This is a genomic window from Paenilisteria newyorkensis (genome assembly GCF_000766145.1).
Classification (GTDB): Bacteria; Bacillota; Bacilli; order Lactobacillales; family Listeriaceae; genus Listeria_A; species Listeria_A newyorkensis.
Genome location: NZ_JNFB01000040.1, coordinates 1 through 184,642 on the forward strand (window position 1 = coordinate 1; position 184,642 = coordinate 184,642).

The following is a 184,642-nucleotide window of genomic DNA, read 5'->3' on the forward strand; positions in this document are numbered from 1 at the left end:
TGAGTCCGGTAGAATACCGTCTTCAGGCCAGCCAAGAAGTCTAATTAAATTTGGTCCAACTTTTGGGGTTCAGTACAAAAATGGATTTACTGCTTTTTTTCTCATTTAGAAATTAAAATTGTCCGGATCAGGACCTGTACGCTCATTCTGATTCAAACTATCAATCAACTTCATCTCTGAATCTTTCAACTCGAAATCAAAAATATTCGCGTTTTCGATAATGCGGTTTTGGTGGACCGATTTTGGAATTGTCACGATACCGTGTTGCAAATCCCAACGTAAAATGACTTGCGCCACCGACTTCTCATAAATTTTGGCGATGGAATTAATCACGCTATTATCGAGAACTTTACCACTACCAAGCGGGCTCCATGCTTCTACGACGATATTTTTATCCGCGCAATATTTGCGTAATGGTTCTTGAGACAGCAACGGATGCAACTCAATTTGATTCACCATCGGCGCGATTTTCGCTTCTTTTAATAATTCATCCAAATGATGCTCATGGAAATTACAAACACCGATCGCGCGTACTTTTTTATCTGCGTATAATTTTTCAAAGGCACGCCATGTATCGACAAACTTACCTTCCACCGGCCAATGAATTAAGTATAAATCAACGTAATCTAAGCCTAGCTTCTCTAAACTCGTGTCAAAAGCAGCTAATGTCGATTCGTAACCTTGATCCGCATTCCATAACTTCGTCGTTACAAAAAGGCTATCGCGCGCCACCCCAGATTCCTTAATTGCGCGTCCCACACCTTCTTCATTTTTGTAAGCAGCAGCCGTATCAATGCTCTTGTATCCCGTTTCGATCGCCCACTTCACGGAATTCACTGCCTCTTCCCCATCATTCACACGCCAAACGCCAAAACCAAACTGTGGCATCTCCACGCCATTTGCAAGTGTTACCGTATCATTAATGTTCATTTTACCAGCCTCCCGATTTCTATTTACCTCTCTACTATACACCTAATGCCCCCCAGAGATGCAAGCCTTAAGCCTCCTCCATTCTGAGCACAAAAAAACCACCGCGGAAAAAGGGGGGAAACCGCGATGGTTAAAAAGGAGTTCTATCGGATGAACAACTACTAAAAAGGGGGAAAAAGTAATTACTATCCTCTTTACATTCTCTATAATACAGGTCCAACATGATAACCCATCAAGAATTAGATGAGAAATTCATGAAAATTACATTTTGGTACTTATACATCTTTTTTCGCAAAAATACGTAACGAGCAGCATAACGATACCGCGTAGGCTACAATAGAAATAACCAGAAGAACGCCTGCAAGTACCCCCATCGACATATCCGCCAAATACCGTACTAACCAATGCCCAAAATCAGACTGATATAAAGCCACCAGTACCGCACCAAAAAGAACAACCAAAGCTGTGTACATATAGCTCAATCGCTGAAACCCGAGCCAATAGTAACAAGGAAAAACAATAGAAAAAAAGAAACATAGCCCAGCCACAACAAATCCTATCGAAACAAAATGCGCACGTATCCCACTTCCACTTTCGATAAATAGGCCGATAATTAGTGTGCTTATAAAAATAAACACCATAGCAAAAATCATGAAAATCAAGCTCGATATATATTTTGCAATAACTATCTTGCCCCGAGAAACTGGCAAAATTGCTATTAGCTCACCACCACTTTTATCGTCATAGCTGAGTGCTGCAAAAATCGGAGCCATCGAAATCATAGTCGCGCCCAAAGCATAAAGAGCCCATGTTACAAATCCCTGATTCATCCATAAAGCTAACAGAGCTACAACAAAAATCAGATAATAAGCCGTCACTTTCGTCTGAGCACAAAAATCTTTCCTTATCAATGCATACACTATAATCCCCCCTTATAAATCCGTGAATTCCAGAACTCGAATAGATAATCGCATCGATACTACATATAACATCAGCATCAATCCGAGCAGCAGGGCCAGTATCACACCATATCCCCATCCTTCAAACCAAGTTATCGCCTGTTGAACAATAGGGAGGCTGGCTAGCATTGTCAATAAAGCATAAAAAATAATCAATCCACCTAACACATATCGCATGGAATCATAACCAAGCCAGAAATAAATCGGAAAAAGAATCATTGTTACGCCTAAAATTATCATCCAAGCCGTCACAGCACTCAAGAAAAAATCCGTCATCGGAATCAACGTCCACATCATAACACTTGTTACCACATACAAAAATACGGTTGTAGCCATCATGATAAGCAACGTTCCAACATAACGCGCCATGACAACATCTTTTCTACTCACTGGCAGAGACGTCACAAATAGTAACGTGTGATTATCCTCATCTCTGCTAATCGATTTTGCTATGATACTTCCACCTGCAATCAATGCTCCTAGCGACAAGAAAACAAACGCTGGCATCCCAATACTTACACCAAAAATAGTAACAATACCGCAAGCCATATAATCGAGCCGCGCTGAATCATCGCGTCTTTCCAAATCAATTGCCACATCTACATTACCCCTTGTCGCCTCTTCTTCGTTGCTTGCACGGTGTAATACATAATATCATCCAAGGTCGGCTTCTCAAAAATAACTTCCTCACCAAAATAAAACCGAGCTTCCTCCGCTTGCCTAGATAACCCCTGAAAGCCTAATGAACCGATCTCCACATCAACAAATAAACTTTTAGCATCGTCATCCAATAGGTCTTGGTCACCCTTCACAATCACATATTGTTCCAATAAGGCGTCTTTCTCCTCACTGAAAAAAACACGCCCCTCATGAATATACGTAATAAAATCAGCTATCCGCTCTAAATCAGCGGTTACATGCGTAGAAAAAATCACAGATACTTCTTCCTTCATCACCACTGTTTGTAAAACGCTAATCAGCTCGCGTCGCACGATTGGATCCAGTCCAGCAGTAGGCTCGTCCATAATAATCAATTTCGCATGATGACTAAGAGCAATCGCAATACTGTATTTCATCTTCATCCCTTTAGAAAGCGTCTTTATCTTCTTATTGCTTGGAAGTTCAAACATTTTCATGTAATTCTGATATTCTGCCTCATCCCAATTCCGATAAAAAGGAGCAATAATCCGCTTCATTTGCTCACAGTTCAAATGTTCATAGAAATGGTTCTCATCAAAAACAAAACCCACATCCTGCTTAATCTCTTCCATCGCATCTTTCGTATTCTTCCCGAATATAAAAACATCCCCACTGTTCTTCTGTACTAAATCCATCATTATTTTTAATAACGTGCTTTTACCCGCGCCATTCACACCAATCAATCCCATGATATAGCCTTTCGGTAAGCGAAAAGAGATATTTCGCAACGTAAAATCCTTATACACTTTCGAAACACGCTTCACCTCTAAAATGCTCTCCATAGTCTAGTCCTCCTCTGCCAACAAATCCATCATGTCACGAACTTCTTTATAGGTTAATCCTAAATCATCCGCTAACTGCAGCAGTTGACTTATCTTTTTCTCCAAGTCCCTTATCTTATGTTCCCGAATTAATGCCATGTTTTGATTCGAAACATATGTACCTTTCCCAGCGACAGTCTGAATAAAGCCATCACGTTCCAGCTCCTCATACGCGCGCTTCGTTGTAATGACACTAACTTGTAATTCCTTCGCCAGTGCCCGAATAGAAGGCAACTGATAGTCTCCAACAAGCTCCCCATTGATAATCTGGTTGCGAATCTGTGAAGCAATTTGCTCATAAATCGGCAATGTGGACGTATTCGTAATGATTATTTTCATACGCACCTCCGCACATAACTGTTCATATAATATATATACAGTATACACGGATATGCTATAGATTACAAGCCTAAAAAAGCGCAAAAAAAAAACCAAGCTGGCAGGGGAACCAACTTGGGAAAAAGGAGTTTAGATATCCTATTACTAAAAAGGGGGTAAAAGTAATAGTTATCTTGTTTACATTTACTATATTACATCAGCTACCTAACATTGCGAGGAAAATCACATGAGATTTCCATTAAACTTTGCCAATTTACTCATGTGAACTACCGATATGAAAATTTTTCTTCGTTAGCAATAAAATCGATAGGCCGAGCAACACGACAATAAAGAGAAGCGAAATCAACAAATTGCCTACAAAATACTCCTTCACGTCCCCAGTCACAATTATATGAACCGCATTCGCGCTCAAATAAGCAGGATTAAAGATTTGCCCCCACCCTGAAGCTCCACTCACCAACTCCAGAATAATCGCGCCACCAGCCCCTATCATCGCGACAACCGCTGTGCTCCGAAACACGATTCCGAGGATAAGCACCGCTGAGACTATAAATAACAACCATACAAAATAAATGCCAAATCCAGCAAAAATACTTGCCATCTGAATTCCACCGTACAATAAGTAAACATAATAATACGCTGCAAAATATCCTAAACCTAGCGAAATTAACACTAGTAAGGCTTGAGAAAACCATTTTGCTAAAATATACTGCCACGCTTCTACAGGCCGCGTTAAAATAAACGCCAACATTCCATTATTTTTTTCAGAAATAATCGCACCCATCAATGCCACAATCAAAATAATAATGCCAAGTTGGTCAAACTGCGAAGAAAGCGTCCCAGCCATGACTTGTTGCGCATTTACCACACCCATTAAGTCCGCGATTGCAGCCCCTTGCTCACTACCATCGCCACCCACTGCCCCCATAATTTCAGGTAAATAATACATCATAAGCGGTTGCATCATCCCAAGAATCGCAAACACGACCGGCAACCAAATCCATTTCAAACTGCGCCACTGCTCCATCTGCTCTTTCAAGAAAAGCGTCATCACATTACTCATTTGCCCACCATCCTTAAAAAGACATCTTCAAGCGTCTCCTCAGCCTGACTCACACTCGTCCAAGCCATTCCAGTCGCCATTAGCACGCGCAAAATAGCTTCACGCGCAGCATCCGCATCCTCCTGATAATACAAATATAAGGCGCCTTGCTTCCGTTCCACACGACTAATCGCCGCCTCTGCCTCAATCAAACGCTCGAATTCAGAAACGCCCACTTCACCCTTCAACACAAAAACAGGCGCGGCATTGGCTTGAACTAAGCTCACAATCCGATCATCCGCCACAATTTCGCCCTCGCTAATAATACAAACACGTTCACAAACCTCTTCCACGTCCGCCAATATATGCGTAGAAAACAACAGCGTCGTCTCCCCTTTCAAAGACTGAATCAGCTGTATAATCTCACGACGCCCAATCGGATCAAGCGCTGAAACAGGTTCATCCATAATCAACAACGCCGGTCGGTGCAAAATCGCCTGCGCAATCCCCAAACGCTGTCTCATTCCCCCTGAAAAAGTAGCAATTTTCTGCTTAGGAGTCGCATCCAAACCAACTTGCGCCAACACCTCAGGAATCCGTTCCGCCAAAGCCGCCTTATCCATACCAGAAAGTTTTCCCATAAACTGCAAAGCATCCGTTGCCGTCATCCATCCATAAAAATTAGGATACTGCGGTAAAAAACCAATTTGCTGCTTCATTTTTGCATGCTCGCCACCACAAATCTGAATTGTCCCACTATCCGGATTTATCATATCCACAATCATTTTCAAAATCGTCGTTTTCCCAGCACCATTGGGACCGAGCAAAGCCACACACTCCCCGGCTACCAGCTGAAAACCGACATTTTTCACAGCCTGATACGCATCAAACCGCTTCGATAAATTCGTAACCTCCAATATTTTCTCCATCATCGATAATCCTTCCTACCAAAAATAAAGTAAATAATCGATCCAATTGTACTAACAAAACAAATAAGAAGTAACCACAAAATCGGGTTTTGCCGATTGTTCCAATTCCGGATTAAATCTATCAACGCTGTCACTAATAAAATAACGTATAAAATAAAAAATGGTGCTAACAATGCTAACGTGTTTGACATCATACTCATCCTTTCTAAATCTAACTGTTATACAAATAATATAACAGATGCATATAAAAGTCAACAACAAAAAAACCGAGCATACACTAATGTATATCACTCGGCTTCAAAAAATTCACTCTTTCAACGATGCAGCAATAAAATCATGGAATAGACTTTGCGGACGCGTTGGGCGTGAAATAAATTCTGGATGATATTGACATGCCACAAACCACGGATGATCCGTAATCTCCACGACCTCAACAAGACGACCATCTGGGCTCGTTGCTGATACTGTCATTCCCGCATTTTCTAACTGCTCACGGTACTCATTGTTAAACTCATAACGGTGACGGTGACGCTCTTCAACCAATGTCGCGCCATACGCTTCCGCTGTTCTTGTACCTTCTTTAATGCGTGCTGGATAAAGGCCTAAACGCAATGTTCCGCCCATATCTTCCACATGTTTTTGCTCTGGCAATAAATCAATAATCGCATGCGGCGTTTTCGGGTCGATTTCCGCAGAATTCGCACCTTCCAAGCCCATCACATTACGCGCATATTCAATTGTCGCCAACTGCATTCCTAAACAAATACCGAAATACGGCACTTTATTTTCACGCGCATATTTAATTGCAGTGATTTTGCCTTCGATACCACGATCTCCGAAACCACCAGGAACTAGGATACCGTCTGCATGACCAATTTTTTCTTGGACATTCTCAGGTGTAATTTCCTCTGAATCAACCCAGTCAATTTGTAGCTCAGCATCATTCGCATAACCCGCATGACGCAATGCTTCTGCGACAGAAAGATACGCATCTGGTAACGCAACGTACTTACCAACCAACGCGATTCGAACTTTTTTCGTCAAATTCTTCACCTTATGAACAAGCTCTTCCCACTCAGACATGTCAGCAACCGGCGCCTCCAACTGCAAGTGATCCAATACAATCTGGTCCATTTTTTGCGCTTGTAAAGAAAGTGGCACATTATACAACGTGTCCTCATCACGCGCCTCGATAACTTCCGACGCTCTCACATCACAAAATAGCGCGATTTTCTCTTTCATCTCTTGAGAAACCGGTTGCTCCGTACGAACAACAATAATATTCGGCTGAATACCATAGCTACGAAGCTCCTTCACACTATGTTGCGTCGGCTTCGTTTTCATTTCACCAGCAGCCTTGATGTAAGGAATTAACGTCGTGTGAATGTAAAGCACGTTTTCCGCACCAACATCACTCTTAATTTGGCGAATCGCTTCAATAAACGGTAAAGACTCAATATCCCCAACCGTTCCGCCGATTTCCGTGATAATAATATCCGAATTCGTCATACGAGCCGCACGGAAAACACGATCCTTCAGTTCATTCGTAATATGCGGAATAACTTGCACTGTCCCACCAAGATAATCACCGCGACGCTCTTTCTTAATAACCTCGGAATATACTTTCCCCGTCGTTACATTGCTGTACTTGTTCAAATTAATATCGATAAAACGCTCATAATGACCTAAATCCAAGTCAGTTTCCGCACCATCATCCGTGACAAAAACCTCTCCATGTTGATACGGGCTCATCGTCCCAGGATCGACGTTAATATAAGGATCAAATTTTTGAATCGTTACACTAAGTCCTCGGTTTTTAAGTAGTCTACCAAGTGAAGCAGCCGTAATCCCTTTACCAATTGATGAAACGACGCCACCTGTCACAAAAATATACTTTGTCATTGTTCTAAAATCTACTCCTTTCGCCTTATCGAAATTTATTTCGGGGTGGAGAACCTTTACTTGCAAAATTTCATTGCTAAAAAAGAAAATCGCCAATTGCTTTCATGCCCTTGGCTTACACTCTTTGCGTCATCCATTTTCATCACACAAAAAGAAAACGCCCACTTACTCATCTTGCAAAGTAAGGGAGCGCAATATTTATATCCGTCCTTATAAAAAGGAGCCCAAATAAAATATTACATAGATAGCGCAAATAAGTCAACCCTTTATTTCATGAAAACGCCCTCAAGCATTGCAACTAGAGGCTAAAAATATTTTCAAATCGATTCTCATTTCTACAAACGAAAAACCCGCCTCTTAATTTCAGAAGCAGGTATCCATTTTTTACTTTTCGAATTCATCTTCAAATTCACTATCGTCTTCCACAATAGTTGTCAGATCTCCTTCGATACCATCTGGTAAATGACCTTCTTCTGGATCATCGTCGTCACTAACAAGACCATCTGTAAGAACAACTTCTTCTTCCCCTAGTTCTTCTACCACATCGTCCTCTTCGTAATCGATATCATCGTCAAGAATGTCCTCATCGATTTCTTCGTCATCATCGTCGTCATCATCTGATTTACGTTTCTTCTTAGGTTTTGTCTGCGTTTGAACTTCTTCATCAATCGCATCAATTGGGTACCACGCACGTAGCCCCCAAGTATTATTACCAAGAGAAATAAAATTACCCTCAATATTCATATCCGTGTAAAATTGAACAAGTCTCTCTCTTACTTCGCCTTCGCTTAAATCAAGAAACTTAGTAATCTCATCCACAATCGCTTGGAATGGCATTACTTCTCTTCTTTTTTCAAGAACATAGTGCGCCACTTCAATCAAAGATAACTCTTTACGTTCTTCTTTTGTCAATTGGCTCAAATCCAAAGCTGGCACGCCCCTTCTATAATAAAAAATAATTTCCTAAACTGCATTTTTCTGACTCTATCTATTCTACATGTAAATGACGCTGAACACAATAAAATTATAACATACTCTGCAATAATACCCATATCAATTCCATATTCATAGCTTCGTCAGTACACAATAACCAATATAGAACAACAATATCGCGAGCAATAGTATCGGGATAGAGCCTAATTGCATGCTATATAAAATTGCCGTTGCAATGACAAGGAGCAGAAAAATGATACACATGAAAATGATATAGCGCATAATTCGCAAAACCCCGATCTAAAATTTTTCTAGTGCTCACTTTGTTCAACTAAATTCCTAATTACATTTTTTCTGGTGCAGAAACGCCAAGAAGTGTAAGTCCATTACGCAATGTGATTTGTGCCGCTTTAATCAAAGCAAGCCGCGCTTCTGAAACCTCTTTATTCTCCATATCCAAAACCTTATTAGAATTATAAAAGCGATGGAAAGCCGTCGCTAAATCATTCAAATAACGCACAATCCGATGTGGAATTCTTTTCTCAGCAGCCTCTGCGACAACATCTGGAAATTCACCCAATACTTTCAACAAGTTATAATCTACCTCAGAATTCAGCAAAGCAATGTTCGCGTCCTTACTCAAAGTAAAGCCTTGCTCCACGCCTGAACGTAAAATACTTGAAATCCGAGCATGCGCATATTGTACGTAATATACTGGGTTTTCAGTAGACGTCGATTTCGCAAGCCCCATATCAAAGTTCATATGTGTATCTGAACTACGCATCGCAAAGAAATAACGTGTCGCATCCAATCCAACTTCCTCAATCAAATCGCGCATAGTCACTGATTTACCAGTACGCTTACTCATCTTCACTTGTTTGCCGTCCTCATAAAGATGAACCAGTTGGATAATCTCAACCTCAAGATGGTCTGGGCTGTATCCCAAACTCTCAATGGCAGCACGCATCCTTGGAATATAGCCATGATGATCCGCTCCCCAAACATCAATCAGTACGTCAAATCCACGCTCTAATTTATCTAAATGATAGGCGATATCTGGTAAGAAATACGTGTAACTACCATCCGATTTAATAAGTACGCGATCTTTATCGTCACCAAATTCCGTTGTCCGAAGCCAAGTAGCGCCCTCTTCTTCAAAGATATAGCCATTATCACGAAGTTTCGCTAGTGCAGGCATAATTTTATCATTCTCATATAGCGTCGTTTCCGAGAACCAGCTATCAAAATGAACACGAAACTCCGCCAAATCTTCGCGTAATTTCGCCGTTTCAAAAGTCAACGCTTCTTTGCGGAATAACTCCCGTCTCACGTCTACATCTTCCTTGACATACTTATCCCCATACTTTTCAGCTAATTGCTTACCCAAGTTAATAATATCCGCGCCACGGTAACCTTCTTCTGGGAATTCTGCATCAATGTTCAGCGCTTCTAAATAACGAGCTTCTGTCGACAAAATCAAATTATTAATCTGATTTCCTGCATCATTGATATAGTATTCACGAGATACACTGTACCCTGCCATCGTCAAAATATTCGCCAATGAATCACCAATTGCCGCGCCACGTGCATGTCCTAAGTGCAAATCACCCGTTGGATTCGCTGAAACAAACTCAATCTGAAACTTCTTGCCTTTTCCTGTATCACTTGTACCATAAGTATCGTCAGCATCCATAATGACAGGTATTAAAGCCGTCAAATAGGCATTATCTAAGTAAAAATTAATAAATCCTGGTCCAGCAATCTCAATTTTATTGATAAGTGCATGGTTTTTCCCGATTGCCGCTACAACCGTCTCTGCAATCGCTCGCGGTGCTTTCTTAGCCACACGTGCCAGCTGCATAGCGATATTGGTAGAATAATCCCCATGTTGCTTATCCTTTGGAACCTCCAGCAAAATAGATGGTACCTCGGCTTGCTCAATCCCCAATCCTTGTACCACCGCTTCTTTAATAATTGCAATCAAATCTTGTTGACTTTTTTGACTAACATTCATTCTTTATCCTCCTCTAAAATCATCGAGACATCAAAAATTCCAATGTTCACACCTCTGTCTAACAACTCGTACTGAAAGTCAATCTTCCCAGAAAACAGCCCCTCTTGTACGTAAACTTCTTCTATATTCAAAAGCTCTGACTCCATCATCAGTTTGCCAACACCATAGTCTACGCTAACCGTACTACGCTTACGCTCTCTGAAAAAATGCATGCGCATATTCACAGCACCGCTACGCATCAACAAAACTTCTTGATCCGTTATTTTCAAAACCGTTCTAATAGTCCCAGCTTCTTGCTCTTCTTCATAATGAAGGTAACGACTTCCCGTGGTATGATCCAAATAAAACACACCTGACAGCGTTAACTCCGTACGTTCCTCTTCCATTTCCTGCTTAGAAATCGTTTTTAAACGCAACTGTACCGGCGTCTTTTCCTTATTACTCACGCTTTAAAGTCCCCCCATATAATTTCGAATGCACTACATTATAGTTAAAAACAGGCTAAAATGCAACCTCAAATTTGAAAAACAAAGTAGTAGAAACTCGCCATTTCCCCAGCAATCCACGGCATAAGCGTGTTAAAAATCGGTGATATCGTATACCGCGAAAGCGGCGTAATAACTAGTATCAAGAAAAATAATAACGCATAGTTCTCATAAGCCTGCACTTTTAACCGCCATTTCAAAGGTAAAAATTCCGATAAAATTTGATAACCATCCAATGGTGGCAATGGCAATAAATTAAAAATAAATAAAATCAAATTCAGCGACACAAACAAATTGAAGAAATGCAAGATAATCTGCGAATACGCCACATCCATTTGTAGAAATAAAAAATACAGCCCCAATCCAATAAAAGCAAGCAATAAATTACTAACTGGACCAGCCAAACTCACAACTACACTACCAACACGTCGGTGCTTCATTTTATACGTATTAACAGGCGTTGGTTTCGCCCAACCGAATCCGGCTATAATAACAAAAATAAAACCAATCGGATCAATATGTTTCAACGGATTAAACGTTATGCGACCCTCATTCTTCGCAGTATCATCGCCAAATAACAGAGCAACCCAAGCATGCGCCAACTCATGTATTGTAAAAGCAATCAAAAGCGTCACGATGACGTAAGGCAAATCCTGCAACGAATAGGCTAAAAAATTCTCCATGAATAATCTCCTTCTGTATTGTAGTACTTCAATTATGTTATAATACACTCATTAAATCAATACTTAGGAGTGAATTTCATGCCGTTCGTAACAATAAAATTTCTAGAAGGTCGAACAGATGATCAAAAGAAAGCCGTCGTAGCAGACGTAACAGAAGCTGTTTCGAAAAATCTAGGTGCACCAAAAGAAAACATCCACGTCATCCTAGAAGAAATGAAAAAAACAGATTATGGCGTAGCTGGCGTTCGAAAATCGGACATCTAAGCCACTAAACGATTCTCCACTAAAAGCGTTGTATCGCAGTCTGCTTCTATTAGCACACTAGGTACAGCGCTTTTTCTTAGCCTCACCGCTTATATTCTTTCAAAGAATGCGCATGTATCAAACTCACGATTTCCTCCGAAATGGTAGCATTGATACGTCCACTTTCTATAAAATCAAGCGGATAATAAAGTTTGATATCCACACGCCGTTTGCCAGCTATAGCTTCCACTATAGAAGATTCCGTCGATAGCTCATGTAATTCTCCATTTGGCATTAATAATTGGATAGGCGACCTCCCAGCGACGTCTCCTGGCTCATATAAGTCATACGGTAAATCCGATGTCGAATCAATCACCAAATAATATTCTGGATCAATATCTGCCTGTTCCAGCAACCCTTTTAACTTCAAATAAAGTTCCGCATCCACTCTCGAATCATAATTAATATATTGCAACAATCTTCTGTTCAAAAAACGACTACATAAATCACTTAAAATAGAGTCCTCTTCGTACTGCCATATCGAAAAGAAGTACATCAATACCGTATCATCTAGCGTAATATACTCCTCTAAAGAAACGTCACGATTCAAAAATGGCAACAACTGAACTGGCGTCTGTGTAAAATGATAGTCTCTTTCATGTAAATTCTGCGCACGCTCTAATATCTTCCACAAAAGAACCTCCGCACTCCTGCTCACCGGGTGGAAATACACCTGCTGATACATCTGATAGCGGCTCACAATATAATCCTCCACCGCATGCATTCCCGAAGCCTTAATAATAACTCCATTTCCATCCGGGCTAGGACGCATCACACGCATAATTCGCTCCATATCAAAATTCCCATAACTAACTCCAGTATAATAAGCATCTCGCAACAAATAATCCATCCGATCCGCATCAATTTGACTAGAAATCAACTTAACCAGCGTCTGGTTCTGATATGTTTTATTGATAACGGCTGCTACTTTCTCTGGAAAATGTATCCCAGCTCGCTCTAAAACCGTTCGCACCTCGGTATTCCCTGTTATAATTGCCATCGTATAATGTTCATGATCCGTGCTAAAAACCTTCTCAAAAGCATGTGAAAACGGTCCATGTCCTAAATCATGTAACAACGCCGCACACAAAGCTACCAAACGCTCTTCGTTATCCCACTGAATCTCATTGGCAAACGTACCTTCTACAATGTGCCGCGTCACCTCATACACACCTAATGAATGATTGAACCGACTGTGCTCAGCCCCATGAAAAGTAAGCGAGGTTGTTCCCAATTGATGGATTCTACGTAATCGCTGAAATTCTTTTGTTGCTATCAAATCCCAAATAATTTGGTCAGAAACATGCACATATCGGTGTACAGGATCTTTAAATACTTTTACTTCTGGTAATTTTGTCTCTAAATATGTCACATGTCATCTTTCCTCTCTAAACTAATTCATAGATCTGCTAAAACCTTCTCGTTCCTCAGTATAAGCCGTTCGTAATAAGCCGTATACCAATCTAACTCTTCTCCCATTAGGCGGCTGGACTCTAAACGCCCCGCGAAATGGTACAATGCGTTGAGCAATTTCACCATCACATCATTCACTTCAAGCGGCTCTCCAAATAGCTCCGACAACGTGGTCATAACCGCTGGATCAACATCTGGATACGTATATTTCTCTTGCTTATCCTTCCCACTAATACGGTAAAATTCGCGAATCAGCTCGGCCCGTTTCTGTTGATCGCCATTAACAGCTAAATATATTTGTACCGCAACACCCTTCGCCATCCGACGCTGAGATATGCCTGCAAATTTCTTACCATTAATGCTTAAATCATAACTTCCCGGACAATAAGATCCGACTATTTCACGCGCTTCCATCTTGTAAGCAAAAGTCGGAAACATGTGTTTAATAAGTGCGAACATTGTCTCATAACCACGATCTATCGCAATCCCTCGTTCCACATCTGGAAAAACTAACGACAGATTGAGCACACCAGAATCCAGTACCACTGCCAAACCACCAGAATTCCGCACAACCGCTCGATATCCTTGCTCTCTAAAATAAGCAATACCCGCCTTTAAATCAGGCAGCTTCGTATCTTGAATCCCCATCGAAATTGTATCATGATGCACCCAAGCTCTCGTTGTAGGTGGCGATATCTCACTTCCAACCGAGCGACAAAGCGTATCGTCCGTCGCAAATGATTGCAAGGCGTCAAACGCAATTTGCACCGTTGTCTGATCGATAAATCGCCAATTTTCCTGCTTTAATAAATCCAGTCCTTCTTTCATCTCAGTGACTCCATTTCCAATAATCTTTGTTGTTATTATAGCACACTCCACGGCGATTTGGAGGGCATTTAGCAATTTCGCAGTTTAAATGAATATACGTATTTTTAACCCCTGATTCGATTATTTTACACGCCTCTTTTTACTTGTTAGAATTATTTTTGCTATCCATGCGACAGCCGCTAATTTTCCCAACCGATTCCAATTCTTTTTATTCACGATAATCGCCTCCTCAATACCAGTTTAAGTGGTTTTATCGGAATGTACAAACATGCACGCTTATCGTTTTAACCTTAGACAATAAAAAAAGCCTGAACGCGGGGCTCAGGCGAAATTTAAAACCTAGGGAGTTTTAAATGAGTATATGGTTTAAAGCGGTTTTACCATTCATAACGGTCGTGTTTGCTTGAGTTACGACGGTTACAGTTACGTGGGTTGCCCCAAATGCGGTATAGCAGATACACAACAAGCGCTAAACCTAGAAGTGGGAATAGGAAATGCATCGTGATACCGATGACTTTGAATAGAATATTAAGTCCAATGATAGCTAGAATAACGGTGAATAAGTATTTGAAAAAATTGTTCATTTTAATGACCTCCAAATTTTATTATATCAACTTTTAACGTTAGCATGATTAAAATCTATGTGAAATCGCTGAAATGCCACGATTAGTTTTTAACGTCTATAATTTGAGCTGTTGATGGCTCGGCTGGAATGGTGGTATGTAGTTTTATCGTTTTTGCTGGTACGATAATTGGCTGTGTCTGTGTTCCAACTAGCAACATAATGAGTAATGCTGACATTAGACCGAAAATCCCTTTTTTCACGTCGTTCACGCCCTTTTGTTTGGTTGATAGGTTTATTATAGCTGGATTTATTTTTTTTAACGATAGGCTCTGGGCTGAAAATTCGTACGCCCTAAGTCGGATGTTTGAATGGGCCACCTACAAAACCACCTTCACCTTGGAACCCACCTACAATTAATGCTATGATACATACCATATAAAACAATTGGAGGGAAACAAGATGCTAGAACAAAACCAACCGCGAATCTGGACAATTATTTGGGTTTTCGGTGTTTATTTATTCCTATCACTTATATTTCAGATTGCGAGCATCGTTTGGGATGTATTTGCTGGGAATGAGGCTCTGGATATCGCCGTCACGTGGCATAGTGAACTACTTAGCCTGGCCGCGATGCTAATCACGCTTTTGCTAGCGAGATGGCAGCGTATTCGATTTTTCAGTCGTGTGCGGATTAGTTGGAAAGGATTTCTGTTTGCGGCTGTTGTGATGCTTGTCGCGATTGGGATTAGCTCTGTCATCGATTATCTCGGTCAGAATTTTTCTTCCTATACGAATACGCAAAACGAGATGCTATTAGAAGATGCTTACCTGAACGCTTCTTGGCTGCTTAGTTTCTTGTCTATCGTTATTATCGCGCCATTTGTGGAGGAAATTATTTTTCGGGGATTCCTGATGCAGCAACTTTTCAGAAGTCGGTTATGGCTTGGCTGGATTGTTAGTAGTTTGCTTTTCTGCGCGGCGCATGTTCCGACGGATTGGGTTAGTTTTCTGCTTTATTTGATTCCAGGCATTGCGCTGGGCGGGATTTTGTACAAAACGAAGCGGCTTGAACTGACCATTTTTGCCCATTTCCTGAATAACTTTATAGCTTTTATTTGGACATGAAAACAGCAGCGATTCCTCGATGCGAATCGCTGCTGTTTCTATTTATATAACCAGTGTAATAACGCGGTCGCCTGGTTTTACTTCTTCTTCATCGACAACCATGACGTCTAAATATTGATTCGTGTTTGTGACGATAATAGGTGTCGTGATATCATAGCCTTCGCTTCTGATACCTTCAATATCGAATTCTGTCAATAATTGACCTGCTGTAATTTTATCGCCTTGTTTTGCGTGGACGGTGAAGTACTTTCCTTCTAGTTGAACCGTGTCCATTCCGATATGCATTAGGATTTCAGCGCCTGAATCGGTTGTGATTCCTACTGCGTGACCGGTTGGGAAGACCATTGTTACTGTTCCATTTGCTGGTGAGTATAGTTTGCCTTCTGTTGGTACAATTCCCAAGCCTTTGCCGAGTGCGCCGGATGAGAATGCTTCGTCTTTAACGTTGACAAGTGGGATAAGTTCACCTGCAAGTGGCGATACTAAAACTTCTTGTTCGATTAGTGTTTCGCTTTGTGTCACAACTGGTGTTACGGATGCTGCTGTTTCTACTGGATCTTTGAAACCGAATACGAGTGTCAAAATGAGTCCTAGTACAAAGCTGACAACCATCGCTAGCATAACCATCCAGAATTGGGTGCCGATTGGGCTACCTGGTTCGATGAAGTTCGGGATACCGAAGACGCCAAGTCCGCCGAGGATATATCCTTGTGAGCCTGCAAATCCGATGATTCCACCACCGACTGCTCCGGCGATACAACTCATGATAAATGGTTTTTTAAGTGGTAATGTAACCCCGTATATTGCTGGCTCTGTTACGCCAAAAATACCGGAGATGAATGCTGGAAAACCAAGTGTTTTGATTTTTTGATTCTTTGTTTTTAGGATAACTGCTAGAACGGCACCGATTTGTGCAAAAGATGCGCCGAACGTCATCGCTAGAATTGGATCTGCGTGTAGTGTAGCAATGTTGTTGAGCGCCACCGGGATAAGGCCCCAGTGAAGTCCGAAGATGACGAATACTTGCCAGAATCCACCGAGGAATAGACCTGCGATAACTGGACTTAGGTTGTAAACCCATAGTGTTCCTTGACCGAGTAAGTCGCCTGCCCATACTGCGATTGGACCGATAACGATGAATGTTAGTGGAACAACGATTAGTAATGTAAAGAATGGCACTAAGAAAGTTTTGACTACATCTGGAATGATTTTTTTGAGTCCTTTTTCCACTTTTGAAGCGAAGAATGTTGCTAAAATAATGGGAATAACCGATGAGGCATAGCTCATTAGAATGACTGGTATTCCTAGGAATGTAACGTGAATTGGTGATTCAAAAAGCGTGCCTGCAAATAGTGTGTATAAGGGTTTTCCGGCTGTTAATCCTGATATTGCTGGATAGACGAGCGCACCCCCGATGGCCATCCCGACAAATATGTTGCCGCCGAATTTCTTGATGGCTGTGTAACCTAGGAAAATTGGGAAGAAGTAGAATAGTGCGTCCCCAATCGCGTATAGGATTTGGTAGGTTCCAGATGTTGCTGTCACCCAGCCGAATGCTAGGAACATCGATGCGAAACCTTTAATCATACCAGTTGCTGCTAGAACGCCTAAAACTGGTGTAAATACGCCTGAAATCATGTCGATAAATTTATTGAAAAGATTGCCGCCACTATCGCTTGCTGCTCCTTCTGCGCCTTCAGCAGAAATGCCGCCAACTGCTAGTACTGCTGCGTACACGTCTGGTACGTGGTTTCCGATGACGACTTGGTATTGACCACCGCTCCGAAGTACGGAGATAACGCCGTCCATTTTTTCTAATTCTTCCGTTTTCGCAATACTCTCATCTTTCAGTTTAAAACGCAATCGCGTGATACAATGGAATACACTATTGATGTTGTCTGTTCCGCCGACTTTTTCGAGAATGTCTTTAGCGAGTTGTTCATATTTCATAATATAAACCTTCCTTCTTACCTTATTTTTGCACAAAGAAAAACCCAAACCGCTTCATGGGAGAATACATGTGTATCCCACGAATCAGCTTAGGTAATGCCCGTAGATTGGTAACAATCCTTTGCGATGACTATAATATATCACAGGTTGAAAACGATTACAAGTGGTTTTTTAAAATTTTTTTATTTTTATTTCGGCTTTAAAATTTGTGCTTTTATTTGACTTGATAGAGAATTGTGGAATTATTTGTATAGTTTCCTTTTGATTCTGATATTTGAACTTTAATTTGATTACCGCGAACGAGTTTGATTGGAATGCTGAAATTTCTAGTGACCCCTTTGATTAGTTTTTGTTCGGGAGCTATTGGTTTGCCTGCTAGATTTGTGATTCGGATGTATTTCGTTTTTGTTTCGTCGGCGTTCCAAATGATGGTTCCTCGTATCGCTTTATTGGAATAAGTAATCGATTTTAGCGTGGTTCCGATGTAATTTCTAGCGGTTTGATGGATTTTGCCGTTGTTTTTGTTGTTATTTAGAAACAGGAGTTGTAGGGCGTCTTTTTTGCTAGTGGAGGAACCGTCGACCATGCTTCCTAGATTTGTGCTGCGAATGTTGTTGTTAAAAACGCTTAGTAGTGCGGTTGGGTAGTAGGCAGTGCGCTTGTTTTCTGTTACTGGGACTTCGCGGACATTGATGAGTGAGCGGTAGTAATTGTTGATTTTACCGACGATTCGGAAGTTGTTGGATTGAATGGTGATGCCGTTTAGAAGCGCTGTATCACTTATTCCTGCAAAAATTCGGATGGGATAATCGATGTTTCTTGATGTGAAGTTGTTCCCTGTGAGAACGATGCCTTTTGGTCTGGTTAAGGTATTGCTTTTACGCATATTGGTTGTGAAAAAAGCGAATGTATCCGGACTGTCGATGTTGATGGTGTTGCCTTGATATAGGGCATATTGAGTACCGCTTGCTCTCAGGGCTGTGTACCTCGTATAGTTTGGAACCGCTTTGAGGCGCCATTTTTTTGCGATTAGTGGGTTATTGGGATTGACTTTGTTTGCTCCGGCGGATAAGTTGATTCGGTTGTTTTTAACGGTGATGTACTGATTGGCTGGGCCGTAGCTGTCGATTGCGGCGTCTTGCATGCTGTCTAAGGTTTCACCGCTTTTTTTGACTGCATCGTAGTGGTAACTGCCGTAGCGCTGCATCCAATCGATGACTTGATTGTTGTAAATTGTGATGCCGCTGTTTCCGTAGTACATCACAATGCCAGTTCTGCCAAGGTTTTTTAGGCGGTTATTGGTGAGTGTGATGTTGTCTGAGTAGGTGAGTGAAATGCCGCTTTGTAAGCCTGAATTTAAGAGTTGGCTATTTTGAATCGTGACGTTTTTTGCTTTGGCGATGTTGATGATACTCGTACCGACATTGTTCGCATTGAAGATCATGTTGGAAATTTTGATATTTGTTTTTAGCGCTTTCTTGGTGGTGGCTTTGTAACCCGCCGCAGTCTCTGCTTTTGTCGTCATCCCGATATTCAGCAGGTTGTCTTGATAAAAATTAGTGGGATTGGTTAAGTAGTTGAATTTCGATATCGTCGGATTATATTGTAGGGTAAAATTTTGTAGGATTATATTCGTAGCAGATTCTTGGCTTGTTGGTGTCGAATCTGTAGTCATTGGGGCGTTGTTCATGGTTAGCGTTGTCGCTGTGGGGGTGGAGTTTGGGCCGGTTAAAACGATATTTGATTTTAAAATAATTTTCCCGTTTATATAAAATAAGCCGGCTGGTAATGTTACTTGTTTTGCTTTTGTTGTTGAGGCTTGGTTAATTGCAGCTTGCAATACCTTACCGTTTTGCGTTGCGATTTCTGGCGTCGTGCCTTTTGTTAATGGTATAATTTCGGCCTTAGCTATTTGGGGAATAAGGATGACAAGTGTCAAGCTAATAATAAATCCTGTGATATACGTGATGGTTTTCTTCATTTGAACCACCGCTTTCTTTAAATGTGTCGAAATTGTGTCTTTTACCTTAATATACCGCAAAAAAATACATTCCAAACACACAAAATCGTGTTTGGAATGTATTTTTCTTTACTTATTATCTTTTGACATCCATTTGTAATTCTCGGAACCGATTGGGTACGCGATGTAATCTTGTAGTGCTGCTTTTTGGAGATACGCGCGTCCGCCTTGGTATAGTGGCACTAATGTCGCGTTATCCTTGAGCAAAATTTGTTCGGCTTTTAGGAGTGCTTCCCAGCGTTTTTCGGGGTCATTGGATAGTGATCCTTTTGCGCCTAGTACTAATTTGTCGTACTCTGCGTTAGAAAAACCGGTGTGATTTCCTGGGCTGTCTGTTAGGAAGAGGTTCAGATATGTGAGTGGATCTGAGTAGTCTCCGCCCCATCCGCCGAGTAACATTTCGTAGTCTTGACTAACATCGGCTACAAAGCTTGCTTTTTGTGTGACTGTTTTGATGTTGACGGTCAAGCCTGGTAGATTTTTTTGGAGCTGGTCTTGCATGAACTCTGTTTGTTGTTTTTGCAAGGATGAGTCGCCGGCTGTTAAGGCAATGGTTAGGCCTGATTTGCCGATTTCTTTTAACCCTGATTCCCAGTATTTCTTGGCTTCTGTTGGATTATAACTTAGGAGATCGCCGTTTTGTTCGCGGAAATCTTCTTTTGTTTTTGGATCAAACATGATTTTAGCTGGTACGTTTCCGTTTAGTACGGCTGAACCATTGGCAAGTAAGCGGTCTACCATCGATTGTTTATCGATTGCCATGGCTAAGGCGCGGCGGATATTGACGTTTGCTAAATCGGTTTTCTGGCCATCTTTGCCTTGATTCATCTTGAGGTAGACGGAGCGTCCTGTGAAGGTCTTGTTGAAATCGGGATCGTCTTTGTATTTGGAAACGAATTCGCCGTCAAGTTCGATGCGATCTAGTTTATCTGTTGTGTATAGATTTAACGCCTGATTCGTGTCTTTTACAACCTGAACGTGGATTTTATTCGCTTTCACGTTCTTTTTGTCCCAGTATTTGTTGTTTTTAACGTAATCCCACGTTTTTTCCGTGCCGTCCCAGTTTTCTAGTTTGAATGGGCCGTTGGAAATCAAGTTTTCGCTAGATAGAGCGTAGCGGTCGCCTTGGCTCTCGATGTACGCTTGGTTTTGTGGGAAGAACGTGCCGGTTGTGAGCAAGTCTTTGAAAATCGGTACTGGATTTTCGAGCTCGACTTGTAGCGTTTTGTCGTCTAGTGCTTTGACGCCGAGCTGATCTGGATCCATATCACCTTTTAAAATTTGCGTCGCGTTCTTCACGATTTCTTCCATCTGCGGACCATATGCAGCGGCTGATTTCGGATCAACGACTTTTTTCCATGCGTATTCGAAATCGGCGGCGGTTACTGGTGTTCCGTTCGACCACTCGGCATCTTCGCGAATTTTGAAAATCAGCGTTTTACCGCCGTCCTTTTCTTCTGGTTCTGCGGCAGCCATGGCGAGTGCCGGTTTGCCATCTTTATCTAAACGGTATAATCCTTCATATACTTGATTGATTGCTTTAAAACTGACGCTATTGTCCGCGGTCGTTGGATTCACGCCCGGTATTTCGCCTGTTTCCATGATGTTAATCGTACTGCTTTCTTTTTTCTCCGTGTCTTTTACTGCATCTTTTGACTGACAAGCGGCAAGTAATACAAGTCCTAAAAGCATTAGGACGCCTAACATTTTTTTGCGCAAAATCATGTCCCCCTTTGTGTTTTGGCCGAAAAAAAAGCCCAGAGAAATTGGGACATCAGCGACTTAGTAGAAACTGTATTTTAAAACGCCTAACCCAATTCTTCGGGTAAGACCCTACATACGGCTCCAAACAAATTGAGCGAAAGCGTTTGTATTCAGGAGATTCGGTGGAACCCGGAAGCGGAGCGTACTTGTGTACGTGATGACTGAAAACAGGGAGGGGGTAGTTTTCCCGACCATGTAAGAAGTTAAGCGTAGCAAGTATTGCGTAGCCGAACCGGAAGTCCGCCGAATCTCCTGAATGCGAGCGCTTGTCGCCAATTTACTAAGGCTATGATCCAACTCTCTTTGGCTTTATTAAACCATAAACTGTATTCATTGTAAACTGGAACTGTACTATTTTTTATTTAAGTAGACGCCTGATCCGACGATGATAATAGTCATCGATAGTAGCGCTGCAAGCATGATAATAGAGGGATCGTTGAACATGAAGATGCCGAGAAGTAGAAATGTAAATCCGACTACTGACAACGTTATAACAGTTATTTTTCTCAAACTATTTCGTGATCTTGCGTCTATCTTTTTAAAGCCGATGAGTGTGAGCCATAAGAATATTTTTTTGGAATTTGAAAGGTACATTGCGGTCAGGACTAGGAGCGCTCCAACAAGTAATAGGCTGTAGCGGCCTGTTGGGATTTCGTAGCCTAGACTGAACAGGATAATCGTCACCTGAATGATTGCGAGTAGGATTAGTAATGCGTAGAACATGTACTCAAACTCCAAACGATTATCTGGTTTTACTTTCTCTTTCCCGTAGTATTCTGTGCCGGTAAACATCACCATAAGGAAAGGAATTAAAATTAAGCCAAGCCATTTTTGGACGAACATATCGGGTGAAAAATCCGTTCCAAAATGTACCGCTACCTCGCTTGGGAGTAAGGGATACGTTGCTAAGGTTAAAACTAGTGTCGCAAAAATAACCATGCTTGGAAACATTCCAATTCTTTTCATTCGTCTCGCCTCTTTCCTACATTTAAATTTGGCGATACGCGGCTAATTCAGCTCGGTCCTTGGCTATCCTGACGTTTTTTAGCGTTCCTAGATGCGCTGCTGTGTCGTGATAACCGCGCTCTGTCAAAGCACGCGTCGCAGGCAAATATACAACAACCGCGAAACCTGCTCGTGAAAGCTGTTCCACCGTCGTTTTTACACAAAAATCAAAGGCTAATCCTCCAACAATAACAAGGTCTACTTCTCGCTCTCGCAGGAATTCAATCACACCGGTCGACAGGTTTTCGCGAATATCGTGATAACACGCGCCGTATGGATGCAAATCTGGCTCCATTCCTTTCCAAACAAAAAGATCGTATTCGGATGGGTGCGGCATGTCGTCTAATAGTTCAAAGCCTGGCGTACCTGGCACGCAATGTTTCACCCAAGTGAGGTCAGCGTCTGGAAACTCGAGTGGCGCCAACATTTCTTCGGGCTCCGTGACGGTCCAAACGGCTTGTTCGGGATGCGCGTCTTTACTGCCAATGCGAATGCTGCCCATCGTCGCCATAAATTGTAGTTCCGGCACGATGAGATGGCCTTCTGGAACGGGAAGTTCTTCTGGGCAAAGTGGCGTGAAACCTTTTTGTACGTCGACATCAAAAGTTGCTATTTTCATGATTCATTACTCCTTTTTGCGATACGTCATCTGTGTAAACTGGCCAAATTTTACAACTTCTTCGAGATGTAGAAGCTCTCGTGCGCCTTTTTCAAAGAGTGGTGTGCCGTCTCCGAGAATAATCGGGGCAACTGTGATGATGAAGCGGTCGATTTGATTTTCTTCGAGGAACTTTTTCACTAACTGGGCGCCACCGACAAGCCAGATGCTCTTGCCTTCTGTGGTTTCGAGCCAATTTTTAACGGAACCATTTACAAACGCGGCGTATTCGTCTTTTGTACCCGCTTTTTCATTGGAAAAAACATAAACGTGCTTCTTGCTGTATGGAAATGTGTCGGTGAGCGTGAATAATTGTTTGTAGGTTGTGTGGCCCATCACGACGGTATCGATTTCATCTAGAAATGTTGTGTAGCCGTTATCGCCTTTTCCTTCAATCTCTTCTAACCAGCCGACACTCCCGGATTCGTCTGCTATATATCCGTCTAAACTCATGGCTATGAATAGGTCAATTCGTTTTTCTGTCATCCTGATCAAATCCCTTCACTACTAGTTTTCCGATTGATTTTCCTGATTCTAAAATGCGGTGTGCTTCTTTTATGGTCGTCGCGTTGATCGGTGTTAAGGTTTGGTTTAAGGTTGATTTTAAAAAGCCGGCTTCGAATAGCTGCGTGGCCTTTGTTAGAATGTCGTGTTGGCGTACTTTATCTGGCGTATTGTATTTGGAGCGGGTAAACATGAATTCGTAGCTCACCGTCACGCTTTTATCTTTGATGAGGCTCATAGATACTGGGTTTTGGAGCTCTACGATGGAGCAAATATGACCTTGTGGCAAAATAATTTCTTGCATCGCATCCCAGTAGGCGTCCGTGTTATGTAGGCATAAAATATAGTCTACACCGTCAAAACCGAGTGCTTTTAACTGTGGCAAAAGTGGCTCGCGATGATTGATGATATGCGTCGCGCCTTGCTGTTTGGACCAAGTAACGGTCTCGTCTCGCGATGCCGTCGTGATGACTTCCAAACCAGCCCATGCGGCGAGTTGCGTTGCGATGGAACCGACACCACCTGAGCCGTTGATGATAAGGAGCGGTTTCCCAGCATCGGCGTCAGGGTCAATACGGATTCGGTCGAATAGGGCTTCCCACGCGGTGATTAGCGTAAGTGGCATGGCAGCGGCTTCTTCGAGGGATAAATTGGCTGGTTTCGCGCCGACTAGATGTTCATCGACAAGTTGGAATTCGGCGTAACTTCCTGGTCGCGTCACATCGCCTGCGTAGTAAACGGTATCGCCAACTTGGAATAATTCGACGGCGTCACCGATTTCTGTCACAATTCCGACCGCGTCCCAACCGAGAATTCGCGGTGTTTCTTCCAAGGTGCTTTTCGGCGCGCGTAGTTTTGTGTCGACGGGATTGACTGATATCGCTTGAATTTGGACGAGTAGATCGGGTCCGCTAGCTTTTGGTGTTTCGGTTGTGAGATCTAAGAAACTTTCTTCGGCTTCGATTGGTAAATATTCGTATAGTCCTACTATTTTCATTTTTCAACACCTCGCTTTTTATTATTCCCCGTCTCCTTGGAAATAATGCATGGATTGGGAATTTTTTTGTGGCATTGAAAAAACACGAACGAGGAGGCTCGTGTTAGACTATAAAAAATGCTTTACATGATGTTTCTCCAAACCTCAGCGTGGTACTTAGGTTTGGAGGATTTTATGAACGCTTGTGATGACCGTCTCAAAAGCAATACCTTTCGCGTATGGAAAACTGGATTGATAGGTTCGCCATTGTTTATTCATGGTTGGATCTTGTTGTACATTCTCTAAAATCGAGTCGTAATTCTGCACGGCTTTCGATGTATTTCGATTCGTTGTTGTCGCGAGCAAACTTTCTCTAAATTGGGTGACGTCAAGCGTGCTTATGCTGGATAGCAAATAAATATCGTAGTAGTCACGTGGTCTTGTATTCGTGATTCCGCGCGCCAGAACTGTCTCTACTTTTTCAGCCAAAATGGTTTCTATGGCATAGCCCCAAAATTGAATTTCGCGATTTTCGAAATGTAGTTTATGCGTGTGCAGGACTTCTTCGGGCACGATGACGTCGCCTGTCACAATATCTAGCTTGAGCGGCATCCTCATTTTTCCGATAATACCAACAAAGGAAACTCGAAAACCTGGATAAATATCCTGTTCTCTAATTTCCTTAAAAGTCAGTATTTCAAAAATAACGCCGTCATCGATTTCGATTCCAGCAATGTCCTGAATGATTGTTTGCAAGTTCTCAATTTCTAGCTGGAGATTCTTTATCGTCGTATCAATATCCATCGTTGCTCTTTGTTCGATGCCTGAAATGGAACCGATTAAGAATCCGCCTTTAATGATGAACTTCTCTTTGTATGGTGACAGCGATAGCCTTTCTAAAAATCGTTCAAACAGGTAGTTTCTGTAAAGTAGATCGGGGGCTAATCCGCTTGTTTTTGACTTTGCCATAACTAATGTACGCAGTTTATCTTGATTGATCATAAAAGTACCTCCATGTAGTTTCTTAGAATTTTGTCTACTTTTAGTAATTTGGCATAGATCATTAATGTGTTTAGGTCCTTGTGTTGTCTTGCGAAATAGCTTTTTAAGGCTGTGGATAGGATTTGAATATCTGTATTATTACGATTGGCGAGGATGTCGCAGATGGTCTTTTCTTTATCGTATACATAAATTGGGTTGCCGTATGGGCTTTTCATTTCGATTATTCCTGCGTTATATCTTTCTTCCACCGCTCTTTTTACAGTCATTTGTTCTTTTTCTTTGAGATAGTAGGCATTGTAGTTATTCGGTACGGTGACTGTATAGTTTGATGGGGTGACGTCTGATAAGTCGTGTAGATAGAGCGCTGTTTCGTGTGAAAAAATGATGTGTGTGTATTTTTTTTGGAGCTCTAGGTAGCGATCGTCTAACTCGTCATGCTTAATATAAATACCTCGGCTGATTTTTCTTAGCTTTTGGAATTTCTGTAGGCCTCTTATTTGGGCGGTCGTTATGTCTAGTTCTTTTAATTCTTTAAATGTGATGATGTCTGCATGATGGAGTAGCTCTTTTTCAATTTTTTTATAGCTAGCGTTGATGATTTTCTGGCTGGGATAGTAGGTTTCATCGTATTTTCGAATAGCCATTTGGGTTCACCTCTATTCCTTTATGACTTTATTATAGCATGAAAAGGACATAAAAAGATATGATTCTTTTATGTCCTTTTTGATTATATAGTGAACATGAAAGAGAAATTATTTTTTCATGTTATCTATTGCTTCTTCTAGATTTTTGTTTTGAAACAAATAGGAACCTGCTACGAGGATGTCGACGCCTGCTTTTTTGGCTAGTTTTGCGGTTTCTTGGTTGATGCCGCCGTCTACTTCGATGAGATAGGAATAGTTGTTTTTTGTGCGCCAAGTTGCTAGTTTTTCAATGTTGGTTAGTGTTTCTGGGAGGAAGCTTTGGCCGCCGAAGCCTGGATTGACGGTCATCTGGAGGATTAGGTCGGCTTCGGATAGGACGGCGGTTAGGCTTTCTGCGGGTGTGCCTGGATTTAGAACTACGCCTGCTTTTGCGCCGGTTTGCTTGATGGCTTTTAGGGTCGCGTGGATGTGCGGGCAGGCTTCGATGTGGACGGAAATGATGGCGACTCCGGCGTTTGCGAAGGCTTGGATGTAGCGTTCTGGTTCGGCGAGCATGAGATGGACGTCGAGTGGGACGCTGGTGCTTTTTGCGATTTGGGCGACCATGTCGATGCCGAATGTGAGGTTGGGCACAAAATGTCCATCCATCACATCGATGTGCAAGTAATCGACGTCTGCGGATTCCATTCGGTTGATTTCCTCGCCAAGTTTTAAGTAATCGGCGGCGAGGAGGGATGGCGCGATGTGAGTCATGCTTTGACACCTTCTTTTGCGAGATGCTCTGCCGTTTTTTGTGCGATGGCTGTGGCTGTGAGGCCGTACGCTTCGAAAAGTTGCGCTGCTGGGGCGGAGTCGCCGAAATGGTCGATGCCAATATTGAGCCCAGCTGTTCCGGTGAATTCTTTCCAGCCAAATGTGGCGCCGGCTTCGATGGAAACGCGGGCTTTGACGGCGCTTGGTAGGACGCTTTCTTGATAGGCTTCGGTTGTTTTGGCAAAGCGATCCCAACTCGGGAGGCTGACAACGGAGGCGTCGATATGATTTTCATCGTGCAGGACGCGTTGGGTCTCTAAGGCTAGCGATATTTCGGAACCGGTCGCGATGAGGATGGCTTCTGGGATGGTGGCGCATGATGGTGAGATGGTGTAACCGCCGTGCTTGACGCCTTCATCGATGGTGGGTTGCGGGTTCGGAAGGATTGGTAGGTCTTGGCGGGACAGAATGAGCGCGACGGGTCCTTCCGTGTTTTCGGCTGCGAGCGCCCATGCTGTGCGGGTTTCTTTGGCATCGGCTGGACGGATAATCGAGAGGCCTGGCATGGCTCGTAATGACGCCAAATGTTCGATTGGTTCGTGTGTTGGGCCGTCTTCGCCGACTGCGATGCTATCGTGTGTGAAAACGTACGTGACGGGGAGCTTCATGAGTGCGGCCATTCGGATGGCTGGTCGGATATAATCGGAAAATACGAAAAATGTGGATCCGAAAATGCGGAGGCCTCCGTGCAATGCCATTCCGTTCATCATGGCTCCCATCGCGAATTCGCGGACGCCGAACCAGATGTTGCGCCCTGTTGGATTTTTTGCTGTGTAGGCTGGGCTTTCGTCGATGAATGTTTTGTTGGAACAGCCTAAATCTGCGGAACCGCCGAATAGTTCAGGTAGTTTCGCCGCTAGCGCGTTGATCATATTTCCAGATGCGCTTCGGGTTGCGATTTTTTTACTGCTTGCATCCTCAAAATTCGGGAAATTGGCTTGCCAATCGGTCGGTAGTTTGCCCGTGATGACGCGTTGGAATTCGGCGGCTAATTCTGGGTGTGCTTTGGCGTAATTGGTGACGAGATTATTCCACTGTGTTTCTTTTTCCGCGCCGCTTTTTGGGTAATTTTCGAGATAGTCTTGCACTTCGGCTGGAACGGTGAAGGGTTCATGATTCCAGTCATAGGCTTTTTTGGCGGCGGTGGCTTCGACGGTGCCTAGTGGTGCGCCGTGACTCGCGGAACTTCCTGCTTTTGTTGGAGCGCCGTAACCGATGACCGTCTTCACTTCGATGAGTGTTGGCTTCTGGCTCTTTTTGGCTTTTGTGATGGAAGCTTGAATCGCAGCCAAATCGTTGCCATCTTCTACGCGCAAAACTTCCCAGCCGTACGCTTCGAATCGATTTTGAACGTTTTCGCTGAAGGAGGCGCTTAAATCGCCGTCAAGTGAGATATCATTGGAATCGTAGAGCACGATGAGTTTTTTTAGTTGGAGATGGCCTGCAAGTGAGGCGGCTTCGGATGCCACGCCTTCCATCAAGTCGCCGTCTCCGCAGATAGCATACGTGAAGTGGTCGACGATTTGGTAGTCATCTTTATTGTACTGAGCGGCAAGATGCGATTCGGCAAGCGCCATTCCAGCTGCCATCGCGATACCTTGTCCTAGCGGCCCACTTGTTGCGTCCACGCCTGCAGTAAGGCCAAGTTCTGGGTGTCCGGGCGTTCTGCTTTCGTATTGACGAAATCGTTTTAAGTCGCTTATTTCTAAGTCATAGCCAAATAGATGAGTCAAGCTGTAAAGTAAGGCTGATCCATGTCCAGCGGCTAATACGAAGCGGTCGCGGTTGAACCAGTTTGGGTTGATTGGATTGAAATTCAGGTTTTTCGCCCAGAGCATGTATGCCATTGGAGCCGCCCCCATCGGCATGCCTGGATGGCCTGAGTTCGCTTTTTCAATCATGTCTATCGATAAGGCTCGCACCGTGTCGATGGTTTGTTGGTCTAATGTTTTTTTCAATGTATTCACTCCCAATTGTGATTTATCGCACATAAATAATTATCTTTTTACTTCTGACCAAATTTGAACGCAACGCTCGGCATAGGTTTTGTTATCCTTTTTATGGAATAAGGCAGACGTTCCGAGTACAAAAATATCAGGTAGGCAGTCGCTCATTTCGCCTATTGTTGTGGCGTTGATATTGCCGTCCACTTCGATGAGCGGCGCATAGGCGTTGTCTGCCAGAATTGCTTGCAATGCTCGTAGTTTTTCTAACACGCTTTGTTGAAATGCTTGTCCTGCAAAACCTGGATTTACGGTCATCATCAGTACCATTTCTACGTCATTTAAATATGGCAAAATGACTTCGAGTGGTGTTTCTGGATTCAGCGCAATGGCTGGTTTTATGTGGTAGCTACGGATTTTCTGAATGACTGCTGGGACGTCTTCACAAACTTCGACATGGAACGAGATGTATTCGGGCTTTATTTTGGCAAACATTTCAATATATTTCAATGGATCTATGGTAGCAAGGTGGATATCAAGGGCTATGTTCGTCGCCTCTTTTACCGCCAGCAGCCATTCTGGGCCAATCGCCAAATTATTCACATACTTGCCATCCATGACATCACAATGTAAAAGGTCTATTCCAGCAGCGTCCAATCGCTCTAGTTCGTCCGCGATATGTAGCTGATCCGCGCACATAATAGAGGCTGCAATGCGTGTTGCCATTTAGATCCGACCTCCTTTTGCGTGAAGTTGGAAGGTTTGAATGCTATCTGTGGCTAACTTGTTCGCCATCATGACTTCCACCAAATCTGCTGATATCGTCACATCTGTCGCCCCAGCTATAAGCGTTTCTGTGATTTGCGCTGTATTTTTAAAACTGGCGCCGAGAATTTTCGTTGGAACGCCTAGCTGTTTAAAAAGTGTCGCTGTGTCTGAGATGATTCTTGTTGCGTGGAGTCCCTGATTCGCCATTCTGTTGACGTAAGGCGCTACCCAATCACAACCTGCAAGCGCTGCGAGATAACTTTGCTCCACTGAAAAAATGGCTGTGGCCAAAATTTCAACGTCTGGCCGTTCTTGTTTTAACTGTGCCATCACACAAAAACCGTTTTGATCAGCTGGAATTTTGATAGCGATTCTAGCATCTTTTGAAAGAATGGTTTGGGCATCTTCGTATAGTTCGGCTTGCGTTTCGCCAGTTGCTTGAATGAAAAGGCGTTGATTTTCGTCAAGGAGCGATAATATTTCCCGGGAAATAATTGCGCGCGTCTTCCCTTTTTCTTTGGCAAGTAGCGTCGGATTGGTTGTGACACCGCTGAGCCATTGGAATGGTAGGATTGCTTCGATTTCAGTTATATTCGCTGTATCTAAAAACATGACCTTCACCTCACGATTCGTTTTTTAATTCGATTGCTGTGATCATTTGTAATCGGCGTGCATGACGTTCTCCACCAAATGTGGCGTCTAGCCAAGTGTCTACGATTCGTAGTGCCAAGCCTTCGCCAACAACGCGTTCACCAAGGCATAGAATATTGCTATCGTTATGCTCTCGTGTCGCTTGTGCGCTGAAGCAATCAGAGACTACTGCGGCACGAATTCCTGCGACTTTATTTGCTGCGATAGACATGCCAATCCCAGTTCCACAACACAAAATGCCCAAATCGGCTTCTCCGCTATTCACTTGATTGGCGACTTCTTCTGCATATGATGGAAAATCAACGCTGGCATCACTGTAGGTGCCTATATCTGATACTTGAGCGCCTCGCGTATTTAGATGAGTAACAATGGCATCTTTCAACCTCCTGCCTCCGTGATCGCATCCAATGGTTATTTTCATTTTTTTCACCCTCATTCTAGATTTTCAACCCCTGATTCGCGTATAATGAATGACAACAGAAACAGATGTGATACGCCAATATGACATCTGTTTCCGTTGCTTTTAGAGGATAACTGTATGCTTGAATGAGCCCGCCAGCTTTTTCTTGTGTATTGGTTGTCCTTTTTTGTCGTTGTTTTAGCATGGTCGTTATCCTCCAATCGTTAAGATTTCACTAATACTTTGATTTCATTTCCGGCCATGACCGCTTCAAAACCGTCGCGCCATTCTTCTAAATCATAGACTTTCGTGATCATTCGCTCGGTATCGATTTTCCCATTGGCTAGTAGGTCTAAGGCGATGTGCCATGAGCTAGGCTTCTGCGATCTGCTGCCGATATAGGTGATTTCGCGCTGAATAATAGATTCTTCATCGATGGGATTGCATTTCTCCGCAAAAAGTCCAACTTGGCCGAATGTGCCTTTTTTGGCGGTTAGTGGCAAGCCTTGATTTACTGCGGGAACAGCGCCTGAGCAGTCGAACACTTTATCTGCGCCATAGCCTTCTGTCATCTCGAAAACGATGTCTGCCAAATTCTCCTGCATCGTGTCTACTGTGCGATCGATGCAAAGTTCTGTCGCCAATTTCAACCGTTCGCTATCCTTCGTAATTCCTGCCATGATAACTGTCGCGCCTTGTGCTTTCACAACTTGTGCGAGTAGCAATCCGATTGGTCCTGGGCCGAAAATCAATACCGTATCGGTTGGCTCAATCGTCGTTTTTTCAAGTGCGGCGTGGACGCAACATGCGAGTGGCTCTGTGAGTGCCGCGGCTTGATAGGAAATCGAATCCGCTAATAGATGACAGCTTTCCTCGCGTGACAACACATACTCCGCAAAACTACCATCCGCCTGCGTTCCAATGCCACGTCGATGCGAACAAAGATTATACTCTTTTTCCAAGCAAAATTTGCACGTTCCGCACGTTTCGAATGTCGTCTCACTTGTTACCCGATCGCCCACTTTGAGCCACGTTACATCTGGCCCAATCGCGACCACTTCACCTGAAAACTCATGTCCCAGCGTCACTGGCGTCGTTGGATTGCCGTACTCGCCTTTAAATGTATGAATATCAGACCCGCAAATCCCAGTATAGGCCACTTTGATTTTCACACGATCTCCGTAAACCTCTGGCTCAGCGACATCTTTTAATATCATCTTGTCAAATCCTGATTCTGTTTTTACAACTGCTTTCACTTTTTTTCACTCCTCCTGTGGTAAAATCATGACTTTGTTATAATCCTCTTTTCGACTGAGTATCATCGCGAATGCGTCACCCGTTTCGCTTACTTTATAGCGGTGCGAAATCAATGGTTTCAACTGGATTCGCCCTTGATTCACGAAAGCAATCGATGTCGTCCATTCTTCTCCTGGAAACGGTGCCGAATAAGAATTCCAAAAACCTTTTAACGTTAACTCTCGCCTGAAAATATTCTCAAATGCTTCTTCGGGTAGCAAAACATCTGCGTACGCAATACCGAGATAGCCAATCTTGCCTTTTTTCTTCGTCACGTGTAGGCATTGTTCCTGCGTAATCTTAGAACCAGCGCACTCCAATGCGATATCGGCGCCACTTCCGTCAGTGTATTCGCGCACTTTTTCAGCTAAATTTTCTTGGAGCGGATTAATCGTGTAACGGCACCCAAACTTGCGAGCTTCCGCCAATTTCCCGTCACTAATATCCACCGCGATAACATCCTTCACGCCTGCTAGCTGTAAGCACTGCACCACAAGGATTCCGATCGTCCCAATTCCAAAAACAACAACCGTATCGCCGAGTTCTGGCTTAATGCCTAGCACGCCATGCATCGCTACAGCGAGCGGTTCTAACATCGCCGCTACCTCAAAATCCATATCGCCAATCCCAATCACATTTGTTGCTTTCAACACCACATTTTCTGCAAAAGCACCGTGGAAATGAGAGCCGACCATCCGATAATTTTCGCATAGGGAGAATTCGCCTTGTTGACAATACTCGCATGTCCCACAAGGAACGAGCGGAATCCCAGCAACGCGCTCTCCGACAGCAACCTCGGTCACGTCCGCACCTTTTTCCACGACCACGCCTGCGAATTCGTGTCCCATTACCGCCGGAAGTGGATATTTCCACCGCGTCTGCATTTTATGAATATCCGAGCCACAAATCCCAGCCGCCATCACTTTCACGCGTACCTCATCCTTGCCACAAACCGCTTCTTCCAACTCTTCCGCCCTGATCTCATTATTTTCATATAAAACCGCTGCTCGCATTTTTCCAACTTCCTTTCAAAAAACACCTTTATTTGCCGAATATAGCTTGATAACCTTCAGAGAATTTCAAAATGAGCCAGTTTAAGAAGTTGCCGCCTAAATCAAGGCTCGAGACTTTCGTTGCCCCGTCTGGCATTTTGAAATCTGCGCCGTTCATCATCGCCGTGTGTGTATCTGCAAAGTTTGTTGCCATGAGTAGTGAGAAAGCGATAACAATCGTCCCCGTGATGAGTGACTGCACAATGTTCCCTTTTCTGGAAGCTACGATAAATGCAATATAAAACGGGATTGTCGCCAAATCACCAAATGGCAAAACCCGATTTCCCGGCAAAATAACCGCCAATAGAAGTGTAATCGGAACGAGCATCAAAGCTGTAGACATAACCGCCGGATGTCCAACAGAAAGCGCCGCATCTAGCCCAATATATAATTCCCGACCTTTGAATTTTGACTTCATAAACTCACGTGCGGCTTCTGAAATCGGAATTAAACCTTCCATCAAAATCTTCACCATACGTGGCATGAGGAGCATAACCGCTGCCATGGAAATCCCGACTTGCAACACTTCACCAAGATCATAACCTGCGAGTAAACCGATTCCAATACCTAGAATCAAGCCCATCATCATCGGTTCCCCGAAAATACCAAAGCGTTTTTGAATCGACTCTGGATCGGCGTGAAGATTGCGCAATCCTGGAATTTTTCCGACAACCCAGCCAATCGGAATACCAATCGCTCCGAATGCAGCCGTAGAACCAGTCGGCATCGAAATCCCTTTTAGACCGTAGAATCGTTCAACCATCGGCGCCGTTTTATCCGCAATAATCAGAACAGCCATCTCATACAAAATCGCGCAGAGAATCGCGAACCACCAGTTACCGCCAGTGACAACATAGCCCGTCGCCCCAGCCGCGATAAAGTGCCAATAGTTCCAAATATCAATATCCAACGTTTTTGTGATTCTAAAGAAAATAAGTAATAGATTGACAATAAGACAAATCGGAATCAGAATCGCCGCTACCGGTGATGCCCAAGAAGCCGCAGCCGCTGATGGCCAACCCGCATCAATAATCGTCAAATTCAGGCCAAAACGCTCCACCATTTGTTGCGCCGCGGGACCGAGATTCGTCACAAGTAAATTAATCACGAGGTTAATCCCCACAAAACCTATCCCAATTGTAATCCCCGACCGAAACGCCTTTTTAAAACCAGTCCCAAAAATCATTCCGATAATCAAAATTGCAATCGGCAAAATAACCGTCGGGCCGAGATTCAAGACATACTGTACACCATCTAAGAGCTTATCCATACCCTTTTCCTCCTTTTTAGATGGGAGCTTTTTTGTCAAGCTCCCTATAGACTGTAGAAAACCACCATACATGATTTCGCGCCAAATCTCAGCGTGTTGACAAATGCTTAGTTTCTAGGCAAAAGGGAGTACCAGCGCGGAGCGTACTGGGGTACGTGAGCACTGGAACGGAGCTTTCAACGGCGAAAATGAGTGTTTGTCGACACGCTGATGGGAGTTTTTTTGTCAAGCTCCCGACTCTCTATTTACTTCAAACTCGCCAAAATCTCCTCATCCAATTCTTCCATCCCAATCCCTGAAATGTACGCCGTCGCGATAATCGCTGGAATGCTATACGTCGTCGGCAGAATCGTCGTTGATACAATGAGATCCGCCCCTTCTTGCTTCGACGCTGCTTCCGCGATTTTAATCTGCTCCACACTCGCGTCAATGCCGTTATCCTTCAACAAATTCTCCACACGATTCATAACGACCGTCGATGTTGCGATTCCTGCTCCACATGCTACCAATACTTTTTTACTCATAATTTTTCCTCACCCTTCAAATGTAATACGACTTGCGACAACGTTTCGATGATATCATCCGCCGTTTTTGCCGCGAGCAGTGCTTTTACGTGTTCTTCATTTTGGATTGCACCCATTAATTGTTGCAAAACGGCAAGTTGGCTGTGCGGCTCATTTAGCCCCAACACAAAAATCAAATTCGCCGTCGTTTCTTGATTCGCGTCCGCCATCTGCTTGAACGGAATTCCCGCCTCACTTGTTAAAACCGCGATAAACTGCTCCGTCACACATTCCGGGTCCGTATGCGGCAATGCCACGCCAAAATTTTCTAACTGTAATCCCGTTGGAAAAATGGCCTCCCGTTCCGTCAACTTCTGCAAAAACTGGTCGGTAATCAAGTCCTGCGAAGCCGCACGCGTGGATACTTCTGCAAAAAGTGCCGTCTGATCTTGGCAAGGCGTCTGCACCCAGATCATCTCTTTCTTTATAAACTGTACTAAATCCATTCCCATTCCTCCTTATTTCACTTTCTCCTCAAGTTCTACGATGAATTTTCGAATTGTCTGATGGATGATTTGCGATTCCTCTAGTTGCGCGATTTTTTTCAATGTTTTTTTATGTCCAGCAAGTTCCATCAATTGCAGTAAAGCTTGGAAGTGAGCGTTTTTATCGATGGCTGCGATGACCACAACGAAATGCAATGTTCCGCCGCCTTCAAGCGCTAGCCCGTTCTCGATATAAAGCATGCTCATTCCGAGTTCTTTCACGCCTTTTTCAGTCTCTGCATGAGGAATAGCAATGGTCTGCCGCAATACAATATGTGCGGCAGGTGTGACATGTTGTTGCATCATTTCTTGCACGTACGCCTCCGTGATGGCGCCTTTTTCCAGTAACGGCACCGAAGCCAGTTGAATCGCCGCTCGCCAATCCGTCACGGCTTGCACCCGTTGAATCATCTCCGGTTGTAACAAGTCGGCCAACTGTTTCCGCTCGCCAGTCACATATTCCGCCGTCTTCATCGGTTGCGTTAAACAATCCGCCAGCGCCTTCGCCAGCCGTCCCTTATCCTGCACCGTTGCATGTTTCTCGACCGCCCGCATCAGCTGCTCCACGCTCACGCTGCTCTCGCCCACCATGTAAACCGACCGCATCACGCGCCGTCTGAGCTCCAATCGTTCCTGCTCATCCATTAATTGATTTATTAGAAAAATTTTCTTCTCCGTCCGCAGCGGCACTGCCGAAAAAATCAAATCATACCGCACATTCGTCTGCTCAAATTCGCGAATCGACATCGCCTGGTAAAAAAAGATTTCTGGGAACAAACTTCGCAACGTCTTCTCCATCAAACGCGAAATCGACAACCCGTTCGGACAAACAACCACGCCTTTCAGCCGCGTTTGCAATCGCTCCGTCGTATCAATCAAATGCCCACCAATAAATAACGTGATAAAAATACTCTCATTCTCAGGAATACGCGTTCCAATAAATTTTTCGAGCGGTTTGAGGGACTGCTTCACAATATAATGTACCGCCTGAAATTCCTGATCGATCTTGTCCAAAAGACTATAATCCGTCGTTAAATGGTATTTTATCCGATAATACGCCGGTTTGATGTGCGCAAATAGCTTTTCGAGCAGAGAATCCTTGTCCACAAACTGAATGCATGCCTTCTTCTCAAATTCGCCTAAAACCTGTGCCACGGCCATTTTCAAGCGCGGCGACGTCTCATTCGTTAAATCATTCTTCGGTAACACGTTCGAGGTCAGCAGTTGCAGCGAAATATACAGCCGCTCCGTCTCCGAAATATACGGCTCGTCCTCGATTAACAGCTGCACCGCGCCATATTCCTGCGTATCCGACAGCTCGTTAAAATCAATTAAAAATTCCGTCGTGATTCGCTGCCCTTTTCGGATTCGCCTGAAAATACTTTCCAGAATATACGGTAAAATCTGCATCTTGTTATCAATAAACGTCAAATTCAGCTGGCCTTCCACTTCCACCAAATGCTCCCGAATTGTCTCCACCCGCGCCGCATCCATCTGCATAAAATGCTGTAAAAACGACTCGCCATGATAACTAGAAATAATGTGTCCTGCCGCATAAATCAACGCTGACCGCTGATTCCACTCATCCCCGCGAACCTGATAGCCCTTCATCCGCGAATAATGCACCTCAAGCCCAAACGTATCGAAAATCTGCTGCACACCCTTCAAATCACGCAAAACCGTATTTTTGCTGACATCTAATTCACTAATAAAATGATTCAGCGACAGTTCCTCCTGATTCGTCGTGAGCATCAAGATAATTAAGCTCGCCCGCTCTTTTTCAGACAGGATATACCGATCTTCCTCCTCCCCACTCGCCTTTTTTTCCACCAATTGAAACAGGTCAGGTTCCACAACAAAACGTCCATTCGCCGACCGATGAATTTTTGGATAGGCCTGCTCTTCCAGCCACTGATTCACCTTCTGAAAACTATAATCCACCTGCCTACGCGTCAACCCGAACTTCTCTTGCAGCTTGGCATTCGATATATTAGGATGCCGCAGAATCTCTTTCAACAGCACGTTGCTTCTTTCATCCAAATACATGATATCCCTCCTGTTCTCTTTTATTATAGAACGCTTTTCGCTAAAATTGTACACGCTTTCATCCCAACATCTTGTCCAGCAATTGTACAGCATGGGGCTTTACTTGTGATTTTCTTAACAGGAATGCCTCTTTTCAAACACGCAAAAAAAGCCCACTAGGCGATGCCCGGCAAGCAAAACAAAAACCACATCTACCTCAACTATACGGCGCAGACATGGCGATTTCAATAAGAATTATTTGACATGGTAGGCAATTCTAAAAACGGCGTACAAGATACGGAAGTAAACCATCGTCGCTGAACAATTCGATGTCTATCAAAATGTATAAATCATCGTTTCGAGTGCCTTTAAATCTTGTTTTGTCGGGGGCATATTCCAAATAAGTATCGGAACCTCATTGGAAATAGCCGCTGGATAGTCGCTCACTATTACGTCGTAGTCGATGACATGCTCCTTCGAATTAAGCTCATTACTAAAGATCACCAATTTTTCTGGGAAGCGTTTTCGAATCTCGTATTTCATGAATTGTTCCCAGACTGGTCCTTTTTTAGATAAAACCTTGATTTTTATGGAATTAGCAACGTTTTTAGAAAGCATCGCTACATGAACAAATTCATACACATAGGCGAGGATGACACCCTTATTCTTCCTAACAAAGATCAGATCCTTATCGTGTGATGCCTCATCGATAATATGTTGGAGTCTTTTTTGTATCGCTTGATCAGGAGCAGTTAGTCTTGAAAAATAATCAATATCCGTAATTTGCGCTGCTTTTTCTAAAAAGGTAAACTTAGAAAAATAAGCGAGCAATTCGGCTTTAAGCATCTCTAAATCTTTATAATCCGCTCCGGCTACTTTAGCTATTTCTTCAGCCAGTAAATAACGCGAAGGCCTGAATTGTTTATTGTAGTCTAATATCCGTTGCACCTTGCTATCATCAAAAAAGGTAAATGATGTCAACCGAAGACTCAGTATAATCAAATGACGCTCTGTATCCGGTAAGCTAATACCTCCAATACTAGTCTCAAGCTCCGTGAAATCAATGTTTGAAAAAGAATAGAGATGTGCAAATTCAGTCACTGCCTTACGCTCCTGCGCCGTTAGTTTTACATAGTAACCATCCCGTATTCTAACCAAACAAACACTTATCGCGATAGCATAATCAATCTTAGCAATGGGTGATAAATAAATTCCCATGTAAGGCGCTAACTTTTCAATGAAAGAATAGATGTGCTCCAAGTCCACTTCCGGAATCTCCCAGCCAGAAAAAGGATATGATTTTTCAAATAGATGGAAGTAGAAAAAACGGATATTTAACTCATTTCCCACTATGTTTAACGGACTTCTATCTAAAAACAAACTATTGGCAGCAAGTACATCGTCAAATTCTTCTAATCTAGAATAAGCACTTGATTTACTAATGCCCGCGAATTCCACTACTTGCTCCACAAAATCAGGCTTTATTCTGAACGCTAATTTCGAGATATTATATATGTCACTATTATAGATCATATAGGAACCCAGCAAAGCGTTATTCAACAGGACCTCAGGCGCTTTCTTTAAATAGAGTAGATTCTTCTGATAAACTTCTATCTTAAACTGAAATGTAGCGTAGAATTCATTTATTTCTGAGATATCCTTATTAAGCGTCTTCATCGTAATTTCCATTTTATCCAAAATAAACTGTTTCTCTACATATTCAGACTTAGAGTAAAATAACAAATTAATAATGCTTAGTTTTCGAAAATTGGAACGACTTAGTAACTTCCTCACATCCTCAGCCCCTTTCTTTTTCCTTGTTATCTAGTTTTATCAAATACATTTCCAAATTTATACCCTTTCATTTCTTCATAAACTCAAATAAAGTCACTACGCATTATGTAATCTATATTAGTTTACTAGATTAATAAAGTCAAAAAGGAGCACCGCATAAAATGGAGCTTACCCTTGATGTCAATTTTGACAACCTTGAGTAAGCTCCGTTTTATGATTATTTATTATACACTACTTATTTGTTCTTATTCCGTTTCCTTTGCCTTCGTAATCGCCGTTTCGTAATCAGGGTGGTCTGTTACCTCACCAACATATTCGGCATGAACGACTCTATTATCGCTATTCAACACAAAGACTGCGCGTGTTAGTAAACGCAATTCTTCAATCACAACACCATACGCCTCACCAAACGAAAGATCCCGATGATCGGAAAGTGTCGTCACATTAGGAAGGCCTTCTGTATCACACCACTTCTTTTGTGCGAAAGGTAAATCTACAGATATCGTAAGTATTACCGTATTTTCTAAACTAGATGCTTCTTCATTGAATTTGCGCGTTTGTTGCGAACATACGCCTGTATCAATCGACGGAATCACACTGATTATCTTCACTTTGCCATCGTAATCGCTTAATGTGACTGGCTCCAGACCTTGATTTAAAACCGTGAAATCTGGTGCTTTATCACCAACTTTTACTTCTTTCCCAATCAACGTCATCGGTGTTCCCATAAATGTAATCTTTGTCATTTGAACTTCCTCCCTTGATTGCATCTAATTCTCTTACTTTACTAATATCAGAGTTAGGTCACTAAGAACGGAATGATTTTTTCCGTAGAGGTACTAACATGATATCATGCGCTTGTTACATCAGTGTTACATTTATTTAGTATTAAAATCAGCTTTTCTATGTTGTCTAACAACTACTGCTCCTAGGATGAGGAGGATTATTGCTCCTAATAGAATCCAGATATATTCTAATGCATCACCGGTACTCGGTAGGGTGTTCGTAGGTGTTGGTGCGTTGTCGTTATTTTTTGCTCTGCTGACTTTCATTTCTGCTGTTTTTTCTGGTTGACTTGGTATCTTGCTCGCTTTTTGGGGTGATGTTTCTTTGTTGATTTGTGTTTCTTTTATTGGCGAGACTGGCGTTACTTTCGATGGTGTTTCTGGATTTCCTGGTGTTACTGTCACTGGTGTTTCCGGGTTTGGCGGGGTCACTGTTGGAATTTCTGACCGGATGTTGTCGCCCTTATTACCGAACGCTAGATCAGCTTGGTTTGGAATCCCACCGTCTTGGATGAATGGCGCTAGTTGTTCATCTGTCACGCTTTCTTTGATGGTTGTTGCCGCTATCATTGTATACGTGTGACCTGCCAAATAGGCAAAGCTATCGTCTTTTTTGCTCATCGTGAAGGTAATCAAGTTGTTTTCTTCTGTGATGGTGCCATTTTCTGTTACATCGTTGCCATTTTCATCAGTGATTTGGATGCTTTGAATCGCTAGTACGTTGTTTATTTGGTCTGTGATGATGGCTTGGTTCCAGCTTGCTGTTTGGTTACCGAATGCTGTGTGGATATTCCACTTAAAAGCATCATTACGGTTCGCTAAATCTACATGCTGTACACCTTCAATGTCTTTGTGGATTTCTGGATTCACTGGTGGTGGTGTTACCGTTGGAATTTCTGACTGAATCATATCGCCTTCGTTCGCAAAAGCTAGGTCTGCTTGGTTTGGAATACCTCCGTCTTTAATGAATGGGGCTAATTGCTCGTCTGTTACGTCTTGTTTGATCGTTGTTGTCACAGTCATTGTATAGATGTGGCCTGCCAGGTACGCAAAGCTGTCGTCTTTTTTGTTCATTGTGAAGGTAATCAGGTTGTTTTCTTCTGTGATGGTGCCGTTTTCCGTTACGTCGTTGCCATTTTCATCGGTGATTTGGATCTTTTCAATGCTTAGTAAGTTGTTGATTTGATCTGTGATGATCGCTTGGTTCCAGCTTGCTGTTTGGTTACCGAATGCTGTGTGGACATTCCAGTCGAATGCATCGTTACGGTTCGCTAGCTCTAGGTGGTCTTTGCCTTCGATGTCTTTGCTGATTTCTGGGTTCACTGGTGGTGGTGTTACCGTTGGGATTTCCGATTGGATCATATCGCCTTCGTTACCGAACGCTAGGTCTGCTTGGTTTGGAATCCCGCCGTCTTGGATGAATGGGGCTAGTTGCTCATCTGTTACGCCTTCTTTGATGGTTGTTGTCACAGTCATCGTGTAGGTGTGGCCTGCCAAGTACGCAAAGCTGTCGTCTTTTTTGTTCATTGTGAAGGTAATCAGGTTGTTTTCTTCTGTTAGCGTACCATTTTCTGTCACGTCGTTGCCGTCTTCATCTGTGATTTGAATCTTTTCAATCGCTAGTAAGTTGTTGATTTGGTCTGTGATAATCGCTTGGTTCCAGCTTGCTGTTTGGTTACCAAATGCTGTGTGGACATTCCAGTCGAATGCATCGTTACGGTTCGCTAGCTCTAGGTGGTCTTTGCCTTCGATGTCTTTACTGATTTCTGGATTCACTGGTGGTGGTGTTACTTTTGGAATGTCTGATACGATTTTACCGTTATTGTTGAAGGCTAATTCTGCTTGGTTTGGAATCCCGCCTTCTTGGATGAATGGTGCTAATTGCTCGTCTGTTACGCCCTCTTTGATTTTTGTTTGGATGTTCATCGTGTACGTTTGGCCCGATAGGAACGCGTAGCTGTTGTTTTTCTTGTTGATGGTGAATGTGATTAGGTTGTTTTCTTCTGTGAGTGTGCCGTTTCCTGTCACATCGTTGCCTTGTGCGTCTGTGATTTGAATGTTTTCAATCTCTAAAAGGTCGTTGATCTGATCGGTTAATACGGCTTTTGTCCATGTCGCTGTGTTGTTGCCAAACTTCGTGTCTACATTCCAGACGAATGAATCGTCGCGGTTTGTTAGTTCTAGTGATTGGCTAGCTGTCGTTGGTGCGCCTTCTAGTTGAGCCATGATGTTCCAGTCAAATGCTTGGTGTGCTGCGACATTTTTGTGGATTTCTGGTACGTCGATTTTTGTGTTTTTATGCGTCAGTGTGATCATTTGGCCTGCATTAGCTTCTGTGATTTCGAAGGCGATGGGTGTTTTATCCAGGATATAACCGCTTGGGGCTGTCATTTCAACCAGACTGTATTTTCCAAGGGCAAGATCATTGATTGTCAGCGTACCGTTGGCTTCTGTCGTTACCGTCTTAATGGGTGTCCCAGCGGCGTTAAGCAAGTGATACGTAGCACCGGCTAATGTCTTGTTGGTAGCTGTTGCATCGACTTTGCGTAGTTGTACGCTACCTGTTGGATCTGGCTGTTCCACTATTAATGGTTTGTTATCTACCGTGACTACTTGGACGCTGGTATGATTTGTTGCTGTGATTTCAAATGTATGTGGGGTCGCATCTAGCTCAAAACCTGCTGGTGCTTTTGTTTCAACCAAGGTGTAGTTTCCTAGTGGCAGATTCCCTACTTCCACGTGTCCTGTAGCATCTGTTGTGATGGTGCGCGCCGCCTCGCCATTATTGCTTGTTAATCGGAATTCGGCTCCTTCTAAACGATTCGCATGATTTGATGCATCGCGTTTTATAAGTTCTAGACTACCTGTTGGATCTGGTGTCGGTGGCTGATCTGGTGTTGGTGTGTTATCTATTGTTATGGTCTGAATAGTCGTATGATTATCTGCGGTGATTTCAAATGTGCGCGGCGTGGCATCTAGCTCGAAGCCTGTTGGTGCTTTTGTTTCAACCAAAGTGTAGGTTCCTAGTGGTAGATTTCCTACTTCTACACGCCCGGCAGCATCGGTTGTAATCGTACGCGCTGCTTCACCATTATTGCTTGTTAATCGGAATTCGGCTCCTTCTAAACGATTCGCATGATTTGATGCATCACGTTTGATAAGCTCTAAACTACCTGTTGGATCTGGTGTTTCGCCAGTTCCGGATCCATCACCACCAAAGTATTTTACTTCTGATTCCTTATTTTCACTTACATCTGTCCCTGTCAATTTCGCTTCGTTTCTATAGACTTGCCCTGTGGTAGGATTCGTCATTTTTGTTTGGTATGTCACAGATACCGTTTGATTAATTGAACCTAACTCTAATTGGAACCCTTCAGCACTATGACTTTTTAACATGTTGGCCGTTTCTGTATCTGATAATTTATTAGCAGGTCTCGGATTTCCTTGACCATCCGTATCTCCCTTATAAACCACTAAAGAGTCACGTACAAAAGTATGACCAGCAGCAATTGTGTCTGTATACACAGCGTTTGGAATCGTTAACTTATCGTAATTGATGAGTACATTCCAGTTGATTAGCGTTGGATCGTTCGCATCTACCTGGCCCCATTTGCCCAATACGTTGGCTGGTACTTCTGTTGTTGGCGGTCCTACTGTTCCGTTATCTGGAACAGTAATTCCTAGTCGTACTTCACCATTTTTTGTTGGGAAGTTAATGGTGGTCGTTTCGCCAGGTATATTTGTAAATCTATCTAATTGGACCCAGACTCGCATATCGCCATGTACGTTCGTTCTTGATTCGGCGTAGTCAGTGAACGTTACTGTGATTTCGTTCGTTGTTGGATTTACTTGCGCTCTCCCTACAATATTCCTTTGTGCATCTTTTAGATCGAAGTCAAGACCAGCTTCTAGTTTTAACTCGGCAGGCATCTTCACAATCATCGTGTCGCCTGCTTTTACCGTACCATCTGGAATAGCCCAGGTATAGTTAACTTGAAATTTCTCGCTAAAATTAACTGTCGTTTTATCTAAACTCACACTCGTGATGAGGTTTGAACCGTGATTCGTGCTGGCAGAACTAAAGTTGAAGGGAATCACTGTGAGTGTGATAACTGTTATCATTAACATGGTTAATAACTTTTTCATTTTTTTCATAAAATTGACTTCACTCCTATACATTTCGTTTTGGTTCCGTGGCTTTTAATTAACGGCTCTATCTACTAGATTTGAGTCACCCTATTTATTCTTTCGGAACGCAGATATCTTGCTATTGATAAAAAGCATATAGGGAAAATAATTCTGTAGCACATGATATCTCTCCTTTCTAGCTTCTATATATCATTTATTTTTATGTAAATCTCTGCTCGCATGCTAATATCTTATCGCATCCAATATTCGCTCACAACTCTACTTTGTCGATTTGTATGACAAAAAAAACATTGTAAACTGAATATTATTATTTTTGAAACATATTTAAAAATCACATTATATTTGTATATTCCCTTACATTTATCTATACTTGACACGTAGGTAAGATGCTCCTTCTTGAATCTTTATGGTAGCTATTCCTTGATATGAAATTTGTTACTCTAAGGAGTTTTATTTATGAATCAATTTTGCCTAAATATTATAGCGGATAAGAAAATTCGTCGGCAACTTCATCTGGTGGAGCGAATTTATGCCTCTCAATATCCTATTTCTCTGGAAGAAATCGCGAATGAGTTCGATATTTCAGTTCGTACGCTGGAACGTGACATTTCAGAAATCAGTACCGTTGATAAGGACTTCATTATTCAACATAGAGCAGTCGGATATGAGATTGAGAGCCATAGCCTTATTGATGATTTGTTAAGCGAAATTTCAGAACAGTCTCCTCTTTTTATAATCATTCAAAATATTTTTGAAGAAATATTCTTAGACGTAAACGAATGGGCGGATGAGTTGTTTATATCTTCGTCTGCTCTTACTCGCTATCTGAATGGTTTCAAAAAAATATTGAAAGATTTCGATCTCACGCTGTCGTATTATCCCGTTAAAATAGAAGGTTCTGAGGTAAATATTCGTTATTTCTTTTTCTATTTTTTCTATAGTACAAATGACATTTCAGAAAAATATCGACCTGGTCAGGAATTATTTGATATTTTTGAGAAAAACTATAACTACTTTATTGAAAATACGCATATTGAAGGCTATATTCAGCATCGTAGCTTGCTTTATTGGATAATGGTTATGAATAAACGACTAGAACAAGGCCACCATGTCGTGATTAGTGAAGAAATAAAAGAGAAGCAGATGCAATCATTGACCTATGAGTATATTGCTAAACTGGCGCATGAAATTATTACAACTGTACGCTTATCGAATATAACGGAAGATGAAATTGCTTTTATGGATATGTTGCTTTTGGATAATTACATTTATAAAGAAGGCGTCGCAGGGCCAATCGAGGAACGGCTTTATCCTTTCCTTACCAAAGAATTGCACGCGCTTGTGAACGACTTTTTTGTAGATGCCAGGTTGGAAAAGCCGAGTGATGATACGCTTTATATTTTCGTGTTCTATATCCGGAATATCCTTTTGTTATCTGAGCTAACACCACTTTTTCAAAAGAATTTTTTCGAGGTAAACCAATTTGTCAAGTCCACGCATTATGCTTTATTTAAACAATGGATGGATAAGGTTTCTTCGAGTAGTATTCCTGAGTTCAAAAATATTCACCACATGGAAGATGTTTGTGCTAACTTAACGTTATTTACAATTTACGCCAATAGTCAAACATTGCAGCATACTTCTCATATTCTTTTTTCATTCGATGGAAAAACGGCTTATCTTAACTACCTAGAAGTATTTGTTGGTAATTTTATTGGTGGTAATAAAAAGATGACTTTCATTTCTAATCAACATATTACCAATGATTTGGCGAAACAGCTGCATGTCGATTTGGTTGTTACGAATTATAAAGAAACATCGCAAACATTCGATTGTGCCTACTATAATACGGCCAGACACCCTTCCTTAAAAGATTGGGATAATATTCATCATTTAATTCTTTCTATGTAAGTCTTAAAGAGGCACCAACCTGCTTTATGGTGCTTCTCTAAGACTAGATTTACCGTGCGACTGACTAAGACATTGGCATCCGTACACAGATTAGCCGATCGTCTAATTTGACTAACTCCCTCTCTTCTAGTCGCTTTATCGTTGTATTAAGCGTCATACGGCTCACGTTTATATAATCGCTCAATAGTTTTCTCGTGAAAAAGCTCGGAATTTTAACAAAAGGACCATCTTCTTCTCCAAATTTATCAGCTATTATTTCTAAAAATCCGAATACTCTTTCTTCAACGTCTGCTCCCATCGCCAGAATCTTATTTAAATAAATAGGATAGATGCTAATCATGTAGTTGTAGTGGTATAGGTAGCCTTCCTGGATATTCATTATCTTAGCTAGTACATCATGAAAATGGAATCGCCAGACAACAACCTCGTCTGATATGACACTCCCGCTAAATCTGGTTTCGTCCGTACTACCTTCACAATGCAAGCCAATAAACTCTCCTGCCCCGACAAAGTTTACGAGTTGATTGCCTATAAAGACCGAGCTGATACCTTTCTCAATCGCAAAAACATACGAATCCTCCTCATTTTCCATGTAAAATATTTCGGATTTTTCAAAGACTAGTTTTTGCTTCCTGATCGGGTAGACCTCATCATCTAGTAATATGGATAACAATTTTCCTAAACTAAAATCCCGTTTGATTGCTTCGATATTGTAGAGCTTGTTTATAGTCAAAATTTAACCTCCCGATTTTGAATTTTATCGACTGTTAAGAGTGCTTTCGGTCTAGCTAGAAATAAGTAACACGCGTCTGCCATGAATAATTTTCCCCTCCTCATTTAACTTGTTTAACGTTCCTGTAAGTGTCGCTAATTTGATGTCCGTATAATTGGCTAATATTTTTTTAGTGAAATCTTGTGGAAGTCTGATGACACCTTTATCCTCTGAAACTTCACCGAACCTTGATGCGAGCATTCTTAAAGATAGGAGCAATCTGTTCGACTTGTTCAGCATCATGATACTGCTTTTTTTCAATAAATTTTCTTGGATATGTGTGATATGCTTGTTGTAAAGTTGCAGACCATTTTTATTTTGCGCTACTTTTGATAGGACATCTTTTAGTTCGAATTTCCAAACAGTTGCTTCTTTAGATACGATTTCACCGTGCAAGGTTGCTTTTCCATCTGTGTAAAGCCCGATGAACTGGTCTGTCCCAATGAATTCAAGGATGGTTTCTTCGCTCTTAATCGCTGCAATTCCTTCTGAAATACCGAATACGTATTGCGGCTTGTTCCCCGCATCTTCTAGCAATAATTGTTCGCCTCTTTTTAACGTTATCTGCTCACCTTTGATAGTTGGGAATTCATCATCTAATAGAAAATTTATGAATGTTTGCATCGTATACCTCCTATATAATTTTGCCTTTATTGGCTTGCTCTCTATCTTGGTTGGCTTTCTTAATCTAAATGTAACATGTGGGCATTATCAAATTGGGCTATTACAAAAAAAGAAAAAATAGGCGTATTTATCCGTTTTATATCTAATTATTCTGATTATTCATATTTAAAAATAAACTACTGGAACTCCCATTTTTAAGGGAAATTCGCAGGAACTAGCATTATTACAAAAAATCAGTTATACTTGTATCGTTATTTGAAAGCGTTATCACAAATATAGAAATACTCAGGAGGTATGAAATGAAAAAGAGTTATTGGTTCATTGGTTTAGGTGTTATCCTGCTGATCGTAGCTGGAATCACTGGTTTTAACGTATGGAATAAAGACAAAAAGCAGGAACAGGCGTCAGAATTGGTCGAGAAGGCGCCAAAATCAGAAGTCTCGAATTTTAAGAATCTGATTGATATCTCGGCAAATCCCACAGAAAATATGTATGGGAATTATGATACCAACCGCTTTAATAATTTCGCTGATTTAGGCGCTTGGCACGGTTATTATTTGCCTGATGGGAATACACCTGAAATACTTGGCGGTTTTGCTGGCCCGGTCATCCTTGCTGAGGAGTATCCGGCGAATTTAGCGAAAACATTTGATAAAATCCAAATTGCGAATGATGACACGAAAACAACGTATGATTTGAGTAAAGCAAGTACCGATTTTGCATACTATCCAGGCAAATTAGTTCAAACGTATGAGCTCGATGATTTGACGTTACAATTGGACTTGATTTTTGCGAGTAATCGGACGGCGCTTGTGAAAACAAATATCACGAATAAAACGGAAAAACCGCTTCACTTATCGCTTTCGTGGCAAGGGACTTTGTTTAATAAATTGAATGATGGCAGCAATCAAATCGACTTGAAGCAAACGCTTGAATCCACGCCAAATGGTGTCCAAGTCAATTTTCCGACTATAAGAGAAATGTGGACGTTCTTCTCAACGACACAAACGAAATATTCGATCTATCATGACATGCCAGTTACGAATGATGTGGCTGCGAATACATATACATCGAAGGCAAAAAATCCGATTACGATTGACCCGAGCAAGGATTTTGCGACATATGCCGTGGAAAGTTACACGTTCACCGATAAGGAATTGCAGACGGAAAAAGCCAATTGGGATTCGTATATCGCGGACCAAGATCAACTTTTCCAAGATAACAACAAGCGCTGGCAAGGCTATTTAGACAAAACATTTGCTGAGAAGACACACGAAAACCATCCAGAATATAAAAATGCGGCCGTGAAAACAATCGAAACGCTGACAACAAACTGGCGCAGTCCGGCTGGCGCGATTCAGCATGATGGCATTGTTCCGTCGATGTCCTATAAATGGTTTATCGGACTCTGGTCTTGGGATTCGTGGAAAGAAGCCGTCGCGACAGTGCAATTCAACCCAGAACTGGCGAAAAATAGCGTGCGTGCCCTATTCGATTATCAAATTCAGAAAGATGATCCGATTTTGCCACAAGATTCCGGCGCGATTATTGATGCCATTTTCTACAATAAAACACCAGAACGCGGCGGGGACGGTGGAAACTGGAATGAGCGCAATTCGAAGCCACCACTTTCCGCGTGGGCAGTTTGGAATATTTATACGGAGACAAAAGATAAAGACTTCCTCAAAGAAATGTATCCGAAGCTCGTCGCTTATCACGATTGGTGGTATACGAACCGCGACCATAACAAAAACGGCATCGCGGAGTACGGCAGCATGGTCAGTGACGCCAACTGGAAAAAAGACGCGAACGACAAGAATATCAAGGATGCAAACGGCAATTATGAGCTGAATGATGAAGCCGTTATCGAGGCCGCAGCTTGGGAAAGTGGTATGGATAACGCTGTCCGTTTTGACAAAGATGGCATTGGGAAAAATGATCCCGGCGTGCTCGTTTTTGAGAATAAAGATAGCGCAGATAAAGTCATCGGCTACTCCATCAACCAAGAATCCGTCGATTTAAACGCCTACCTATACGCTGAAAAAGGCTTTTTAGTCTCGATGGCAAAAGAGCTCGGCAAGACAGACGACGCGGATAAATACAAAAAAGAAGCCGAAAAAGTACAAACCTACATCGAAAAAAATATGTACGACAAAGACACCGGTTTCTATTACGACCTGCAAATCAACGACGATAACTCCAAAACAAAACTGCTTGTAAATCGCGGCAAAGGCACAGAAGGCTGGATTCCACTTTGGGCAAATCTATCCGACAAAGACAAAGCAGCAAGCGTCCGTGAAAACATGCTTTCTCCAAATAAATTCAACACGTACATGCCGTTTCCTACTGCGTCCAAAGACAACCCGCGTTTCAGCGCAACAGAATATTGGCGCGGCCCCGTTTGGCTCGATCAAGCATTATTCGGAGTCGAAGCCTTGCAAAATTACGGTTATAAGTCCGACGCAACCTTCCTTTCGAAAAATCTATTTAATCACGCGAACGGCTTGATGGGCAACGGACCGATTCACGAAAACTACGATCCGCTTACCGGTGACGGTCTAAGCACGAAAAACTTCAGCTGGTCCTCCGCCGCGTATTATTTAATGTATCAAAATACGATTGTCGGTGATGAAACAACCAGCCAGACTGGGATTGAGAAATAAGATTTACCGCTAATATAAAAACCGCTAAAAATCGAACCTGATTTTTAGCGGTTTTTATATCATTTATAATTTTCCAAGTCTACGAACATACAGAGCAATCAAACCGGCAATCACCATCAGTGCACCAATTAATAGAGCTACTTGATTCGTTGTTTCTCCTGTTTTTGGAAGCTTAGCTGCTTGCACTTTTGCTTGGTTATCTTTAGGTTGCATTCTCATATCAATGTTTCCATATACGCCCATGTTTATCTTGCTTGTATAGCTAGTTACTACATTTTTATTCTCTTTTTTTCCTGTAACTTTCTCCTTGATTGCAGCATCTTTTAATACTTTTCCGTTCTTATCTACAGTTGGAGCTACAATACTTTCTTTATTCGATTTCACCGTTACATAAGCCGTTTTTTTCATCCCTTCGTAAGCGTATTCGATTCGATAAGTCCCTTCCTTATTGACATTAACCAGCCCTGAGACTTGCATGTTTTGAAATTCGAGCGGATCACCATTTTTATCTGATGCACTTTCAAAATTGTCAGAGGCAGTCCAATTTCCGCCAACATAAACAATGGAATCTTTCACAACTATGTTCGTCTTGTCTTTCTTATAGTGATACGTAATCCGTTGCGCCTGATCTGTGTATTTCCCCGCAATACTATTTCCCTCCTGTGTCTGGCCATTTAAATCTCCTGATTGAAAAATATATCCCGGTATATCTTTCATATTACTCTCAAAAGGGTCTCCAAAAATCGCGTTCTTATCCAATATCTCATCTTGTAATCCTATTTCTTTTTGTGTATCATCATCCATATATTGTACGTACACCGGAGCCGCTTTCTTCCAGTCATAACTGTAAATAACAGTTTGCTCTTTTGCATCATCGAATACACCGCTTCCCTCGGAAACTCGTACGCCATCAAGGGTAATCTCCTTCAACTCGTATCCTGTAAATGATTTTAATTCTGTCTCAAAAGAATCGCCCCATTTTTTATCAACCCCATCCAACTCTTCTTTCGCTAGCACCTTACCCTCCTTATTTTGGTAGATAACATGCACTGGTTTCGCTTTGGCTTTCGTATAAGAATAGTAGACTTTGATTGTTTGGTTGGGATCAGGATACGTTCCTTTTGCATTATCGGGTATGTCTGATAATTCATAGCGATTTATATTTTTAGGTTCAAAATCATACGCTTGACCCACCCCTCCGCTTTTAACATCTACTGGACTTATTTCCTCTTTTGTATCCTTGTCAATGTAATGTAATTCGACGGTACCGCCAATATCGGGCTCATAAAGATAGCTTACTTCACTGCTCTTATCGCCGAAAGTTCCTGATGTATTATCTGGTATATAAACCAAATGATAGCCATTTATGAACTTAGGCATTGTGGAGTATCGTTCATCATATTTACCCGTTAAGATTTCTTCTGAGGCGATGTCTTTTTGATTATTTTTATCCTTAAAGCGTACTTTTACTTGGCCGGGAGCATCGTCTTTTTTCAAGGAGTACGTGAGTTCACTTGAATATTGGACGTCACTATCATCGGTAAAATTCCCACTTGGGTTGCCTTGAACGTCTTGCAGTGTAAAATGTTCGCTCTTTAATTTCGTTAAAATATCTTGAATGGCTTTGTTTTTTTCAGACCCATCGAATGCCTCATCATGTTTTCCATACATTAAGTAGCTCTCGTGTATTAGTCTGCCCTTATCATCTTTGAAACGCGCAATCACAGGTTTACCATCATTTTTTTCATAAACAAATGTAATTTCTTGTTGTTTATCTGTTACTTGGCCGCTAATCTCATCTTTTTTTTGTCGATAATGTTGTATATTGATGGCTTTTTCTTTGAACCTGGAACCATATTTTAGGCCTGATAACTTCTTGTCTTCATGAATCGTTTTACCTTTTTCATCCACGTAATGGACAACTACCGGAGCGCCCTCAGATACTTTATATCGGTAGACGATTTCTTGATCATCATCTGTCAAATAGCCTTCTTTCTTTTCACCGCTATCTATAAGCGTATAAAAGGGAATTTCTTCTCGTGGCGTCACCGTATATTGGTCTCCCCATTTTCCAGTTATTATTTTATTATCGACTCCTGGAATGGGGTTCCCATCTTCGTCTACATATTTTACAATCAACGGCTTTGCTTGCTTGAGTTTGTACTTAAACGTTTGTTGTTGTGCTTTTTCATCTAGCTTTATCTTCATCTCCTCTTTACCATCGAGTGTTTCGTAATGCACCATATTTTTGGCTTTCGCGGTTACCGTGTCGCCATATTTGCCTGTCAGGATATCAGGCGTCGGGCTTCCAAATGCCTCCCGTTGCTTCTCATTTAAAGTGGATTCTGCGTTAACGTGATTTACTGTCGCATTTCCACCAGGCTCTCTTTCAAATTGATATTCTGCGTTAACTTCTCCATCTCGATAATTTCCCATCGTATTTTTTTCACCTACATAATTGTAATGTTGATTCTTAATGTATTCTTTTTTAGCTATGTAGTCCTTTTGAACATCTTGATTGTAGGGATTGCCAATTTTTCCGTGTAAGACACTTTCCACCATGATCGATTTTCCTGTATCCACATCGACGTAAGATACCTTTACTGCTCCTTCTTCATTATCTTTTGTGACATGTACCCTGATAGATATCGGTTTATCTAATACATCTTGGGAATACAAGGTTTGTTCTGAACTTCCCCAAAAAACTTCCCGTTCGAATGTGTGCCATACTGTATAAACGCTACGAACTTCTAGCAAAAAACTGGTGTCGATTTTCTTATTTGTTTTCGCAGTAATCGATATGGAGCTTGGACTTGTGTTAGTCGTTCCGTTTCCTGGGCGCTTGTAGTCGATGGATAGTAAGCTAGTATCGACACCGACTGTAGAATAAATGGGGTTCATACTAATGACATAGGCTTCTTTTTTCCACGTCGGGCCTCCCTCACTATACTTTGTGGATTCTCCTCCCCTATAGGAAAATTTATCTGTTAGCGGTGTTGTGACTGTATGGATACGCTGTTCTGAGTTCTCTTGAATAATTCGTTTTACATTTTCTGTTAATTTCGCTTTTGACTCATTTTTCGCTTGTTCGACTCTTTGCTCCATCGCTGCATGGGCTAGTTCAGGGTGTAGTACAAACGTGAAAAGCGGAAAAATTAACATCATAACGATACCTATTTTTAAAAATTTCTTCATCTCGAACCTCCGATTATTTTTTATAGCCTATTTTTATTTAAAAATTAGGAATAATGATATTATTTTATTGTTAGATCTTATGTAGCTGCTCCAGAAGATGTCGTAAAGTACATTGGTCGCTAGCTTTTTTGTAATATTTTGACACAAGTGTTTATTTTACAACTTTATCCTACTCTGCTATAGTAACATTATTAAACGAGACTTTGTATGTACAATTAATGTTTAGCGCTAGATATTAATTGTACATAGCAATGAGGAGGTATTATTTTGATTCCAGTCTATTTGCAAAAAGAGCTAAATATTTTATTCTTTGTCATCAAAAAAAAGAATACTTCGCTAAGGGATATATCCTCATCTTTAGGTATTTCTAAGCAAACTGTAAAATCAAATGTGGTTAGAATCAATCAATCTTTTGAACAGTATCTAAAAATGAAGGACTTCATTTCATCAGACAACACTGGCACTATTCGGGTGAAACGGCAGTATGAGAAACAAGCCGTGGAATGTTCTTATATTTTGAAATTAAAATTGCTGAAGCAGGTAGTTATATTCAATTATGCTGTTTTACTTACAACAAGATCCGTTATTAAGAAACAAGAGATAATCGAGTTATTATTTATTTCAGAGAGCTACTTTACTAAGTTAACGTACAAATTAAATACATTTTTGAAACCATATAATATTAAAATAATTGTCTCTGATAACAGGGTTTATCTTGAGGGTAATGAAATATTTATCAGGCTCTTCTCCTACATATTTTTGCAAGATTCTTTTCAAGATTTAGAATGGCCTTTTTCCAATATATGTATCGATGAAATTAAATCCACCGTTCCTCCAGAAGTTCTACAAACCGCTCATCAGAGATCTAATACAAAAGAAAGGTCTCTCTATATTCTTTATGCCGTTCTTCATACTAGAATAAAGGAACAAAACTTCATTGAAAACCCTAATTCTCCAGAGCTTTTATCCTTTTTTGAGCTGATCACAGAAAATTTTGATGCTGCGTTAATTTTTCACAAAAATGGGTTTGGTAACCTGAGCTTAATTAACAAAAAAAATGAAATACTTGTTTTTAATTTTCTTTCTAGAATTTTTATTTCAGATATTATTCAGAGGGAACAAAAAATCCAGCTCGGTAAAACTTTTTCTGTCCAAAAACACCCTTATTGTGTGCTTTCGAAGCAAATTTATACGCGATTTTCTACGTTAACTTCCTTAGTTTTATCCAAAGAAAAAGAATATATGTATATCTATTATTTGTCACTTATTATCTCTTCCTATAATTTAATTGGCAACGCATTTCTCAGTTTTGTGGAACTATATATCCCAAAGCTGGTCATTTATTTACCAAAGAAAGATGCTATGGCCGATGCTATAAGAGAGACACTTTCTCCTATCATAGATGATGAAAGCCACCTAGAATTGATATGTAATCTTTTGCATTCTTTATTGCATTCCGAAAGAAGTCCTAAAATCAAGATTTATTTACAAATGACAAAGGATTTTACCGCTATTTATGTCATCAAAAATCGCCTATCTTCGCTGTATAATAATATTAATATTTCCGTTACTAGCGACTACTCAAAAGCAGATATTATTGTAACGGATACGCTTGAGAAAGCCAAACCAGATAAACACGTATTTTACCTAGATTCAACTAGAAACATGGAAAGATGGGCAGAATTAACAACGATTATACAAGATAAATTCCGCGAGAAAATAAATTTGGAAGGAGGAGTATAATTCGTTATATCAGGATAAACTGCAGCTTCAAAATTTTGACATGCAAATACATGTATGAAGACTAGTAAGAGAGAGTACCACAATAACCTTACTAGTCTTTGTACGCTTTATTCATGTTTTTATCGGATATTCCCTTCTAATCCTTTCCCCATATCTTCCATCCACGCCGCCATTTCGTTTGCATCCGCTGAAACGCTAAAAACTGCTGGCGCGAACGCTTGAGTTTCTTGTATCTTCTCGGGTTTTTCTGATAGAATTGTTGATGGAAATTTTCAGCTGGCCAAAAGGTCGTAGCTGGTTCGATAGCTGTCACGATTGGATGCTTGTATCTCCCCGACTCCGCTAAATCTCGCTTCGACTGCTCCGCGATTTGGTGCTGTTCCTCATTTGCCACGAAAATAACAGGCCTGTAGCTGTCACCACGATCCGCCATTTGGCCAAATGCATCAGTCGGATCAGTCAACTGCCAGTAAAGTTCGACCAGCTCTTTATAACTCCAAATTTGCGTATCGAAAATAATCTCCACCGCTTCGACATGCCCCGTATAACCACCAACCACTTGCTCATACGTCGGATTTTCCATATGACCACCAGTATAGCCCGATATCACCGAAATAATTCCAGGCCTAGTCTCAAACGGCTCCACCATACACCAAAAACAACCACCAGCAAAAATCGCGCGCGCTTGATGTGGACCATCTTGTTCGTAATGGATAGACAAATCGAAGGAGCTACCAGCCAGAGGATCATCCGTGATTTTTAAGTAAAAATCGGTCACGTCTGGCGTCAAGTTATCTCTTAGGGCCAATGGACGCAACAACGCCTCAAGCTTCGCAATCTGATCGTCAAAATGCGCACCATCATCAATCGCCGTCTTTGCCACCCGCAATTGAGCACGTTCCCAGTCGCGAGTGGCTGGATTTAGCAGCAGATTGTAGAGATCTCCGAGTATTTCGGTTTGGCTTGTTTTCATTTTTTAGGACCACCTTTGTGATGTGTCAGTAACATTTATATTCTATGTTATGCCACTTTTGAAGGTTAGTCAAAATGTAGGGTTGCGGGTTTCTCCTCTTTTAATAATGCGAAACACTATTCAGCCAAGTAGCCACAGAGTTACCAATAAAATATTGTCCTTCGTCATTAGGATGAAGTCCATCAGTATTGTTTTCATCGTAGAAATTCATGATTGCTTCTGCATCTGCTGTTCTAATTTTATCGGCTGCGTAGAATCTAACTGTGCCGTTAGCAACAGTTCCACCCCAATATTTCGTGCCGTCGACTACTAAACCAACCTTGGCTACATTGTTGTTATACGTTCCTGTTAGATAGCCATCGCCAATTTTATAGTCTGCCACAGTTACTTTTAATGGTTCATATACTTGTACCTGTACAGACGTTCTGATTTGTTTACTGCTGTCGTAGAAATTCACAATCACAACATCGCCGGCTTTTAGATTTTTGTCTGCTACGTAGAATTTAAAAGTACCATTAGCGATATCCCCGCCGTAGTAACGTTTACCATTGACATCGACGCTCAAAGCTGTTGCTGGGCCAGTATATGTTCCAGTGATGTACATGTCACCAACTGTGTATTTTGTAATGGCTCCTGTAATCCCAACTCTTGCTGAAACTTGTGCTTGCGCTTTATCTACTTGTTTTTGAAGTGTTGCTTTTAGCGCTGGGTCAGTCACTGCGTTTACTTTATCTTGTGCGGCGTTAACTGCTGCTTGGTTCGTTGTCGTTTTAATATCTTTTGTTGGATCATTATTTAAGAATAGATCGCTCACGCTTGCTTTAGCTGCATCTTCTGCTTCTTTTTCAGCGTTTGTGCGGTCTGCTAGTTGTTGTTTTGCCTTATCTAAGTCGCTTTGAAGTGCTTCTTTTGACGTTTCATCTGTTACTTTGTTGATTAGATCCTCTGCTTTATCAATGTCTTCTTGTGTCATGCTTTCTGAAATGTTTCCGTTTGGATCGTTATTCTCAAATAAGTTGTTTACTGCTTCACGCGCTTTTTCTTGCGCTTCTTGTTCCGCAGCTTCTTTACGATCTGTTAATTGTTGTTTTGCTTTGTCCAAATTTTTTTGAAGTTCTGCTTTTTTCGTTTCGTCAGTTACTTTATTGACTAAATCTTGTGCTTTATCCAAATCGTCTTGTGTTAGATTCCCAGTGATGTCACCATTTGGATCATTGTTTTCAAACAGATTATTTACTGCTTCGTTCGCTTTGTCTTGCGCTTCTTTCTCGGCAGCTTCTATGCGATCAGTCAATTGTTGCTTTGCGTCGTCCAATGCTGTTTGGAGCTCTGCTTTTTTCGTTGCATCTGTTAATTCATTCACTAAGTCTTGCGCTGAATTGATGTCTTCTTGTGTTACATTTCCTGTAATATCACCGTGTGGATCTTTATTTTCAAACAAGTTGTTTACTGCTTCTTGCGCTTTGTTTTCTGCATCCATACGCTCAGTCAATTGTTTCTTCGCGTTATCCAAGTCCTTTTGGAGTGCTGCTTTTTCGGTTTCATTTGTTACTTGATTCACTAAATTTTGCGCCTTGTCGATATCGCCTTGTGTCACAACTCCTGTAATATTACCGTTCGGATCTTTATTCTCAAATAAGTTATTTACTGCTTCGCGTGCTTTTTCTTGTGCTTCTTTTTCTGCATTATCACGAGCAATTAATTGTTGTTGCGCTTTATTTAGACTGCTTTGTAATTTCGTTTGCAACGAGCTATCTGTTACATCGTTAATTAGCTCTTGTGCTGCATTGATTTCCTCTTGTGTTAGTCCAGCTTTAATATCATTGGCTGGGTCGCTTCCACTAAATAAATTATTAACCGCCTCTTGTGCTTTTTGAGCCTGTGCAATGGCATCTTGTTGCATTTGGTTAGCACTTTTCGTAATGCTTTGCGTAGCTTGGAATACTTTATAATCTCTTGTAGAAGCAGTTCCAGTAGAAGCTAGTGTGATGTTTGTTTTTGTTGATGTTGCCACGAAGCTAAAAGTACCTTCATAACCATTGAGGATTCCCTGATTTAAACCAATCAATGTTCTAGGTGCCAAATCATTAATCTGTAACGTAATATTTCTATTTACCATTGTTCTAGTCGGACCAGGACCGACGCTTTGATCTAGATAGAACAGGGACGTGTATGTGTATTCTTTTCCGATTTCTGTATTGATTGTCTGAGATACAGAAGCATTTTTTCCAGCTTTAAAAGTAGTTTGCATAACTCCGTCCACATTACTTATTTGAAATAAAGTACCTGATGCATCTGTCGCTCTTACCCCTGGACTACTACCAGTTTCATATCCTAGCGTTGTATAATCTGCACCAGATGTTAGATTCCAGTTCGCTGCTAATTTTTTATTATTCGTGGCTGAGATAGAAAGATCTTGGCTTAATAAGTTTGGGTTAAGCACCGCTAATGTGCTTGGTTGCGACTGTGATTCTGCCGCCTTGGCAGTTAGTGCTCCTAGTGGTGTCGTTACCGATGTTCCGAGTAGTGCTGCTACAGCTACAATACTTGCTGCTTTTTTCATTTTATTATTTAACATATTTACTTTCATTCTCCTTTGTGTTTGATTACTTTTTATACTGGTATTCCATAGTGGGCGGCCCCTTGCCCATCACCTCCTTATATGTTGTACTCAGAATGAGCGCCCCACCTACGTCCTTATTCGCTTTTTTATAGAGGTTGCGCGATTACCTGTTCCTCAGATATAGGTAGGTGGTAGGAACCATTCATGATCATATCTCACCTCCTAATAGCTATCAATAAATTATCTGATTTTTATATTAAACTTTCTATTTCTAATATAATTTCACGTTTACTGGTCATCTGGATAAGGTCTTCCTCTTGCAAGGCTAGCAAACTATCGCTCAGCTTTGTTAGTCCAATCCCTACATATTGCGCGATGAGATTCCGTGTAAAGACGGGAGGAATTTTCACGTAATCAGAACGGTTGGTGGGTGTGCCGAACTTTTTCCCTACTTCTTGCAAAGCTATAAAAACGCGCTCTTTATGTGTTTTTTTCATCGTCATGAGCTTCTTTGTGAATAAACTGTATTGATCCAACATGCTCAAATAGTGAAAAAGATAGCCTTCTTGTGTGCTCATAATTTTTGCGATAACATCACTTTTTAGGAAGCGCCAAATGATTGTTTCGGTGATTGTTGTTACTTTGAAATCTTCATTATTTGTATTTATCATGCTATCTGAAAGGCCAATAAATTCGGAAGGGCCCTTGAATTCGAACACTTCGTCCGTTATGCTTACACTGGCAATCCCGTCGCAAATGTAGTATACATATTCTGTATCGTCTTGATATAAAGGAATAGTCGTATTCTTTTTGAACGTCATATTTATTTTTTCAATATGAAAGAATGTGTTTTCTACTAATAATTTAAAAAGTTTAGGTTGATTGAATTCCTGTTTGATCATTTCTCTGGAATATAGATTATTTTGACCCAAATACACAACCTCCTTATGATTAATAGTATGTCATATTATTTTTGACGTTTGTTACCTGAAAAAATGGTCCTATGCTCTAAATTGTGAATTATTTGTGACAGTTAGTTTTTTTGAGGGGTTAACAGATTAAAAAGTGGCATTAGGGGAAAAGAATAGAAAAGTTGGCGTTTAAAATGCGTCATGTCTCACTGGGGATACTTTTATTTTATGGGAATTTGCTTGTCATCGCCATTTTATTTTGCCTAAATTTTGGGCGTTTTTGAAATGAGGGGGTTGCTTATGAATCATTTTTGTTTGCGGTTAATACCTGATAAAAAAGTCCATCGTCAAATTTTGTTGATTGAGCAGGTCGCCAAGGCTAGGTATGCGATTACGTTGGATGAAATATCAGATACGCTCAATACGTCATTGCGAACGTTAAAAAGGGACGTGCAGGAAATTGAAAGTATGGAGGAAAAGTTAATTATTAGACATTCTGCTTCGATGCTGGAAATTGATGATAATGAGCTTGTGGATTTTGTTTTGGCTGAATTGGCTGAGAAGTCGCCGCTTTTTGCGATTACAAAAAGTATTTTTGAGGGGCGGTATTTGAATATTGATGAGTGGGCGGATGAGTTGTTTATTTCGACGTCGACGTTGTACCGGTATTTGAATCATTTTAAGGAGATTTTGGCGGATTTTCATTTGAAGTTGCAGTTGTCGCCGGTTGCGATTGAGGGACGCGAGGTGGATATTCGGTATTTCTTTCATTATTTCTTCTATAGTACGGATGATGTGTCGCAGAATTTTAGGCCGGATAAGCGGGTTTTTAATCTGTTTGAAGAGAGTTTTCAGTATATTATGGAGCATAGTGAGTTGGAGGGGCATGTGAGTCATCGGAGTGTGCTGTATTGGATTATGGTGATCACGAAGCGGCTTGAGTTGCGGCAATATATTCAGATTAGTGATGATGTGCAGTTGAAGCAGCAGGAGTTGCCGATGACGTATAAATCGATTGAAAAATTAGCCGTTGAGGTGCTGGGCCTTGTTCTTTCTTCTGATGCGGATGTGAACCGAAATGAAATGCTGTTTTTGGATTTTATTTTGTTGGATAATTATGTGTATACGGAGCAGTTTTCGAGTGGGATCGTGAATATGGAAAATGTGACGTTGATTGAAAATTTGTTCGCGATGGTGCGGGAGTATTTTGTTCGGAATGGGTTGGAGGAGCCGGATGAGGCGTCTTTGAGTATTTTTGTGTTTTTCCTGCGTAATATTATTTTGTTGAGTAGACTCTCACCGCTTTTTCAGAAAAATTTCTTTGAGGTGAACGCTTCAATTAAGAAGAATCATGGGAATATTTTCGAGGTTTGGTATGATATTTTGAGGGGGAATGCGGTTCCTGAGCTTCAGCATATCGCGCATATCGATGATGTAAGCGTTAATCTGACCATGTTTACGCTGTATGTGAATAATAAGAATAACGGGAAAAAGAAGCATATTTTGTTTTCGTTTGATGGGAAGACGGCATATTTGAATTATCTTCAAATTTTTGCGGCGAATATTGTGGGGAGTAACACGAAAATGACGTTTTTGTCGAATCAGCGTGTGACGAATGACTATATTAAGGAGTTTGACGTGGATATTTTGGTGAAGAATTATAAGGAGCGTTATGAGCATTTTGACTGCGTGACGTATACGTGTTCTAGACAGCCGAATGCGACGGATTGGGACAAGGTTTCGCAGTTAGTTTTTGATATTTAAAAATATCTGGGACATAACTCCAAACAAAATAAAATCGCCTGACCCTTATTTTGGGGTAAGACGAAAATAATGCGTTACACAAATCGAGCGAAAGCGTTTGTATTCTGGGGATTTTGATAGGATTAACCGTTCACTTTGTTTACGCTTATATTGGGACTGTAACTCATTGCATGTCGAACAGTCCCAACAAAGCGGAGCATACTGGTGTATGTGATGACTGAAAGCAGGGAGAGGGTAGTTTCCTCGACCATGCAAGAAGTTAAGCGTAGCAGAACCGGAAGTCCGCCAAATCCCCTGAATGCGAGCGCTTGTCGCCGATTTATTTCGGCTATGTCCCAGACTATTTTTTGTAGTGAATCGAATCACATGTTAGTTCGCAATGTCTACATTTATAGACTGCAAGCAGGATGCCAATTCAGCGGATAATACTTGGTCTGTCACTAATACATCGATATCCTCTATTTTCGCAAAAGTCGCGATGGAGCTTTTTCCGAGTTTGCTATTATCAACGAGTGCGATTGTTTTTCGGGCGGTTGCAACCATTTCGCGCTTGAGTTCGACTTCATACAGGCTAAAATCGGTTAAGCCGTCCGATGCGTTCAGGGCATATGCTGACGTGAATAGGATGTCGACGTTTACTTTCTTCAATAATTCGTGCCCAATCAGGCCTTCAATCGAGTTGGAACCGCTACGGACAATGCCGCCGATGATGATTATTGTCAAATTCGGATTTTCTTTTAGCATCGTGGCTGTCGTTAAGCCACTCGTCACAATCGTTAGGCGTTTCGTCGATTCTTTGATGAATTTCGCGAGTTCAAAACAGGTCGTGCTGGCATCGAGTATGATGCATTGGTCGTTCTCGATATATTCAAAAGCCGCGGCGGCAATGCGTTGTTTCTCGGAGCGGTGTTTCTTTTCGCGGACGGCGTATTTTTTGTCGATGTCGTCTTTTTCTTTCATCATGGCGCCACCGTGTGTTCGTGTGAGTAATCCTTGTTTCTCCATGGCATTTAAATCGGCCCGAACGGTTGCTGCGGAGACGTTTAGCTTCTCGCTCAACTCGTTGACGGACACTGTTTTTTGTTCTTGCACCCTATGTAAAATCTCACTTCGACGTTGATTTGCGAACATGGATTTTCACCTACTTTTTCATATAATAGTGTAATTCATCGTTTCCTTCTATTTGCTTTCAATAAATCACACTTTCATTTTACCACATGCCTACCAATAATTGTAGTATCTGGCAAATGAAAAAGAGTCTAAGCAAGCATGCGCCACGCTCAGACTCTCTTTGCTCAATTCTTTTGTAGTGTCGCCAAAATTTGATCTGCTATTTTTTCAACGGAGAAACCGAAGTCTTCGGCGAGTTCTGGGCCTGGACCTGATTTTCCGAATGTATCGATGGCGATGATTTTGCCTTGGTCACCGACGTATTTGTGCCAGCCTTGGGATGAAGCCATTTCGATCGCAATTCGGTGTGTGATTTCGCTTGGAAGGACGGCTTCTTGATAGTCCGCGGATTGGCGTTCGAATAATTCCCAACTCGGCATGCTGATGACACGGGCGCCGATTTGTTCTGTCGCTAAGCGTTCGCGGACTTCCATCGCTAAGGAAACCTCGGAACCAGTTGCGATTAGGAGCATGTCTGTCGTTGCGGTCGGCGATTCGGCTAGGATGTATGCGCCTTTTTCGACGTCTGTCGCGGCTTTCGTGTCTGTGGTCGGCAAGATTGGTAACGCTTGACGGCTGAGCACGAGCATAACTGGGTTTTCTTGTTGTGTTAGCGCGTATTTGTAGCTCGCAACCGTTTCATTCGCATCTGCCGGCCTTAAAACGACCAAGTTCGGCATCGCTCGGAATGAGGCCAGGTGCTCGATTGGCTCGTGTGTCGGGCCGTCCTCTCCAACCATGATCGAATCGTGCGTCATCACGTATGTTACTGGAAGATTCATGAGAGCTGCCGAACGAATCGCGCTCCTTAAGTAGTCTGAGAATACGAAAAAGGTCGCGCCATATGGCTTGATTCCGCCGTGCAAAGCCATTCCATTCAAAATTCCACCCATCGCAAACTCGCGGACGCCAAACCAGATATTTTTGCCTTCGTAATGGTTAGCGAGGAAGTCACCGCTGTTTTTAAGCATCGTTTTGTTGGAAGATGACAAGTCAGCCGAACCGCCAAATAGGCTTGGTAATTGAGGCGCTAGCTCGTTTAAAAGTGTACCAGAAACGTCTCGTGTTGCCACTGGCGCATCGTCCGTCGTGTAGGTAGGTAAAACGAGTCCTTGATCCGCGGTTTCTTGATTGTCGATGAGGCGTTGCAATTTCTCCGCTTCTTCTGGGTAGTCGTTTCTGTATTTGTTGAACGCTTGGAGCCACTTCGATTCACGGTGGTTTCCTTTAGATAAATAGTAGTCTTTTTGATAGCCGACCGTTTTTGGTAGCTCGAAAGGTTCTAATTCCCAGCCGTAGTTTTTCTTGATTTGGGCGATTTCTGCTTTGCCTAGTGGCGCGCCATGTGCTGCGGCTGTGCCTGCTTTGCTCGGACTTCCGTCGCCAATCACCGTTTTAATTTCAATCAAGGTCGGTTTGTTAGTCTCGGCTTTCGCTAGGAGAATGGCGCTGTTGATGGCCTCGACGTCATTTCCATCGGGGACGCGCAACGTTTGCCAGCCTGCCGAGCGAAAACGCAAATCGATGTCTTCGGAAAAACTTTGCGAGAGTTCGCCGTCTAGGGAAATATCGTTGGAATCGTAGAGCACGATGAGTTTTCCGAGTTGCAGATGGCCGGCGAGTGAGCTTGCTTCGTAGGAAATGCCTTCCATCAAGCAACCGTCGCCGCACAAAACGTACGTGTGGTGATCGATGACTTCGTGGGATTCCTTGTTGAACATCCCGGCAAGATGCGCTTCTGACATCGCCATTCCGACACCCATCGCGATGCCTTGACCCAGTGGGCCAGTTGTTGCGTCGACGCCGGGCGTGTGGCCAAATTCGGGATGACCTGGCGTGGCGCTGTCTTTTTGCCGGAAGTTACGCAGGTCTTCTTTGCTGACATCGTAGCCGAAAACGTGAAGCAGGCTGTAAAGTAGTGCCGAGCCGTGGCCTGCCGAGAGGATGAAGCGGTCGCGGTTGAACCAGCTCGGATGCGCCGGATTAAATTTTAAATGATTTTTCCATAGTGTGAAAGCCATTGGTGCCGCGCCCATCGGTAGGCCTGGGTGCCCTGAGTTCGCCTGTTCGACCATGTCCATCGATAGCACGCGTAACGTTTTTATCATTTGTTGATCCATGAGTGACATATGCGTCCTCCTTTTATTGAATGGTATAACCGCCGTCGATCACTAGATTTTCACCGGTGATTAGGTTCGCGGCGTCGCTTGCTAAAAATAATGCTGAGGCTGCGACTTCTTCTGGATAGCCAAAACGGCCAATCGGAATCTGTTTTTTCATCGCTTCGCCAACTTCTCCGGCCCATGCTTTTTTGCCGAGTTCGGTCAGGATGACGGTCGGTGAAATCGCGTTCACATTGATTTTGTGAGGCGCCCATTCCATCGCCAAAACTTGCGTCATCGAAACGATCGCGGCTTTACTCGCGCAGTAAGCTACGTGTTTATCGAGCGCAACGACGGATGCTTGAGAGGCAATATTGACGATTTTTCCGCCGCGGCCTTGTTTGATCATCACATTTCCTGCTGCTTGCGCGATGAGGAACGAGGCTTTCAGATTCAGCTCCATTGTCTTGTCCCAGTAAGCTTCGGGTAGATCCGCAGCTTTTTCGAGAAGCGCGATGCCAGCTGAATTCACCACGATATCGACGCTACCGAATTGCTCCAAAACGGTTGCCATCACGCGTTCTACGGTTTCTTTTTTCGTAATGTCAGCTTGGATGCCTAGCGCTCTTGCCCCACCGATTTGTTGCGCGATTTCGGCTACGTCTGGCTTGATATCAACGAGCACGACACGCGCGCCTTTTTCGAAGAACAGCTCCACGATTGCCCGACCAATCCCGCTTGCCCCGCCAGTTACAACGGCTACTTGATCTGTTAATGCAAAATTTTTATCGAACATATTTGTCACTCCTCGCTTTAATTTTCAATCTAATACGCGTTCTGGTAAGCTCACGAGAAAATCCATCAAAATCAGATAGGCCGATGTTGCGCCTGGATCTTGATTGCCGAGAGATCGGTCGCCGAGTCTGCTGGAGCGGCCACGTTTGGATAGTAAATCGATAGTCGAAATCATGCCAGCTTCTGCCGCCACAACCGCCACACGAAACGCTTCTTCAAAATTGCCTGTTTCCAAAAATGCGTGTTCTAATGCGATTCGCGCTGGTTCCAACGTGTCAATCATCGTTTTATCGCCAACTTCGGCCTGTCCGCGTTCTTTCACGCCACCCATAAATGCCAGCCAAAAAGCCGTCAAATCCGCGTCGCTAAGCGTTTCTTTACCCTTAATCACCTTCGCCCCGCGCAGAAATCCCGTCGCATAAAGCGGGCCAACCGAGGAACCAACTGCTTCTAAGAACGTTTTACCCGCCAGCACCGCCAACTTCGAACAATCTAGTTCCTCCTGTTGCGCCAGCTCCTTCTTGATCGCCTGCCAACCAATTGACATCGTCACGCCATGATCCCCGTCGCCCAATTTTCGATCGAGTTCGCATAAATAATCTTTTTCCCGTTCCATCGTTTCCGTTACGTTATTTAAAAAATCGCGAAAATTCGCCGCATTATACATACTTGTCACGCCTCCTTATTTCTGAACATACATCGGGCAATCCGCCGGGTAATCGATGCATTCCTTTAGCTCCGCGTCTAGTTTTATCAGCGTCACCGAACTGCCGCCCATCTCAAGCGACGTGCTGTAATCCCCAATAAATGACCGGTAAATCTTAATACCACGCTCACTCAAAAGTTGCTCCACACGCCGGAACATAATCAGCAATTCCATCCGTGTCGTCGAGCCCAAACCATTGATGAGCACAGCAACCTCTTCTCCCGTCTCAATTGGCATATCCTCCAAAATCGCCCCAACAAGACGATCTACCACGTTGTCCGCCGTCTCAAGCTTACCTTTTTCAATGCCAGGTTCGCCGTGATGACCCAATCCGATTTCCATTTCATCCTCTGCAAGCGTAAAACTCGGCTTCCCAGTTTGCGGCAACGAACACGGTGACAAGCCTACGCCCATCGTCCGCGTCACGTCATTCGCACGATTCGCAAGCCGCGTCACACCCGCCAAATCATGGCCCTTCGCAGCCGCCACACTCGCCACTTTTGTCACGAAAAATTCACCGGCAATACCTCGCCGTTTTTCCGTCTCCGTTTTAGGCGCCGAAGCAACGTCATCCGTCACAACCACAGACGTCACCTCAATATCGTGCTCCAAATCAGCCATTTCCGCGGCCATCCCGAAGTTCATAATATCCCCGGCATAGTTCCCGTAAACGTAGACTACGCCTTTGCCTTGATCAATCGCTTCCGTCACGGCCACAATCGGACCCGGCGGCGGCGATGCGAAAATGTTCCCGACCGCAACACCATCCGCCATCCCCGAACCAACGTAGCCCATAAAAGCCGGCTCATGTCCAGAACCGCCACCGATCAAAACACCAACCTTATCCGCGTCAAGCTTAGAGCGCACCAGCGCCCGCGGGTTTTCCAATCGCGTCACATATTGCGGAAACGCCTTCACGTAGCCATCAATCATTTCCTCCACTACATGATCCGCGTCATTGATTAATTTCTTCATCCTTCCACACTCCCCGTCTCCAAATAAGCTCTCTCCTGATTCGAAATTTGATCAATTTTCCGTTTCGATTGGCCGCCAGCAAACGCCACATCCAGATACGCGTCCACAATTTTTTTCGCCAATTCCAGCCCGATCACTTTTGCGCCGAGCGTTATAATTTGTGCGTCATTGCTCAGCTGGGCACGCTCCGCCGAATACACATCGTGGCACTGCGCCGAACGAATACCCGGCACCTTATTCGCCGCAATCGACATCCCGATTCCCGTCCCGCAAACCAAGATCCCACGCTCGACCTCGCCACGCTGAATCGCCGTCCCCACTTGAAACGCGATATCCGGATAATCCACCTCATCCTCCGAGAAACAGCCAAAATCAACGACCTCGTTCCCCGAATCCTCGATGTAACCCCGCAACGCCTCCTTCATTCCAAACGCATTATGATCCGCACCAATTCCAATTCTCATTTTCCAACACTCCAATGCATTTAATCCACCGAACCAGCCGGCACCACCAAATCCTGATTTTTCGGTAAGGTCACGAATTTCATCAAAAAGGCGCTAAAAACGTAAAGTCCCGCGAACACCCAGATGACCCCAACCGTACCAAGACTTCCAATAAAAATTCCCACGACAGCAGGCCCTAAAAACGTGCTCAGCCCTGCGCCTAAATTCAAAATCGACATCGCCGCGCCTTTATTTTCAGGAGCAAGCGTTGGCATAATCGCCGAAAGTGGCACGTACGCCGCCAAGCAAGCACCGAAGCAACCCGCGATCAGCATCGTCAGCAAGAAGTTCGCGCCAGACCAAAGCGGTACGTAATAAAACAGCACTGTAAACGTCGCGCAACCCATGCCGCCAAACCACATCACCGTATTCCGCCAGCCAAGCCGATCACTAATCACACCAAACAATAAGTTAAAAATAATATTCACCGACCAAAGGCACGCGTAGATTTGCAACCACTCCCCACGCGTAAAGCCGATTTCCATGAAGAACAGCGGCATAAACACCGTGAAACCGTACGCCGCCGATGTATTAATCGTCCGAACAATACCGCCCATCCCGATTTTCGGTTTTTCAAAAGCAATCGTGATTCCTTTCAATAAATAACCAAGCGATGGTCGTTCGCCCGTAGCCTTTTTCGCTACTTTTTCACGGTTCAAGAAAATCGCAATCATCGCACCAATCACGACGAAAACTAGCGCGCTCCATAAGGTTGTCATTTCGCCCAAATACGGCAGCGCAATGCTTGAGTACAGCGCTCCCAACACATTCAGCCCACCACTATAACAGAACCAGAAAATTCCGACCGCCGAACCTAGTTTTTCCGTAGGCGCTTCATACGCTACCCAGACAAGGAACGAATAAGCAAAAAGTGGATAACCGAACCCGCGCAAAGCATACGTCGGCAACATCACGTACAAATTATGACTCGGCAGTCCGACAGAAATAAAGAACACCGAACCGATAATGAAAATAATCACACCCGCCGTCATCACCCGCTGCGCCCCAAACATTTCCGATAAAACACCAGATAGCCAAGCCGCAAGCGCCGCCGCAATCCCATACACACTAAACAATAACGCCGACTGTTGAATCGAAAGTCCGCCGCTGATCAAGAACGGCGACAACCAGCCTTGCTCTAAGCCTTCACCCATCATGAAGACGACAAGTCCCGCATATCCCATCATTAATTTTGGCGGTAAACCGATTCTGTTCGTTAAACTTTTCATGTCACGTTCCCCTTTCGATTATAAGTTTGGATTCAATACGACCTTCAGCGACTCCGCACCACTTCTCACCAAATCAAAACCAGCCTTAAAATCCTCGAGCGGCAATGTATGCGTTACGACACCTTCTGTTGGCAAATCCCCATTTTGAATGCCTTCGATCACTAGCGGATAACAATACGGTCCCAAATGCGAGCCCAGCACGTCCAGCTCCTTCCGATCACTAATAATGCTCCAATCCACCGTAACCGGCTCCTTAAATACCGAAAATTCAACAAAAGTTCCCAGCTTCCGAATCAGCGTCAACCCTTGCTCCACCGACTTCTGCGCCCCAGTTGCCTCAATATAAATATCGCAACCATAACCATCCGTCAAATCCTTAATAATTGTGATAACATCGTCCTTCGCCGGATTCAGCACCATATCCGCGCCAAATTTCTTCGCCAACTCCAAGCGATCCTCGAACAAATCCAGCACAATCAATTTCTGCGGACCAGACTTCTTAATCGCGCCAATCATGCCCAGCCCAAGCGTTCCCGCACCAGCAAGCACCACGACATCGCCCAATTTAATATTCGCACGCTGCACCGCATGGAACGAACACGCATAAGGCTCAATCAAAATCGCTTTTTCAATCGGCAAATCCTCCGGAACCAAATAATTTATCGCTTCTTTCGTAAATTTCATATATTCCGCCATGCCACCGTTTACATTCTTCTGGAAACCGTATAAATCATGTTTTTCACACATCCAATACTGACCACGCTTACAAAAACGACAATCCCAACACGGCACAATCTGCTCCGAAATAACACGATTCCCAAGCTCAAACTCCGTCACTTGGTCCCCATAACCAACGACGTGCCCGATAAACTCATGACCCGGAATCATCGGCGCCTTTATGTATGCAGGTTGCTTCTCGTCACCCCAAAAACTAGGAGCCCCATCAAAAGCCTTCAAATCTCCCGCACAAATCCCGCACGATTCCACCTTCACTAAAATTTCATGAGGCCCAATCTCAGGAACAGCGACCTCCTCCAAACGATAATCACCAGGGGCATACGCAACAATTGCTTTCATTTTTTGAGGGATATCTTTGCCTAACACAACATGACCTGTTTTCTCTTGACACATAAGAACATCTCCTTTTTTATTAAAGCGCTTTCTTGATTACCTCCCCATTATATTTTTATTTCCTCACTTTGTCAATCATTTATTTTCATTTACTTTCGTTTGTTATCGATTATCGCATATTCCACTAAAAATAACGACAAAAAAAGCCGAAACAGGCATCGATTTTTTAGGTCGATATCCTAGTTTCAGCTTTCTGCATTTCTATTTTTAGAGCACGTTCATCAGCCAAATAATAAAGAAAACGAAGAAAAACGTCGCCGTTCCCCAGATAATCTTAGAACCCTTCCAAACCAGCTGACCATTGGGTCCCTGCTGCTGTTCCCGATACGTCTCCACATCCAGGCTCGCCGTCCCATCCGTCACGATATTCACAACGATCGGCGCCTGATTCCGCGTATCAATTTTTTCACGCAAAGGAAAGCGGTACTCCTCCCCACGAATCGTGAAATTCAGCTCACACACCGTCGAATTCGAGGCAGGCAAATAAATACTCCGCTTCTCCCCAATTCCAAAATCATTGCCACGCTGCCGCTGATTCCCATTCACCAAATATGTATCAAAAAGCGTGTGCCTTGTCTTATTCTCTATTTTTATCTCATGAGCAATCACCGGCCCAGTAAACAAATGCATCAAATTAGACATGCCTTCCACCCCTTCATAAATTTACCCCTTTTTATTCCCGTAAGATTTCCCACCATGATGCGGACATCTCATATGGTATCGAACGAATAATCCCAACCAAGACATAACTTCCCGACATAGCACGATAGCTGTTACGCCTAACTCCCGCAACGCTCCCCATAAACTTCCCCGCATATGCTCATCCCTCATTGTTTTTAGAATCATTTATAACAAAAGGATTCAAAGCAAGTTCACTACATAACATAGAAAACTAACTGAACCCTTTTCACCGAACCCTATCACATTCATCTCAAAAATTAGTGATTGTATCTTTATCTACCAAATAAGACCCAAATATATCATTTTTATTTACTTAAGTGCTAGCCGAAGTAAGTGGTATGTTATATAATGGATTTAAGTCTTATTTTTCACTCAGTGATTACTTCATTTAAAAGCTGTTCAAAAATTAAAATTAATCCATGAACAATCAAGTTACTGCATTTCTATTCTGTAATTATCCAGATTAACGTTTCTAACATAGATGTCACTCCTCTGTATATTCATCAGTACTACCATCATGTTATAGCTAATCTGTATAGTTTTGTTGCTTCTGTTCCTTATTTCCATCAAATTAATAAAAAGTTTGGAGGCGCTATCTTGAACTTTGGAGAAACCATTAGGAAAATTAGAAAAGATAAAAATTTTACGCAAAAAGAGCTATCAGAAGGAATTCTCACTCGCTCACATCTTTCCCAAATCGAAACAAATAATTATTATCCATCTTATGATAAGTTTTTCTTACTTCTAAACAGACTAAACGTTATTTTTGAAGAATTTTTATTTGTTCAAAATGACCAGAAAATGCTTTTCAATCAACAAATACGTTCGGAAATTAGTGAAGCTGCGAATTTGAATGATACAGAAAAGCTCAAAAACTTAGCGGTTACGGCAAATGATTTATATGATAAAACAGATAACATTACCTACTATCACTATATGCTAATTTGCAAAGCTCTGATTTCATATAATATCAGTCATACCGTAAATGATGAAATGATTGAATTTGTGACACCTATAAAAGAGTATTTATTTGGGATGGATAACTGGTACCTATACGAATTGAAACTATTTAACAATATTATCTACGCTCTAACTGTTGAAGAAGCTTTACTATTCGCACGTACATCATTAAAAAGATTAGGTAACTTTCAATATTTTTTAGAATTCAGACACATTGAACAGCATATTTACACCAATCTATCAACTCTTTGCTTGGAGCATAGAGATTTTCAAGCTGCTAAAAATTTTGCTGAAATCGCTATTGAGAAGGCCACGAAATATACCTTAGTTTATGAAAAAGTATGCTCTGAATTAAATCACGCCATTGCTATCATTAATCTTGGTGAAGATGGAAACGCATACGAAGTTATTCGGAAAAATATGCTTATTATTGAATATCTAGAGTTTGATAACTTGCATGAACATTTTTCTAGTTTTTTGAAGAAATATGAGATTGAGGTGGACATTTAAACACTCTTAGTTAATCTTTTATTTTCAACATTTATACGCTACGCGAAAGAAGCCAGGCGTTCATCACATTACGCTGGCTTCCTATTCTGTATGTCATACGATATCAATTCATCATTAAAAGTTTATAAATAATATGCATAAGCCTATCATTCTGCCTCATAATCTGACTTCGATCTATCTCTTTTGTAAGGAATTTCGTTTTCATAAGCTTCCGTGTATTCTTTTGCAGTCTCGGTCACTACAACTTCTTCCTCCGCAGCAGCTTTATTTTTTGTATTGATGTCATCGATTAACACATTGGAATTAGGCCCAGAAACTAATAAACTCCCATCGTCTTGCGCATTTGCAGTAAATATATAATATTTTCCTTGACTAGGAAGTGAATCCTCTTCATATAAAAAATATTCTGTGTTTTCTTCATTGATTCCGCCTGCTTTTTCTAAAGAAATCTCTTTATCTTGCTCTAACTCTCCTTTTATATTTTCAATTACTGTTACACTATATTGAGTGTAAGGAGTAGATGCTTCTTTAGTAGATCCATTCTCTTGTTCCATCGTTTGTGCATCTTCATATCTCGTACCAGTCTTTTTATTAACATAGCCAATAAAAGTATAATCACTAAAACCAACAGTTGCCTCTGGATTATCAACATCTATTACAAAAGAGCCATGCATATATGATGTTGGAATTTTATCAGTTTCACTTGGCTTTACTGTGTCGTTTGTACATGCTCCTAGAACAGAGCTACTGATTAGAAAAAGCGTAATTATTTTGCCTGACTTCAATATATGATTCTTCATCGTATTAATTCCCCTTTAATATTTTTTATATGCTGCATCATATGAAGCTTTATCATTGATGCTCAATGTTACTTTAGTAGATACAAGATAATACATAACATCCGATGTCCCATTATGAGCTAATCTCAACGCATGCCCTAACTCATGAATCGATACATTATTTTTTTCATTAGTAGTTAGAGTATCCATGTTATATTTATTGTATTTAATAGTGCCTGAGGGGGAAGTCATCGCAGCTGTAGTATCTTTTTTAGAGTAATCGGATAATGTAACATCCTCAATGGTATTCCAAACATCCTTTCTAATTACTCCTTTTTTATAGGCATTCCAAACTGATACGCCCTTGTTGAAATTAGATTGATATTTAGTACTACCGCCCCAATCTAAATGTTTTCCTGAGTCAACCAAATCCCAAGTTAATAATTTGGTGGCAGCTTCAGCCTTGGTTGGAATTAATAAACTACTAATTCCAAGTACCATTACAGTTGAAGTAGCGATTAATATTTTCCCCATTTTTATTTTCATAATTAAACTCCTTTAGTTATATTTATATTTTACCAATAAAATATGCCTTACGCTAGGTGCATAATTGCATTCTAGAAACTTTCAGTATGAAATCTCATGAACACCTCCTTTGCATTTATATTGATTTCATAGTATCCACCTCCTAATTCAGAAAAAGTAAATTTTAATTTGATATTATTGGAAATATTTTGTATAGTATAAATAACCATCGTTACACTATCTATGTTACTAGTTTATTGATATAAATTGTTATTGTGTTATCTATTTCTATCAAATACATTCTATTGGAGGGCAATCATGAATTTTGGAGAGACTATAAGGCAAATACGAACAGATAAAAACCTGACACAAACACAGCTATCAGAAGGTATACTAGCTAGAAATCATTTATCGCAAGTTGAGAACAGCAACTACTTTCCATCCTATGATCGTGTCTTTATGCTTTTAGATCGATTAAATGTTACCTTTGAAGAATTTTTATTTGTTCAAAATGATTTACAGCCCCACGATAAGCAACAATTTAGAGTTGATATTAATGAAAAGGCGAGTCTCAATGACTACAGTCAGTTGCAACAATTATCTTTAGACGCAGATAAGCTCTATGAAGAAAATGCTAATATAAGCTATTATCACTATAGTTTAATATGTAAAGCTGTAATTGAATACGGGCTAAGCAATAAAATTAATAAAACTATGATTCAACATGTAGAACCTATAAAAAAATATCTGATGAGCATGGATAACTGGTATATCTACGAATTAAAGCTATTCTCAAGTATTATCTTTTCTTTAACAGTTGAGGAAGCTATTTTCTTCTCACGAAAAGCCTTCAAACGATTGCATACATTTCGTTGCTTCCTTGAATACCAACATATTGAACAACATCTTTATTTAAATCTATCTACACTTTGCTTAGAGCATAGGGATTTCATCTCAGCAAAAAATTTCGCTAAAAATGCTATTAAAACTGCAAAAAATTATCGTCTTGTCTACGAAAAAATTTGTTCTGAATTAAATCATGCTATCGCTTGTATTAAGCTTGGAGAAGATGAGAACACTTATGAAACAATAAGAAAAAACATGCTTGTTCTTGAATATTTAGAATTTAATACAGTACACAAGCATTTTTCAGATTTTTTAAAGAAATATGAGATTGGGTTAGAAGTATAGACAAAATAGAGCCTATTCGTGGTGCCGATTTCGACACACACGAATAAGCTCTATTTAATATTACCGCGGAGTATAAAGTAAACTGCATAAATAATGAACCTAGGATTCATTATTTACACTCCCAAGAAAGAGCCACACTTTTCAGTGTGCCTTTTCTTAAAATTAACTACTTTTTACTTTTCGTTCTTCTCCTAGCAAGCAATAACAATCCCATAGTCAAAAATAGCATTCCATAAAATCCTGATTCTAAAAATTCACCACTTACTATAAAATCACGATTTACTATATATTCTATCAAAATAGTTACACCACTACTTACACCAACTATTATCCAAACACTCCAATAAGGATGCTCCTCATAAAAATCATTCCACTTTTTATACAATGCTCCCCCACCTCCATTAGCCACTATTTATTGGTATCTGGGTCTATAGCGTGAACTAAAGAATATTCAGCTACTTTTTTTAGCTTTTACTATCAATCTAAGATATCTTCCAACAATGATGGCTACAAAAAGAACAAGCAAATACGTTCTTCCGTTATGTACAAGCTCACCAACCTCCGTGAAATAAGACGCTACTAGTAGAACTAAAAACATCATACCGAAAATAACGAAAGCCTCATTTATAATTTTTTTCATGGCTATGACCTCCTCATTCGTAGTTGTTATTTCTTTATATTACCACATAATACATCGATAGATAGCTTAATATCAGCATTATTCTTTGTTTATTCACCCAACTTTTATTTGTTGACCTCATCTTTCCTTCTGTATTACCTCATAGCAATGAAAAAAAGCTTACTCATGCTGCCGAATTTCGACGTACATGAATAAGCTTAGTTTTTTGATACTATTTCACCCAAACATAACCGTACGGCGGCAAGTCACATTTGCCATCGCTGATTTGTTCGCCTGTGAGTAGGTTTTTCGTTCCCGCGGTTTCAATCGTAATCGCCTGATCGCTAACATTCGTGTAGCAATAAACATCGCCTCTTTTCAGCGCGAAAATATGGCTATCGCTCGAAATAACTTCTTGTGGTTGGTACGGATTGAACGCGGTTTCTCCTTGGCGAACTTCTGCCAGTTTCTTTAATCCTGTAAAAATGGCTCGGCGGTATGGGTTCGTTTCGAGTTCGCTTTGTAAGGTCGCCAAATCGAGTTTTTCGCGGTTGATTCGTCTTGGGATTCCTGATGTTTCGGCGGCTTCTTTGTCGTTTCTTGAGCCGAATAGGGAATGGTAGTAAATGGCTGGTACACCCATGACAGAGAATAGGATGTGATGGGCGGCGAGCATTTTTTGAATCGCTAGTTCGTCGGATTCGCCGGTGTTTCGGAGCGCGTCGCTGTAATTGATGTTGAGTTCGTAGATGGATTTGCTGCCGTCTGGATTGTTTTTATAGGAAATTTGACCGCCATTTTGCAGGACTTTTTCGGCTAGTTTTTCGCGGTCGGTATCGGTTAGAATGCCTTCTGTTGGACGCATGCCGATGCCATCATGGGAAGCTAGGAAGTTGAAATAGGTCGCGGTTTGGCTCATCGGCGTGATTGTTTTTGCCCAGTTTGTTAGGTGGGTCGCGTCGTGCGTTGTGAAAGCGTGTAATGTGAGTGGTGGCAACGGGAATTGGTAGACTTGATGGGCTTCGTTGGTGCCGTCGCCAAAATAACTGATATTTTCTTTGTGCGGTACGTTGGTTTCTGTAATGATTTGTGTGTTCGGTGCGAAATAGTCTGTCAGCAAACGCCAAATTTGAATGACGGTATGGGTTTGTGACAAGTGAATGCAAGTCGTGCCGGATTCTTTCCAGAGAAAACCGATGGCGTCTAGTCGAATCGATGTGGCGCCGCGCGTGATGTAGGTGAGCAGCGTTTCGGTCAGGCGGATGAACATCGCGGGGTCCTGGATATTGACGTCGACTTGGTCTTTACTGAATGTAGACCAGACTTGCTTTTCGGTCGCGCCGTATGTGTGAAAGAGTGGACTCGTTCTTGGGCGGACAACGTTTGTAGCGTCAAATCCGGCTTCTTTTTCCACGAAGGCTTGCTCAAATCCGGGTTTTCCTTGTAGAAATTGTTGGAACCAGTCGCTGGATTCGGACATGTGGTTCGCGACGAAATCGTACATCAGTCGGTAATTCCCGGCGAGGTCGTCGATGTCAGGCCAGTCGCCGAGTTCTGGGTTGATTTGCAAATAATCGGTCACGGAAAAACCGTCGTCGGATGTGTAGGGGAACATTGGTAGTAAATGGACGTCCGTGATGATATCGGCAACGGTTTCGTCAAGCATCGCGCGCAAGGCTTGTAGCGGTTTTTGGCCTGGTGACTGAATGCTGTCGCCGTATGTGATCAGGTACATATTTTTCTCATTGATCGCGGCGGCTTGCGGAACTTGTTGTTGTTCTTGCGCGTCGATGAGTTTTGTCAGACGATTGCTGATATCACTACGTTTTGGCTCGTCGAAAAGTGTAGCTAGGTGGTCGTTTAGTTGCTTATTTAAATCGGATCGCTTCATCGGTTTAGAGCTCCTTCATTTTTAGTGTTAGATGGCTTTGTGGTGCGATTTCTGCTGGGCCATTTGTTGGTAATTCGGCCATATTTACGGCGATGCTTGTGCGGCTTGCCTCGATGCTGATTGGCTCGTCCGTTGGGTTGAAAGCGCGTAATATGATGCCGTCGCCGTCTTCTGCTTGTTTTAATGCGCTGAAAAAGGCGTTTTCGCTGATTGTGAGTAAGCTCGCGGATGTTGGTAAATCGCGCATTGATGCTGGCTGTGGCAGTTCGAAACGTTCCACTCGTTCTTCAAAACTATTCAGCGTTTGAAGGTGGTAGCTGAGTTGGTGCGTGCGAACGCGTTCGGTGGCGCGGAACCAATCGGTGGCCGTGAAGCTTGCGGTGGCACGATAATGGTAGCTGAACTCTAGATCGCCAAGCATTTGCGCGTCCGGCGTTTCCACGACTTTATTATTGATACCAGAGGCACGGCCGGGACGCCACGCGATATTGTCTTTACCGAGCAGTCCAACACTCCGGAAAAGCGTGAGGGCAAGATAATCCGTGGTCGCCTCATATTCTTTCAGGCCTTGTGTCACGACGCCAATCGCGCCTTTATCACTGAGACTTACGGCAAAATTTTCAAGCGGATAAATCGGGACTGGCGCTTCGGCAAAACGGTTTTCGCGCCAATTCGCAAAATGTGGATTCAGGTTGGCGCGCTTGATGGCAGTGAACGCTTGGTCGGCGTAACTTGCCTCGCTTTTCGGCGCTGCGAACTTGACGCGGATACGATGGTTTTTCGTTTTATTCGTGAGGCGATGCTTGATGCCCAGCGTATCTTCGCCCTTTTTGAGCGTGAGGGTGGTCTCGATTTCCGTCCCTTCGCCGCGCGTTAATGTATGGCGAATCGTCATTTCTGAAACGAGTTCCGACTGCTTCACCGCGATGCATTCCGCCGTTCCCGCCAGTTCCGCAACATCCCCTGCAAGCGGAGAAAAATCATACGAATCGCCGTCATCCGCTACGTCTTCAAATAGCATGAAATTGGAGAATTGTTCGCCCGATTGCGTCGTTAATTCCAGCTTTCCAGCAACAACCTCGACTGTATAAAATTCGTTCGTAATTTTGGCATCAGCTGTTGGCGTTACGAGATTCACCGCGCCTTCAATGATTTGCAAAACCTGATAACTAAGCGGTTCCATCGCGATTTCGGCGCTTACAACCGTGCGATAGTATCCCGGAATTTCGACTTCCCGTTCCCCATCCGCCGTCACCACCACTTTTTTTCCACCAGAAATGTAGTCTTGAGACAGAATCGTTTGCGGCACAACAACGCCCGACGCATCAGCCAAACACACCGCTTTTTCTTTCGTAAAAATGACCGTCTCGACTTGTTTCGTCATCGCTTTTGGCAGCAAGTGAAAAACAAGAACGGCGCCCTGCTCATATTCCGTCCCAATTCCGCGTGCGATTTGCTTTTTCAAAACGTTGATAAGGCTATCACAAATACGCTCGGCCTGCTCCAAACGATGCCCAATCGCGCGGTTCGTCTCGTCCGAATTACAGCCACCGATAGAATCATGCGCGTGGACGTCAAATAATAATTTGAAAACCTTATCCAGCCAGCGTTTCGGGTACGGCGCGCCATACTTATTCGCCATCACCGCAAGCGGCTCCAACTGGTGATAAATTTTATCCTCAATCCGGCTATTCGCAAGCTTAATATCCACACGCTGCGACCGAATCGTATTGTGAATCCGCGACTTCTGCGATGCGAGCAGTTCTCCCTCGATCACCGTCTCGAATTCCCCATTCTCCCACGTGGCTTCCATAAACATCTCATAATCCGACAACACGAAGCGATAATCCGATTGCTCGGCGTTAAGTGCCTCCACCGTCTCCGGAAAATGTTCCCGCACCAACACCTGATCGCCGCCCGCCGGAAGCAACATATGCGATGTCGACTTATTCATTTTCCGCAACGTATCCAAAATCGGCGTCAACGTTCCCGCCACATATGCCGCATCCGACGCCAAAAATTTCCCTGGTCCGTATCCAAAATACATATAATTCGCCTTCGAAATCACGCCATCCGGAGCGACCCAGCGAAAATTCAAATCCGTCGCCACATCATCTGTGTACAGACCACGCTGCAAAATCGCGTATTCCATCCCAAAAGACTGAAAGATAGACGGCAAATACGCATTTTGTCCAAATATATCCGGCAAATAACCAATTTTCATACTATGTCCCATCTCTGCAGCCGCACGCGATCCATACAGCAGGTTCCGAATCATCGACTCCTTATGCACAAGTAACGTATCTGTCTGCGTATACCAAGGCCCTACAAAAAGCCGTTTTTGCGTAATAAGCTCCTCCAATTTCGCCTTTTTCTCCGGCAAAATCGCGAGGAAATCCTCAATGACCGACATTTGTGCATCAAATACGAACGATTTATAATCCTCATCCCGTTCCAAAACATCCATCAAATGACGCAAATTTTCGATTAGCATCACGTTCGAATCCTCTATTGTAAAATACCACTCACGATCCCAATGCGCATGCGGCACCACGTGAACTATTTTTTCTTCGTTTGTCATTTTTAAACCCTCACAATCTCCATATAAAAACGGATTGGGACCCCAAATTGCTGAGTCCCAACGTGTCTATTTAATAATCAATTTTTTCGCCATTGCGTTCTTTTCGTTTAATAATCGCGTATCGAATAAAAATATTACCAAACGCGATAATCGCGACACCGACTAGCATGCCGACAAGATACGCCGGCAAATTCTCAACGAGTGGCCAACCCCAGATAGCTGGAAGTGGTAGCCATTGTACCGCGCCGAGTGCCACACCTGTACATGCGCCTGCGATTGCGCCGATTAGATTTAATGGAATCGTGATCAGCGGATTGCGCAGCATGAACGGAATCGCGCCTTCTGAAATCGCTAGAAAACCGAGCAAGAATGACGTGTTTCCGAGCAAACGCAAGTCTTGTGAAAAGACGCGACGTCCAACAACGAAGCGGTCAATAATCGTCGCCAAACCAATGCCTAGCGGTGGAATAACGATCGCCAACACACGCGGTGTCAACGGGAAAATACCATCTGCGGAGAGCCCAATCGCAATCGCACCCGCCGCTTTATTCACCGGACCACCGAGGTCAAACGCCGTCGCAGCAGCAATCATCGCCGAAAGACTAAGCGTTCCAGACGTACTCATACTCGCAATCGTGTCCGCAATCCACTTATTAAGATGTCCGAAAACCGGATCAATAACGTATAAATTCAAGATAAAAATAACCAAAACACTGATTCCCGGCACGATTAACATCGGCTTCATCGCCGCCAGATTTTTCGATAATTTGACGCGTTGATTTAGGAATTTTGCCACGTAACCTGCTGTTAGACCTAGGATTAGCGCGCCTAGGAAACCGCTCGGAATACCTCCTTCGATGCCCCAAAACGTATAATGCAAGCCACCTGCGAACAAACCGCCCGCAAAACCAGCGATCAAGCCAACGCGGTCAGCAATCGCATACGCCACGAACATCCCGAACACCGGATAAATGAACTTGAAGAGCATGTTGCCAAAGCCGTCAAGATAATGGAGGAATTCTTGCAAACCGCCAACACTGTTGTACGTTGGGTCGCCAATCATGCCGATATCAAGGCCAAGCGCATAAACCCACGTCAGCTTCGCGATACCTAGCATCAAGCCTGCCGCAACGATAAGCGGAATCATGTACGAAATCCCAGTCATGATAGCTGCCGTCACATCTGCGCCGACTTTTTTCCAGCCTGTTTTTTGCGTTTTGCTCGCGACAACGCCTTCCGATTCTGAGCTCGCCGTCACCGTGCCATCCGGTTCTGATAGCGTCCGAATCAGGATTTCCTTCGCGTGACGAAGCGGATCAGCGACTTTGACTTCGACATAATTTTTGCCGACAAAGCGCTCTTTTTCCTTCACTTTCGTATCCACGGCGAACAAAATTGCGTCTGCTTTTGCAATTGCTGCTGCGTCGTGCGTGTCTTCCATCCCGTTCGCGCCTTGTTTTTCGACACGAACATCGATTCCTAGCTCTTTCCCGGCCTGCTCCAACGCTTCCGCCGCCATGTAAGTGTGGGCAATGCCCGTCGCGCAAGCCGTTATCGCCAACACCGATTTCCCAGCATAAGCCGAATCGCCAGCCACGTTTTCCGTCACTGCTTCCTCACCAAGCGCTGCAAAAAGTGCCTCTTTACTAGGCGCCGCAAGCAATCCGTCCAAATACGATGCATTCATCAAGCGACCACTCAGCTCCGCCAACAATTTCAAATGCGTCGTGCCTGCTTCCTCGTCTGGAATCGCTAACAAAAACACTAACGAAACCTGATTCGTCGGGTCCACAGACTCCCAAACGTTCGCCGCTAATGGTGTTTTCAGTTTTGCCACAGTGAAAACGGCTTTGTTCACGACACTCGATTTGCCGTGTGGAATTGCTAAACCGCGCTCCATTCCAGTTGCCGAATGCGCCTCACGCTCCAAAACCGCTTTTTGAAACGCCGCTTTATCTGATATATAGCCTTCCTTGTCTAAATGATCCACTAAAAATGAGATTACTTCTTCCTTTGACGTAGCTTCGATGTCATAGAAAACCAAATTTTGCGTCGTCATCTCTTTTAAATTCATTGTCAATCCTCTTTTCTAAGTTCATGAATTCGCTTACAGATTACCTTTCGAAAGTATAATCGAAGTATAGCATAAAGCCGAAAGCCTTTTCATACAGAATCCGTATAATTGTACGGCGCACACTATTAATCTCTTTCAAATCGTGATAAAGTAGGAATTGAAGCGATTGGAGGTTTTTTGAATGGGAAAAGTAGCAGAACGTTTTGTCGAGGATATCTCAAATTTGAGCGACTCGGAGAAATATGTTTTTTATTACGCGGATAACCATATCGAACAGGTGAAAAACATCACGCTAACCAACCTGGCCGAGATACTAAACACGTCCAACACCACGATTATCCGGATGTGCCACAAGCTTGGCCTGCAAGGCTTTTCGGAATTCAAATTTATTCTAGCCAGTTTTAGCAATCAAAAAAAGACTCGCGAAAACGGTAGTCTCAAAGAAGATTATTTGGCCCAGCTGACCCAGACCATTCACGCCATTGACCTGCGAAAAATGGATTATATCGCCACGAAAATTCTGAACGCGAGCACCGTTATTGTCGTTTCTGTTGGTTTGACTAAAATGATTGGGGAATACATCGGGAAGCGGTTGATTCAAGTTCAGAAACCGACGATGTACGCCTATGAATCCCATATTATTGACCTTTTGCCGAGCTTTATTAAGCCGAACGACGTGATTTTATTCGTATCGATGAGCGGCGACACGAAGACGCTCGTTCAGGCCGCACAGAAACTGGAATATAGCGGTTGCTTCATGTTCGCGATTACAAACCACGGGGATAGCGCGCTCTCGCAACTTATGGATACGAATCTGAGCAGCGATATCCCGACCGTTTCTTACGCAGGATATGATATTACATCGCGTTCTGGGCTTATGATTCAGGCGGATATTTTACTCGAAGTATACTTGAAAAAGATGTTAGAGCGTGATAAATAATGTTTTTACCCCTCGATCACACAACAATACGAACTCATCGGCAAAACGGTGTCCACCCGAATCAAATTCGCCTGCGTCAACAGCAACTCTTTAAACTTCGCTGGTAACGCCTCTTGTTTCGCGATTTCCTCCGCGATATGATTGACGACAAACGACGCCTCCCAGCCCGCATCTTGCATTTCCCGCGTCCAAATATCGCCCTCACTCGTCACCTGCCAACCTTGACTCAGCGCCATTTCTGCGATATCACCCGGCGTGATAAACGTCCGCACATTCGATTCCGTTTCTGACTTAAACGCCTCGTATTGCGCCTGCACTAACACCGCCAACAAATGCGATTCCTGCCGCGGATCCGTGAGATGTGGATTCCATTCCGCAAAACAAATCCGTTTCGCCCACTTTTTCAACACTTGGAGCATTTCAAGAAGCTCAGCTTTGGATCTGAAATACCAGGACGCATGCGAGATCACCGCGACGTCAAACGCTTCGTCTTCAAACGCCAAATCACCACGCAAAATATCCGTTTCGAGCTTAAATTCGATGCGCGATCCAAGCTCCGACTGCAACAAATGATACGTCGATTGCGCGAGCGTGAATGGTGCGCCGTAATCTGGTGACGCAATGTCCACCGCACACACAGAGCCAGTTTCACCGACATGATACGCCAATACCGCCGTCGTGTCGCCTTGTCCACAACCGACCTCCAGCACCTTATCGCCCTCTTTTATTCCCCAGAACTCCGCAAGCTTGATGCGATGCCCTGTTTGTACATTTTGAATCTCATCCGACGCCGCATCCCGAAGCATACACGCCACAATAGAAGCCACACATTCTCTCATTTTTCACCCGCCCATTGATAAAGAGTCAATTTTTGTTACTTTACTAGTAGCTGAAGCAAAGTCTTTCAAATTACAAATAAGCAGAAACCCTGTATCTTCCATCTTCATAAATGGTACATACAAAAATTCCTGCCTATCCATTTTAAAGTTTTATGCTAAATTTCAGTGAAGTTTCAGATTCTTCAATTACGATTATTTTCAATGCCTTGCTCTTCAAGATATTTCTCTATCCTTGCCTCCATAACAGCAAGTTCAACTGGAGGTACTATCATAGGAGACAAAAATATTTTTTCTGTGAGGAAACCTACTATCAAGCTTGCTTGTTCTAAAACAGGTTCAGTTAGGTGAGTCCTTACCTCACTGTCACCAGACAATTCTTCAATGCCTGAAAATTCGCCGTCAATTAGATACGTTGCTTCTACTTCTAAATAGAGTAGTGTATTATCCGTATCCGCATCGTAGATACTCTCTTTATCGGTAACCAATAATATATTATTTTCACCCTTACCTAAACTAAACTCTATTTCATTCTTTCTTGATAGAGAGCCTTTATCCACAGAAATATTCGTTTCTACTTTAGTTAATCGAATTTGCTCTATCGTCAAGTCTAATTCTAAACTTTCCATCCTGACTCTCCTTTGAAGTTTGACATTACTTTTCTGCGATCTTCATGAATTTTTATATGTTTACCACTTAGCAACTTAGTTACATGAGTTCCAATACTTTGAGTCTTAGAAAATTTATTAGTGTATCCCAGAAGTTCCCCCCTCATCCTCTCCAACTCCAAATGATCTGATTTGTTGCTGGAGAGATTATGGATATCACCAGCGACACGTGCTATATTTTCCAACATATTTTCATATTTCTCATTTCCAGTAGCCTGAAACTTCATGTACACAAGTTTATGAAGAGCATTTGGAGTAGTCGCTAAAATAAATGTTGAATTATGATGCTCCGTTTGAAGTGCCCCACCCTCATATCTACAAAGAGTTGCATGACTCATCCCCAGAACATCTGCAAAATCTCTTTGACTCATATTGTACATTTCTCTAATCATTTTAATTTCTTCTGGCTGTAATAAACCTTTAACTCTTCTATATTCTTTAAAATCTATTATATAATTGTAGTCTAAATTAGATGGATCTTCCATAAGCTCCCCACAAATCGTGCATTCCAAATACCTATGCTCAACCTCTAAATCTAATCCTCGTACGTTTACTATTTCAGCTACAAACTTTTCATCATGTTTAGATTCCTCATAGCAATTAATACAAAATATTTTCTTCATATCTTACACCTCATTTATGTGGATATTTAAGTTTCTTTCCCCCTTCTGATTCATGGAAAGATATGCAACAAAAGCTGGGACCACCCGGAACTGGAAGATCATGCATTTTAACATAAACCTCGTACCCCTCTATGTCAACTCCAAACACCCATACTCCACCTTTTTTAGGGCCACTGCTACCTATATTCATATCTGGCCCAGAAACATAATGTTTACACGTAAGCGTTTCTTCTAAATATGAAAATACTTGGGTAGGCAGCCAACCAATCAGACTCAAAAAATCATCATTTTTAGACCTTCTCGCCATATTACAACGATTATTAGCCACAGCGTCTTTAAATTTCTCTATAACTCTTTCAACTGCCACTGGTGTACTGTTCATGTAAACACTCCTGCCATAAAATGCATACATAAATTATACAATAGGTATAATTTATAATCAAGACAATAGATGTTATCGCATAATAACACTTTACCCTATAATATGAAATATTAAAAGTCTTTTACGGTTTTTTTTTAGGTTATTTATATTTCAAACGTTTTTAGACAATATATCGACAAATCCTATTGCTTAACCCTATATAATATTTTATAATTTGAATTTCCATTTTTACATCCTCTTTACAGAACCTCCAAACAAATCGTCATTTCGCTCGCTATAATAAGGCGTATGAGGAGGGGGAAAATTTGAATAAAATCGTTACTATTACTGGTGTTATCGTTGTTGGAAGCTCATTATTACTCGCAGGTTGTGGTCCAAGTGATGTGAATTCGCTCGCCGCAAAAGAAACCCAAACGCAAGTCAAGCCAGGTGGTCAAATTAAGCTAGACGGTGCCGTGAATATTCGCGATCTTGGTGGTTACAAAACGACCGATGGCAAAACTGTCAAGCCTCACAAACTGATTCGCGCCGCCGAACTCGCCAATCTTTCCAAAAACGACATCAAAAAGCTGACTTCTACATATAGTCTGGCTGAAATTATTGATTTCCGTACCAATTCCGAAGTGAAAGCGAAGCCCGATCCAGTCATCAAAAACGTCGACTATATCCACGATTCGATCATGAAAGACAACGGTTCGTCAACTAGCGCCCAAGATATGATGGCCAGTCTCGCCAAAATGGACAATCCCGAACAATTCCTAATCAGCGCCAATAAAAGTTTCGTCACCGATCAGCAATCCATCGACGGCTACAAACTTTTCTTCCAAGAACTGCTGAACAATAAAGAAGGCGCCGTACTTTGGCATTGCACCGCCGGCAAAGATCGCACCGGTTTTGGGACCGCGCTTGTCCTCGCAGCACTTGGTGTCGACCAAAAAACGATTATGAACGACTACCTACTTTCCAATAAATACCGCGCGACCGAGAATCAGAAAACCATTGATGCCCTTGCAAAACAAACTGATAATCCAAAAATCCTATCCGGCATGAAAGCCATTCTCGACGTCCGCCCAGCCTATCTAAACGCCGCGTTCGACGAAATCAACGCCAAATACGGCAGCACCGACGCATTCCTCAAACAAGGACTCGGCTTAACCGACAAAGATATCAAAAAACTCAAGAAAACCTACCTACAATAAAACGAAAAATGTGATCAGACCTCGCCAAATCTAGCGTGAGTCCCTGATCACATTTTTTAATTACTATTCGATTGTATCGCCGTCAAATTTCGACTTACATCTTGACCATTTCATCTTATGTTTCCCGTGCCCACACGACTCGCCACTATACGACGTCATCATTCCGTAAGCTTTTTTCAGTAGTGGAATCGCGATAACGATCCCGATCAGTGTCATCAGCGCGATAAAGCCAATGAAAATCAGCCCGGCCGCGATACCAATCACGAAAATTTTCTTCACCGTGTGTCCTAGATCAAAGCGTTCTTCCTCTTCCATGTTGAATCAGCTCCCTAGATAAAATTTCTTCCAATTTCAGCATAACACGTTACTTCTCAAAATCAAGTAAAAACTGACCGAGCCCGCCGATATCATGATGACCCGCGACATAATCCGCAATCGCCAACGTCTCTGGAATGCTGTTCTCCATCGCCACGCCCATTTTTGCAAGTTCGATCATGCCGATATCATTCTCATTATCGCCAAACGCAATCGTCGTCTCCAAATCGAGCCAGCCAGCCTCATCCAAATACGCGAGGCCATGCGATTTATCGATACCAACATTCATAATATCAATCAGCGTCGTGCCAGAAGCCATCACAGAAAGCGGCAATTCCGCCAAAGCTTCGCGCACCGCCACACGTTTCTCCGGATCATCCGAAAGCACCAAAACCTTCAGCGCAAACTCGCCAGAACGCTCAATTTCCCCAACAACATCCGCCGTCACCGTCAATGGCACCTGCTCATTTTCAGGAAGCGTCTTATTCGCCTCGACAAACCCAGCAATTTTCCCCGTCACAGTCGGCCCAACAATCCGCTCCGTCGTGTACACATGATAATCCACGCCAAACCCGCGCACCAGCTCGATCACCTGCCCCAGCAAATCATACGAAATATCACTTTTCATCAAAATTTCATTCTTCCCAAAATCCCGAACAAGCGCACCGTTACAAGAAATAACCGGCATCGTGATCCCAAGCTCATGAATAAACGGCATAATCGCCAAATCCAAACGCCCAGTCGCCAGCACCAATTTTTTCCCCTGCTTCTGCCAATCCAGCAAAACCTCTTTATTCAGCGGCTGAATCACCGCACCACCCTTAGCCAGCAGCGTTCCGTCCATATCCGTTACAACCGTTTCCATTACAAAATCACCCTTCCACACTCATTTGAAACGCCTCATCAATGGACGCCATTACTACTCGAATTATAAAGGAGTTTTGGCGAGTTGTCACGGGTTGCGACAGAAAAAGTCACAGCATCAAAATCATCGTGACTTTACATACTATTCATTCTTCTCTATCTCTTCAATTTCTGAAACAGACAGCACATCCTGATTTAAACTCTTTGTATAAGGAAATGATTCACCGCTTATAATTAGTGCTCCTTCATAATGTTCATCATATACACCGGCATCAAAAGATAATTTCTTATCACCATTCACATATCCCATAATATGCGGAATCCCCGTTGGATTGACATCTACACCCGTAATTGTGACAGAATCAATGTTCTCATAATTATATTTTAAGTATTTTTCTACCCGTGGGCTTTCTTCCGCAATCAATTTTTCAATCGCTTCTTCTCTCGCTAATTTTCGCTCATCGATTTCTGCCTTCACAAAGAGAAAACTGCCTGCGATGATAAATAACCAGAATGCTACTAGCGCTAGAAAAATAATTCTACTCATTCTCATTCCTTACTCCCCTGTTCACGTTCCTGAATCTCCGAAACAGACAAATCACTCTTCTGCATCTCCTCCAGCCCATACGGAATACTCAAATCCCCTTCAAAATGATCTTTATGTATTGCTGCATTAAAATATAGATCTTTATCATCATTCACATAACCCTTGATATGAGGTATACCAGTTGGGTGAATCTCCGCCCCAGTCACAGTTACCTTATTCACTCCCGTAAAATTATACTTAAAATATTTTTCAATACGTGGCTTCTCTACAGAAACTAGCCTTTCTAATTCATCTTCCGCTTTTTGATTTTCTTTTTCTTTCATAATGTATACTCCTCCTGCTATAATGAAAATAAGTACCAGTAAAATACTAGAAACAATTAACCATTTTTTCATGTAATCACCCCACCATATCATAACATAAAGGGAGCAAAATGGAGATGAAAATAACAGAAGAAACTAATTTTTATTTAGCCGATGCTGTGTATGACAGTGAAGTACTAAGGAAAGACAACGTACTAACACTGAAAGATATCGGTAAAACAAAATGGATTACAGTAAATTCAGTAGATAATAAAAACGGTTTACAAGCGGCCGCGGTTGTACCGCTTAGCGAATATAAAGCATGGAAAGCAGGTTCTATCAAAGAGTTTAGCCATATGGTCTTCATGTCAAGAGGCTCTGAGGAAGACGCTGATTGGGACCAAAACATCAAATTAGCAACTGCCTCACCCGCCCAAAAAGACGACCAATTTATCACCTACAATAATTTCGTAAACACCACTCTATCCAAACACACAACCAAAGACTACAGCTTCACAGGTCACAGTCTCGGCGGCGCACTCGCTCAATACGAAGCTGTCAAACATACCAAACCCGCCGTAACATTCGCCGCGGCCCGTTCATTCAATAAACTAACACCTGACGAACAAGCAAAAGCAAAAGACGGCGCATACTTCCATCTCATCAAAGATTTCCGACACCACGGCGACGTTGTAGGATTACTCCCACCCGATGCCTTCGTTTTTTACCAACAATATTATTCCAAAAACGGAGCAGCCAGCGATCCACTAAACGCTCACTTAACAAAAGGCTTTCGTAAACAGTTTGGCAGTAATGGTGCCACAAAACTTGCCATCTCTCCCGATGAAATTAAAGCGCTCGCGAACAGAATGAAGGATGTAGCCGCAGACATCGATCGCATGGTTCGCCTCATTGAAGATTTTCGTCAAGCCGAAAGCGACGCAGTCAAGAAGATGGTGCGTAAGTTCAACGATGCTACATATGGCGGTGAATATGATTTGCTAAATGAAAACGATGTAGACGATGTGATGCACGACCTCGCTGTCAAAAAAACAGAAGGCGTCTATCGTTTCCATAATGAAGAAATTTTGCATGATTTACTTAATAAATTGCTAGAACGGCAGTATTACCTGCAACAATTCGCAAATGAAATAGGCAATGCGGGACACCAGATGCAGCAAACAGATATCAATCTCGGTCATGACTTAGATCGTACAATTGGTAGTCTTGTTGGCATCGCGGCCGGTAACGCGGTGAATTTTTTCAAGTAAAAAAAGATAGAAAAACGGGGGAACAAAATGGATTTATTTCATGAAATTAGACAAATAGAAGTTGAGATTGCTAAGGCGATTCTAGCAGGTGCGGATGCAACGGTTGGCGCTTTAAAATCTCAAAAAACAGAATTCGAACGGCAACTTCAACTCGCGGCTTTGAAACGTAACATGTTACGTGACGCGAACCATTTAGCCGAAGATTCCGCTCAAATCCTGCACGGCAAGGAAACGATGTTTGATGATTGGGGTCGCGAACTTACCCGCATTCAAAGTCAACTCGGCATCTCCTTCGAAAGTAAAACCGGTGACGCGATTAGCTCACAACTGCAAAATGAAATCCGAAAGCTTTGTACAGATCGTGAAGCGGATTTTCAAGAACTCAAAAAAAGTTGCAAGGTCAATATTCCTATGTAATGAACCACGTAATCCGATGCGATTCAACGCCCTGAAATCTTCAAAACTGCCTGCATCTAATCACAACAAAAAAAGCCATCCAAACCCACGGATAACCTCTTTTGATACATCTCAACTATGCGCTCATTTCACCTTCACCAACTTACGAGTTGCTTCGTGTTTGCATTATAGACAACTAACTCGATTTTGTCGGTAGGTTTGTAGCTTGTTTTTGCGCCTACATAATATTTAAAAATCCCTTTACTAAACTGCCCGCCCCAACTTTTTGCTACACCATTTACTAGGAGTCGTGCTTTTACGACTGGTCCAATATAAACGCCTGTTATATAAGCCGTCTTCTTTTGATACACATTTGGTACAATCGTTCCTTTTAAGACGTTCAGAATCGCTGGGTATTTGCCTTGGAATGCATTATCTATAAATACGAGATGATTTATGCGAGGTATGATTGGTGCTTTTTCACGTAGAAAGAATGATTTATTGGAGATGGTCGTGCCTTTTCGTGATTGGATGGTATTTCCGCTAATGTCAACGCTATCTATGGCAGTTTGTCCCATGAAGCTGAATACATTCTGATAGTTGGAAAGCCCTTGCAATGTAAACTGGTTGCCTTTAATAGTTAAATTACGAACCTTCCCAATCGGAATGACATCATAGTTCGCTGGCGCTGTGTCTGTATCAATTTTATTATTCATGAATTTGAGCTGTTGCACCGTATAGGCAGTATTATTTCTCCAAGCAATGACTGCTGGACGCGTTTTCGTTTTTTTATTTTTGATGTAATTATTACTGATTTCTACACTTTTTGTCTCGCCATTAATCGCGATAAACTTGTTCAAAACATTGTAAGCTCGGTTGTTCGTAATCTTAAAATTGCCCCCGTCAAGAACAATTCCTTCATCTCCTGAACTTGTTTTCTGGCCTTTATTAAAATCATTGTTGTAGACGTTCGCCACCGGTATTTTAATCAAGTAAAGACTATTATCTACTATTTGATTAAATACATTATCATGAATATTCAGCTGAAAAATAGCGCTTCCTTGAATGACAATAGCTTGATTCACCTTCGAGAACTTATTTCCTTGAAGTGTGATGGAACGGTTTAACTCGTTAGTGGCTTTTCCGTATTGATAGCCGTTGTTGAAAAAACGTTTTTTCTTGATTATGATGTTTTTGCAATTTGTAAATGAAATCGAGCTGTCGACTTTGTTGCAGCCGTATTGCTTCGAATATCCTGTAAAACCACTGTTCTCAATCGTGATATTATTATTTTGCTCAAAATAAACAGCTCCTCGGCCGATAAGCGCTAAATCAAAGGTAACATTTTTGATGGAGATGTTGTGAATGCCTGCTTGATATCGAAGCAAGAACGGTGTTTGTTGATCGCCGTATCCTTTGAAGTTCGCCTTTACATAAGAACCTCCCGGCGCGCCTTGAATCGTGCATCGGACATTCGTAATTTGTTCATTTACCACATACGTCACGTCCTTTTTGTCCTTTAAAAGCAAAGTTCCGCTCCCCGCCTGTTCAATCAATAGCTTTAAGTCTAGCACGGTTGTCGCTTTGGCATTTATAGAATTAGTAGAAATCCATAGGAACAAGAGTCCTAATGCTGAAATAATGGCAACTATAAATGATTTTTTCATTCTAATCGCCTCTTTTATCTCCCTGCTAAAATATTCCACATTTACTGCCTTACGTCTAAATTAATATTCACCCCAAGCCCTCATTACAAAACTATCGAGCTATATTTCACTGGTGTTGCTTTCGCTAAAAAATCAATTTTCACATATAATCTATAAAACAAAAATATACCGATTTGTTCTCCTGTTTTCCTAACTCTACTACAAATAGGCATATATCTTAACTCTAAGTGCAAACAAAAGAAGGCAAATCCACTGGCACACAACGATCTATCCTCACCAAAATCCGTCCCCCACCTACAACCAGCGCCTGTCCCTACATTAAATTTAAATGTGAACAAACTGTGAACTTGATAAATTTTGCCGTCAAATGTACATTTTTTCTCTAGCCAAAGAAATTGATACCTTGTACAATAGAAACTAAGCATATTAAAAAGGGGAGACACTCATGTACCTAAAAGAAAAATCGATTAGCATCGCGCTAGTATTTGGACTAACTTTTTCAACTGTAAGTCCTGTATTTGCCGAGGAAATGACATCCCAACAAGATGCACAGCAACAAGCAGGTTGGGAAACCACTGAAGTCGCAGCTAAACCAAATGTTCATGTAACACAAGGTTATTACATTATTCCAGCTGATTTTGTGCAAATTTTTAGCCAAGATCGTGCTCCAGTCCTAACTTACAAGGATGGTGTAGTAGCAAAGAACGACACAGTAGGCACTTTTGAAACAACGATTGTCGTTACTTACAACGACGGAACATCGGAAGAAATCACGGTCAGCTATACCGTTGATGCAGATCCGAATGTAACACCGAAACCAGATCCTGAAACACCAGTAACTCCTGATCCTGATCCAGTGGAACCTGTGAAGCCTGACCCTGAGACTCCGGTAACGCCGGACCCAGAACCAGAAAAACCGGTAACGCCGAATCCTGATCCAGTGGAGCCTGTGAAACCAGATCCTGAAACACCAACAAAACCGGATCCAGAAAAACCAGTAACTCCTGATCCTAAACCAACAGATCCTGAGCAACCAGTGAAACCAGAAACGACTGTACTTGCTACAGCGAAAAACAACGTCACATTGGAGCTAAATGATGCGACAGCGACACCAAGTACTTTTGTAACTAAGAGTGCTGCTAACGTGCAACTTTCCTTCAAAACACAACCAGTGACTGACAAAATCGGCGCACAATCCGTGCAAATTACGGCAACAAAAGGCTCTACTACAACAACTGTAACCGTTAATTACACAGTGGTAGACACAACGAAACCATTTATCAGCCAAGATGAGGATGTTTTCTACGTGTGGCCTGGTGAGGAATGGACAGCAGAAGAGCTAGTGAACGCAACAGATAACTCTGGCTACGTGAAAGTTTATTTCCAAAATGGCGCAACACATTTAGACACGTCAAGCATTGGCGCAAACAGTACGGTTATCGTAGCTGAAGACGCTAGTGGCAACGTTTCTACTCTTAATTTCCAATATGAAGTTATCTCGGTAATGGGCATCATGCTTTACTCCGCCCCTTCTGTTAACTTCGATATGAGTACAGACACAGACATTTACGGTGGTACAGAGCCGGATACAACGCTTTTCGTTATCACAGAGGAAAGCGAAGAAGTTCTTGCTGAAACACGCGTGGACTACTCTGGCAGCTACCATGCCGTTCTTGATCGTCCGCTACAACCAGGCGAAACAGCATATCTGATTGCAGTTGATGATAACGGTGGTGTCAGTGACGTTACACATTACACTTATGGTACGAAACAAGTGCAAGAAGTGAAGTCAGCTACTATTTCTAAAACACCAGCTAACTCAGAGTCTGAGCAATCGACACAACAAGCACAAGCAGCTGGAAACGAAATCGTACCTGCAAGAGTAAATGAGCTACCAAAAACAGGAGATTCCAGCACAAACGGATTCGTGGCTTTCGGTCTACTCATTTCCGCAACAGCTTTATTCTACCTGAGAAAACGTTCATAAAAAATAGGGAAAGACGCAAAATCAGATTTTGCGTCTTTTTTGTTTCCGAATTCTTACAAAAGATATGATTATAACTTAAAAACCCCCAATTTTTAACGCTTACGAACGAAATAGCTACGTTCACGACTTAAAAAGTTTTTTTGCGCTTCTATAGAGTATACTATGATGGGGAACAATAAAAACTTATTTTAAAGGGAGCGATACAGTTTTATGGGGACATTTTTATTTTTGATTGCATTTTTAGGTTTTTTCTATGCTCTTGTTATGTTAATTTTAGGAATCTTTATCCGTGGAAAGAAACTTTTTAGACCGAAGCTGAATTTGATTATTTTAGGAGGGACGTTTGTTTTAGCGATTATTGGTGCTACTATGGCACCGACAACGCAAACAGCCGCAGAGCCTAAAGTCGAAACGAAGAGCGAAGAAGTGCAAAAGGATAAATTAGCGAAGGAACAAGAAGAAGCTAAGCAAAAACTTGAAAAAGAACAAGCTGAGCTAAAGAAAGAGCAAGAAAAACTAGCCAAAATACAGGCTGAACAATTGAAAAAAGAACAGGCGCAATTGGCTAAAGATAAAGCACTTGCTGAACAGAAAGCGAAAGACTTAAAAATCCAGCAAGAGCAGCAAGCAAAATTAGAGGCAGAACAAAAGGCCGCCCAAATAGCAGAGAAAGAAAAAGCAGCGGAAGAAGCTCAAAAAGCGAAGGAAAAAGAAGAACAGCGGCAACAAGCATTGAAGGATCAACAAGAGCGTGAAAAGCAAGAAGCTCAAGCAAAACAAGCCTCTCCGCCTGCGAGTAACGATGGTGGAAGCGGGAATCAATATGTCGATTCGAATGGTCAAGGAACGATAAAAGGTAGCGTTAACGGCATCTACCACTTACCTGGTGGAACCTACTATAACCGTACAAAGAATGTCGTTGCTTGGTTCAAAACAACCGCCGAGGCTGAAGCTGCAGGATACAGGCCGTCAGAGCGTTAATCCTAAAAAGTGCCAAATTCAAATTTGGTGCTTTTTCTTATATTTAATGAAAGCTTATCAATTTTGCCAGCCATTGTTCCCCTACTCCAATCGCGTGCGTCTTCCTTCCGTCTTGATTGAAAAACAGCATTAAATCGTTATTCCCAAGATTAATCACTAGCTGCGACTTCTTCTTTTTCCGCATCAAAATTGGTGTCATCACTTCTTCTTCCACCCAATGGTATTGCAAATTGTCTGTTAGAAAGATATACATTTCTAATCCTGAATTCTTATAAATCTCCATCAAATGTAGCATCTTCGGATAGTTGGATGGTACATTTTTGATGAGTATGTATTTCTTTTTGAGTGACAATTCTTCGCATTCGAGTTCTGGAAACTCCATCTGAAAATCTGCTAATTTCCAAATTTTCGTTGTGACTATAATCGAGATATTGCTTTCATGAAAGGCTTGGTGTTGCAGTTTCTTAAGAATATTTGCTTCGGTGGAAATGACATGGAAGAGACTTTTCACTTGGAACGGGAAATAATTTTCTAGCGGATTCATGAGACACCTCCTGCTATTCATTATAATATAGAATCTGATAAACCTTGCAATAAAAGCATATAGTTAGTATACTAACTATATGCTTTTATTATTTACGAAACAGGTGATATGATGAACGAATTTGGTTATTTATTAATGAACAGCGCGAAAAAGCTGCGTCATGCTTTGAATGTCGCTTTGGAGAAACACGACGTCACCAGTGCGCAGTGGGCTATTTTGAAACATCTTCAAATCCTTGATGGGCAGGCAGTTACGAGTCGCCTCCTGTCAGACAGACTTGGTTTTGATAAGCCGACTGTATCTGGTATTATTTCTAGGCTTGAGCAAAAAGGACTTCTTGCAAAACAGGCAAATACGCAAGATCGGCGCTCCTTTTCCTTACAACTGACTCCAAGTGCCCATGAAATCCTGCCGCAACTCGAAGCCACCAGTCAGGAAGTAACCGCCTCTTTTTTATCAATCTACACACCCGAAGAACAGCGCATTTTTGTGGCATTATTGCAGAAAAAACTAGAAAGGGATGAGTGATTTGGAGAAAATATTAGTGCTTGGCGCCACAGGAAATATCGGTTTTACAGTAGTTCAGAAGTTAACGGAAAACGGTATAGCAGTGCGTGCTGGGGTCTCGAATCCTGAAAAAAGTAAAACATTATGGGCAGATAACGCATTAGTCGATGTTATTCATTTCGATTTTTTGGACACCGCTACTTTTCCTAGTGCATTAGAAGGTATTACAAAAGTGTTTTTTGTCCGCCCTCCGCAGCTTTCCAAACCGAAAGAGGATATGTTTCCATTTTTGCGGTTTTTAAAAGAGCGTTCTGTAGCTCATGTCGTTTTCGTTTCTTTGATTGGAGTTGAGAAAAATCCAGTCACGCCGCATCATAAAATCGAGAAAGAGATGGTGCGCCTTGCGTTGCCGTACACTTTTTTGCGACCTAGTTTCTTCATGCAGAACTTGAATACGACTCATCAGGAGGATATTCAGAAGCACAGCGATTTGTTTATCCCAGCTGGCAAAGCAAAAACTAGTTTTATTGATACGCGGGATATTGGTGAGATTGCGGCGATTTGTCTCATGAATACGCCTGATCATCTGCATCAGAAATATAGTATTACTGGGAAGGAAGCCGTGAGTTACGATGAAGTTGCGGATAGAATGACTGCAATTCTAGGAAAAAAAATCACGTATAGTAAGCCGTCACTGCGGTATTTCCGGTCGACGATGATCAAGCGTGGTATTCCGAAAGAGTATGCGAATGTGATGACGATGTTGTATTTTATTACGCAGATGGGAAACGCGAAGAAAGTCACGGTCACTGCGAACGAACTTCTAAAACGTGAACTGACTTCTATCGATCAGTATATTGCAGATTATCGGACATCATTTCTATGATAAAAGCGCCAAATCTCTAAATTGAGGTCTGGCGCTTTTTCTAATTCTCCAAAATCCGATGTTGCCCGCTGTACACACTAAATTCATTACCGCGAATAAAGCCGACAGCCGTGATATTGAGTTCCCGCGCCATTTCTATCGCTAGTTCTGTGGGTGCCGAGCGCGATAAAATAATACCGCAACCAATTTTCGCCGTCTTCACTAAAATCTCCGAGGAAATCCGACCGCTAAAAATAATCGCCTTGTCCGTCATCGGAATTTCTGACTTCAAGCAATGTCCATAAATTTTATCAAGCGCGTTGTGCCGGCCAATATCCATCCGCACACAAATGACCTCATCACGACTGCAAAGCGCAGCGTTATGCACTCCGCCAGTTTTGCGAAACGTATCAGAATCCGCTTCAAATCGCGACATCAAATCGAAAATTTCCGCCGGACGCAACACCAAATCCGTCTCATTCCGCGTCTCCACCAGCGATGCATCCGATTGAAAATAGAAATTCTCCCGCGACTTCCCGCAACAAGACGTGATGTAACGTTTCGCGCGATATTTCGCATTAAATTTATTCACAAAATTCGCCGTCACCTTCGCGTGACCCGTCGCCTCAATGATTTCCACGCGATCAATATCCGCCACACCGCGCACAATCCCCTCCGAAGTCAGGAACCCAATCACCAAATCCTCCGCATATTCCGGCGTGCAGACAATCGTCACCAGCTCCTCCTCGTTCACATAAATCGTCAGCGGATACTCCACGGCCACCGTCGCCACATCATCAAACATATGCCCCTCTTTAAAACGTCGAATCCCAAGCCCCGCAGTCGTTTCCATCCTCGCCCCCACCTAACGAAAACCCCAGATGCGCATTTGTAAGCACCATCTGGAGTCTAATTTTTATTTCAGTTCCTGGCCGACGCCTTTTAAAAATGCCAAGCCGTAGCGCAACGCCCGGTTCACATCAGGGTCCTTCATCGCTTTTGCCAAGCCGAAAAGTCCCAGCGTCGTGTCATCTTTCAAGCTCTCATTCGCCTTCGCCTGCGCGTTCGCCAGTCCAGCCAACAATTGCTCCGTCTGCTCCGGTTTCGTCTCCGTCAATAATTTACTCGATATCATCAAATTATTAATCGCATTCGTCGCCGGTTCCTTCCGCGCCTCGTTCAAAAAGGTCGTCGCGATATCCTCTTTCGCCTTCAAAGCACTGTTCAACATATCCAGCGCCCCAGAATCATGCAGCGACTTCACTAACTCCAAAACTTCCATGAAAGCCGCATCATCCGTCGCAATCTGGTCTTTTATTGCCGTCATTTTATCCTGTTTTATCTGATCTTCTGTTTTTTCCACACGGCGGATTTTAGAAATCGGTTCTGCCATCACGCGTCACTCCCTTTCTTACACGCACAGTTTCCACCACAAGCACAATTATGCTTCGAAATCGGTTTGTAGTCCGCACGTGCCCACTTGCGCTCAATTTCCACACCATTTTGCGGGAACCTTGCTGCATTTCGTGGGTTATGTTTCGGTAGCGGATTTTCGCCACATTTTTGCAATACTTCTAAGTTTACCTTCGTTTGTTTGTAGGCCGGCGTCTTCGTCCGCACATCACCCGCGCTCGACGTTAACAAGTTGACCGCCGTTTCGTGACTGACTGAGTGCATCGGCAAGTAAACCTCATTTTCGCGAACCCGATCCGTCACGACCGCGTGTACCTTAATGTGACCGTATGGCGACGTCAATCGTACCAGCGAACCGTCCTCCACACCACGTTTCTGCGCCAATTCCTTCGATACCTCTACAAAAACTTCCGGTAATTTATAATCCAAGCCCTTCGTTTTATGCGTCAAATTCCCTTCATGGAACTGCTCCAACAAACGACCATTATTAAGCGTTAAATCAAACTCTTTCGGGAACTCAATCGGCGCTATATAAGGCAATACAGACAATTTCGCCTTGCCATCTGGGAAGTTAAAACGATCCTCATAAAGCAGCGGCATATCGACACCATCCGCCGAAACCGGCCAAACAAGGCTATCAAAACCTTCCATCCGATCATAGCTCACACCCGCGAAGAATGGCGCCAGACTAGCAACCTCATCCATAATCTCACTCGGATGCGTAAAGTTCCAATCACCACCACACGCGTTCGCCACTTCTTGAATGATCCACCAATCCGGTTTCGAATCACCAAGCGGCTCTAACACTTCGTACAAGCGCTGCACACGACGCTCCGTATTCGTAAACGTCCCCTCTTTTTCAAGCGAAGGCGATGCCGGTAAAACAACATCAGCAAACTGCGCCGTCTTCGATAAAAAGACATCTTGAACAACGAAGAAATCGAGTTTTGCGAGCGTATCTTGGACATGGTTCGTATTCGAATCCACCCAAGCCATCTCTTCCCCAATCAAGTACATCGCTTTAAGCGTCCCAGCCTCGATTGCGTCAAGCATTTCGTTATTTTTAAGACCCGGTACTTCCGAAATTTCCACGCCATACGCTTCCGAGAAACGCGCGCGAACTTCTGGATTCAAAATCGACTGCACGCCCGGCAATACGTTCGGCAAGGATCCCATATCACACGCACCCTGCACGTTATTGTGCCCACGAAGCGGATACGCGCCCGCGCCATGACGACCAAAGTTCCCCGTCACAAGCAGCAAGTTCGAAATCGCCGCCGACGTATGCGAGCCCGCAATGTTTTGCGTCACACCCATACCCCAACAAATCGCCGTGCCATCAGCCTCGTGTACCATTTGCGCCACATTTTGCAGCGTCTCAATCGAAAGCCCCGTCTCAGCCTCCGCGTACTCAAGCGTAAACGGCTCAAGGAACGTCATGTAATCCGCCACATTCGAAATCCGTGCTTCCATAAACGGCGCATCATGCCATCCCATATCAATCATGTACTTCGCAACCGCCGTCAACCACACAAAATCCGTACCCTGCTTCGGCCGAATAAACAAGTCCGCGCGCTCCGCCATCTCATGCTTCCGAAGATCCGAAACCATCAATTTCTGGCCGTTCAATTTCTGCGCACGCTTCATGCGACTAGCAAGAACCGGATGCCCATCCGCCGGCGAACAACCGACCAAAATCACAAGTCCGGCCGTCTCAATATCCTCCGCCGTTCCCGAATCCGCCCCAATTCCGACCGTATTCGTCAAACCATCCGACGCCGGCGCTTGGCAATAACGCGAACAATTATCCACATTATTCGTCTCAAACACTTGGCGAGACAATTTTTGCATCAAATAATTCTCCTCATTCGTTGTCTTAGAAGAAGAAATAAAACCAAGCGAATCATTGCCGAACTCCGAACGCAAACTGCCCAAACGCTCCGCAATCAAAGCAATCGCTTCCTGCCAAGATGCCTCCACAAATTCATCACCTTGGCGAATCAACGGCGAAGTCAAACGCTGCTCACTATTCACAAAATCCCAACCAAATTTACCCTTCACACACGTCGCAAATTTGTTCACAGGACCTTCACCAGTCGGCTCCACTTTCAAGATTTGACGACCTTTCGTCCAAACCTCAAACGAACACCCAACCCCGCAGAACGTACAAACCGTTTTCGTTTTCTTCGTCCGCGTATCCCGCATCGATTTTTCCATTTCCGACAACGCGAAAACCGTCTGATACGGCGGCTCCACTTTTTTCACCATATCTATCATTGGCTCCAGCACTTCCTCGCCAATTCCCGTCATAAATCCAGCTTGGCCGAGCATCGATTTCTCCATCATCGCGTTACAAGGACAAACCGTCGAGCAAAGCCCACACGACACGCACGACGACATATTCGCCGGACGATCATCATCCCAAATAACCCGGGGCTGCGGCCGATCCCAGTCAATCGAAAGTGTCTCATTCACCTGCACACTCTGACACGCCTCCACACAACGCCCACAAAGAATACACTGATCCGGATCATAACGATAAAACGGGTGCGAGAAGTCATTGATATAGCCCTTCTCACGGAATGGCCGTTCCTGCGAATCCACCTCAAGCAGTTCCGCCGTATTATGTACCCGACAGTTCCCATTATTATTATCACAAACCGTACAATACAACATATGATTCTCTAAAATCCGGTCCATCGCCTCAAGTTGCGCCTCTTTCGCCTTTTCCGAATCCAACTTAATCTCCATTGCATCCTTGAAATCCGTACTACAAGCCCGCATCAACTCGCCGTCAACCTCGCACATACACGTATCACACGACTGAATCGCGCCCATCTGCTTACTATAACAAATATGCGGATGATGCACGCCCTCATCATTCAAATAATCTAAAATTCGCGTTCCTTCTTCCACATCATGCGCCTTGCCATTAATCTTCACCGTGACTTTCACCTTCGCACTCATCCAAAAATCCCTCCTTGAAAACTAAAAACTCATGCCATTTATCGAAAAACGCTTGACCCACCTCACAAATAAGATAAAAAATACCAAACCTTATCTTCAGGTAAGATGCACACTCCGCTTCCAACAAATCGAGCGAAAGCGTTTGTATTCCAGCTAGCATCCTATTCTTCAGGAAGCGTTTCCATTCACCTTTCATTATATCAGTTATTGTGAAAATTGAATAGCAAAAAGTTAACTGATAATCGTTCTCAATCACGTGTTGGCGCCCTTTTCACACCACCTACCAGATTGTGAAAATTAGTGCTAATAGGGACTAATTCCCACCATCCAGATTCTTATCTAATTTTACCTTAAACCCACATCATGAACACATTACCCATATCAAATAGTACTACTAATCCTAGCAATTTTTTGCAGAAATTTATTTATTTTGACTTCATTAGAACCTTTTACATACGATAAAGAAGTATGCTTATATGTCGAAATACCACACATTTTCAGAATTTGCTTACTGAGAACTCGCCCATAATCCTTTTGAATAAAGTTAGCATAAACCGCTGGCGTATCGTGCGTATTAATAATCCAAGCCCGCTTCCCTTTCAGCAACCCAATCGGCCGAATCCCTTTATACTTATACGCAAAATCCTTCGCAAACACCTTATCAATAAATCCCTTTAAAATCGCCGGCGTGCTACTCCACCAAATCGGATAAATAAAAATCAAAAAATCCGCCCAAAGAAGCTGCTCTCTATACTCCTTTGTATACGCATCTCTATGTAAATCTCGACGCTTATTCATACTATCAAAACGTAAAACAGGATCAAACTCCTCTTTATAAAGGTCAATTCCCTTGACGATATTTTTCTTTCCCAACTCTTTTTCCACCGTCTCCTTAATGGCATAATTTAACCCTTCATGATTTGGATACGTATAAATTAGTAGTACATTCATCTTTGATCGCGCTCCTTGCTTGCTTTGTATTTTCATTTATACATGCTACTCTACTCCATAAAACCTTTAGATGCAACACAAGTATTAGAACGGGGGTTGACTTCCAATAACGATGCATGTTACTATTTATTCACGGATTACAAATGTAGTCCGAAGAAAGGAGGCATCACATGGGACACTTACCTAAAATATCCGAAGCTGAATTAGAAGTTATCCAAGTTATTTGGCAAGAATCTCCATTAACGGCCGGTGAAATAATTCAAGCCTTGGAAAAAGAACACGAGTGGAGTCCTAAAACAATACGAACGTTACTCAACCGACTAGTCCAAAAAGAAGCTATTTCCTCCCATCAAGAAAAAGGAAAACTGCACACATACACCGCATTAGTCTCCCAAGAAGATTACATGCAAAGCGAAACAAAATCATTATTAAACCGTTTTTACGGCGCAGCTTTCAAACCATTACTCGTTAACTTTATAAAAGAGGAAAAGCTATCCGCAGAAGATATCGATGAATTAAAGCAACTTTTAGATGATAAAACTGAGTCCAATCCCAGAAAGGATAACTAGTTATGGTTCATACGCTATGGCACACGTATCTCCCCTCCATTTTTGACTGGGTTATCGAAACTTCTATTTTGGCAAGCGTGTTAGTCGTTTTCCTTCTGTGCATCAGATTCGCATTAAAAAAATGGCTAACACCGCAATGGAAATACGCATTATGGCTAATTCTAATAGCAAGGCTTGTACTACCATGGTTCCCAGAAAGCTCGTTCAGCATCTACTCCATACTACCAATAAACCCTGAGCCCGCTCCCATTGTTAGCCAAGAAAGCACAGCAATACCACCCGAAGCCATCGCAGAAGTACCCGTCATAACGGAAGACGTACCTGTCGAAATCAACGTATACACTATCTTTTTATGTATTTGGATACTAGGCGTTCTGATTGCTGGAATTTTCATAATCTTGACAAACAGACGTCTATATAACTATATAAGTAAGCAACCCGAAATAACAGACAAACGAGTTTTGGCCATTTATCGCCAATGCAAGGAAGATATGTCCATTAAAAAAGACATCCCGTTACATTATTCTGGAAAAATTTCAGCACCAACCTTATTCGGAATGAACAAACCTAGGATTTTGCTTGATGAAAAACACGTAAAGCATCTAAATAACGATCAACTAAAATACATTTTTTATCACGAATTATCCCACTATAAAAGAAAAGATATCAGCATTAATTTACTGATGAATTGCCTGCTTATTGTCCACTGGTTCAACCCGGTTCTTTGGTACGCCAATCGCGCCATGCGAGAAGATCAAGAAATGGCCTGCGATAACATGGCCCTGACCTTCATCAATCCCGCAGAAAGAACCGCTTACGGGCACACCATTATTACATTAGTAGAGCAATATTCGACGTACTACCAGCCATCCACATTGGCACATTTCAGTAAAAACAAACTAAGATTAAAGAGGAGAATCATTATGATCAAAAAATTCAATAAAAAATCCCAACTATTAACAGCAGTAGGTTTCATCGCTATTTTGGGCGTATCCGCGTTCTCTCTAGTGGACGTAAAGGCCGAAACAACCGAATCACAAAAGCAAGAAATGGCAGACAAAATGAAAAAAGAAGAAGCCGTAAAACAAGAAGCAGCAGATAAAGTGGCAAGCGGAGAATATGACGAAAAAATGGCTGCTGATTATAAAGCAAAAATGGCGAGCGACAATGCCACTGAGGAAGTAACAAGCGCAGAAATCGACAAAAAAGTAGATGCAGCATACGAAGAGAAGAAACGACAAATGGCTGAGGAAAACGCAGCTAAGAAAGCAGAAGACGCAGCTTTCAACAAAAAAATGGCCGCGGCTACTGAAGAAAAGAAAAAACAGATGAGCGAAGAAAACGCAGCAACTAAGGCAACAAGCGAAAAATATGACGAAAAAACAGCCGCTGATTATAAAGTAAAAATGGCCGCTGAGAACGCAAAATAAGGCATTAAAAACAAACGATGCTCCCCATCTAATGTTCACCCCAAAATTAGACTAAAACTCTGATTTTGGGGTGTTTTATTATTACTTATCCAACCACCGCAAAGCATCCTGACTCATCGATATAATCTCCTCATGCTCCCCAACATTCGTGACAAACAGCAATGACCGAATCCGCTCTGCCGTGGAAAAAAGATGATTATCCGGATACTCCGACTCGATCATATTACTATACCGAATCCCATCCAAATGCTCTATTTTATACGACATCTGATCCGTAACGATAAGCCCCTTTCCATCATAATTCGCCTTAATCCCATTATCCTCCCCATTCAACAACACCGATTTTTGCAGTTTCGTATCGTACAAGTAAAGCCCGTTACCCTTGGAATAAGCCACCAAATTATCACCAACTGGCTTCAAATCACTATAATCCACGCCTAAATCATGTATTTCGTAATTCCCAGACCTCAGATCATAACACTTCAAATGCCCGCTTCCTCGCCGAATATCCCGATACCACATTTTATGCTCTGAAAAAGCCAGAACCGTCCCGTCCGCTCCAACCTCATCAAGCTGCTCCTCCTCAGCCGTTTTCAAATCATACGACATAACCAATCCCGTCTTCCCATTAGACTCCAACCAATAAACCCGGTGACCTATCACATGAAAATCGAAAAATGAGTGCGCATCACTGCCCTTCCATTTCTTCAAAATTTTCTCCTGTTCGATGTCATAGATAACCGTCCGTGTCGCACCGTCCGCGTCTGCCTCCACCCAACCAAGATAATCCTCATTCCCAAAAGTCGAATCAATCCCGTCCATGCCAAACTTCATCTTGCTAGAACCTGGCACCATCTCCATTTTGCCAGTCTTCTTATCAATCCCATAAACAGCCTTCGCGATGTTGTAACTGTCCGTATCGCCTTCCGTATCCACCAACGTATAAATCGTATCCCGCGTATCCACCATGGAGTAAAAACCAACCCCATCCTCACCGATAAACCGCGTCCGATCCTTCTCGTTCACCACCTGCACACGCAATTCCTTATTCGCCTTCACAACCTTATTTATCGCAAAAGCCACACCTAAAACGAGTAAAACCACAATCACAACCACCACTCGTTTTTTCTTCGCATCCATCATTTCTCCCTCACAATCTTAAAAATATATTCCCCATCAATCTGCGCAGGAGACGTCTCCTTAACTGCCGTATTTTCCGACAAATATATTTTCAACGCATCGCCTTTCTTAATATCATCCGCTTCAATCCTTTTCCCATCCGCGTCAAAAATATCACTAGTCTTATGTAACACATACTTCCCATCATCCAGACTAGGCTCCATACCAGTAAACAATTTCAAATGCTGCACATAAAGCGACGAACCTCCATCCTCATAAGCCTCCCCAAGATACAAATTAAAATCATCCTCCGTTTTCGCAAGTGGATACTTCACATCCGGCTCATCACTTGTAAACGAATACGGCATAAACAACACATCCTGCCCCTTACCTATAAAAATATACTGATACACAATATCCGCCGAATCTCCCCGAACCTTGAAATTCTTCACATAATCCCCACTTTTCATCCAATCCCACACAAATTTCTCATCATAAATAGCCTTATTCGGCACACTTTGCTCCTGAATAAACGCATCGATTTCCCTCTCCGCGTAAGCCTTCGTATAATAATGCTTCCCAATAAAAAATCCACCCACAATCACAGCGAGCCCTAGCAACATCCAACTGTACTTATTCTTCATATCATCTGCCTCCACACTTCACGAATTTTCCATAACCTACCCTAAAAGTATCATAAATCACGAATCCGAACAATGACAATCCGCATATCTTTAGGAAATATTTAATCCCCCATACATTCCTTAACAAAATTTAAAGAACCCGATATAATCACAAAACACAAATAAAAAATTTCAAATCCCATCCAATCCCCCAAGCCCTTCTCACGCCCCTCCTCCCCCAACAATTATCTTGCCCCCGCGCAACTTTTTTAGGGAAACCCCCTTGACACAAAAAAACATCGATGCTAACCTAGAAAGAGTAAGAACAATAATAAAAAAAATCAGCAAGCCAAAAAGTCTCTTCCAAACGCCAATTCAGACCGCACCTCCAAACCTCAGCGTGCCCACAAATGCTTAGTTGCTAGGCAAAAGTGAGTACCGCAGCGGAGCGTACGACTGTACGAGAGCAGCGGAACGGAACTTTTAACGACGCAAATGAGCGTTTGTGGGCACGCTGAACGACCTGTATAGTGAGGCTCCTATATGAACATATGCCACTGCCCAAAAATGTCCAAAGACGCCAATGGGTTGAACAGGGATTGTCGGATTAAGGCTTTCCATAATGTGGCTAAGAAACCAGTTTTCTTTACGTTGTATAGTGCCAAATCTTTAGCGAGGGGAATAGTATGTTTTTTTATGCGCATAAAATTCTGAATCTCTGCCAAAGTCACTAGACGGGTAGGGATTTTTTGTGCGTAATAAAGCATGAAATGAAAATTCTGCTATTATATTTATTATTGTCAATTTATATAGAACGGAGGTGGAGTAACATGCCACAATTTTTAGAAGACGACCCTGCAGAACCTGAATCATCGAACGTAATAACGGACTGGAATGGCTTTTACTCCACCAGAAACCTAAAAAAGCCGTGACAGTTTCGAACTGAATCGGAGGATAATACAATGAAAAAAGCACTAAACAAGTTACGTAATGAACAAGAAGTGAACCGGACACTACTCCAAGATTCCACAGCAAACAAAGACGCGACGATCGCGAAATACAAAACAACGACACAAGGCCTAAACGAAGTCGAAGTTACGAGACGTCGCACTAAATTTGGCCCAAATATCACCGCCGAACAGAAGCCAACACCGTGGTATGTCAATCTGGCCAAGGCTTTTCACAACCCATTTATTTATATTCTTGCCTTCCTAATGATTATTTCTTACGTAACGGCCGACATCGAGGCGACCATCATTATGGCTCTGATGATCCTATTTAGCGTCATTCTGAGCTTCACCCAATCGATGCGCGCCCAAAAAGCTAGTCTCGCTTTGAAAAATATGATAGAAAATACGACCGCGATTATTCGTGACGGCATGCAACGCGAAATTCCGATTGTGGATGTCGTTCCAGGCGATATCGTTTTCCTCTCAACCGGCGACATTATCCCAGCGGACGCGCGAATCGTCGAAGCCAAAGACCTATTTATCAACCAATCACCACTCACTGGCGAATCGATTCCCGTTGAAAAATTCGTCGAAGCCACCGAAAAAAGTTTCAGCATTTTTGAACGAGACAATTTGGCATTCATGGGCACCGACGTGATTAGCGGTCAAGGTAAGGCGCTAATTCTTAAGACCGGCGACCACACGATTTTCGGCTCCCTATCTCAAGAAGCTCTCGCCAAACGTGACGAAACCAGTTTTGATAAAGGCGTCAAATCCATCTCCAAACTACTGATGTACCTCATGCTTGTCATGGTTCCAATCGTCTTTTTGATCAATGGCATCATGAAAGGTAACTGGACCGAAGCGCTTCTGTTCGCCGTTGCTGTAGCCGTGGGACTTACGCCCGAAATGCTTCCGATGATTGTCAACACCAATCTCGCAAAAGGCGCCGTTCGCATGGCTAAAAAGAAAGTCATCATCAAAGAGCTGAGCGCGATTCAAAACCTAGGCGCGATGGACGTTCTCTGCACTGACAAAACCGGCACGCTGACCAAAGATAAAGTCGAACTCATCGAACACATTGATACGACTGGCGAAACGTCCGATAAAGTCCTAGCGCTCGCCTTCCAAAACAGCCACTTCCAAACCGGCTGGAAAAACATCATGGACCACGCGATCATTTCACACATGGAAAAAACAGGTGATAGCAAACGTTTCACAACCCCAGAAAAAATCGACGAAATCCCGTTTGACTTTGCCCGCCGCCGTCTCAGCGTTATTTTGCGCAAAAAAGACAGCCTGCAAATGATTACAAAAGGCGCGATTACCGAAATGTTCGACGTCTGCTCCACACTTGAAGAAAACGGCGCGATTATCGAGCTCACAGACCCAATCAAAAAACGCCTCCACACGCAATGTGAGGAAATGAATCGCAACGGAATGCGCGTCATCGCCATCGCGACGAAAACCAAGACCGAGAAAGAAACCTTCTCCGTCATCGATGAGCAAAATATGACACTAATTGGCTTCCTCGGTTTCCTAGATCCCGCCAAGCCATCTGCAAAACCCGCGATTGCCTCTTTGCATGATCACGGCGTTACCGTCAAAGTTCTCACAGGTGACAACGAAATCGTCGCGCAAACCATTTGCAAGCAAGTCGGCATTCCGTCAGAGAAATTCCTGCTCGGTTCCGATATTGATTTCCTATATGATGACGAACTGACCGAAGCAACGAGGACCCACCACATCTTCGCCAAGCTCACACCAACTCAGAAATCCCGCATCATTCACCTGATTCGAAAAGACGGCCACACAGTTGGTTTTATGGGTGATGGAATCAATGATGCACCAGCCCTGCGCAAAGCAGACGTCGGAATCTCTGTTGATACTGCCGCCGATATAACCAAGGACGCAAGCTCCGTTATTCTACTCGAAAAGAGTTTAACGATACTAAACGATGCCGTAACGGAAGGTCGTAACGTCTTCGGAAACATTCTAAAATACATGAAAATGACAGCCAGCTCCAATTTTGGAAACGTGTTTAGCGTGCTTGTCGCCAGCGCCTTCCTGCCATTTTTACCAATGCTATCGATTCATCTACTTTTGCAAAACCTCATGTACGATGTGTCGCAAATGACGCTACCGTGGGATAAAATGGACGAATCCTTCTTGAAAAAGCCACGGAAATGGGACCGCAAAAACATGCTGCGCTTCATTCTTCTGATTGGCCCAGTCAGCTCGATTTTTGATATTCTCACGTTCGCCCTCATGTGGTTCGTCTTTAGCGCCAATACGATCGCGGAACAAGCACTGTTCCAAAGCGGTTGGTTCGTTGTCGGCCTGCTCACACAAACGCTCGTCGTCCACATGATTCGCACAGAAAAAATTCCATTCATCCAAAGTCGCGCAGCTGCGCCAGTGATGATTTCCACCCTTATCGTGATGGGTCTGGGTATTATCATTCCATTCACGTCGCTTGGTCACAACATCGGACTTGTCAGCCTACCGCTCAGCTACTTCCCGTGGCTCATCGCGATTCTTGTAGGCTACATGATAACCGTCCAAATCGCCAAAAATCTCTACATCAAGAAATTCCATGATTGGATTTAAGCCGATGTTTACCAAACAGAATAGCATCCTTATTATTGCCTATCTCGCCACAGGAATTTGGAGTTGCCTCATGGTTTACAGCGCCAGTTATGCATCCGCAGGCAACCGTTACGATGTAGCAAGCAACCATTTCGCCGTTCGTCAAGCCATGTTTTACGCAATCGGCCTCGCTTGCCTACTCTTCTTTGCCAAACTAAAAACAACACCATTCTGTTCTAAAAAAACGATGAAAATAGCAGGCGGCGTCGCTGTCCTCCTGCTACTTCTCGTTCTACTTACCGGTACAGCGACCAACAACGCCCAGCGCTGGATTCAACTAGGTGGCGCCACACTTCAACCAACCGAACTCGTCAAAATGCTACTCATCGTTGTTACCGCCAACTTCATCGTCCACTACTTTGCAACGATGGCGCGCTCCAATCGCGTCACGTACTTACTCATTGCCTACATCTTCGTATGCGCAGGTCTCATTATTTTGCAACCTGATTTAGGCACAAGCTTCATCGTTCTATGTATTTTCGCCGCCCAACTGCTCACATCCGGGCTATCCGCACGCAGACTCAGCCAACTCGCGCTCACCGTCATCCTGTTCGTCGCCCTCAGCCTAGGCATCACGTACCTGCTCCATCCCGATTTTTTCAGTCAGGCTCGGCTTGGTCGTTTCGCGTTCCTTGACCCGTTCAGCGAAGCCAATCTCGACGCCTCCTACCAACTCAGAAACGGCTATTACGCGATTGCAGACGGCGGCATATTCGGCAAAGGATTCGGCCAAAGCGTCCAAAAACTCGGTTTCCTGCCCGAATCCCATACCGACTTCATCAGCGCAGTCATCTCAGAAGAACTTGGCATCATTGGCATTCTTGTGACCATGAGTCTCATCCTGTTTTTCATCGGAAAAGCCTTCCACATCGCACTTCGCAGCCAATCAGCATTCGACACTTCCGTCTGTATCGGTTTTGCGACCTGGATCGCCGTCCAAGCCGTACTCAACCTCGGCGGCATCAGCGGTATGATCCCACTCACCGGCGTCCCGTTGCCATTTATCAGCTTCGGCGGCACCTCCATTATCACCCTATCGTGCGGCGTCGGATTTCTCATCAGCGCCGAACGCCAAATAACCCTCACAGAAAGAAGGAATCTCCATGCAAACCAACAATAGACTCCGCGAAAGCCTAGTCGTCATCATCTGCCTACTATCCATGATTAGCTGCCTAGCAATTTTCATGGCCCAACAAACCAATCAATACGACGCCAACTTCTTCCGCATGCAAGTGATTTTCATCATCGCTGGCTTCGTCGCCGTATTTCTCCTATCAAAACTCGACATGACCTTCGTCCGCGCCAACATTCTCTGGGTATACTTCGCCATGCTCATCCTGCTCGCCGGTATCCTCATTCCAAACCCACTCGTATCAAAAATTAATGGCGCGACACGTTGGTATCAGCTAGCCGGATTCTCCCTACAACCATCAGAAATCGCCAAATCGATGTTCATCGTCGTCATCGCCCATTTTGCGGCAACATACGAACGCGTCATTTGGAAGCAGCTACTCATCACGTGGTCGCTCGCCGGCGTTGTTCTCCTTTTAATCATGAAACAGCCCGATCTCGGCACAACCATCGTCTACTTCGTCAGCGCCTTCACGATCAGCATCCTAGCCCTAAAATCCAGCAAACTCATCATCACGATCCTAACATCACTCGTCGTCGCAGTAAGCGGTGGCCTCTATCTCGTCGTCTACCACGTCCACCTACTCGAAAAAATCGGCTTCAAAAGCTACCAATTCCGGCGCATCAACACGTGGCTCGACCCAGCAAGCGATCCCAATTCCTTCTACCAAGTCGACCGCTCCCTAAAAGCAATCGGCTCCGGAACCATGTCTGGCAGCAACTCACCATCCGTCTACATCCCAGAAAGCCACACCGACATGATTTTCAGCACCATCGGCAACCAATTCGGCTTCATCGGCGCCAGTTTCCTGCTCATCTTGTTCATGCTCTTCATCCACCAACTCATCATCGCCGCACTACACATGAAAAGCAGTTTTTCCACATATGTCATCGCCGGTTTTGCCATGATGTTCGCCTTCAATATTTTCGAAAACATCGCGATGACCATTGGCCTCATGCCCCTAACCGGGATTCCACTGCCATTCATCAGTTACGGCGGCAGCTCGACACTCGGCAACATGATCGCGCTCGGCGTCATTCTCGCCGTCATCAAATGCGACGACACCAGCCTACGCCGAGCCTAGCAATCAGTCCGAAATCGTCTTTTTCTCCTCATCCGGAATTTTTTCAATGCGCCCTAAGAACACCGTAATCGATAAAATTCCAACCAGCATCACGACGCCCGCCACAACAAAAGCAATCGCGAAACTTCCCGTCGCACCAACGATAAACCCAGTTACAATCGGAGCAGCAATCGCCGTCAAATTCCCAATAAAGTTCATAAAACCGCCCACAGTCCCAACCGAACCATTCGGCGCTAGAATCGACGGCATCGACCAGTTAATCGTAGACGCGATACAAATTCCCGACACCGCAATGCTAAAATAAATAATCGCCGTCTGCGTGTCCTTCGTCGTTGCAGCTCCAATCACCGCAAGCCCAAGCAACATGCCAATCGTCAAAAATAACTTCCGAACCTTCGACGGATCAAATCCCCGCTTAATCAGAAAATCAACGAACAGCCCACCAATCAAGACACTAGACAACGCACCACAAGCCCACGGAATCGCCGTATACAGTCCCGATTTCATAATATCCAAATGAAGTTCCCGCATCAAATAATTCGGCAACCACGTCAAGAACAAGAAGAACGAATAATTATACGCCGCCGCACCGATCGCCAATGCCCACAACTTCCGCTGCTTCATCAAATATACCAAGCGACTCCCCTCACCAGGCGCGACCTGCTTTTGCACATCACCCGACTGAATATAATCCAGTTCCTCCTTCGAAAGCCGCGGATGCTCCTCAGGGTCCCGATACAACATCCAAAACCAAACACAGTACACAATACTAATCAGCGCCGTCACAAGAAAAGCCTCACGCCAGCCCCATTTTGCAATAATAAAAGCCACCATTGGCACACCAATCACATTCGACAACTTCGAAGACATATCAAACATCGCCGTCGCAAATCCACGTTCCTTCAGAGGAAACCAGTATCCCGTCGCCTTCGAAGCCGCACTAAACGCCGGAGCCTCCGCCACACCTAGCGATAATCTCAAAATAAATAATGGCAATAATCCACTAATAAAAGCCGTCAATCCCGTCGCAAAAACCCAGACAATCGAGCAAACCCGATTCAGCCATTTCACACCAATCCGGTCCAGCACAACCCCCATCGGAATCTGCATCAACGCATACGTCCAAGAAAAAGACGACAACAAAATACCGAACATCGCCGGCGAAATACTCAGTTCATCCATCAAAACCTGCCCAGCAACCGTCAAATTAATCCGATCAAAATAGTTCACCAAACAGCCAAATCCAAGTAATAAGCCGATCCAATATCTAAATTTTTTCTTTGTTGTGATAACTTTGCCGAGTTCTATCTGCTTCTCCATCCTTTTCCCTCCCAGTCTCACTAATGAAGCCAAACCTCTCAAGAAAAAAGCCATTTTCCCAAGAGGCACTAGTCATCCATTCACGCTTTTATGCAACAACGTCAACACTCGGCGCAACTCATCCACAGGAACCTGTCCAGGCGCAGAAACCTTTTTCGCCGCTCCAAACGTCAACGCCGAGCCAAAAATCTCTCCAGCCAAACGCGAAATAACACCCGTTCCCGCCATCGACATCGTGATAATCGGACGATCCGCATATTTTTCACGCATCGTATTCGTCGCACTAAGCAACGTCAACACATCCGCCACCGATTGCGGCATCACCGCCATTTTAGGCAAATCTGCGCCCATTTCTTGCATCTTCACAAGCCGCGCCACAATCTCATCCTCACTCGGCGTCTTCTCGAAATCATGATTCGACATAATCACCTTCGCACCCGCTTGATGCACCACCGCCACAAGTTCCGCCACTTCCTTGTCCCCCGTAAACAGCTCCACATCCACGATATCCGCCATGCCAGTCGCCGCAATTTCCCGATTCAGCGCCACATAACTCGCCACCGGAAAATCACGCTCACCGCCCTCTTTCGCACTCCGAAACGTAAAAATCAGCGGTATCTCCCGCAAAATCCCACGAATCTCCTGCAAAGTCACCTTCACTTTCTCCGTATCCGCGACGTCTTCATAAAAATCCACACGCCATTCCACGACATCCAGATCAAGATCCACCAACATCCGCGCTTCCTCGATCAATTGCGCCGCCGTCTCACCGACCATAGGCACACAAATACTAGGCGCACCCTCACCGATCACGACATCTCTCACCGAAACAGTCCTCATCTCCGCTCCCCCTTTCAAAAAAGTAACGCCTTGATATCCTCAACCGGCATATCTTCCCCAGTCCAAATTTCAAAAGCCTTCGCACCCTGCCACAGCATCATTCCAAGGCCATTTACCGTCGTGCACCCAACCTCATCCGCCATTTCCAACAAACGCGTCTTTGCAGGCACATACACAACATCCGACACAATCAAACCAGGACGCAAGTAAGACACATCCGGCACAACACTCTGCCCAACAAGCGGCTTCATCCCAACCGAGGTCGCATTAACAAAAATAGCACTGCTCGCCATTTCGCTCCGTAGGGATTCCAAATCAGCCAAATCAAACAACTGCGCCTTACAATCCGTTTTCGAATTAATATCACGCACCATCCGCTCTCCCCGCTCGTAAAACTCGTCCTTCCTATTAAAAATCGAGATTTCCCTCACACCATCAAGCGCAGCCTGAATACAAATCGCCGTTGCAGCACCACCAGCACCCGCAATCGTCATTTTTTCCCCAATAATATCAATCTTAGCTTCCGCGAGAGCCCGCATATACCCCGTTCCATCCGTAATATGCCCCGTCAAAACGCCATCATCATTCACAACCGTGTTCACCGCGCCCGCAAGTTCCGCCGCCGGAGACAACTTATCCAAATGCTGCTTCACCAACACCTTATTCGGCATCGTCACATTACAACCACGAATTCCCATAGCCCGAAACCCCTGCACCACATCCGCTAACTGCTCCGTCCCAACATCAAAAGCCAAGTAAACATAATCCAATCCCAATTTCGCAAATGCCTCATTATGCATTTTTGGTGATAAACTATGAGAAATCGGCGTACCCAATAACCCAATCAACTGCGTCTTCCCAGAAATTCGCTCCGTCATACTAAAAACACCCTTCCCTATTATGTATACTATTCCTTTGTCAGCAAAATCAGTATATTCATCCAACTCTACAATCATACCAGAAACAGCATCCCTTTTTCCAGTCACTTTATCCAGTTTTCGTCCTATAAATCATTATATCCGACTACTGTCATTTAAACAAGAACGCACAAAAAAGACCTATCAGCTTAGCGCCGATAAGTCTTTTTCGCATATGTAAGATCGTGAATAAGGGTCTCCCCTTGATTCACAACAAAAAAAAGCCTGCGCTTCTCTCCACACCTTTTGCGAGAGAGAAGACACACAGAGCTAGACAAAGACGGCGAACCGCTCTATCATAACACTCCACTTGCTTTAACACATGCATTATACTAATTCAATGATAACCATTGGTGCGCCATCACCGCGACGAGGACCTTTTTTCATGATACGAGTGTATCCGCCTTGACGTTCCGCGTAACGTGGAGCAACATCATCAAATAATTTTTGTAAAGCGTAAACTGGACGATTTTTTGTCACAGTGTTACCATCTTTATCTTTCACTTCTTTTTGTACCACGTTAACAACTTCGTGGCGAACAAAAGCAGCTGCTTGACGACGAGAATGCAAGTCTCCTTTTTTACCAGAAGTGATCAATTTTTCAACGACAGAACGAATCTCTTTAGCTTTCGCTTCAGTTGTTTCGATACGTTCGAAAACGATTAAATCAGTCGCTAGATCACGTAGCAATGCTTTACGTTGCGATTTAGTACGACCTAATTTTCTGTAACCCATGGATTTCCCTCCTTCACAAAGTAAAAATTAATTTTCGTTTCGTAAACCTAAGCCAAGATCAGACAGTTTCACTTTTACTTCTTCTAAAGATTTACGACCCAAGTTACGAACTTTCATCATATCATCCTCAGATTTGTCAGCTAATTCCTGTACTGTATTGATTCCAGCGCGTTTCAAACAGTTGTAAGAACGAACAGATAAGTCCAATTCTTCAATTGTCATCTCAAGCACTTTCTCTTTATGGCTTTCTTCTTTTTCAATCATGATTTCCGCTTTTTGGGCTTCATCCGTTAAATCAACAAAAATATTCAAATGCTCTGTAAGAATTTTTGCTCCCAAGGAAACAGCTTCTTCAGGGCTAATACTTCCATCCGTTAAAACGTCAAAAGTTAGCTTATCATAATTTGTGGATTGTCCAACACGTGTTGTTTCCACTTGATAGTTAACACGGATAACCGGGCTAAAAATCGAATCAACTGGCAACACACCGATTGGCATATTCTCACGTTTGTTTTGATCCGCAGGTGTATAACCACGACCACGCGCCGCATTCAAGCGAACATGGAATTTCGCGTTATCACTAAGTGTACAAATATGAAGATCTGGATTCAGAATCTCAACATCGCTATCATAGTTAATATCGCCGGCAGTTACTACCCCAGGACCTTGCATATCAATTTCCAAAGTTTTGTCATCTTCGGCATACACTTTAAGCGCAAGTTTCTTGATATTCAAAATCATGCTTGTTACATCTTCTACTACACCTTCGATTACAGAAAACTCATGTAACGCTCCATCGATTTGGATAGATGTCACTGCAGCACCAGGAAGAGAAGATAACAGAATACGACGTAAGGAGTTACCCAAAGTTGTACCATATCCACGCTCTAGTGGCTCTACAACAAACTTTCCATACTTGGCATCATCGCTGATCTCAATCGTCTCGATTTTCGGTTTTTCAATTTCGATCATTCAAATTTACCCTCCTTCAAAACGTCTCTTTGGCTAAGATCCTTATGAAGAATCTCGTGACAATAGTTCAAAGTTGCGAACAAAATACGACTACTTAGACACGACGACGTTTTGGAGGACGACATCCGTTATGAGGAACTGGAGTCACATCTTTAATAGCAGTTACATCAAGACCTGCCGCTTGAAGAGCACGAATTGCTGCTTCACGTCCTGAACCTGGTCCTTTAACTGTTACTTCCAAAGTTTTCAAACCATGTTCTTGTGCAGCTTTTGCACACGTTTCAGCCGCTAATTGCGCTGCGAAAGGTGTTGATTTACGAGCGCCTTTAAAGCCTAAAGCTCCAGCACTTGACCATGCTACTGCATTACCGTGCATGTCAGTAATCGTTACAATTGTATTATTGAATGTAGAACGAATGTGTGCAATACCAGCTTCGATATTCTTTTTCACACGACGTTTACGAGTATTAGTTTTACGTACCATTCACAAACTACCTCCTTTACTTACTAATAATTATTTCTTCTTACCTGCGACCGTTTTTAATGGGCCTTTACGAGTACGTGCGTTGTTCTTCGTGTTTTGTCCACGAACTGGTAGACCACGACGATGACGCATGCCACGATAAGAACCGATTTCGATCAAACGTTTGATATTCAAGTTCACTTCACGACGAAGATCACCCTCAACCTTAATTTTGTCAACTAGTTCACGGATTTTACCAAGTTCTTCTTCAGTTAAATCACGAGTACGAGTATTTTCAGAAACACCTGCTTCTTTTAATACATCTTTAGCCGTTTGGTTACCGATACCATAGATGTAAGTCAAAGATATTACGATACGCTTTTCGCGCGGAACATCAACACCTGCAATACGTGCCATTTATAAAAGCACCTCCTCTTATCCTTGTTTTTGTTTATGTTTCGGATTTTCACAAATTACCATTACTTTACCTTTTCTGCGAATAACTTTACATTTCTCACAGATTGGTTTTACTGATGGTCTTACTTTCATGTAGATATACCTCCTTGTTTACTAGAGAAAATGTCTCTATAAACCGATTAAAACATAGCTGGCGAACCAGACCGGTATATAATTTCATTTCCGATAATTTCTTATTTAAAACGGTAAGTGATTCTGCCACGTGTCAAGTCATACGGGGAAAGCTCCACCGTTACTTTATCACCTGGTAAAATACGAATATAGTGCATACGGATTTTGCCAGAAACTGTAGCTAAAACAGTATGACCATTTTCTAGTACAACTTTGAACATCGCGTTAGGCAATGTGTCTTCCACTGTACCTTCCACTTCGATTACATCTTCTTTTGCCATAAGTTGCTACCTCCTTACTCTTTTAACTGGACCATTTACAGGTCTGCCATTTCTTTTCGCGTAAAATTTTATTACATGAAAAAACGCTAGACATACCAAAATCGTTCCCCACGACAAGGAATTAATTTTATACATCTTCAGACAATCGGTAAAAGTACGGTCCCGCAAAAATGGAAGTACAAGTGCATCTGGCTCGAGTTCGAACGCCTTCATATCACTATTTCCAGTAGCATTCCTATTTATCCAGATGATCTTCAGACAATCTCTCGTTCATCATGTTTCGCATAGTTGTTACTCACTGCACTGCCAATTACCCATTATACTACAAAACAAAACATTTTGCACTACATAGGTACCGACTGTAAAATAAGCGATGATTTCTTAAAATGAAGCTAGAATCTTATCTACGTCTTCGAACACGACATCAATATCTTGTTCTCCGTTAACCGCAAACAAAGTTCCTTTTTCACCATAAAAATCTAACAATGGTTGCGTTTGTTTGATATTAACATTTAAGCGATTCTCCACAGTTTCTGCTTTATCGTCTTCACGTTGGTAAAGAGTAGCACCATCGATGTCACAAATCCCCGCTTGTTTCGGAGGATTGAAAACTTCATGATACGTTTTACCACATGTTGGACAAATCCAACGACCAGTCAGACGTTTCATCAGGCTGCTTTTATCTACTTGAATGTTAACAACAGCATCAAGCTTTGTTCCAAGGTCCGAAAGAATACTTTCTAATTCCTCGGCTTGCTCAACAGTACGTGGAAACCCATCAAGCAAGAAACCATTCTTAGCATCATCTTCAGCTAAGCGCTCACGAACGATACCGTTTGTCACATCGTCAGGAACTAGATTGCCGCTATCCATAAAGGATTTAGCTTTCAGACCTAATTCTGTGCCATTTTTTATTGCTGCGCGGAACATATCCCCAGTTGAAATGTGAGGAATATTGTATTTCGCTACAATTTTTTCAGCTTGCGTACCCTTACCGGCACCGGGCAGTCCCATTAACACTAGTTTCAACTGTATCGCCCCTTTATTTAGTAGCACGTCGGGGCATGAGGTTTGATCCTCAGCCGACCCACGTGTTTATTTGATAAATCCTCGGTAATTTCGTTTCACAAGTTGTCCTTCTAATTGTTTTGTTGTATCAAGGGCTACCCCGATAACAATCAGCAAGCTCGTACCACCAATGGCGATAGATTGCGGAAGATTGAATACAGCAGCTCCGATTGTAGGCATGATTGCAACTACAGAAAGGAAAAGCGCACCAACAAAAGTTAAGCGGTAAAGCACACTAGTAAGATACTCTTGTGTTTCACGGCCAGGACGTTTACTTGGAATATAGCCACCTTGTTTCTTCAAGTTATCTGCAACTTTCTCAGGATTCACTTGAATGAACGCATAGAAGTAAGTAAATGCGATGATCAAGGCCACGTACAGACACATACCAATCGGTTGCGTATAGTCAAAAATTTGTTTTAAGACTTTCACGACTTGGCTGGTTGAGTCAACGAAGGCAAAGCTCAAAATAGTTTGCGGTGTAATGATAAAGGCACTTGCAAAGATTACCGGAATAACCCCAGCAGAGTTAAGTTTAAGCGGTAAATGCGTTGCTTGCGCTCCACCAGTTTTTGCACCAGCGACACGTTTTGAGTATTGAATTGGAATCTTACGCAATGCTTGTTGGAAGTAAATAACGAGCACAATGATCGCTAAAACTGCCACGGCAATGGCGATAAGAATCAGAACGCGCATGAACAACTGATCACCAGCGTCTTCAATTTGTGATACATAGAGAGAACGTATGCCATCCGGAATACGAGCCACGATACCAGCAAAGATAATAATGGAAATACCATTACCAACGCCACTCACAGTAATTTGTTCACCTAACCACATCAGGAACATTGTACCAGTTGTAAGAACAACCGCAATTGCTAAGTATTGAGGGATAGAAGGATCAATAATAAAGCCAGAACCCGCCAATCTATTGAAACCAAAAGCCATACCGAAAGCTTCGACAAGTCCTAGTCCAATAGTTAAATACCGCGTCAATTGGTTGGATTTCTTACGTCCCATCTCACCTTGTTTTGACCACTCAGTAAGTTTGGGCACAACATCCATTTGTAATAGTTGCACGATAATCGATGCGGTAATGTAAGGCATAACACCCATCGCGAAGATAGAGAAGTTCTTCAGCGCACCACCATTGAAAGTATTCAGGAATCCTAAAATCCCTGTTTCCATCGATTTTTGAATTGTAGCTGCGTCCACTCCCGGTACCGGAATAAATGTTCCGATACGGAAAATGACTAGCATAGCTAACGTAAACATGATTTTCTTACGAATGTCTGCAACTCTGAAAAAATTGATCAACGTCGAAAACATTAGATCACCTCAGTTTTTCCACCAGCAGCCTCGATAGCCTCTTTAGCAGCTGATGAGAATTTGTTAGCTTTCACTGTAAGTTTTTTCTCGATTGCGCCGTTAGACAAAATCTTAATTCCAGATTTTGCGTTACGAACGATACCTGTTTCAATTAATAATTCAGGTGTTACTTCTGTACCTTCTTCAAAGCGATTTAAAACATCAATGTTCACAACAGCATACTCTTTGCGGTTGATGTTTGTAAAACCACGTTTTGGAATACGACGGAACAATGGTAATTGTCCACCTTCAAAGCCTAGGCGTACACCGCCACCTGAACGTGCTTTTTGACCTTTGTGACCGCGTCCTGATGTCTTACCGTTACCAGAACTCATACCACGACCAACACGATTACGCTCTTTACGAGAACCTTCTGCAGGTTTAAGTTCGTGAAGTTTCATGTCAAGCACCTCCTCCTAATTTATGATTTTATTCATTTAAAAATTGTAGTAATAGCTTAAACTTCTTTAACGTCCACTAAATGACTAACTTTAGTGATCATCCCACGAATTGCAGGATTATCTTCTTTTACAACAACAGAATTAGTTTTTCCCAAGCCTAGAGCTTGAACTGTTTTGCGTTGTGGTTGAGGGCGTCCGATTAAGCTACGTTTTAGAGTAATTTCTAATTTCGCCATAACGTTTATTCCCTCCTTATCCTAGTAATTCTTCAACTGTTTTGCCGCGTAATTTCGCAACATCTTCAGCTTTTTTAAGTTGTTTGATACCATCGAATGTAGCGCGAACCATGTTGATTGGTGTGTTAGATCCTAGTGATTTACTAGACACATCAGCAACACCAGCTAACTCAAGGACGGCACGAACTGGACCACCAGCAGTTACACCAGAACCGGCGCTTGCAGGTTTTAGGAGAATTTCTCCACCACCAAAATGACCGATTGCTGTGTGTGGGATTGTAGTGTCAACAGTTGGTACGAAGATCATATTCTTCTTAGCATCGTCAATTGCTTTACGGATCGCATCTGGAACTTCTTGCGCTTTACCAGTACCGAATCCAACATGACCGTTTTTATCTCCAACGACTACGAGCGCTGAAAAACGGAAACGACGACCACCCTTAACTACTTTCGCAACACGGTTGATAGTAACTACGCGTTCTTCTAATTCTAATTTGTTTCCATCGATTTGTTGAGGCATGTAAGTTGTCCCTCCTTCTTATTAAAATTCCAATCCATTTTCACGAGCAGATTCAGCTAAAGCTTTTACGCGACCATGATATAAATAACCACCGCGGTCAAATACAACAGCTTTAACGCCTTTTTCTGTAGCGCGTTTTGCAACGATTTCGCCTACTTTTGTAGCAGCGTCAACTTTTGACTCAGCTTTAGGGAAATCTTTATCTACGTTAGATGCGCTAGCGATTGTTACACCGTTAACATCATCGATAAGTTGAGCATAAATGTTCTTGTTCGAACGGAATACGTTCAAACGTGGACGAGCTGCTGTTCCAGAAATCTTAGAACGAACACGACCATGTCTTTTTTTACGCACTTTATTTTTGTCGATTTTGGTAATCACACGACTCACCTCTTCTCTTAGCTTTATGCGGCATTATTTACCGGTTTTACCTTCTTTACGACGTACAAATTCGCCTTCGTAACGGATACCTTTACCTTTGTAAGGCTCTGGTGGACGTACGGAACGGATATTTGCAGCCAATTCGCCAACGTGTTCTTTGTTAATACCGCGAACGATAACTTTCGTATTCGCTGGTACTTCCACTTCAACACCTGGACGAGCTTCGAATTCTACTGGATGCGAGTAACCTACGTTTAAAACAAGAGTAGTACCTTGTTTTGCAGCACGGTAACCGACACCAATAAGCTCAAGAGTTTTTTCGTAGCCTTCAGATACACCGACAACCATGTTATTTAGAATAGCACGTGTCGTACCATGAAGAGCACGGTGTGTTTTATTGTCAGAAGGACGAGTCACATTGATCTCGCTGCCTTCGATATTGATTGAGATATCTGGGTTAAAAGTTTTTACAAGCTCACCTTTAGGACCCTTAACAGTTGCTGTTGAACCATCTAATGTTACAGTAACACCAGCTGGGATAACAATTGTTTTTTTACCTATACGGGACATTTATTGCACCTCCTTGTGATTTTCTTGTTTTACCAAACGTATGCTAGAACTTCTCCGCCCACTTGTTTAGCGCGAGCTTCTTTGTCAGTTAACAAACCTTGAGAAGTAGATACAATTGCAATACCTAAACCGTTAAGTACTTTTGGTACCTCATCAGCTTTAGCGTAAACACGAAGACCTGGCTTACTGATACGCTTAAGTCCAGTAATTACACGCTCGTTAGCTGCACCATATTTAAGGAAAACACGGATTGTACCTTGTTTGTCGTCTTGAATATACTCAACATCACGTACGAAACCTTCTCTTTTAAGGATTTCAGCGACTTCTTTTTTGATTTTTGAAGCAGGAACTTCTAATTTATCGTGACGTACCATATTGGCATTACGAATACGAGTTAGAAAATCTGCGATAGGATCTGTCATCACCATGAAAAATTTACCTCCTTCCCATTATTGGGTTTTTACCAGCTTGCTTTTCTGACGCCGGGAATTTGTCCTTTATAGGCAAGTTCACGGAAGCAGATACGGCATAGTCTAAATTTGCGAATAACGGAATGTGGACGACCACAACGTTCACAACGAGTGTAAGCTTGAACAGGATGTTTCGGTGTGCGTTTTTGCTTCGCGATCATTGATTTTTTAGCCACGTTTGCGCCTCCCTACTTATTTATTGATTACTATTTGGATTACTTTTGAAACGGCATTCCAACATGTGTCAGTAATTCTTTTGATTCTTCGTCAGATTTGGCAGTAGTAACGATTACTACGTCCATTCCGCGAACTTTACTTACTTTATCGTAATCAATTTCAGGGAAAATTAATTGCTCTCTAACACCTAGCGTGTAGTTACCGCGACCGTCGAAGGCTTTTTTAGAAACCCCACGGAAGTCACGAACACGTGGTAAGGAAACAGTAATTAATTTGTCTAAGAAATCATACATGCGATCTCCACGTAGCGTTACTTTCGCACCGATTGGCATTCCTTCACGAAGACGGAAACCAGCGATTGAATTTTTCGCTTTTGTGATTACAGGTTTTTGACCAGTGATTAGAGCTAACTCTTCCACTGCACTATCCAAAACTTTCGCATTTGCTGTTGCGTCACCAACACCAGTGTTGATTACGATTTTGTCGATTTTTGGTACCTCCATTACGGAGTCATAATTGAATTTGCTCATTAAAGCAGGAACAATTTCCTTAAGATATCTATCTTTAAGGCGATTCATGTAATATTCCCTCCTTCCTCAAATACTTTTATTTAGTTGCGTCTTTTATAACTTCACCGGATTTTTTAGCTACGCGTACTTTCTTACCATCCTTGATTTCACGGTTCACACGAGTTGGTTCACCAGTCTTAGGATCGATAAGCATTACGTTAGATACGTGAATCGGTGCTTCAACATTTAAAATTCCACCTTGCGGGTTAACGTTTGATGGTTTTGTATGTTTTTTAACCATGTTAAGTCCTTCAACGATCACGCGATCTTTCTTAGGGAACGCAGCGATAATTTTGCCGGATTTACCTTTATCTTTACCAGTAATAACTTGAACTTTATCACCTTTTTTGACATGCATTGGGTCTAGCACCTCCTTGAGATTGAAACTACAGTATTTTAAAGAACTTCTGGAGCTAAAGAAACGATCTTCATAAAGTTGCTATCACGAAGTTCGCGAGCAACAGGTCCAAAAATACGTGTTCCACGAGGACTTTTATCGTCACGGATTATAACACATGCATTTTCATCAAATTTGATGTAAGAACCATCTTGACGACGTGCTCCACTCTTAGTACGAACGATTACCGCTCTAACTACTTCACCTTTTTTGACAACGCCACCTGGTGTTGCTTGTTTAACAGTACACACGATTACGTCACCAATATTCGCAGTTTTGCGTCCTGATCCGCCTAGTACTTTAATAGTTAATACTTCACGAGCACCAGAGTTATCAGCGACTTTCAAACGACTTTCTTGTTGAATCATTAGGATACCCTCCTTCCAGACTTACAATCAGGAAATTTATTTTTCCTAGTAAAACGATTATTACGAGTCACGATTTAAACTAATACAGCTTTCTCAACAACATCTAGTAAGCGGAAACGTTTAGTCGCCGATAATGGACGAGTTTCAGCAATGCGTACTAGATCGCCTGTTTTAGCTACATTATTTTCATCATGCGCTTTGAATTTTTTAGAATACTTCACTCGCTTGCCATAAAGCGTGTGTTTCTTATACGTTTCAACAACGACAGTAATTGTTTTATCCATTTTGTCGGATACAACACGTCCTGTATATACTTTACGTTGGTTACGTTCAGACATGTATTAAAACCTCCTCCTGAATTAATTTTAGGCAAGTTCTCTTTCACGAACGATTGTTTTCATACGAGCAATCGCTTTGCGTACTTCACGGATACGTGCAGTGTTTTCCAATTGGCCAGTAGCTAATTGAAAGCGCAGGTTGAAGAGCTCTTCTTTTAGAGATTTCTCTTTATCTTGAATTTCAGTAGTGGACAATTCACGGATATCAGTTGCTTTCATTTGCTTCACCACCAATTTCTTCGCGTTTCACGATTTTTGTTTTAACAGGTAGTTTATGTGCTGCAAGACGTAATGCTTCACGCGCTACTTCTTCAGGTACACCTGCGATTTCGAACATAATTTTGCCACGTTTAACTGGGCTTACCCAACCTTCCGGAGCACCTTTACCTTTACCCATCCGAACGCCGATTGGCTTAGATGTGTAAGATTTATGAGGGAAAATTTTAATCCAAACTTTACCGCCACGTTTCATGTAACGAGTCATTGCAATACGGGCAGCTTCGATTTGACGGTTAGTGATCCATGAAGCATCAACTGCTTGTAGACCATACTCACCAAATGCTACTTCTGTTCCGCCTTTTGCGCGTCCACGCATGTTACCACGGAACTCACGACGGTATTTAACACGTTTTGGAACTAACATTATTATTTTCCTCCTTCCACATTTGTTTTCTTCGTAGGAAGGACTTCACCGCGGTAGATCCAGACTTTAACGCCTAGTTTACCATAAGTTGTGTCAGCTTCTTCCCATGCGTAGTCGATGTCGGCACGCAATGTATGAAGAGGAACTGTTCCTTCACTGTAATGTTCCGCACGAGCGATATCCGCTCCACCTAGACGGCCGGAAACTTGAGTTTTAATACCACGAGCACCCGCACGCATTGTACGTTGGATAGCTTGTTTTTGTGCACGACGGAACGATACACGGCTTTCTAATTGACGAGCGATACCTTCAGCAACTAATTTAGCATCAAGATCAGCTCTTTTAATTTCTACGATATTGATATGAACTCGTTTACCTGTAAGTTCATTTAGGTTTTTACGTAAAGATTCAACCTCAGATCCACCTTTACCGATAACCATTCCTGGTTTAGCAGTGTGGATTGTGATGTTTACACGGCTTGCAGCGCGTTCGATTTCGATACGAGATACAGAAGCATCTGATAAGTTTTTCGCGATATAATCACGGATACGTATATCTTCATGTAAGAAGTTCGCGTATTCTTTACCAGCATACCATTTTGAATCCCAATCACGAATGATACCGACACGCATACCAATTGGATGTATTTTTTGGCCCACGAATTATCCCTCCTCGACTTCAGATACCACGACTGTGATGTGGCTTGTACGTTTATTTATTGCGCTTGCGCGTCCCATTGCACGTGGACGGAAACGTTTCAATGTTGGGCCTTCGTCAACGAATGCCTCAGAAATTACTAAGTTATTTACATCTAAATCATAATTGTGCTCAGCGTTTGCGACTGCTGATTTTAAAACTTTCTCGATAACCGGAGAAGCTGCTTTTGGAGTAAGTTTTAAAATAGCAACGGCTTCGCCGACTTGCTTACCACGGATTAGATCGATTACCAATCTAACTTTACGAGGAGCAATACGAACAGTTTTTGCAACGGCTTTTGCAGTTGTCATCAGGATATCCTCCTCTCAATTAACGTCTTGTTTTTTTATCGTCGCCCGCATGACCGCGGTACGTACGAGTTGGTGCGAATTCACCTAATTTATGTCCTACCATATCTTCTTGGATATAGACTGGAACGTGTTTGCGACCGTCATATACAGCAATCGTTTGACCAACGAATACTGGGAAAATTGTTGAACGACGAGACCAAGTTTTAATAACTTGTTTCTTTTCGCTTGCATCCGCTGCCTCAACTTTTTTCATCAAATGATCATCTACAAAAGGTCCTTTTTTCAAGCTACGACCCATGTCGGAACCTCCCTTCGCATAGTCAGGAATCGGAAAGCTTGAGCTTGCCCGTTCCTGCTACCTATAAATTCGTTTAAATGACAAATCCAATTATTTTTTCTTACGACGACGTACGATAAATTTATCGGAGTTATTGTTTTTCTTACGAGTTTTATAACCAAGTGTTGGTTTGCCCCAAGGAGACATTGGTGATTTACGTCCGATTGGTGCTTTACCTTCACCACCACCGTGTGGGTGATCGTTCGGGTTCATGACAGATCCACGAACTGTTGGGCGTTTACCCATCCAACGTGAACGACCTGCTTTACCAATGTTGATAAGTTCGTGTTGTTCGTTACCAACTTGGCCGATAGTAGCACGACAAGTAGAAAGAATCATACGAACCTCACCAGAGTTAAGACGGATTAATACGTATTTGCCTTCTTTACCAAGTACTTGAGCACTTGTTCCAGCTGAACGTACTAATTGTCCACCTTTACCAGGTTTCATTTCGATATTGTGGATAACAGTACCCACTGGAATATCTTTAAGTTCTAGCGCGTTACCAACTTTGATATCCGCCTCTGAACCTGAATAAATTGTTTGGCCTACTTCTAAGCCTTTCGCTGCGATGATGTAGCGTTTTTCTCCATCAACGTAGTGAATTAATGCGATGTTTGCAGAACGGTTAGGATCATATTCGATCGTAGCAACGCGTCCTGGAATACCATCTTTATTACGTTTAAAATCGATCACGCGGTATTGACGTTTATGTCCTCCACCGTGATGACGAACAGTTAACTTACCTTGGTTATTACGACCAGCCTTCTTTTTCAGAGGACGTAGTAAAGCTTTTTCTGGAGTACTTGTAGTAATCTCAGCAAAATCTGAACTCGTCATGTGACGACGGCCGTTTGTGGTAGGTTTATACTTTTTAATCGCCATTGTATTCCCTCCTCTATTAGTTCAATTCATAGAAGTATTAAACTTCGAAAAATTGGATTTCTTTGCTATCGCCAGTAAGTGTCACGATAGCTTTACGACGCTTGTTTGTATAGCCAGCGTAACGGCCCATGCGTTTCATTTTACCTTTGTAGTTCATTACGTTTACTTTCGCAACTTTCACTTCGAAAATTTCTTCGATAGCTTTTTTTACGTGCGTTTTAGTAGCGCGTGTATCAACTTCAAATGTATATTTCTTGTCGTCTAAAACACTTGTTGATTGCTCAGTGATAATTGGGCGCTTAATGATGTCGCGTGCATCCATTATGCAAGCACCTCCTCTACTTGTTCAAGAGCTGCTTTCGTGATAATTAACTTATCATGTTTAGCAACATCTAGTACTGAGATACTTTGAGCTGGAATAACTTTAATGCCTTGTAAGTTACGTGCAGATAGTTCTACATTTTCACTTTCATCGGCTACTACTACCAATGCTTTTGTATCTACAGAGATATTTTTAAGGAAAGCCGTGAATTCTTTAGTCTTAGGAGCAGAGAAAGTTAAACCTTCCAATACTACTAGGCTCTCTTCTTTTACTTTAGAAGAAAGGATCGATTTGATCGCTAAACGACGAACTTTCTTAGGTAATTTGTAAGCATAGCTACGTGGTGTTGGGCCGAATACGACTCCACCTCCACGCCATTGTGGGGAACGAATCGAACCTTGACGGGCACGACCAGTACCTTTTTGACGCCATGGTTTACGTCCACCGCCGCGTACTTCTGAGCGGCCTTTTACTTTATGAGTTCCTTGACGTAAGGAAGCTCGTTGACTCAAAATTACATCAACAACCACTTTTTCATTTGGTTCAATACCGAAAATAGTATCGTTAAGTGTAATTTCGCCAGCTTTTGTTCCATCTTGTTTCAATAAAGCTACGTTGGGCATTTTGTTAGTCCTCCTTTCCAATTAAATTATCTTGATTTGTTAGCTGTTTTGATTTGGATAAGTGCTTTTTTAGCTCCTGGAACGTTTCCTTTAACTAAAAGAACATTTTTCTCAACATCAACTTTGACGATTTCTAGGTTTTGGATAGTGATTTGATCTCCACCCATACGACCTGGAAGTAATTTATTTTTGAATACACGGTTAGGTGCTACGGGACCCATTGAACCTGGGCGACGATGGTAACGAGAACCATGGGACATTGGGCCACGGGATTGTCCGTGACGTTTAATAACACCTTGGAAACCTTTACCTTTCGATACGCCTGTCGCGTCAACGATGTCACCTTCTGCGAATACGTCTACTTTAATTTCTGCACCAATCTCATACTCGTCTAAGTTTACATCGCGTAATTCGCGAATGAAGCGCTTAGGAGTAGTATTGGCTTTTTCTACATGACCTTTTTCGGGTTTGTTTGACAATTTTTCGCGTTTATCCTCGAAACCGATTTGAATTGCTTCATATCCGTCCGTATCAACTGTTTTCTTTTGAAGTACTACGTTAGCACCTGCTTCGATAACTGTTACTGGAATAAGTTCGCCGTTTTCAGTGAAAACTTGTGTCATCCCTACTTTTCTACCTAAGATTCCTTTGGTCATGAGTCACACCTCCTGTTATTTTGGATTTTTATTATAGTTTGATTTCGATGTCCACACCGCTTGGTAAGTCTAAACGCATAAGGCTATCAACAGTTTGTGGTGTTGGATTAACGATATCGATTAAACGTTTGTGTGTACGCATTTCGAATTGCTCACGTGAATCTTTGTATTTATGAACCGCACGCAAGATTGTGTAGATTGACTTCTCTGTTGGAAGTGGAATCGGACCAGATACAGAAGCACCAGAACGTTTCGCAGTTTCTACAATTTTCTCAGCCGATTGATCCAAGATACGGTGATCATACGCTTTTAAACGAATACGAATTTTTTGTTTTGCCATTATTTTCCCTCCTTTTCGCCTACTTTTAAAATAGACATTCTCCGTGAAAATCTCCTGGACACTCGCCATGGCAAAGCGGCCGGGTGTGTCAGCAACCTCTCACTTCATCACATCTACAGCCCCAACTAGTGGGGGTGTTGCACGAAATAGACAGAGCAATCCCTGTTCATTTGCACTTTATCTATTATACACGTCCGCCCTAGTAATTTCAACGATTTTGTGAAAAAACTTTTTTATTGCTGATTTTGTGATTTTTAGGCGTGCAAAAAGGCTTAAAATCGTTGGGTTGATTCATAGCCTTTTTGCCATTGCTTATTATGAAATTCTTAGCGTCACAAGCGCCGTGGTTAGGGCAACCAATACGAGAGCTGCTACTAAATCGCACCAGTGCCAATGCAGGATGCGGAATCGGGTTCTTTTTTTATCGCCTTGGTATCCTCTTGCTTCCATTGCATCTGCTAGGTCTTCGGCTCGGTTGAAGGAGCTGACGAATAGCGGGATGAAGATGGGCACGACGACTTTCATTTGTTCGAATAGGTTCCCTTCGCCAAAATCAACGCCTCTTGCTCGCTGGGCTTTCATGATTTTATCGGTTTCTTCCATTAAAGTTGGAATGAATCGCAAAGCTACGGAGATCATTAGGGCAATATCTTGGACTGGCATCTTGAAAATTTTGAATGGCCGTAGTATGTAAGCGATGGCGTCTGTCAGGTCCATAGGTGTCGTTGTCAGCGTGATTACCGTCGAGATGAAGATTATCAGCATGAACCGGACGAACACGTATATGCCGTTGATTATGCCGAATGAGGAGATGGCAAATGGTCCCCAGCTAAAATAGATCGTTCCGCCGCTCGTGAATAGGGCTTGTAGTAATACCGTGAAAAGGATTAGCCAGATTAGCGGTTTCACTCCTTTAATGAAAAAGCGATACGATATGCCGGTCATGAAAATCACTAAAAACGAGAAAAGCGTTAGTAGCGCGTAGGTTTGCCAGTTGTTCGCTAGAAATAGAATGCCGATGAAGTAAAAACCGGCGATCAGTTTTGTTCTTGCGTCTAAATGATGGATAAGGGATTCCCCAGGCATAAAGCGCCCAAATATTAATTTATCAAGCATCAGAAATCCCCTCTTTTCTCATTATATATATTTGAAGATTAAACTTGCGGCGAGACAAACGACAATTGCGCTGTTCATGACAACGAAATTTTTGATGGAGATGACGAATGTTTTCGCTTTGATTTGCTCGGCGTTGAATTTCTGTAAATTTTTAAATACCGGGATAATCGCGAGTAGCGTTACTAGCATGATTGGGCTAAGGAATCCGATGATGACGGAAACGATGATCGCCGCAAAAGAGGCATAGTACAGCGCATTAAACAAGATTACCGCGTATTTTTTGCTGATGTAGTATGGCAACGTGTAACGGTGGTTCCGGATATCTTCCTCTAAATCGCAAATGTTATTGGCTAGCATGATGTTGGCTATCGTGAAAATGCACGGCAAGGACACGACGGCGATTCGGATAACTTCTATTATATTCACTTTCACAGTAACCCATTCGCCTGACCAAATCAAGTTTGCGATTCCTGCATCGTAGGCATTCACGTAAATCGCTAGAAACACGATACCAAACCCCATCGTCACGCCAGAAAAAATTTCTCCAAGCGGCATGCGCGACAATGGGACTGGGCCGAACGTGTATAGAATCCCGATGCAAAAACAGACGAATCCGACCAGCAGGACTAGTAAATCCGTTTCTACAACAAGCCAGACACCGAGTCCTGTCGCGATTAAAAACATGACAAAAATCGTGATGATCACTGTTTTTTCCGATATTCGTTCTTGACCGATGACATTACTCGTCGTCCTGTAGTCATAATCGTGATTGTTCGTCGCTTTCCGGTAGTCCATATAGTTATTAATTGCCGTTGTCGTTAAATCGAAAATCAACATCGAACCAAAGAAAATCAGCGTGTTCTCCCAATTAAATAAATCATATTGATATACCGCGAATAACGTACCAATGATAAATGGAAAAACACTCGCAATCTTCGTCTGGATTTCTACCAATTTCAAAAATGCTGGTATCGACACTTCTGACACTCCTTTTTAATTCGCCATTTTGAAATTCTTATCTGTTAATTTGAACTTCCCTTGCAAGCCAGACGTGATGTATACCTTTTTCTCTTTACTTACAAAAATCGCTTCGACGCCTTTGTATGTCTCGATGAAGTCCATACCGCCTTGGATGCCTTTGGAGAATGTCGCTGTGGACAAGCCGTCGCCGTCAATCGATTTCTTAGAGACAATGGACACACCTGCAATGTCGTTGTCGAATGGATAACCTGTTTTCGGATCGAGTAAATGGTGGTATTTCACTCCATCTACTTCTAGGAAACGCTCGTAAATCCCTGATGTAACGATGGATTTGTTGGCTTCTGGAATCGTACCAATGACTGTACCGCGTGATTCGAATGGATCTTGAATACCCACAACCCAGTCGCCACCTTTAGGACTGTCACCTTTCACGATGATATTTCCGCCGAGATCAATAATCGCTGTCGTTACTTTGTTTTCATCTAACACATCGGCTACTTCATCTGCAATGTAACCTTTAGCAATAGCGCCGAGATCAAGCTCCATGCCCTTTTCTTCTAGGTAAACCGTCTTTTTAGCATCGTCTAACTTCACTTTTTTATAATCAATTAGTGGCAAAACTGCGTCGATTTCTGCTTGGCTCGGTTTTCTCGCGTCATCAAAACCGATGTGCCATAGAGAAGTCAGCGGGCCAATCGTGATGTCGAAGCTACCACCTGAGCTCGCGCTATATTTCAAGCCTTCTTTAATAAGATAGTAAACATCATCGTTCACCTTCACAGGGTTTTTACCGGCAGCCAAGTTCACCTTGTCTACTTCAGAAGTTTTACCGCTATCGCTCGTCGTAATCTGCTTATCTAGCTCCTTGATTCGGTCAAAGGCTTTGAGAAGGACGTCCTCTTTTCCTTTGTCGTAAATTTTAACTACATTGATTGTCCCCATTAAAAAATCGGTTTTTGTATATGGTTGGGCAAGTATTTCTGAATCATTATCTTCTGATGCGCTGCTTTTCTTCGTATCGTCGTTCCCACATGCTGTAACAACGACCGCTAAAAGCATGAGCGTGATTAAAATATAAAATTTCTTCATTTGGATTGCACCTTTCCTTGTTTGGAATGAAATATAATATGCCTTTGTCGCTATTTTAATGTATCGGTGATTCGCATCATTGTCAAGGAAGTCGAGTAACCCCAACAAAAAAGGCTCCAGAGTTTTCGCCCTGAAGCCCTTCTTCGTTCCTTGCTATTTTACTTATTCAGAGTCAACTTTATTGAAAACTTTAATCATATCTGTGTTACCAGATTGCGCTGCATTGTAAAGTTGTGCTGCGTAGATTCTGAATGCGTCAGATGAATGTGTCGCACCAGTTACTACTGCAACGTCTGCTGGATTTTGTTTAGAAACCAACTCTTTGTTCAATGTCGGGATGTATTCTTGTGGACCTACGCCAGTTTTTGCTTTCATGTTTTTCTCGTAGTCAGCGTCGTCTGTTTTTAACTTGCCATCTTTGTCCACATAGTTGTAGTCAGATGTCGTGATTTTGCCATCTTTTACTTCCATGTTGAACACGACACGGTAGTTGTTAGCATAGTTTTGCTCTTCTAATGAGTATTTACCATCTTGTAAATCTGCACCATTGTTGATTTCAATTGTCGCTGTGTCAGCACGTTGCGCCGCTTGAATCAATTGGTTAGAGTAGTTGATGAATGTATCAGAAGAATGTGTTGCTCCTGTTACTACTTCTACATCTGCAGCTGATTGTTTAGAAACTAGAGAATCATTCAAAGCTGGGATGTATTCTTGTGGGCCTGTGCCTACTTTAGCTTTCATGTTTTTCTCATAGTCAGCATCGTCTGTTTTTAGCTTGCCGTCTTTATCTTTGTAGTTGTAATCAGATTCTGTGATTTTATTATCTTTAACTGTGATCGTCATGAAGGCTTTCCAACCTTTGTCGTCAAAGTTCTTTTCTTGCAATTTGTAAGTACCGTCTGTCATTGTACCATCTGTTTTAGCATCCGCTTTCTTCGTATCTGTTTGTTTCGTGTCGCTAGATTTGCTGTCACCGTCGCTACTATTGTCATTACCACACGCTACTAACAACATGCTTGAAGCCATTACTGCCGTCAGGGCCATTACCAACTTTTTCTTCTTCATAAAATTTGCTCCCACCTTTTAAAATATTACTTGTGATGACATGAACAATAAAATTGACACGAAATCAACAAGCTCACCTTAATTCCACTTAAATATAACATTATTGTCTCAATTTGTCTACACACAGTATGCATGATTCGAAAACCAAGAATTTTCAGAAAGCGATTACGTTCTTATTTTGCAATGATTTTTTTAAATTTTTCCCACTCAAATGGGGTTTGTTGCCCTGTGAAGGTTTTCACCTATTAATTCGCGTTTGTTTCTCATTTTTTGAGGGTAAAGACCCTAGACAGCCTTTGTTCTATCTGTTAAACTGGGTTAGGTTATTACTATAATGTTTTGGAACGCAGGACTTATAATTTTTGTGAATATACTTACAAGGAGTTGAGAAAGCATATGCCTGAAAAGAATATTGTTTTAATAGGGGCGGGATATGCAGGTGTACATGCGGCTAAGAAATTAGCGAAAAAGTACAAGAGAGACGAATCAGTAACCATCACGTTGATTGATAGACATTCCTATCATACGATGATGACTGAGTTGCACGAAGTAGCTGGGGGACGTGTTGAGCCAACAGCGATACAGTATGATTTGCGTCATTTGTTTAATCGTACGAAAGTCAAATTAGTGACGGACAACGTAACGCACGTTGATCACGAAACGAAAACAGTAACGACCGAAAATGGTAGCTATCCGTTTGATTACCTCGTTCTTGGTATGGGCGGCGAGCCTAATGACTTCGGCACGCCTGGTGTTAGCGAACACGGATTCACGCTTTGGTCTTGGGAAAACGCGGTGAAGTTGCGCGAACATATCGAAACGGTTGTGCATGACGCATCGGAAGAACAAGATGTGGCGAAACGCAAAGCCATGCTTACTTTTGCTATTTGTGGTTCTGGTTTTACTGGGATCGAAATGGTTGGAGAATTGCTTGACTGGAAAACGCGTCTTGCGAAAGATAATAAGGTCGATGTTTCTGAGATTGAATTGATTGTTGTCGAAGCGGCACCAACGATTCTGAACATGCTAGATCGGAAAGATGCTCAAAAAGCGGAAGACTTCATGCTGAAAAAAGGCATCAAGATTCTGAAAGATGCTGCGATCGTTGAAGTTAAAGCGGAAAGCATCGTTTTGAAATCTGGCGAAGAAATTCCAACGCATACATTAATTTGGACTGCTGGGGTTCGTGCGAATTCTGATACGAAAGATTACGGTATGGAAACAGCGCGTGCTGGTCGTTTGAAAGTTAATGAATACATGGAAGCTGAGAAGTTCGAAAACACGTACGTTATAGGTGACTTGGCTTATTATGAAGAGGAAGAAGGCAAACCGACTCCTCAAATCGTTGAAGCTGCTGAACAAACCGGGATGACTGCTGCTAAAAGTATCATCTCAGAAATCAGCGGGACGGAAAAAGAAGCGTATAAAGGGAAATATCACGGTGTCATGGTTTCGATTGGCTCCAAATATGGCGTCGCTAACCTAGGTGGATTACGCTTGCACGGTTGGTTCGCGATTTTCATGAAACACATGGTTAACCTTTACTACTTCTTTGGAATCCGTAGTGGTTATTATATGGCGCAATACGTTTCCCATGAATTTTTCCATATTCGAGATAATCGGAATATTTTCCGCGGTTGGACTTCTCGTTATGGTAACGTACTTTGGACATTGCCGCTTCGTATTTATGTCGGTTGGTTCTGGGTTGACGAGGCTCTTTCTAAGATTTACGGTGAAACGACGTGGGATAAAGTTAGCCTGACGAACTTAAAACCGTTATTCCAAGGACTCGGACCTGATTCATGGTTAACTGCGACAACTTCAAAAATGCCATTCGAGTGGTTACAAACAGACGCAACATCTGGCGCGTCACAAGCGGCCGGCGATGCTGCTGGTGCTGCTGCAACAAACGTAACAACACCAATTTTTGCGCATATGCCTGGTTGGTTTGAATGGATCATGAAACTTATCATGCCAAACCTCGACGTTGCTCTTTTCATGCAAAAAGTCGTTCCGTTTGTAGAACTTGCAATCGGTCTTGCGCTTGTTGTTGGTCTATTCACTTGGTTAGCTAGTATCGGAAGCGCTGGATTCCTAGTTATGTTCACACTCTGCGCTATGCTTGGTTGGGACAAATTCTGGGCGTTACCTGCTTCGATCGCTTTACTAAATGGCGCTGGACGTACATTTGGTTTAGATTATTGGGCTATGCCTTGGTTACAGAAACATCTTGGGCGCTGGTGGTACGGCAAGGAAAGTTCCATCTACCGCGACAAGTAATTTTATACGATTCATTCATAGCGAAAGGCAGCCGAAAAAAACTGCCTTTCGCTATATATTTTTGGCTTAGTGTATTACAATGAACATAAAGCTAGTTAGAGGGGGAAAAGAAACGTGAAGGAATATTTACATATGGTGAAGCGTTGGGATGTTATTATCATTGTGCTTTTGACCGTGCTTTCTTTTCTGCCTCTAGCTATTTTTACTTACGCGAAATCTCAAGAACCTGCCCCACCAGCTGGCTCGGAGTCGAAGTTGGTCGCGGTGATTAAAGTCGATGGCAAAGAGTTTAAGCGCGTCGATTTGACCGGTCATACAGGCGTTGATACGTTTAAGGTGACGGCGGATGATGGGGATTACAACGAGATTGAAGTGAAGGATGAGCGGATTCGGATTAGTGCGGCGAATTGTAATGACCAAGTTTGCGTCCGTGTTGGCGCGATTGGGAAACTCGGCGAGACCATCGTTTGTTTGCCACATAAGGTCGTGATTGAAGTGCAGTCCACAACTGGTGAGACGGAGCCGGACGATGGGATTGTTATTCCGTCTTAAGATTAATTTTGAAAAATGGGAGGTGTGTGCATGACTAAAAATAAGCGTTTAGTTTATATTGCTTTACTGGCCGCTCAGGCGGTTGTCATTAGCTTGTTGGAGCGCGCGATACCATTCCCGTTCGCCTTCGCGCCTGGTGCCAAGCTCGGTTTGGCGAATATTATTACGTGTATTTCCTTGTACACGCTATCCACGAAAGACGCTTTTATGATTGTTTGTATTCGGCTGGTACTCGCTACCTTGCTCGGCGGGACGATTTCGACGTTTATGTATAGCGCGGCCGGAGCGATTTTGAGTTTTGGCGGTATGTGGTTGGTGAAGAAACTGGGGCCTAAACGTGTCAGCATTATCGGTGTCAGCACGACTGGCGGGATTCTACATAATGTCGGTCAGCTCGTGATTGCAAGTTGGATCGCCGGTAGCTGGAACGTCATGCTCTACCTGCCTGTCCTCTCGTTTATCGGGATACTATCAGGGATTGCGGTCGGAATCGCGGCCAATTATTTAATTAAAAATGTACAGACGCTACGTGCTTTCAATAAAACGAATGAACCTATTCAAAACTAAGCGAAATGAGGATGAATTATGCAACTTCACCCGATGTGGGACGCCTATCCAAATCTGCAAACCGATTTGAAAGATGTACTCACAACTATCGAAAAAAGTATCCAAATCCGAGATAAGCAAGTGGAGAAAAACGTGAAAGATTTGATTCACGCTGGCGGCAAACTGTTGCGCCCTGCTTACGCTATGCTCGCGGCTCAAATTGGTCCTGATTGGGATCGTGATCGCGCTATCGCGGTTGCCGGTGCCCTAGAAGTCCTACATATGGCGACGCTGATTCATGATGATGTCGTGGATGATGCGCCGACTAGACGCGGCATTCCGACGATTCACTCGAAATACGGACGCAATTACGCAGTTTATACCGGCGATTATTTATTTTGCATCTGTTTTAAAATTTTATCGAGTCACGCTAGCTCGGTTGAAAACATCGAATTTAACAGTAAAAACATCGAAAAAATCCTGATGGGCGAACTTGATCAAATGCGGATGCGCTATGATATCGATGTGACGGTGCGCCAATACTTGTCGCGCATTTCCGGGAAAACGGCGCAACTTTTCGCGCTGAGTACTTTTTCCGGCGCATCTCAAAGTAAAGCCACTCGTTTTCAAGTACGCAACGCCTGGAATATCGGCCACTATCTAGGCATGGCTTTTCAGATTATCGACGATGTGCTGGATTATACAAGCTCCGATGACGGACTCGGAAAACCTGTGTTAAACGACGTCAAACAAGGCGTCTACACACTTCCACTCATCTACGCCATGCAGAAACACCAAGCCGAATTCCAACCACTACTCGAAAAACAGCTTGATATGTCCGATGCAGACTTGGAACAACTACTCGCACTCATCACAAAATACAAAGGCGTGGAGCAAGCCTTCACACTAGCCGATAAATACACCAAAAAAGCGCTCCGGGAAATCAAGCAACTCCCAGCTGGCGATTATCGTGATCAAATGTACGGCCTCACATCTTCTATTTTAAAAAGAAACATTTAGTCCACGCGGATTAAATGTTTCTTTTTATGGCAAAAAAATCCGGCTCCCCAAACGAGGAACCGGATTTTTAAATGGATATTATTTAGAGATAGTCGCTACTACTCCAGCGCCTACAGTACGTCCACCCTCACGGATAGAGAATTTAGTACCTTCTTCAATCGCAACTGGTGCAATTAGTTCTACTGAAATTTCAACGTTATCGCCAGGCATAACCATTTCAGTACCTTCTGGAAGTGTAACAACACCTGTTACGTCAGTAGTACGGAAATAGAATTGCGGACGGTAGTTATTGAAGAATGGAGTGTGACGTCCACCCTCTTCTTTTGATAGAACATAAGTTTCAGCTTTGAAAACTGTATGAGGAGTAATCGAACCTGGCTTAGCTAATACTTGGCCACGTTGGATATCTTCACGAGCTACACCACGTAAAAGTGCGCCAATGTTGTCGCCTGCTTCAGCGTAATCAAGTAACTTACGGAACATTTCTACTCCAGTTACAACGATTTTCTTAGTGTCTTCAACAAGACCGATAACTTCAACTTCGTCACCGACTTTAACTTGTCCACGTTCAACACGACCTGTAGCAACAGTTCCACGACCAGTGATTGAGAATACATCCTCAACTGGCATCATGAATGGTTTGTCAGTGTCACGAGTTGGAGTTGGGATATAGCTATCCACAGCGTCCATAAGTTCGTTAACTTTTTCTTCCCACTCTGGCTCACCTTGAAGAGCTTTAAGAGCAGAACCTTTGATTACTGGAATATCGTCACCAGGGAATTCGTATTCAGTTAATAGATCACGGATTTCCATTTCAACTAATTCTAGTAATTCTTCGTCATCCACCATGTCACATTTGTTCATGAAGACAACAAGGTAAGGAACACCAACTTGACGTGAAAGCAAGATGTGCTCACGAGTTTGTGGCATTGGACCATCAGCAGCAGATACTACTAAGATACCACCATCCATTTGCGCAGCACCAGTGATCATGTTTTTAACATAATCGGCATGTCCTGGGCAATCTACGTGTGCGTAGTGACGGTTTTCAGTTTCATACTCAACGTGAGCAGTAGAGATTGTGATACCACGTTCTCTTTCTTCTGGAGCACCATCGATTTGGTCGTATGCAGAAGCTTCTGCAAAACCTTTTTTAGATAGTACAGTAGTGATTGCAGCTGTTAAAGTAGTTTTACCATGATCGACGTGTCCGATAGTACCAACGTTAACATGGGGTTTTGAGCGGTCAAATTTTTCTTTAGCCATTTTAATATTTCCTCCTTAATGTTTAAAAAAATTATTGATAACACGCGGAAACAAATCCGCGCGAATCTTGTTACTATAGTTATACAGGATACAACAAAAGTTTGCAATCAATCCAATCGGCTAACCGTTCATTTCATACGCCAAACTTGCCTGTAACGCTACACCTCAGCGGATCGACAAATGCTTAGATTCTAGGCAATTTCGAGTACCGGAGCGGAGCGTACATCGGTACGTGAGCACCGGAACGCAGGAATTAACGACGGAGATGAGCGTTTGTCGATTCGCTGATCTTAGTCTTCTTTGTTATTTCCGCCATTAGCTTTGATGATTTCTTCACCAACGGATTTTGGAACTTCTTCGTAATGGTCAAACTGCATCGTATAAACTCCGCGACCTTGCGTACTTGAACGCAGGTACGTAGCGTAACCAAACATGTTTGCAAGTGGAACGAAGGCACGAACAACTTGAGCGTTACCGCGTGCTTCCATACCATCTACGCGACCACGACGAGATGTGATGTTACCCATAATGTCTCCAAGGTAATCCTCAGGTACAATTACTTCAACATTCATCATTGGTTCCAAGATGACAGGACTACATTTCTTAGCCGCGTTACGAAGAGCCATAGAAGCAGCCACTTTAAAGGCCATTTCATTGGAATCGACATCATGGTAAGATCCGTCATATAATTTCGCTTTAATATCGATTAGCGGGTATCCTGCAAGCACACCATTTCCTAGTGCGCCTTCAAGACCTGCTTGTACTGCTGGGATGTATTCACGTGGAACAACACCACCAACGATAGCGTTCTCGAACTCAAAGCCTTTTCCTTCTTCGTTAGGACCGAATTCGATCCAAACGTGACCATATTGTCCACGACCACCGGATTGACGAACGAATTTACCTTCGACTTGGGCAGTTTGGCGGAATGTTTCACGGTAAGAAACTTGTGGATCACCCACGTTAGCTTCTACCTTGAACTCACGACGCATACGGTCTACAAGGATATCTAAGTGAAGCTCACCCATACCAGAGATGATTGTTTGACCAGTTTCTTGGTCAGTCTCTGTACGGAATGTTGGATCTTCTTCTGCAAGTTTTGCAAGAGCTTGACCCATTTTATCTTGATCGGCTTTTGATTTAGGCTCAATAGCAACCGAGATAACTGGTTCTGGGAATTCCATGGATTCTAAGATAATTTGATTCTTTTCATCACATAGCGTGTCCCCAGTAGTTGTGTCTTTCAAACCAACAGCAGCAGCGATATCACCACAATATACGATCGAAATCTCTTCACGGTGATTAGCGTGCATTTGAAGGATACGTCCAACACGTTCACGTTTACCTTTAGATGAGTTTTGAACGTAAGAACCTGAGTTCAAAGTACCTGAGTAAACGCGGAAGAAAGTAAGACGACCAACATAAGGGTCAGTCATAACTTTAAACGCAAGAGAAGAGAATGGTTCGTTATCATCAGGATGACGTTCCGCTTCTTCTTCTGTATCCGGTAAAATACCTTTAATAGCAGCAACATCAGTTGGCGCTGGAAGGTAATCTAGTACTGCATCAAGCATCGGTTGAACACCTTTGTTTTTGAATGCTGTACCACATACAACAGGGTAGAAGTCTACAGCTAGCGTTCCTTTACGGATTGCAGCTTTCAACTCTTCTTTTGTAGGCTCTTCACCTTCAAGGTATTTCATCATTAGATCTTCATCTAAATCAGCAACAGCTTCGATAAGTTTGCCACGATATTCGTCAGCAAGCTCTTTTAAGTCAGCTGGGATTTCACGAATTTCAGGATCATTTCCTACATCATCAAGATAATACAAAGCGTTCATCTCAACTAAGTCAATGATACCTTCAAAAGTATCTTCCGCACCGATTGGTAATTGGATTGGGTGTGCATTTGCATCCAGACGGTCATGTAATGTACCTACTGAGTACAAGAAGTCAGCACCAATTTTATCCATTTTGTTAACAAATACTACACGAGGAACCCCGTAAGTAGTTGCTTGGCGCCAAACTGTTTCGGTTTGTGGTTCAACACCTGATTGTGCATCTAGAACTGCAACAGCACCATCTAATACACGAAGGGAACGTTCAACTTCAACAGTGAAATCTACGTGTCCTGGTGTATCGATAATGTTTACGCGGTGACCTTTCCATTGCGCAGTTGTCGCAGCGGATGTGATCGTAATACCACGTTCTTGTTCTTGTTCCATCCAGTCCATTTGTGATGCACCTTCATGTGTTTCACCAATTTTATGAATACGCCCTGTATAGAAAAGGATACGCTCTGTAGTAGTGGTTTTACCAGCATCAATATGAGCCATAATACCAATATTACGCGTCTTTTCTAAGGAGAACTCTCTAGCCATGGGTATTTCTCCTTCCATTATTAACGATTTAGTTAGGCAACAAGCGTTGACCTAGTCGCGCGGATAAGACGAATCTTACCAGCGATAGTGAGCGAATGCTCTGTTTGCATCTGCCATTTTATGTGTATCTTCACGTTTCTTAACGGAAGCTCCAGCATTGTTAGATGCATCAAGAATTTCGTGTGCAAGACGTTCTACCATAGTTTTCTCTCCACGAAGACGTGAATAGTTAACTAACCAACGTAGACCTAGAGTTGTACGACGATCAGCACGAACTTCAATCGGAACTTGATAGTTAGCACCACCGACACGGCGAGCTTTTACTTCAAGAACTGGCATGATGTTTTTGATTGCTTCGTCAAATACTTCCATAGGGTCTTTTCCACTTTCTTGCGCGATGATATCAAAAGCAGAATAAATGATAGTTTGCGCTTTTCCGCGTTTACCATCAATCATAAGTTTATTGATTAGACGTGTTACCAATTTCGAATTGTACATCGGATCTGGTAATACGTCACGTTTAGCAACAGGACCTTTACGAGGCATTGGATATCCTCCTTTCATCTAAGTTTTTATTATTTTTTAGGTTTTTTCGTTCCGTATTTAGAACGGCTTTGTCCTCTATTTTCAACACCAGCTGTATCTAGAGCACCACGTACGATATGGTAACGTACCCCCGGTAAATCTTTAACACGTCCTCCGCGAATAAGTACAACACTATGTTCTTGTAGGTTATGTCCGATACCTGGGATATAAGCAGTTACTTCAAGTCCGTTAGTCAAACGTACACGAGCGTACTTACGAAGCGCCGAGTTAGGTTTCTTCGGAGTCATTGTACCAACACGAGTACATACACCACGTTTCTGTGGAGATGATACGTCTGTTAATGATCTTCTGAAAGTATTTAGGCCTTTGTTAAGTGCTGGAGAATCAGATTTCTTAGATTTAGATTGACGCGGTTTGCGAACTAATTGATTAATTGTAGGCATTTTTTGGTTTCCTCCTTCCGATTTTTCTAGAGCCACACATCCAGGTGGTTCATTTTTTCTTTAAAATAAAATTGCTGACAGGATATTTCCTAGCAACAGTTTCTATTCTCTATACCTCGTCACGAAGGAAGAGGCACCTTGGATATAGTACCATTCTTCGTGGGGGATTGTCAAGCATTTCGACTATGTTTGTTTAGATAGAAAATAATAGCCGAAAACAGCGACAGAATCGTTGGTTTCAGCTATTATGCTTATGACTTATTTCGCGACGTATGCGAGCCTGTAAGAGATGTTTCTGCCAAACGGGTAGATTTGTACATTTTTGACAGCTGGATCTAACAGGTACGCCGAGGCTCCTTGATAGAATGGTGCGACAACGGCATCTGTTTGAATTAATTGTTTTTCCAGTTCGAGCATCTTGTCCCAACGCTTTTCAGGATCTGTTGCGTAGGCCTGTTTGACATCATTCAACCCTGCATCATAGGTCGCGTTGTTATATTTCGAAAAATTTAAACCGCCATCTGATTGGTATACTTCCAAAAAGTTGATGGGGTCGCTGTAATCCGGCGTCCATGTGCCGTAGAAAACATCGTAATCTCCTGCTGTCGTGAGTGCTAAGCGATTTTTTAGCGGGACACTTTTTAGTTTGATCGTCACGCCTGGTAGGTTCTTTTCGATTTCGCTTTGTAGGAATTCGACGGTTTTCTTGGAGACTTCTGTGTCGGAGGATAGGACTTCTAGGGTGAGTTTGTCGACGCCGAGCTCTTGTTTGGCTGTCGCCCATTCTGATTTCGCTTTTTCAGGGTCGAACGTGACGAAATCGCCATTTTCTGCCCGGAAATCTTGGTTGGTTTTCGGATCTTTGGCAAAACCGGATGGGATGTAGCCGTTCAGTGCTTTGGAGCCATCGCCTAGAACAGTGTTTGTGTAGGCTTCTTTGTCAAACGCCATCGAGAGGGCTTTGCGCAAGTGGACGTTAGCCGTTGCTTTGCGGTCTTCATTGAATCCTAAATAGCCGATGAGCGATTTTTCTTTGGAATGGTAGGCTTTGTCGTCTTTGTATTGTTGGACGAATTCGTCGGTTAGTGCGGTGTATTGGACGTCACCGGTTTTATAGAGGTTTACGCCTGCTCCGGTGTCTTTAGCGACTTGGACAGCGACTTTGTCTAATTTTACGTTTTTCGCGTCCCAGTAGTCTTTATTTTTGATGTAGGTCCATGATGTGCCGATTCCTGACCAGTCTTTTAATAAGAAGGGACCGTTGGATAGGACTGTGTCGGCGGATGTGCCGTATTTCGAGCCTGCGGATGTCACGAATTTCTCATTTTGTGGCAAAAATGGCGTTCCTGTAAGTAGTTTTGGCAAGTATGGAATTGGGTTTTCGAGTGTAATTTCGAGTGTTTTGTCGTTGATTGCTTTGACGCCTAGTGTGTCTGGTGATGCTTTCTCATTGCGGATTTGGTTCGCGTTTTTGATGACGTCCAGTTGATTCGAGCTCGGTGATGCCGTTTTTGGATCAACTACTTTTTGGAATGCAAAAACGAAATCGGCGGCTGTGACTGGATCACCGTTCGACCATTTGGCGTCATCGCGCAGTTGGAATGTGTAGGTTTTTTTATCGGCACTCACAGTTGGTTCCGCGCTGGCAATGCCTAGTTCGGCGTCATTGTCTGGATTGACGCGATATAAGCCTTCCGAAATTTGACCGATTGCATCCGAGCTGAACGTGTCACTATATAGCGCGCTATCAAGCGTAGCGATTTCGCCTGCGGACGTGACTTTGATCGACTGTCCGGCATCCCCGCTGGCCTTCTCTTTGTCCGTATTTCCCCCGCCACACGCTGCGATGACAACACCGATTAGCGCTATCATCGCGATAAGTATCCCATTTTTCATGTTGTTTCCTCCCTTTTGCTAACGTAAAGTAGCTCTCTTTTTAAAATTAGCCGGTGCATTGTAAAACTGCTTTAGCGCGCCCAGCTCCGCGTTTTTCACAAAGTCTCGAAAAAGGTGTTGCATCGATGCGTCCCGTTCCGCGATCAGCTCTGGGTGCCACTGAACACCGACAACGAATGGCGCGCCTTCCTTTTCAATCGCTTCCACAACGCCGTCAGGGGCAGTAGCCGTGATTTTCAAGCCCGTTCCTAGTTTATCAACCGCTTGATGATGAAACGAATTGACGCGCGCTGTGTTTCCGAGAATGTTATGGAGTCGCGATGCCTTGGCAATCTGAATGTCATGCGTCGCTCGCGTGGCCCCGTCCTGCTGCATATGCGCTAAATTCGCGTTTTCAATATAGCTCGTATCTTGATGCAGCGTCCCACCAAGCGCTACGTTCAACAACTGCGCACCACGACAAATCGCCAGAATCGGCTTTTTTTGTAGCAATGCCTCTTTCAAAAGCGCCAACTCGAATAGGTCGCGTGTCGGGCAGATAGCGCCAAGTTTCGCTTGGGAATCCGCGCCGTATAAAGCCGGTGAAACATCCTGACCGCCTGACAAAATGAGCCCATCAATCTGATCCACAAAAGTCGTCACCAATCGCGTATCCGTCACCGGAATAACAAATGGGGCCGCCCCGCTCTTCGCAACAACCGATACGTAATCCCCGCCAACGTACGTGCCGTTACGCGAAATCGTATTCGGGACTTGTTCTGTCAATTGTGCTGCCGAAATACCAATAATCGCCGTCATTCGCTTCACCCTCCTTTTTTAATTCGCATCTATTTACTCGGAATTAATATTTCACTTATTATACCTCGTTCAAATAGTAAAGTAAAGTGATTACACAAAAAAGCCTGAAAAGTCACAAAGACCTCTCAAGCTTCCCTAGCATTACTTATAAAACGATTCAATCACCGGTTTCATCTTATCAATCACGAGCCCACTACCACCGCGACCATTTACGTCTTCGATCATCGCTAACACGAGGTAATCCGGTTTGTCGCTATCAAACGCGAGCAAGAAACCATTTTCCAGACCACTTTCGCCTTGTTTTTGCTTCAATTCCGCCGTTCCCGTTTTCGCAGCGATATTATGCCCTGCGATTTGGAGTTTATGCGCGGTTCCCTCAGGTTTCGAAACAGCTTGAACGAGCGCTGATTTGACGGCATTCGCTGTCCCCGCACTCATCGAATCTTTCGCTGCCTTCGTCTCCTGTGTTGCCGTCAACTTCGGATAAACCATTTTGCCGTTGTTTGCGAATGGCGTGTAGGCCACTGCTTGCTGGATTGGAGACATCAATAATTCCCCTTGCCCATAAGCCGTATCCGCGAGTAAAATGTCCGATTTGATGCCGTCATTGGAAACTTGCGCTGATTCCATGTTGAATGGTAAATCAAATTCTTCGCCAAAATCGAATTTTTTCAGGCCATCTTGGAATTTCGTTTCTCCCATTTCCAAACCTTCTTGTGCAAAATAAATATTATCCGAGTTTACGAGCGCATCCACCATGCTCACTTTTGGAATATCATGCACACGTGTCACAAAATACTTGCCCCACGATTTATCTTTTTGCCACTGTAAACCAGAGATTTCACGAACTTTATCCGGTTTTGTCGTGCCATTTTCAAGCCCAACTGCTGCCGTAATTGTTTTAAAAGTAGAACCCGGTGCGTAACGCGTCGCATAACGAGCTAGGAATGGCAGTTTTTTATCGTCGGTATATTTCTTATAATCCTCACTAGAAATTCCCGCTACCATCTGATTCGTATCATAGGACGGCGAACTCACAAGTGCCGCGAGATTCCCATTTGTAGGGTTGATAATCGTCGCAGAACCAGCCTCACCTTTTAGCGCGTTAAACGCATTTTGCTGGATTTGGCTATCAATCGTCAGCTTAATCGTGTCGCCATCCTTCTTCTCATTTTGTTGCAGAACAGTTTCCTCTTTCGTCTCGTCATTCACGATCAAGATACGGCCGCCGTTCACACCACGCAATGCTTTGTCATAATAACGCTCCAATCCAGCTTTTCCAATCAGATCGCCAGCGTTTAGCAATTTATTTTTCTCGATATCCTCCGCGCTCACTTCGCCAACATAGCCGATTAAATGCGCTGCCGCTTGACTTAGAGGGTAGTACCGCGTTTCAATCGTGGCGTAACTGACACCCGTCATCTGCACAGGAGAGCCCGTCGTCAACACCTTAATCGGCACAAACGTATCCGGATGCACCCAGCTTTGCGACAATTTCTTCTCCAAATCAGCGACAGGAATATCGAATTTCTTACTGATGGCCTCCAAGTTTTTCGTCTTAGCCTCGCCCTCACCAAGATCATTCGGAACAATTCCAGCCTCGCTCACGTTCTTGTTAATCGCGAGCCCTTTGCCGTTCACATCTTGAATCTGACCACGCTTCGCCTCATCCGTCGTCAAGCGAACCTTATCCGATTTCACCATCCCTGGAAAAATTAAATTCGGCTGCCAGTCCACTTTCCAAGCGTCATCCTCACTCGAAATGGTCGCACTATATTTCTGCTTCGCCATCTCACCAAGCGTCGTCGTCATTTCCAGACTATACGTCAATTTATAATTATTTTTCGCATCATCAGGCGTCACTTTCAAGTCGGAAACCTTGATATCACGCGCGTCGATGCCCGTAAAAACAGTTTTATATTTCGCTTCCATTTCCTTCGCTGTGAAACCGCTCGTCTTCAATGATTTTTTCGTCACATCATCCGACAGCTTCGTGAAATTCTGTTTTTTAACATTGGTCGTAAAACTTTCCGCGGCTTCGTTGGCCATTTTCTCATTCTTCGCACTGCTGTTCATGAAATAATAGGTCGCGCCCCCGCCAATAGCAAGAACTAACACAACAATAAGGCTGATCCAAATCCATTTCTTGTTACTCTTTTTTTGTCTACGCACCTTGTTCCCTCCATTTTGTACCTCGTTTTGACTGCCTCTTTATTATAGCAAAGGATGGCTCAACCAGCACTAATCTTTACTAATTCTTTACCTTCTCCAAATTGCTTCGCGAAATCGCGTTTTAATTCTAATAAATAGCGCAAATCATTGAGAAATTGAAACAACAACGCGCGCCCTTCAAACTCTTCTCTTGTCTTCGGTAACTCACTTTTGCGAAAATCAGCAAGCATCGTGTTCACATCCGCGACCAAATCGTCCGCCGGGTTTTGCTCTGACAGTGACAGCGCTGTTTTCTCAACCAAACTCGCCATTTTTCCTGCATGTTCCGTTAAAATACTGATTTGCCGCACCGACAGATTCATTTGCCGAATCACGCGAAGCTGCACCATCCGCATATCGATATATTTAATGTAATACCGCGAATCCGCAAATAACTGATTATCAAAATGGCGCCGCGACTGCTCATTCGCCTCCGTCAAGTACTCCGCCAACTGCTTAATCAGTTTTTTCTCATCCAAATAAACTGGCTCACGCTTCAAATCCTGCGCAAAACAAAAGAAAATTTGGCGCATCACCGATTCAATTTTTTGCCGTTGCTGCTTCATTTCCGTATCCATTTTCGGCATGTATAAGTTCAGTAAAATACCAATTCCCGCACCAACAGCCATGAGTAGCATTTCATTTGTAAACCAGAACAGCGAGAGCGACTGCTCCACCAAAATATGCGTCACAAGCACCGAACTCACTACAATCCCGTCCGCTACTTTGAGTCGTACTGCAATCGGGATGAACACGAGTAAATAAAAGCCGAATGCGATTGCGTTGAAGCCAAGAAGCAGGAAGAAAATCGCGGATATCGTCAGCGCAATAATCGTCGAATATACCCGTTGCACCGCGAGTTGTATCGATCCCTTTTTCGTATTTTGAATGCTCAGAACAGTAATCAAGCCTGCGGAAACCGCGTATTCAAGACCCCACCACTCGGCGATGAGTATCGCAAGCGTCGCACCAACAGCCGTTTTTACCGTACGCAATCCAATTTTCAAAGCCTTTCACCTCTTTTTTATTATCGTTATCTATTTTACACTATGTATTAGGAATTAAAAAGCCGGGGTGGTCGCAGAATCTAAAATAATATTCTAGGGGCGTTCCTTTATGGTATGTAGTTTTCCGCTCTGGTTACTCATAATTAAAGAGCCACCTGCGAAATAATAATTCGGAGGTGACTCTTTATGTTTTCTATCGAGCTTCGCGTGCCAGGCCTTCGGAACTTTCATCCCCTCCACAAAAATCAAAAGAGGATTTTTATTGCGGCGACTCCAAGTTCTTTCAGTCCTGACGGGCACGCTTAGCATCTAATTTTTAAATATGTTTCGATTCTTCTAATTCTGCTACTTCTTGTTCTTTTCCTAGTACGGATGATTTCAGTTTGCGGTAATGGTGGATACCGGTACCGGCTGGGATCAGTTTTCCTAGGATAACATTTTCTTTCAAGCCGAGCAATTCATCAGTCTTACCTTTGATTGCTGCATCTGTAAGAACACGGGTTGTTTCTTGGAAGGATGCTGCGGACAAGAAGGAATCTGTTTCAAGGGATGCTTTTGTAATACCTAGCAAGACTGGGCGTCCAGTTGCTGGCTGTTTGCCGGCAAGTAATGCGTCACGGTTAGACTCGGTAAATGTGTGTACATCCATTAATGTTCCTGGCAAGATGTTTGTATCACCAGTGTCCATTACGCGGATTTTACGTAACATTTGACGAACCATAACTTCCACGTGTTTATCGCCGATTTCAACCCCTTGCATCCGGTAAACTTTTTGTACCTCGGCAAGTAGATATTCTTGTACGGAAAGGACGTCACGAACGCGGATCAATGCTTTCGGATCGATCGAACCTTCAGTCAGTGCTTCCCCACGGTCCACAATGTCTCCGATTTTAACTCGAAGGCGTGCAGTATAAGGAATACTGTAGCTACGACGGTCTTCATCTTTACCTTGTATCACGATTTCTTGTTGGCGATCGCGTGCCTCTTCAATAGAAACAACTTCACCTTCCACCTCGGTAATAATCGCTTGACCTTTAGGGTTACGTGCTTCAAAAATCTCTTGGATACGTGGAAGACCTTGCGTGATATCGTCTCCGGCTACCCCACCTGTATGGAACGTACGCATTGTAAGCTGTGTACCTGGTTCCCCGATAGATTGCGCGGCGATAATACCAACGGCTTCTCCGACTTCGACTTCTGTTCCTGTTGCCAAGTTTTTACCATAACATTTCTTACATACACCATGTCTTGTATTACATGTGAATGCAGAACGGATGGTTACTTTTTCAATGCCAGCTTCAATAACAAGACGAGACTTAGCCTCTGTGATCAAGTCATTTTCAGCGACGATAACTTCGCCTGTTTCTGGATGTCTGATTGATTTACGTGCATAACGACCTTCCAAACGCTCTTCCAACGGCTCGATAATTTCAGTACCCTCACGGATAGCTTCAATTTCAAGACCGCGGTCAGTGCCACAATCATATTCACGAATGATAACATCTTGCGCCACGTCAACCAAACGACGAGTAAGGTAACCTGAATCGGCTGTTTTAAGGGCTGTATCGGTAAGACCTTTACGCGCACCATGGGTCGAGATGAAGTATTCCAAGACAGTTAGTCCTTCACGGAAATTCGATGTGATTGGAAGTTCTACGATACGTCCAGATGGATCGGCCATCAGACCACGCATACCTGCTAGCTGTGTAAAGTTGGAGATGTTACCACGAGCTCCGGAATCTTGCATCATGAAGATCGGGTTTAAGCGATCCAAACTCAAGATCAGTTTGCCTTGGATAACGTCTTTCGCTTCATTCCAGACAGCAATAACACGTTCATATCTTTCGTCATCGGTAATCAAACCACGACGGAATGTTTTGGTGATTTTCTCTACTTTATCATGCGCTTCTTCAAGAATGTCATGCTTTTCTTCAAGCGTCAAGATGTCCGCGATACCAACTGTCATACCGGCTTTTGTAGAGATTTTGAAACCTAGATCTTTCATGCGATCGAGCATGCGAGACGTTTCTGTGATATGGAACTTTTTGAATACTTCTGCGATGATGTTTCCTAGGATTTTTTTCTTGAATGGGTCAACGATTTCTTGTTCTTGAATGTGTTTCTTTACGTCAACGTTTGTATCCACGAAATATTTCTTAGGCGTTTCCACTTCCAGATTGTAATCTGTCGGTTCGTTAATATATGGGAAGGTCGTCGGCAAAATGGTATTGAAAATCAGTTTACCAACAGTCGTAATTAATAGTTGTTTGCGTTGTTCGTCGGTAAATCTTTCGTTGTCAATCGAGCCTGCAACAACGGCGATACGCGAATGCAAATGAACATAACCGTTTTGGTATGCTAATTGTGCTTCGTTAATATCCGTAAATACCGTACCTTCACCAACTGTACCTTCACGTTCAAGCGTCAAGTAGTAGTTACCGAGTACCATATCTTGAGAAGGTGTTACAACCGGTTTACCATCTTTCGGGTTCAAAATGTTTTGGGCTGCAAGCATCAAAATACGCGCTTCTGCTTGTGCTTCTGCAGATAGTGGAACATGGACAGCCATTTGGTCACCATCAAAATCGGCGTTATAAGCTGTACATACTAGCGGATGCAGACGAATCGCACGGCCTTCAACAAGTGTTGGTTCGAAAGCTTGGATACCTAGTCTATGAAGAGTAGGTGCGCGGTTAAGAAGTACTGGATGCTCACGAATAACTTCTTCTAATACATCCCAAATTTCAGGTGAAGAGCGTTCGATTTTGCGTTTTGCACTCTTAATGTTATGCGCAAGGCCACGACCAACCAATTCTTTCATAACGAAAGGCTTGAATAGTTCGAGTGCCATTTCTTTTGGAAGTCCACATTGGTACATTTTAAGGTTCGGACCTACGACGATAACGGAACGACCAGAATAATCGACACGTTTACCTAGTAAGTTTTGACGGAAACGACCTTGTTTACCTTTTAGCATGTGAGACAGTGATTTAAGTGGACGGTTACCTGGTCCTGTTACTGGACGGCCACGACGACCATTATCAATCAAAGCATCGACTGCTTCTTGGAGCATCCGTTTTTCATTTTGCACGATGATGTTAGGCGCACCTAAATCAAGCAAGCGTTTCAGACGGTTATTCCGGTTAATAACACGGCGATAAAGGTCATTCAAATCACTTGTCGCAAAACGTCCACCTTCAAGTTGAACCATTGGGCGGATTTCTGGCGGGATAACTGGAAGCACGTCAAGCACCATCCAACTTGGATCATTGCCGGAATGACGGAACGCTTCTAGAACTTCTAAACGACGAATCGCACGAGTTCTACGTTGTCCTTGCGCCGATTTCAATTCTTCTTTCAAGCCATTTACTTCTTTTTCAAGTTGGATGTCTGAGAGAAGTTTTTTGATTGCTTCAGCGCCCATTCCTGCTTGGAACGATTGGCTATATTTCTCACGGTAAACGCGGTATTCTTTTTCTGAAAGCAACTGTTTCTTTTCAAGCGGTGTATCGCCTGGTTCTGTTACAACATAGGAAGCAAAATAGATGACTTCTTCCAACGCACGCGGTGACATGTCAAGTGCAAGTCCCATACGGCTTGGAATACCTTTAAAATACCAAATATGTGTTACTGGTGCAGCAAGTTCAATGTGTCCCATACGTTCACGACGAACTTTGGACTTCGTAACTTCAACGCCACAACGGTCACAAACTACGCCTTTATAGCGAACACGTTTGTATTTCCCACAAGAACATTCCCAGTCTTTCATTGGTCCGAAGATTCTTTCACAGAACAAACCATCGCGCTCAGGTTTCAGCGTACGGTAGTTGATTGTTTCTGGTTTTTTAACTTCTCCGTGTGACCATGAACGAATTTTATCTGGAGACGCAAGACCTATTTTCATATACTCAAAATTTTTCACATCTAACACTAGTGGTCTACCTCCTACTTTTGATGAGTAGCCTATCCCAAATAAATCGGCGACAAGCGATCGCACTCCGCCAATTTTGCGGACTTCCGGTTCTCATGTACACGAGTACACTCCGCTTCCGGCTTCCACAAAATTGACGAAATACAATCGCTTTCGCTCGATTTGTGTGAAGCAGAATTTACGTCTTACCCGAAAGTTCAAAAGACGGTTAGGCGCTTTTTACTCGTCTAATGTTTTTGTTACTCATGTTCTATTTTCAGCATCTTGCACCACCTTCTTGAGGAAAACGGCGCTTTCAGCTTTATATTATTGAATCCAGCTTCAAGAGCCAGCCTCTCGGAAATTTCGTGGCCTCCGCAAAAACCAAAAGAGGGTTTTCACTGCGCCCCCTAACAATTTCTGTCGAGGCTAAACGGGCTCTTTCAGCTTTATATTATTGATTCGAATCTATAATTCCTGCTGGTTTCACTGGTTCGGATACGATGTTGAAAGCGTCGTTTTGAGCGCCGAATTCTTCGTCTTCTAGGTCGCGTAATTCGATTTCTTCTTTGTCTGCTGAGAGGATTTTTACGTCCATTCCTAGACTTTGAAGCTCTTTAATTAATACCTTGAAGGATTCTGGTACGCCTGGTTCTGGAATGCTTTCTCCTTTAACGATGGCTTCGTATGTTTTCACACGTCCTACCACGTCATCGGATTTAATCGTTAGGATTTCTTGAAGCGTGTAAGCGGCACCGTATGCTTCTAGTGCCCATACTTCCATCTCCCCGAAACGTTGTCCACCAAACTGTGCTTTACCGCCTAGTGGTTGTTGCGTTACTAGTGAGTAAGGTCCAGTTGAACGAGCATGCAATTTATCATCAACCATGTGGGCAAGTTTAATCATATACATAATACCGACAGAAATACGGTTATCAAAAGGTTCACCTGTGCGTCCATCGTAAAGCGTGGTCTTCGCATCTGGCGCCATACCGGATTCGGCAACTGTACTCCAAACGTCGTCATCGTTCGCGCCATCAAATACTGGTGTCGCGATGTGAATGCCGAGGTAACGAGCCGCCATACCTAAATGAAGCTCAAGTACTTGTCCGATGTTCATCCGTGATGGTACACCTAGTGGGTTAAGCATGATATCAACTGGCGTTCCGTCTGGCATAAATGGCATATCTTCTTCTGGTAAAATACGAGAGATAACCCCTTTATTTCCGTGACGTCCGGCCATTTTATCGCCTTCATGAATTTTACGTTTTTGAACGATGTAAACACGAACGAGTTGGTTAACGCCTGGTGGTAACTCATCGCCTGCTTCACGTGTAAAGATTTTTACGTCAAGGACAATGCCGTCGCCGCCATGTGGTACGCGTAGTGAAGTATCGCGAACTTCACGGGCTTTTTCACCAAAGATAGCGTGCAGTAAACGTTCTTCTGCTGTTAGTTCGGTTACACCTTTTGGCGTTACTTTACCAACGAGCAAATCACCGTCTTTTACTTCCGCTCCGACACGGATAACTCCACGTTCGTCAAGGTCGCGCAATGCGTCTTCCCCAACGTTTGGAATATCGCGCGTCATTTCCTCAGGTCCAAGTTTTGTATCACGTGCTTCTGATTCAAATTCTTCAATATGAATCGACGTGTAAACATCATCTTTTACAAGACGTTCACTCATGATAATCGCATCCTCATAGTTGTAACCGTCCCAAGTCATGAATGCTACAAGAACATTACGACCTAGAGCAAGTTCTCCAGAGTCCATCGAAGGTCCGTTACCAAGGATTTCGCCTTTTGTTACGCGGTCTCCTTCTGCAACGTTTGGAGATTGGTTATAACACGTACCATGATTCGAACGAACAAATTTGCGCAGTGTATATTTATCGATACCACCGCTAACTTCTTTGCCATCCACTTCAGAAATACGGCGAACCCAGATTTCTTTTGCTTCCACGTGTTCTACAAGACCGTCATGCTTACAAACGACAGCAGCACCAGAGTCACGGGCAGAAACGTGTTCCATACCTGTTCCGATGATTGGCGCTTCAGGATTAAGAAGCGGTACAGCTTGACGTTGCATGTTGGCTCCCATTAGCGCACGGTTGGAGTCATCATTTTCAAGGAAGGGAATACATGCCGTCGCAACCGAAACAACTTGTTTTGGCGATACGTCCATGTAATCGATGCGTTCTTTTTCAACAGCTAAATTGGCAGAACGGAAACGAGCCATAACTTCTTCTTCTGTAAAAGTACCAAGCTCATCCAATTTGGAGTTCGCTTGCGCCACTACATAGTTATCCTCTTCATCCGCAGTCAGATAGTCAATCTTATCTGTTACGCGGTTCGTCTCAGGATCAACGCGACGATATGGTGTTTCGATAAAGCCAAACTTGTTCACTTTTGCAAAGGAGGACAAGGAGTTAATCAGTCCAATATTCGGTCCCTCAGGCGTTTCAATCGGACACATGCGACCATAGTGAGAGTAATGCACGTCACGTACTTCATAACCAGCACGTTCACGCGTCAAACCACCGGGTCCAAGCGCTGAAAGACGACGTTTATGCGTCAATTCGGCCAGCGGGTTGGTCTGATCCATAAACTGTGATAACTGCGAGCTACCAAAGAATTCTTTAATAGATGCCACAACTGGGCGAATATTAATCAATTGTTGCGGTGTCACGGTGCTCATGTCTTGAATCGACATACGCTCACGAACTACACGCTCCATACGGGATAAACCGATGCGGAATTGATTTTGTAAAAGTTCTCCAACTGAGCGCAAACGACGGTTACCAAGATGGTCAATATCGTCTGTGTCGCCTACTCCATGAAGTAGGTTGAAGAAATAACTAATAGAAGAAATAATATCAGCCGGCGTAATATGTTTCACGCTCGCATCAATATAAGCATTACCAATGACATTGATAATTTTTTCCTCTTCGCTATTTGGTGCGTAAATTTTGATAGATTGAACAACAACGCTATCTTCCATCACGCCATCAGTTGGACGGAGTGTACGGAAACCAACGCCATTTTCAAGATTCTCAATAATAGAATCCAATTTACGACGATCTAAAATTTCACCTTTGGACGCGATAATTTCACCAGTTTCTGGATCAACTAACGTTTCGGCAAGTGTTTGGTTAAATAAACGATTCTTCAAATGCACTTTTTTGTTGATTTTGTAACGACCAACATTCGCTAAATCATAACGTTTTGGATCGAAAAAGCGCGATACTAGCAAGCTCTTCGCATTTTCAACTGTTGGTGGTTCACCAGGACGTAAGCGCTCATAAATTTCAAGCAATGCTTTGTCCGCATTATCGGTATTATCTTTCTCAAGTGTGTTGCGTAAGTAGTCATTCTCCCCGATTAATTCTAAAATTTCGCTATCGGAGCCGAATCCAAGCGCACGTAAAAGAACAGTAACTGGTAATTTACGCGTCCGGTCGATCCTTACATGAACAACATCTTTCGCGTCTGTTTCATACTCAAGCCATGCCCCACGGTTAGGGATGACAGTAGAACCAAAACCTTTTTTACCGTTTTTGTCGAGTTTTCCGTTAAAATAAACACCCGGAGAACGTACTAATTGCGATACAATAACACGCTCGGCGCCATTGATAACAAACGTACCCATCTCGGTCATAAGCGGGAAATCACCCATAAATACTTCTTGGTCTTTCACTTCGCCCGTCTCTTTATTGATAAGACGTAACTTTACACGCAATGGTGCTGCATAATTCGCATCACGGTTTTTCGACTCTTCTACTGAATATTTCGGATCTCCCAAATTGTAGTCGATAAATTCTAGTGACAAATTCCCAGCAAAATCCTCAATTGGAGAAATATCGCGGAACATTTCACGTAATCCCTCATCCAAAAACCATTGGTAGGACTTCGATTGAATCTCGATTAAGTTTGGTAGCTCCAACACTTCACTAATACGAGCGAAACTTCTACGTTGGCGATGTCTTCCGTACTGAACTAGTTGACCTGACAACTCATTCACCCTCTCAAATAAACTAAATTTATTAAGCACATTGCAACAAAAATAGTACAATGGAACTTGGCAAAAATACCTAAAAAAGACAAAAAGAAAGCGGGTTCCTCAAAGAAAACCACTATTTTCTTGCTATGTGAACCAAACAGGCTAAAACTGCAATTCTTCAATACTCACCGCTAAAATATGGCGATATCGATTCTTTTGGCATCTTATTATAATATCATAGTGAAAAGATGGCGTCAATGATTAGGACTTCGCTTTTCTATATCTCCTTCATACTCCGATAAATAAAATATCCCTTATCCTTCGCAACGACTTCCACATTCCCGAAAACTTCTTCCATTTTCGCAGCAGCAGAAGGTCCGCCTTGTTTTTTCTGAATGACAATCCACAAACTCCCACCTGTTTTCAGTCGTTCGAAGCTCCCCGTCAGAATTTCATGCACAATTTTTTTTCCTGCACGAATCGGCGGATTACTAATAATATCCGTATAATCGCAATCTGTCACGCCATCATACACCGAACTCTCAAAAACACGAACATTCGCTAATCCATTATTCGCCGCGTTTTCTGCAGATAATTCCAGTGCGCGATCGTTCACATCAATCATATCGACCTGCGCCTCGGGATAACTTTTCGCAAATGCAAGTCCAATCGGGCCATAGCCACAACCAACGTCAAGTATTTTACCAGCCGCATCACTCGCTTCAAAACTCTCGATCAAAAGCCGCGAACCGAAATCAACGGTAGTCTTTGAGAAAACACCGGCGTCACTGATGAATTTAATCGAGGTCCCGCGTAATTCAAAAGTCCATGTTTTGCGTTTATGATCTAAATCGCTATTCTTCGTATAGTAATGTTTATTGCTCACATTTCCCACCACCTTTCTATGTATAAAAAAAGGAAGAGCGCCAGATCAGCATTAGGCTAATTTGGTGCTCTTCCTGTCTAGTTACATACGCTAGCCTCTCGGAAATTTCGTGGCCTCCACAAAAGTCAAACGAGGACTTTTACTGCGCCCCCTAACAATTTCTTTCGAGGCTGAACGAGCGTATTTCACTTTTCGTTTTTATTTCACAGCTACGTTAGCGCCAACTTCTTCAAGTTTAGCAACGATTTCGTCTGCTTCTTCTTTAGTAACGCCTTCTTTAAGAGCTTTAGGAGCGTTATCTACAACTTCTTTAGCTTCTTTCAAGCCAAGACCAGTGATTTCACGAACCACTTTGATAACTTTGATTTTTTGATCTCCAGCAGAAGCTAGTTCTACTGTAAATTCAGTTTGTTCAGCGGCAGCAGCGCCACCAACAGCAGCACCAGCAGCTACAGGAGCAGCAGCAGTTACGCCAAATTCTTCTTCGATTGCTTTTACTAAATCGTTTAATTCTAATACAGTTGCTTCTTTTACGGAAGCAATGATTTCTTCAATGTTTAAAGCCATTTTGAAATTCCTCCATTATAATATAATTTTTTTCGGACTATGCCGATTTGGTTGTTGGTGAAAATTCACCGGTTTGAAAATTAAGCGCCTTGTTCTTCTTTTTGAGTTGCAACAGCTTTTGCTGCAAGTGCCAAATTACGAACTGGAGCTTGAAGTACGCTAAGCAGCATAGATAGCAAGCCGTCGCGTGATGGTAGAGAAGCAAGAGCTTTAACATCTTCAACAGAAGATACTTTACCTTCGATGATACCAGCTTTAATTTCTAGTGCTTCGTGTTTCTCTGCAAATTCATTAATGATTTTAGCAGGAGCAACAACGTCTTCATTACTGAAAGCGATAGCGCTAGGACCTGTCAATACTTCGTTCAAGCCTTCTAAGCCAGCAGCCTCAGCAGCACGACGCATTAACGAGTTCTTGTATACTTTAAAATCAATACCAGCTTCACGTAATTGTTTACGTAATTCGGTGATTTCAGCAACTGTTAAACCGCGATAGTCAACGATTACTGTAGAAGCACTGTCTTTGAATTTCGTAGTGATTTCATTAACAGCACCTTGTTTCAATTCTAAAATTGTACTCATCTTTGTTTTCCACCTCCATCATGATTGTTCCAAAGCCGCGCGAACGACTTCAAAGCATATAAGAAACCCCTCACACCGTAGACGTGAGGGGTTCACAAGCCAGTTTCACAATGGAACTAACTTTCAAAATCCTCGGCGGGCAAAATTAAGCGTACAAGACGCGCCTGCTGTCTACGGTTAGGATATTCTGTTTTGTTTCGACTTTGTTATTCTACCAAAATAGAACAACGCCGTCAAGCTCATATCTAAGAAAAACTTAGAATGAAGATGGATCTACTTTGACACCAGGACCAAATGTAGTTGTAACGGTTACGTTTTTTACATATACTCCTTTAGCCGCAGCAGGTTTTGCTTTTTGAAGAACATCGTTAATAGTACGGAAGTTCTCAACAAGCTTAGCAGCATCAAATGATACTTTACCAATCGCAGTGTGGACATTACCAGACTTGTCAACGCGGTATTCTACTTTACCAGCTTTGATTTCGTTCACTGCTTTTGTTACGTCCATTGTTACTGTTCCTGTTTTAGGGTTTGGCATTAAACCTTTTGGTCCTAAGACACGGCCTAATTTACCAACTTCACCCATCATATCAGGTGTTGCTACGATAACGTCAAAATCAAACCAACCTTGGTTAATTTTAGTTACGTAATCGCCTTCTCCAACGTAATCAGCGCCAGCAGCCTCAGCTTCTTTTGCTTTTTCTCCTTTTGCAAATACTAATACGCGTTGTGTTTTACCTGTTCCATTCGGAAGTACAACAGCGCCGCGGATTTGTTGATCTGCTTTTTTAGGGTCAACGCCTAAACGAAATGCTACTTCAACAGTTGCATCGAATTTAGCGAAGTCTGCTTTTTGAGCAAGTTCGACAGCTTCTTCAACGGAATAAGCTTTGTCAGTATCGATTAGCTTAACAGCATCTTGATACTTTTTACCTTTCTTAGCCATTCTTTTTTCCTCCTATTCTGTGGTTATATCGGAATTTCCTCCCACGTAAATCAGATGCGAAATCTGATTTGAAATAAGAAAAGATGAACGTATTACTCTAATATGATAAACGGTTCGACCCGCTTCGTTCAGTTGTTCTTTTTCTTATTCCTGATACGCGTAATACATGATTGGTATTAGTCTTCGATCGTAATACCCATGCTGCGCGCAGTACCTTCAACCATACGCATTGCAGATTCAACACTTGCTGCGTTTAGATCCGGCATTTTTAGTTCAGCGATTTCTTGTACTTGAGCACGTTTCACAACCGCAACTTTATTACGGTTTGGTTCACCTGATCCTTTTTCAACTTTAGCTGCTTTTTTAAGCAAGACTGCTGCTGGCGGAGTTTTAGTGATGAATGTGAAAGAACGATCTTCATACACAGAAATCACAACAGGAATAATTAGACCAGCTTGATCGCTTGTGCGCGCATTGAATTCCTTACAGAATCCCATAATGTTAACACCCGCTTGACCTAGTGCTGGACCAACTGGTGGAGCTGGATTAGCTTTACCTGCTGGAATTTGCAATTTTACCTCTTTGATTACTTTTTTAGCCACGAGACACACCTCCTTAAGTCCGTGATGTGGTTTAATGGGGTTAATCATTTCCCCTCCCACGTTAAAACAGCACAAATTGTACCTCATATAGAATAACACTAAGCTCGCGGGATTGCAAGATTTTTTTGTCTGTTCTCTTTTAAAATTTCTTGGTGGTAAATGTCGCGGTGTCAAAATCGTATCGGACGTTTTTCTCGGTGCGCCATATGTTGAGGTATTCGGCGTAATGGATTGCTGCTTTTCTGGCCCAATCGGTGTTGATCGTCGCTAGTATCCTGATGGTTTCTTCAAACGCCACTTTTCTTGTATCGCCCTGTAGGTCGTCGTCGTTTTTGCGGGTATAAGTAAGATCGCGGTGTTTTAGCTCATATTCTAGTCCCATTCGAAAAGCGAGGTGTAGAAAAACTTCGTATTGGAAGGTATCGAAATCCTGCGTTTTAAACAGACTAACCTTTTCGCCACGTTCGTCGCCGTATAAAAGATAACCCTCCGCTTCGTTCCAATCCATACAAAGCTCACCGAAACCGCCAGAGCTTTTGACATAAAGGTGAAAATCAATGTCATAAAGCGATGCGATACTTTTTAGTTGTAGATAGATTGACTTCGCGTAGTCTGGCATTCGCAGAACCTCCTTGAGACGAAGAAAGACCTGGACGCATTTGATCCAAGTCTTTCTTGTTTATTTTTTTAACGCGCGCCATATGATAGAACCGCAGACAAACATCGCGATAACTCCAATGACCACAATTAGGGCTGAAACAATAGCTGCAGTTAGACCGAAACTCACTTGTTTTACAGTCTTTCGATTTGGTCAAAATCAACTTCAACCGGTGTTTCGCGGCCGAACATGTTGACCATGACTTTCGCTTTTGCTTTATCGTTGTCGATTTCTTCTACTTTACCGGAGAATTCAGCAAACGGTCCTTCTTTGACCATGACTGTTTCGCCAAGCTCGAAGTCCGCTTCTTGACGGCGTTCGTTCATGCCCATGCTCTTCAGAATCCGATCCGCTTCTTCCGGAAGTAGCGCAGTCGGTTTTGAGCCAGCACCTGCCGAACCAACGAAGCCTGTTACGCCGGGCGTGTTACGAACCACGTACCAAGAATCGTCCGTCATAATAATTTCAACTAACACGTAACCTGGGAAAACTTTACGCTTCAATGTTTTTGTTTTGCCGTTCTTTACTTCTGTTTCTTCTTCTTCGGGAACCATGACGCGGAAAATCTTATCCGACATCCCCATTGATTCCACACGTTTCTCCAGGTTTGCTTTGACTTTATTTTCATAACCAGAATAGGTGTGTACAACATACCAACTTTTATCCATTTGTCTCATTTGACCGCCACCAAATTGGGGTCATCCTCCTCTTTGATATTAATTTCAGATATAAAAACTACCCAAAATAAAAAACCCGAAAAACGTCCCGGGTTCTATCTCAATAATTGTATTATAGCATTCTTTGTTAAAAAAGCCTAGTATTATAGCATAAACTGAATAAGCATTTCGATTAAAAAGTCCACAACCATAAAGAACACAGCCATACAAGCTACAGCGATGATTACAGTAATCGTATACGTTCTTAATTCTTTACCAGTTGGCCACGTAACCTTGCTCATTTCAGACTTTACATTACGGAAAAACCTTGAAACTGCTGACATGTTATACCCCTCCAAATCCACTATTTTGTTTCGCGATGAAGTGTATGCTTATTACAGTGTCTGCAAAATTTCTTCACTTCTAACCGTTCTGTTCGCGCTGTGCCGCCGACACCAATGGAATAGTTTCGTGATCCACACTCTGAACAGGCAAGTGATGTTTTCTTTTTCATAATCACAATCAACTCCGCTTATTTCTATGCTTTTAGCGTCAAACTCTCCATTCAACACTTTACATCTATAATAATATACCATTAAATGCTGATTAGAGTCAAGACTGAAAAAAGCGTCTATCTCAAACCAATGGATTCCCAATTCGGTTACTAGCATCACAACGATTCATCCACTTGCTTCATCATCTTTTTCTTTACCCGCTGAATCGCGTTATCAATCGCTTTTTCTTTTTTATTGAAGTGCGCGGCCATTTCTTGATAGCTTTTGCCTTCTAAATATTGATAGAGGACTTCGCGCTCGAACTCACTTGTTACTTCTTCCAGTTTTTGTGCGACGCCTGCTAAATTCTCATTCTGAATCAGGAAATCTTCTGGAGTCATGGCTTCTTTTTCCGAAATGACATCAAGCAATGTCCAGTCAATCGCATCACCGTCTTCTACTGGTGTATCAATAGACACCGAACTGTTGAGCGCATAATTCTTCTGTCGCATCGACCGCTTGACCGCTGATAAAATTTGCCGATTGATGCAAATCTCTGCAAACGAACGAAAAGACGCTTCCCGATCTTCTTTGTAATCCCGAATCGCTTTAAACAGGCCAATCATACCTTCTTGAATCAGGTCATCGCGCTCTGCTCCTTGCAAAAAATACTGTGTGGCTTTCCAATAAATGATAGACTGATATGCCTTAAAAAAATGCTCAATGGCCTCCGTATCGCCTGATCTCGCGAGCTGCAACATTTTCATCTCTGCTTGTTTACTGTCATTTGTTTTCAATGGAACTCTCAGAAAGCCTCCTTTGTCACGCTTCGTATTTCCTTTGTAAATCCCATTATACAAGGGTTTCCGAGTGCTCGTCAATGACTATTTTCGGCCTCTTCGCAGCTTTTCCAAGGCCTGAATTGTCTCAAAATCGATATTTAGACCTGTTTTAGGCTGATTTTCCTGGATTTGCTTCACTTTGCGGGTGATTTGATGGGTCATTTCCTTAATTTCAAAAACTAATTCACGCGCCGAAACCCGTAACGCGCCCTGCCCAAAAATCGCCCACTGTTCCGTGTAATCACTCGTCGCGACCATGACTTGCGTTTTGACATTTTTGTATTCAATTGCTTTTTGCTCGATATATTCATCCGCCGTTTCATCTTCTTTTGTGAATACAATTTCGACTTTATTTTTCTTATATTTGCGCTCTTTGGCACGGACGTATTGAGCATCGAACACGACAATCACTCGGTAGCCAGTGTAACTCTGGTATTCCGCCATCCACTCCACCAGTTGATTGCGTGCCGACTCTAAATCTCCGGCTTTCAAACGCGCTAGTTCTGGCCATGCCCCAATAACATTATAGCCATCCACTAGCATAACGCGATTCATCTTTATTCACCGAGCGGCAGACGTTTACGATAAATCTCGTACATTAAGACACTCGCAGCAACCGATGCATTCAGCGACGTTACCGCCCCACACATTGGCAAATGTACTAGAAAATCACATTTCTCCCGAACGAGGCGACTCATACCAAAACCTTCACTGCCAATTACTAAGGCAAGCGGCATATTCGCATCCATCGTCCGGTAATCACTACTTCCGCTCGCATCCGTACCAAAAATCCACAAACCACGCTTCTGCAAATCTTCCATTGTACGGGTAATATTCGTCACACGCACCACCGGAATATGCTCAATCGCACCCGTCGAAGCCTTCGCAACCGTTTGCGTCAAGCCAACCGCGCGTCGTTTTGGAATAATAATTCCGTGCGCGCCAACCGCATCCGCCGTACGCATAATAGAGCCCAAGTTATGCGGATCCTCCAATTCATCCAAAATCATGAAAAATGGCATTTCCTCGCGTTCTTCCGCTTTCGCAAAAAGATCATCTAATTCCGCATATTGATATGCCGCCACTTGAGCCGCCACACCTTGATGCGAACCTTCTACTATTTTATCTATTTTCGATTTTGGCACGATTTGCACTTGAATTTTGCGTTCCTTCGCCGCACCAATAATTTGCTGCATACTTCCTTTTTGCGAGCCTTCCGCAATGAGAATTTTATGGATATCACGCTCTGATTTCAGTACCTCACTCACAGGATTCCGCCCAGCAATCCACTCTTGATCTTGCTCCATTTTGCCATTGCCTCCTTATTTCGCTTTAATAATTTCCGTCGCCAAATCCAGCCACTCATTCAAGCGCTCCGATTCGCCGCCCAAATATAAATAACCAATCACCGCTTCAAAAGCCGATGACAAACTATATGTCTGTAAATCCGTATTTTTCGGCACACTATTCGACTTCGCATTCCGACCACGCTTCGCAATTCGGTCCTCTTCCTCCGTCAAAAACGCCTTCGCGTACATCGCCTGCAAAATATAAGCCTGCGCTTTCGCCGAAACGTATTGCGTCGCTGTTTTGTGTAGCTGATTCGGCTTCGTCTTACCTTCTGCCAACAACAATTCGCGAATATGACGCTCGTATACCGAGTCACCCATATAAGCAAGCGCCAGGCCATTTAGCTGTTTATAATCCTTCACAGTCGCCATCCATTAACCCCTTTTCCAGCGCGTACCTTGAGCCGTATCTTCCAATATAATCTGCTTTTCCTTCAACATATCGCGAATTTCATCCGATCTCGCAAAATCACGCTCATTCCGCGCCTGAATCCGCTCCTCAATCAAATCCTCAATCTCTTCATCACTCAAACTAATATCCGCCGCGTCCACATCCAACTTAAATCCGAGCACATCCGCGAACAATGTCATCATCCCTAAAAATTCACGCAGAACCGTAATCGAAATCCGCTCATTCGTCAAATAAATATTCGCCCGTTTTGCCAATTCGAAAAAGACCGAAATCGCGTTTGCCGTATTGAAATCATCGTCCATCTCGTCCTCAAACTGGTGCATCAACTCCGTCAATTGCTCCAGCCAATCATCCTCTTCCGGCGTTCCAGAATAATCCTCTTCCGCCACCTGAATTCGGTGATCCACATTCTGATACGCCGTCCGCAACCGATCCAATCCATTTTCCGCGTCCAAAAGCAACGCCTCACTATAAGAAATTGGTCGGCGATAATGCACAGACAACATGAAAAACCGCACCACATTCGCATTATGCTTTTCCAGAACCTCATGCAACGTAATAAAATTCCCCAGCGACTTCGACATTTTTTCCCCATCAATATTCATATAACCATTATGCATCCAGTAATTCGCAAACGGCTTGCCCGTAAGCGCCTCCGACTGCGCAATCTCATCCTCATGATGCGGGAAAATCAAATCTTGCCCGCCTGCATGAATATCAATCGTGTCCCCGAGATATTTGCGCGCCATCGCCGAGCACTCAATATGCCAGCCCGGACGTCCCGCTCCCCACGGACTTTCCCACGAAATCTCGCCCGGTTTAGCCGCCTTCCACAACGTGAAATCAAGCTGATCCTCCTTGCGATCATTCGCCTCCACACGAATCCCGTGCTGCAATTCGTCCAAAGGTTGCTGTGACAATTTGCCATACTCCTTAAACCGCTTTGTTCGGAAATACACATCGCCAGCCGATTCATACGCATATTCCTTCTCAATCAGCGCGTCAATAAACGCAATAATATCATCCATATCCTGCGTCACCCGCGGATGGACATTCGCATCCCGCACGTTCAACTGATGCACATCCTCAAAATAAGCCCCAATAAAACGCTCCGCAACCTCAGGCACCGTAAGCTCCAACTCATGCGCCGCGCGAATCAACTTATCATCCACATCCGTAAAATTCGACACAAAATTCACATCAAATCCGCGATACGTCAAATAACGACGCACCGTATCGAACACAATAATCGGCCTCGCATTCCCGATATGAATATAATTATAAACAGTCGGCCCACAAACATACATCTTGACCTTCCCATCTTCCAGCGGCGTGAATGCCTCCTTCTCACGAGACAATGTATTAAAAATTTGCAAAGTCATTGTTCATCTTCTCCTTTTTGTGTATTATTTTTCAATTTCTCCAATTCCACTTCTATTTCAGTAAGTCTGCGCTTCAATTCCGCGACTTGCGGCTCCGTATGTTGCGTCACGCGCCCATTCAGCCGCACCACTTTTGCAGGAACACCCACAACCGTTGCGCCCAGCGGTACATCCTTGATAACCACCGCGCCCGCACCAACTTTTGCATTCTCACAAATCGTGATTGGCCCCAGAATCTTCGCACCAGCCGAAATCAGCGCCCCATTTTTCACCGTAGGATGGCGTTTCCCCTTATGCTTCCCCGTTCCACCGAGCGTCACCCCATGAAAAAGTACCACATCATCGCCAATCTCCGCCGTTTCGCCGATTACAATTCCAGCCCCATGATCGATAAATAAACGCCGTCCAATCGTTGCCCCCGGATGAATCTCGACATTTGTCAAAAAACGCGCCACCTGCGACAACCACTTCGAAAACACAACCATCCCGTGCCTATAAAAAAAGTTCGCAAACCGGTGCCACCAAATCGCGTGCAAACCCGGATAATTCAAAAACGCATCCACATACCCGCGCGCCGCCGGGTCATTCTCCAACACTGATTTCATATCCTCTTTCATGCGACTAGCCATTGTAATCCCCCCTCATCTACTCCGAATTAAAACGCAAAAAAAGACCCCTCAACAGAGACGTCTTCGCGTGGTTCCACTCTGATTCAAGTTTAGCGGTCCGTTCTTAGTAATCGGCGACAAGCGTTCGCACTCAGCCAGCTTTCCGAACTTCCGGTTCTCACGTACGCAAGTACGCTCCGCTTCCGGCTTTCGAAAAGCTGACTGACTTCAAACGCTTTCGCTCGATTTGCGTGAAAACATCATTCGGCGCTCCCTTCCTTTTAAAGAAGTTCCCTGCCCCATCCATGTTTCACATTAAGAATCTATCACCTAAACCTATCTCAATTGAATAACGGTCAGTCACCGCTCTGCGATACTCCAATTTTCCCGCAAAGATTCCGAGATGCATTTCAGAATACGCGCGCTAAGCCACTTCCAGCCAACGTAGCTCTCTCTATGAAGCCGCCATATTTCCTACTTCTTCTCATCAACATTTTAACTTATTAAGAATCATTGTACCACAGAAGCACACCCACCGCCATCAAAAATTACTTTTAAAATCATTCCTCATTTCGCCAATTCCACAAGCGTACCCCCAGCAATCCGATACACCGTCCAATCCTCCATCGGCTCCGCGCCCATCGCCAAATAAAAATCAATACTCGGCTGATTCCAATCCAGGCACCACCATTCCAACCGCCCGCATCCACGCTCCACCGCAATCTCCGCCAACCGCTTCAAAAAAGCCTTCCCAAATCCCTTTCCGCGCACAGTAGGTCGAACATACAAGTCCTCCAAATAAATCCCCGCTCGCCCAAGAAATGTCGAAAAATTGTGGAAAAACAACGCAAATCCAACCGCTTCCCCATCATATTCCCCGATAATAACCTCCGCCTTCTCCTTCACAAAAAGCCATTCCCGCAACATCTCTTCCGTCGCCACGACTTGATCCAGCATCTCCTCATAATCCGCCAATTCCCGAATAAACTCCAAAATAAGCGGCACATCTCGCTCCACCGCATACCTAAATTCCAATATTCTCTCTGTCATTCGCCATACCCCCAAAGCTGATTTTCTAACAATCTGATTATACACTATCTTCAGCTATCTCACCGACAAAAAAGACCTACCCACAAAAATGGATAAGCCTCCCTCAAAAATACTATTTCGCTTCATTCAAACGATTTTCTAAGCGATTCACGACTTTTTCACGACCTAAAACTTCAATCGATTGTGGTAATTCCGGACCATGCATCTCGCCAGTAACCGCAATACGAATCGGCATGAACAATCCTTTACCTTTCGCGCCCGTCGCTTTTTGCACACGTTTAATCGCGGCCTTCACTTCATCCGCAGCAAACGGCTCAATCGTCGCCATCTCCTCTTTAAACGCCGCCAAAACCTCAGGAACCTGATCTCCCGCCAGAACTTCCTTCTCTTCCGCGTCAAACGTCACGTCATCCGTGAAGAACATCGCCGAAAGCTCCACGATTTCCGCGCCATAACTCATTTGCTCATGATAAAGTGCCACAAGTTTACGAACCCAAGCCAATTCATCCGCGTCAGCAGTCGCCGAAACAACGCCTGCCTTCACTAAATGCGGCAAACTCAAATTCACCACTTGATCCAAATCTAATTTTTTCACATATTGGTTATTCACCCACGTCAACTTATGCGTATCAAACAACGCCGGCGATTTAGACAACCGCTTCGGATCGAAAATTTTGATAAACTCGTCTTTCGTGAAAATTTCCTCTTCGCCCTCCGGTGACCAACCAAGCATCGCCACAAAGTTAAACAACGCGTCTGGCAAATAACCCAAATCTTTATACTGCTCGATAAATTGAATAATCGACTCATCACGCTTACTCAATTTACGCTTGCTTTCATTCACAATTAGCGTCATATGGCCAAATACCGGTGGCTCCCAACCAAACGCTTCATAAATCATCAACTGCTTCGGCGTATTCGAAATATGATCATCACCGCGCAATACGTGCGTCATTTTCATCAAATAATCATCAATCGCTACCGCAAAATTATACGTCGGAATCCCGTCTTTTTTCACGATAACAAAGTCACCAATACCGTCTGATTCAAACGATACATCGCCTTTCACCATGTCATTAAATGTATACGTCTTGCCAGGTTGTACCGCATAACGAATACTTGGCTCCAAACCTTGCGCTTCTTTTTCCGCGCGTTGTTCCGCGGTCAAATGACGGCATTTCCCACTATAACGAGGCATCATACTGTTCGCTTTTTGCTCCTCGCGCTCTGCTTCCAACTCCTCAGCCGTACAATAACACTTATACGCCTTGCCTTCTGAAACAATTTGCTCAATCAGCGGATTATATAATTCTTGACGCTCACTTTGACGATAAGGACCATACTTGCCGCCCTTATCAACGCCTTCATCCCAATCCATACCAAGCCATGCCAAATTCTCCAACTGGCTCGACTCACCATTTTCGATGTTTCTTTTTAAATCCGTATCCTCAATGCGAATCACGAAATCCCCATCATTATGTCTTGCAAACAAATAATTAAATAACGCCGTACGCGCATTCCCAATATGCAAATGCCCCGTTGGACTTGGCGCATAACGAACACGCACTTTTTTAGCTCCACTCATATTTACCACTCCTTTATTTTTCTAAAAGTACAACAGCAAGGCTTGCGATTCCTTCGCCACGCCCTGTAAATCCTAATTTTTCAGACGTCGTTGCCTTCACGTTCACCTGTTCCGGCGTCGCGTGCAGCAACTCCGCAATCCGAGCTTTCATCGCGTCCACATAAGGCGCCATTTTCGGTTTCTCCGCTATAATCGTACAATCAATATTGCCCAACTTATAGCCATCCGCCTCAATCTCCGCCCAAACAACACGCAACAATTCCGCCGAATCCGCATCCTTATAAGCCATATCCGTATCCGGGAAAAAATGACCAATATCACGTTTGCCAACCGCACCAATCACCGCGTCCGTCACCGTATGCAACAACACATCTGCGTCACTGTGTCCCAGCAAACCTTTTTCATACGGAATCTCAATCCCGCCAATAATCAACTTGCGGCCTTCCACTAACTGGTGCACATCATACCCTTGCCCCACTCGAATCATACCCGATTCCTCCATTTCTCCTGCAAAATCGCTTCCGCAAAAGCAACATCCTCTGGCGTCGTCACCTTCATATTATTGTAACTGCCCTCAACCATATGAACCGTCACACCAAGCCGTTCCACCAAACTCGCCTCATCCGTTCCTAAAAATTCCGCGGCTGCCGCAATTTCGTGCGCCTGCTTCAAAATTTCCGTCCGAAAAGCTTGCGGTGTCTGCACTTGCCATAACACCGAGCGGTCAATCGTCTCTTCCACCATACCATTACGCACCCGTTTCATCGTATCCTTCACAGGCATCCCACAAATCGTCGCGCCATGCACAGCAACGTCCGCCAACAACCGATCAATCATCGCCTGATCCACAAAAGGCCGCGCCCCGTCATGCACCAACACAACGTCCGCCATTTGACCACATTCCGCAAGCCCCTTCGCCACACTATACTGTCGCTCCGAGCCTCCCATCACAATCAAAATCTCCTTTTCCACATGAAGCGCATTAACCATTTCCTGCACATACGCAAGCTCATCTTCCTTGACCACAACGACAATTCGACAACAAGCATCATCCTCTAAAAACGTCCGAATCGTATGCAAAAACAAAACATGCCCCGAAAGTTCCAGCCACATTTTATTCCGTCCCAATTCCATCCGTTTTCCCTGACCCGCGGCCAAAAGAATCAATTCATATTTCATCTAGCATTACTCCTAAAGTCCAAATTAAGCCGGTTTTGCAAAAATCATCCGACCAGCAGAAGTCTGCAACACACTTGTTACTTCCACCTGAATCGTATCATTAATAAACTTGCGACCATCCTCAACAACAATCATCGTGCCATCATCCAAATAAGCCACACCTTGATTGTGCTCCTTACCGTCCTTCACAACGAGAACCGTCATCTTCTCACCCGGCAACACGACAGGTTTCACCGCATTCGCCAAGTCATTAATATTTAAAACCGCGACATTCTGAAACTCACAAACCTTATTCAAGTTATAATCATTCGTCACGACTTTCCCTTGCATCACTTTTGCCAGTTTCACAAGTTTGCTATCGACTTCCGAAATCTCCTCAAAATCGCCCTCATACATCTCGACCTTGATCGATTCCTCTTTTTGCAATCGGTTCAAAATATCCAAACCACGACGACCACGCGTCCGCTTCAATGTATCCGACGAATCCGCAATATGCTGCAACTCCGCCAAAACAAACAACGGAATCACAATCGTCCCGTCAAGGAATCCTGTTGCCAAAATGTCCGCAATCCGGCCATCAATAATGACACTCGTATCCAGAATCTTATACTCACGCGCCGCCGTAGCCTCTTCCTTCACTTCCTCAGGAGTCTTCTTCTTCACACCACGATTCGCAAATAAGTTGCCCCATTCCGCGCGCCTACTAATCCCAACCCGGAAGCCCAAATACCCAAGCACCAGCGTCAAAATAATCGGCACAACCGAATTCAAAATCGGAATTTTTGTCTGCGTCAATGCATTTCCCGCAAAAAAAGCAAGCACTAAACCAATCATAAGCCCCAGACCGCCATAAATAATCACTGTGTTAGAAGTGCTCGTAAGCCCATTCTCCAACCAGTTCAGAGCAGCAACAACATACTTCACCGCCCAAAAAGTAATAAGATAAAATATAAGTGCACCAACCAAAGCGTCTGTATAAGGATTATTAATGACAAAAATATGATCCACACCAACAGCTTCCCAAAGTTCAGGCAAACTAATCACGCCGATCGTACCGCCAATAATCATAAAACAAATTCTAATTACCCATTTCAGCATTATTTCTCCTCCTTTCCGATCTTTCTATTTATGTTCATACCCCTTCATTCTACACTACTTAAAGCCCCTACGGCAATTAAAACGAGTAGAAAATAAAAGGCCCTGTAAAGTTCACAAAAATAGTGACACAAAATCATTTTCCAGATTCCGCATCACTAAAGAAACAGTATTCTATTTCATCACAACTTCTCGCCTCGACCTTATTCTCTCCCATATATATAAGCTCATCATATATCCCGCTACAATAAAAACTACTTTTATAATCAAATAATACACTACCGGCGAATAGATGCCAATCATTCTGCAAACCGTATCAAACCCCAGTAAAACAAAATACTGCGTTCCAAGGAGAATAATAGCCTCTTTTCCAAATATCGTAAAAATGCCCGTTTCCTGTACCATTTGAAAAAGCAATACAGAAAACACAATTCCGCTTAAAGCAGTTAATACAAAAAGCACATAATTCGTCCCAAAATAATTATCATACATACTGACAAGCCTTGACCCGTTAAGCCAGAACATACTTCCAACGAGAAAACTCCCAGCTAACGTTACAATCAACGTATACACGCCCAAGTTTCTTGATAATAATTTTAACACCTTATACTTCTTCGTCATGTTTCCTAAGTAGTAAAACAGAAAACAAGAAAACACAATCTGCAATCCAAATGGGAATTTGATACCCGTCTCACTCAGCAACCAGCCAACTATACAGCTCAACAAAACAAGTAGCATTTGTATCCCCGCGCGTTTGCTCCACTTACTAAAGAAATAATACAACACATCTAGGATAAATAAAACCACTAAAAACCATAACGGCGCATTCCATCCAACACTACCATTCAAGTAGAAAATACTTAGCAACGTACTTAAAGGATCCCGTTCCAATTGCCCCGTTGTAACATAATAAAAACTATTTATAAAAACCACAGAAATAATCTGAAACACAAAATACGGAACAAGCAAAGTCATCCATTTTTTTTAAAAATAATTCCCCGTCCCTTTCCCACGGAATAAAAATCCTGAGATAAAAAAGAACAATGGCATATGAAAAGAATAAATCAGTTTCATCAGTAACCCCGTGTATGCATAATCTGCTGACAGTACAATAGAATGACCAATAACAACTAAAATTATCCCATACGCTTTTAAATTATCTATCCAAGTCAGTCGTTGAGCCATTACTCCACTTCCCTCACATGAGTTTGTTCCATTTATAAATACCTACTCCACCATCTTGCATACAAATATATAAAGAATCTTTCGTTTCACCTTTTGTAGCATCTGCTTTTATAAAACAAAGTGAGCCTTGTTTATCTTCTTTTGCTGCTGGAAGTGCAGTTCTAGGATTCATCTTAAACATGAAGTCGATAGACAAAACAATATCTTTCCAAGCCAGTATGGAAGCTTCTTGACCATTACTATGGATGTGTTTAAAGTCGAAACCATATTTTGCAACGCCTTTATAGCCAGTTTTTAATATAAACTTTTGATTTGCCGCTTTTTCTTGAAGTGTAATGCCTGGATTCACTTTATTTAATAAAACATCATTTTGAACCGTCCAATTCTGAGAAGAACCATCATCAAAAGCACCGTAAATAATTGTAGCGACTCCTTTATCTAAAATATTTTGTGCCTGATTATTATAAATAAGTGTTTTCCTAGCCTCACTTCCCAATGTAATAGGAACGCTGTCACGAATGATGATATCCACGGCATAATTTACCTTAATTGGATATTCTCCTCTCAGACCATAATGCCTATTTTCAGATATAACTACATTCTCCATTTTATTGTATCGTAATATCTCTCCACCACTCGTCGTAATATCAGGCTCCCCCAGTATGCTGATGGCCTCTTCCTTAATATCTTCAAATGTATTTGATCCAATAAATATACCTTTACATTGCGTTTGATAATTCGTTTTAGCAGTAGTAATCAAAATGGCGGGAGAACTCATGATTGAAAATGAGTTGGCTTGTAATGTGATGCCTTGACAACCTGCTAATTGTAGGCCTGTTCTTTTAGGATACTCAGACCAGCTTTTATCACCAGCTAATATTTTAATTGTATTTAGATAACACTCATTCTGATTCTCCATTGAAATGAGTGGTTTTGTAGCCTTAGAAAGTTTCTCCGTCTTATTGATTATCATTAGGTCTTGAATAGTAGTTCCTTGCCCCACAGTTTCCGTTGGGGACACACCAATAGTATTAATTAATTTTATAGCTGTACTAAAAATATCTTCAAAATATAAACTCTCAAACCTATTTAAGTCATAGCCTTTATCCATTCGAATCATATCTGGCGGATTAGCTAATACAGAACTTTCTTTCCCCAAAAAACCAAGATTGCGAATTCTAATATTTCGTATATAGCTCCAATTCCATTCCGTCTCATCACCATTAAAAGCGAAATCAAATACAGTATCTCCAACAAAATTATTACTAGGAATTATTAACGTATTTACCGCCTGTTCTCCGATTATTTCTATACCATGATTCACAAATCGTATCGTTTTTGTGACTCTGTATTTCCCTGCCGGAAAGAACAGAGTACCTCCACCCTCTAGACCCGTCCACGAAGATTTACGTAGCATGCTTATCGCTTCTATAATTTTACTTGTATCGTCTGCTACCCCATCCCCAACGGCGCCTATATCTTTTACATTAATCAAAACCATAATAATCGCTCGCTCCATCCATAAATTATTCTATGTAACAATTTAAACATAACATATACATATTTTTAGTACTACGACCCCTTTTCTCTATATTTATACTTCTGGCTCTAGTTTTGTGACAACTTCATGAACTTTGATAAATTATATGCACGACAAAAAGACACCTGTAAACAACAGGAGCCTTTTTCATATTTCGAAGTATAATAATATATTTAAATTTCAGCTAAAATTACTTCGGCAACGCCTTACTCAGAGCATCTCCAAGCGTCGTCACCCCAATAATACTCACATCTTTCGGCAGCTTCCACTCCCCTTGATTGTTCGCCGGAATAAAGATCCGCTTAAAGCCTAATTTCGCAGCCTCTTGCACGCGTTGTTCAATCCGCGACACCCGTCTAATCTCACCAGTCAAGCCGATCTCACCGATAAAACAATCCGTACTTTTCGTAGGCTTATCATTATAACTCGATGCAATACTCACCGCCACCGCCAAATCAATCGCCGGCTCATCCAGTTTCACACCGCCAGCCGCCTTCAAATAAGCATCCTGATTTTGCAACAACAAACCGACCCGCTTCTCAAGCACCGCCATAATCAGCGACACCTTGTTGTGATCCATCCCCGTCGCCATCCGTTTCGCATTCCCAAACATCGTCGGTGAAATAAGCGCCTGAATCTCCACCAAAATCGGCCGCGTGCCCTCCATCGAAACAACCACCGTCGAGCCCGAAGCCCCGTCCAGCCGTTCCTCCAAGAAAACCTCCGACGGATTCGCGACTTCCACCAATCCAATATCGCGCATTTCAAAAATCCCGATCTCATTCGTCGATCCAAACCGGTTCTTCACCGCCCGCAAAATTCGGTACGCATGATGCCGCTCGCCTTCAAAATAAAGCACTGTATCCACCATATGCTCCAACATCCTGGGCCCAGCAATCGCGCCTTCCTTCGTCACATGTCCCACGATAAATACCGCGATATTGCCGCCCTTCGCGATTCGCATCAACTCCGCCGTACACTCTCGAACCTGCGACACACTTCCCGCCGCACTCGTCACATCCGGATGATACACCGTCTGAATCGAATCAATAATCACGAAATCCGGCTTCACATGCTGAATCGTCTGCTGGATCGCCTCCAAATTCGTCTCCGCGTACACATACAAATTATCCCCCGTCACAAGCAACCGCTCCGCCCGCAACTTCGTCTGTTTCACCGATTCCTCACCAGAAATATAAAGCACCCGTTTTCCCGTCGTCGTCAACTGCGCCGAAACCTGTAGCAACAACGTCGATTTCCCGATTCCCGGATCCCCACCAACAAGCACCATCGAACCCTGCACAACCCCGCCACCCAACACCCGATTAAGCTCCGGCATCTGCGTCAAAAACCGCGGTTCATTATCGCTCGTAATTTTCGTAATAGGCACAGCCGCTTCATCCGTATGCGTAAACGATGAGCGCCCCTTTTTCGTCGGCTCGAGCATCTCCACCATCTGATTCCAAGCCCCACAATTCGGGCATTTCCCCATCCATTTCGGCGACTCATATCCACATTCCTGACACATAAATTTCACACTACGCTTCGCTTTTGCCATTTTAAAAATCACCTTCCAAATTTCATATCTGTCCCTATTCTACCACACTTCCCACCACAAAAATCACCCAACATCAAAATTCCATTTCCAAGCCTGATTCTCCCGTTTTCGCGCAAAAAAAGAAGGCAATCACGCCTCCCATTTTTACAATATCTCAATATAACCTTCCGTTCCATGCACACGAATCCACTGTCCATCTTGAATCAGTTTTGTAGCCCCTTCCACGCCAACAACTGCCGGCAATCCGTACTCCCGCGCAATCACCGCACCGTGCGTCATGACCCCGCCAACTTCCGTAACCAGTCCTTTAATCGACACAAAAAGCGGCGTCCAACTAGGATCCGTGAAAGCCGTGACTAAAATATCGCCAGCCTCCAAATCCGCATCCTCCATCTTCAAAATAACCCACGCACGCCCCTCAATAGTCCCCGCCGAAACCGGCAATCCAACAATCGCGTCCTCTGGCATATTTTCACGCGCATAACTACCCGAAATAACCTCTCCATCCGACGTAATAATCCGCGGCGGCGTCAGTTTTTCATACACTTCATGTGCAACCTTACGCTCCTCAATTACCCGATATTCCACGTCACGCGTCGCAACCACATCACGAAACTCCTCAAAATGAAGATAGTACGCATCCTCCTTATCACGAAGAATCCCCAATTCCACTAACTTCCGAGCCTCCCGCATCAACGCCTGCTTATAAATAAAATACCGACTAATCATCGCATATTTTGGATACTCCCGATAGCCCATAAAATTCCGAATCAGACCAATCACACGCTCCGTCTCACCCGCCTTCCACGCACCATCCGGCAAAACGCGTAACCGCTCTAAAACATTCCGCTCTTTGTCCAAAGCCTCGCGCCGACCTTGCTCAAATTTCTCCACACTCGCGCCAGCCTCAAAGTTTTTAATATTACTCAAAATCATCGGAATCAGCGTCGTCGGCTTCTCCATCCAGCGCGCTTTCGTCACATCAATCTCGCCCGCACAACGCATCCCATATTTACGGAGATAATCCTGAATCGTATCCACGACTTCCGACCCACCATCAAAACGCTCCAATTCAGCCAAAAAGTCCTCCTCCGTCACATCCCGCAAATACGCAACAATCTCCGGAAACGGCCGAATCCTATCCGCAACATCCAACAACGCCAATCCCATTTCCGACGTAATATTGTTCGGCACCGACTGAGAAATCGCGTCCGCCACATTCTTCTCACCCAGCCACGCCTCCATTTTTTCATTCAGCCAAGCCGAAGCCTCCATCGCCGTCATGAAAACCGCGCTACTCCGAGGATCCATCAAATACTGCTTCAACACCTGAAAATCCGCCACGATAAAATCAAAAACATCCGTCCCCGATTTCGTCTCCATTTCACGCGCCGACTCCGCAATCGAAGCCTCGCTATCCCGCATCAACGCCGCCGGAACCTCCGGATCATTTTCCATCCGCGCCTCAAACACGTCAGAAACCTCCACGTCAACACTCGGCGCAGCCACATCACCCGGCACAGCCTTAATAAAATCACGCGCTATAATCGTCTCAAACGCATCTTTCATCAACGGATCCGACTGCCCCAAATTATTCACCAAATTATCACGCCCCGCCGAAGTCGCCAACATCCCCGTAATATCAACAAACAATCGTCCACCAGCAACACACATTGGCGCAGGCGTCGTCATCAAATAAAAATCCGAACCTAGCGGCTTCATCGCATCCGTCATCATTTGCTGATGCCCAACAGACACGTACACATGATTCCCCTGATCCCCCGCCTCCGGAATCGGATAAAACGTCGTAATCGCACGACTTTGCACGATATAAAAATCATCCCCGACCAAACACCACTCTATATCCTGCGGGCACCCAAAATAAGCCTCAACCAACCGCCCAATCCGCGCCAATTCCAAAATCTGCGCCTCCGTCAACGTTTGCATCCGCTGCTGCGCCACATCCAATTCCAGCGTCTTTGTCCCACCAGCCACGAGTCCATAAATAGCCAGCTTCTTAGTCGCAATCACCTTTTCAATAACCGCACCGTCACGCACCCGGTAAGAATCCGCCGAAACCAATCCAGAAACCAGCGCCTCCCCCAATCCAAAACTCGCATCAACAGACACCACTTTTCGGTCAGCAGTAATCGGATCAGCCGTAAACAAAATCCCCGAAGCCTCTGGAAAAACCATCCGCTGAACGACCACCGACAAATAAACACCCCGATGATCAAACCCATTTTGCATCCGATAAATAACCGCCCGATCCGTAAATAAAGACGCCCAACACTTCCTAATATGCTGCAAAATCGCGTCCACACCAATCACATTCAAATACGTATCCTGCTGCCCCGCAAAAGAAGCAGAAGGCAAATCCTCCGCCGTCGCACTAGAACGAACCGCATACGCATGCTCCGCGCCAAACTTAGAAATGTAATCCGTCACAGCTCGCGAAATATCCAGAGGAATCTCTAACCCGACAATAAGCTCCCGAATCTCGCCGCTGATTTCGCCAATTTGCTCTCGATCATCCACACGGAGCGAATCCAAACGCCCCACTAAATCATGATACCGCTCATTTTCATCAACAGTCTTCTGAAATCCCACCGTTGTAACACAAAAACCTTCCGGCACACGAATCCCGTCCATTTTTGCTAGTTTACTCAGATTCAATCCTTTTCCACCAACTAAAAAAAGCTGCGACTCCTCTATCTCCTGAAAACCGAGAACCAATTCACCCATCATACATCTCTCCTCGCCGTTACTATACGCTTCATTCTAGCAGTAATTTTTAGGAATAAACAGTCTATATTATTACTTTTTTTCATGCTATAATTAAAGTAAGGAAAGGTCACAAAACGCTTTTCGGATCTGGAATCAGTCCAACCAAAGGATGCGGTACATACAATTCCTCCAAATAACGCATCTCAGAAAGCGTCAACTCAATATCAAGCGCAGCCACCACACTCTCGAGATGGCTTTCTTTTTGTGCACCAACAATCGGCGCAACGACTTGATCCTTATTCAACAACCAAGCGAGCGCAATCTTATCCCGCGTCACACCATGATTCACCGCAACTTCCGCCAATCGCTCCACAATTCCACGATCCGATTCCATCATCCCATCATATTTCGAATGTTGCACCTGATCCGTCTCCGAACGCAGACTCGTTTCCGACCAATCACGCGTCAAACGACCAGAAGCAAGCGGACTATACGGCGTCAACGCAATTTTTTCATCCCGACAAAACGGCACCATCTCACGCTCCTCCTCCCGATAAATCATATTATAATGATTCTGCATCGAAACGAATTTCGTCCAACCATTGCGCTCCGCCACATGCTGCGCCTTCTGGAACTGCCACGCATACATCGCACTCGCCCCAATATACCGAACCTTCCCCGACTTCACCACATCATGCAGCGTCTCCATCGTCTCCTCAATCGGCGTATCATAATCCCAACGATGAATAATATACAAATCCACATAATCCGTCCCCAACCGCTCCAAACTATGATCAATCTCACTCAAAATTGCCTTCCGAGAAAGCCCGCCACCATTCGGCTGCCCAGGACGCATAATCTGATGCACTTTCGTCGCCAACACAATATCATCCCGATTCGCATAATCCCTCAGCGCACGCCCAAGAATGTTCTCACTCTCACCCATCGAATAAATATTCGCCGTATCAAAAAAATTAATCCCTAAATCAAGCGCTTTCTTAATCACCGGCCGACTACGCTCCTCATCCAAAACCCACTTATGCGTCCACTTCTCCACATCACCAAATCCCATCGCACCCAAACAAATCCGCGAAACATCCATACCCGTATTCCCAAATTTCACATACTCCATCTATATTCCCCTCCAAAAAAGTTATTTCATCTCATCAAGTATAAACCTTAAAGTCCACTCCAACACAAGCAAAAAGAATAAAAAAGCGATGAGAACCCAGTTTCAGATTCCCATCACTTTTCAAAATTTCACTCACTCCGATTTAGCAGGCTTAGCCGTCTTTGCTTTAGGTTTCGCCTTCGCTTTTGCCTTCGTAGCTGTTGTCGTCGTTTTCTTCTTAGGAATCGCTGCTTTCTTTTTCTCCTTCACCTGAACCGTTAATTCACCAGCTTTAGTCCCAATCACGACCGTATCACCAACTTTAACCGTTCCACGCAACAACTCTTCCGACAAACGATCCTCGACATTTTTCTGAATCGCCCGTTTCAACGGACGCGCACCATACTCCGGATCATAACCATCCTTCGCAATTTTAGCCTTCGCACTCTCCGTCAAACTCACATGGATATTGCGCTCGCCAAGACGCTTCGTCAACTGTTCCGTAAGCAATGTCACGATTTGTTTCAATTCCTTATCATCCAGCGAATGGAAAACGATCGATTCATCAATCCGGTTAATAAACTCAGGACGGAATGCCTTTTTAAGCTCCTGCAACATCCGGTGCTGCATCGCCTTATGGTCCTTCGTCATATCAGAAACGTTGAAGCCAACCGACTTATCATCCTTCAGCTCCTGAGCCCCAATATTCGACGTCATAATAATAACCGTATTTCGGAAATCCACAACCCGCCCCTTAGAATCCGTCAAACGCCCATCATCGAGCACTTGCAACAACATATTAAACACATCAGGATGCGCTTTTTCAATCTCATCTAAAAGTACAACCGAGTAAGGTTTTTGGCGAATTTTCTCCGTTAACTGGCCGCCCTCTTCGTAACCAACATAGCCTGGAGGAGCCCCAACAAGACGCGCCGTCGAAAATTTCTCCATATACTCCGACATATCAATCCGAATCATCGCTTCCTCATCACCAAACATCGATTCAGCAACCGCTCGCGCCAATTCCGTCTTACCAACACCAGTAGGTCCTAAGAAGATAAACGAACCAATCGGACGCTTCGGATCCTTAAGCCCCGCACGCGCACGTCTCACAGCTAGAGAAACCGCCTTAACAGCTTCCTCTTGACCAATTACACGCTTATGAAGTAAAGACTCCATATTCAACAATTTATCCGTCTCCGTCTCGCCTAGCTTCGTAACCGGAATACCCGTCCAACTTGCCACAACCTCAGCAACAATCTCCTCCGTTACCTCACTATTATCCTGACCTTGTTTCGCATGCCAATCCTTCTTCTTCTCCGTAAGCTCACGTCTTAACCGCTGTTCCTTATCACGCAATGACGCAGCTTTCTCGAACTCTTGACCTTGCACCGCCGCGTCCTTCTCTTTTTTCAATTCAGCCAAGTTCGATTCCATTTCCTTCACATTTGCCGGCGTTGTATAAGCCTTCAAACGCACCTTTGAACCCGCCTCATCAATCACGTCAATCGCTTTATCTGGCAAGAACCGATCCGAAATATAACGATCCGACAATCTAACCGCAGCCTCAACCGCAGCATCCGTAATCGCAACCCGATGATGCGCCTCATAACGATCCCGAAGCCCCCGCAAAATTTGAATCGACTCATCCACAGTTGGCTCCTCGACACGAATCGGTTGGAAACGTCTTTCAAGCGCAGCATCCTTTTCAATATACTTCCGGTACTCATCTAGCGTTGTCGCACCAATACATTGCAACTCACCACGAGCAAGCGAAGGTTTCAAAATGTTCGACGCATCAATCGCACCTTCCGCGCCACCAGCACCAATCAACGTATGCAATTCATCAATAAACAAAATCACATTCCCAGCTTGGCGAATCTCGTCCATCACCTTTTTCAAGCGATCTTCAAATTCACCACGATATTTCGTTCCAGCGACAACCGTTCCCATATCGAGCGTCATCACACGTTTCCCGCGCAACGTCTCCGGCACCTCATTATGCACAATTTGTTGCGCCAACCCTTCCGCAATCGCCGTTTTACCAACACCAGGCTCCCCAATCAAAACCGGATTATTCTTCGTCCGGCGACTGAGCACCTCAATCACACGCTGAATCTCCTTCGAACGCCCAATCACAGGATCCAAATTCTCTTCCCGTGCAATCACCGTCAAGTCCCGCGCCAAGCTATCCAAAGTCGGCGTCGCTTGCGTATTCGTCGAACGACCAGAAGCCGCCCCGTCCCCGCCACCAAGCAATTGCAATACCTGTTGACGCGCCTTATTCAAGCTCACACCCAGATTTCCAAGCACACGAGCCGCAATACCCTCACCCTCACGAATCAGGCCAAGCAAGATATGCTCCGTCCCAACATACGTATGACCAAGTTTCCGCGCCTCATCCATCGACAACTCAATCACTTTTTTCGCACGCGGCGTATATTGAATCGTTTGAACAGCAGTCTCACCCTCGCCGATCAAACTCTCTACTTCCTTTTGCACCTTGTCCGAACTAATTCCAAGCTCATATAACGCCTTCGCAGCGATACCCTCACCCTCACGAACCAATCCCAACAAAATATGTTCCGTTCCCAAATTGCTATGTTTCAATCTCATAGCCTCTTCCTGTGACAAAGCCAATACCTTCTGCGCTCTTTGTGTAAATCTCCCAAACATCATGGTAGTTTCCTCCTCTAATTTTCGAAGCCTAGTATGTATCCAAAATTTCTCGGATAGCCGCAGCCCGAATCACTTTTTCTTCCAATTCATTCATATCCCGCTGCGCAAACTTTCGTAAAAAAGCTGGTTGCGAAAATAATATCAGTTCATTGACCTTTTGACTAGGTATATGCTCAATATATCCCATCTGCACACCCAGCCGCAAATCAGAAATAGCGTCCGCAGCCTCTTTCTGCGCCAATATCCGACTATGTTTCAACATCCCATATGCTCTGAAAATTCTGTCCTCCATCACAATATGGAATTTTTGTTTCAATTTGGTTCGGCAAACCCGTTCCTGCATAATTACCTGCTCCATCACATCCGACAAATCCTGCACAATCTCCAGCTCCGTCTTCCCCAATGTCACCTGGTTTGAGATTTGAAAAATACTGCTCGCAGGCCGACTTCCCTCCCCATACATTCCTCTTACCACAAAACCGTACCTTCTAATCGCTTCTATCGTTTTTTGTAACTGTTTTGTTGCAACCAATCCCGGCAAATGCACCATCACAGAAGCCCTCAGACCCGTCCCAACATTCGTCACACACGTCGTCAAATACCCCAACCGCTTATCAAAAGCATAAGGCATTTTCCCCTCAAACGCATCATCCAACTTAAAAGCCGCATCCAACACCTGCTCCAACTGAAGCCCCGGCGCCAAACACTGAATCCGAATATGATCCTCCTCATTAAACATCACACTCGCCTTTTCATCCTCGCTAATCATCACCGCACCAAACTCATGCCGACGCATCATCTCAGGACTAATCAAGTGCCGCTCCACCAACATCCCGCGCTGCAACAACGACAAATCCCCCATCTCCAAAAGCGGAAATTCATCATCACCAAACACCTCACGAACCCGCTCCAAAAGCTCCAAACCAGCCCCAGAAAAATTCCAGTCCTTAAAGTTCCGAGCCAACCTCACTCGCGAACTAATTACAACATCACTCTCCGGCCCGTCCGACTTCAACCAAGAACTCAGCACTGGCTCAAATAAATGCTCATTCCCCATCCAAACCAGCTCCATCCTCTTTCAAAGCCCTAATCTGATCCCGAACAACCGCAGCCTCCTCAAAAGCCTCCTCAGCAACCAGTGAAACAATCCGGTCCTGCAAAACCCGCAACTGCTCCTCCACCGCCAAAACTTCCTTCTCAGCCAGCGGAACCTTCCCAACATGCCCCTTATTCCCATTTTGAGCCCGCTCCACCATCTGCATCACATTCTCCGCAAACTTACCATAACAATGCTCACAGCCTAATTTAGAAGAATCCATCACCGCCTGTAAAGACATCCCACAATACTCACACTCCAGCATCTCGACATCTTTTTCCGGCGTCTTCTGCAATAAACTCAAGAAGTCCACACTATTCTCAGCCACCTGCTCCTCCATATAAGCCATACTCTGCGCCTCCGCACACCCCTTACACAAAAATACCGAGAAAGTCTGGCCATTAAACTCATGCCTAATTTCAATATTCGCCTCATTCTCCCCACAACTCTGACAAATCATAAAACGCCTCCTACTCGTATTTCAATGCCTCAAGCATCGCCTCAAGCATCCGACTTCGAATAATATCACGCTCCGGTAAAGGTAATGCAATCACATTCCGATCCATCGCAGCCAGCATCAAACGCGCCTCTCTCTTCGAAACAACCTCTTCCTCCAACAATCTGAGTAAAACATCCTCCGCAAAGTTCTGCGACACCTTCTTCTCATGCACCATCACAATAATGGCATCTAACAACTGTAATTTATCATTCATCTTCACCTTAATAATCCTAATATAGCCACCACCACCACGCTTACTCTCAACCAAATAACCACGTTCCATCGTAAAGCGCGTATTAATCACATAATTAATCTGCGAAGGCACACATTGAAACTGATCCGCCATCTCGCTCCGCTTAATCTCAACAGCCTCACTTGCCTCCAGAACCTGTTTCAAATAAGCCTCAATAATATCCGATATATTCTTCATAAGGATGCACTCCTTTCATTGCACTGACTTTGACTATTTTTGACTTTAATTATACTAAAAAAAAGAGCCTAATTGCAAAGAATTAGCTCTCAAAAAAAGAAAACACCAAACCTTATATCGTTTAGTGTTTTCAAAATATGTACATTGCCCGGCGACGACCTACTCTCACAGGGGGAAGCCCCCTACTACCATCGGCGCTGAAAAGCTTAACTTCGAC

At 43.2% G+C, this 184,642-nt stretch carries 180 protein-coding genes, 1 rRNA gene, 2 pseudogenes, 1 riboswitch and 1 other annotated feature; of the genes and pseudogenes, 25 read left to right on the forward strand and 158 right to left on the reverse strand.

Features of this window, described 5'->3' with window-relative positions:
* Nucleotides 1–105: 105 nt before the first annotated feature.
* The 13 genes from EP58_RS13360 to EP58_RS13420 all read right to left on the reverse strand — a co-directional run bounded on the left by EP58_RS13360 (nucleotide 106) and on the right by EP58_RS13420 (nucleotide 11,736).
* The gene (locus EP58_RS13360) at nucleotides 106–930 is read right to left on the reverse strand and encodes an aldo/keto reductase (protein ID WP_036094213.1); all 825 of its coding nucleotides are present in this window, start codon (nucleotides 928–930) and stop codon (nucleotides 106–108) included.
* A gap of 275 nt (nucleotides 931–1,205) precedes the next feature.
* Nucleotides 1,206–1,850 (reverse strand): ABC-2 transporter permease, encoded by a 645-nt coding sequence (locus EP58_RS13365; protein ID WP_036094215.1) that lies wholly within the window; start codon nucleotides 1,848–1,850, stop codon nucleotides 1,206–1,208.
* Between the two features lie 12 nt (nucleotides 1,851–1,862).
* Nucleotides 1,863–2,486 (reverse strand): ABC-2 transporter permease, encoded by a 624-nt coding sequence (locus EP58_RS13370; protein ID WP_036094217.1) that lies wholly within the window; start codon nucleotides 2,484–2,486, stop codon nucleotides 1,863–1,865.
* 2 nt (nucleotides 2,487–2,488) lie between these two features.
* Nucleotides 2,489–3,361 carry an ABC transporter ATP-binding protein gene (locus EP58_RS13375; protein ID WP_036094423.1) on the reverse strand — a complete coding sequence of 291 codons (873 nt, stop codon included), beginning with the start codon at nucleotides 3,359–3,361 and terminating at the stop codon, nucleotides 2,489–2,491.
* A 12-nt stretch (nucleotides 3,362–3,373) separates the two neighbouring features.
* A complete protein-coding gene (locus EP58_RS13380; RefSeq protein ID WP_036094219.1) occupies nucleotides 3,374–3,748 on the reverse strand; it encodes a GntR family transcriptional regulator in 375 nt (124 codons plus the stop codon).
* A 253-nt stretch (nucleotides 3,749–4,001) separates the two neighbouring features.
* Nucleotides 4,002–4,811, reverse strand: coding sequence for an ABC transporter permease (locus tag EP58_RS13385; protein ID WP_036094220.1), 810 nt, complete (start codon nucleotides 4,809–4,811; stop codon nucleotides 4,002–4,004).
* A complete protein-coding gene (locus EP58_RS13390) occupies nucleotides 4,808–5,722 on the reverse strand; it encodes an ABC transporter ATP-binding protein (RefSeq protein WP_103034915.1) in 915 nt (304 codons plus the stop codon). The genes EP58_RS13385 and EP58_RS13390 overlap by 4 nt, the downstream gene beginning before the upstream one ends.
* On the reverse strand, nucleotides 5,719–5,919 hold the full coding sequence (locus tag EP58_RS13395; RefSeq protein WP_036094222.1) for a PLDc N-terminal domain-containing protein: 201 nt from the start codon (nucleotides 5,917–5,919) through the stop codon (nucleotides 5,719–5,721). Before EP58_RS13395 ends, EP58_RS13390 begins: the two co-directional genes overlap by 4 nt.
* Nucleotides 5,920–6,025: 106 nt before the next feature.
* The gene (locus EP58_RS13400; RefSeq protein WP_036094224.1) at nucleotides 6,026–7,621 is read right to left on the reverse strand and encodes a CTP synthase; all 1,596 of its coding nucleotides are present in this window, start codon (nucleotides 7,619–7,621) and stop codon (nucleotides 6,026–6,028) included.
* A 384-nt stretch (nucleotides 7,622–8,005) separates the two neighbouring features.
* Entirely contained in the window at nucleotides 8,006–8,548 is a 543-nt protein-coding gene (gene rpoE / locus EP58_RS13405) for a DNA-directed RNA polymerase subunit delta (RefSeq protein ID WP_036094225.1), read from the reverse strand.
* A gap of 349 nt (nucleotides 8,549–8,897) precedes the next feature.
* On the reverse strand, nucleotides 8,898–10,568 hold the full coding sequence (gene argS / locus EP58_RS13410; protein WP_036094226.1) for an arginine--tRNA ligase: 1,671 nt from the start codon (nucleotides 10,566–10,568) through the stop codon (nucleotides 8,898–8,900).
* Nucleotides 10,565–11,014, reverse strand: coding sequence for a YwiB family protein (locus EP58_RS13415; protein WP_036094227.1), 450 nt, complete (start codon nucleotides 11,012–11,014; stop codon nucleotides 10,565–10,567). The genes argS and EP58_RS13415 overlap by 4 nt, the downstream gene beginning before the upstream one ends.
* A 68-nt stretch (nucleotides 11,015–11,082) precedes the next feature.
* A complete protein-coding gene (locus EP58_RS13420; RefSeq protein WP_036094228.1) occupies nucleotides 11,083–11,736 on the reverse strand; it encodes a site-2 protease family protein in 654 nt (217 codons plus the stop codon).
* A gap of 78 nt (nucleotides 11,737–11,814) precedes the next feature.
* On the opposite strand from EP58_RS13420, the gene EP58_RS13425 reads away from it, so the two are divergent.
* The gene (locus tag EP58_RS13425; protein ID WP_036094230.1) at nucleotides 11,815–12,000 is read left to right on the forward strand and encodes a 2-hydroxymuconate tautomerase; all 186 of its coding nucleotides are present in this window, start codon (nucleotides 11,815–11,817) and stop codon (nucleotides 11,998–12,000) included.
* 82 nt (nucleotides 12,001–12,082) lie between these two features.
* Here the strand turns inward: EP58_RS13425 and EP58_RS13430 are convergent, their stop codons facing one another.
* The 4 genes from EP58_RS13430 to EP58_RS13445 all read right to left on the reverse strand — a co-directional run bounded on the left by EP58_RS13430 (nucleotide 12,083) and on the right by EP58_RS13445 (nucleotide 15,222).
* Complete coding sequence (locus EP58_RS13430; protein ID WP_036094231.1) at nucleotides 12,083–13,411, reverse strand: HD domain-containing protein; 1,329 nt, start codon at nucleotides 13,409–13,411, stop codon at nucleotides 12,083–12,085.
* A 26-nt stretch (nucleotides 13,412–13,437) separates the two neighbouring features.
* The gene (lipL, locus tag EP58_RS13435; RefSeq protein WP_036094232.1) at nucleotides 13,438–14,280 is read right to left on the reverse strand and encodes a lipoyl-[GcvH]:protein N-lipoyltransferase; all 843 of its coding nucleotides are present in this window, start codon (nucleotides 14,278–14,280) and stop codon (nucleotides 13,438–13,440) included.
* A 377-nt stretch (nucleotides 14,281–14,657) separates the two neighbouring features.
* Entirely contained in the window at nucleotides 14,658–14,864 is a 207-nt protein-coding gene (locus EP58_RS13440; RefSeq protein WP_036094233.1) for a hypothetical protein, read from the reverse strand.
* Between the two features lie 82 nt (nucleotides 14,865–14,946).
* A complete protein-coding gene (locus EP58_RS13445; RefSeq protein ID WP_036094234.1) occupies nucleotides 14,947–15,222 on the reverse strand; it encodes a hypothetical protein in 276 nt (91 codons plus the stop codon).
* Between the two features lie 82 nt (nucleotides 15,223–15,304).
* Here EP58_RS13445 and EP58_RS17055 point away from each other — a divergent pair, with 82 nt between their 5' ends.
* Nucleotides 15,305–15,970 (forward strand): CPBP family intramembrane glutamic endopeptidase, encoded by a 666-nt coding sequence (locus EP58_RS17055; RefSeq protein ID WP_052164765.1) that lies wholly within the window; start codon nucleotides 15,305–15,307, stop codon nucleotides 15,968–15,970.
* Nucleotides 15,971–16,012: 42 nt separating this feature from the next.
* Here EP58_RS17055 and EP58_RS13455 read toward each other — a convergent pair whose 3' ends face one another.
* The 24 genes from EP58_RS13455 to EP58_RS17060 form a co-directional block, all read right to left on the reverse strand.
* Nucleotides 16,013–17,920 carry a beta-glucoside-specific PTS transporter subunit IIABC gene (locus EP58_RS13455; protein WP_036094236.1) on the reverse strand — a complete coding sequence of 636 codons (1,908 nt, stop codon included), beginning with the start codon at nucleotides 17,918–17,920 and terminating at the stop codon, nucleotides 16,013–16,015.
* A 214-nt stretch (nucleotides 17,921–18,134) separates the two neighbouring features.
* Nucleotides 18,135–19,901 carry a right-handed parallel beta-helix repeat-containing protein gene (locus EP58_RS13460; RefSeq protein ID WP_137657370.1) on the reverse strand — a complete coding sequence of 589 codons (1,767 nt, stop codon included), beginning with the start codon at nucleotides 19,899–19,901 and terminating at the stop codon, nucleotides 18,135–18,137.
* A 108-nt stretch (nucleotides 19,902–20,009) separates the two neighbouring features.
* On the reverse strand, nucleotides 20,010–21,647 hold the full coding sequence (locus EP58_RS13465; RefSeq protein WP_077917932.1) for a peptide ABC transporter substrate-binding protein: 1,638 nt from the start codon (nucleotides 21,645–21,647) through the stop codon (nucleotides 20,010–20,012).
* Between the two features lie 408 nt (nucleotides 21,648–22,055).
* Nucleotides 22,056–22,670 (reverse strand): DUF1648 domain-containing protein, encoded by a 615-nt coding sequence (locus EP58_RS13470; protein ID WP_036094242.1) that lies wholly within the window; start codon nucleotides 22,668–22,670, stop codon nucleotides 22,056–22,058.
* 22 nt (nucleotides 22,671–22,692) lie between these two features.
* Nucleotides 22,693–23,328 carry an isochorismatase family protein gene (locus EP58_RS13475; RefSeq protein ID WP_036094243.1) on the reverse strand — a complete coding sequence of 212 codons (636 nt, stop codon included), beginning with the start codon at nucleotides 23,326–23,328 and terminating at the stop codon, nucleotides 22,693–22,695.
* A 6-nt stretch (nucleotides 23,329–23,334) separates the two neighbouring features.
* Nucleotides 23,335–23,853: a dihydrofolate reductase family protein gene (locus tag EP58_RS13480; RefSeq protein WP_036094244.1), complete on the reverse strand. Its 519-nt coding sequence runs from the start codon at nucleotides 23,851–23,853 to the stop codon at nucleotides 23,335–23,337.
* Nucleotides 23,834–24,868 (reverse strand): zinc-binding alcohol dehydrogenase family protein, encoded by a 1,035-nt coding sequence (locus EP58_RS13485; RefSeq protein WP_036094245.1) that lies wholly within the window; start codon nucleotides 24,866–24,868, stop codon nucleotides 23,834–23,836. The genes EP58_RS13480 and EP58_RS13485 overlap by 20 nt, the downstream gene beginning before the upstream one ends.
* 156 nt (nucleotides 24,869–25,024) lie before the next feature.
* On the reverse strand, nucleotides 25,025–25,849 hold the full coding sequence (locus EP58_RS13490; RefSeq protein ID WP_036094247.1) for a nucleotidyl transferase AbiEii/AbiGii toxin family protein: 825 nt from the start codon (nucleotides 25,847–25,849) through the stop codon (nucleotides 25,025–25,027).
* On the reverse strand, nucleotides 25,846–26,493 hold the full coding sequence (locus EP58_RS13495; protein WP_052171456.1) for a type IV toxin-antitoxin system AbiEi family antitoxin domain-containing protein: 648 nt from the start codon (nucleotides 26,491–26,493) through the stop codon (nucleotides 25,846–25,848). The genes EP58_RS13490 and EP58_RS13495 overlap by 4 nt, the downstream gene beginning before the upstream one ends.
* A gap of 108 nt (nucleotides 26,494–26,601) precedes the next feature.
* Nucleotides 26,602–27,246 carry a ribulose-phosphate 3-epimerase gene (gene rpe, locus EP58_RS13500; RefSeq protein ID WP_036094248.1) on the reverse strand — a complete coding sequence of 215 codons (645 nt, stop codon included), beginning with the start codon at nucleotides 27,244–27,246 and terminating at the stop codon, nucleotides 26,602–26,604.
* Nucleotides 27,243–29,264, reverse strand: coding sequence for a transketolase (gene tkt, locus EP58_RS13505; protein WP_036094251.1), 2,022 nt, complete (start codon nucleotides 29,262–29,264; stop codon nucleotides 27,243–27,245). Before tkt (EP58_RS13505) ends, rpe begins: the two co-directional genes overlap by 4 nt.
* 39 nt (nucleotides 29,265–29,303) lie before the next feature.
* Nucleotides 29,304–29,975 carry a ribulose-phosphate 3-epimerase gene (locus EP58_RS13510; protein ID WP_036094253.1) on the reverse strand — a complete coding sequence of 224 codons (672 nt, stop codon included), beginning with the start codon at nucleotides 29,973–29,975 and terminating at the stop codon, nucleotides 29,304–29,306.
* Nucleotides 29,976–30,629, reverse strand: coding sequence for a transaldolase family protein (locus EP58_RS13515; protein WP_036094255.1), 654 nt, complete (start codon nucleotides 30,627–30,629; stop codon nucleotides 29,976–29,978).
* A gap of 10 nt (nucleotides 30,630–30,639) precedes the next feature.
* Complete coding sequence (gene rpiB, locus EP58_RS13520; protein WP_036094431.1) at nucleotides 30,640–31,089, reverse strand: ribose 5-phosphate isomerase B; 450 nt, start codon at nucleotides 31,087–31,089, stop codon at nucleotides 30,640–30,642.
* A gap of 16 nt (nucleotides 31,090–31,105) precedes the next feature.
* On the reverse strand, nucleotides 31,106–31,273 hold the full coding sequence (locus EP58_RS17555; RefSeq protein WP_156110554.1) for a hypothetical protein: 168 nt from the start codon (nucleotides 31,271–31,273) through the stop codon (nucleotides 31,106–31,108).
* Between the two features lie 19 nt (nucleotides 31,274–31,292).
* The gene (locus tag EP58_RS13525; RefSeq protein WP_036094256.1) at nucleotides 31,293–32,324 is read right to left on the reverse strand and encodes a zinc-binding dehydrogenase; all 1,032 of its coding nucleotides are present in this window, start codon (nucleotides 32,322–32,324) and stop codon (nucleotides 31,293–31,295) included.
* 6 nt (nucleotides 32,325–32,330) lie between these two features.
* Nucleotides 32,331–33,377: a galactitol-1-phosphate 5-dehydrogenase gene (locus EP58_RS13530; protein ID WP_036094258.1), complete on the reverse strand. Its 1,047-nt coding sequence runs from the start codon at nucleotides 33,375–33,377 to the stop codon at nucleotides 32,331–32,333.
* Nucleotides 33,378–33,405: 28 nt separating this feature from the next.
* Complete coding sequence (locus EP58_RS13535) at nucleotides 33,406–34,686, reverse strand: PTS galactitol transporter subunit IIC (protein WP_036094259.1); 1,281 nt, start codon at nucleotides 34,684–34,686, stop codon at nucleotides 33,406–33,408.
* A 245-nt stretch (nucleotides 34,687–34,931) separates the two neighbouring features.
* A complete protein-coding gene (locus EP58_RS13540) occupies nucleotides 34,932–35,210 on the reverse strand; it encodes a PTS sugar transporter subunit IIB (RefSeq protein WP_036094261.1) in 279 nt (92 codons plus the stop codon).
* Nucleotides 35,207–35,695, reverse strand: coding sequence for a PTS sugar transporter subunit IIA (locus EP58_RS13545; RefSeq protein WP_036094263.1), 489 nt, complete (start codon nucleotides 35,693–35,695; stop codon nucleotides 35,207–35,209). The genes EP58_RS13540 and EP58_RS13545 overlap by 4 nt, the downstream gene beginning before the upstream one ends.
* Nucleotides 35,696–35,707: 12 nt before the next feature.
* Nucleotides 35,708–37,780, reverse strand: coding sequence for a BglG family transcription antiterminator (locus EP58_RS13550; RefSeq protein WP_036094265.1), 2,073 nt, complete (start codon nucleotides 37,778–37,780; stop codon nucleotides 35,708–35,710).
* A 315-nt stretch (nucleotides 37,781–38,095) separates the two neighbouring features.
* Nucleotides 38,096–39,553 carry an AcpB/EbpR/MafR family transcriptional regulator gene (locus tag EP58_RS13555; RefSeq protein WP_036094266.1) on the reverse strand — a complete coding sequence of 486 codons (1,458 nt, stop codon included), beginning with the start codon at nucleotides 39,551–39,553 and terminating at the stop codon, nucleotides 38,096–38,098.
* Nucleotides 39,554–39,798: 245 nt separating this feature from the next.
* Nucleotides 39,799–40,299, reverse strand: a complete 501-nt coding sequence (gene tpx / locus EP58_RS13560; RefSeq protein WP_036094268.1) for a thiol peroxidase — start codon at nucleotides 40,297–40,299, stop codon at nucleotides 39,799–39,801.
* Nucleotides 40,300–40,431: 132 nt separating this feature from the next.
* Complete coding sequence (locus EP58_RS17060) at nucleotides 40,432–44,493, reverse strand: SpaA isopeptide-forming pilin-related protein (RefSeq protein WP_052171457.1); 4,062 nt, start codon at nucleotides 44,491–44,493, stop codon at nucleotides 40,432–40,434.
* A gap of 450 nt (nucleotides 44,494–44,943) precedes the next feature.
* Between EP58_RS17060 and EP58_RS13570 the strand changes: the two genes are divergently transcribed.
* Complete coding sequence (locus EP58_RS13570) at nucleotides 44,944–46,398, forward strand: AcpB/EbpR/MafR family transcriptional regulator (RefSeq protein WP_036094271.1); 1,455 nt, start codon at nucleotides 44,944–44,946, stop codon at nucleotides 46,396–46,398.
* A 64-nt stretch (nucleotides 46,399–46,462) separates the two neighbouring features.
* On the opposite strand, the gene EP58_RS13575 is transcribed toward EP58_RS13570, so the two are convergent.
* Together EP58_RS13575 and EP58_RS13580 are read right to left on the reverse strand one after the other, a co-directional pair.
* Nucleotides 46,463–47,131 (reverse strand): Crp/Fnr family transcriptional regulator, encoded by a 669-nt coding sequence (locus EP58_RS13575; RefSeq protein ID WP_036094272.1) that lies wholly within the window; start codon nucleotides 47,129–47,131, stop codon nucleotides 46,463–46,465.
* 51 nt (nucleotides 47,132–47,182) lie between these two features.
* Nucleotides 47,183–47,794 (reverse strand): Crp/Fnr family transcriptional regulator, encoded by a 612-nt coding sequence (locus EP58_RS13580; protein WP_036094274.1) that lies wholly within the window; start codon nucleotides 47,792–47,794, stop codon nucleotides 47,183–47,185.
* Nucleotides 47,795–48,093: 299 nt separating this feature from the next.
* Here EP58_RS13580 and ygjK point away from each other — a divergent pair, with 299 nt between their 5' ends.
* Nucleotides 48,094–50,457 carry an alpha-glucosidase gene (gene ygjK, locus EP58_RS13585; protein ID WP_036094276.1) on the forward strand — a complete coding sequence of 788 codons (2,364 nt, stop codon included), beginning with the start codon at nucleotides 48,094–48,096 and terminating at the stop codon, nucleotides 50,455–50,457.
* Nucleotides 50,458–50,520: 63 nt separating this feature from the next.
* On the opposite strand, the gene EP58_RS13590 is transcribed toward ygjK, so the two are convergent.
* Entirely contained in the window at nucleotides 50,521–53,652 is a 3,132-nt protein-coding gene (locus EP58_RS13590; RefSeq protein WP_036094277.1) for a MucBP domain-containing protein, read from the reverse strand.
* 267 nt (nucleotides 53,653–53,919) lie between these two features.
* On the opposite strand from EP58_RS13590, the gene EP58_RS13595 reads away from it, so the two are divergent.
* The gene (locus tag EP58_RS13595; protein WP_036094278.1) at nucleotides 53,920–55,395 is read left to right on the forward strand and encodes a helix-turn-helix domain-containing protein; all 1,476 of its coding nucleotides are present in this window, start codon (nucleotides 53,920–53,922) and stop codon (nucleotides 55,393–55,395) included.
* Nucleotides 55,396–55,531: 136 nt separating this feature from the next.
* On the opposite strand, the gene msrA is transcribed toward EP58_RS13595, so the two are convergent.
* From msrA to EP58_RS13610, 4 genes and pseudogenes are all read right to left on the reverse strand, one after another.
* A complete protein-coding gene (gene msrA / locus EP58_RS17715) occupies nucleotides 55,532–56,110 on the reverse strand; it encodes a peptide-methionine (S)-S-oxide reductase MsrA (protein WP_255410898.1) in 579 nt (192 codons plus the stop codon).
* 42 nt (nucleotides 56,111–56,152) lie between these two features.
* Nucleotides 56,153–56,368: pseudogene (locus EP58_RS17720) on the reverse strand (bacteriocin immunity family protein); the annotation flags it as partial.
* Nucleotides 56,369–56,468: 100 nt separating this feature from the next.
* Nucleotides 56,469–58,958, reverse strand: a complete 2,490-nt coding sequence (locus EP58_RS13605) for a toxin Cry1Ac domain D-VI-related protein (protein WP_141087957.1) — start codon at nucleotides 58,956–58,958, stop codon at nucleotides 56,469–56,471.
* A 224-nt stretch (nucleotides 58,959–59,182) separates the two neighbouring features.
* The gene (locus EP58_RS13610; RefSeq protein ID WP_036094283.1) at nucleotides 59,183–59,863 is read right to left on the reverse strand and encodes a Crp/Fnr family transcriptional regulator; all 681 of its coding nucleotides are present in this window, start codon (nucleotides 59,861–59,863) and stop codon (nucleotides 59,183–59,185) included.
* 279 nt (nucleotides 59,864–60,142) lie between these two features.
* Between EP58_RS13610 and EP58_RS13615 the strand changes: the two genes are divergently transcribed.
* Nucleotides 60,143–61,606, forward strand: coding sequence for an AcpB/EbpR/MafR family transcriptional regulator (locus EP58_RS13615; RefSeq protein WP_036094284.1), 1,464 nt, complete (start codon nucleotides 60,143–60,145; stop codon nucleotides 61,604–61,606).
* A 369-nt stretch (nucleotides 61,607–61,975) separates the two neighbouring features.
* Here EP58_RS13615 and EP58_RS13620 read toward each other — a convergent pair whose 3' ends face one another.
* The 10 genes from EP58_RS13620 to EP58_RS17560 form a co-directional block, all read right to left on the reverse strand.
* Nucleotides 61,976–62,737 carry a DeoR/GlpR family DNA-binding transcription regulator gene (locus tag EP58_RS13620; protein WP_036094286.1) on the reverse strand — a complete coding sequence of 254 codons (762 nt, stop codon included), beginning with the start codon at nucleotides 62,735–62,737 and terminating at the stop codon, nucleotides 61,976–61,978.
* A 164-nt stretch (nucleotides 62,738–62,901) separates the two neighbouring features.
* On the reverse strand, nucleotides 62,902–64,905 hold the full coding sequence (gene tkt, locus EP58_RS13625; RefSeq protein ID WP_036094288.1) for a transketolase: 2,004 nt from the start codon (nucleotides 64,903–64,905) through the stop codon (nucleotides 62,902–62,904).
* A gap of 13 nt (nucleotides 64,906–64,918) precedes the next feature.
* Nucleotides 64,919–65,674: an SDR family oxidoreductase gene (locus EP58_RS13630; protein ID WP_036094290.1), complete on the reverse strand. Its 756-nt coding sequence runs from the start codon at nucleotides 65,672–65,674 to the stop codon at nucleotides 64,919–64,921.
* A gap of 24 nt (nucleotides 65,675–65,698) precedes the next feature.
* Nucleotides 65,699–66,340, reverse strand: a complete 642-nt coding sequence (dhaL, locus tag EP58_RS13635; protein ID WP_036094292.1) for a dihydroxyacetone kinase subunit DhaL — start codon at nucleotides 66,338–66,340, stop codon at nucleotides 65,699–65,701.
* Between the two features lie 15 nt (nucleotides 66,341–66,355).
* Complete coding sequence (locus EP58_RS13640; protein ID WP_036094294.1) at nucleotides 66,356–67,354, reverse strand: dihydroxyacetone kinase subunit DhaK; 999 nt, start codon at nucleotides 67,352–67,354, stop codon at nucleotides 66,356–66,358.
* On the reverse strand, nucleotides 67,351–67,818 hold the full coding sequence (gene rpiB / locus EP58_RS13645; protein ID WP_036094296.1) for a ribose 5-phosphate isomerase B: 468 nt from the start codon (nucleotides 67,816–67,818) through the stop codon (nucleotides 67,351–67,353). Before rpiB (EP58_RS13645) ends, EP58_RS13640 begins: the two co-directional genes overlap by 4 nt.
* Nucleotides 67,819–67,838: 20 nt before the next feature.
* Nucleotides 67,839–69,086: an MFS transporter gene (locus EP58_RS13650; protein WP_036094297.1), complete on the reverse strand. Its 1,248-nt coding sequence runs from the start codon at nucleotides 69,084–69,086 to the stop codon at nucleotides 67,839–67,841.
* An 18-nt stretch (nucleotides 69,087–69,104) separates the two neighbouring features.
* Complete coding sequence (locus EP58_RS13655) at nucleotides 69,105–70,217, reverse strand: MDR/zinc-dependent alcohol dehydrogenase-like family protein (RefSeq protein ID WP_036094299.1); 1,113 nt, start codon at nucleotides 70,215–70,217, stop codon at nucleotides 69,105–69,107.
* Between the two features lie 207 nt (nucleotides 70,218–70,424).
* Nucleotides 70,425–70,859, reverse strand: coding sequence for a hypothetical protein (locus EP58_RS13660; protein WP_036094300.1), 435 nt, complete (start codon nucleotides 70,857–70,859; stop codon nucleotides 70,425–70,427).
* A gap of 21 nt (nucleotides 70,860–70,880) precedes the next feature.
* Nucleotides 70,881–71,033, reverse strand: coding sequence for a hypothetical protein (locus EP58_RS17560; protein WP_156110612.1), 153 nt, complete (start codon nucleotides 71,031–71,033; stop codon nucleotides 70,881–70,883).
* 462 nt (nucleotides 71,034–71,495) lie between these two features.
* Here EP58_RS17560 and EP58_RS13665 point away from each other — a divergent pair, with 462 nt between their 5' ends.
* Entirely contained in the window at nucleotides 71,496–72,368 is an 873-nt protein-coding gene (locus EP58_RS13665) for a helix-turn-helix domain-containing protein (protein WP_036094302.1), read from the forward strand.
* A 146-nt stretch (nucleotides 72,369–72,514) separates the two neighbouring features.
* Here EP58_RS13665 and EP58_RS13670 read toward each other — a convergent pair whose 3' ends face one another.
* Both EP58_RS13670 and EP58_RS13675 read right to left on the reverse strand, forming a co-directional pair.
* A complete protein-coding gene (locus EP58_RS13670; RefSeq protein ID WP_036094304.1) occupies nucleotides 72,515–73,168 on the reverse strand; it encodes a hypothetical protein in 654 nt (217 codons plus the stop codon).
* A gap of 15 nt (nucleotides 73,169–73,183) precedes the next feature.
* Complete coding sequence (locus EP58_RS13675) at nucleotides 73,184–73,648, reverse strand: zinc metalloprotease (RefSeq protein WP_373862721.1); 465 nt, start codon at nucleotides 73,646–73,648, stop codon at nucleotides 73,184–73,186.
* A 342-nt stretch (nucleotides 73,649–73,990) separates the two neighbouring features.
* On the opposite strand from EP58_RS13675, the gene EP58_RS13680 reads away from it, so the two are divergent.
* Complete coding sequence (locus EP58_RS13680) at nucleotides 73,991–74,863, forward strand: helix-turn-helix domain-containing protein (protein WP_036094306.1); 873 nt, start codon at nucleotides 73,991–73,993, stop codon at nucleotides 74,861–74,863.
* A gap of 166 nt (nucleotides 74,864–75,029) precedes the next feature.
* Here the strand turns inward: EP58_RS13680 and EP58_RS13685 are convergent, their stop codons facing one another.
* The 5 genes from EP58_RS13685 to EP58_RS13705 all read right to left on the reverse strand — a co-directional run bounded on the left by EP58_RS13685 (nucleotide 75,030) and on the right by EP58_RS13705 (nucleotide 82,028).
* Complete coding sequence (locus EP58_RS13685; RefSeq protein ID WP_036094318.1) at nucleotides 75,030–75,248, reverse strand: hypothetical protein; 219 nt, start codon at nucleotides 75,246–75,248, stop codon at nucleotides 75,030–75,032.
* 66 nt (nucleotides 75,249–75,314) lie between these two features.
* The gene (locus tag EP58_RS13690; protein ID WP_036094319.1) at nucleotides 75,315–75,503 is read right to left on the reverse strand and encodes a hypothetical protein; all 189 of its coding nucleotides are present in this window, start codon (nucleotides 75,501–75,503) and stop codon (nucleotides 75,315–75,317) included.
* Nucleotides 75,504–75,714: 211 nt separating this feature from the next.
* Complete coding sequence (locus EP58_RS13695; RefSeq protein ID WP_036094321.1) at nucleotides 75,715–77,373, reverse strand: sugar phosphorylase; 1,659 nt, start codon at nucleotides 77,371–77,373, stop codon at nucleotides 75,715–75,717.
* Nucleotides 77,374–77,377: 4 nt separating this feature from the next.
* A complete protein-coding gene (locus EP58_RS13700) occupies nucleotides 77,378–79,954 on the reverse strand; it encodes a glycoside hydrolase family 38 N-terminal domain-containing protein (protein WP_036094322.1) in 2,577 nt (858 codons plus the stop codon).
* Between the two features lie 70 nt (nucleotides 79,955–80,024).
* Complete coding sequence (locus EP58_RS13705) at nucleotides 80,025–82,028, reverse strand: fructose-specific PTS transporter subunit EIIC (protein WP_036094324.1); 2,004 nt, start codon at nucleotides 82,026–82,028, stop codon at nucleotides 80,025–80,027.
* A gap of 181 nt (nucleotides 82,029–82,209) precedes the next feature.
* Here EP58_RS13705 and EP58_RS13710 point away from each other — a divergent pair, with 181 nt between their 5' ends.
* Entirely contained in the window at nucleotides 82,210–82,968 is a 759-nt protein-coding gene (locus EP58_RS13710) for a MurR/RpiR family transcriptional regulator (RefSeq protein ID WP_036094326.1), read from the forward strand.
* A 5-nt stretch (nucleotides 82,969–82,973) separates the two neighbouring features.
* Here the strand turns inward: EP58_RS13710 and EP58_RS13715 are convergent, their stop codons facing one another.
* From EP58_RS13715 to EP58_RS17070, 4 genes are all read right to left on the reverse strand, one after another.
* The gene (locus EP58_RS13715) at nucleotides 82,974–83,807 is read right to left on the reverse strand and encodes a class I SAM-dependent methyltransferase (RefSeq protein WP_036094328.1); all 834 of its coding nucleotides are present in this window, start codon (nucleotides 83,805–83,807) and stop codon (nucleotides 82,974–82,976) included.
* 182 nt (nucleotides 83,808–83,989) lie between these two features.
* A complete protein-coding gene (locus EP58_RS13720) occupies nucleotides 83,990–84,433 on the reverse strand; it encodes a hypothetical protein (protein WP_036094329.1) in 444 nt (147 codons plus the stop codon).
* Nucleotides 84,421–85,095, reverse strand: a complete 675-nt coding sequence (locus EP58_RS17065; protein ID WP_052165074.1) for a type II TA system antitoxin MqsA family protein — start codon at nucleotides 85,093–85,095, stop codon at nucleotides 84,421–84,423. The genes EP58_RS13720 and EP58_RS17065 overlap by 13 nt, the downstream gene beginning before the upstream one ends.
* 10 nt (nucleotides 85,096–85,105) lie before the next feature.
* Nucleotides 85,106–85,477 (reverse strand): hypothetical protein, encoded by a 372-nt coding sequence (locus EP58_RS17070; protein ID WP_052165073.1) that lies wholly within the window; start codon nucleotides 85,475–85,477, stop codon nucleotides 85,106–85,108.
* A gap of 305 nt (nucleotides 85,478–85,782) precedes the next feature.
* Between EP58_RS17070 and EP58_RS13735 the strand changes: the two genes are divergently transcribed.
* Nucleotides 85,783–86,676, forward strand: a complete 894-nt coding sequence (locus tag EP58_RS13735; protein WP_036094330.1) for a tyrosine-protein phosphatase — start codon at nucleotides 85,783–85,785, stop codon at nucleotides 86,674–86,676.
* A gap of 63 nt (nucleotides 86,677–86,739) precedes the next feature.
* Here the strand turns inward: EP58_RS13735 and EP58_RS13740 are convergent, their stop codons facing one another.
* The 4 genes from EP58_RS13740 to EP58_RS13755 all read right to left on the reverse strand — a co-directional run bounded on the left by EP58_RS13740 (nucleotide 86,740) and on the right by EP58_RS13755 (nucleotide 88,725).
* A complete protein-coding gene (locus tag EP58_RS13740; protein ID WP_036094332.1) occupies nucleotides 86,740–86,991 on the reverse strand; it encodes a hypothetical protein in 252 nt (83 codons plus the stop codon).
* A 49-nt stretch (nucleotides 86,992–87,040) separates the two neighbouring features.
* A complete protein-coding gene (locus EP58_RS13745) occupies nucleotides 87,041–87,856 on the reverse strand; it encodes a Cof-type HAD-IIB family hydrolase (RefSeq protein ID WP_036094334.1) in 816 nt (271 codons plus the stop codon).
* Nucleotides 87,857–87,997: 141 nt separating this feature from the next.
* The gene (locus tag EP58_RS13750) at nucleotides 87,998–88,408 is read right to left on the reverse strand and encodes a DUF1433 domain-containing protein (protein WP_052165072.1); all 411 of its coding nucleotides are present in this window, start codon (nucleotides 88,406–88,408) and stop codon (nucleotides 87,998–88,000) included.
* Nucleotides 88,405–88,725 carry a DUF1433 domain-containing protein gene (locus EP58_RS13755; RefSeq protein ID WP_052165071.1) on the reverse strand — a complete coding sequence of 107 codons (321 nt, stop codon included), beginning with the start codon at nucleotides 88,723–88,725 and terminating at the stop codon, nucleotides 88,405–88,407. Before EP58_RS13755 ends, EP58_RS13750 begins: the two co-directional genes overlap by 4 nt.
* Nucleotides 88,726–88,841: 116 nt before the next feature.
* Between EP58_RS13755 and EP58_RS13760 the strand changes: the two genes are divergently transcribed.
* Nucleotides 88,842–89,975, forward strand: coding sequence for a Tle-like phospholipase domain-containing protein (locus EP58_RS13760; RefSeq protein WP_052165070.1), 1,134 nt, complete (start codon nucleotides 88,842–88,844; stop codon nucleotides 89,973–89,975).
* 27 nt (nucleotides 89,976–90,002) lie between these two features.
* Complete coding sequence (locus EP58_RS13765) at nucleotides 90,003–90,392, forward strand: hypothetical protein (protein WP_036094336.1); 390 nt, start codon at nucleotides 90,003–90,005, stop codon at nucleotides 90,390–90,392.
* Nucleotides 90,393–90,526: 134 nt separating this feature from the next.
* Here EP58_RS13765 and EP58_RS13770 read toward each other — a convergent pair whose 3' ends face one another.
* Nucleotides 90,527–92,038, reverse strand: coding sequence for an immunoglobulin-like domain-containing protein (locus EP58_RS13770; RefSeq protein ID WP_052165069.1), 1,512 nt, complete (start codon nucleotides 92,036–92,038; stop codon nucleotides 90,527–90,529).
* Between the two features lie 445 nt (nucleotides 92,039–92,483).
* Between EP58_RS13770 and EP58_RS17825 the strand changes: the two genes are divergently transcribed.
* Nucleotides 92,484–94,025, forward strand: a complete 1,542-nt coding sequence (locus EP58_RS17825) for an LPXTG cell wall anchor domain-containing protein (RefSeq protein ID WP_036094337.1) — start codon at nucleotides 92,484–92,486, stop codon at nucleotides 94,023–94,025.
* Between the two features lie 210 nt (nucleotides 94,026–94,235).
* Nucleotides 94,236–95,006: a sunset domain-containing protein gene (locus EP58_RS17075; RefSeq protein ID WP_052165068.1), complete on the forward strand. Its 771-nt coding sequence runs from the start codon at nucleotides 94,236–94,238 to the stop codon at nucleotides 95,004–95,006.
* 43 nt (nucleotides 95,007–95,049) lie between these two features.
* On the opposite strand, the gene EP58_RS13785 is transcribed toward EP58_RS17075, so the two are convergent.
* Nucleotides 95,050–95,550: a hypothetical protein gene (locus EP58_RS13785; protein ID WP_036094338.1), complete on the reverse strand. Its 501-nt coding sequence runs from the start codon at nucleotides 95,548–95,550 to the stop codon at nucleotides 95,050–95,052.
* Nucleotides 95,551–95,658: 108 nt separating this feature from the next.
* Between EP58_RS13785 and EP58_RS13790 the strand changes: the two genes are divergently transcribed.
* Nucleotides 95,659–96,078, forward strand: a complete 420-nt coding sequence (locus EP58_RS13790; RefSeq protein WP_077917928.1) for a MarR family winged helix-turn-helix transcriptional regulator — start codon at nucleotides 95,659–95,661, stop codon at nucleotides 96,076–96,078.
* Entirely contained in the window at nucleotides 96,071–96,943 is an 873-nt protein-coding gene (locus EP58_RS13795; RefSeq protein WP_036094340.1) for an SDR family oxidoreductase, read from the forward strand. The genes EP58_RS13790 and EP58_RS13795 overlap by 8 nt, the downstream gene beginning before the upstream one ends.
* Before the next feature lie 40 nt (nucleotides 96,944–96,983).
* On the opposite strand, the gene fdhD is transcribed toward EP58_RS13795, so the two are convergent.
* The 5 genes from fdhD to EP58_RS13820 all read right to left on the reverse strand — a co-directional run bounded on the left by fdhD (nucleotide 96,984) and on the right by EP58_RS13820 (nucleotide 102,253).
* Nucleotides 96,984–97,775: a formate dehydrogenase accessory sulfurtransferase FdhD gene (gene fdhD / locus EP58_RS13800; protein WP_036094342.1), complete on the reverse strand. Its 792-nt coding sequence runs from the start codon at nucleotides 97,773–97,775 to the stop codon at nucleotides 96,984–96,986.
* Between the two features lie 63 nt (nucleotides 97,776–97,838).
* Nucleotides 97,839–98,315 carry a helical membrane plugin domain-containing protein gene (locus EP58_RS13805; protein ID WP_036094344.1) on the reverse strand — a complete coding sequence of 159 codons (477 nt, stop codon included), beginning with the start codon at nucleotides 98,313–98,315 and terminating at the stop codon, nucleotides 97,839–97,841.
* Nucleotides 98,315–101,302, reverse strand: a complete 2,988-nt coding sequence (gene fdhF, locus EP58_RS13810) for a formate dehydrogenase subunit alpha (RefSeq protein ID WP_036094345.1) — start codon at nucleotides 101,300–101,302, stop codon at nucleotides 98,315–98,317. Before fdhF ends, EP58_RS13805 begins: the two co-directional genes overlap by 1 nt.
* A complete protein-coding gene (locus EP58_RS13815) occupies nucleotides 101,268–101,558 on the reverse strand; it encodes a hypothetical protein (RefSeq protein WP_036094347.1) in 291 nt (96 codons plus the stop codon). Before EP58_RS13815 ends, fdhF begins: the two co-directional genes overlap by 35 nt.
* 125 nt (nucleotides 101,559–101,683) lie before the next feature.
* A complete protein-coding gene (locus tag EP58_RS13820; RefSeq protein WP_036094348.1) occupies nucleotides 101,684–102,253 on the reverse strand; it encodes an NAD(P)H-dependent oxidoreductase in 570 nt (189 codons plus the stop codon).
* A gap of 170 nt (nucleotides 102,254–102,423) precedes the next feature.
* Here EP58_RS13820 and EP58_RS13825 point away from each other — a divergent pair, with 170 nt between their 5' ends.
* The gene (locus EP58_RS13825) at nucleotides 102,424–102,822 is read left to right on the forward strand and encodes a BlaI/MecI/CopY family transcriptional regulator (RefSeq protein ID WP_036094350.1); all 399 of its coding nucleotides are present in this window, start codon (nucleotides 102,424–102,426) and stop codon (nucleotides 102,820–102,822) included.
* A 2-nt stretch (nucleotides 102,823–102,824) separates the two neighbouring features.
* Nucleotides 102,825–104,252, forward strand: coding sequence for a M56 family metallopeptidase (locus EP58_RS13830; RefSeq protein ID WP_052165066.1), 1,428 nt, complete (start codon nucleotides 102,825–102,827; stop codon nucleotides 104,250–104,252).
* Nucleotides 104,253–104,333: 81 nt separating this feature from the next.
* Here the strand turns inward: EP58_RS13830 and EP58_RS13835 are convergent, their stop codons facing one another.
* Nucleotides 104,334–105,395: a hypothetical protein gene (locus tag EP58_RS13835; protein WP_124892764.1), complete on the reverse strand. Its 1,062-nt coding sequence runs from the start codon at nucleotides 105,393–105,395 to the stop codon at nucleotides 104,334–104,336.
* Nucleotides 105,392–106,015, reverse strand: a complete 624-nt coding sequence (locus EP58_RS13840; RefSeq protein ID WP_036094352.1) for a hypothetical protein — start codon at nucleotides 106,013–106,015, stop codon at nucleotides 105,392–105,394. The genes EP58_RS13835 and EP58_RS13840 overlap by 4 nt, the downstream gene beginning before the upstream one ends.
* A gap of 494 nt (nucleotides 106,016–106,509) precedes the next feature.
* A riboswitch (M-box (ykoK) riboswitch) is annotated at nucleotides 106,510–106,681 on the forward strand.
* A 275-nt stretch (nucleotides 106,682–106,956) separates the two neighbouring features.
* Between EP58_RS13840 and mgtA the strand changes: the two genes are divergently transcribed.
* From mgtA to EP58_RS13860, 3 genes are read left to right on the forward strand one after another with little or no spacing between them, the layout of a single operon-like run.
* Entirely contained in the window at nucleotides 106,957–109,554 is a 2,598-nt protein-coding gene (gene mgtA, locus EP58_RS13850; RefSeq protein WP_036094354.1) for a magnesium-translocating P-type ATPase, read from the forward strand.
* 4 nt (nucleotides 109,555–109,558) lie between these two features.
* The gene (locus tag EP58_RS13855) at nucleotides 109,559–110,713 is read left to right on the forward strand and encodes an FtsW/RodA/SpoVE family cell cycle protein (protein WP_036094449.1); all 1,155 of its coding nucleotides are present in this window, start codon (nucleotides 109,559–109,561) and stop codon (nucleotides 110,711–110,713) included.
* The gene (locus EP58_RS13860) at nucleotides 110,697–111,809 is read left to right on the forward strand and encodes an FtsW/RodA/SpoVE family cell cycle protein (RefSeq protein ID WP_036094355.1); all 1,113 of its coding nucleotides are present in this window, start codon (nucleotides 110,697–110,699) and stop codon (nucleotides 111,807–111,809) included. Before EP58_RS13855 ends, EP58_RS13860 begins: the two co-directional genes overlap by 17 nt.
* A gap of 3 nt (nucleotides 111,810–111,812) precedes the next feature.
* Here the strand turns inward: EP58_RS13860 and EP58_RS13865 are convergent, their stop codons facing one another.
* From EP58_RS13865 to pplA, 36 genes are all read right to left on the reverse strand, one after another.
* The gene (locus EP58_RS13865; RefSeq protein WP_052165065.1) at nucleotides 111,813–113,129 is read right to left on the reverse strand and encodes an MFS transporter; all 1,317 of its coding nucleotides are present in this window, start codon (nucleotides 113,127–113,129) and stop codon (nucleotides 111,813–111,815) included.
* Nucleotides 113,130–113,201: 72 nt separating this feature from the next.
* Nucleotides 113,202–113,969, reverse strand: coding sequence for a type I 3-dehydroquinate dehydratase (gene aroD / locus EP58_RS13870; RefSeq protein WP_036094357.1), 768 nt, complete (start codon nucleotides 113,967–113,969; stop codon nucleotides 113,202–113,204).
* A 14-nt stretch (nucleotides 113,970–113,983) separates the two neighbouring features.
* Nucleotides 113,984–114,847, reverse strand: coding sequence for a shikimate dehydrogenase (locus EP58_RS13875; protein ID WP_036094452.1), 864 nt, complete (start codon nucleotides 114,845–114,847; stop codon nucleotides 113,984–113,986).
* Between the two features lie 366 nt (nucleotides 114,848–115,213).
* Entirely contained in the window at nucleotides 115,214–115,621 is a 408-nt protein-coding gene (gene rplQ, locus EP58_RS13880; protein ID WP_036060310.1) for a 50S ribosomal protein L17, read from the reverse strand.
* 27 nt (nucleotides 115,622–115,648) lie between these two features.
* Nucleotides 115,649–116,593 carry a DNA-directed RNA polymerase subunit alpha gene (locus tag EP58_RS13885; RefSeq protein ID WP_036071402.1) on the reverse strand — a complete coding sequence of 315 codons (945 nt, stop codon included), beginning with the start codon at nucleotides 116,591–116,593 and terminating at the stop codon, nucleotides 115,649–115,651.
* Between the two features lie 94 nt (nucleotides 116,594–116,687).
* Complete coding sequence (gene rpsK / locus EP58_RS13890) at nucleotides 116,688–117,077, reverse strand: 30S ribosomal protein S11 (protein WP_036060306.1); 390 nt, start codon at nucleotides 117,075–117,077, stop codon at nucleotides 116,688–116,690.
* 30 nt (nucleotides 117,078–117,107) lie between these two features.
* Nucleotides 117,108–117,473, reverse strand: coding sequence for a 30S ribosomal protein S13 (gene rpsM, locus EP58_RS13895; RefSeq protein WP_036060303.1), 366 nt, complete (start codon nucleotides 117,471–117,473; stop codon nucleotides 117,108–117,110).
* Nucleotides 117,474–117,491: 18 nt separating this feature from the next.
* A complete protein-coding gene (gene rpmJ / locus EP58_RS13900; protein ID WP_003156543.1) occupies nucleotides 117,492–117,605 on the reverse strand; it encodes a 50S ribosomal protein L36 in 114 nt (37 codons plus the stop codon).
* Nucleotides 117,606–117,706: 101 nt separating this feature from the next.
* Nucleotides 117,707–117,925 (reverse strand): translation initiation factor IF-1, encoded by a 219-nt coding sequence (gene infA / locus EP58_RS13905; protein WP_036060296.1) that lies wholly within the window; start codon nucleotides 117,923–117,925, stop codon nucleotides 117,707–117,709.
* A 381-nt stretch (nucleotides 117,926–118,306) separates the two neighbouring features.
* On the reverse strand, nucleotides 118,307–118,954 hold the full coding sequence (locus tag EP58_RS13910) for an adenylate kinase (RefSeq protein ID WP_036094358.1): 648 nt from the start codon (nucleotides 118,952–118,954) through the stop codon (nucleotides 118,307–118,309).
* Between the two features lie 66 nt (nucleotides 118,955–119,020).
* Nucleotides 119,021–120,322 (reverse strand): preprotein translocase subunit SecY, encoded by a 1,302-nt coding sequence (gene secY / locus EP58_RS13915; protein WP_036094359.1) that lies wholly within the window; start codon nucleotides 120,320–120,322, stop codon nucleotides 119,021–119,023.
* Entirely contained in the window at nucleotides 120,322–120,762 is a 441-nt protein-coding gene (rplO, locus tag EP58_RS13920) for a 50S ribosomal protein L15 (RefSeq protein ID WP_036065517.1), read from the reverse strand. The genes secY and rplO overlap by 1 nt, the downstream gene beginning before the upstream one ends.
* 56 nt (nucleotides 120,763–120,818) lie before the next feature.
* On the reverse strand, nucleotides 120,819–120,998 hold the full coding sequence (rpmD, locus tag EP58_RS13925) for a 50S ribosomal protein L30 (RefSeq protein WP_003720933.1): 180 nt from the start codon (nucleotides 120,996–120,998) through the stop codon (nucleotides 120,819–120,821).
* A 16-nt stretch (nucleotides 120,999–121,014) separates the two neighbouring features.
* Nucleotides 121,015–121,518 carry a 30S ribosomal protein S5 gene (gene rpsE / locus EP58_RS13930; protein ID WP_036060286.1) on the reverse strand — a complete coding sequence of 168 codons (504 nt, stop codon included), beginning with the start codon at nucleotides 121,516–121,518 and terminating at the stop codon, nucleotides 121,015–121,017.
* Between the two features lie 21 nt (nucleotides 121,519–121,539).
* Nucleotides 121,540–121,899 carry a 50S ribosomal protein L18 gene (gene rplR / locus EP58_RS13935; protein WP_036065516.1) on the reverse strand — a complete coding sequence of 120 codons (360 nt, stop codon included), beginning with the start codon at nucleotides 121,897–121,899 and terminating at the stop codon, nucleotides 121,540–121,542.
* Between the two features lie 33 nt (nucleotides 121,900–121,932).
* The gene (gene rplF, locus EP58_RS13940) at nucleotides 121,933–122,469 is read right to left on the reverse strand and encodes a 50S ribosomal protein L6 (RefSeq protein WP_036071390.1); all 537 of its coding nucleotides are present in this window, start codon (nucleotides 122,467–122,469) and stop codon (nucleotides 121,933–121,935) included.
* 29 nt (nucleotides 122,470–122,498) lie between these two features.
* Nucleotides 122,499–122,897: a 30S ribosomal protein S8 gene (gene rpsH, locus EP58_RS13945; protein WP_036065514.1), complete on the reverse strand. Its 399-nt coding sequence runs from the start codon at nucleotides 122,895–122,897 to the stop codon at nucleotides 122,499–122,501.
* 32 nt (nucleotides 122,898–122,929) lie between these two features.
* Complete coding sequence (locus EP58_RS17285; RefSeq protein WP_077912491.1) at nucleotides 122,930–123,115, reverse strand: type Z 30S ribosomal protein S14; 186 nt, start codon at nucleotides 123,113–123,115, stop codon at nucleotides 122,930–122,932.
* A gap of 39 nt (nucleotides 123,116–123,154) precedes the next feature.
* Nucleotides 123,155–123,694 carry a 50S ribosomal protein L5 gene (gene rplE / locus EP58_RS13950; protein WP_036065509.1) on the reverse strand — a complete coding sequence of 180 codons (540 nt, stop codon included), beginning with the start codon at nucleotides 123,692–123,694 and terminating at the stop codon, nucleotides 123,155–123,157.
* A gap of 28 nt (nucleotides 123,695–123,722) precedes the next feature.
* Nucleotides 123,723–124,043, reverse strand: a complete 321-nt coding sequence (gene rplX, locus EP58_RS13955; protein ID WP_036080307.1) for a 50S ribosomal protein L24 — start codon at nucleotides 124,041–124,043, stop codon at nucleotides 123,723–123,725.
* A gap of 38 nt (nucleotides 124,044–124,081) precedes the next feature.
* Nucleotides 124,082–124,450: a 50S ribosomal protein L14 gene (gene rplN, locus EP58_RS13960; RefSeq protein WP_036071388.1), complete on the reverse strand. Its 369-nt coding sequence runs from the start codon at nucleotides 124,448–124,450 to the stop codon at nucleotides 124,082–124,084.
* Nucleotides 124,451–124,524: 74 nt separating this feature from the next.
* Entirely contained in the window at nucleotides 124,525–124,788 is a 264-nt protein-coding gene (rpsQ, locus tag EP58_RS13965) for a 30S ribosomal protein S17 (RefSeq protein WP_036080303.1), read from the reverse strand.
* 27 nt (nucleotides 124,789–124,815) lie between these two features.
* Nucleotides 124,816–125,007: a 50S ribosomal protein L29 gene (gene rpmC / locus EP58_RS13970; protein WP_036060270.1), complete on the reverse strand. Its 192-nt coding sequence runs from the start codon at nucleotides 125,005–125,007 to the stop codon at nucleotides 124,816–124,818.
* Nucleotides 124,994–125,431, reverse strand: coding sequence for a 50S ribosomal protein L16 (gene rplP / locus EP58_RS13975; protein WP_036065506.1), 438 nt, complete (start codon nucleotides 125,429–125,431; stop codon nucleotides 124,994–124,996). The genes rpmC and rplP overlap by 14 nt, the downstream gene beginning before the upstream one ends.
* Nucleotides 125,432–125,433: 2 nt before the next feature.
* On the reverse strand, nucleotides 125,434–126,090 hold the full coding sequence (gene rpsC, locus EP58_RS13980) for a 30S ribosomal protein S3 (RefSeq protein WP_036071385.1): 657 nt from the start codon (nucleotides 126,088–126,090) through the stop codon (nucleotides 125,434–125,436).
* A 3-nt stretch (nucleotides 126,091–126,093) separates the two neighbouring features.
* On the reverse strand, nucleotides 126,094–126,438 hold the full coding sequence (gene rplV / locus EP58_RS13985; protein ID WP_036071384.1) for a 50S ribosomal protein L22: 345 nt from the start codon (nucleotides 126,436–126,438) through the stop codon (nucleotides 126,094–126,096).
* 19 nt (nucleotides 126,439–126,457) lie between these two features.
* Complete coding sequence (rpsS, locus tag EP58_RS13990) at nucleotides 126,458–126,736, reverse strand: 30S ribosomal protein S19 (RefSeq protein ID WP_036065502.1); 279 nt, start codon at nucleotides 126,734–126,736, stop codon at nucleotides 126,458–126,460.
* 90 nt (nucleotides 126,737–126,826) lie between these two features.
* On the reverse strand, nucleotides 126,827–127,660 hold the full coding sequence (rplB, locus tag EP58_RS13995; RefSeq protein WP_036060259.1) for a 50S ribosomal protein L2: 834 nt from the start codon (nucleotides 127,658–127,660) through the stop codon (nucleotides 126,827–126,829).
* 37 nt (nucleotides 127,661–127,697) lie between these two features.
* The gene (gene rplW / locus EP58_RS14000; RefSeq protein ID WP_036094361.1) at nucleotides 127,698–127,982 is read right to left on the reverse strand and encodes a 50S ribosomal protein L23; all 285 of its coding nucleotides are present in this window, start codon (nucleotides 127,980–127,982) and stop codon (nucleotides 127,698–127,700) included.
* Nucleotides 127,982–128,605 carry a 50S ribosomal protein L4 gene (gene rplD, locus EP58_RS14005; RefSeq protein ID WP_036080294.1) on the reverse strand — a complete coding sequence of 208 codons (624 nt, stop codon included), beginning with the start codon at nucleotides 128,603–128,605 and terminating at the stop codon, nucleotides 127,982–127,984. Before rplD ends, rplW begins: the two co-directional genes overlap by 1 nt.
* A gap of 26 nt (nucleotides 128,606–128,631) precedes the next feature.
* On the reverse strand, nucleotides 128,632–129,261 hold the full coding sequence (gene rplC / locus EP58_RS14010) for a 50S ribosomal protein L3 (RefSeq protein ID WP_036080292.1): 630 nt from the start codon (nucleotides 129,259–129,261) through the stop codon (nucleotides 128,632–128,634).
* A gap of 31 nt (nucleotides 129,262–129,292) precedes the next feature.
* Complete coding sequence (rpsJ, locus tag EP58_RS14015; protein WP_036065498.1) at nucleotides 129,293–129,601, reverse strand: 30S ribosomal protein S10; 309 nt, start codon at nucleotides 129,599–129,601, stop codon at nucleotides 129,293–129,295.
* A 315-nt stretch (nucleotides 129,602–129,916) separates the two neighbouring features.
* Complete coding sequence (gene fmnA / locus EP58_RS14020; protein WP_036094363.1) at nucleotides 129,917–130,717, reverse strand: FAD export ECF transporter transmembrane subunit FmnA; 801 nt, start codon at nucleotides 130,715–130,717, stop codon at nucleotides 129,917–129,919.
* A 21-nt stretch (nucleotides 130,718–130,738) separates the two neighbouring features.
* On the reverse strand, nucleotides 130,739–131,695 hold the full coding sequence (menA, locus tag EP58_RS14025; protein WP_036094365.1) for a 1,4-dihydroxy-2-naphthoate polyprenyltransferase: 957 nt from the start codon (nucleotides 131,693–131,695) through the stop codon (nucleotides 130,739–130,741).
* Nucleotides 131,696–131,710: 15 nt separating this feature from the next.
* Complete coding sequence (locus EP58_RS14030; protein ID WP_036094456.1) at nucleotides 131,711–132,787, reverse strand: FAD:protein FMN transferase; 1,077 nt, start codon at nucleotides 132,785–132,787, stop codon at nucleotides 131,711–131,713.
* Between the two features lie 162 nt (nucleotides 132,788–132,949).
* A complete protein-coding gene (gene pplA / locus EP58_RS14035; RefSeq protein ID WP_036094366.1) occupies nucleotides 132,950–133,852 on the reverse strand; it encodes an extracellular electron transfer flavoprotein PplA in 903 nt (300 codons plus the stop codon).
* Nucleotides 133,853–134,248: 396 nt separating this feature from the next.
* Between pplA and EP58_RS14040 the strand changes: the two genes are divergently transcribed.
* From EP58_RS14040 to EP58_RS14055, 4 genes are all read left to right on the forward strand, one after another.
* Nucleotides 134,249–136,132: an FAD-dependent oxidoreductase gene (locus EP58_RS14040; protein WP_036094368.1), complete on the forward strand. Its 1,884-nt coding sequence runs from the start codon at nucleotides 134,249–134,251 to the stop codon at nucleotides 136,130–136,132.
* A 114-nt stretch (nucleotides 136,133–136,246) separates the two neighbouring features.
* Nucleotides 136,247–136,684, forward strand: coding sequence for a NusG domain II-containing protein (locus EP58_RS14045; RefSeq protein WP_036094369.1), 438 nt, complete (start codon nucleotides 136,247–136,249; stop codon nucleotides 136,682–136,684).
* 30 nt (nucleotides 136,685–136,714) lie between these two features.
* Nucleotides 136,715–137,251, forward strand: a complete 537-nt coding sequence (gene eetB, locus EP58_RS14050) for a flavinylation system FAD exporter subunit EetB (protein WP_036060247.1) — start codon at nucleotides 136,715–136,717, stop codon at nucleotides 137,249–137,251.
* Between the two features lie 18 nt (nucleotides 137,252–137,269).
* Nucleotides 137,270–138,250: a polyprenyl synthetase family protein gene (locus EP58_RS14055; protein ID WP_036094371.1), complete on the forward strand. Its 981-nt coding sequence runs from the start codon at nucleotides 137,270–137,272 to the stop codon at nucleotides 138,248–138,250.
* Nucleotides 138,251–138,328: 78 nt separating this feature from the next.
* Here the strand turns inward: EP58_RS14055 and tuf are convergent, their stop codons facing one another.
* The 40 genes and pseudogenes from tuf to rrf all read right to left on the reverse strand — a co-directional run.
* Nucleotides 138,329–139,516 carry an elongation factor Tu gene (gene tuf / locus EP58_RS14060; protein ID WP_036094372.1) on the reverse strand — a complete coding sequence of 396 codons (1,188 nt, stop codon included), beginning with the start codon at nucleotides 139,514–139,516 and terminating at the stop codon, nucleotides 138,329–138,331.
* Between the two features lie 290 nt (nucleotides 139,517–139,806).
* Nucleotides 139,807–141,897: an elongation factor G gene (fusA, locus tag EP58_RS14065; protein WP_036094373.1), complete on the reverse strand. Its 2,091-nt coding sequence runs from the start codon at nucleotides 141,895–141,897 to the stop codon at nucleotides 139,807–139,809.
* A gap of 75 nt (nucleotides 141,898–141,972) precedes the next feature.
* A complete protein-coding gene (gene rpsG / locus EP58_RS14070) occupies nucleotides 141,973–142,443 on the reverse strand; it encodes a 30S ribosomal protein S7 (protein WP_036065477.1) in 471 nt (156 codons plus the stop codon).
* 29 nt (nucleotides 142,444–142,472) lie between these two features.
* Nucleotides 142,473–142,886, reverse strand: coding sequence for a 30S ribosomal protein S12 (rpsL, locus tag EP58_RS14075; protein ID WP_036094375.1), 414 nt, complete (start codon nucleotides 142,884–142,886; stop codon nucleotides 142,473–142,475).
* Between the two features lie 258 nt (nucleotides 142,887–143,144).
* Entirely contained in the window at nucleotides 143,145–144,782 is a 1,638-nt protein-coding gene (locus EP58_RS14080) for a peptide ABC transporter substrate-binding protein (protein WP_036094377.1), read from the reverse strand.
* An 18-nt stretch (nucleotides 144,783–144,800) separates the two neighbouring features.
* On the reverse strand, nucleotides 144,801–145,580 hold the full coding sequence (locus EP58_RS14085; protein WP_036094378.1) for a gamma-glutamyl-gamma-aminobutyrate hydrolase family protein: 780 nt from the start codon (nucleotides 145,578–145,580) through the stop codon (nucleotides 144,801–144,803).
* A 141-nt stretch (nucleotides 145,581–145,721) separates the two neighbouring features.
* On the reverse strand, nucleotides 145,722–147,752 hold the full coding sequence (gene pbp4 / locus EP58_RS14090) for a penicillin-binding protein PBP4(5) (RefSeq protein WP_036094380.1): 2,031 nt from the start codon (nucleotides 147,750–147,752) through the stop codon (nucleotides 145,722–145,724).
* A 59-nt stretch (nucleotides 147,753–147,811) separates the two neighbouring features.
* Nucleotides 147,812–148,798, reverse strand: a complete 987-nt coding sequence (locus EP58_RS14095) for an aromatic acid exporter family protein (RefSeq protein ID WP_036094381.1) — start codon at nucleotides 148,796–148,798, stop codon at nucleotides 147,812–147,814.
* Nucleotides 148,799–149,114: 316 nt separating this feature from the next.
* Complete coding sequence (gene rpoC / locus EP58_RS14100; RefSeq protein WP_036094382.1) at nucleotides 149,115–152,729, reverse strand: DNA-directed RNA polymerase subunit beta'; 3,615 nt, start codon at nucleotides 152,727–152,729, stop codon at nucleotides 149,115–149,117.
* A 433-nt stretch (nucleotides 152,730–153,162) separates the two neighbouring features.
* The gene (gene rpoB / locus EP58_RS14105) at nucleotides 153,163–156,720 is read right to left on the reverse strand and encodes a DNA-directed RNA polymerase subunit beta (RefSeq protein ID WP_036094384.1); all 3,558 of its coding nucleotides are present in this window, start codon (nucleotides 156,718–156,720) and stop codon (nucleotides 153,163–153,165) included.
* A 265-nt stretch (nucleotides 156,721–156,985) separates the two neighbouring features.
* Nucleotides 156,986–157,594, reverse strand: coding sequence for a class I SAM-dependent methyltransferase (locus tag EP58_RS14110; RefSeq protein ID WP_036094386.1), 609 nt, complete (start codon nucleotides 157,592–157,594; stop codon nucleotides 156,986–156,988).
* A 198-nt stretch (nucleotides 157,595–157,792) separates the two neighbouring features.
* Complete coding sequence (gene rplL / locus EP58_RS14115; RefSeq protein ID WP_036094389.1) at nucleotides 157,793–158,161, reverse strand: 50S ribosomal protein L7/L12; 369 nt, start codon at nucleotides 158,159–158,161, stop codon at nucleotides 157,793–157,795.
* Nucleotides 158,162–158,241: 80 nt separating this feature from the next.
* Nucleotides 158,242–158,742 carry a 50S ribosomal protein L10 gene (gene rplJ / locus EP58_RS14120; protein ID WP_036094390.1) on the reverse strand — a complete coding sequence of 167 codons (501 nt, stop codon included), beginning with the start codon at nucleotides 158,740–158,742 and terminating at the stop codon, nucleotides 158,242–158,244.
* 51 nt (nucleotides 158,743–158,793) lie between these two features.
* Nucleotides 158,794–158,937, reverse strand: a sequence feature (ribosomal protein L10 leader region).
* A gap of 61 nt (nucleotides 158,938–158,998) precedes the next feature.
* A complete protein-coding gene (rplA, locus tag EP58_RS14125) occupies nucleotides 158,999–159,688 on the reverse strand; it encodes a 50S ribosomal protein L1 (RefSeq protein ID WP_036094391.1) in 690 nt (229 codons plus the stop codon).
* Between the two features lie 176 nt (nucleotides 159,689–159,864).
* Nucleotides 159,865–160,290 carry a 50S ribosomal protein L11 gene (gene rplK, locus EP58_RS14130; protein WP_036060221.1) on the reverse strand — a complete coding sequence of 142 codons (426 nt, stop codon included), beginning with the start codon at nucleotides 160,288–160,290 and terminating at the stop codon, nucleotides 159,865–159,867.
* 139 nt (nucleotides 160,291–160,429) lie between these two features.
* Nucleotides 160,430–160,909: an Imm63 family immunity protein gene (locus tag EP58_RS14135; RefSeq protein WP_036094393.1), complete on the reverse strand. Its 480-nt coding sequence runs from the start codon at nucleotides 160,907–160,909 to the stop codon at nucleotides 160,430–160,432.
* Between the two features lie 173 nt (nucleotides 160,910–161,082).
* The gene (gene nusG, locus EP58_RS14140; protein ID WP_036094394.1) at nucleotides 161,083–161,616 is read right to left on the reverse strand and encodes a transcription termination/antitermination protein NusG; all 534 of its coding nucleotides are present in this window, start codon (nucleotides 161,614–161,616) and stop codon (nucleotides 161,083–161,085) included.
* A gap of 152 nt (nucleotides 161,617–161,768) precedes the next feature.
* Nucleotides 161,769–161,948: a preprotein translocase subunit SecE gene (gene secE / locus EP58_RS14145; protein WP_036071365.1), complete on the reverse strand. Its 180-nt coding sequence runs from the start codon at nucleotides 161,946–161,948 to the stop codon at nucleotides 161,769–161,771.
* 20 nt (nucleotides 161,949–161,968) lie between these two features.
* Nucleotides 161,969–162,118: a 50S ribosomal protein L33 gene (rpmG, locus tag EP58_RS17290; protein ID WP_077912489.1), complete on the reverse strand. Its 150-nt coding sequence runs from the start codon at nucleotides 162,116–162,118 to the stop codon at nucleotides 161,969–161,971.
* A gap of 156 nt (nucleotides 162,119–162,274) precedes the next feature.
* A complete protein-coding gene (locus EP58_RS14155) occupies nucleotides 162,275–162,895 on the reverse strand; it encodes an RNA polymerase factor sigma-70 (RefSeq protein WP_255309571.1) in 621 nt (206 codons plus the stop codon).
* 87 nt (nucleotides 162,896–162,982) lie between these two features.
* On the reverse strand, nucleotides 162,983–163,495 hold the full coding sequence (locus EP58_RS14160) for an NYN domain-containing protein (RefSeq protein ID WP_036094397.1): 513 nt from the start codon (nucleotides 163,493–163,495) through the stop codon (nucleotides 162,983–162,985).
* A gap of 2 nt (nucleotides 163,496–163,497) precedes the next feature.
* On the reverse strand, nucleotides 163,498–164,247 hold the full coding sequence (rlmB, locus tag EP58_RS14165; RefSeq protein ID WP_036094398.1) for a 23S rRNA (guanosine(2251)-2'-O)-methyltransferase RlmB: 750 nt from the start codon (nucleotides 164,245–164,247) through the stop codon (nucleotides 163,498–163,500).
* A 15-nt stretch (nucleotides 164,248–164,262) separates the two neighbouring features.
* The gene (locus EP58_RS14170; RefSeq protein ID WP_036094400.1) at nucleotides 164,263–164,661 is read right to left on the reverse strand and encodes a Mini-ribonuclease 3; all 399 of its coding nucleotides are present in this window, start codon (nucleotides 164,659–164,661) and stop codon (nucleotides 164,263–164,265) included.
* A gap of 3 nt (nucleotides 164,662–164,664) precedes the next feature.
* Nucleotides 164,665–166,083, reverse strand: coding sequence for a cysteine--tRNA ligase (gene cysS, locus EP58_RS14175; protein WP_036094401.1), 1,419 nt, complete (start codon nucleotides 166,081–166,083; stop codon nucleotides 164,665–164,667).
* Complete coding sequence (gene cysE, locus EP58_RS14180; RefSeq protein ID WP_052165064.1) at nucleotides 166,080–166,712, reverse strand: serine O-acetyltransferase; 633 nt, start codon at nucleotides 166,710–166,712, stop codon at nucleotides 166,080–166,082. The genes cysS and cysE overlap by 4 nt, the downstream gene beginning before the upstream one ends.
* A gap of 546 nt (nucleotides 166,713–167,258) precedes the next feature.
* The gene (locus EP58_RS14185) at nucleotides 167,259–167,741 is read right to left on the reverse strand and encodes a GNAT family N-acetyltransferase (protein WP_077917930.1); all 483 of its coding nucleotides are present in this window, start codon (nucleotides 167,739–167,741) and stop codon (nucleotides 167,259–167,261) included.
* Between the two features lie 112 nt (nucleotides 167,742–167,853).
* Nucleotides 167,854–169,326 (reverse strand): glutamate--tRNA ligase, encoded by a 1,473-nt coding sequence (gene gltX, locus EP58_RS14190; RefSeq protein WP_036094403.1) that lies wholly within the window; start codon nucleotides 169,324–169,326, stop codon nucleotides 167,854–167,856.
* 13 nt (nucleotides 169,327–169,339) lie between these two features.
* Nucleotides 169,340–169,813, reverse strand: a complete 474-nt coding sequence (ispF, locus tag EP58_RS14195; RefSeq protein WP_036094404.1) for a 2-C-methyl-D-erythritol 2,4-cyclodiphosphate synthase — start codon at nucleotides 169,811–169,813, stop codon at nucleotides 169,340–169,342.
* A complete protein-coding gene (gene ispD, locus EP58_RS14200) occupies nucleotides 169,810–170,505 on the reverse strand; it encodes a 2-C-methyl-D-erythritol 4-phosphate cytidylyltransferase (RefSeq protein WP_036094406.1) in 696 nt (231 codons plus the stop codon). The genes ispF and ispD overlap by 4 nt, the downstream gene beginning before the upstream one ends.
* 24 nt (nucleotides 170,506–170,529) lie before the next feature.
* Nucleotides 170,530–171,603 (reverse strand): PIN/TRAM domain-containing protein, encoded by a 1,074-nt coding sequence (locus EP58_RS14205; RefSeq protein WP_036094407.1) that lies wholly within the window; start codon nucleotides 171,601–171,603, stop codon nucleotides 170,530–170,532.
* Nucleotides 171,604–171,774: 171 nt separating this feature from the next.
* Nucleotides 171,775–172,785, reverse strand: a pseudogene (locus tag EP58_RS14210) (acyltransferase family protein).
* 13 nt (nucleotides 172,786–172,798) lie between these two features.
* The gene (locus EP58_RS14220; protein ID WP_077917931.1) at nucleotides 172,799–174,304 is read right to left on the reverse strand and encodes a glycosyl hydrolase family 28-related protein; all 1,506 of its coding nucleotides are present in this window, start codon (nucleotides 174,302–174,304) and stop codon (nucleotides 172,799–172,801) included.
* 211 nt (nucleotides 174,305–174,515) lie between these two features.
* Complete coding sequence (gene radA, locus EP58_RS14225; RefSeq protein WP_036094413.1) at nucleotides 174,516–175,883, reverse strand: DNA repair protein RadA; 1,368 nt, start codon at nucleotides 175,881–175,883, stop codon at nucleotides 174,516–174,518.
* A gap of 144 nt (nucleotides 175,884–176,027) precedes the next feature.
* Nucleotides 176,028–178,628: a phosphoenolpyruvate synthase gene (ppsA, locus tag EP58_RS14230; RefSeq protein WP_036094414.1), complete on the reverse strand. Its 2,601-nt coding sequence runs from the start codon at nucleotides 178,626–178,628 to the stop codon at nucleotides 176,028–176,030.
* 109 nt (nucleotides 178,629–178,737) lie between these two features.
* The gene (locus tag EP58_RS14235; protein WP_036094415.1) at nucleotides 178,738–179,742 is read right to left on the reverse strand and encodes an aldo/keto reductase; all 1,005 of its coding nucleotides are present in this window, start codon (nucleotides 179,740–179,742) and stop codon (nucleotides 178,738–178,740) included.
* Nucleotides 179,743–179,874: 132 nt separating this feature from the next.
* Nucleotides 179,875–182,400 carry an ATP-dependent Clp protease ATP-binding subunit gene (locus EP58_RS14240; protein WP_052165061.1) on the reverse strand — a complete coding sequence of 842 codons (2,526 nt, stop codon included), beginning with the start codon at nucleotides 182,398–182,400 and terminating at the stop codon, nucleotides 179,875–179,877.
* 28 nt (nucleotides 182,401–182,428) lie between these two features.
* Nucleotides 182,429–183,457 (reverse strand): protein arginine kinase, encoded by a 1,029-nt coding sequence (locus EP58_RS14245; protein WP_036094417.1) that lies wholly within the window; start codon nucleotides 183,455–183,457, stop codon nucleotides 182,429–182,431.
* Nucleotides 183,447–183,956: a UvrB/UvrC motif-containing protein gene (locus EP58_RS14250; protein ID WP_036094418.1), complete on the reverse strand. Its 510-nt coding sequence runs from the start codon at nucleotides 183,954–183,956 to the stop codon at nucleotides 183,447–183,449. The genes EP58_RS14245 and EP58_RS14250 overlap by 11 nt, the downstream gene beginning before the upstream one ends.
* 10 nt (nucleotides 183,957–183,966) lie before the next feature.
* The gene (locus EP58_RS14255; protein ID WP_036094421.1) at nucleotides 183,967–184,425 is read right to left on the reverse strand and encodes a CtsR family transcriptional regulator; all 459 of its coding nucleotides are present in this window, start codon (nucleotides 184,423–184,425) and stop codon (nucleotides 183,967–183,969) included.
* Between the two features lie 146 nt (nucleotides 184,426–184,571).
* Nucleotides 184,572–184,642, reverse strand: a 5S ribosomal RNA gene (rrf, locus tag EP58_RS17905); the annotation flags it as partial.

Excerpts from the sequence above, each read along its gene's own strand:
- EP58_RS13360 (WP_036094213.1), bottom strand. The coding sequence starts at position 930 with ATGAACATTAATGATACGGTAACACTTGCAAATGGCGTGGAGATGCCA.
- EP58_RS13380 (WP_036094219.1), bottom strand. The coding sequence starts at position 3,748 with ATGAAAATAATCATTACGAATACGTCCACATTGCCGATTTATGAGCAA.
- EP58_RS13385 (WP_036094220.1), bottom strand. The coding sequence starts at position 4,811 with ATGAGTAATGTGATGACGCTTTTCTTGAAAGAGCAGATGGAGCAGTGG.
- EP58_RS13390 (WP_103034915.1), bottom strand. The coding sequence starts at position 5,722 with ATGATGGAGAAAATATTGGAGGTTACGAATTTATCGAAGCGGTTTGAT.
- EP58_RS13395 (WP_036094222.1), bottom strand. The coding sequence starts at position 5,919 with ATGAGTATGATGTCAAACACGTTAGCATTGTTAGCACCATTTTTTATT.
- EP58_RS13400 (WP_036094224.1), bottom strand. The coding sequence starts at position 7,621 with ATGACAAAGTATATTTTTGTGACAGGTGGCGTCGTTTCATCAATTGGT.
- argS (WP_036094226.1), bottom strand. The coding sequence starts at position 10,568 with ATGAATGTTAGTCAAAAAAGTCAACAAGATTTGATTGCAATTATTAAA.
- EP58_RS13420 (WP_036094228.1), bottom strand. The coding sequence starts at position 11,736 with ATGGAGAATTTTTTAGCCTATTCGTTGCAGGATTTGCCTTACGTCATC.
- EP58_RS13425 (WP_036094230.1), top strand. The coding sequence starts at position 11,815 with ATGCCGTTCGTAACAATAAAATTTCTAGAAGGTCGAACAGATGATCAA.
- lipL (WP_036094232.1), bottom strand. The coding sequence starts at position 14,280 with ATGAAAGAAGGACTGGATTTATTAAAGCAGGAAAATTGGCGATTTATC.
- EP58_RS13440 (WP_036094233.1), bottom strand. The coding sequence starts at position 14,864 with ATGAACAATTTTTTCAAATACTTATTCACCGTTATTCTAGCTATCATT.
- EP58_RS17055 (WP_052164765.1), top strand. The coding sequence starts at position 15,305 with ATGCTAGAACAAAACCAACCGCGAATCTGGACAATTATTTGGGTTTTC.
- EP58_RS13455 (WP_036094236.1), bottom strand. The coding sequence starts at position 17,920 with ATGAAATATGAACAACTCGCTAAAGACATTCTCGAAAAAGTCGGCGGA.
- EP58_RS13460 (WP_137657370.1), bottom strand. The coding sequence starts at position 19,901 with ATGAAGAAAACCATCACGTATATCACAGGATTTATTATTAGCTTGACA.
- EP58_RS13465 (WP_077917932.1), bottom strand. The coding sequence starts at position 21,647 with ATGTTAGGCGTCCTAATGCTTTTAGGACTTGTATTACTTGCCGCTTGT.
- EP58_RS13470 (WP_036094242.1), bottom strand. The coding sequence starts at position 22,670 with ATGAAAAGAATTGGAATGTTTCCAAGCATGGTTATTTTTGCGACACTA.
- EP58_RS13475 (WP_036094243.1), bottom strand. The coding sequence starts at position 23,328 with ATGAAAATAGCAACTTTTGATGTCGACGTACAAAAAGGTTTCACGCCA.
- EP58_RS13480 (WP_036094244.1), bottom strand. The coding sequence starts at position 23,853 with ATGACAGAAAAACGAATTGACCTATTCATAGCCATGAGTTTAGACGGA.
- EP58_RS13485 (WP_036094245.1), bottom strand. The coding sequence starts at position 24,868 with ATGAAAATAGTAGGACTATACGAATATTTACCAATCGAAGCCGAAGAA.
- EP58_RS13490 (WP_036094247.1), bottom strand. The coding sequence starts at position 25,849 with ATGATCAATCAAGATAAACTGCGTACATTAGTTATGGCAAAGTCAAAA.
- EP58_RS13495 (WP_052171456.1), bottom strand. The coding sequence starts at position 26,493 with ATGGCTATTCGAAAATACGATGAAACCTACTATCCCAGCCAGAAAATC.
- rpe (WP_036094248.1), bottom strand. The coding sequence starts at position 27,246 with ATGACTCACATCGCGCCATCCCTCCTCGCCGCCGATTACTTAAAACTT.
- EP58_RS13510 (WP_036094253.1), bottom strand. The coding sequence starts at position 29,975 with ATGGCAACACGCATTGCAGCCTCTATTATGTGCGCGGATCAGCTACAT.
- EP58_RS13515 (WP_036094255.1), bottom strand. The coding sequence starts at position 30,629 with ATGTTTTTAGATACAGCGAATATAACTGAAATCGAAGCAATCCTACCA.
- rpiB (WP_036094431.1), bottom strand. The coding sequence starts at position 31,089 with ATGAAAATAACCATTGGATGCGATCACGGAGGCAGGAGGTTGAAAGAT.
- EP58_RS17555 (WP_156110554.1), bottom strand. The coding sequence starts at position 31,273 with ATGCTAAAACAACGACAAAAAAGGACAACCAATACACAAGAAAAAGCT.
- EP58_RS13530 (WP_036094258.1), bottom strand. The coding sequence starts at position 33,377 with ATGCGAGCAGCGGTTTTATATGAAAATAATGAGATCAGGGCGGAAGAG.
- EP58_RS13535 (WP_036094259.1), bottom strand. The coding sequence starts at position 34,686 with ATGGATAAGCTCTTAGATGGTGTACAGTATGTCTTGAATCTCGGCCCG.
- EP58_RS13540 (WP_036094261.1), bottom strand. The coding sequence starts at position 35,210 with ATGAGTAAAAAAGTATTGGTAGCATGTGGAGCAGGAATCGCAACATCG.
- EP58_RS13545 (WP_036094263.1), bottom strand. The coding sequence starts at position 35,695 with ATGGATTTAGTACAGTTTATAAAGAAAGAGATGATCTGGGTGCAGACG.
- EP58_RS13550 (WP_036094265.1), bottom strand. The coding sequence starts at position 37,780 with ATGTATTTGGATGAAAGAAGCAACGTGCTGTTGAAAGAGATTCTGCGG.
- tpx (WP_036094268.1), bottom strand. The coding sequence starts at position 40,299 with ATGACAAAGATTACATTTATGGGAACACCGATGACGTTGATTGGGAAA.
- EP58_RS17060 (WP_052171457.1), bottom strand. The coding sequence starts at position 44,493 with ATGAAAAAAATGAAAAAGTTATTAACCATGTTAATGATAACAGTTATC.
- EP58_RS13570 (WP_036094271.1), top strand. The coding sequence starts at position 44,944 with ATGAATCAATTTTGCCTAAATATTATAGCGGATAAGAAAATTCGTCGG.
- EP58_RS13580 (WP_036094274.1), bottom strand. The coding sequence starts at position 47,794 with ATGCAAACATTCATAAATTTTCTATTAGATGATGAATTCCCAACTATC.
- ygjK (WP_036094276.1), top strand. The coding sequence starts at position 48,094 with ATGAAAAAGAGTTATTGGTTCATTGGTTTAGGTGTTATCCTGCTGATC.
- EP58_RS13590 (WP_036094277.1), bottom strand. The coding sequence starts at position 53,652 with ATGAAGAAATTTTTAAAAATAGGTATCGTTATGATGTTAATTTTTCCG.
- EP58_RS13605 (WP_141087957.1), bottom strand. The coding sequence starts at position 58,958 with ATGAAAGTAAATATGTTAAATAATAAAATGAAAAAAGCAGCAAGTATT.
- EP58_RS13615 (WP_036094284.1), top strand. The coding sequence starts at position 60,143 with ATGAATCATTTTTGTTTGCGGTTAATACCTGATAAAAAAGTCCATCGT.
- EP58_RS13620 (WP_036094286.1), bottom strand. The coding sequence starts at position 62,737 with ATGTTCGCAAATCAACGTCGAAGTGAGATTTTACATAGGGTGCAAGAA.
- tkt (WP_036094288.1), bottom strand. The coding sequence starts at position 64,905 with ATGTCACTCATGGATCAACAAATGATAAAAACGTTACGCGTGCTATCG.
- EP58_RS13630 (WP_036094290.1), bottom strand. The coding sequence starts at position 65,674 with ATGTTCGATAAAAATTTTGCATTAACAGATCAAGTAGCCGTTGTAACT.
- dhaL (WP_036094292.1), bottom strand. The coding sequence starts at position 66,340 with ATGTATAATGCGGCGAATTTTCGCGATTTTTTAAATAACGTAACGGAA.
- EP58_RS13640 (WP_036094294.1), bottom strand. The coding sequence starts at position 67,354 with ATGAAGAAATTAATCAATGACGCGGATCATGTAGTGGAGGAAATGATT.
- rpiB (WP_036094296.1), bottom strand. The coding sequence starts at position 67,818 with ATGAGAATTGGAATTGGTGCGGATCATAATGCGTTTGGAATGAAGGAG.
- EP58_RS13650 (WP_036094297.1), bottom strand. The coding sequence starts at position 69,086 with ATGAAAAGTTTAACGAACAGAATCGGTTTACCGCCAAAATTAATGATG.
- EP58_RS13655 (WP_036094299.1), bottom strand. The coding sequence starts at position 70,217 with ATGTGTCAAGAGAAAACAGGTCATGTTGTGTTAGGCAAAGATATCCCT.
- EP58_RS13660 (WP_036094300.1), bottom strand. The coding sequence starts at position 70,859 with ATGTCTAATTTGATGCATTTGTTTACTGGGCCGGTGATTGCTCATGAG.
- EP58_RS17560 (WP_156110612.1), bottom strand. The coding sequence starts at position 71,033 with ATGCGGGGAAGTTTATGGGGAGCGTTGCGGGAGTTAGGCGTAACAGCT.
- EP58_RS13670 (WP_036094304.1), bottom strand. The coding sequence starts at position 73,168 with ATGAAGAATCATATATTGAAGTCAGGCAAAATAATTACGCTTTTTCTA.
- EP58_RS13675 (WP_373862721.1), bottom strand. The coding sequence starts at position 73,648 with ATGGTACTTGGAATTAGTAGTTTATTAATTCCAACCAAGGCTGAAGCT.
- EP58_RS13680 (WP_036094306.1), top strand. The coding sequence starts at position 73,991 with ATGAATTTTGGAGAGACTATAAGGCAAATACGAACAGATAAAAACCTG.
- EP58_RS13690 (WP_036094319.1), bottom strand. The coding sequence starts at position 75,503 with ATGAAAAAAATTATAAATGAGGCTTTCGTTATTTTCGGTATGATGTTT.
- EP58_RS13695 (WP_036094321.1), bottom strand. The coding sequence starts at position 77,373 with ATGAAGCGATCCGATTTAAATAAGCAACTAAACGACCACCTAGCTACA.
- EP58_RS13700 (WP_036094322.1), bottom strand. The coding sequence starts at position 79,954 with ATGACAAACGAAGAAAAAATAGTTCACGTGGTGCCGCATGCGCATTGG.
- EP58_RS13705 (WP_036094324.1), bottom strand. The coding sequence starts at position 82,028 with ATGAATTTAAAAGAGATGACGACGCAAAATTTGGTTTTCTATGACATC.
- EP58_RS13710 (WP_036094326.1), top strand. The coding sequence starts at position 82,210 with ATGGGAAAAGTAGCAGAACGTTTTGTCGAGGATATCTCAAATTTGAGC.
- EP58_RS13715 (WP_036094328.1), bottom strand. The coding sequence starts at position 83,807 with ATGAGAGAATGTGTGGCTTCTATTGTGGCGTGTATGCTTCGGGATGCG.
- EP58_RS13720 (WP_036094329.1), bottom strand. The coding sequence starts at position 84,433 with ATGGAAAGTTTAGAATTAGACTTGACGATAGAGCAAATTCGATTAACT.
- EP58_RS17065 (WP_052165074.1), bottom strand. The coding sequence starts at position 85,095 with ATGAAGAAAATATTTTGTATTAATTGCTATGAGGAATCTAAACATGAT.
- EP58_RS17070 (WP_052165073.1), bottom strand. The coding sequence starts at position 85,477 with ATGAACAGTACACCAGTGGCAGTTGAAAGAGTTATAGAGAAATTTAAA.
- EP58_RS13740 (WP_036094332.1), bottom strand. The coding sequence starts at position 86,991 with ATGGAAGAGGAAGAACGCTTTGATCTAGGACACACGGTGAAGAAAATT.
- EP58_RS13745 (WP_036094334.1), bottom strand. The coding sequence starts at position 87,856 with ATGGAAACGGTTGTAACGGATATGGACGGAACGCTGCTGGCTAAGGGT.
- EP58_RS13750 (WP_052165072.1), bottom strand. The coding sequence starts at position 88,408 with ATGAGAATGAGTAGAATTATTTTTCTAGCGCTAGTAGCATTCTGGTTA.
- EP58_RS13755 (WP_052165071.1), bottom strand. The coding sequence starts at position 88,725 with ATGAAAGAAAAAGAAAATCAAAAAGCGGAAGATGAATTAGAAAGGCTA.
- EP58_RS13760 (WP_052165070.1), top strand. The coding sequence starts at position 88,842 with ATGAAAATAACAGAAGAAACTAATTTTTATTTAGCCGATGCTGTGTAT.
- EP58_RS13765 (WP_036094336.1), top strand. The coding sequence starts at position 90,003 with ATGGATTTATTTCATGAAATTAGACAAATAGAAGTTGAGATTGCTAAG.
- EP58_RS13770 (WP_052165069.1), bottom strand. The coding sequence starts at position 92,038 with ATGAAAAAATCATTTATAGTTGCCATTATTTCAGCATTAGGACTCTTG.
- EP58_RS17825 (WP_036094337.1), top strand. The coding sequence starts at position 92,484 with ATGTACCTAAAAGAAAAATCGATTAGCATCGCGCTAGTATTTGGACTA.
- EP58_RS17075 (WP_052165068.1), top strand. The coding sequence starts at position 94,236 with ATGGGGACATTTTTATTTTTGATTGCATTTTTAGGTTTTTTCTATGCT.
- EP58_RS13785 (WP_036094338.1), bottom strand. The coding sequence starts at position 95,550 with ATGAATCCGCTAGAAAATTATTTCCCGTTCCAAGTGAAAAGTCTCTTC.
- EP58_RS13790 (WP_077917928.1), top strand. The coding sequence starts at position 95,659 with ATGATGAACGAATTTGGTTATTTATTAATGAACAGCGCGAAAAAGCTG.
- EP58_RS13795 (WP_036094340.1), top strand. The coding sequence starts at position 96,071 with ATGAGTGATTTGGAGAAAATATTAGTGCTTGGCGCCACAGGAAATATC.
- fdhD (WP_036094342.1), bottom strand. The coding sequence starts at position 97,775 with ATGGAAACGACTGCGGGGCTTGGGATTCGACGTTTTAAAGAGGGGCAT.
- EP58_RS13805 (WP_036094344.1), bottom strand. The coding sequence starts at position 98,315 with ATGGCAGAACCGATTTCTAAAATCCGCCGTGTGGAAAAAACAGAAGAT.
- fdhF (WP_036094345.1), bottom strand. The coding sequence starts at position 101,302 with ATGAGTGCGAAGGTGAAAGTCACGGTGAAGATTAATGGCAAGGCGCAT.
- EP58_RS13820 (WP_036094348.1), bottom strand. The coding sequence starts at position 102,253 with ATGAATGTACTACTAATTTATACGTATCCAAATCATGAAGGGTTAAAT.
- EP58_RS13825 (WP_036094350.1), top strand. The coding sequence starts at position 102,424 with ATGGGACACTTACCTAAAATATCCGAAGCTGAATTAGAAGTTATCCAA.
- EP58_RS13830 (WP_052165066.1), top strand. The coding sequence starts at position 102,825 with ATGGTTCATACGCTATGGCACACGTATCTCCCCTCCATTTTTGACTGG.
- EP58_RS13835 (WP_124892764.1), bottom strand. The coding sequence starts at position 105,395 with ATGATGGATGCGAAGAAAAAACGAGTGGTGGTTGTGATTGTGGTTTTA.
- EP58_RS13840 (WP_036094352.1), bottom strand. The coding sequence starts at position 106,015 with ATGAAGAATAAGTACAGTTGGATGTTGCTAGGGCTCGCTGTGATTGTG.
- mgtA (WP_036094354.1), top strand. The coding sequence starts at position 106,957 with ATGAAAAAAGCACTAAACAAGTTACGTAATGAACAAGAAGTGAACCGG.
- EP58_RS13855 (WP_036094449.1), top strand. The coding sequence starts at position 109,559 with ATGTTTACCAAACAGAATAGCATCCTTATTATTGCCTATCTCGCCACA.
- EP58_RS13860 (WP_036094355.1), top strand. The coding sequence starts at position 110,697 with ATGCAAACCAACAATAGACTCCGCGAAAGCCTAGTCGTCATCATCTGC.
- EP58_RS13865 (WP_052165065.1), bottom strand. The coding sequence starts at position 113,129 with ATGGAGAAGCAGATAGAACTCGGCAAAGTTATCACAACAAAGAAAAAA.
- aroD (WP_036094357.1), bottom strand. The coding sequence starts at position 113,969 with ATGAGGACTGTTTCGGTGAGAGATGTCGTGATCGGTGAGGGTGCGCCT.
- EP58_RS13875 (WP_036094452.1), bottom strand. The coding sequence starts at position 114,847 with ATGACGGAGCGAATTTCTGGGAAGACGCAGTTGATTGGGTTATTGGGT.
- rplQ (WP_036060310.1), bottom strand. The coding sequence starts at position 115,621 with ATGGGTTACAGAAAATTAGGTCGTACTAAATCGCAACGTAAAGCATTG.
- EP58_RS13885 (WP_036071402.1), bottom strand. The coding sequence starts at position 116,593 with ATGATCGAAATTGAAAAACCGAAAATCGAGACGATTGAGATCAGCGAT.
- rpsK (WP_036060306.1), bottom strand. The coding sequence starts at position 117,077 with ATGGTACGTAAAACTAATACTCGTAAACGTCGTGTGAAAAAGAATATC.
- rpsM (WP_036060303.1), bottom strand. The coding sequence starts at position 117,473 with ATGGCACGTATTGCAGGTGTTGATGTTCCGCGCGAAAAGCGTATCGTA.
- rpmJ (WP_003156543.1), bottom strand. The coding sequence starts at position 117,605 with ATGAAAGTAAGACCATCAGTAAAACCAATCTGTGAGAAATGTAAAGTT.
- infA (WP_036060296.1), bottom strand. The coding sequence starts at position 117,925 with ATGGCAAAAGAAGATGTAATCGAAGTGGAAGGTACAGTGGAAGACACA.
- secY (WP_036094359.1), bottom strand. The coding sequence starts at position 120,322 with ATGTTTTCGACGTTGATCAATTTTTTCAGAGTTGCAGACATTCGTAAG.
- rplO (WP_036065517.1), bottom strand. The coding sequence starts at position 120,762 with ATGAAACTTCACGAACTTAAACCTGCAGAAGGTTCTCGTAAAGAGCGT.
- rpmD (WP_003720933.1), bottom strand. The coding sequence starts at position 120,998 with ATGGCGAAATTAGAAATTACTCTAAAACGTAGCTTAATCGGACGCCCT.
- rpsE (WP_036060286.1), bottom strand. The coding sequence starts at position 121,518 with ATGCCTCAACAAATCGATGGAAACAAATTAGAATTAGAAGAACGCGTA.
- rplF (WP_036071390.1), bottom strand. The coding sequence starts at position 122,469 with ATGTCCCGTATAGGTAAAAAAACAATTGTTATCCCAGCTGGTGTTACT.
- rpsH (WP_036065514.1), bottom strand. The coding sequence starts at position 122,897 with ATGGTGATGACAGATCCTATCGCAGATTTTCTAACTCGTATTCGTAAT.
- rplE (WP_036065509.1), bottom strand. The coding sequence starts at position 123,694 with ATGAATCGCCTTAAAGATAGATATCTTAAGGAAATTGTTCCTGCTTTA.
- rplX (WP_036080307.1), bottom strand. The coding sequence starts at position 124,043 with ATGCATGTCAAAAAAGGTGATAAAGTTCAAGTTATTACTGGTAAAGAT.
- rplN (WP_036071388.1), bottom strand. The coding sequence starts at position 124,450 with ATGATTCAACAAGAAAGTCGTTTGAAAGTCGCTGATAACTCTGGTGCT.
- rpsQ (WP_036080303.1), bottom strand. The coding sequence starts at position 124,788 with ATGTCTGAACGTAACCAACGTAAAGTATATACAGGACGTGTTGTATCC.
- rpmC (WP_036060270.1), bottom strand. The coding sequence starts at position 125,007 with ATGAAAGCAACTGATATCCGTGAATTGTCCACTACTGAAATTCAAGAT.
- rplP (WP_036065506.1), bottom strand. The coding sequence starts at position 125,431 with ATGTTAGTTCCAAAACGTGTTAAATACCGTCGTGAGTTCCGTGGTAAC.
- rplV (WP_036071384.1), bottom strand. The coding sequence starts at position 126,438 with ATGACAACTGCAAAAGCCGTTGCAAAAACTGTTCGTATTGCTCCTCGT.
- rpsS (WP_036065502.1), bottom strand. The coding sequence starts at position 126,736 with ATGGGTCGTAGCTTGAAAAAAGGACCTTTTGTAGATGATCATTTGATG.
- rplB (WP_036060259.1), bottom strand. The coding sequence starts at position 127,660 with ATGGCGATTAAAAAGTATAAACCTACCACAAACGGCCGTCGTCACATG.
- rplW (WP_036094361.1), bottom strand. The coding sequence starts at position 127,982 with ATGGATGCACGCGACATCATTAAGCGCCCAATTATCACTGAGCAATCA.
- rplD (WP_036080294.1), bottom strand. The coding sequence starts at position 128,605 with ATGCCCAACGTAGCTTTATTGAAACAAGATGGAACAAAAGCTGGCGAA.
- rplC (WP_036080292.1), bottom strand. The coding sequence starts at position 129,261 with ATGACCAAAGGAATCTTAGGTAGAAAAGTAGGGATGACACAAGTTTTC.
- rpsJ (WP_036065498.1), bottom strand. The coding sequence starts at position 129,601 with ATGGCAAAACAAAAAATTCGTATTCGTTTAAAAGCGTATGATCACCGT.
- fmnA (WP_036094363.1), bottom strand. The coding sequence starts at position 130,717 with ATGCTTGATAAATTAATATTTGGGCGCTTTATGCCTGGGGAATCCCTT.
- EP58_RS14030 (WP_036094456.1), bottom strand. The coding sequence starts at position 132,787 with ATGAAGAAATTTTATATTTTAATCACGCTCATGCTTTTAGCGGTCGTT.
- pplA (WP_036094366.1), bottom strand. The coding sequence starts at position 133,852 with ATGAAGAAGAAAAAGTTGGTAATGGCCCTGACGGCAGTAATGGCTTCA.
- EP58_RS14040 (WP_036094368.1), top strand. The coding sequence starts at position 134,249 with ATGCCTGAAAAGAATATTGTTTTAATAGGGGCGGGATATGCAGGTGTA.
- eetB (WP_036060247.1), top strand. The coding sequence starts at position 136,715 with ATGACTAAAAATAAGCGTTTAGTTTATATTGCTTTACTGGCCGCTCAG.
- EP58_RS14055 (WP_036094371.1), top strand. The coding sequence starts at position 137,270 with ATGCAACTTCACCCGATGTGGGACGCCTATCCAAATCTGCAAACCGAT.
- tuf (WP_036094372.1), bottom strand. The coding sequence starts at position 139,516 with ATGGCTAAAGAAAAATTTGACCGCTCAAAACCCCATGTTAACGTTGGT.
- fusA (WP_036094373.1), bottom strand. The coding sequence starts at position 141,897 with ATGGCTAGAGAGTTCTCCTTAGAAAAGACGCGTAATATTGGTATTATG.
- rpsG (WP_036065477.1), bottom strand. The coding sequence starts at position 142,443 with ATGCCTCGTAAAGGTCCTGTTGCTAAACGTGACGTATTACCAGATCCG.
- rpsL (WP_036094375.1), bottom strand. The coding sequence starts at position 142,886 with ATGCCTACAATTAATCAATTAGTTCGCAAACCGCGTCAATCTAAATCT.
- EP58_RS14080 (WP_036094377.1), bottom strand. The coding sequence starts at position 144,782 with ATGAAAAATGGGATACTTATCGCGATGATAGCGCTAATCGGTGTTGTC.
- EP58_RS14085 (WP_036094378.1), bottom strand. The coding sequence starts at position 145,580 with ATGACGGCGATTATTGGTATTTCGGCAGCACAATTGACAGAACAAGTC.
- rplL (WP_036094389.1), bottom strand. The coding sequence starts at position 158,161 with ATGGCTTTAAACATTGAAGAAATCATTGCTTCCGTAAAAGAAGCAACT.
- rplJ (WP_036094390.1), bottom strand. The coding sequence starts at position 158,742 with ATGAGTACAATTTTAGAATTGAAACAAGGTGCTGTTAATGAAATCACT.
- rplA (WP_036094391.1), bottom strand. The coding sequence starts at position 159,688 with ATGGCTAAGAAAGGTAAAAAGTATCAAGATGCTGTTAAGCTAATCGAT.
- EP58_RS14135 (WP_036094393.1), bottom strand. The coding sequence starts at position 160,909 with ATGCCAGACTACGCGAAGTCAATCTATCTACAACTAAAAAGTATCGCA.
- nusG (WP_036094394.1), bottom strand. The coding sequence starts at position 161,616 with ATGGATAAAAGTTGGTATGTTGTACACACCTATTCTGGTTATGAAAAT.
- secE (WP_036071365.1), bottom strand. The coding sequence starts at position 161,948 with ATGTCAGCAGTTTCAAGGTTTTTCCGTAATGTAAAGTCTGAAATGAGC.
- rpmG (WP_077912489.1), bottom strand. The coding sequence starts at position 162,118 with ATGAAAAAGAAAACATCACTTGCCTGTTCAGAGTGTGGATCACGAAAC.
- EP58_RS14160 (WP_036094397.1), bottom strand. The coding sequence starts at position 163,495 with ATGAATCGCGTTATGCTAGTGGATGGCTATAATGTTATTGGGGCATGG.
- rlmB (WP_036094398.1), bottom strand. The coding sequence starts at position 164,247 with ATGGAGCAAGATCAAGAGTGGATTGCTGGGCGGAATCCTGTGAGTGAG.
- EP58_RS14170 (WP_036094400.1), bottom strand. The coding sequence starts at position 164,661 with ATGGCGACTGTGAAGGATTATAAACAGCTAAATGGCCTGGCGCTTGCT.
- cysS (WP_036094401.1), bottom strand. The coding sequence starts at position 166,083 with ATGACTTTGCAAATTTTTAATACATTGTCTCGTGAGAAGGAGGCATTC.
- cysE (WP_052165064.1), bottom strand. The coding sequence starts at position 166,712 with ATGGCTAGTCGCATGAAAGAGGATATGAAATCAGTGTTGGAGAATGAC.
- EP58_RS14185 (WP_077917930.1), bottom strand. The coding sequence starts at position 167,741 with ATGACAGAGAGAATATTGGAATTTAGGTATGCGGTGGAGCGAGATGTG.
- gltX (WP_036094403.1), bottom strand. The coding sequence starts at position 169,326 with ATGAGTGGAGCTAAAAAAGTGCGTGTTCGTTATGCGCCAAGTCCAACG.
- ispF (WP_036094404.1), bottom strand. The coding sequence starts at position 169,813 with ATGATTCGAGTGGGGCAAGGGTATGATGTGCACCAGTTAGTGGAAGGC.
- ispD (WP_036094406.1), bottom strand. The coding sequence starts at position 170,505 with ATGAAATATGAATTGATTCTTTTGGCCGCGGGTCAGGGAAAACGGATG.
- EP58_RS14205 (WP_036094407.1), bottom strand. The coding sequence starts at position 171,603 with ATGCTGAAATGGGTAATTAGAATTTGTTTTATGATTATTGGCGGTACG.
- EP58_RS14220 (WP_077917931.1), bottom strand. The coding sequence starts at position 174,304 with ATGGAGCGAGCGATTATTATGGTTTTGATTAATGTAAAAGATATAGGC.
- radA (WP_036094413.1), bottom strand. The coding sequence starts at position 175,883 with ATGGCAAAAGCGAAGCGTAGTGTGAAATTTATGTGTCAGGAATGTGGA.
- ppsA (WP_036094414.1), bottom strand. The coding sequence starts at position 178,628 with ATGGGTGAATTGGTTCTCGGTTTTCAGGAGATAGAGGAGTCGCAGCTT.
- EP58_RS14235 (WP_036094415.1), bottom strand. The coding sequence starts at position 179,742 with ATGGAGTATGTGAAATTTGGGAATACGGGTATGGATGTTTCGCGGATT.
- EP58_RS14240 (WP_052165061.1), bottom strand. The coding sequence starts at position 182,400 with ATGATGTTTGGGAGATTTACACAAAGAGCGCAGAAGGTATTGGCTTTG.
- EP58_RS14245 (WP_036094417.1), bottom strand. The coding sequence starts at position 183,457 with ATGGGGAATGAGCATTTATTTGAGCCAGTGCTGAGTTCTTGGTTGAAG.
- EP58_RS14250 (WP_036094418.1), bottom strand. The coding sequence starts at position 183,956 with ATGATTTGTCAGAGTTGTGGGGAGAATGAGGCGAATATTGAAATTAGG.
- EP58_RS14255 (WP_036094421.1), bottom strand. The coding sequence starts at position 184,425 with ATGAAGAATATATCGGATATTATTGAGGCTTATTTGAAACAGGTTCTG.